160 protein-coding genes, 1 other RNA gene and 2 pseudogenes are annotated in these 167,468 nt (G+C 72.1%); 77 read left to right on the forward strand and 86 right to left on the reverse strand.

All coding sequences use genetic code 11. From position 1 onward, the window contains the following. Positions 1-158: 158 nt before the first annotated feature. Positions 159-560, reverse strand: an RNA gene (gene rnpB / locus ACFY0D_RS23950) — RNase P RNA component class A. 87 nt (positions 561-647) lie between these two features. On the opposite strand from rnpB, the gene ACFY0D_RS23955 reads away from it, so the two are divergent. After that, a complete protein-coding gene (locus tag ACFY0D_RS23955; protein WP_390800112.1) occupies positions 648-1,382 on the forward strand; it encodes a MerR family transcriptional regulator in 735 nt (244 codons plus the stop codon). Continuing rightward, entirely contained in the window at positions 1,379-2,215 is an 837-nt protein-coding gene (locus ACFY0D_RS23960) for a hypothetical protein (protein ID WP_390800113.1), read from the forward strand. The genes ACFY0D_RS23955 and ACFY0D_RS23960 overlap by 4 nt, the downstream gene beginning before the upstream one ends. Here ACFY0D_RS23960 and ACFY0D_RS23965 read toward each other — a convergent pair. Next, on the reverse strand, positions 2,212-3,654 hold the full coding sequence (locus ACFY0D_RS23965; protein WP_390800114.1) for an RNB domain-containing ribonuclease: 1,443 nt from the start codon (positions 3,652-3,654) through the stop codon (positions 2,212-2,214). The two genes, ACFY0D_RS23960 and ACFY0D_RS23965, sit on opposite strands and share 4 nt — an antisense overlap. A 279-nt stretch (positions 3,655-3,933) precedes the next feature. Between ACFY0D_RS23965 and yaaA the strand changes: the two genes are divergently transcribed. Continuing rightward, entirely contained in the window at positions 3,934-4,737 is an 804-nt protein-coding gene (yaaA, locus tag ACFY0D_RS23970) for a peroxide stress protein YaaA (protein WP_390800115.1), read from the forward strand. Positions 4,738-4,956: 219 nt separating this feature from the next. Here the strand turns inward: yaaA and ACFY0D_RS23975 are convergent, their stop codons facing one another. Continuing rightward, entirely contained in the window at positions 4,957-5,706 is a 750-nt protein-coding gene (locus ACFY0D_RS23975) for a bifunctional DNA primase/polymerase (protein WP_390800116.1), read from the reverse strand. A 170-nt stretch (positions 5,707-5,876) separates the two neighbouring features. Next, positions 5,877-6,488, reverse strand: a complete 612-nt coding sequence (locus ACFY0D_RS23980; protein WP_390800117.1) for a TetR/AcrR family transcriptional regulator — start codon at positions 6,486-6,488, stop codon at positions 5,877-5,879. A gap of 81 nt (positions 6,489-6,569) precedes the next feature. Between ACFY0D_RS23980 and ddaH the strand changes: the two genes are divergently transcribed. Beyond that, complete coding sequence (gene ddaH, locus ACFY0D_RS23985; protein WP_390800118.1) at positions 6,570-7,442, forward strand: dimethylargininase; 873 nt, start codon at positions 6,570-6,572, stop codon at positions 7,440-7,442. A gap of 12 nt (positions 7,443-7,454) precedes the next feature. Here ddaH and ACFY0D_RS23990 read toward each other — a convergent pair whose 3' ends face one another. Both ACFY0D_RS23990 and ACFY0D_RS23995 read right to left on the reverse strand, forming a co-directional pair. Continuing rightward, positions 7,455-8,453, reverse strand: a complete 999-nt coding sequence (locus ACFY0D_RS23990; RefSeq protein WP_390800119.1) for a small ribosomal subunit Rsm22 family protein — start codon at positions 8,451-8,453, stop codon at positions 7,455-7,457. Positions 8,454-8,589: 136 nt separating this feature from the next. Next, positions 8,590-9,903 (reverse strand): Bcr/CflA family multidrug efflux MFS transporter, encoded by a 1,314-nt coding sequence (locus ACFY0D_RS23995; RefSeq protein WP_390800120.1) that lies wholly within the window; start codon positions 9,901-9,903, stop codon positions 8,590-8,592. Positions 9,904-10,011: 108 nt separating this feature from the next. On the opposite strand from ACFY0D_RS23995, the gene ACFY0D_RS24000 reads away from it, so the two are divergent. From ACFY0D_RS24000 to ACFY0D_RS24010, 3 genes are all read left to right on the forward strand, one after another. Continuing rightward, positions 10,012-10,773 carry an SDR family oxidoreductase gene (locus tag ACFY0D_RS24000; RefSeq protein ID WP_390800121.1) on the forward strand — a complete coding sequence of 254 codons (762 nt, stop codon included), beginning with the start codon at positions 10,012-10,014 and terminating at the stop codon, positions 10,771-10,773. A gap of 64 nt (positions 10,774-10,837) precedes the next feature. Then, positions 10,838-11,701, forward strand: coding sequence for a PhzF family phenazine biosynthesis protein (locus tag ACFY0D_RS24005; protein ID WP_390800122.1), 864 nt, complete (start codon positions 10,838-10,840; stop codon positions 11,699-11,701). A gap of 73 nt (positions 11,702-11,774) precedes the next feature. Next, positions 11,775-12,338 carry a GNAT family N-acetyltransferase gene (locus ACFY0D_RS24010; protein ID WP_390800123.1) on the forward strand — a complete coding sequence of 188 codons (564 nt, stop codon included), beginning with the start codon at positions 11,775-11,777 and terminating at the stop codon, positions 12,336-12,338. 57 nt (positions 12,339-12,395) lie between these two features. Here the strand turns inward: ACFY0D_RS24010 and efeU are convergent, their stop codons facing one another. The 6 genes from efeU to ACFY0D_RS24040 form a co-directional block, all read right to left on the reverse strand. Next, the gene (efeU, locus tag ACFY0D_RS24015) at positions 12,396-13,253 is read right to left on the reverse strand and encodes an iron uptake transporter permease EfeU (protein ID WP_390800124.1); all 858 of its coding nucleotides are present in this window, start codon (positions 13,251-13,253) and stop codon (positions 12,396-12,398) included. Positions 13,254-13,278: 25 nt separating this feature from the next. Continuing rightward, the gene (gene efeB / locus ACFY0D_RS24020) at positions 13,279-14,589 is read right to left on the reverse strand and encodes an iron uptake transporter deferrochelatase/peroxidase subunit (protein ID WP_390800125.1); all 1,311 of its coding nucleotides are present in this window, start codon (positions 14,587-14,589) and stop codon (positions 13,279-13,281) included. A gap of 32 nt (positions 14,590-14,621) precedes the next feature. Next, positions 14,622-15,776, reverse strand: a complete 1,155-nt coding sequence (efeO, locus tag ACFY0D_RS24025; protein WP_390800126.1) for an iron uptake system protein EfeO — start codon at positions 15,774-15,776, stop codon at positions 14,622-14,624. 189 nt (positions 15,777-15,965) lie between these two features. Next, positions 15,966-16,838, reverse strand: coding sequence for a heme ABC transporter ATP-binding protein (locus ACFY0D_RS24030; protein WP_390800254.1), 873 nt, complete (start codon positions 16,836-16,838; stop codon positions 15,966-15,968). A 47-nt stretch (positions 16,839-16,885) separates the two neighbouring features. Beyond that, positions 16,886-18,106: a FecCD family ABC transporter permease gene (locus ACFY0D_RS24035; protein ID WP_390800127.1), complete on the reverse strand. Its 1,221-nt coding sequence runs from the start codon at positions 18,104-18,106 to the stop codon at positions 16,886-16,888. 92 nt (positions 18,107-18,198) lie between these two features. After that, complete coding sequence (locus ACFY0D_RS24040) at positions 18,199-19,266, reverse strand: hemin ABC transporter substrate-binding protein (protein ID WP_390800128.1); 1,068 nt, start codon at positions 19,264-19,266, stop codon at positions 18,199-18,201. A 61-nt stretch (positions 19,267-19,327) separates the two neighbouring features. Between ACFY0D_RS24040 and ACFY0D_RS24045 the strand changes: the two genes are divergently transcribed. From ACFY0D_RS24045 to ACFY0D_RS24065, 5 genes are all read left to right on the forward strand, one after another. Next, positions 19,328-20,740, forward strand: a complete 1,413-nt coding sequence (locus tag ACFY0D_RS24045) for an HtaA domain-containing protein (protein WP_390800129.1) — start codon at positions 19,328-19,330, stop codon at positions 20,738-20,740. A 49-nt stretch (positions 20,741-20,789) separates the two neighbouring features. After that, the gene (locus tag ACFY0D_RS24050) at positions 20,790-22,241 is read left to right on the forward strand and encodes an HtaA domain-containing protein (protein WP_390800130.1); all 1,452 of its coding nucleotides are present in this window, start codon (positions 20,790-20,792) and stop codon (positions 22,239-22,241) included. A 19-nt stretch (positions 22,242-22,260) separates the two neighbouring features. Beyond that, on the forward strand, positions 22,261-22,926 hold the full coding sequence (locus tag ACFY0D_RS24055) for a PhzF family phenazine biosynthesis protein (protein ID WP_390800131.1): 666 nt from the start codon (positions 22,261-22,263) through the stop codon (positions 22,924-22,926). Between the two features lie 86 nt (positions 22,927-23,012). Then, on the forward strand, positions 23,013-23,330 hold the full coding sequence (locus ACFY0D_RS24060; RefSeq protein WP_390800132.1) for a hypothetical protein: 318 nt from the start codon (positions 23,013-23,015) through the stop codon (positions 23,328-23,330). Between the two features lie 128 nt (positions 23,331-23,458). Next, entirely contained in the window at positions 23,459-24,106 is a 648-nt protein-coding gene (locus tag ACFY0D_RS24065; RefSeq protein ID WP_314251161.1) for a biliverdin-producing heme oxygenase, read from the forward strand. An 88-nt stretch (positions 24,107-24,194) separates the two neighbouring features. Here the strand turns inward: ACFY0D_RS24065 and map are convergent, their stop codons facing one another. Continuing rightward, on the reverse strand, positions 24,195-25,052 hold the full coding sequence (gene map / locus ACFY0D_RS24070; RefSeq protein ID WP_382536247.1) for a type I methionyl aminopeptidase: 858 nt from the start codon (positions 25,050-25,052) through the stop codon (positions 24,195-24,197). Between the two features lie 71 nt (positions 25,053-25,123). On the opposite strand from map, the gene ACFY0D_RS24075 reads away from it, so the two are divergent. Next, complete coding sequence (locus ACFY0D_RS24075) at positions 25,124-25,372, forward strand: hypothetical protein (protein ID WP_390800133.1); 249 nt, start codon at positions 25,124-25,126, stop codon at positions 25,370-25,372. 3 nt (positions 25,373-25,375) lie between these two features. On the opposite strand, the gene ACFY0D_RS24080 is transcribed toward ACFY0D_RS24075, so the two are convergent. Next, on the reverse strand, positions 25,376-25,987 hold the full coding sequence (locus tag ACFY0D_RS24080; RefSeq protein WP_390800134.1) for a hypothetical protein: 612 nt from the start codon (positions 25,985-25,987) through the stop codon (positions 25,376-25,378). A gap of 94 nt (positions 25,988-26,081) precedes the next feature. Between ACFY0D_RS24080 and npdG the strand changes: the two genes are divergently transcribed. Next, on the forward strand, positions 26,082-26,786 hold the full coding sequence (gene npdG / locus ACFY0D_RS24085) for an NADPH-dependent F420 reductase (RefSeq protein ID WP_390800135.1): 705 nt from the start codon (positions 26,082-26,084) through the stop codon (positions 26,784-26,786). Between the two features lie 63 nt (positions 26,787-26,849). Here the strand turns inward: npdG and ACFY0D_RS24090 are convergent, their stop codons facing one another. Next, positions 26,850-28,913 carry a TerD family protein gene (locus ACFY0D_RS24090; protein WP_390800136.1) on the reverse strand — a complete coding sequence of 688 codons (2,064 nt, stop codon included), beginning with the start codon at positions 28,911-28,913 and terminating at the stop codon, positions 26,850-26,852. 239 nt (positions 28,914-29,152) lie between these two features. Here ACFY0D_RS24090 and ACFY0D_RS24095 point away from each other — a divergent pair, with 239 nt between their 5' ends. Then, positions 29,153-29,344 carry a hypothetical protein gene (locus tag ACFY0D_RS24095; protein WP_351155840.1) on the forward strand — a complete coding sequence of 64 codons (192 nt, stop codon included), beginning with the start codon at positions 29,153-29,155 and terminating at the stop codon, positions 29,342-29,344. Positions 29,345-29,653: 309 nt separating this feature from the next. On the opposite strand, the gene ACFY0D_RS24100 is transcribed toward ACFY0D_RS24095, so the two are convergent. Further along, entirely contained in the window at positions 29,654-30,454 is an 801-nt protein-coding gene (locus ACFY0D_RS24100) for a site-2 protease family protein (protein WP_390800137.1), read from the reverse strand. Between the two features lie 73 nt (positions 30,455-30,527). Here ACFY0D_RS24100 and ACFY0D_RS24105 point away from each other — a divergent pair, with 73 nt between their 5' ends. Further along, complete coding sequence (locus ACFY0D_RS24105) at positions 30,528-33,890, forward strand: BTAD domain-containing putative transcriptional regulator (RefSeq protein ID WP_390800138.1); 3,363 nt, start codon at positions 30,528-30,530, stop codon at positions 33,888-33,890. Between the two features lie 56 nt (positions 33,891-33,946). Here the strand turns inward: ACFY0D_RS24105 and ACFY0D_RS24110 are convergent, their stop codons facing one another. The 3 genes from ACFY0D_RS24110 to panB all read right to left on the reverse strand — a co-directional run bounded on the left by ACFY0D_RS24110 (position 33,947) and on the right by panB (position 36,795). Beyond that, on the reverse strand, positions 33,947-34,798 hold the full coding sequence (locus ACFY0D_RS24110) for an ABC transporter permease (RefSeq protein WP_390800139.1): 852 nt from the start codon (positions 34,796-34,798) through the stop codon (positions 33,947-33,949). Next, positions 34,795-35,808, reverse strand: coding sequence for an ATP-binding cassette domain-containing protein (locus tag ACFY0D_RS24115; protein WP_390800140.1), 1,014 nt, complete (start codon positions 35,806-35,808; stop codon positions 34,795-34,797). The genes ACFY0D_RS24110 and ACFY0D_RS24115 overlap by 4 nt, the downstream gene beginning before the upstream one ends. A 108-nt stretch (positions 35,809-35,916) precedes the next feature. Further along, on the reverse strand, positions 35,917-36,795 hold the full coding sequence (gene panB, locus ACFY0D_RS24120; protein ID WP_390800141.1) for a 3-methyl-2-oxobutanoate hydroxymethyltransferase: 879 nt from the start codon (positions 36,793-36,795) through the stop codon (positions 35,917-35,919). A 288-nt stretch (positions 36,796-37,083) separates the two neighbouring features. On the opposite strand from panB, the gene ACFY0D_RS24125 reads away from it, so the two are divergent. Continuing rightward, positions 37,084-38,112 carry an endonuclease/exonuclease/phosphatase family protein gene (locus ACFY0D_RS24125; RefSeq protein ID WP_390800142.1) on the forward strand — a complete coding sequence of 343 codons (1,029 nt, stop codon included), beginning with the start codon at positions 37,084-37,086 and terminating at the stop codon, positions 38,110-38,112. A gap of 71 nt (positions 38,113-38,183) precedes the next feature. Here ACFY0D_RS24125 and ACFY0D_RS24130 read toward each other — a convergent pair whose 3' ends face one another. From ACFY0D_RS24130 to ACFY0D_RS24145, 4 genes are all read right to left on the reverse strand, one after another. Beyond that, positions 38,184-39,938 (reverse strand): NAD+ synthase, encoded by a 1,755-nt coding sequence (locus ACFY0D_RS24130; RefSeq protein WP_390800143.1) that lies wholly within the window; start codon positions 39,936-39,938, stop codon positions 38,184-38,186. A gap of 70 nt (positions 39,939-40,008) precedes the next feature. Then, a complete protein-coding gene (locus tag ACFY0D_RS24135) occupies positions 40,009-41,241 on the reverse strand; it encodes a hypothetical protein (protein WP_390800144.1) in 1,233 nt (410 codons plus the stop codon). Between the two features lie 118 nt (positions 41,242-41,359). Then, entirely contained in the window at positions 41,360-43,042 is a 1,683-nt protein-coding gene (locus ACFY0D_RS24140) for a multicopper oxidase family protein (RefSeq protein ID WP_390800145.1), read from the reverse strand. 93 nt (positions 43,043-43,135) lie between these two features. Next, entirely contained in the window at positions 43,136-43,591 is a 456-nt protein-coding gene (locus ACFY0D_RS24145) for a hypothetical protein (RefSeq protein WP_390800146.1), read from the reverse strand. 72 nt (positions 43,592-43,663) lie between these two features. On the opposite strand from ACFY0D_RS24145, the gene ACFY0D_RS24150 reads away from it, so the two are divergent. Both ACFY0D_RS24150 and ACFY0D_RS24155 read left to right on the forward strand, forming a co-directional pair. Then, positions 43,664-44,365: a DUF998 domain-containing protein gene (locus ACFY0D_RS24150; protein WP_390800147.1), complete on the forward strand. Its 702-nt coding sequence runs from the start codon at positions 43,664-43,666 to the stop codon at positions 44,363-44,365. Continuing rightward, positions 44,362-45,252, forward strand: coding sequence for an alpha/beta fold hydrolase (locus tag ACFY0D_RS24155; protein ID WP_390800148.1), 891 nt, complete (start codon positions 44,362-44,364; stop codon positions 45,250-45,252). The genes ACFY0D_RS24150 and ACFY0D_RS24155 overlap by 4 nt, the downstream gene beginning before the upstream one ends. Here ACFY0D_RS24155 and ACFY0D_RS24160 read toward each other — a convergent pair. The 4 genes from ACFY0D_RS24160 to ACFY0D_RS24175 form a co-directional block, all read right to left on the reverse strand. Continuing rightward, positions 45,237-45,656, reverse strand: coding sequence for a CBS domain-containing protein (locus ACFY0D_RS24160; RefSeq protein WP_301371551.1), 420 nt, complete (start codon positions 45,654-45,656; stop codon positions 45,237-45,239). The two genes, ACFY0D_RS24155 and ACFY0D_RS24160, sit on opposite strands and share 16 nt — an antisense overlap. 147 nt (positions 45,657-45,803) lie before the next feature. Further along, positions 45,804-46,451, reverse strand: coding sequence for a DUF305 domain-containing protein (locus ACFY0D_RS24165; RefSeq protein WP_390800255.1), 648 nt, complete (start codon positions 46,449-46,451; stop codon positions 45,804-45,806). Positions 46,452-46,540: 89 nt separating this feature from the next. Continuing rightward, positions 46,541-47,242, reverse strand: coding sequence for a DUF3105 domain-containing protein (locus ACFY0D_RS24170; protein ID WP_390800149.1), 702 nt, complete (start codon positions 47,240-47,242; stop codon positions 46,541-46,543). Positions 47,243-47,300: 58 nt separating this feature from the next. Beyond that, complete coding sequence (locus tag ACFY0D_RS24175) at positions 47,301-47,684, reverse strand: hypothetical protein (protein ID WP_390800150.1); 384 nt, start codon at positions 47,682-47,684, stop codon at positions 47,301-47,303. Positions 47,685-47,856: 172 nt separating this feature from the next. Here ACFY0D_RS24175 and ACFY0D_RS24180 point away from each other — a divergent pair, with 172 nt between their 5' ends. Beyond that, on the forward strand, positions 47,857-49,218 hold the full coding sequence (locus ACFY0D_RS24180) for a glutamine synthetase family protein (protein ID WP_189963779.1): 1,362 nt from the start codon (positions 47,857-47,859) through the stop codon (positions 49,216-49,218). 243 nt (positions 49,219-49,461) lie between these two features. Here the strand turns inward: ACFY0D_RS24180 and ACFY0D_RS24185 are convergent, their stop codons facing one another. Beyond that, entirely contained in the window at positions 49,462-50,220 is a 759-nt protein-coding gene (locus ACFY0D_RS24185) for a DUF6928 family protein (protein WP_390800151.1), read from the reverse strand. An 80-nt stretch (positions 50,221-50,300) separates the two neighbouring features. Here ACFY0D_RS24185 and ACFY0D_RS24190 point away from each other — a divergent pair, with 80 nt between their 5' ends. Together ACFY0D_RS24190 and ACFY0D_RS24195 are read left to right on the forward strand one after the other, a co-directional pair. After that, positions 50,301-50,447: a hypothetical protein gene (locus tag ACFY0D_RS24190; protein ID WP_390800152.1), complete on the forward strand. Its 147-nt coding sequence runs from the start codon at positions 50,301-50,303 to the stop codon at positions 50,445-50,447. 80 nt (positions 50,448-50,527) lie between these two features. Continuing rightward, positions 50,528-51,031 carry a hypothetical protein gene (locus tag ACFY0D_RS24195; RefSeq protein ID WP_390800153.1) on the forward strand — a complete coding sequence of 168 codons (504 nt, stop codon included), beginning with the start codon at positions 50,528-50,530 and terminating at the stop codon, positions 51,029-51,031. Positions 51,032-51,044: 13 nt separating this feature from the next. Here ACFY0D_RS24195 and ACFY0D_RS24200 read toward each other — a convergent pair whose 3' ends face one another. Together ACFY0D_RS24200 and ACFY0D_RS24205 are read right to left on the reverse strand one after the other, a co-directional pair. After that, positions 51,045-53,111 carry a PIG-L family deacetylase gene (locus ACFY0D_RS24200; RefSeq protein ID WP_390800154.1) on the reverse strand — a complete coding sequence of 689 codons (2,067 nt, stop codon included), beginning with the start codon at positions 53,109-53,111 and terminating at the stop codon, positions 51,045-51,047. A 138-nt stretch (positions 53,112-53,249) separates the two neighbouring features. Then, complete coding sequence (locus ACFY0D_RS24205) at positions 53,250-55,859, reverse strand: PIG-L family deacetylase (RefSeq protein ID WP_390800155.1); 2,610 nt, start codon at positions 55,857-55,859, stop codon at positions 53,250-53,252. A gap of 235 nt (positions 55,860-56,094) precedes the next feature. On the opposite strand from ACFY0D_RS24205, the gene ACFY0D_RS24210 reads away from it, so the two are divergent. The 5 genes from ACFY0D_RS24210 to ACFY0D_RS24230 all read left to right on the forward strand — a co-directional run bounded on the left by ACFY0D_RS24210 (position 56,095) and on the right by ACFY0D_RS24230 (position 62,030). Continuing rightward, positions 56,095-59,082, forward strand: coding sequence for a bifunctional [glutamine synthetase] adenylyltransferase/[glutamine synthetase]-adenylyl-L-tyrosine phosphorylase (locus ACFY0D_RS24210; RefSeq protein ID WP_390800156.1), 2,988 nt, complete (start codon positions 56,095-56,097; stop codon positions 59,080-59,082). Positions 59,083-59,182: 100 nt separating this feature from the next. Beyond that, positions 59,183-59,701, forward strand: a complete 519-nt coding sequence (locus tag ACFY0D_RS24215; protein ID WP_390800157.1) for a hypothetical protein — start codon at positions 59,183-59,185, stop codon at positions 59,699-59,701. A gap of 30 nt (positions 59,702-59,731) precedes the next feature. Next, positions 59,732-61,039: a hypothetical protein gene (locus ACFY0D_RS24220; protein ID WP_390800158.1), complete on the forward strand. Its 1,308-nt coding sequence runs from the start codon at positions 59,732-59,734 to the stop codon at positions 61,037-61,039. A gap of 29 nt (positions 61,040-61,068) precedes the next feature. Then, positions 61,069-61,563, forward strand: a complete 495-nt coding sequence (locus tag ACFY0D_RS24225) for a hypothetical protein (protein ID WP_390800159.1) — start codon at positions 61,069-61,071, stop codon at positions 61,561-61,563. A 2-nt stretch (positions 61,564-61,565) separates the two neighbouring features. Then, positions 61,566-62,030 (forward strand): hypothetical protein, encoded by a 465-nt coding sequence (locus tag ACFY0D_RS24230; RefSeq protein ID WP_390800160.1) that lies wholly within the window; start codon positions 61,566-61,568, stop codon positions 62,028-62,030. A gap of 69 nt (positions 62,031-62,099) precedes the next feature. Here ACFY0D_RS24230 and ACFY0D_RS24235 read toward each other — a convergent pair whose 3' ends face one another. From ACFY0D_RS24235 to ACFY0D_RS24260, 6 genes are all read right to left on the reverse strand, one after another. After that, the gene (locus ACFY0D_RS24235) at positions 62,100-62,882 is read right to left on the reverse strand and encodes a CAP domain-containing protein (protein WP_390800161.1); all 783 of its coding nucleotides are present in this window, start codon (positions 62,880-62,882) and stop codon (positions 62,100-62,102) included. Between the two features lie 516 nt (positions 62,883-63,398). After that, positions 63,399-63,674, reverse strand: a complete 276-nt coding sequence (locus ACFY0D_RS24240) for a hypothetical protein (RefSeq protein ID WP_390800162.1) — start codon at positions 63,672-63,674, stop codon at positions 63,399-63,401. Between the two features lie 46 nt (positions 63,675-63,720). Continuing rightward, positions 63,721-63,993: a hypothetical protein gene (locus ACFY0D_RS24245; RefSeq protein ID WP_390800163.1), complete on the reverse strand. Its 273-nt coding sequence runs from the start codon at positions 63,991-63,993 to the stop codon at positions 63,721-63,723. Positions 63,994-64,100: 107 nt separating this feature from the next. After that, positions 64,101-64,628, reverse strand: a complete 528-nt coding sequence (locus ACFY0D_RS24250) for a CAP domain-containing protein (RefSeq protein WP_390800164.1) — start codon at positions 64,626-64,628, stop codon at positions 64,101-64,103. A 357-nt stretch (positions 64,629-64,985) separates the two neighbouring features. Beyond that, on the reverse strand, positions 64,986-65,873 hold the full coding sequence (locus tag ACFY0D_RS24255) for a helix-turn-helix domain-containing protein (protein WP_390800165.1): 888 nt from the start codon (positions 65,871-65,873) through the stop codon (positions 64,986-64,988). Between the two features lie 204 nt (positions 65,874-66,077). Next, a complete protein-coding gene (locus ACFY0D_RS24260) occupies positions 66,078-66,536 on the reverse strand; it encodes an ATP-binding protein (RefSeq protein ID WP_390800166.1) in 459 nt (152 codons plus the stop codon). Between the two features lie 109 nt (positions 66,537-66,645). On the opposite strand from ACFY0D_RS24260, the gene ACFY0D_RS24265 reads away from it, so the two are divergent. The 6 genes from ACFY0D_RS24265 to ACFY0D_RS24290 all read left to right on the forward strand — a co-directional run bounded on the left by ACFY0D_RS24265 (position 66,646) and on the right by ACFY0D_RS24290 (position 72,210). Further along, complete coding sequence (locus ACFY0D_RS24265) at positions 66,646-67,494, forward strand: helix-turn-helix domain-containing protein (RefSeq protein ID WP_390800167.1); 849 nt, start codon at positions 66,646-66,648, stop codon at positions 67,492-67,494. Continuing rightward, a complete protein-coding gene (locus tag ACFY0D_RS24270; RefSeq protein WP_390800168.1) occupies positions 67,491-67,697 on the forward strand; it encodes a DUF397 domain-containing protein in 207 nt (68 codons plus the stop codon). Before ACFY0D_RS24265 ends, ACFY0D_RS24270 begins: the two co-directional genes overlap by 4 nt. Further along, a complete protein-coding gene (locus ACFY0D_RS24275; protein WP_390800169.1) occupies positions 67,694-68,875 on the forward strand; it encodes a hypothetical protein in 1,182 nt (393 codons plus the stop codon). The genes ACFY0D_RS24270 and ACFY0D_RS24275 overlap by 4 nt, the downstream gene beginning before the upstream one ends. Before the next feature lie 43 nt (positions 68,876-68,918). Beyond that, positions 68,919-69,416: a GNAT family N-acetyltransferase gene (locus ACFY0D_RS24280; protein WP_390800170.1), complete on the forward strand. Its 498-nt coding sequence runs from the start codon at positions 68,919-68,921 to the stop codon at positions 69,414-69,416. Between the two features lie 181 nt (positions 69,417-69,597). Then, the gene (locus ACFY0D_RS24285) at positions 69,598-71,667 is read left to right on the forward strand and encodes a phosphocholine-specific phospholipase C (RefSeq protein WP_390800171.1); all 2,070 of its coding nucleotides are present in this window, start codon (positions 69,598-69,600) and stop codon (positions 71,665-71,667) included. A gap of 111 nt (positions 71,668-71,778) precedes the next feature. Further along, positions 71,779-72,210, forward strand: a complete 432-nt coding sequence (locus tag ACFY0D_RS24290) for a GNAT family N-acetyltransferase (RefSeq protein ID WP_373038898.1) — start codon at positions 71,779-71,781, stop codon at positions 72,208-72,210. 11 nt (positions 72,211-72,221) lie between these two features. On the opposite strand, the gene ACFY0D_RS24295 is transcribed toward ACFY0D_RS24290, so the two are convergent. The 4 genes from ACFY0D_RS24295 to ACFY0D_RS24310 all read right to left on the reverse strand — a co-directional run bounded on the left by ACFY0D_RS24295 (position 72,222) and on the right by ACFY0D_RS24310 (position 77,372). Further along, positions 72,222-73,118: a phosphatase PAP2 family protein gene (locus ACFY0D_RS24295; protein WP_390800172.1), complete on the reverse strand. Its 897-nt coding sequence runs from the start codon at positions 73,116-73,118 to the stop codon at positions 72,222-72,224. A 92-nt stretch (positions 73,119-73,210) separates the two neighbouring features. Next, positions 73,211-74,221, reverse strand: a complete 1,011-nt coding sequence (locus ACFY0D_RS24300) for a DUF389 domain-containing protein (protein WP_390800173.1) — start codon at positions 74,219-74,221, stop codon at positions 73,211-73,213. Between the two features lie 263 nt (positions 74,222-74,484). Next, entirely contained in the window at positions 74,485-75,516 is a 1,032-nt protein-coding gene (locus tag ACFY0D_RS24305; RefSeq protein ID WP_314251245.1) for a LacI family DNA-binding transcriptional regulator, read from the reverse strand. Between the two features lie 26 nt (positions 75,517-75,542). Then, a complete protein-coding gene (locus ACFY0D_RS24310; protein ID WP_390800174.1) occupies positions 75,543-77,372 on the reverse strand; it encodes a glycoside hydrolase family 13 protein in 1,830 nt (609 codons plus the stop codon). 222 nt (positions 77,373-77,594) lie between these two features. On the opposite strand from ACFY0D_RS24310, the gene ACFY0D_RS24315 reads away from it, so the two are divergent. The 7 genes from ACFY0D_RS24315 (at position 77,595) to ACFY0D_RS24345 (ending at position 86,086) form a co-directional block, all read left to right on the forward strand. Beyond that, positions 77,595-78,869, forward strand: coding sequence for an extracellular solute-binding protein (locus tag ACFY0D_RS24315; protein WP_390800175.1), 1,275 nt, complete (start codon positions 77,595-77,597; stop codon positions 78,867-78,869). Between the two features lie 7 nt (positions 78,870-78,876). Beyond that, positions 78,877-79,938 carry a carbohydrate ABC transporter permease gene (locus tag ACFY0D_RS24320; RefSeq protein WP_390800176.1) on the forward strand — a complete coding sequence of 354 codons (1,062 nt, stop codon included), beginning with the start codon at positions 78,877-78,879 and terminating at the stop codon, positions 79,936-79,938. Positions 79,939-79,940: 2 nt separating this feature from the next. Beyond that, a complete protein-coding gene (locus ACFY0D_RS24325) occupies positions 79,941-80,852 on the forward strand; it encodes a sugar ABC transporter permease (protein WP_390800177.1) in 912 nt (303 codons plus the stop codon). A gap of 51 nt (positions 80,853-80,903) precedes the next feature. Next, positions 80,904-82,511, forward strand: coding sequence for a glycoside hydrolase family 13 protein (locus tag ACFY0D_RS24330; protein WP_390800178.1), 1,608 nt, complete (start codon positions 80,904-80,906; stop codon positions 82,509-82,511). After that, complete coding sequence (locus ACFY0D_RS24335; protein ID WP_351155735.1) at positions 82,499-83,509, forward strand: LacI family DNA-binding transcriptional regulator; 1,011 nt, start codon at positions 82,499-82,501, stop codon at positions 83,507-83,509. The genes ACFY0D_RS24330 and ACFY0D_RS24335 overlap by 13 nt, the downstream gene beginning before the upstream one ends. Before the next feature lie 612 nt (positions 83,510-84,121). Continuing rightward, positions 84,122-84,601, forward strand: a complete 480-nt coding sequence (locus ACFY0D_RS24340; RefSeq protein WP_390800179.1) for a hypothetical protein — start codon at positions 84,122-84,124, stop codon at positions 84,599-84,601. 1,278 nt (positions 84,602-85,879) lie between these two features. Continuing rightward, the gene (locus ACFY0D_RS24345; RefSeq protein WP_390800180.1) at positions 85,880-86,086 is read left to right on the forward strand and encodes a DUF4287 domain-containing protein; all 207 of its coding nucleotides are present in this window, start codon (positions 85,880-85,882) and stop codon (positions 86,084-86,086) included. Positions 86,087-86,113: 27 nt separating this feature from the next. On the opposite strand, the gene ACFY0D_RS24350 is transcribed toward ACFY0D_RS24345, so the two are convergent. Then, positions 86,114-87,319, reverse strand: a complete 1,206-nt coding sequence (locus tag ACFY0D_RS24350; RefSeq protein WP_390800181.1) for an acetyl-CoA acetyltransferase — start codon at positions 87,317-87,319, stop codon at positions 86,114-86,116. A gap of 157 nt (positions 87,320-87,476) precedes the next feature. On the opposite strand from ACFY0D_RS24350, the gene ACFY0D_RS24355 reads away from it, so the two are divergent. Next, the gene (locus tag ACFY0D_RS24355) at positions 87,477-88,796 is read left to right on the forward strand and encodes an acyl-CoA dehydrogenase family protein (RefSeq protein ID WP_390800182.1); all 1,320 of its coding nucleotides are present in this window, start codon (positions 87,477-87,479) and stop codon (positions 88,794-88,796) included. Then, positions 88,796-89,269: a nitroreductase family deazaflavin-dependent oxidoreductase gene (locus tag ACFY0D_RS24360; RefSeq protein ID WP_301370158.1), complete on the forward strand. Its 474-nt coding sequence runs from the start codon at positions 88,796-88,798 to the stop codon at positions 89,267-89,269. The genes ACFY0D_RS24355 and ACFY0D_RS24360 overlap by 1 nt, the downstream gene beginning before the upstream one ends. 59 nt (positions 89,270-89,328) lie before the next feature. On the opposite strand, the gene ACFY0D_RS24365 is transcribed toward ACFY0D_RS24360, so the two are convergent. Further along, positions 89,329-89,976, reverse strand: coding sequence for a TetR family transcriptional regulator (locus ACFY0D_RS24365; RefSeq protein ID WP_030013555.1), 648 nt, complete (start codon positions 89,974-89,976; stop codon positions 89,329-89,331). A 341-nt stretch (positions 89,977-90,317) separates the two neighbouring features. On the opposite strand from ACFY0D_RS24365, the gene ACFY0D_RS24370 reads away from it, so the two are divergent. From ACFY0D_RS24370 to ACFY0D_RS24380, 3 genes are all read left to right on the forward strand, one after another. Next, on the forward strand, positions 90,318-91,112 hold the full coding sequence (locus ACFY0D_RS24370) for a VOC family protein (protein ID WP_390800183.1): 795 nt from the start codon (positions 90,318-90,320) through the stop codon (positions 91,110-91,112). Positions 91,113-91,350: 238 nt separating this feature from the next. Next, positions 91,351-93,753: a serine/threonine-protein kinase gene (locus tag ACFY0D_RS24375; RefSeq protein WP_390800184.1), complete on the forward strand. Its 2,403-nt coding sequence runs from the start codon at positions 91,351-91,353 to the stop codon at positions 93,751-93,753. 68 nt (positions 93,754-93,821) lie between these two features. After that, positions 93,822-94,319 (forward strand): peptidylprolyl isomerase, encoded by a 498-nt coding sequence (locus tag ACFY0D_RS24380; RefSeq protein ID WP_328789993.1) that lies wholly within the window; start codon positions 93,822-93,824, stop codon positions 94,317-94,319. 70 nt (positions 94,320-94,389) lie between these two features. Here the strand turns inward: ACFY0D_RS24380 and ACFY0D_RS24385 are convergent, their stop codons facing one another. Beyond that, positions 94,390-94,857, reverse strand: a complete 468-nt coding sequence (locus ACFY0D_RS24385; protein ID WP_390800185.1) for a hypothetical protein — start codon at positions 94,855-94,857, stop codon at positions 94,390-94,392. Positions 94,858-95,021: 164 nt separating this feature from the next. Between ACFY0D_RS24385 and ACFY0D_RS24390 the strand changes: the two genes are divergently transcribed. Next, positions 95,022-95,630, forward strand: a complete 609-nt coding sequence (locus tag ACFY0D_RS24390) for a hypothetical protein (RefSeq protein WP_390800186.1) — start codon at positions 95,022-95,024, stop codon at positions 95,628-95,630. A 9-nt stretch (positions 95,631-95,639) separates the two neighbouring features. On the opposite strand, the gene ACFY0D_RS24395 is transcribed toward ACFY0D_RS24390, so the two are convergent. From ACFY0D_RS24395 to ACFY0D_RS24405, 3 genes are read right to left on the reverse strand one after another with little or no spacing between them, the layout of a single operon-like run. After that, a complete protein-coding gene (locus ACFY0D_RS24395) occupies positions 95,640-96,416 on the reverse strand; it encodes an enoyl-CoA hydratase/isomerase family protein (RefSeq protein WP_390800187.1) in 777 nt (258 codons plus the stop codon). Then, positions 96,413-96,886 (reverse strand): Zn-ribbon domain-containing OB-fold protein, encoded by a 474-nt coding sequence (locus ACFY0D_RS24400; protein WP_390800188.1) that lies wholly within the window; start codon positions 96,884-96,886, stop codon positions 96,413-96,415. The genes ACFY0D_RS24395 and ACFY0D_RS24400 overlap by 4 nt, the downstream gene beginning before the upstream one ends. A 4-nt stretch (positions 96,887-96,890) precedes the next feature. Further along, complete coding sequence (locus ACFY0D_RS24405) at positions 96,891-98,042, reverse strand: lipid-transfer protein (RefSeq protein ID WP_351149932.1); 1,152 nt, start codon at positions 98,040-98,042, stop codon at positions 96,891-96,893. 94 nt (positions 98,043-98,136) lie between these two features. Between ACFY0D_RS24405 and ACFY0D_RS24410 the strand changes: the two genes are divergently transcribed. After that, positions 98,137-99,771: a FadD3 family acyl-CoA ligase gene (locus ACFY0D_RS24410; RefSeq protein WP_390800189.1), complete on the forward strand. Its 1,635-nt coding sequence runs from the start codon at positions 98,137-98,139 to the stop codon at positions 99,769-99,771. Positions 99,772-99,777: 6 nt separating this feature from the next. On the opposite strand, the gene ACFY0D_RS24415 is transcribed toward ACFY0D_RS24410, so the two are convergent. Next, positions 99,778-100,350 carry a Uma2 family endonuclease gene (locus ACFY0D_RS24415; RefSeq protein ID WP_390800190.1) on the reverse strand — a complete coding sequence of 191 codons (573 nt, stop codon included), beginning with the start codon at positions 100,348-100,350 and terminating at the stop codon, positions 99,778-99,780. Here ACFY0D_RS24415 and ACFY0D_RS24420 point away from each other — a divergent pair. Continuing rightward, on the forward strand, positions 100,349-100,738 hold the full coding sequence (locus ACFY0D_RS24420; RefSeq protein WP_390800191.1) for a hypothetical protein: 390 nt from the start codon (positions 100,349-100,351) through the stop codon (positions 100,736-100,738). The two genes, ACFY0D_RS24415 and ACFY0D_RS24420, sit on opposite strands and share 2 nt — an antisense overlap. 7 nt (positions 100,739-100,745) lie before the next feature. On the opposite strand, the gene ACFY0D_RS24425 is transcribed toward ACFY0D_RS24420, so the two are convergent. Both ACFY0D_RS24425 and ACFY0D_RS24430 read right to left on the reverse strand, forming a co-directional pair. Further along, positions 100,746-101,621: a transcriptional regulator gene (locus ACFY0D_RS24425; RefSeq protein ID WP_390800192.1), complete on the reverse strand. Its 876-nt coding sequence runs from the start codon at positions 101,619-101,621 to the stop codon at positions 100,746-100,748. A gap of 51 nt (positions 101,622-101,672) precedes the next feature. Beyond that, positions 101,673-102,113, reverse strand: a complete 441-nt coding sequence (locus tag ACFY0D_RS24430; RefSeq protein ID WP_390800193.1) for a multiprotein-bridging factor 1 family protein — start codon at positions 102,111-102,113, stop codon at positions 101,673-101,675. 144 nt (positions 102,114-102,257) lie between these two features. On the opposite strand from ACFY0D_RS24430, the gene ACFY0D_RS24435 reads away from it, so the two are divergent. After that, the gene (locus ACFY0D_RS24435; protein WP_390800194.1) at positions 102,258-102,410 is read left to right on the forward strand and encodes a hypothetical protein; all 153 of its coding nucleotides are present in this window, start codon (positions 102,258-102,260) and stop codon (positions 102,408-102,410) included. 6 nt (positions 102,411-102,416) lie between these two features. Then, entirely contained in the window at positions 102,417-103,532 is a 1,116-nt protein-coding gene (locus ACFY0D_RS24440) for a methyltransferase domain-containing protein (protein WP_390800195.1), read from the forward strand. Between the two features lie 76 nt (positions 103,533-103,608). On the opposite strand, the gene ACFY0D_RS24445 is transcribed toward ACFY0D_RS24440, so the two are convergent. Together ACFY0D_RS24445 and ACFY0D_RS24450 are read right to left on the reverse strand one after the other, a co-directional pair. Then, positions 103,609-103,821 (reverse strand): DUF397 domain-containing protein, encoded by a 213-nt coding sequence (locus ACFY0D_RS24445; RefSeq protein WP_390800196.1) that lies wholly within the window; start codon positions 103,819-103,821, stop codon positions 103,609-103,611. Further along, positions 103,818-104,696, reverse strand: coding sequence for a helix-turn-helix domain-containing protein (locus ACFY0D_RS24450; protein WP_390800197.1), 879 nt, complete (start codon positions 104,694-104,696; stop codon positions 103,818-103,820). Before ACFY0D_RS24450 ends, ACFY0D_RS24445 begins: the two co-directional genes overlap by 4 nt. Here ACFY0D_RS24450 and ACFY0D_RS24455 point away from each other — a divergent pair. The 3 genes from ACFY0D_RS24455 to ACFY0D_RS24465 all read left to right on the forward strand — a co-directional run bounded on the left by ACFY0D_RS24455 (position 104,695) and on the right by ACFY0D_RS24465 (position 107,520). Continuing rightward, positions 104,695-105,345, forward strand: coding sequence for a hypothetical protein (locus ACFY0D_RS24455; protein WP_390800198.1), 651 nt, complete (start codon positions 104,695-104,697; stop codon positions 105,343-105,345). The two genes, ACFY0D_RS24450 and ACFY0D_RS24455, sit on opposite strands and share 2 nt — an antisense overlap. Positions 105,346-105,432: 87 nt before the next feature. Next, positions 105,433-106,752 (forward strand): UDP-glucose dehydrogenase family protein, encoded by a 1,320-nt coding sequence (locus ACFY0D_RS24460; RefSeq protein ID WP_390800199.1) that lies wholly within the window; start codon positions 105,433-105,435, stop codon positions 106,750-106,752. A 54-nt stretch (positions 106,753-106,806) separates the two neighbouring features. Beyond that, entirely contained in the window at positions 106,807-107,520 is a 714-nt protein-coding gene (locus ACFY0D_RS24465) for a hypothetical protein (RefSeq protein ID WP_390800200.1), read from the forward strand. Between the two features lie 346 nt (positions 107,521-107,866). Here the strand turns inward: ACFY0D_RS24465 and ACFY0D_RS24470 are convergent, their stop codons facing one another. From ACFY0D_RS24470 to ACFY0D_RS24485, 4 genes are all read right to left on the reverse strand, one after another. Then, entirely contained in the window at positions 107,867-108,178 is a 312-nt protein-coding gene (locus tag ACFY0D_RS24470) for a hypothetical protein (RefSeq protein ID WP_390800201.1), read from the reverse strand. A 23-nt stretch (positions 108,179-108,201) separates the two neighbouring features. After that, on the reverse strand, positions 108,202-108,930 hold the full coding sequence (locus tag ACFY0D_RS24475; protein WP_390800202.1) for a class I SAM-dependent methyltransferase: 729 nt from the start codon (positions 108,928-108,930) through the stop codon (positions 108,202-108,204). Positions 108,931-109,064: 134 nt separating this feature from the next. Beyond that, complete coding sequence (locus ACFY0D_RS24480; RefSeq protein WP_390800203.1) at positions 109,065-109,283, reverse strand: hypothetical protein; 219 nt, start codon at positions 109,281-109,283, stop codon at positions 109,065-109,067. 179 nt (positions 109,284-109,462) lie between these two features. Beyond that, entirely contained in the window at positions 109,463-112,762 is a 3,300-nt protein-coding gene (locus tag ACFY0D_RS24485; RefSeq protein ID WP_390800204.1) for a BTAD domain-containing putative transcriptional regulator, read from the reverse strand. Between the two features lie 131 nt (positions 112,763-112,893). Here ACFY0D_RS24485 and ACFY0D_RS24490 point away from each other — a divergent pair, with 131 nt between their 5' ends. Continuing rightward, on the forward strand, positions 112,894-114,120 hold the full coding sequence (locus ACFY0D_RS24490; protein ID WP_390800205.1) for an amidohydrolase family protein: 1,227 nt from the start codon (positions 112,894-112,896) through the stop codon (positions 114,118-114,120). A 50-nt stretch (positions 114,121-114,170) separates the two neighbouring features. On the opposite strand, the gene ACFY0D_RS24495 is transcribed toward ACFY0D_RS24490, so the two are convergent. Next, positions 114,171-115,400 (reverse strand): MFS transporter, encoded by a 1,230-nt coding sequence (locus tag ACFY0D_RS24495; protein ID WP_390800256.1) that lies wholly within the window; start codon positions 115,398-115,400, stop codon positions 114,171-114,173. A gap of 214 nt (positions 115,401-115,614) precedes the next feature. Between ACFY0D_RS24495 and ACFY0D_RS24500 the strand changes: the two genes are divergently transcribed. Both ACFY0D_RS24500 and ACFY0D_RS24505 read left to right on the forward strand, forming a co-directional pair. Next, positions 115,615-116,109 carry a GNAT family N-acetyltransferase gene (locus ACFY0D_RS24500; RefSeq protein WP_390800206.1) on the forward strand — a complete coding sequence of 165 codons (495 nt, stop codon included), beginning with the start codon at positions 115,615-115,617 and terminating at the stop codon, positions 116,107-116,109. A gap of 84 nt (positions 116,110-116,193) precedes the next feature. After that, the gene (locus tag ACFY0D_RS24505; RefSeq protein ID WP_390800207.1) at positions 116,194-117,048 is read left to right on the forward strand and encodes a trypsin-like serine protease; all 855 of its coding nucleotides are present in this window, start codon (positions 116,194-116,196) and stop codon (positions 117,046-117,048) included. Here the strand turns inward: ACFY0D_RS24505 and ACFY0D_RS24510 are convergent. The 5 genes from ACFY0D_RS24510 to ACFY0D_RS24530 form a co-directional block, all read right to left on the reverse strand. Then, entirely contained in the window at positions 117,045-117,488 is a 444-nt protein-coding gene (locus ACFY0D_RS24510) for an NUDIX hydrolase (protein WP_390800208.1), read from the reverse strand. The two genes, ACFY0D_RS24505 and ACFY0D_RS24510, sit on opposite strands and share 4 nt — an antisense overlap. 109 nt (positions 117,489-117,597) lie before the next feature. Further along, positions 117,598-118,824, reverse strand: coding sequence for an ABC transporter permease (locus ACFY0D_RS24515; protein WP_301370191.1), 1,227 nt, complete (start codon positions 118,822-118,824; stop codon positions 117,598-117,600). Further along, a complete protein-coding gene (locus ACFY0D_RS24520) occupies positions 118,821-119,504 on the reverse strand; it encodes an ABC transporter ATP-binding protein (protein ID WP_390800257.1) in 684 nt (227 codons plus the stop codon). The genes ACFY0D_RS24515 and ACFY0D_RS24520 overlap by 4 nt, the downstream gene beginning before the upstream one ends. Before the next feature lie 26 nt (positions 119,505-119,530). Continuing rightward, positions 119,531-120,709, reverse strand: coding sequence for a peptidoglycan-binding protein (locus ACFY0D_RS24525; RefSeq protein WP_390800209.1), 1,179 nt, complete (start codon positions 120,707-120,709; stop codon positions 119,531-119,533). Between the two features lie 5 nt (positions 120,710-120,714). Beyond that, a complete protein-coding gene (locus ACFY0D_RS24530) occupies positions 120,715-121,206 on the reverse strand; it encodes a hypothetical protein (RefSeq protein WP_390800210.1) in 492 nt (163 codons plus the stop codon). A gap of 90 nt (positions 121,207-121,296) precedes the next feature. Here ACFY0D_RS24530 and ACFY0D_RS24535 point away from each other — a divergent pair, with 90 nt between their 5' ends. The 3 genes from ACFY0D_RS24535 to ACFY0D_RS24545 are packed head-to-tail and all read left to right on the forward strand — an operon-like array spanning position 121,297 to position 124,111. After that, positions 121,297-121,959 carry a response regulator transcription factor gene (locus ACFY0D_RS24535; RefSeq protein ID WP_327740150.1) on the forward strand — a complete coding sequence of 221 codons (663 nt, stop codon included), beginning with the start codon at positions 121,297-121,299 and terminating at the stop codon, positions 121,957-121,959. Next, complete coding sequence (locus tag ACFY0D_RS24540; protein WP_390800211.1) at positions 121,956-123,203, forward strand: ATP-binding protein; 1,248 nt, start codon at positions 121,956-121,958, stop codon at positions 123,201-123,203. The genes ACFY0D_RS24535 and ACFY0D_RS24540 overlap by 4 nt, the downstream gene beginning before the upstream one ends. Positions 123,204-123,244: 41 nt before the next feature. Next, the gene (locus ACFY0D_RS24545) at positions 123,245-124,111 is read left to right on the forward strand and encodes a hypothetical protein (RefSeq protein WP_390800212.1); all 867 of its coding nucleotides are present in this window, start codon (positions 123,245-123,247) and stop codon (positions 124,109-124,111) included. Here ACFY0D_RS24545 and ACFY0D_RS24550 read toward each other — a convergent pair. Next, positions 124,083-124,721, reverse strand: a complete 639-nt coding sequence (locus tag ACFY0D_RS24550) for a hypothetical protein (protein ID WP_390800213.1) — start codon at positions 124,719-124,721, stop codon at positions 124,083-124,085. The two genes, ACFY0D_RS24545 and ACFY0D_RS24550, sit on opposite strands and share 29 nt — an antisense overlap. A gap of 149 nt (positions 124,722-124,870) precedes the next feature. Here ACFY0D_RS24550 and ACFY0D_RS24555 point away from each other — a divergent pair, with 149 nt between their 5' ends. The 5 genes from ACFY0D_RS24555 (at position 124,871) to ACFY0D_RS24575 (ending at position 131,314) form a co-directional block, all read left to right on the forward strand. Next, on the forward strand, positions 124,871-125,818 hold the full coding sequence (locus ACFY0D_RS24555; protein WP_390800214.1) for an LLM class F420-dependent oxidoreductase: 948 nt from the start codon (positions 124,871-124,873) through the stop codon (positions 125,816-125,818). A gap of 13 nt (positions 125,819-125,831) precedes the next feature. Next, complete coding sequence (locus ACFY0D_RS24560; RefSeq protein WP_390800215.1) at positions 125,832-126,617, forward strand: SDR family NAD(P)-dependent oxidoreductase; 786 nt, start codon at positions 125,832-125,834, stop codon at positions 126,615-126,617. Between the two features lie 95 nt (positions 126,618-126,712). Beyond that, a complete protein-coding gene (locus ACFY0D_RS24565; RefSeq protein ID WP_052872699.1) occupies positions 126,713-127,834 on the forward strand; it encodes an LLM class flavin-dependent oxidoreductase in 1,122 nt (373 codons plus the stop codon). Between the two features lie 280 nt (positions 127,835-128,114). Next, entirely contained in the window at positions 128,115-129,854 is a 1,740-nt protein-coding gene (locus tag ACFY0D_RS24570) for an amidohydrolase family protein (RefSeq protein ID WP_390800216.1), read from the forward strand. Beyond that, positions 129,851-131,314: an aldehyde dehydrogenase family protein gene (locus tag ACFY0D_RS24575; RefSeq protein ID WP_390800217.1), complete on the forward strand. Its 1,464-nt coding sequence runs from the start codon at positions 129,851-129,853 to the stop codon at positions 131,312-131,314. The genes ACFY0D_RS24570 and ACFY0D_RS24575 overlap by 4 nt, the downstream gene beginning before the upstream one ends. Before the next feature lie 77 nt (positions 131,315-131,391). Here the strand turns inward: ACFY0D_RS24575 and ACFY0D_RS24580 are convergent, their stop codons facing one another. From ACFY0D_RS24580 to ACFY0D_RS24590, 3 genes are all read right to left on the reverse strand, one after another. Then, positions 131,392-133,239 carry a hypothetical protein gene (locus tag ACFY0D_RS24580; RefSeq protein WP_390800218.1) on the reverse strand — a complete coding sequence of 616 codons (1,848 nt, stop codon included), beginning with the start codon at positions 133,237-133,239 and terminating at the stop codon, positions 131,392-131,394. Between the two features lie 54 nt (positions 133,240-133,293). Next, on the reverse strand, positions 133,294-134,382 hold the full coding sequence (locus ACFY0D_RS24585) for a DNA alkylation repair protein (protein ID WP_390800219.1): 1,089 nt from the start codon (positions 134,380-134,382) through the stop codon (positions 133,294-133,296). A 75-nt stretch (positions 134,383-134,457) separates the two neighbouring features. Further along, on the reverse strand, positions 134,458-135,147 hold the full coding sequence (locus ACFY0D_RS24590) for a hypothetical protein (protein WP_390800220.1): 690 nt from the start codon (positions 135,145-135,147) through the stop codon (positions 134,458-134,460). A 335-nt stretch (positions 135,148-135,482) separates the two neighbouring features. On the opposite strand from ACFY0D_RS24590, the gene ACFY0D_RS24595 reads away from it, so the two are divergent. From ACFY0D_RS24595 to ACFY0D_RS24610, 4 genes are all read left to right on the forward strand, one after another. Continuing rightward, on the forward strand, positions 135,483-137,048 hold the full coding sequence (locus ACFY0D_RS24595) for an APC family permease (RefSeq protein WP_390800221.1): 1,566 nt from the start codon (positions 135,483-135,485) through the stop codon (positions 137,046-137,048). A gap of 184 nt (positions 137,049-137,232) precedes the next feature. Then, positions 137,233-137,520 carry a hypothetical protein gene (locus tag ACFY0D_RS24600; RefSeq protein WP_390800222.1) on the forward strand — a complete coding sequence of 96 codons (288 nt, stop codon included), beginning with the start codon at positions 137,233-137,235 and terminating at the stop codon, positions 137,518-137,520. 90 nt (positions 137,521-137,610) lie between these two features. Further along, the gene (locus ACFY0D_RS24605; protein WP_390800223.1) at positions 137,611-138,405 is read left to right on the forward strand and encodes a DUF4239 domain-containing protein; all 795 of its coding nucleotides are present in this window, start codon (positions 137,611-137,613) and stop codon (positions 138,403-138,405) included. 122 nt (positions 138,406-138,527) lie between these two features. Beyond that, a complete protein-coding gene (locus ACFY0D_RS24610) occupies positions 138,528-138,971 on the forward strand; it encodes a hypothetical protein (RefSeq protein WP_390800224.1) in 444 nt (147 codons plus the stop codon). On the opposite strand, the gene ACFY0D_RS24615 is transcribed toward ACFY0D_RS24610, so the two are convergent. From ACFY0D_RS24615 to ACFY0D_RS24625, 3 genes are read right to left on the reverse strand one after another with little or no spacing between them, the layout of a single operon-like run. Beyond that, complete coding sequence (locus tag ACFY0D_RS24615) at positions 138,929-139,720, reverse strand: ABC transporter permease (RefSeq protein WP_382548564.1); 792 nt, start codon at positions 139,718-139,720, stop codon at positions 138,929-138,931. The two genes, ACFY0D_RS24610 and ACFY0D_RS24615, sit on opposite strands and share 43 nt — an antisense overlap. Beyond that, the gene (locus ACFY0D_RS24620; RefSeq protein WP_390800225.1) at positions 139,717-140,679 is read right to left on the reverse strand and encodes an ATP-binding cassette domain-containing protein; all 963 of its coding nucleotides are present in this window, start codon (positions 140,677-140,679) and stop codon (positions 139,717-139,719) included. The genes ACFY0D_RS24615 and ACFY0D_RS24620 overlap by 4 nt, the downstream gene beginning before the upstream one ends. A gap of 33 nt (positions 140,680-140,712) precedes the next feature. Next, positions 140,713-141,384: a DUF4097 family beta strand repeat-containing protein gene (locus ACFY0D_RS24625; protein ID WP_390800226.1), complete on the reverse strand. Its 672-nt coding sequence runs from the start codon at positions 141,382-141,384 to the stop codon at positions 140,713-140,715. 245 nt (positions 141,385-141,629) lie between these two features. Here ACFY0D_RS24625 and ACFY0D_RS24630 point away from each other — a divergent pair, with 245 nt between their 5' ends. Continuing rightward, positions 141,630-142,376, forward strand: coding sequence for a helix-turn-helix domain-containing protein (locus ACFY0D_RS24630; protein ID WP_390800227.1), 747 nt, complete (start codon positions 141,630-141,632; stop codon positions 142,374-142,376). A gap of 15 nt (positions 142,377-142,391) precedes the next feature. Here the strand turns inward: ACFY0D_RS24630 and ACFY0D_RS24635 are convergent, their stop codons facing one another. Then, on the reverse strand, positions 142,392-142,553 hold the full coding sequence (locus tag ACFY0D_RS24635) for a hypothetical protein (protein WP_390800228.1): 162 nt from the start codon (positions 142,551-142,553) through the stop codon (positions 142,392-142,394). A 46-nt stretch (positions 142,554-142,599) separates the two neighbouring features. On the opposite strand from ACFY0D_RS24635, the pseudogene ACFY0D_RS24640 reads away from it, so the two are divergent. After that, a pseudogene (locus tag ACFY0D_RS24640) lies at positions 142,600-142,764 on the forward strand (alkene reductase); the annotation flags it as partial. A 6-nt stretch (positions 142,765-142,770) separates the two neighbouring features. Here ACFY0D_RS24640 and ACFY0D_RS24645 read toward each other — a convergent pair. The 3 genes from ACFY0D_RS24645 to ACFY0D_RS24655 all read right to left on the reverse strand — a co-directional run bounded on the left by ACFY0D_RS24645 (position 142,771) and on the right by ACFY0D_RS24655 (position 144,128). Continuing rightward, positions 142,771-143,319 carry an SMI1/KNR4 family protein gene (locus ACFY0D_RS24645; RefSeq protein ID WP_390800229.1) on the reverse strand — a complete coding sequence of 183 codons (549 nt, stop codon included), beginning with the start codon at positions 143,317-143,319 and terminating at the stop codon, positions 142,771-142,773. Between the two features lie 35 nt (positions 143,320-143,354). Further along, positions 143,355-143,771 carry a VOC family protein gene (locus ACFY0D_RS24650; protein ID WP_390800230.1) on the reverse strand — a complete coding sequence of 139 codons (417 nt, stop codon included), beginning with the start codon at positions 143,769-143,771 and terminating at the stop codon, positions 143,355-143,357. Between the two features lie 114 nt (positions 143,772-143,885). Beyond that, entirely contained in the window at positions 143,886-144,128 is a 243-nt protein-coding gene (locus ACFY0D_RS24655) for a hypothetical protein (protein ID WP_351150019.1), read from the reverse strand. Between the two features lie 236 nt (positions 144,129-144,364). On the opposite strand from ACFY0D_RS24655, the gene ACFY0D_RS24660 reads away from it, so the two are divergent. Continuing rightward, positions 144,365-144,700, forward strand: a complete 336-nt coding sequence (locus ACFY0D_RS24660) for a DUF4241 domain-containing protein (RefSeq protein ID WP_390800231.1) — start codon at positions 144,365-144,367, stop codon at positions 144,698-144,700. 16 nt (positions 144,701-144,716) lie between these two features. On the opposite strand, the gene ACFY0D_RS24665 is transcribed toward ACFY0D_RS24660, so the two are convergent. The 3 genes from ACFY0D_RS24665 to ACFY0D_RS24675 all read right to left on the reverse strand — a co-directional run bounded on the left by ACFY0D_RS24665 (position 144,717) and on the right by ACFY0D_RS24675 (position 147,457). Then, complete coding sequence (locus ACFY0D_RS24665) at positions 144,717-145,310, reverse strand: hypothetical protein (protein ID WP_390800232.1); 594 nt, start codon at positions 145,308-145,310, stop codon at positions 144,717-144,719. Between the two features lie 75 nt (positions 145,311-145,385). Then, a complete protein-coding gene (locus tag ACFY0D_RS24670) occupies positions 145,386-146,246 on the reverse strand; it encodes a TIGR03619 family F420-dependent LLM class oxidoreductase (RefSeq protein WP_390800233.1) in 861 nt (286 codons plus the stop codon). Between the two features lie 89 nt (positions 146,247-146,335). Continuing rightward, entirely contained in the window at positions 146,336-147,457 is a 1,122-nt protein-coding gene (locus tag ACFY0D_RS24675; protein WP_390800258.1) for an ADP-ribosylglycohydrolase family protein, read from the reverse strand. 543 nt (positions 147,458-148,000) lie between these two features. On the opposite strand from ACFY0D_RS24675, the gene ACFY0D_RS24680 reads away from it, so the two are divergent. Beyond that, complete coding sequence (locus ACFY0D_RS24680) at positions 148,001-149,065, forward strand: tyrosine-protein phosphatase (protein WP_390800234.1); 1,065 nt, start codon at positions 148,001-148,003, stop codon at positions 149,063-149,065. Between the two features lie 86 nt (positions 149,066-149,151). On the opposite strand, the gene ACFY0D_RS24685 is transcribed toward ACFY0D_RS24680, so the two are convergent. The 7 genes from ACFY0D_RS24685 to ACFY0D_RS24715 form a co-directional block, all read right to left on the reverse strand. Next, entirely contained in the window at positions 149,152-151,728 is a 2,577-nt protein-coding gene (locus ACFY0D_RS24685; protein WP_390800235.1) for a bifunctional FO biosynthesis protein CofGH, read from the reverse strand. Positions 151,729-151,768: 40 nt separating this feature from the next. After that, the gene (locus ACFY0D_RS24690; RefSeq protein WP_390800236.1) at positions 151,769-152,551 is read right to left on the reverse strand and encodes an SDR family oxidoreductase; all 783 of its coding nucleotides are present in this window, start codon (positions 152,549-152,551) and stop codon (positions 151,769-151,771) included. Between the two features lie 82 nt (positions 152,552-152,633). Then, positions 152,634-152,795 (reverse strand): hypothetical protein, encoded by a 162-nt coding sequence (locus ACFY0D_RS24695; protein WP_390800237.1) that lies wholly within the window; start codon positions 152,793-152,795, stop codon positions 152,634-152,636. Between the two features lie 34 nt (positions 152,796-152,829). Continuing rightward, on the reverse strand, positions 152,830-153,270 hold the full coding sequence (locus tag ACFY0D_RS24700) for a hypothetical protein (RefSeq protein WP_390800238.1): 441 nt from the start codon (positions 153,268-153,270) through the stop codon (positions 152,830-152,832). Further along, positions 153,267-157,787 (reverse strand): putative T7SS-secreted protein, encoded by a 4,521-nt coding sequence (locus tag ACFY0D_RS24705; RefSeq protein ID WP_390800239.1) that lies wholly within the window; start codon positions 157,785-157,787, stop codon positions 153,267-153,269. The genes ACFY0D_RS24700 and ACFY0D_RS24705 overlap by 4 nt, the downstream gene beginning before the upstream one ends. Continuing rightward, entirely contained in the window at positions 157,787-158,419 is a 633-nt protein-coding gene (locus ACFY0D_RS24710; RefSeq protein WP_390800240.1) for a hypothetical protein, read from the reverse strand. Before ACFY0D_RS24710 ends, ACFY0D_RS24705 begins: the two co-directional genes overlap by 1 nt. Then, the gene (locus ACFY0D_RS24715) at positions 158,416-158,853 is read right to left on the reverse strand and encodes an SseB family protein (protein ID WP_390800241.1); all 438 of its coding nucleotides are present in this window, start codon (positions 158,851-158,853) and stop codon (positions 158,416-158,418) included. The genes ACFY0D_RS24710 and ACFY0D_RS24715 overlap by 4 nt, the downstream gene beginning before the upstream one ends. Positions 158,854-159,113: 260 nt before the next feature. Here ACFY0D_RS24715 and ACFY0D_RS24720 point away from each other — a divergent pair, with 260 nt between their 5' ends. The 3 genes from ACFY0D_RS24720 (at position 159,114) to ACFY0D_RS24730 (ending at position 161,296) form a co-directional block, all read left to right on the forward strand. After that, the gene (locus tag ACFY0D_RS24720) at positions 159,114-160,448 is read left to right on the forward strand and encodes a diacylglycerol/lipid kinase family protein (protein WP_390800242.1); all 1,335 of its coding nucleotides are present in this window, start codon (positions 159,114-159,116) and stop codon (positions 160,446-160,448) included. 84 nt (positions 160,449-160,532) lie between these two features. Further along, complete coding sequence (locus ACFY0D_RS24725) at positions 160,533-160,775, forward strand: amphi-Trp domain-containing protein (protein WP_390800243.1); 243 nt, start codon at positions 160,533-160,535, stop codon at positions 160,773-160,775. Beyond that, entirely contained in the window at positions 160,772-161,296 is a 525-nt protein-coding gene (locus tag ACFY0D_RS24730; RefSeq protein WP_390800259.1) for a hypothetical protein, read from the forward strand. The genes ACFY0D_RS24725 and ACFY0D_RS24730 overlap by 4 nt, the downstream gene beginning before the upstream one ends. A gap of 54 nt (positions 161,297-161,350) precedes the next feature. Here ACFY0D_RS24730 and ACFY0D_RS24735 read toward each other — a convergent pair whose 3' ends face one another. Then, complete coding sequence (locus tag ACFY0D_RS24735; RefSeq protein WP_390800244.1) at positions 161,351-162,607, reverse strand: PLP-dependent aminotransferase family protein; 1,257 nt, start codon at positions 162,605-162,607, stop codon at positions 161,351-161,353. A 147-nt stretch (positions 162,608-162,754) separates the two neighbouring features. Here ACFY0D_RS24735 and ACFY0D_RS24740 point away from each other — a divergent pair, with 147 nt between their 5' ends. Continuing rightward, on the forward strand, positions 162,755-163,612 hold the full coding sequence (locus ACFY0D_RS24740; protein WP_301370250.1) for a hypothetical protein: 858 nt from the start codon (positions 162,755-162,757) through the stop codon (positions 163,610-163,612). 283 nt (positions 163,613-163,895) lie between these two features. On the opposite strand, the gene ACFY0D_RS24745 is transcribed toward ACFY0D_RS24740, so the two are convergent. The 3 genes from ACFY0D_RS24745 to ACFY0D_RS24755 form a co-directional block, all read right to left on the reverse strand. Next, the gene (locus ACFY0D_RS24745; RefSeq protein ID WP_301370251.1) at positions 163,896-164,105 is read right to left on the reverse strand and encodes a DUF397 domain-containing protein; all 210 of its coding nucleotides are present in this window, start codon (positions 164,103-164,105) and stop codon (positions 163,896-163,898) included. 220 nt (positions 164,106-164,325) lie between these two features. Further along, positions 164,326-165,210 (reverse strand): helix-turn-helix transcriptional regulator, encoded by an 885-nt coding sequence (locus ACFY0D_RS24750; protein ID WP_301370253.1) that lies wholly within the window; start codon positions 165,208-165,210, stop codon positions 164,326-164,328. 284 nt (positions 165,211-165,494) lie between these two features. Further along, positions 165,495-166,229, reverse strand: coding sequence for a GPP34 family phosphoprotein (locus ACFY0D_RS24755; RefSeq protein WP_389119868.1), 735 nt, complete (start codon positions 166,227-166,229; stop codon positions 165,495-165,497). Positions 166,230-166,415: 186 nt separating this feature from the next. On the opposite strand from ACFY0D_RS24755, the pseudogene ACFY0D_RS24760 reads away from it, so the two are divergent. Next, positions 166,416-167,468, forward strand: a pseudogene (locus ACFY0D_RS24760) (hypothetical protein); the annotation flags it as partial.

The raw sequence follows: 167,468 nt of genomic DNA on the forward strand, positions 1-167,468 counted from the left end.
GCACCACCGAGTACAGCCGCGACATGCCGTACCGCGCGAGCCGAGGAGACACTCCGGCGGGGCACCGCCCCACACCGCCCCACCGTCCTGCGGTCGGTAGCGGCCACCCCGGCGGGAGCCAAGAGAACCGCTTGGCCCCCGAACGGGAGTGGAAGCGGCAGACGAGCCGGCCTGTACGCCGGGTTCTGTCGCCCGGTGACCTCGCGGTCGCCGGGGAGACGGCCATCCATCTAGGACCGGTGTTGCCACCGGCCTCGTGCGGTCTACCCGCGAACTCGGGCGGGCAGCCCTCAAGCGTTCGCGCAGACCCGTCCGGGGACGGATCCTCTTGACCTTGCTCCGGGTGGGGTTTACCTAGCCGCCTGAGTCACCTCAGGCGCTGGTGGTCTCTTACACCACCGTTTCACCCTTACCGAGGGCCGAAGCCCCTGGCGGTCTGTTTTCTGTGGCACTGTCCCGCGGGTCACCCCGGGTGGGCGTTACCCACCACCCTGCCCTGTGGAGCCCGGACGTTCCTCGGCGGGATCCGAGGATCCCGACGCGGCCGCCCGGCCGACTCGTCTGCCGTGGCGACCATGTTACCCGGGGCGACGGCCCCGCCCGACCTCGCTTGACCTTGACGCAGCGGCAGGGTTTCTACTGGGGGCATGCGGATCGGAGAGATCGCCGCGGTCGTCGGGCTCACCACCCGGGCGATCCGGCACTACCACCATGTCGGGCTGCTCCCGGAACCGGAGCGGCGCCCCAACGGCTACCGGGCCTACAGCCTCCGCGACGCCGTCCTGCTGGCCCGCGTACGCCGGCTCACCGAGCTCGGACTCAGCCTCGACGAGGTGCGGGACGTCCTCGCGGACGATGCCGGGCGCGAACTCGCCGACGTCCTCACGGAACTCGACGCCGACCTCGCCCGCCAGGAGGCCGAGATCCAGGAGCGGCGGCGCCGGCTCGCCGTGCTGCTCGCCGCCGGGCCGGGGGAGGCCGAGCCGCTCTCGCCCGGGCTCGCCGCGCTGCTGGCGAAAGCGCCGCCGACCGACTCGAAGGCCGCCGCCAAGGACCGCGAACACCTGACCCTCCTCGACGCCACGGGCGCGGGCGGCCAGGAGATCTACGCCGCGCTCGGCCCGCTGGCCGCCGATCCCGCCGTGCTCGCGCTGTACGTGCGCCTCGACGAGCTCGCCGACGCGCCCGTGGACGACCCGCGGATCCCGCCCCTGGCGGCGGAGCTGGTGGCGGCCGTCCCCGACGAGGTGTTCGCCGCGATCCCCACCGACGGGGTGGTCGTGACCGGGTTCAAGGAGGCGCTGCTCGCCGAGTACGCGCCCGCGCAGGCCGAAGTCGTCCGCCTCGTCATGGAGGCGTTCATCGAGAGGGGGCGGGGATGACCCGCATACGGGCGGCGCGGATCGCCGTCACCGCCGTCGTCCCGGCGGAGCTGGCACTCGTGGTGTGTCTGGCGGCCGGGGTGCGCCCGCCCGGGTGGGTGCTCGCCGCCACCGAGGCGCTCCTCGTCGGCGTGCTGCTGCTGGAGGCCTGGGTGCTGCACGGCCTCTACGCCGCCGAGCGCGCCTGCGGCGCCGACCGGCGGGCCGCCGGCCGGGCGGCGGTCCGGGCCGTGGTCCCCGTGCAGGTGCGGCGGCTCGTGCTGCACGAGCTTCGCGCCATCGCCTCCCTCGGCCGGTGGGCGGTGCGCGGGAAGCACGGGGTGCGCCCCGGGGACCTCGCCGCCGCCTACACCGGACCGCAGACGGCCATGATGTACGGGATGCTCTTCGTGTCGGTGATCGAGACCGTCGGCCTGGCCCTGCTCATCCCCTGGCCGGCGGTGCACCGGGTGATGCTGGTGCTGGACGTGTACGGAATCCTGCTCGTCCTCGCCCTGCACGCCGCGTGCGTCACCCGGCCGCACGTGGTCCGCCCCGACGGGTCCCTGCGGATCCGCTACGGGGCCCTGTTCGACCTGGCCATACCGGCGGACGCGGTGGCCTCGGTACGCGTGGACCGGCGCTATCCCGAGGGCCGGCTGGTCACGCTGTCCGAGGACGGGGTGCTCGACCTCGTCGTCGGCAGCCAGACCACCGTCACCCTGGAACTGAACCGGCCGCTCCCCTTCACCCGGCCGCTCGGCGCCACAGGCGAGGCCCGGACCGTCCGCTTCCACGCCGACGACCCCCGCGCCCTGGTCACCGCCCTGCGCCGACAGCCCGCCGCCTCCTAGACGGGCGCGAAGAGGATCTTCGACGTGCCCGGGTCGGCCTCCGCCAGCCGGACCCGGATCCGTTCGCCCAGGGGCAGGTCGAGCGTGGTGGAGCGGACGCGGCCGACCACTGCCGGGTCCTCCAGGTGGACCGTGCCCACCAGCGGCTCCCGGTCCTTGACGTCGATGACCGTGGCCTCGAAGGTCTCCCCGACCCGGTCCTTCAGCACCGCGGCCTCGACCAGGTCCACGGACTCCCGCTCCACCGTGTTCGCCAGCCGGCCGCCCTCCGCCATCTCGTCCGGGAGCGCGGGGAGGGCCGCCACCACCCACGGCGGCGGTTCGGTCCCGGCCACGGCCGCCACGCACAGCTCGCCGGAGTACCGGTCGACGAGGCGGCGCAGCGGCGCGGTGCAGTGCGTGTACGGAGCCGCCACCGCGGAGTGGATCGCCGGGTCGGGGCTCTCGCCGCCGGTGAAGACCGTGTAGCCCGCGCCGCGCAGCAGGGCCGTGCACTCCTGGAGGAAGGCGGCGTGGGCGGGCCGGTGCGGGTCGAGGGAGCGCACGAGTTCGGCGTACGGCACGTGGTGCGGCCAGTCGATCCGCAGGGCCTTCGCCGTCCGCCGGAGCCTGCCGACCGCGCCGTCGGGGGCGCTGGGCAGCGTGCGCAGGATGCCCGTGCCGGTGGCCAGCATCAGATCGGCCGCGGCCATGCCGGTCATCAGGGAGATCTGCGCGTTCCAGCCGTCGGCGGGCAGCGGGGCCCGGTAGGCCAGGGAGTACGTGCCGTCGCGCTCGACGACCTCCTGCTCGGGCACGTTGAGGGAGATGCCGCCGCGCGCCTGTTCCAGGGCCTCGCGGAGCCGGCCGATGTCCTTCAGGAGGGCGAGCGGCTCCTCCGCCGTTCCGGTGTCGATGGCCTTCTGGACCCCGTCGTAGTCGAGTCGGGCGCGGCTGCGGATCAGCGCGCGGCGGACGTCGACGGTCTCGACCCGGCCGTCGGGGTCGAGGTCGAAGCGCCACACCAGGGCCGGGCGGATCTGGTCGGGCAGCAGGCTGGCCGCGCCCTCCGAGAGGACGGCCGGGTGCAGCGGGACCTTTCCGTCGGGGAAGTAGAGGGTGGTCACGCGGCGGTGGGCCTCGGCGTCGAGCGCGCCGCCGGGGGTGACGAAGGCGGCGACGTCGGCGATGGCGTAGTGGACCCGGTAGCCGCCGCCGGAGCGCTTCGCCAGGTGCATGGCCTGGTCGAGGTCGACGGAGGCCGGCGGGTCGATCGTGAAGAAGGGGATGTCCGTACTGTCCAGGTCCGGGAGGCGGGGGTGCGCCGCCGCCTGCTCGGCCTCGGCGAGGACCGCCGCCGGGAAGGCCTCGGGCACCTCCAGCTTCGTCCGCAGTTCACGCAGCGCGGCCCGCAGAGCAGCCCCGTCTGCGCCGGTCATGTGCATCTGACGGCGTGGCATGCGTCGAGCCTAGGGGCGCCCGGCCCGGACGGCGCGGCGAGCGGCGTGGCCGACAGCGCGCGGGGGGTCGCGTCGCCGTCCTCTCCGATGAAGCAGACCCCGATGTGGGTGGTGTTGCGTCCGCTCGCGTGGGCGCATCTCATCTCTCGCCCCAAACTGACGTGATCATGCCGGGTGCCGGGCCTGCGGCCCGCGTGCGAGCGGTGGGGTGGGTGCCGGGCCGTCTACCCTGGCTCGGGGGCCGCACCCCCTGCGACGTCGTACCGAAGGAGAACCACCGTGCTCGTGCTGCTGCCGCCGTCCGAAGGAAAGGCCGCCGGCGGCTCCGGCGCACCCCTGAAGCCGGAGGCGCTGTCGCTGCCCGCTCTGGCCCCGGCCCGTGCGGTGGTGCTGGAGGAGCTGGTCGAGCTGTGCGCGGCGGACGAGCTGAAGGCGCGCGAGGTGCTGGGCCTGAGCGAGGGCCTGCGCGGCGAGGTCGCCAAGAACGCGGAGCTGCGTACGGCGGGGGCCCGTCCGGCGGGCGAGATCTACACGGGCGTGCTCTACGACGCGCTGGGCCTGGCCGGCCTGCCCGCGGCGGCGCGGGCGTCGGCCGAGGACGCGCTGCTCGTCTTCTCGGGGCTGTGGGGTGCGGTGCGGGTCACCGACGCGATCCCCTCGTACCGCTGCTCGATGGGGGTGAAGCTGCCCGGGCTGGGCGCGCTCGGCGCGTACTGGCGGGGGCCGATGGCGGAGGTCATGCCGGAGGCGGCCGGGGACGGGCTGGTGCTGGACCTGCGGTCGGCGGCGTACGGGGCCGCATGGAAGCCGAAGGGCGAGGTGGCGGGTCGGACCGCGACCGTCCGGGTGCTGCACTCGCAGACGGTGGACGGGGTCGAGAAGCGGTCGGTGGTGAGCCACTTCAACAAGGCGACGAAGGGGCGGCTGGTCCGGGACCTGCTGCTGGCCGGGGCCGCTCCGGCTTCACCCGCCGAGCTGGTCACGGCCCTGCGGGACCTGGGGTACGTGGTCGAGGCCGGGGCCCCCGCGAAGGCGGGCAAGGCCTGGTCCCTCGACGTGGTCGTGACGCAGATCCACCACTGACGCGCCGCCGCCGGTTCGCTGCCCGAGCACACCGCTACCGCGGCAGCCGGGGCTCAGCCCCGGACCCCGAGCCTCAAACGCCGACGAGGCTGGATTTTGGCTGAGCCGCGCTCCCCTGCGTGGCTGGCGGGCTGGAGTGCGCGGAGCGCAATTTCAGCCCCGCCGGCGTTTGGGGCGCGGGGTTTGGGGCGGAGCCCCAAGGCCGGGCGGAGCCCGGGGCTAGTGGCCCAGGGGCCAGGCGACCACGGCCGGGGTCAGGTTCGCGGTACCCGCGTAAGTGGCACAGGCGTCCGTCAGGGTTTCGAGGAGGGTGAGCGGGTCCGGGAGGGGGTGCTCCATGCCGCGGATCCAGGTCACCGCCTGGTCACCGGGCAGGGCCGCCGGCGGCACCAGGACGTAGCTGCCGCGGCAGTGCCAGCGCAGGCCCGGGTGTTCGTCCATGGTCTCGGGGTGGCAGTCCAGTGCGCAGGGCCACCACTCGTCCTCGTCCTCGGGGGTGCCGCGGGTGGCGGTGAAGAAGAGCATCCGGGCCTGGTCACCGGTGCCGCCCGACTCGGCGACGGGGCCCACCTTGATGCCGGCGAGCAGGAGCCGGTCGAGGGCGTCGGTGCCGGCTTCCAGCGGGACGTCGAGCACGTCGTGGACCATGCCGGTCGCGGTGATGAAGTTGGCCTGGGGCTGGTTGCGCGCCCAGCGTTCGACCTGTGCGCGGTCGGTGGTCGACTGGGTCTGCCAGGCGAAGGAGATCGGATGTCGGGCCGGTGTCGGACAGCCGATCCGGTCGCACGAACATCGGTAACCGGCGGGATGGGCGGCGGGGGCGAGCGGCAGGCCCGCAGCGGCGACGGCCAGGAGGAGCGCCTCGCGCTCCGCTCCGGGGTCCTCGGCGATGGGTTTCTGCCGCCGGCGCAGCCACTGGGAAATCCTGCTCTGCTCGCCGCGTTTGACGCGGCCGGACTCAGACCCCATCTATCCCCTCACCTCACCGTATCCCCGGCGGACCAACCCATGGTCCCACCATCCTGAGCCCCGGGTGACCGCTCTTGACGACCGGGGGGTTGGAGATGCGCGACCGGAAACCCCCACATAACCATAAAATCAGGCCAAATGTTCTCGGCCGGTCTTCGATTCCCTGCCCGCTAGCGGGCGGTGACGTTGGCCACCCCGCCCAGTACCCGGTCCACGAGCGCGTCGGTGTAGGCGTGCGTCAGGGGCGCGGTGCGCAGCAGCCAGCGGTAGGTCAGCGGTCCCACCAGCATCTCCACGGTCAGCCGCAGGTCCGTGTCCGGCGCGAGCTGGCCGGCCTCCCGGGCCGTGTGCAGCCGGGCCTCGTACAGGGCGAGCTGGGGCTCCAGCAGCTTCTCGGTGAAGCGGGCGCCGAGCTCGGGGTCGGTGGCCCCGGCCGCCGTCAGGGCGCGCGCGGGAGCCTCGTACTTCTCGTCGTTGAACTCGTCGACCGTCGCCCGCAGTACGTGCTTCAGGTCGGCCGCGAGATCCCCGGTGTCGGGGAAGCCGGTCCACTCGGCCTCCGTCTCCGCGTCCCCGGCGAGGGCCAGGGAGGCGTCGAGGAGGACGGCGGCCTTCGACGGCCACCAGCGGTAGATGGTCTGCTTGCCGACGCCCGCGCGGGCGGCGATGGCCTCGATGGTCAGCTTGTTGTAGCCGACCTCCCCGACGAGGGCGAGCGCGGCGTCGAGGATGGCGCGCCGGGAGCGGTCGCTGCGGCGGGTGGCGTCAGGGATCTTGGGCATGGCCCGAAACTATCAAAGCGAGACGTTTCGTCTTTCCACAGGTTTGCGTAAACCACCCAATCAGTTCACTGTGCTGTCCAGGTGGAGGAGAGACGATTCTCTCCAGCACTCGTCCCGAGTCGTGTAAGTCGTGAGGAGCCTTCTTTGCGCAGAGACGCCACACCCCGGCGCTACCTGATGTGCCCACCCGCACACTTCAAGGTCACGTACTCCATCAATCCGTGGATGGATCCCACGAAACCGGTGGACCTGCCCCTCGCACTGGCCCAGTGGGAAGACCTGAGGGACCGCTACCGTTCCCTCGGGCACATCGTCGAGACCCTCGAACCCGACCCCGCGCTGCCCGACATGGTCTTCGCGGCGAACGGGGCCCTCGTCGTCGACGGCCGGGTCCTCGGGGCCCGGTTCGCCTACCCGGAACGGGCCGCCGAGGCCGAGATCCACCTCGACTGGTTCCGTACCCACGGCTACCCGGACATCCACGAGCCGTCCCACGTCAACGAGGGCGAGGGGGACTTCGCGGTCACCGCGAACTACATCCTGGCCGGCCGGGGCTTCCGCTCCAGTCCGCTCTCGCACGACGAGGCCCAGGAGTTCTTCGGCCGCCCGGTCATCGGCCTGGACCTGGTGGACCCGCGCTACTACCACCTGGACACGGCGCTCAGCGTCCTCGACGGCGACGAGATCATGTACTACCCGGACGCCTTCTCGCCCGGCAGCCAGGCCGTGCTCAGGCGGCTCTTCCCGGACGCCCTGATCGCCGACGGCCGGGACGCGGCCGCCCTCGGCCTGAACGCGGTCTCCGACGGCCTGCACGTCCTGCTCCCGCAGGCGGCGACCGGACTGCTGGAGCCGCTGCGGGACCGGGGGTTCGAGCCGGTCCCGATGGACCTGGGCGAGCTGCTCAAGGGCGGCGGCAGCGTGAAGTGCTGCACCCAGGAACTGCGGCCTTAGACCCGGGGCCCGTTACGGGGCCGGGGGCCAGGCCTGGCCCCAGTCGGCGTCCCGGGCGGCCTTGTAGAGGTCGCCGTGGCGCTTGGTCACATTGACCCGGGTCAGGCCGGCTCCCTCGGGGCCGCACAGCTCCAGCAGGACGAGCCCCTTCCGGATCTGCGGCTTCCGCGTGATCCGGGAGGCGGCCGGCTCCGTCGGGAAGCGGGTCGCGGCGACGTAGCTGAACTTCTCGTCCTCGTACGGAAGTGAGCCGCCCTTGACCTGCCGGTGCAGGGAGGACCGGCTGACCCGCGCCGAGAAGTGGCACCAGTCCTTGCCGACCTCGATCGGGCAGGTCCCGTCGTGCGGGCACGGGGCGGCGATCCGCAGCCCGGCCTCGATCAGCTGGTCACGGGCCTCGCGGATACGCAGGTACCCCTCCGGCGTGCCCGGCTCGATCAGCACCACGGCCTGGCCGGCCCGCGCCGCCTCGGCGACGACGGCCCTGCGCGCCGGCACGGTCAGTTCGCCCAGTACGTAGGAGACCGTCACGAGGTCCGCCTCGGGGAGGCTCAGCCCCGAACCGATGACGGCCCGCCGCCACGCGGCCCCGCGCAGCACGTCGGAGGTCGAGGCGGCCGCCAGTTCCCGGCCGAGGGCCAGGGCCGGCTCCGCCCAGTCCAGCACCGTGGTCTCCCGCGGGCCGTCCCAGGTGGCGTCCACCGCCCAGGTCGCGGCGCCCGTGCCGCCGCCCACGTCCACGTGCGAGCCCGGGGCCCAGTCGGGCGCGGCCTCGGCCAGCCCGTCGAGGGCGCCCCGGACGGCCTCGAAGGTGGCGGGCATCCGGTACGCCGCGTACGCCGCCACGTCGGAGCGGTCACGCAGTACGGGCGCGTCGGTCGGGGTCTGCCCCCGGTAGCTGGCGATGAGCCGCTCGACGGCGGCCGTGGCCTGCTTCGGCGGGAGCCCGTCGAGCAGCCCGCCGAGCGTGCGGCGGAGGGTGTCGGCGGAGGTGGGGGTGGAGGCGTTCACCTGCGAAGTTTATGCCGCCGGTCCGGGGCGGGGCCGCCGGTCTGGGGCCGCCGGTCCCGGGCGGGGCCGGCTGGTCGGGTGCGGCCGCCGGTCCGGTGCGGCTCAAGGATCGGGGCTCCGCCCCGGACCCCGCGCCTCAAGCGTCGGCGGGGCTGGATTCGGCGGATCGGCTCTGCCACGGGCGGCACAGGCCGAGGAAGGTGCTCACGGCGAGGAGGGCGCACACCAGCTGGACCAGCGCCATCGGTACCGCCGTGTCCTCGCCCGCGATCCCCACCAGCGGCGAGGCGATCGCGCCGATCAGGAACGAGGAGGTGCCGAGGAGCGCGGAGGCCGATCCGGCCGCGTGCGGGGTCCGCATCAGGGCCTGCGCGTTGGTGTTCGGCAGCACCACGCCCATCGCCGACATCAGGACGAACAGGGCGGCGGCGATCGGGGTCAGCCCGACCTCCCCGAACACCCCGGTCGACATCAGCAGCAGGGCCACCGCGGCGGCCAGGACGACCGCGAGCCCGACGGCCAGCACCTTGTCCAGGCGGACCCGGCCCACCAGCAGCTTGCCGTTGACCTGGCCGACGAGGATCAGGCCGACGGAGTTGAGCCCGAACAGCAGGGAGAAGGCCTGGGGCGAGGCCCCGTAGATCTCCTGGATCACGAAGGGCGAGGCGGATATGTAGGAGAAGAGCACGGCGAAGGAGAAGCCGCCGGTCAGGGTGTAGCCGGCGAAGACGCGGTCGCCGAGCAGCCCCCGCATGGTCCGCAGGGCGGAGCCGACACCGCCGGTGTGCCGCCGCTCGGGCGGCAGGGTCTCGCCGAGGCCGCGCCAGACCATCAGGGTGAGCACCGTGCCGACGACGGTCAGGACGAGGAAGACCCCGCGCCAGTCGGCGAAGCGCAGCACCTGGCCGCCGATGAGCGGGGCGATGATCGGGGCGGCCCCGGATATGAGCATCAGGGTGGAGAAGAAGCGCGCCATCTCGACCCCGTCGTACAGGTCGCGTACGACGGCCCGGGCGATGACGATCGCGGCGGCGCCGGCCAGGCCCTGGAGCAGCCGGAAGGAGATCAGCAGCTCGGTGGTCGGGGCGAGCGCGCAGATCGCGGTGGCCAGGACGTAGACGACCATGCCGATGAGCAGGGGCCGGCGGCGGCCCCACTTGTCGCTCATCGGGCCGATGACGAGCTGGCCCAGGGCCATGCCGGCGAGGCAGGCCGTGAGGGTGAGCTGGACGGTCGCGGCAGGGCTGTTCAGGGCCTCGGTGACCTGCGGCAGGGCCGGCAGGTACATGTCCATGGACAGCGGGGGGAGGGCGGTGAGCCCGCCGAGTACGAAGGTGACCAGAAGGCCCGTGCGGCGTGCGGCCGTCAGGGGCACCGTGGCGGTGGGGGCGGAGGGCGATTCGGGCGACGAGTCGTGCGAGGCGGCCGTCGCGGGGCCTCTCTCCGACATGCAGAACTCCAGTCTTCTCATCTGATCTACGCACCCCTGACCGACCCATGCTCTCAGCAATCGGAACGTCCGGGGAACGGGGCGCCGTGTGACGTACCCTGCGGCCCCATGGACGAAAGTACGAAGAAGATCGCCCTGGTGACCGGCGCCGGCTCCGGGATCGGCCGCTCCGTGGCGCTGACCCTGGCCGCCGCGGGCTGGGCCGTGGCCGTGGCCGGCCGCCGCACCGAACCGCTGGAGGAGACCGCCCAGGCCGCCGGGGAGGACGGCGACGTGCTGTGCGTACGGGCGGACGTGAGCGACCCGGACGACGTGGCTGCTCTGTTCGAGTCGGTCCGCGCCCGCTACGGGCGCCTCGACCTGCTCTTCAACAACGCGGGCACCTTCGGACCGGGCGGGGTCCCGCTGGAGGACCTCACCTACGAGGCCTGGCGCTCGGTCGTCGACGTCAACCTCACCGGCTCCTTCCTGTGCGCGCAGGCCGCCTTCCGGCAGATGAAGCGGCAGGACCCGCAGGGCGGCCGCATCATCAACAACGGCTCCATCTCGGCCCACGTGCCCCGCCCGAACTCCGTCGCCTACACCGCGACCAAGCACGCGATGACCGGCCTGACCAAGTCCCTGTCGCTGGACGGGCGGCCGTACCGGATCGCCTGCGGCCAGATCGACATCGGCAACGCGGCGACCGAGATGACCGAGCGGATGCAGACCGGCATCCTCCAGGCCAACGGGCAGCTGGCCGTCGAGCCCGTGATGGACGCCGCCGACGTGGCCCGTACGGTCCTGCACATGGCGGAGCTCCCGCTGGAGGCGAACGTGCAGTTCGCGACGGTGATGGCGACCTCGATGCCGTACATCGGCCGCGGCTGAGCCACGCCGGATCCACCGCCGAAACGCATTGCCAGGCCGCCGGGACGCGGACGATCATGGCCGCATGACCGACACCGAGGTGCTGCGCTACACCGCCTTCTCCCACGATCCGGACGGCGGCAACCCCGCCGGGGTCGTGCTCGACGCCGCGGGGCTGGACGAGCGCGCCATGCTGGAGATCGCCGCCGGGCTGGGCTACAGCGAGACGGCCTTCCTGACGGCCCCGCCCGAGGGGTTCGGCGGTGAGGAGGGCCGGTCCTTCACCGTGCGCTACTTCAGCCCCAAGGCGGAGGTCCCCTTCTGCGGGCACGCGACCGTGGCCACGGCCGTCGCGCTGGGGGAGCGGATCGGGCCGGGCGAGCTCCTCCTCGCCACCCGGGCGGGGACCGTACCGGTGTCCGTCACCTCGGAGGGCGGGCAACTGCGGGCCACGCTCACCAGCGTCGAGCCGCACACCGAGGAGATCGGCGCGGCGGACCTCGCCGAGGCACTGGCCGCGCTGGACTGGCCCGAGGCCGACCTGGACCCGGCGTTCCCGCCCGCGATCGCCTACGCCGGGGCCCGGCACCTGGTGCTCGGCGCCCGCACCCGGGCCCGGCTCGCGCACCTGGACTACGACTTCGCCCGGCTGGAGGCCCTGATGCGGCGCCTGGACCTCACCACGGTCCAGCTGGTGCACCGGGCCGGACCGGCCGAGTTCCACGTACGCGACCCCTTCCCGGTGGGCGGTGTGGTCGAGGACCCCGCCACGGGAGCCGCCGCGGCCGCCTTCGGCGCGTACGCCCGCGAGCGCGGCCTGGTCCCGGCGGACGCCGTGCTCACCCTGCACCAGGGAACGGACATGGGCCGCCCCGGGGTGCTCACGGTGGAACTGCGCGCCGGTGACCCCCGGGTCAGGGTGGGCGGCGAGGGCGTCCGCATCCCGTGAGCGAATCCATCGGCCCGGATTCCCGGGGCTCGGCCCCGGACCCCGCTCCTCAAACGCCGGAGGGGCTGGATTCGTGAGGGTGACCGGATGCGCCGAGGCGGACCTGCCCGCAGGGCTGGCGCGGCAGGTCGCGGAGCTGGAGGACGCGGCCTGGCCGGGGTCCGAGCCCGGGCACGACCCGGCCCTGGCCCCGCGGGCCCTGCTCCTGCTGGCCGCGGACGGCACCGTGGCCGCCTCGCTGGCACTGCTGTTCAAGGAGATCCGGCTCGCGGGGCGGACCTACCGGGCGGCCGGGCTGAGCGCGGTCGTGACCCGGCCCACGCTGCGTGGCCGGGGATGCGGGGCGCGGCTCGTGGCCGCGGCCCGCGCCGAGCTGGCGGCGGACCCGGCCGTGGACCTGGCGCTGTTCAGCTGCGACCGGCCCCTGGCGGCCTTCTACGAGGCGGCCGGCTTCGCAGTGCTGCCCGGCACGGTCCTGGTGGGCGGGACCCCCGAGGATCCCCTGGCCACCGACGGCCCCGGCTTCGACAAGGTGGTGCTCGCGGCCTTCTTCACGGACGACCCGGGCCGGGACCGCGCCGCCTTCACGGGCGTCCGCGTCCCGCTCCACCCCGGAAACACCGACAGGCTGTGGTGACGGGCCCGAAGGCCCCTCACCACAGCCTGCCGGCGGCGGCCGCTCGGCCGGACGCCCTCAGTTGGCGGGCGTGGAGTCCGAGTCCGCGGGCCGCACCTTCGGCGCGGCCGCCGGGCGGCCGCGGTCCACGAGGAACAGCGTCAGCACGGGGACCAGGTACAGCAGCCAGACCGTGAGCTGGAGGACGGTCGGGTCGGGCTGGAAGTTGAAGACGCCCTTGAGCAGCGTCCCGTACCAGCTGTCCGGCGGGATCGTCTCGCTGATGTCGAAGGCCTTGTCGCCCAGGCCGCCCAGGAAGCGCGCCTCCTGGAGGTCGTGCACCCCGTACGCGAGCACGCCCGCGGCGACGACCACCAGCATGGCGCCGGTCCACCGGAAGAACTTCGCCAGATTGATCTTCAGCGTGCCCCGGTAGAAGAGGTACCCCAGCAGGATCGCCGTGGCGATGCCCAGCAGCACACCGATCAGCGGGGCCGAGGAGCCCTCGCCGCTGGCCCGTACCGACGCCCACACGAACAGGGCCGTCTCCAGGCCCTCCCGGCCGACGGCCAGGAAGGCGGTGGCGACCAGTGCCCCGGTGCCCATGGCCAGCGCCGTGTCGAGCTTGCCGTGCAGATCGGCCTTCAGATGCCGCGCGGTGCGCTTCATCCAGAAGACCATCCACGTCACCAGGCCCACGGAGATGATCGACAGGGTGCCGCCGAGCAGCTCCTGAGCCTCGAAGGTCAGCTCCTGGGTGCCGAATTCGAGCATCGCGCCGAAGGCGAGGGAGAGCGCGCAGGCGATCGCGATGCCCAGCCACACGGGACGCAGCGCGTCCCGGCGCCCGGTCTTCACCAGGTAAGCGACGAGGATGCAGACGACCAGGCTGGCCTCCAGCCCCTCGCGCAGGCCGATCAGATAGTTGCCGAACACGGCGGTGGTTCCTCTCCGGCGGGGACTACGCGAACAGCGTCCGGCCCCACCAGTCGTCCTTGTCGCGGACGCCCGGCGGGACGGCGAAGACGGCCGAACCCACGTGCTGGATGTATTCGTTGAGGACGTCGGACCGGGCCAGATTGCGCTGGATCGGGATGAAGCCCTTGCGTATGTCGCGCTGGTAGGCGAGGAAGAACAGGCCCGCGTCCAGACGGCCCAGTCCGTCCGTGCCGTCGGTGAAGGAGTAGCCGCGGCGCAGGATCGTCGCACCGTTGTTGGTGTCCGGGTGGGCGAGGCGCACGTGCGCCTCCGGCTTCATCGCCTTCAGGAACGGCTCGTCGCGCTCCTTGGACTTGCCGACCGGGGCGCCCTCGCCCTTGTCACGGCCGAAGATGTCCTCCTGCTCCTGGAGCGGGGTGCGGTCCCAGGTCTCGATGTTCATCCGGATCCGGCGCGCCACCAGGTACGAGCCACCGGTCAGCCAGTCGCCGCCGTCGCCCGCGCCGACCCACACGTGCTTGTCCAGGGCGGCCTTGTCGGTGCCGGAGATGTTCCGGGTGCCGTCCTTGAAGCCCATCATGTTGCGCGGGGTCTGCTCGTCGGGGGTGGTCGACGAGGTCTTGCCGAAGCCGAGCTGCGACCAGCGCATGGCGGTGCGGCCGAAGCCGATGCGGGCCAGCTGGCGGATCGCGTGCACGGCGACCTGCGGGTCGTCGGCGCAGGCCTGGACGCAGAGGTCGCCGCCGGAGCGGGCCGGGTCCAGGTTGTCGCCGGGGAACAGCTCCAGGTCCACCAGTGCCTCGGGGCGCTTGCCCTCCAGCCCGAACCGGTCCTTGGCGAACAGGCCCGGACCGAAGCCGATGGTCAGGGTGAGGCGGGAGGCCTTCAGGCCCAGTGCCTCGCCCGTGTCGTCCGGCGGGGCCTCCGGGAGGCCGCCGAAGCCGCCCTCACCGACCGGCAGGCCGGCCGTCATCAGCCGGGCCGCCACCGTCCACTCCTTGAGGAGCTTGATCAGTTCCTCGCGGTCCTTCGTCTTCACGTCGAAGGCCGCGAAGTGCAGGCGGTCCTGCACGGCGCTCGCGATACCGGCCTGGTGCTCGCCGTGGAACGGCACGGCGCCCCCGGTCGCGGCGGCCGAGACCATGTCCGAGCCGCCGCCGAAGGCCGTCACCGCACCGCCGGCCGCGGCGGCGCCGAGCGCGAACCCGGCTCCGCCCCAGCCCAGCACCGCACGTCGTGAGGGCGCGGCGGCGGAGGCCGGCACCGAGCCGTCGCCGTGCTGCTGAGACTGCTGCTGCTGCGGCTGCTGCGCAGCCGAGTCCGACTCGGTCATCGTCCTCTCCCGTCTGCTTCCGTCTCCGCCGGTTACTTGGTGACCGCGGCAGCGAGCTTGGAGAGCGGCTCGGCGAGCGCGTTCACGCCGTCCGAGAGCTCCTTGCGCTCCGGCTCGCCGACCTTGTCGTACGAGGTGAACTCGTAGGTGGTCTGGTCGGCGCGGTACTTGTCGAGAAGGGTGTTCAGGGCCGCGAACTGGGTGTCGAGCTGCTTGACCAGCTCCGGGTCGTTCTTCGCAGCGATCGGCTTGAGCAGCTCGTACGCCTTCTGCGCACCCTCGACGTTGGCCTTGAAGTCGACCAGGTCGGTGCGCGAGTAGCGCTCCTCCTCGCCGGTGACCTTGCCGGTGGCGACCTCGTCCAGGAGCTCCTTGGCGCCGTTGGCGATCGAGGTCGGGGTGATCTCCGCCTGGCCGACCTTCTTCTGCCAGTCGGTGAGGTCCGTCATCAGGGTGTCGGCGAGCTGCTTCTCGCGGTCGCCGATCTTGTTGTCGGCCCACAGGGCCTTCTCCAGGCGGTGCCAGCCGGTCCAGTCCTTCTCCAGGTCCTGGCCGGCCTCCAGGCCGTCCTCGCGGACGTCGACCTTCGGGTCGATGTCGCCGAAGGACTCGGCGACCGGCTCGGTGCGCTCCCAGCCGATGCGCGAGCCGGCGTAGAGCTTCTTCGCGCCCTCGATGTCACCGGCCTTCACCGCGTCCGCGAAGGCCTGCGCCTTGGGGAGGGTCTCCTCGGCCTGCTGGACCACGTAGGCGCGGTACGCGGCGACGGCGGCGTCCGCCTCGGGGCTGCGCTTCTCCTCGGCGCCGCCCTTGCCGGTGGCCTTGACCTTCTTGGAGATGCCGTCGCCCTTCATGCCGGGCTTGCAGACGATCTCGTAGTCGCCCGCCTTGATCTCGGCGGTGATGGAGGCCTTGGTGCCGGGGCCGATGTTCTCGCGCTCGGTCACGATGCGGGCGTCCGGGAAGAGGACGTAGACCTCGGTGACCTTGGAGCCCTTGTTCTCGACGTCGATCTGCACCTTGCCGGCCGGGAACTCCGTCTTCGACACGTCGCAGGCGCTGTCGGACGCCGCCACCTTGATCGCGTCGCTGCCGCCCGCGTCGCTCTTCTGGGAGCAGCCGGTGACGGCGGTCAGTGCGGCCGCCACGGAGGCCGCGGCGATGACAGTGAGGCGAGCGGGGCGCATATGGGGGCTCCTGGCGTCGGACGAGGGGGCCGTCCCGAGGAGGGAAAGGCCGATGAGGCGGACCTAACTTAACCGAGGCTTACCTCACCCATACCCCCGCGTACCGTGATTCAGCTCATACGTTTGGGTCCTGGACACGGCCCTGTCACGGGGCCTCCACGGCAGCCCCATGGCACGGTCAAGCGGAGGTCAAGCCCGTACGGGAACCACCAGCGGGGCCCCGGTGCGCGGGTGCGGGAGCACCTCCACCGGCTGCCGGTAGACCCGGCTCAGCAGCTCGCCCTCGAACACCTCGGCGGGCGGGCCGTCCGCGGCGATCCGCCCGTCGTGCAGGACGGCGGCCCGGTCCGCGTAGGCGGCGGCCAGCCCCAGGTCGTGCAGGACGACGACGACCGCGTCCCCGGCCGCGGCCCGCTCCCGGCAGATGCGCAGCACGAGTTCCTGGTGGCGCAGGTCGAGGGCGGCGGTCGGTTCGTCGAGCAGCAGCAGCGGGGCCCGCTGGGCCAGTACGCGGGCCAGCGCGACCCGGGCCCGCTCACCGCCGGAGAGGGCGGAGAAGGGGCGGGCGGCGAAGTCCGTGACCTCGGTGGCGGCCATGGCGACGGCCACCGCCTCCTCGTCGGCCTCGGCGAAGGGCGTGCCGGCCCAGGGCGCACGGCCCATCCGTACGACGTCCTCCACCGGGAAGGGGAAGGAGAGCGCGGCCGACTGGGGAAGTACGGAGCGGCGCAGGGCGAGATCCGGGGCGCTCCAGTCGCCCACCGGGCGGCCGTCGATCCGGACCACGCCGGAGGCGGCGGGCAGGTCGGCGGCGAGCGCGCCCAGCAGTGTGGACTTGCCGGCGCCGTTCGGGCCGACGAGCGCGAGCACCTCGCCGGCCCGGGCGGTCAGGTCGATCCCGGCGAGGACCTCGCGCTGCCCGAGCCGCAGGTGCAGGTCCACGGCTTCGGCGACCGCGTCGCCCCGGGCGGGGCGGGCGGGGACGGTCCTGCGCGAGCGGGTGAGCAGCCGGGTCAGCCTGTTGGCCGGCGGCCCGGTCGGCTTGTCGGTCGGCTTGCTCATCGGCTGGTCCGTCGGCTGGTTCGTCGGCTTGCCGTTCGGTCTGTCGGTCACGCCCAGCCTCCTTGCTTGCGGCGGGTGCGGCGCAGCAGCCAGAAGAAGAACGGGCTGCCGATCAGGGCGGTCAGTACACCGAGCGGCAGCTCGGCGGGCTGGGCGAGGGTACGGGCGGCCAGGTCGCCCGCGACGAGGACGACGGCGCCGGCGAGGGCGCTACCGGGGACCAGGAAGCGGTGGCCGGGCCCGTTGGCCATGCGCAGCAGGTGCGGGACGAGCAGGCCGATGAAGGTGATGACGCCGGCCACGGCGACGGCGGCGGCGGTGAGCAGCGCGACGACCAGGATGAGCGAGAGACGCAGCCGTTCGACGTCGATGCCGAGGTGGCGGGCCGGACGTTCGCCGAGGGCGAGGAGGTCGAGGCGGCGGGAGTAGAAGGGGGCGATCAGCAGGCCGGCGACGGCGCAGGGCAGGACGGCGAGGACCTTGGGCCAGGTGGCCTGGGCGAGGGAGCCGAGCTGCCAGAAGGTGATCTGGTTGACCTGACCGCTGTCCGCGAAGAAGACGAACAGGCCGATGAGGGCGCCGGCGAAGGAGTTGACGGCGATGCCGGTGAGGATGAGGGTGACGACCTCCGTCTTCCCGCCGTTGCGGGAGAGGAGGTAGACCGAGCTGACGGTGATCAGGCCGGCGATGAACGCGCAGACGGTGATGGTCCAGTTGCCGAAGAAGCTGAGGCCGAGGCCGATGGCGGCGACCGCGCCGACGGCGGCGCCGGCCGAGATGCCGATGACGCCGGGCTCGGCGAGGGGGTTGCCGAAGACGCCCTGCATGAGCGCGCCCGCGCAGCCGAGGCTGGCGCCGACGAGCAGGGCGAGTACGACACGGGGGAGACGGACGTTCCACAGCACGCTCTCGCCGACCCGGTCGAGGGGGGCTCCGCCGAGGCCGAGGTGGTGCCGGACGGAGGCGAGGACGTCCGCGAGGGGGATGTCGTAGGCGCCGACTCCTGCGGAGAGCAGGGCGAGGAGGGCGAGGGTGGTGACGAGGGCGAGGGTGAGGAGTGCGGGTCGGCGGGTGCGGTTGCCGCTGGCGCTGGCGCTCGCGTTGCGGTTGCGGGGCTTTGCGGGGGTGGTGGTGGCGGGGTCGGCGGGGGTGGCGGTTCCGCCGGAGCCGGGCGTGCGCCGGGGCGTCTCCTCGGGCGCCGAACGTGACGAGGGGTCGGAAGGCGCGGCGGCAGTGCGTTCGGTGCCCTGCGGGGATCGCCCCGGCACACACCTGTCCCCTTCGGAACCGTGCGGCGCCGCCGCGGTTGTCGGCTTGCTGGAGTCCTCGGGAGCGGTCCGTGCTTCGGGGTCGTAGCGGGTCACCGCAGGCGGCCGTAGAGCTGGGTGACCAGGGAGGAGAGGACCTGGTCGGTGCGGGGGCCGTAGTTGAGGAGGACGCCGTCGTCGACCGTGACCACCCGGCGGTCCATGCCGGCCGGGGTCTGGGCGACGCCCGGGATCTTCACCAGGCCGTCGATGCCGCCGACCGATTCGAGGCCCTTGGCCATGACGAGGATCGCGTCGGGCGCGGCGGCCGCCAGGGCCTCGCTGGTGATCGGGGTGAAGTCCTTGCCGAGTCCGGAGTCCTTGCCGGTGTCGACCGCGCCGGCCGCTTCCAGCAGGGAGGCCGCGCCGGAGTCCGAACCGCCCAGCAGGTAGACGGAGGCGGTGCCGCGCAGGTAGAGGAAGGCCACCCGGGGCTTCTTGCCGGAGGCGGCCGGGATGTCCTTGCGGACGGTGGCGATCCGGTCGGCGGTGCGCTGGTTCAGCTGCGTACCGGCTTCCTTGACGCCGAGCGCGGCGGCCACGGCGTCGATGCGCTTCGGTACGTCGTCCAGGCCCTTGGCGGGGGCGATGACGAGGACCGGGACGCCGGCGTCGCGGATCTGCTGAATCGCTTCTCCGGGGCCGCTGGTGGTCTCCGCGATGACGAGGGTCGGGCGCAAGGACAGGACGCTCTCCGCGGAGACGTCGTGTCCACGTGTCACCACCGGCAGCAGGGCGGCCTGTTCGAAGGTGGCCGTGATGTCCCGGGCGACGACCTGCTTGCCGAGGCCCAGGGTGTGGACGATCTCGTTGAGGCTGCCGCTCAGGGGGACGACCCGGTCCGTGGACGTGACCGTGACCTGGGCGCCGTCGACCGAGGGCACGGTGACCGGCAGGGCGGGCTGGGGCGCCGGGAGCGGTTCCAGCCGGTCCGGGACCGCGGCTGCGGTGGGGGCGGATGAGCCCGGGGTGGTGGCCGTACCTCCGCAGGCCGTCAGTGCGAGTGCCAGTGCTGCCACGGCAACTGCGAGACGGGGGAAGCGGTGTGACGCGGCGGGCGTAGGCACGAAGGCACCGTCCTGATCGTCCGACTGAGGTTCTGGAGACCGGGGGGTGTTCATCCGGCCGTGGTTAGCTTAGGTTAGCCTAACCTTGCCCGCTAGACCTTAGGAGGGGGCATTCATGCCCACAAGACCCGTCCGTGCGTTCGCCGTCGCCCTGTTGGCGGCCCTGCTGGGCGCTCTGCTCCCGGCGACCGCCGCCCAGGCGGGCACCGTACAGGGGGGTCGACTCGACTGGGGCATCAAATCGTCTTTCCAGAGTTATGTCACGGGTCCGGTCGCAAAAGGCGGTTTCAAGCTGAAGAGTGGCGCGGCCACCATCGGCGGCAGCCTCTTCCGCTTCCACTCCGCCGCCGGCTCCTACGACCCCGACTCCGGCACCTTCGAGGCCTCCTACTCGGGTGGGGTGACCTTCCAGGGCCACCAGAAGCCCGACGGCGTCTACGAGCTGGACATGACCATCAGCCGCCCGACCGTCAAGATCTCCGGCGGCAAGGGCACCCTGTACGTGGACGTCTCCAGCAAGGCCAAGGACAGCGGCGCGGTCACCAGCCAGTCGCAGGTCGCCTTCGCCTCGCTCGGCGTCGGCGGCATCAACATGAAGGGCGGCGCCAGCCCGCTGTCCCTCACGAACATCCCGGCCACCCTCACCGGGGAAGGCGCCAAGGCCTTCGCCGGCTACTACGGCGCCGGCACCCAGCTCGACCCCGTCTCGCTCTCCGCCGACGTCAAGAGCGCCCCGGCCGCCGAGCCCGTGCCGTCGGCGACGACCGCGCAGCCGAGCGCCACCGCGGAGACCCCGCAGGCGCCGGGCGCCTTCGCCGACGCCGCCGTCGACTGGGGGGTGCGCCGCACCTTCCGCGAGTACGTCACCGGCTCGGTCGGCCAGGGCAAGTGGACCCTCGCCGAGGGCGCCCAGGACGGCGGCGCGCTGTTCCGCTTCCCGCAGGGCAAGGGCTCGTTCGACGGCGCGAAGGGCACTCTTGACGCGGCCTTCGCCGGTACGGTCCAGTTCACCGGCGCCCACCTGGACCTCACGCTCGGCAAGATGAGCGTGAAGGTGGAGAACGGCAAGGGCGTCCTGTCCGCGGACGTCACCGCCGGCGGCGCGACGAAGAACGCCGTCCCGCTCGTGGAGTTCGACGCCAAGGGTCTGAAGACCGAGGGCAAGCTGGCCACCCTGACCGAAGCCCCGGCCACCCTCACCGAGGGCGGCTCCCAGGCCTTCAACTCCATGTACAAGGCCGGCACCGAGATGGACCCCGTCTCGCTCGCCGTCGCCCTGGACTCCACCGCCCAGCTGCCCGCCCTGCCCGACCTGGGCTCGACGGCCTCGCCCGCCCCCGCCCCCGCGTCCGCGTCGCCGTCCGCCGAGCCCGCCCCCGCCGCGAAGGCCGCCGAGTCCTCGGACGCCGGGCTCTTCGTCGCCCTCGCCGTGGCCGTCCTCGTCCTGGCCGGCGGCGGCACCTTCCTGGTCGTGCGCAAGCGCCGTACGGCAGCCGCCTCGGCCGCCCCGACCGACGCACCCCAGTAGGCGCCCCCTCCTCTCCCCCTTCCCCCGGTTCCTTCAGGAGTACCCAGCCATGTCGTCCATCCGACGCCCGATCTCCCTCGCGGCCGCGGTCCTGACCGCCGCGGCGCTCGGCGCCACCGCCTTCGCCCTGCCCGCCACCGCCGCGGGCGGCCCGCCTACCGACCCGATGAAGATCACCGGTGGCACCCTCGACTGGGGCGTGCTCGCGAGCTACCGCGCCTACGTGACCGGCATGGCCAAGGGCACCATCACCGTCGCGGACGGGGCCAAGCAGAACGAGGACGGCACGCTGCGCTTCGTCGAGCCGACCGGCGCGTACGAGCCGGCCAACGGGCACGTGGTGAAGGCGGCCTTCAAGGGCAGCGTCACCTTCTCCTCGCCCGCCCCGCCGGCCGGACACGGCTTCGAGGTCAAGCTCTCGGACATCCGGATCGACACCGGTACCAAGAAGCTCACCGCGGACGTCACCAAGGGCGGCGCCACCACCCAGGACGTGCCGATGGCCACCGTGGCCTTCACCGGTCAGGCGATGAACGGCCTGGCGACCACGCTCACCCAGGAGGCCGCGGACGTGCTCGGTTCGCCGGGCTACAAGGACAAGCCGGGCGACCCGCTCACCGCGAAGCTGGAGTTCGAGAAGAAGCCCGACCCCGAGCCCATCCCGGAGAACACCACCAAGAACCCGACCCCTCCGGCCGACGACACGCAGAAGGTACTCAGCGGCAAGCTGACGTGGGGCGTTAAGGAGTCCTTCCGCAAGTACGTGCTGAGCGCTGGCTCGATCACCCCGGCCGGCGGCGCCGCCAAGAACGGCGACACCTTCGACTTCGCCTTCGGCAAGGGCGACCTCGACGTCAAGAAGCAGAAGCTGAACGCCTCCTTCGAGGGCAACCTCCGCTTCCAGTACGCGGCCCACGGCATCGACATGACCTTCGGCAGCCCCCGCGTCGAGGCCACCGGCAAGACCGGCACCCTCTACGTGGACGTCAAGAACGGCTCCGGCACCAAGACGGGCCTTCGCTTCGCCACGCTCGACCTGTCGAAGACCGACTACAAGACCAAGAACGGCGTCCTGGCGCTGAACGCCGTCCCGGCGGTCTTCACCGCCGAGGGTGCGGCCGCCTTCGCCAACGACACCACCGGCTCCATGTACAAGGCGGGCGACGCGATCGACCCGCTCACCTTCGCCGTGGCGGTGGACAAGGACGCCACCCTGCCGAGCACCGGTGGGACGACCGGCGGCGCGACGGGCGGCTCGAACGGCGGCACCACCGGCGGAACCGGCACCACCACGGGTGGCACCACGGGCGGTACGACCGGCGGCACCACCGGCGGTACGGGCGGCACCGTCGGCGGCGGCTCCTCCTCCGTCGGCGGCAACCTCGCCAACACCGGCGCCGAGATCCCGGCCGGGGCCCTGCTCACCACCTCCGGCGTGGTGATCGCGGCCGGCGCGGGCGCGGTGTACCTCGCGCGCAGGCGCCGTACGGCCCAGGTCTGAGCCGTGCTTCAATTCCCGCGTGAACGATCTCGACGTGTTGAAGGTCTTCTGCGCGGGTGACGGCCGCTTCGGCAACCTGCTCGGTGTCGTACGCGACGGCCGGACCTGCCCCGACGACGCGTCGCGGCAGGCCCTGGCCGCCGAACTCGGCTACAGCGAGACGGTGTTCGTCGACGACCCCGAGCGCGGGGTCGTCGACATCCGCACCCCCGGCACGCGCATGTCCTTCGCGGGACACCCGCTGGTCGGGGCCGCGTGGTTGCTGGACATAGAGGAGCTCCAGCCGCCCGCCGGATCCGTATGGGCCCGCGACGACGGGGAGTTCACCTGGATCACGGCCCGCCCCGAGTGGGTCGAGGGCAAGCGCACCGAGCAGTACGGATCCGTCGCCGAGGTCGAGGCGCTGCCCGCCCCGCCGCCCGGCGAGGGCTGGTTGTACGCCTGGGCCTGGGAGGACGAGGCCGCGGGTCGCGTGCGGGCCCGGGGCTTCCCGCGCCGCCCCGACGGGATCATCGCCGAGGACGAGGCCACCGGATCGGCGGCGATCCTGCTGACGGCCCAGCTGAACCGAGCCCTGAACATCACCCAGGGCGCCGGATCCCAGATCCTCACCGCCCCCGGCCCGGACGGCACCGTGGAGATCGGCGGCCGCGTCCGGTTCGCCCCGCCCCCGGACCGGATCTGACACACGCCCTCCTGAGTATCCCGTACGGGAGGAAGTGAGTACGCGGGCGCTGACGCGGCCGGCGGGCGCCGCGGTGCAATGGCGTCATGACGAAGACTTCGGTGACCGGCCGCCCCGACGAGCGGCAGCGGTGGCTGCCGGTGGCGGTGCTCTTCACCGTACTGGCCCCGGTGGCCGTGTGGTGCGGCCGGGCGAGCTCGTACCTGCCCGGCTTCCCGCCCGGGTTCGTCCTTTTCTACGCCCTGCCGCTGGCGATGGTGGCCTTCACCTGGATCCCGCCCCGGACGGACGCGCAGCGCAGGCGGCGCCTCGCGCTGGGGAGCACCGGCTGCCTCCTGGCCTTCCTCTATCCCCACCTGGTCCTCATCGGGTGGCTCGCGCTCTGGGCGCTCTCGGGCAGCTGACGTCGGCGCGGGGCCGGATTTTTTACCGACAAGGCGTCGGGAACTCATTGACTTAGGCAAGCCTAAGTAGGAGGATCGGGCGTGACGGTGATGCCGTCACGCCTGATTCCTCTTCCTGGAGGTCCGCCTTGGACGCCTTCTCTACGGTCATCCGCGTCGCCTCGCACGAGCAGCACACCGAGGCCGAGACGTCGACCTTCATGAGCGATCTGCTGGGTGGACGGCTCGGCGTGGACGCGTACACGCGCTACACCGAGCAACTGTGGTTCGTGTACCGGGCCCTGGAGGACGCGGCCGAATCCCTGAAGGACGACCCGGTGGCAGGCCCGTTCATCCAGCCCGAGCTCATGCGCGTCGCCGAGATCGAGCGCGACCTCGCCCACCTGGTGGGCCCGGACTGGCGTGAGAGCGTGGTGGCCCTGCCCGCGACGCGTGCGTACGCCGACCGGGTGGCCGAGTGCGCGGCGCAGTGGCCGGGCGGGTACGTCGCCCACCACTACACCCGCTACCTGGGCGACCTCTCCGGCGGCCAGATCATCCGGGACAAGGCCGAGCGCACCTGGGGCTTCGAGCGCAAGGGCGACGGCGTCCGGTTCTACGTCTTCGCGGACATCTCCAACCCGGCGGCCTTCAAGCGGACCTACCGCGAGCTGCTGGACGCCATAGCGGCGGACGACCTGGAGAAGCAGCGCATCATCGACGAGTGCAAGCGCGCCTTCGACTTCAACGGCGCGGTCTTCCGGGAGCTGGGCGAGCAGTTCCCGCTCAGCGCGTAGCCCGCGGGGAGTCCGCCGGGAGTCCGCGTGGAGTCCGCGGGAACAGGGCCGGGCCCGGTGCACAGATGCACCGGGCCCGGTCACAGCACTAGGGGAGGGTCAGGATCTCCGCGCCGGAGTCCGTGACCACCAGCGTGTGTTCGAACTGCGCGGTCCGCTTGCGGTCCTTCGTGACGACCGTCCAGCCGTCCTCCCACATGTCGTACTCGTGGGTGCCCAGCGTCAGCATCGGCTCGATGGTGAAGGTCATGCCGGGCTCGATGACGGTGGTGGCGTGCGGGCTGTCGTAGTGCGGGACGATCAGGCCCGAATGGAAGGACGAGTTGATGCCGTGGCCGGTGAAGTCCCGGACCACGCCGTAGCCGAAGCGCTTCGCGTACGACTCGATGACCCGGCCGATGATGTTGATCTGGCGGCCCGGCTTGACGGCCTTGACGGCCCGGTTCAGCGCCTCCCGGGTGCGCTCCACCAGCAGCCGCGACTCCTCGTCCACCTCCCCGCACAGGTAGGTCGCGTTGTTGTCGCCGTGCACGCCGCCGATGTACGCGGTCACGTCGAGGTTCACGATGTCGCCGTCGCGCAGGACGGTGGAATCGGGGATGCCGTGGCAGATGACCTCGTTCACGGAGGAACACAGCGACTTCGGGAAGCCCCGGTAACCGAGCGTCGAGGGGTAGGCCCCGTGGTCGCACATGTACGCGTGGGCGACCCGGTCGAGCTCGTCGGTGGTCACCCCCGGCGCGATCAGCTTGGCGGCCTCCTCCATCGCCTGGGCGGCGATCCGGCCGGCGATGCGCATGGCCTCGATGGTCTCGGCCGATTGCACCTCCGGTCCGGTGTACGGAGTGGGTGCGGGCTTGCCCACGTACTCGGGCCGGCGGATGTTTCCGGGAACGGAACGGACGGGAGAGAGCTCGCCTGGTACGAGCAGCGACTGGCCAGACATGCGAGCGAGTGTATCCAGCGGGGATGGGGCAGCATGGCGGGATAGAGCGGTATGAGAGGAGCCCGACGACGATGGCCCTGTTCAAGAAGCGTCAGGTGGGCAAACCCGGCGAGTGGTACTACTGCCTGGTCCACAAGAAGGTCGAGGAAGGCCCCGACTGCCCGGCCAAGGACCGGTTCGGGCCCTACAGCACCCCGGAGGAGGCGACCCACGCCATGGAGACGGCGCAGGAACGCAACCTCGAATGGCAGAACGACCCCAAGTGGAACGACAAGACCCGCGAGGACGAAGAGGGCACCACCGGCACGGGCGGGGCGTAGCCCCTACCAGCGGCTGGGCGGCGGCGCGGTCAGGTGGTCGGCCAGCCGCGCCAGCCGGTCCCTGAACCGGCGCGGCCCGCGCCGCACCGGGACGGTGTTCTCCCCGGCCGCCGCGCTGACCAGGTGCTGCACGGTGTCCAGATCCATCTCGTCCTCCGGCACCGGTGCCGGTACCGACAGCGCGTCGTGGGCGAGCGCCCCCAGATCCGGGTCCCCGCCGTCCAGGGACAGTACGGTCGCCCCCGCGCGCCGCGCGTCGTGGACCCGCTCCAGCAGCCCTTCACCCGGTGCCCCGGGTGCCACCACCAGCAGCGTGTGCCCGCGCCGGACCGCCGCCAGCCGGCCCAGCCCCACCGACAGGTGCGCCGGCTCCCCTGGCCGCACGTGGTGGCGTACGAGGGTGGGCGCCAGCTCCGGCAGACCCGACCAGGCGGCCTCGTCCACCAGGTGCGCCGCCAGATGCCAGGGCTCGTAGCCCTCGGTCCCCACCAGCAGCAGGTGACCGCCGCCCGGTACGACGGACCGGCGCAGCGATCCTGCGAAGCGGCGCGCGGCGCCCGGCCACTGCGTACCGGCGAGCACCTCGCGCAGCAGCGCGACCCTCACGGCGTCCATATCGGCATCCTGCACCATGCGGGCGACACGGGGAGCGGTTCCTTCCCCTTCGCCACCCTTCGACTGTGGGCTACCCGGCAGTACCCTCGCCCCCATGACTTCCTCAGACAACACGCAGAAGCCGCCGGTCAAGGACCCGTGGGAGCTGCCGGACGTGTCCGGCCTCGTGGTCGGCGTCCTCGGCGGCACCGGTGACCAGGGCCGGGGCCTGGCCTACCGGCTCGCCAGGGCCGGCCAGAAGGTGATCATCGGCTCGCGCGCCGCCGACCGCGCGCAGACCGCGGCCGACGAACTGGGCCTCGGCGTGGAGGGCGCGGACAACGCCGAGTGCGCGCGCCGCAGCGACATCGTCATCATCGCGGTGCCGTGGGAGGGCCACGCCAAGACCCTCGTAGCGCTGCGCGAGGACCTCGCGGGCAAGCTCGTGGTGGACTGCGTCAACCCGCTCGGCTTCGACAAGCAGGGCGCCTACGCCCTCCAGGTCGAAGAGGGCAGCGCCGCCCAGCAGGCCGCCGCCCTGCTCCCGGACTCCCGGGTCACCGCCGCCTTCCACCACCTCTCGGCCGTCCTGCTCCAGGACGAGTCGATCGACGAGATCGACACCGACGTGATGGTCCTCGGCGAGGTCCGTGCCGACACGGACATCGTCCAGGCCCTGGCCGCCCGCATCCCGGGCATGCGCGGCGTCTTCGCCGGCCGCCTGCGCAACGCCCACCAGGTCGAGTCCCTCGTGGCCAACCTGATCTCCACCAACCGCCGTTACAAGGCCCACGCGGGCCTGCGCGTCACGGACCTCTGACCCGGTCCCCGACACCACCCCCGGCGGCCCGGGCCCGCAGGGACCGGACCGCCGGGAACGGGATCAACCGCGGCGGCCGCCGCGCGCCTCGACGGCGCCCAGGTGGGCCACCACCCCGTGGTAGAAGCGGTCGACCGCGGCGTCGACGCCGCGGATGAAACCGGACTCCGTGTTGCCCCGGGTGTTGCCCATCCCCTTGATCAGTGACAGCCGGAACCCGGTCGGCGCGGCCCCGTCCTTGGGCAGCAGATCGCCGGGCTCGGGGCGCAGCCGCTCCAGGGTGCCGCGCGGCCCGTTCTCGCCCTCCACCAGGCTCTGGACGTGCAGGTCCGCCGGCGCTTCGGCCAGCGCCCGCAGCAGCCGCTTCGTCGTGGCCAGCGGGTACGAGCCCTCCGGGGCCGGGATGTCCACGGAGGTGCGGACCTTGCCGGTCCGCAGATCGGCGGTGACGGCCATGACGGAACTCGTTCCGTCGATGCGCAGCTCGGCGGAGAGCTTCCCGTCGGCGCACAGCGCCGCGGCCGCCAGGGCCCGGCGGGTCCGCGGATCGCTGTCGCGCCGGGTGCGCTGCACGGGCAGGGCCTTCTGTCCCAGCTCGCCGCCGAGGCGCAGGCAGACCTGGCGGATCAGCCGCTCCCAGCTCTCGACGACATCGACGGCGCGCTCGTCGTCGGGGCTGATGGTCTCGTCCTCGATGCCCTTGCGCACGGGCACCCAGGCGGGGCCCATGTTCTGGAATCCGTGGCAGCCCGAGTTCTCGTGCTGGAGGTACTCCAGGAGCTCCTGGAGGAGCCAGGCGTGGGCGGCGTTGCCGACGCCCTCGTGGCGGATCAGCATCTGGGCCTGGTGGGCCACCTCCGCCCATGACAGGTGCCAGAGGCTGACCTTGTGCTTGCGCCGCCCGTCGATCTTGACGTCGACCACGGGTGAGCCGTCCAGTGCCACGTCGTTGGAGAGCGTGATCACCGCCTCGTAGCCGCGGCGCGCGGCGATGTCCATGTACTGCTGGACCTGCTCGTCCTTGAGCGGATTGCCGTGCGTCTTCGTCTCCACGAGGGCCGTCCACAGCTTGCCCGCGCGTTCCACCCGGATCACCCCGTCCGGCCGCTTCGGGGTGTCGCCGTGGGGGAGGGGGACCTCGGTGAAGGTCTGCATGCGGCCGGCGGGTGCTCCGAACCCGGCGGTGAGGCGGCGGCCCAGCTCGGGCACCTGCGCCATGACGGAGAGCAGGACGGAGGTCGCCCGGACCTCGCGCTCCTTGTCGCTCTTGAGGGACGGCACGGGGAAGAGCCGCGCGGTGCGCCAGGACTCGTTCTCGGCGAGCGACTTCTTGGCCACCTTGGGGAGGGTGACCTTCTTCCTCGTCGTGCGGGGTGCGCGGCCGCGGGTCTGGGCGGGCACGGTGGCGCTCGCCGCAGCCGCCTCCGACGCAGCCGCCTCCGCCGCCGGGGCCTCGGGCGCCGTCGCGGTCGCCTCGGCCGGGACGGCGGTCGCCTCGCCCTCCTCCGGCGGCGCGGGCACGGCGGCGGTCTCGGCGGTGCTCTCGGCGGTGCTCTCGGCCGTCGCCGCCGCCGGCTCGGTGTCCTCCAGTACCTCGATGCCGAAATCCGTGGCCAGCCCGGTGAGGCCGGTCTCGTACCCCTGTCCCACGGCGCGGAACTTCCACTCCTCGCCGCGCCGGTACAGCTCACCGAAGATGAAGGCCGTCTCCACGCCAGCGTCCTCGATGGAGTACCCGACGAGCGGCTCCCCCGTCCGGTCCGAGACCGTCATCCGCAGATCGTCGAGATCTCCGAAGCGTGCGCCGCCGTACTGGCTGGCCGCCACCACGATCCGCGCCACGTCCTCGGGAACGGCGGTGAGGTCCACACTGATGCGGTCCTCGTCGCCGTTCGAGGTCGGCGTCTTGCCGAGGAGCTGGACGCTCCCGTCCGCGGCGGCGGGGTGGTTGTAGAAGTAGAAGTCGTTCTCGCTGCGGATCTTGCCGTTCTCGTCCAGGAGCAGCACGGAGACATCGGCATCGCCGGCTCCGGTGGCGCTGGTCCAGCCCAGGCTCACGACGACCGCCCCGGCGTCCTCGCTGAGGGCGGTCAGGCTGACGTTCGCGCCCTTGGAGATCTCCTGCATACGTGCTCCCCCCACACGCCCGGCGTCGTCCGTCGCGGGCCGAGCAGGCCGGGCTGTTCGTTCTGTCACGCCCGGATCCGGCGCGTACCCGCCGAACCTAGCGCCACGGGGTGCAGGAGATCAGGTGAAGCCGGAAACGAACCGGACGTGATCGGCGGGCGCCCTTACGGCAGCACTGCGGGGCATGGGGGACACTGGAGGAGCTCGGCCCCGTTCAGTGTTTTCGAGGAGCTCTTCCCATGCCCCGCCTTGCCGTCTTCGCCATTGTCGTCTGCGCCTGTGCGGTGGCCGCGGCCGTCGTCGCCTTCGTCGAGGGCAGCTTCCTCGGGATCGTCTGGGTGCTGCTGGCCGGCCTCACGTCCAACATGGCCTGGTACTACCTGCGCAAGGCGAAGGCCGAGAAGGCCTCAGCCGCGCGCAACGCCGTCTAGGAACTGCCCTGGCTGGTCAGACGGCCGGGCCGAATCCGCCCACGGGGTCGGCGACGCCATGAGGAAGTCCGTACCCTGCGCCCGGCCCGGGGCGAGCAGGTCGTAGTCGGCCCAGGAGGCCGTCGACCGCGCGTCGTTGTCGAACCGGTGGATGTTCCCCCGCCGGGGGCATGGGCCACCGGGTCGTCGACCGCCCGCCGTCGGCCGGGGCGGCCAGGTGGGGGGCGTTCGCGGGGTCCAGCGGGTTCGCACCCCGCTTGCGGAGGTTGCCCGCCGGGGCCGCCGCGGTCTTCGCCCGGCGCCGGGCCGTCAGTCCTGCGGGACGGCGCAGAAGCCGTCGGTGTCCCGCCAGAAGCTGTAGAGGTCACGGCCGCAGTACGTTTCCAGGTCCGAGACGCCGAGCGCCGACATCAGGCCGTCCACCGCGCCGAAGAAGAACGCGTTGACCCCCGGGATCCACAGCAGCGCGAACACGGCCAGCAGGCCGAACTGCGCCAGCGGCTCCATCTCGCGGCGCACCCGGTACGACAGCCAGGGCTCGATGACCCCGTAGCCGTCCAGGCCCGGTACCGGCAGGAAGTTCAAGATCGCCGCCGAGACCTGCAGCATGGCGAGGAAGGCGAGCGCGTAGCGGAACGCCAGGGGCACCCCGTCGAGGGCGTCCAGCCAGAACGGGGCCGTGCACACCACGGCGAAGGCCACGTTGGTCAGCGGGCCCGCCGCCGAGATGAGGCTGTGCTTCCAGCGGCCCTGGATCCGGTTGCGCTCGATGAACACCGCGCCGCCGGGCAGGCCGATGCCGCCCAGGATCACGAAGATCACCGGCAGCACGATGCTGAGCAGCGCGTGCGTGTACTTGAGCGGATTCAGCGTCAGGTAGCCCTTGGCGCCCACCGTGAGGTCACCGCCGTGCAGGGCGGTGCGGGCATGCGCGTACTCGTGCAGGCACAGGGAGACGATCCACGCCGACGTCACGAAGAGGAAAACGGCGAGTCCGGGGCTCGCCGCGTACCCCGTCCACACCGCCCAGCCCGTGACAGCCATGATCGCGAAGATGCCGAGGAATACCGAACTGATGCGCCGCTCGCCGCGGCTGCCCTGATGACCCATGCCGGGAAACCTATCCCGCAGGCCGGACGGAAAAGGGTGCGGGTCCGGTGCCGGGTGCGGGGACAATGGGCCGGTGCGTTACGCGATCCTCGGAACCGCCCAGGCCCACCACGACGACGGGACCCCCGTGGCCGTCGGCGGAGCGCGCCTTCGGGCGCTCCTGACAGCGCTCGCGCTGCGGCCGGGGCGGGTGGTGCCCGCCCGGCTGCTCGTCGCCGAGGTGTGGGACGGCGATCCGCCGGCCGATGCGATGGCGGCCCTGCAGGCGCTGGTCGCCCGGCTGCGGCGGGCGCTCGGGCACCCGGCCGTGCGCTCCGCGGAGGGCGGCTACCAGCTGGCCGCCGAGCGCGAGGACATCGACCTGTACCGCTTCGAGCGGCTGGCCGGGGCCGCAGGCCGGGCGCCGGACCCGGCCGAGGCGGCGGCCCTGTACGAGGAGGCCCTCGCCCTGTGGCGCGGGCCGGCCCTCGCCGACCTGCCGGACCCGGCCGCGGAGGCCGCGCGCTGGGAGGCCGTACGGATGGACGCGCGCCGGGGGCGGATCGCGGCGGCCCTGGCCATGGGCGAGGCGGAGCGGTGCCTGCCGGAGCTGACCGCGCTGTGCGCGCAGCAGCCGCTGGACGAGCCGTTGCACACCCTGCGCATCCGGGCCCTGCGCGACGCGGGCCGCCCGGCGGAGGCACTGGCCGAGTACGACAGCCTCCGCCGGGAGCTGTCCGACCGGTTGGGCACGGACCCGGGCCCGGAACTGCGGGCCCTGCACGCCGAACTGCTGACCTCGGACACGCACCCGCCGACCGCTCCTGCCGCTGCCGCTGCCGCTGCCGCCGCTCCTGCCGCCGCCGCTGTCGTGCCCGCCACCGCCGTGCCCGCCGCCGCCGTGCCCCAGGCGGCCCCCGCGTCCGCGGGAAATCTGCGGGCGCGCCTGACCACCTTCGTCGGCCGTGAGGACGACATCCGCGTCATCGGGGACGACCTCGCGCGGGCCCGCCTCGTCACGCTCCTCGGGCCCGGCGGCGCCGGCAAGACGCGGCTGTCCCAGGAGGCCGCCGAGGCCCAGGACGAGAGCGCCTGGCCCGACGGGGTCTGGCTCGTGGAACTCGCTCCCGTCGACGACCCGGAGGATGTCGCCGAAGCCACCCTCGCCGCGCTCGGGGCCCGGGAGACCAAGCTGCGCGGCGCCGCCGCCGAGGAACTGCGCGCCTTCACCGAACGCGCCGGGGACGACCCCCTCGACCGGCTCGCCGAGCACTGCGCACGGCGCCGGCTCCTGCTGCTGCTCGACAACTGCGAGCACGTCATCGGCGCGGCCGCCGCCCTCGCGGAACGCCTCCTCACGCACTGCCCCGACGTCCGGATCCTGGCCACCAGCCGCGAACCCCTCGGCGTCCCGGGGGAGTCCCTGCGCCCGGTGGAACCGCTGCCCGACCCGATCGCGCTGCGGCTGCTCGGCGACCGCGGGGCCGCCGCCCGCGCCGGGTTCACCATCGAGGAGGACCCGGCCGCGGCCGCCGAGATCTGCCGCCGCCTCGACGGTCTGCCGCTCGCCATCGAGCTGGCCGCCGCCCGGCTGCGGCTGCTCACCCCGCGCCAGATCGCCGACCGCCTCGACGACCGCTTCCGGCTCCTGACCAGCGGCGCCCGTACCGTCCTGCCCCGCCAGCAGACCCTGCGCGCGGTCGTCGACTGGTCCTGGGACCTGCTCGACGAGGCCGAACGGACCGTCCTGCGCCGGCTGTCCGTCTTCGCCGGCGGCTGCGACCTCGCCGCCGCCGAGGCCGTCTGCGCCGACCCCTCGGACGTGGCCCCGTACGACCCCGCCGACGTCCTCGGCTCCCTCGTCGACAAGTCCCTCGTCGTGGCCGCCCCCGGACCCGACGGCCTCGGCATGCGCTACCGCCTGCTGGAGACGGTCGGCGAGTACGCCGCCGAACGCCTCGCCGAGACCGCCGGCGACCGCGAGGCCACCGAGCACCGCCACCTCGTCCACTACCGCGAGCTCGCCCGCACCACCGAGCCGCTGCTGCGCGGCCACGGCCAGCGGGCGGCCGCCGACCGGCTCGCCACCGAGTACGAGAACCTGCGTACCGCCCTGCGCCGGGCCGTCGCCGTACGCGACGCCGACGAAGCCCTGTGCCTGGTCCACTCGCTCGGCTGGTACTGGCACATGCACGACCTGCGCTCCGAATCCCGGCACTGGTCCGAGGCCACCGCCGCCCTCGGCCCCAACCCCTTCGAGCCGCCCTTCGTCGCTGCCGAGCCCGTCTACGAACGGCTCGTCGACACGCCGCCGCCCTACTCCGGCGAAACGCGCACCGAGGGCTGGCGCGCCCTCAACCTCGTCCTGCTGGCCTCACGCGACCAGACCAACGAGACCTGGAACACCCCCTCGGTCCGCGCCCTGATCGACGGGGTCCTCGCCACCTACCGCCCCGGACTGCCGCAGACCTGCCGGACCCCCGCCTCCCTGTGGATCTACGCCGTCATGATCGCCGGGGACCCCGGACTGCTCCAGCGGGTCGTCGACGCGACCGTCGAGACCGCCCGCGAGCTCGGCTACCGCTGGGAGCTGGCCTCCGGACTCCAGCTGCGCGCCAACATCCTCGCGAACCGGGCCGACTGGGCCGGGGACGCCTCGCGCGACGCCGACGAGAGCCTGGCCCTGTTCCGCGAACTCGGCGACGCCTGGGGCTGCGCCGAGGCGCTGTCCGCCCGCGCCGAGGCCCGGGAGAAGCGCGGCGAGTACGCACTGGCCGCCCGCGACTACCAGGAGGCGATCGCCTACGCCGAACGCCTCGGCGCCATGGCCCAGGTGACGGTGCTGCGCGTACGGATGGCCGGGACGCTGACCGAGGCCGGCCGGATCGAGGAGGCCGAGCAGATCCTCACGGAGATCACCGCGACGGTGCAGCGGTACGGCAACGAGGCCATGCCCGCCGCCCGGATGTTCCTCGCGGGCATCCTCGGCCGCACGGGCCGGATCTCCGAGGCGCGCGCCCAGCTGCAGCTCCTGCGGGACGAGTTCGCCTTCGGCGCGTTCGCCATCTTCGACGGCTTCCTGCTCGGCACGATGGCCTGGCTGGACAACCGGCAGGGGCTGTACGAGGAGGCCCTCGACCGGCTGCGCCAGGCCATGGACACCGCCCTGGACCCGATGTCGCGGATGGTGGCCCCGCAGATGCCTGCGGTCCACCTGCTGACGGCCGCCCTCTCGCTGGTCTCGCTCGGCGGCCCGCGCCGGGAGTACGACGCCGCCAGGCTGCTGGGCGCCTACCGGGCGCAGCTGCCGCCCGCGCACTTCCCGGTCACGACGGAGCGCGAGGACCACGCCCGCGCGCAGGAGCTGGCCCGGGCGGCGCTGGGCGACGCCGTCTACGAGAAGGCGTACGCCGAAGGCGGTGGCCTCTCCCTGGAGGAGGCCACCGCCCTCATCTGACCCGGCCCCCGGCCGGTGCCCGTCCGGGACGCGATCCGAACGGATCGGTCCGCGGATCAGGTCTTCTGGCGGAACTTCCGTACCGCGAGCGGCATGGTGACCGCGGTGATGGCGACCGACCAGGCCAGGGTCATCCACACCGAGTCGCCCACGGGCGTCCCGTTGATCAGGGCCCGGGCCGCGTCGGCCAGGTTGGACAGCGGGTTGTAGTCCGTGAAGGTCTGCAGCCAGCCCGGCATCGTGGACGGCATGGCGAAGATGGAGCTGCCGAACTGGAGCGGCATGAGGACCATCATGGCCATGCCCTGGACGGCCTGCGCGGAGCTCAGGGTCAGGCCCAGCAGGATGAAGATCCACATGAGCGAGGCGCCGAAGACGACCGACAGGCCGATGGACAGGAACAGGTCCACGATCGAGCCCTTGATGGACAGGCCCAGGATGAAGCCCATGCCCAGCAGGATCGTGATGGCGACGAGCATCCGGCCGATCTCGACCACGATCTTCGCGAGGAGTACGGACGACCGGGCGATCGGCATGGACCGGAACCGGTCCATCACGCCCTTCTTGAAGTCGTCGTTGACCCCGGTGCCCACCGCCATGGCGATGTTCATGCCCATCATGGCCATCAGGCCCGGGACCAGGTAGCTGACGTACTCGCTCTGGTTGCCCTTGCCGGAGACGGCGCCGCCGAAGACGAACACGAACAGCAGCGTGAAGATGATCGGCATGAACAGGACGTCGAACATCGACTCGGGGTCCTGCTTGATCTGCAGGGCGTTGCGGCGCACCAGCGCGCCGATGTGCCGCAGGTTGGCGCGCAGCCCGATCCGGCCCTCGCCGGACCGGCCGTCCACCGGAGCAGGACCGGAGGCGGTGGGAGCGGGCTTCGTCGTGGTTACGGTGCTCATGCCGCGACCTCCTCGGTCTTCTCGGTGGGAACGGAGTCCTCGGCGGAGGTGGGCTTCTGGCCGGTGATGGACAGGAACACCTCGTCGAGGCTGGGCAGGTAGGTGCCGAGGTCGGCGATCGCGTACCCGCGGGCGGCCAGCAGACCGACGACGGCCGTCAGCTGCTCGTCGCTCAGGATCGGGACCAGCAGCACGCCCTCGTCCGGTACGGCCTGGCTGCCGGCGACGCCGTCGAGTCCGGCCTCGGCCAGCGAGCGGGCCATCCCCGGCAGGTCCGAGGCGGCCACGGGGCGGATCTTCAGGGTGCGGCCGCCGACGCGCGCCTTCAGCTCGTCGACCTTGCCGTTGGCGATGACCTTGCCGCGGTCGATGACCGTCAGCTCGCTGGCGAGCTGCTCGGCCTCCTCCATGTACTGGGTGGTGAGCAGTACGGTGGCGCCCTCGGCGACCAAGCGCTGGACCTCGTCCCACACCTCGTTGCGGGTGCGGGGGTCGAGACCGGTGGTCGGCTCGTCCAGGTAGAGCACGGCCGGGTTGCCGATCAGGGAGGCGGCGAGGTCGAGCCGGCGGCGCATACCGCCGGAGTAGTTCATGGCGGCCTTCTTGGCCGCCTCGGTCAGGGAGAACCGCTCCAGCATCTCGTCCGCGCGCCGGCGGGCGTCCTTGCGGGAGAGGTCGAGCAGCCGCCCGATCATGTAGAGGTTCTCCCAGCCGGAGAGCTTCTCGTCGACCGAGGCGTACTGGCCGGTGAGGCCGATGGTGCGGCGCAGCTGCCGCGGCTGGCGGACCACGTCGAAGCCGGCGACGACCGCGGTGCCGGCGTCCGGGGTGATCAGGGTGGAGAGGCAGCGGACGAGCGTGGTCTTGCCGGCGCCGTTGGGGCCGAGGACCCCGAGGACCGTGCCCTCCCGTACGCCCAGGTCGACACCGTCGAGGGCCTTGGTCTCGCCGTAGTGCTTGACCAGCCCCCGTACCTCCACGGCGTTGGGCTTGTTGTCGTTTCGCGTCATGCCCTCATGGGACCAGCCGCCACTGACAAAGCACCGACAGCCGACCGACAAACGTACGACAGCCCGCCGACACGCGGTCGGCGGGCTGTCGGGCCGTTGCTCACCGCATCAGTGGAAGGCGTGCTCCGCCTGCGGGAACGTTCCGCCGACCACGTCCTCGGCGAACGCCCGCGCCGCGCCCGTCATGGTCTCGCGGAGCTTCGCGTACTGCTTGACGAACTTCGGCATCTTCCCGCCGGTCAGGCCCATCATGTCGGTCCACACCAGCACCTGCGCGTCGCACTCCGCGCCCGCGCCGATGCCGACCGTCGGGATGTGCAGGGACCGGGTGACCTCGGCGGCCAGCTCGGCCGGGACGAGCTCCAGCACCACCGCGAACGCGCCCGCGTCCTGCGCCGCCTTCGCGTCGCGCAGCAGCTGGTGCGCGGCCTCGTCGCCGCGGCCCTGGACCCGGTAGCCCATGGCGTTGACGGACTGCGGGGTCAGACCCAGGTGGGACATGACGGGGATGCCGGACTGCACGATCAGCTCGGTCTGGGCCAGCGAGCGCTCGCCGCCCTCCAGCTTCACCGCGCCGACCCCGGCCTCCTTGACCAGACGGGTGGCGCTGCGCAGGGCCTGCACCGCGCCTTCCTGGTACGAGCCGAACGGCATGTCGCCGATGACCAGCGCACGGCTCGTGCCGCGTACGACGGCCGCCGAGAGCATGGTCATCTGGTCCATCGTCACCGGGACGGTGGAGTCGTAGCCGAGGTGGCAGTTGCCCATGGAGTCGCCGACGAGGATGACCGGGATGCCGGCCTCGTCGAAGACGGACGCGGTCATCGCGTCGTAGGCCGTGAGCATGGGCCACTTCTCGCCGCGTTCCTTGGCGAGGGTCAGGTCGCGGACGGTGATGCGCCGGGTGCCCGTGCCTCCGTACAGGGTGGGGGAGGCCGACGGAGATGCTGCTGCGGGTTCGCGGGCAGGCGAAACGGCATGCGTCATTGCAACTGCTCCTTGTGTCATCTCGAGGCGCCCTTACGACGTCCCCGGACTCACCCCCCATGGTGGCATCCGCGCGGGCAAAGGCGGAAGTGCTCGGTGGTGCGAGCCTGGCCACGGGATCCAATGTGCGCGTTTCGTGACAAGCGGAACCCCCTGTGCACGGCCGTTCGTCCTCCCGGACGTACGACCGTGACCGGCGGTCGTGACGTACGGCACGGAAGGCTGCGGTTCATCGCCTAGGGTCAAGGGGCGGGGACGGAGCGCGAGCACGGCAGTGAGGGCAGTGGTATGGCACAGGCGTACATGACGGAGTCGGGGAACGGCGGCTCGGAGCCCGAGCCCTCCGGAACCCACCTCCGGCGCCGGCTGACCGCACTGCGCAAGGACCCCGGAATCTGGCGGCGGGGCTTGATCCTCGCCGCGATCGCCGCACTGATCTCGCTCGTCATGATCTTCCACGCGGATCTGCCCAACCAGGTGGGCAACCTCGGCAGCCTCACCGAGACCTTCCTGCCCTGGCTGGGCCTGGCCGTGCCGCTCCTGCTGGCCGGGGCCGTGTACCGCAAGTCCGCCACCGCGCTCCTCGCGATACTGCTGACGGCCGCCGTCTGGGCGAACCTCTTCGGTGGCCTGGTCAGCGACAAGTCCGGCTCCGGCGGCAACCTGGTGGTGGCCACCCACAACGTCGACGCCGACAACCCCGACCCGCGCGGCACCGCCGAGTCGGTGGCCCGGTCGGGGGCCGACGTCCTGGCCCTGACCGAGCTCAAGGGCAGCGCCGTCCCCGTCTACGAGAAGGCCCTCGCGGCCACGTACAAGCACCACTCCGTCGAGGGCACCGTCGGCCTGTGGAGCAAGTACCCGCTCAGCGCGAGCGCGCCCGTCGACATCCGGATGGGCTGGACCCGGGCCATGCGCGCCACCGTCGCCACCCCCCAGGGGGAGGTCGCCGCCTTCGTCGCCCACCTGCCCTCCGTCCGGGTCAAGCTGAACGCCGGCTTCACCGCCAACCAGCGCGACGACAGCGCCGACGCGCTGGGCGCCGCGCTCGCCTCCGAGCCGCTGAAGAAGGTCATCCTGCTCGGCGACCTCAACGGAACCATGAACGACCGCGCCCTCTCCGAGGTCACCTCGCAGATGCGCTCCACCCAGGGCGCGGCGGGCGACGGCTTCGGCTTCAGCTGGCCGGCGGAGTTCCCGATGGCCCGGATCGACCAGATCATGGTCCGCGGAATCCGGCCGGAGGCCTCCTGGACCCTGCCCCGCACCGGCAGCGACCACCTTCCCGTCGCCGCCCGGGTCACCGTGAAGCCCTGACGGACGCGGGTACGCGAAGGCCCCGGCCACTCCCCTCGGAGAGAGCGGCCGGGGCCTTCGCACGGCCGCGGCTACGCCCGCTCGCGCCAGCCGTTCGTGATGGGCAGCCGACGGTCCTTGCCGAAGCCCTTCGCGGAGATCTTCGTGCCCGGCGGGTACTGGCGGCGCTTGTACTCCGCCGTGTCCACCATCCGCAGGGTCCTGGCCACCAGCTCCGGGTCGAAGCCGGCCGCCACGATCGCGTCCATGCCCTGGTCGCGGTCCACGTACATGGCCAGGACCGCGTCGAGCACCGGGTAGTCCGGCAACGAGTCCGTGTCCACCTGGCCCGGGCGCAGCTCGGCGCTCGGCGGCTTCACGATCGAGTTCTCCGGGATCGGCGGGACCTCACCGCGCTCGGCGGCGGCCCGGTTGCGGTACTCCGCGAGCCGGAACACGTCCGACTTGTAGACGTCCTTGATCGGGCCGTACGCGCCCACCGAATCGCCGTACAGGGTGGAGTAGCCGACGGCCAGCTCCGACTTGTTGCCGGGGGCCAGCACGATGTGGCCCTCCTGGTTGGACAGCGCCATCAGCAGGGTGCCGCGCAGCCGGGACTGGAGGTTCTCCTCGGCCAGGCCGGTCAGGCCCAGCGAGGCCATGTAGGCGTCGAACATCGGCTCGATGGAGACGGTCCGGAAGTTCAGTCCGGTGCGCTCGGCCAGGTCGGCCGCGTCGTTGCGGGAGTGGTCCGAGGAGTACTTCGAGGGCATCGAGACGCCGTAGACGTTCTGCGCGCCGATCGCGTCGCAGGCGATGGCGGCGACGAGCGCGGAGTCGATGCCGCCGGAGAGCCCGATCAGGACGGAGCGGAACCCGTTCTTCTTGACGTAGGCGCGCAGTCCCACGACCAGCGCGTCGTAGACCTCCTCGTCGTCGTCGAGCCGGTCGGCGTAACCGCCGGTGACCACCGGCTCGTACGGCTCCACGGGCTCCTCGGAGAGGATCACGCGCTCGATGCGCAGTCCGTCGTCCACCACGCCCTCGGGCGCGTCGGCCCGGGCGGCCGGCAGGTCGAGGTCGACCAGGACGCAGCCCTCGGAGAACTGCGGGGCGCGGGCGATGACCTGCCCGTCGGCGTCGACGACGATCGAGTCGCCGTCGAAGACCAGCTCGTCCTGGCCGCCGATCATCGCCAGGTAGGCGAGGGTGCAGCCGGCCTCCTGGGCCCGCTTCCGGACCAGTTCGAGGCGCAGGTCGTCCTTGTTGCGCTCGTACGGGGACGCGTTCACGGAGATCAGCAGCCCTGCCCCGGCGGAGCGGGTGGCCGGGACCCGGCCGCCCTCCTGCCAGAGGTCCTCGCAGATGGCCAGGGCCACGTCGACCCCGCCCACCCGGATCACCGGCTGCGTGTCGCCCGGCACGAAGTACCGGAACTCGTCGAACACGCCGTAGTTGGGGAGGTGGTGCTTGGCGAAGCGCAGGACGACCTGTCCGCGGTGCAGCACGGCGGCCGCGTTCTCGGGGGAGCCGGCCGGGCGGCCCAGGCGGGGCGTGGCCCGCTCGGTGCGGTCGAGGTAGCCGACGACGACCGGCAGCTCGCCGAGGCCCTCGGCCGCGAGCCGCTCCGCGAGCTCGCGCAGCGCGCTACGGGAGGCCTCCACGAAGGATCCGCGCAGGGCGAGGTCCTCGACGGGGTACCCGGTCAGCATCATCTCCGGGAACGCCACCAGGTGGGCGCCCTGCTCGGCGGAGTGCCGGGTCCAGTGGACGACCGAGTCGGCGTTGGCGGCGATGTCGCCGACGTGCGAGTCGATCTGATTCAGAGCGAGTCGAAGTTGAGGCACGGGCCCAGTGTAATCGTCTTTCTGACGCGATGTCCTGGGCCCCGCCTGTTTCCTGCGTGATGACGTCCCGTCAGCCGATCGGGCCCGCGTACTTCACGTCGTCGAGTCTGGTTCCGGCGGAGATGTCCGCGGTGATGCTCTTGGTGCCCTCGGGGACCTCGAAGGCCACGATCCCGCTGGCGGTTTCGCCCGGCAGGATCGAGCCCCTGATCATCTTCGGCACGCTGCCGGAGTCGTAGACCATCTCGGCGGCCATGCCGTGGTCGTCGCGGACGTTGGGCACGGCGTAGATCACTTCGTGCGGCGCGGACGAGCCGTTGGTGATGGTGACGGTGAGCTGGACCGCGTTCTTGATCCGCTCGCGGGAGTACTTGTTCTGCGCCTCGTACTTCGTCGGAACCGACAGGCTCACCTTGACGCCGTTCGGGTAGGTGAAGGTCTCGCCGAACGGCAGCGCGCTGGTCAGGCCGGGGACCTGGGTGGGCGAAGGGGACTTGGAAGGCCAGGGCTCACTGTCGGGGTAGTGCCCGTCCGGCCCCCAGTCCTCCTCGATCTGCCGGTCGATCCGGCTGTCGGCCCGGTCGACGACCAGGACGGTGAGGAAGAAGCCGCCGACCGAGGAGAGCAGGCCGAGCACGGCGAGAACGGTGCCGACGACGGCCATCGACTTGTTCGGGGCGCCCTTGTTGGCGCGGGCGATACCGCTGATGCCGAGGCCCACGCCGACGGCGGCGACCATGGTGCCGGCCCAGAAGAGGAACGGGATGACGCCCAGGAAGATGCCGAAGCCGCCGGTGATCACGGCGGCGACCGCCAGGCCGTTGCTGGCCGGGGTGGCCTGCGGGTACGCGGGGTACTGGGCTCCGGGGAAGCCGGGGGTGGGCTCACCCCACGGGTGGCCGGGTGCGCCGGGTGCGCCGGGGCCCCCGGGTGCGCCGAAGCCTGCGGCCGCAGGGGCGGGCGCGGGCGCCGGCGGGGTCGGCGGGGTCGGCGGGGCGAAGGCCGACGGCACGGGAACCGGCTCCGGGGCGGCCGCGGCAGGCGCCGGGGCCTCGGGGGCCTCGGGGGCCTCGGGGGCCTGGACTGTCGCCGGGGCCTCGGGGGCCGTCGGAGTCTCGGGGGTCTGCGGCGCCTCGGGGGTCTGCGGCGCCTCGGGGGGCGCCGGGGCGGCCGGGGTCTTCTCCAGCGAGAGCGGCTGTGCGGACGCGGGCGCCGGTATGGAGTCCGTCTCGGGTGTCGGGGTGCCCGTCGGCTCGGTCGGCGGACCGACAGGAGTGCTGGGCGGGTTCGGCGGGGTGCTCATACCGGCGGGATCGTCCTTTTGTCGCTGCAGTCGTGATCACCGCAAGGGTGCCATGCCCGCGCCCGGGGCCCACCCGAATTCCCGCCCGGCCCCGGAGGCCGGGCGGGGAGGCCGTGACCTACAGCTGGTAGCCGAGCACCGTCATCATCCCGGACTCCGAGTGGTAGACGTTGTGGCAGTGCGTCATCCACAGCCCGGGGTTGTCCGCGTCGAAGTCCACCGTCAGCCTGCGCCCCGGCAGGAGGATCGCGGTGTCCTTGCGCGGCCCGCCCTCCTGCCCGCCCAGCGCGAAGGTGTGCCCGTGCAGGTGTACCGGGTGCCACATCGGGGTCGCGTTGCGGAACTCCAGCCGGACCCGCTCGCCCGCCTTCACCGGGTGCCGCTGGTCGGGCGTGTACGGCTTGCCGTCGAAGGCCCAGTTGTAGTTGGTCATGGAGCCGGTGAGCCGGAGCTGCACCGTACGGTCCGGGTCGCGCGGGGCCAGTGCGGCCGATTCGGCAGCCCTCAGCGCGTCCGCCATCAGCGGCGGCGCGTCCAGTTCGGCCGGCCGGGTCGAGGCCGTGGGCGCCGTCCCGGACCCGGTGCGCAGCACCGCGAGCGCCGAGCCCTCCTTGCCCTCGGCCAGTGCGGTGAGGGGGAACACCCCGTCCTTGGCGGTGACCAGGACGTCGTACCGCTCGCCCATGCCCAGCAGCAGTGACCCCGTCGTCGTCTGCTCCACCGGGTAGCCGTCGGTGTGGGTGACCGTCAGTTCGTGGTCGCCGAGGGCGATCCGGAAGGCGGTGTCCCCGCCGGCGTTGATGATGCGCAGCCGGATCCGGTCGCCGGGCTTGGCCGTGAGCACCGAAGGGTCGTCCGCCACCCGCCCGTTGATCAGGTAGTACGCGTAGACGACGTCGCCCGCGTCCCCGCCGAGGTAGTCGCTGTGGCCGCCCATGGCGACGTAGGAGCGCTTCTTGGTGCCGCCGGCGGAGGGAGAGGGGGAGGAGGAGGGGGAGTGGGAGGGGGCGGAGGAGGGGGAGGAGGAGGGGGAGGGGCTCCGGCCGTGGGCCGCGTGGGCTCCGCCGTTGCCGTTCATGCCCTTGCGGAGCTCGGCGAGGACGGCGTCAGGGGTGGCTCCGTCCACCCCGTCGATCCAGTCGTCCAGGACCACCACCCACTCCTTGTCGTAGGAGAGGGGCTCCTTGGGGTCCTCGATGACGAGCGGGCCGTACAGGCCGCGGTCCTGCTGGACCCCGGTGTGCGGGTGGAACCAGTACGTGCCCGGGTTCGGGACGGCGAACCTGTACGGGAAGGACCCGCCCGGGGCGATGTCCCGCTGGGTCAGCCCCGGGACCCCGTCCATGTCGTTGCGCAGCGCGAGGCCGTGCCAGTGCAGGGAGGTGGCCTCGGGGAGGTTGTTGGCGAGGGTGAGGGCGAGCGTGCCGCCCGCGGTGGCCCGGACCTCCTGGCCCGGCAGCTTGTCCCCGTACGCCCACGAGCGGACGGTGATGCCGGCGCCGAGGTCGAGCGGGGTGGCGGTGGCGGTCACCTTGACCTCGGTGAGCGGGCCGGTGGCCTTGCGGGCGGCCTCGGCGGCCTGCACCTCGGGCCCGGCCGGGTCCACGTACCCCTCGGGCGCATCGGCGGCGGAGCCGCCGTGGTTCATCGAGCCGTGGCCGGTGCCGGCGGACCCGGCGGACCCGGCGGACCCGGTGGATCCCGCGGAGCCGGAGGATCCGGCGCAGGAGGTGAGCAGCCCTGAGCCGAGGACGGCCGCGGATGCGCCGAGCAGGGTGCGACGGGTGGGAAGAGAGCGCATGGGAGCACCTCATGGGTGTGGTGTTACGGATGCATGGGCACGGTTCGGCGCCGCCCCGGGCATGCGCGGGCATGCGGGGGCGGCGGCGTCGGCCTACGCCCGCAGGACCGCCAGCCGGGTGAGGAGCTCGCGGGGCGAGGGCGGGTCCGGACCACCGCCGGACCGGACCGGTATGCGGGCCGCGCCCCCGAGCGGCGCGGCGCGACGGGATCCGGTCCGGCCGGTGCCGACGAGCAGGACGACGAGCCCCGCGAGCACGGCGAGGCAGACCGACGTGGGGTCCATCTCGGTCGCGGGCATCGCGTACCCCCACACGGGGACCGTGGGGGAGGGTGCGCCGGTGGCCGGGGCCGAGGTGTGGCGCGTGCCACCGTGCCCTGCCGGGGCGGGGCGTCCCGCCGAGGCAACGGAGTGGGCCGGGGACACGTCTTGCATGGCGTGGGACTCAGTCGGATGGCCCAGGGTGTGCATGGTGACGATGCCCAGCAGCAGCGCGGCGAGCAGCGGCAACCGGGACCCCGGGGCGGCTCGCCGAGCACTGCGCGTCATGGCGGGAACCCTACCGGGGGTGGGTATCCGATCGGAGGACCGACCCCGCGTCTGCTTAGGATTAGTCACACTATGTCCCCACATGGACTCTCGCCGCGGACCGCCTGGCCGGTCGCCACCCTGATCGGTCTCGCCGCGGCCGCCTACACCGCGTGGGTGCTCGAAGTGGTCCTCTCCACGGGCCTCAATCCGATCGAGACGTACGTCAGCGAACTCGCCGCCCAGGACCAGCCGCTCGGCGGCCTCTTCCGGGCCACCGACTTCACCGCCGGGCTGCTCGCCTTCTCCGGAGGGCTCCTGGCCCTCGTCCGGCTGCTGAAGTACGCCGAGTCCCGCCGGGCCTGGGCGGTCATCGGCTGGTCCGGGGTCGCCCTCTTCGGCGCGGCGACCGCCGCCGACGCCTGGCTGCCGCTGAGCTGCCGGCCCACCGTGGACCCCGAATGCGCCGCCCGGGAGACCGCCGGACTGGTCCCCGCGACCCACCAGGCCCACGCCGTCAGCAGCAGCCTCGCCATGACCGGGGCCCTCGTCGCCCTGGTGGCCCTCACGGTCGCCGCCCGCCGCTACGGCTGGTTCGCCCCGCTCGCCCGCTACGGCCCCGCCCTCGTCGCCCTCGAACTGCTCGCCACCGTCTGGACCCTCTCCGCGATCGCCCTGTTCACGGCCGGGCGCGGGACCTGGGCCCTCGGCGCCGGCCAGCGGCTCCAGGTGCTCCTCGTCGCGCTCTGGCTGGGCCTGCTCGCCTACTCCGTCCACAAGGAAGGCCGTACGTGAGCGTCACCGGCCGGTTCGTCACCGCCGCCGCTGTCGACGGGGTGCCGCTGCACGTCCTCGTCGAAGGCCGGGGCCCCGTGTGCGTCCTCAGTGCCGGGCTCGCCATGGCCTGGTTCGACTGGGACCCGGTCGTCGCACCGCTCGTCGCCGCGGGCCGCACCGTCGTCCGCTTCGACCGCCCCGGACACGGCCTCAGCGGCCCCGCCACCGATCCGCCCACCACCGCCGGGGAGGCCCACCGCATCGCCGGGCTGCTCGACGCGCTGGGGCTCGGCGCCCCGGCCGCCGGTCCCGTCACCGTCGTCGGGCACTCCATCGCCGCCTTCCACGCCGAGGCCTTCGCCCGCCTGTACCCGCAGCGCACCGCCGCGCTCGTCCTGGTCGACGGCAGCGTCGAGGAGGTCCCGCACACGACCCTGCCCGCCGCACTGCGCACCGGGGCCGCCCGTGCCCTCGGCCGGGCCGTGAGCGCCGCCGGACTGCCGGCCGCGCTGGGACCGCTGGTCCGGCGCGCCACCGTACGGGCCTCCCGCACCGGCGGCTCCGACCCGGCCGCACCGGACCTCGTACGCCGCTGTTACCGCACCGGCCGGGTCTGGCGCGGCGCCCTGCTGGAGAACTCCCGCTACCTGGACATGGCCGCCGAGCTGCAGGCCCTGCGCGGGACGCACCCGCTGGCCGCCCCCACCACCGTCCTCGCCGGCCACGACGGCTCGGCCGGGCGCCCGGCCCTGCGCTGGCTGGCCCGGCAGGCGGACCTCGCCGACCTGCTCGGCGCCCGCTTCGAGGTCGCCGAACCCTCCGGCCACCTGGTCATGCTGGACCGCCCGGGCCAGGTGGCCCGGGCGGTCCTGGCAACGGCCGGGCAGGGTCAGGCCCGCGCGTAGACCTTCTCCACGAAGGTGGCCATCTGGTCGTCGGTGAGGTGCTGGGCGAGGTCGGCCTCGCTGATCATGCCCACCAGCTTCTTGTTCCGGATCACGGGCAGCCGGCGGATCTGGTGGCTCTGCATCTCCTCCAGCACGTCGCCGACGTCCGCGCCGGCGTCGATCCAGCGCGGGGTGCCCTGGGCCATGTCACCGCAGGTGACCTTCGCCGGGTCGTGGCCCTTGGCCACACAGTTCACGACGATGTCGCGGTCGGTGATGATGCCGCACAGCCGCTCCTCGGCGTCGCTGATGGGCAGGGCACCCACATTGAGCCGGGCCATCAGCTGGGCGGCCCGGTCGAGGGTCTCGGTGGCGGGAATCCACTGGGCCCCGGGGTGCATGATGTCTGCGGCGGTGGTCATCGTCGAACCTCCTGAGCACGCCGTTCGACACCGGGCGCGGGCGCGTCCGGCGCGGCGTCCCCACCGGGCCGGTACGGGTCCTACACGGCGGAGCACACGCCCGTACGGGTGAGAGGGCGCCTCTCACCACGGTACGGGCGTGTCCCGTCACCCGCGCGGCGCGGCTCCGCGCTGCCGCAGCATGTCCGCCATCAAGGTGAGCTCCGAGCGCTGCGCGTCGACCATGCCCTGCGCCAGCGCCCGCTCGACCGGGGTCTCGCACTGCTGCGCACAGCCCTCGGCCATCGCGACGCCGCCCTTGTGGTGGTCGGTCATCAGCTGGAGGAAGAGCACCTCCGCGTCCCGCCCCGAGGCGGCGCCCAGCTGGTCCAGCTCCTCCTTGGTGGCCATGCCCGGCATCAGCGCGCCGGGCTTGGCGGCGCCCGCGTCGGCGCCGTGCCCCGCGTGCCCGCCGTGGCCGCCCGAGGACCCCATCCAGGACATCGGCGGCTCGCCGGCCACCACCTTCGGCAGCCCCCACAGGTCCAGCCAGCCGAGCAGCATGCCCCGCTGGTTGGCCTGGGTGTTGGCGATGTCGTAGGCGAGGGTGCGTACCGCTTCGTCCTGGGTGCGGTCGCGGACGACGAAGGACATCTCCACCGCCTGCTGGTGGTGCACCGCCATGTCCCGGGCGAAGCCCGCGTCCGGCGACCGGAGCCCCGGAGTGCGGGGCTCCGCCGTATGGGCCGACGGACCGGAGCCGGCGGAACCGCCGCCGTTCGCGGCGGCCACCGTGGCCGCCGCCGCGAACAGCAGGGCCAGCAGGACGGCCGTGCCGGCGACCCAGTACGTACGGGGGACGGGGCGTACGGGGCGGACCGGGCGGACGGGGCGGACCGGGCGGCTCACTTGCCGGCCAGCCCGCTCGTGCACGCCGCGCCCGGCTCCGGGGTCTGCTCGCCCTGCACGTACTTCGTGAAGAACTGCGACACCCGCGGGTCGTCCGCGCTGTCCACGGTCAGCTGCTTGCCCCACGCGCTGAGCATGATCGAGCCGGTCTGCTCCTTGATCGGGCTCATCAGCGTGTACGGGGTCTTGCCGACGGTCGCTGCCAGCTTGTCCACGTCGGCCTTGGGGGCCTTCTCGTTGTACGTCACCCAGACCGCGCCGTGCTCCAGCGAGTGCACGGCGTTCACCTCCGGCACCGGGTTCTTGTAGACGTCACCGTTGCAGTTCATCCAGCGGGGGTGGTGGTCACCACCGACCGGCGGGTTCATCTCGTACGTCACCGGGGTCTCGACGTGGTTGCGGCCCAGCTTCTTCACGTCCCAGAGCTGCTCGCCCTCGACCGGCTGCTTGCGGATCTCCTCGGCCTCCTTGCGGAGCTTCGCCGCGGCCGCCTCCTTGCGCTGCTCGGCCTGCTTCTGGTCGATCAGCACCCAGGCGCCGAAGCCGACGAGGCCGACGACGACGGCCGACGCGGCCGTGATCGCGATGGCCTTGTTGCGCCGCTCCCGGATCTGCTCGGCGCGGCGCATCTCGGCTATGCGCGCCTGACGGGAGTTCGGGTCGGTGTGCTGGTTGGTCCTGCCGGACTTGCTGGCCATGTGCCCTGGTTTCCTTCTGCTGAGGGGGGTGGATGAACACGAAACCGAACCGGACCGCTCAGGTCCGCAGCACCTGGAGGGCATACAGGTCGGGGGCGCGCGGCGGAGCCCCGTACAGCCGGATCCGCGACGCCCCGGAGGCGGTCGCGGCGGGCGCCGGCGCACCCATGGGGCCGGTCACGGCGGGCGGCGGCACGGGCAGCACACCCGGAGTGACGCGCGTGAGCGGTGAGCAGCCGGGCAGGTCGTACGGAGACACGCAGACGGCGTGCGCCGGCGCCCCCGCCCGTACCTGCACACCCGGTGACGGGACGTGCGACTCGCCCGAGCGCGCACACAGCAGCAGCGCGCCGGCCAGCACCCCGAAGACGATCAGCAGGGCGGCACGCCGAAGCCCGGGACGTCCGCGACGCCCCGGCTGCGTGTGCTGCCGGCCCCCCATGGGCGCAGATGGTAATGCTCATGACGGCTCCCAGGTCAGTGCGGGGGTGCCGCGAGCTTTCCCGGGTGCGTAATGTGGCGGAAACCACGACTGGCGATACTGGGCGCGCCCGACTGTGCCCCGACTGTCGAGGCGGTGGTGCACAGGCCGTCTGAACTGCGAGGATGAAGGCATGGACAAGCAGCAGGAATTCGTCCTCCGGACGCTTGAGGAGCGCGACATCCGCTTCGTGCGCCTGTGGTTCACCGACGTACTGGGCTTCCTGAAGTCCGTCGCGGTCGCGCCGGCGGAGCTGGAGCAGGCCTTCGACGAGGGCATCGGTTTCGACGGCTCCGCGATCGAGGGCTTCGCGCGGGTCTACGAGTCCGACATGATCGCCAAGCCGGACCCGAGCACGTTCCAGATACTGCCGTGGCGCGCGGAGGCCCCCGGGACCGCCCGGATGTTCTGCGACATCCTGATGCCGGACGGCTCGCCGTCCTTCGCGGACCCGCGCTACGTCCTCAAGCGCATCCTGGCCAAGACCTCCGACCTGGGCTTCACCTTCTACACCCACCCGGAGATCGAGTTCTTCCTGCTGAAGGACAAGCCGCTGGACGGCACCCGCCCGGTCCCGGCCGACAACTCCGGATACTTCGACCACACCCCGCAGAACGTGGGCATGGACTTCCGCCGCCAGGCGATCACCATGCTCGAATCGATGGGCATCTCGGTGGAGTTCAGCCACCACGAGGGCGCCCCCGGCCAGCAGGAGATCGACCTCCGCTACGCCGACGCGCTCTCCACGGCCGACAACATCATGACCTTCCGCCTGGTCATGAAGCAGGTGGCGCTCGAACAGGGTGTCCAGGCCACCTTCATGCCGAAGCCCTTCTCGGAGTACCCGGGCTCGGGCATGCACACCCACCTGTCCCTCTTCGAGGGCGACCGCAACGCCTTCTACGAGTCGGGCGCCGAGTACCAGCTCTCCAAGGTCGGCCGCTCCTTCATCGCGGGCCTGCTGAAGCACGCGGCGGAGACGGCCGCGGTCACCAACCAGTGGGTCAACTCCTACAAGCGCATCTGGGGCGGCTCCTCCCGCAGCGCCGGCGCGGGCGGCGAGGCCCCCTCGTACATCTGCTGGGGCCACAACAACCGCTCGGCCCTGATCCGCGTCCCGATGTACAAGCCGGGCAAGACGGGCTCCTCGCGCGTCGAGGTCCGCTCGATCGACTCGGGCGCCAACCCGTACCTCACCTACGCCGTCCTCCTCGCGGCCGGCCTCAAGGGCATCGAGGAGGGCTACGAACTCCCGGCGGGCGCCGACGACGACGTCTGGGCCCTCTCCGACGCCGAACGCCGCGCGATGGGCATCGAACCCCTCCCGCAGAACCTCGGCGAGGCCATCGCCCTGATGGAACGCAGCGAACTGGTCGCCGAGACCCTCGGCGAGCACGTCTTCGACTTCTTCCTCCGCAACAAGAAGCAGGAGTGGGAGGAGTACCGCTCGGAGGTCACGGCCTTCGAACTCCGCAAGAACCTCCCGGTGCTGTAACCCCAGTTCAGGGCCCTGCGGGCCACGAACGACACTCCGGGCCGGTGGTCACTGACCACTGGCCCGGAGTTGTCTCGGACGGTCCCGAAGATCTCGCCCTCAGGGCTACGGCCCCCGTGGCCACCACGGCTACGCCGGCTGACACCTCCAGAGCCCCGGCGTGAGTCGGGGACCGAAGGGATCAGGTGCCGCGGCGGTCAATGGCCCGCCAGCTATGGCTATGGGCCAGGAAGCCCCGCGAAGTCAGAGACTGTCGCGCTCTACCAGTGAGCAGTCAGGGCCCATCGTGTAGATCCGTGGCGTGCCCATCCTTTCCACGGCCTTCCGCAGAGCCGCCTCCTTCTCGGCGGGGTCGGGAGCATGTGGGTCCGATATGCGAAAGCCGTGCAGTTCGACCCTGTCGGCGTCCACGTCAGCGGGCTCGGGAAGGCCCTCCTGCACGAAGCCGCAGAGCGAACGTAGTGCGTCTTCTCCGAGTTCCAGGGGGTGGAAGGGCAAGGCGTACGGCACCTCTTCCTCACCAGGCCAAGGAATGATGTCCGCCGGTCGGTCCCCAGCCCAGTAAGGAAGCTCGAAGGAGAGCGGTTCCCCGATGTTCTCGATGATCCCTGCGTCCGGGGACAAGCTCAGAGAGCGGATGAGGCGTCCGTCCTCCCAGACGGCGAACGCCAGCCAGTCGACCACGCTGTGCATGGCATGCAGGACCAGTCGTCGGCCGGCACTCGCTGCCACAAGGTGCTCGGGAAGCTGCGACGGCAAATCGATCATCACGCGCTGATCACAGATGACCTCTACGCCCGGCCAGCTCGCCGCATACGTCGTTCCATCGGGGGGATAGACGCCCTCCCCCAGGACCGAACCGCGAGCTCCTTCGATCTCACAGCCCGCATACAGGCGCCGCACCATGCGGGACGTCTGCTCCAAGTCCGCCGCACCCACCCGTAGCAGCAGGGTTGGCGCATCTCCATCGGCATACACGAGCAGACCGGTTTTGGCTCCCAATGTCCCTCCCCCAGGCGCAACGCCCAATCGTGGATGCACCGTATCCCCCGGCTCTGACAGCAGCGGATCAGCGTGTGGTCGTGCCCATCCCGTACCCGAGCGGGCAGGCGGAGCGGGGAGCAGGCCGGAGGCGTGTGCTGAAGGTCACCGCCTTCGAACTCCGCAAGAACCTCCCGGTGCTGTGGCCCCAGCTCAGCGTGTACGTCACCCGGGGCGGGGCCGCCTAGCATGTGGCTGGCGCCCGGGTGGGCGGCGGGGCATACGGGTGTGGGGGAAGAGTGTGAGCGGGAGCAGGGGCGGCGTGTGGGTGGCCGTTGTGGGGGTTGCGGCGCTCGCGGGGGTGCTCGGCGTCGGTGGGGCCGTGCTGGCTTCGGCCGAGGAGGACGGCCTCGACGGCTGGGTTCGGGAGCCCGCCGGGGCGGAGGCGCCGGCCCGCACCGGGGGAGATCCGTCGCCTGGCACGGTCGCGGCGGAGCTCGCCGCCGCCGCGACGGCCGCCGGGCTCACCCCGGGCGCCGCGCACCCCGCGGAGGAGGGGGAGCTCGCCGACTGCATCGCGGACTGGACCGGCGACGGCCCCGCCGACGGCGGCCGGCTGGCGGCCCTCGAAACCGCTCTGGAGGAACGCGGCTGGCAGGTCACGGCCCGCCAGGGCGGGCCCGCTCCGGCGGTGGCCCTGAAGAGCGGCTCCTGGCGGCTGCAATTCACCAACGGCGGCCTCGTCGACACCCTCTCGCTGGTGGCCACCCGCTCCGGCCGCACCTGCGAAGAAGCGTTCCGCCGCGCCGAGGCGACCCGCGGCAGGCCCTAGGTCCCCGCCGGCCTCAGTGGACCGCGCGGTGCCAGGTGGGGCCGTTGGGAGTGGTGGGGGTCGTCGTGGTGTGGAGTTCGGCGTCCAGGCCCAGGACCGCCGTCGTGGTGGTGCCCGAGGGTTCGAGGACGGCCGACGGGGCGCCCGCGAAGAGCATGAGGGATTCGGCCCACGCCGGGGGGCCGCCGAGGCCCGTGGTGCTGATGGTGCCGCTGTCCGCGCGGCCCACCATCAGGCGGCCCGCGGCGCCGACCGCGCCGTAGCCCGCCCGGCCGCCCGCCTCCGTGACGCTGGAGACGTGAGGCCGGACCGAGGGGCCCGCCGTCACCAGGGCGGTGCGGACGACCCCCGAGTCCGGGCGGCGGAAGTAGAGGCGGACGCCCGCGCCGTCCGGGCAGGCCGACAGGGGGACCGTGGTGGCGGGCAGGCCCGTCGGTGCGGGGCCGAGCAGCGGGGTGTCCGGGGTGCGCTGGGTCCAGGCCAGGACGGACGTCGTGGTGGTCGCGTACACGTGGCGCCGCCCGGCCGCGTCGATCGCCGTCACCGGGTCGCTCTGCAGGTCCTCGCCGCCGAGCCGCTCCCACGGGGAGAAACCGCCGTCCGGCTGCTGGGTGCTCGCGCGCAGGGTGCGGCGCGCGTCGCGGAGGTAGACGGTCAGGAGGCCCCGCGCGTCCACGGACACCGCGGGTGCGCTGATCGCCGAGGTGCCCTCGTCGTCGGTGCGTTCCGGGGTGCCGAGGGACTGCCATGGGCCGAACGGGCCATCAGGCACGGGCTGGACGGCGTACACGACCTCGCGCCGGTACTCCGCCGGCGCGGAGCCGAGGGTGGTGCGGGTGGCGAGGACGGCGACGCGGCCGCCGGGGAGGCGGGCGGCGGTGGCGCCCGGGTCGATGCCCGTGCCCGGGAGGAAGACCGGGCCCGCCCAGTCGCCGCCGGGGGTGCGGGTCCAGTACGCGGTCTGGCCGTCCAGCGTGGCGAAGGCCCACAGGCGGCCGGGCGTTCCCTCCGTCAGCCAGGAGGTGTTGTCGGCGCGCGTGTAGCGCAGCGACTGGGCCCAGTTGCGCCCGGTCGGGTTGCCCGCGACCTTGCGGTCGCCGCAGCCGGACGGGCTGCCGCAGTAGTCCTGGTGGTCCTGCCAGGCGTAGGTCCTCAGGAAGCCGGTCTTGGTCTCGGCGGTCTGCGGGTCCAGCGCGTGCGGGAGGGTGCTGTTGTGGTAGCCGAGGTAGCTCTGGACCGTGAAGTGCGGGCGCCTGCTGACCTGGGCGGCGTAGGCGGCGGTGGCGGCCTGCACGAAACGGGCGCCGTACATGTGGTCCTGGTGGTCGGTGTACCGGCCTGCCCCGTCCTCGCCGTAGCGGTTCGGCGTCGGGTCCTGCATCCGTATCGTCGTCGGCCGGTAGAGGTCCAGGACCCCGGCTATCGCCTGGACGAGCTGGTCCTTCGTGTACGTGAACGGCTGCTTGACCGGGGTGCCGGAGGTGAGCTGGGCGTCCAGCGCGGCTATCCGGCCGTTCCACAGGCCGCGCAGGCTCTCGGGGGTGTCCCCGCCGGTGCTGCGGGCCTCCCGCAGCATCAGCCACACCAGGTTGACCTGCGGCTTCGCTATGAGGACGTCGAGCTCGGCGCGCCCGCCCCCGGCGGTGGGTATGACCGTACGCTTCCACGCGCTGGTGCGGTCCCCGGTGGCCATCTGCGCGTACGCGGAGCGGATGCCGTTCTGCCGGGCCTCCGCGTAGTGGGCGCGGTCGGCGGGCTGTTGGGGGTCGGTGGCGGCGCCGCCGCGGGCCTCGTTGCGGCCGTCGGACTCGCCGGAGGTGAGGTAGGCGGTGGTGACCTGGGTGCCGGACAGCAGGGATCGGCTCAGGTCCGGGTTCATGAAGAACAGGTCGTCGTCGGGGTGGGCGACGATCTGGACGACCGAACCGGCGGTGACGCTCGCGGGCCGGGCCGTGGCCGGATTCTTCTCCTGGGTGGCTTCGGCGCTGGTCTGCTGGCCGGTGGCCACGGACAGCACACCGGTGGCGCCGGCTGTCAGCACGGTGAGCAGGGCCGCGAAGCGGCGACGGGTCACGGGCATCGGGTCACGCCTCGGGTCGTGTTCTGGGCGGAGAAAGCGTCGAACAGTCAGAGAGAGGGCGAAACGGCCGACTCGGTTCACCGAATTCGCGGATGACCGGTGCTTTTCCGGAACAAAATACGGACGTTGTTCGTCCGCCTACGGCGATGCGGGCGCGTTGCGCGGGCCCACCGGCTGCCACGGCGCGAGGTGCGCGTTCGGCGCGTCGGCCGAGGAGGTCACGTACAGCCGCGCGTCGAGCCCCACCACCGCCAGGCTGACCAGGCTCTTGCCGGTCATCGTGGAGGAGGGCGCGCCGACGAACATCAGCGGGGACCGTTCCCACGGCTGCCCCGGCCCGGCTTCCGAGCCCAGTTGGCCGCCTGCCGTGCGGCCCGCCAGCACGTGCCCGCTCGCCGTCACCGAGCCGAAGCCCTGGAGGCCGCCGAGGTCGGTCATCTGGCTCACCTTCAGCCCGCCCTCACCCGTGATCAGAGCGGTACGGACATTGCCGGAGCCGGGCTTGCGGAACCACAGCCGTACCCCGCCCTCGCGGCCGTCCGCGGTCAGCGGGAGCGTGGTGTCCGGCAGCCCGGTGGCCGTGACCTGGCCCAGCGGGGCGCCCGGCTTCGGCTGCACCCAGCCCACCACCGACTTGGAGGTGGCGGAGAACACCATGCGGCGCCCGGCGCCGTCGGTCGCGGTGGCCGGGGAGCCGTGCAGATCGATGCCGCCGTACTTCTCCCAGGGCCCCCAGCTGCCGTCCGCCCGCTGCACCCGGCCGCGCAGGCTGTACGCGCCGTCGCGGACGTACGCCGCCAACTGCCCGGTGCCGTCGACCGATACGGCCGGCGCGCTGATGTCGGAGGTCCAGGTCTCGTCCGCGGTCTCGGGGGTGCCGAGCGACTGCCACTCCGTGAACTCCTCGGCCCCCGGCTGCTTCTGGACGACGTAGACGACCTCGCGCTTGTAGTCGGTGGGCTTCGCGCCGAAGGAGGTGCGGGTGCCGAAGGCGGCTATCCGGCCGTCCGCCAGGGTCACGGTGCTCACGCCCGGGTCCATGCCGGTGCCGGGGAGCAGGTCCGGGCCCTTCCAGCGGCCGACGAGACCGGGCCGGTGCCAGAGCGCCACCTGGCCGTCGAGCACCTTGAAGGCCCACAGGCCGTGCTCGGGGTCGGAGGTCAGCCAGCTGGTGCTGGTGCCGCGGGTGTAGTTGATGGAGTCCGACCACCGGTTGCCGCCCGGCTGGTCGGAGACCTTGAGGTCGCCGCAGCCGGCGGGGCTGTTGCAGTGGTTCTGCCGGTCGAGCCAGGCGTAGGTGCCCAGGATGTCCAGCTTCTCCTTGGCCTCGTCCGGGTCCAGGGTGCTGGGGAGCGAGCCGTTTATGTAGCCGGAGTAGTTCTGCACCGCGAAGTGCGGGCGGTCCGTGACGTCCTTGGCGTAGGCGGCGGTGGCCAGCTGCACGAACCGGGCGCCGTAGAAGTGGTCCTGGTGGTCGGTGTAGCGCTTGGTGTCGGGATGCCGGCCGGGGGTCGGGTCCTGGGAGCGGACGGTGGTCGGCCGGTACTGCTCCAGGATGCCCACGAGGGTCTGGACGACCTGGTCCTTGGAGTACGAGAACTTCTCCGTGACCGGGGTGCCGGACGCGAGCATGGAGTCCAGGCGGGGCACCTTGCCGTCCCACAGCCCGTGCAGGCTGTCCGGGACGTTGTCGTAGACGGAACCGGCCTCGCGGAGCTGCAGCCAGACGAGGTTGACCTGGGGCTTGGCGACGAGGACGTCGACCTCGGCGTGGCCGCCGCCCTTGGTCGGGACGACGGTGCGGGTCCAGGGGCTGCCGCGGTCGCCGGTGGCCATCTTGGCGTAGGCGGCGCGGATGCCGTTCTGGCGGGCCTCGGCATAGGCGGCCTTGTCGGGCTTGGTGGTGGCCGCCTTGGCGGCGCCGGCGTTGATGCCGTCGGCCTCGCCGGAGGTCAGGTAGACCGAGGTGACGGGGTGGCCGGCGGATATGGAGTACCGCAGGTCCGGGTTCATGAAGTACAGGTCGTCGTCAGGATGCGCGATGACCTGGAGCACCCGGCCGGGGTCGGGCGGCTCGGGGGCGGGGGTGGGGGTGCCGGCCGCCTTGTCGGGGACGGTGGGGGAGCCGAGCCGGTCGAGGAGTTCGTTGCCCCGGAACAGGAGAAGGCTCCCGGCGGCGGTGACCACGCAGAAGGCGACGACCTTGACGAGGCCGGCCCGGCGGCGGCGACGGGGGCGGGACCCGACCCGGCCACCGTCTCGGGACCCGCTCCGGGCCCCGCCCTTGCCGCGGGCGAGGCGGCGCGCCCGGCGGCGGCTGTCGGTGGCTGTGGCTTCGGGGGCGGTGGCTTCGGCCTCGGGGGCTTCGGGGGCCTCAGCCCCGGGGGCTTCGGCGAACCCGGGGGCCTCGGCCGGCGGTTCGGCCGCGTCGGCCAAGTCCGCCTGCGGCGGGGCCTGATGGATCTGCTGGACATGGCGGGGCGGGTGCGCGTACGGGTGCTGCTGCTGTTGCGGGTGCCCCTGGTACGGCTGTTGTGCCGGATACCGCTGGTGCTCCTGGTACCCCTCGTACCCCTCGTACCCCTGGTGTCCCTCGTACCCCTGGCGTCCCTCGTACTGCCGCTGTCCCTTGTACTCCTGCTGTCCCTCGTACCCCTGCTCGGACGGCCAAGCCCGCTGCCCCCGCGCGGATCCGGTCGGCGCACCCTGCGGGTCCCAGGCTCCGGGGCCCTGCCAGGAGTCGGACATGAGGCTCCTTCCGGCAGGACGGCGGGGTCTACCCCGATGACGCGATGAATAATCCGATGATCAGAGAATCCTTGGCATCGTATGCGCCTCAGGTCGAACATTTGATCCGGACACGCCCAAACCTACGCCGCGGCCCGGGCGGGACTCCGCCGACCGGTCACAGCCCTTAGGCTCAGGAGCAGGGCCCGCCAGGGCAGCGCAGGCAGTGGCAGCGACAACCGCGGGAGGCGGCGGGATGACGGTCCCGGGACGCAGGAGCAGCACCTTCATCCGGCTGCTCCGCAGCGGCTTCACCGACCCCTCCACCGCCGCCCGGCTGCTCGACGCCGACGCGCTCGCGGCCGTACGCGCCGATCCCGTGCTGCTCGACGCCCTCGGCGCGACCGCCGACCCCGACCTCGCCCTCCTCGGCCTCGTCCGGCTCGCCGAGGCCCAGCCGGACGGCGAGCTGCCCGGGCTCCTCGACACCCTCGTCAGCGCCAAGCCGCTGCGCGACCGGCTGCTCGGCGTGCTCGGCGCCTCCGAGGCCCTCGGCGACCACCTCGCCCGCCACCCCCGCGACTGGCTCGGCCTCATCACCTACGAGGCCGCCGACCTGCACCCCGGACTCCCCGAGTTCGAGCTCGGCCTCGCCGACGCGCACGACCCCGTCGGCCTGCGCGTCGCCTACCGCCGCTGCCTGCTCTCCATCGCCGCCCGCGACGTCTGCGGCACCATCGACGTCGCCCAGACCGCCGCCGAGCTCGCCGACCTCGCCACCGCCACCCTCCGCGCGGCCCTGCGGATCGCCTCCGCCGCCGCCCCTGAGGACGCCGCCCTGTGCCGCCTCGCCGTCATCGCGATGGGCAAGTGCGGCGGCAACGAGCTGAACTACGTGTCCGACGTCGACGTCATCTTCGTCGGCGACTCGGTCCCCGGCGCCGACGAGGGCAAGGCCCTCCAGGCCGCCACCCGCCTCGCCTCCCACCTCATGCGGATCTGCTCGGAGACCACCGTCGAGGGCACCATCTGGCCCGTCGACGCCAACCTCCGCCCCGAAGGCCGCAACGGCCCCCTCGTCCGCACCCTCGCCTCCCACCTGGCCTACTACCAGCGCTGGGCCAAGACCTGGGAGTTCCAGGCCCTCCTCAAGGCCCGCGCCGTCGCCGGCGACGAGGCCCTGGGCGCCGAGTACATCGCCGCCATAAGCCCGCTGGTCTGGCAGGCCGCCGAACGCGAGAACTTCGTCGCCGACGTCCAGAAGATGCGCCGCCGCGTCGTCGACAACATCCCCGCCGCCCAGGTCGACCGCGAGCTGAAACTCGGCCCCGGCGGCCTGCGCGACGTCGAGTTCGCCGTCCAGCTGCTCCAGCTCGTCCACGGCCGCAGCGACGCCACCCTGCACTCCGGCACCACCCTCGACGCCCTGCACGCCCTCGCCGCCGGCGGCTACGTCGGCCGCGCCGACGCCGCCCAACTGCACGACGCGTACCGCTTCCTGCGCGCCATGGAGCACCGCATCCAGCTCTACCGGCTGCGCCGCACCCACCTCGTCCCCGAGGACGAGAACGACCTGCGGCGCCTCGGCCGTTCCATGGGCCTGCGCACCGAACCCGTCGCCGAGCTCAACAAGGCCTGGCGCCGGCACGCCTCCGTGGTCCGCCGCCTGCACGAGAAGCTCTTCTACCGGCCGCTGCTCGACGCCGTCGCCCAGCTCACCCCCGGCGAGACCCGGCTCTCCCCGCGCGCCGCAGGCCAGCGACTCGAAGCCCTCGGCTACGCCGACCCGGCCTCGGCCCTGCGCCACCTCGAAGCCCTCGCCTCCGGCGTCACCCGCAAGGCCGCCATCCAGCGCACCCTGCTGCCGGTGATGCTCGGCTGGTTCGCCGACTCCGCCGACCCGGACGCCGGCCTGCTGAACTTCCGCAAGGTCTCCGACGCCCTCGGCAAGACCCCCTGGTACCTGCGCCTGCTGCGCGACGAGGGCGCCGCCGCCGAGAACCTCGCACGCGTCCTGTCCGCCGGACGCCTCGCCCCCGACCTGCTGTTGCGCGCCCCCGAGGCCGTGGCCCTGCTCGGCGACCCCGAAGGCCTGCAGCCCCGTACGCACGAGGCCCTGGAGCAGGAGGTGCTCGCCGCCGTCGGCCGCGCCGAGAACCCCGAGGCCGCCGTCGCCGCCGCCCGCGGCGTGCGCCGCCGCGAGCTCTTCCGCACCACCGCGGCCGACATCATCGGCTCGTACGGTACGGAGGACAACCCGGCCGAGGAGGACCACGGAGCCCTCGTCGACCGGGTCGGCGGGGCCGTCTCCGACCTCACCGCCGCCACCGTCGCCGGGGCCCTGCGCGCCGCCGTCCACAGCCACTACGGCGATACGCTGCCCACCCGCTTCGCCGTCATCGGCGTCGGCCGCTTCGGCGGACACGAACTCGGCTACGGCTCCGACGCCGACGTCCTGTTCGTCCACGAACCCCGCGAGGGCGTCGACGAACAGGAGGCCGCCAAGGCCGCCCAGACCGTCGTCGCCGAAATGCGCAGGCTGCTCCAGCTGCCCACCACCGACCCGCCGCTGCTCATCGACGCCGACCTGCGCCCCGAGGGCCGCTCCGGCCCGCTGGTGCGCACGCTGGCCTCCTACGCCGCCTACTACCGGCGCTGGTCCCTGACCTGGGAGAGCCAGGCCCTGCTGCGCGCCGAACCGGTGGCGGGCGACGCCGACATCGGCGCCCGCTTCATCGAGCTGATCGATCCGCTGCGCTACCCGATGGAGGGGCTCGGCGAGGACGCCGTACGCGAGATCCGCCGGCTCAAGGCCCGCATGGAGTCGGAGCGGCTGCCCCGCGGGGCCGATCCGACCCTGCACACCAAGCTCGGCCGCGGCGGCCTCAGCGACGTCGAGTGGACCGTCCAGCTGATCCAGATGCGGCACGCCTGGGTCGAACCGGGCCTGCGTACCACCCGTACCCGCGAGGCCCTGGCGGCCGCCCACGCGGCCGGGCTGATCCCGACCGAGGAGGCGCAGATCCTGGACGAGGCCTGGGTGCTGGCGACCCGGGTCCGCAACGCCGTGATGCTGGTGCGCGGGCGCGCCGGGGACACCTTCCCCTCCGAGGCCCGGGAACTCGCGGCCGTGGGCCGCTACCTCGGCTACGCCGAGGGCACGGTAGGGGAGCTGCTGGACGACTACCGCCGCATCACCCGCCGTGCCCGGGCGGTCGTGGACGAGCTCTTCTACGGCGCGTAACCGGGGGCCGGAGCGGGGGCTTGGCCGCCCAACTGGCCAACTCTGGCCGGTGTCTTAACGATTTGCATATGATCACCCTCAACTACGGGGAGGCGTGACCATGTCAGATGATCTCGGCCAGGTGGACATGCGGTTGAACAGCGGGCCACCGGCGGGTCCGTACGCTCCGGGGGTCACCCCGGTCACCCCGGTCGCCCCGCCGTCGCCAGGCCCGTACGCTCCGGGCGTCACCGCATCGCCGGTGGTCCCCTACGCTCCGGGGGTCACCCCGCCGTCGTCGGGGCTGTTCGCTCCGGGCGGCTCCAAGGACTTCGCCTCGACGCCCGCGGAGAAGAGGGCGGCGGCGGACGTGATCGAGAACGAGCTGGAGCACGCCACCAAGACGGCCGCGGAGCACGCGGACGACGCCACCGGCAACGCCCAGAAGGGCTTAGAGGGCTGGGAGACGGCCGCCGGCCTGAAGAAGGTGGCGGACACGTGGGACCAGCAGGTGAAGACCCTGATGGGCCGCCTCGCCGGGGAGAAGATGGCGCTGCGCGGTGCCTCGGGCTACATCGCCGGCAACGACATCAGCCTGGGCGGTCAGTTCGCGTCGCAGTCGCAACTGCACGGGATGTAGGGGGCTGCGGTGCTGACCTACTACGAAATCATGACCACGGACCTCGGCCTGTTGACGACGGCCGCCGCCAAGTGGGATGCGATGGCGGGCGAGCTGAAGAAGGTCGAGACCCGCTACGGGGACACCGTCCAGAAGATCACCATGGGGGACAACTGGGTCGGCGTCAGCGCCACAGCGGCGCGGACGAAGTTCACGGCGACCCGCTACGAGTACTCCGCCGCGCAGAACCAGGCCAAGGCGGTGGCGAGCCTGTTGCGGGGCGCCCACGAACAGCTCGTCGACCTGAAGAAGAAGCTGGAGAGCGCCCGCGACGACGCGATCTCCGCCGGCATGACCGTCTCGGAGCAGGGGCGCGTCGCCTTCGACTACTCCAAGCTGACGCCTTCCGAGCGCAGCGCCTACCACCACGACCCCGACGGCCAGGAGGCCATCCGCACCGCGGTCGGCAAGTGGCAGAAGCACATCGACGACCGGGTCAAGGCCGCCTCCGACGCCGACCAGCACGTCAAGGACGCCCTCGTGGCGGCCGTGAACGACAGCAACAGGGATGCCCTGGGTCAGGGCAACGGCCGCGACGAGACCCTCACCGGCTTCAACAACTACGCCGAGGGCGACCTGGCGAAAGCCAAGAAGCTCGACGAAACCAAGATCAGGACGAAGACCGACACCTGGGATGTCGGCTGGAGCAGCACCGGCCCGGGCCAGTACGGCAAGGAGGCCTCGGTCAAGGCCTACGCCGACCTCTTCCACGCCACCGCGAAGGGAGAGGGGAGCCTCGGGCCGATGCAGCTCTCCGGGGTCGCCGACATCTACGGCGGAGGCCGGGCCACCGCGAACTTCGGCATCAGCGACAAGGGTCTGGTCGGCAAGGCCGAGGCGTCCGCGGGAATCCGGGCACTGGCCGAGGGCCGGGCCGGAGGCGAGTACCAGAGCGTCTACGGGCGGGCCGAGGGATTCGTCGGTGGCGAGGCCGGGGTCAGCGCGAAGGCGACCAAGGAGGAAGTGACCGTAGGTGCGAAGGCGTTCGCCGGGGCGAAGGGCAGCCTCACCGGAGGCGTGGAGTCCGGCGGCATCGGCGTCGGCCTGACGGCCGAAGGATGGGCGGGTCCCGGCGCCGAGGCCTGGTGGGGATACAAGAAGGACGAGGAGACCGGGGTGTGGAAGCTCGGCGGCAAGGCCGGCGCCTCGCCCCTCCTCGGTGGCTCCATAGGCCTGGAGATCACCGTCGATCCTGAGAAGGTGGCCAAGACCGCAGGTGACGTGGCCGACGCGGTGGGCGATACGGCGCACGCGGTCGGCGACGCCGCAGGCGACTTCAAGGACTGGTTGCTCGACTGATGTCCGATTCCATGGAAGGAGGGCCCCGGATGCCCACGACACTGCCGGTGCCGATCGAGTTCCGGCTGCCGGAGGGCTGGCTCCCGGCCCGTCCGGAGGGGTTCGACCCGGGAGTGGCCTTCGCCGCGGTGCATCCGCAGCCGGACGCCGGGTTCACCGCCAACATCACCATCGACGGCGGGTTCCCGAAGGACGGGGTGACCCTGGCCGAGATCGCCGACGCGTCGGTGGAGCACCTGCGTGAGTTCGCCGAGTCGGTGGAGGTGGTCCACCGACGCGAGGTCGGTTCCGAGGACGCGCCCGCCCTGACCCAGCGGCTGAGCTTCTCGGCCGTCGCCGACGGCGCCCGCCACGAGCTCGTCCAGTCCCAGGTGTACCTGTCCCTCGTGGACACCGGCGACCCGCACAAGCGGGCGATGATCCGCCTGGCCCTGACCGCCACCAGGGCCCAGCACGACGAAGTCCTGCACCAATTCCAGGACTTCGTACGCTCGGTGCGCCCGGACAACGGGGCGGAGAGCTGACGGTGGGGGGTTTCTGGGACAAGCGCACGGGGACCAGGTATCCGGCCCGTGGGGTCACGCCGGGGGGCGCCGAGGAGCTCCGGGAGGCGCTGCTCGCGCTCGGGGGCCCGGACGGGCTGTTCGCCGTCCGTGAGGGCACCCCGCGAGAACGTGCCGACCTGGTGGTGGAGTGCCGCGTCAGCGAGATGCGCCTGACCCTCAAGACCAGCATGCGACTGGTCCCCGCGAAGCACGAGGTGCGCGTACTCGAAGAGCGGTGGGAGCCCTCGCTGGAGCACTCCGGCGAGCAGTACGGCCGGGGGCCGGGCAAGGCGGTCTACCGGCAGTGGGAGTTCCAGCGGGGCGCCGACGGCCGCCGCCGCAAGGTGGAGACGTTCCGCTTCGACACGGGGCTGGTGAAGAACCCCCTGCAGAACGCGGTCCTCAGGGCCGGCTGGACCTGGCGCGGAGTGCTGTTCAGGCTGTGACCGGAACGGGCGGAGCGGACCGCGGACCCTTCGTGGGTCCTCGGTCCGCTCCACCGGGCGGGCGCGGGGTCAGCGCGCCGTGCCGAAGTCCTGCGTCCAGTAGTAGCCGGGCTGGGCCAGGCCGATACCGATCTCCTTGAAGGAGCAGTTCAGGATGTTCTCCCGGTGGCCCTGGCTGTTCATCCAGCCCTCCATGACCTTCTCGGGAGTGCTGTAGCCATAGGCGACGTTCTCGCCGTACGTGCTCCAGGTGTACCCGGCGCGGGTGATCCGCGCGCCCGGGTCCGAGCCGTCGGAGCCGGTGTGGGACATGTTGCTGTGGGAGGCCATGTCGGCGCTGTGGTCCTGCGCGGCCTTCGTGAGCTTCGCGTTGAGGGAGACGGCCTGGCATCCGGCCGAGGCGCGCTCCTGGTTCACGAGCGCGAGGACCTGGGCGATCTCGCCGGAGGCCGGCGGGGCGGCCGGCTTCGACGGCGCGGGCGCCTGCGGCTTCTTGGTGGCGACCGGCGGCTTCGGCTTCGGCTGCTGCGCGGGCGGCGTGGTCTCCACGACGGGCGGTGCGGCGGTCTCGGTGGGGCTGCTCGGGGAGGCCTCGGCGGGGCTGCTGCTCGGCGACGTGGCCGGGAGCGGGGCGTCCACGGGCGCCAGGGTGCTCGGAGTGGCCGAGGGCGTGGGCTGCCACTGCCACGGGCGCTGCTGCTGGTGGCTCGCGGTCCGCGTCCAGCCGTTGCCGTTGCCGTTGTCCTGACCGTCGAAGCAGGCCATGGCGGCGGTGGGAACACCCACGAGGGCGAGCGCGCCGACGCCGATGACTATTTTCTTGTAGGACGACTTCTTCCGATGCTTCTGCATGCCTGACCTCATTCAGTGATCGCGAAGCTTCCGGCGCCGGAATCGCAGGGCGCCGAAGAGGCCGCCATTCTTAAAAGCCTCTGAATGGCCTGGCAAGTTTCCGCTGATCACGAGCCTGGGGCGGTCGGCACGTGGCTTGAAACGGGACCGTGATCGTGCATCATCACGATTTGGTCACTCCCGCAACCGTCTGATGAGTACTCAGAAACAGCTGTGACCTGGCCGGTCGGGGACGGGTCTACCGGTACCGCACATTCCGTTTCCGGCGGAGAGGGGAATGTCAATTCCAAAAGGGACAAATATCGAAATGTCGGCGGGTTAACGCTCCGTCAAGAAAGCCCGCCGCCGACGTGCGCGCCGTGACGCATATCACTGTTTCCCGGCCGGGTGGCCCGGCGGGGCCGAGACAGCGCGAAGCGCCCGTTCTCCGACGTACGGCGGGAAAACGGGCGCTTCGCGCAGTCTCGCGGCCCTAGGGGGTGTCTTGCCGATCAGGCCGGATCGGCAAGACACCCCCTAGCGCGGTTCCATGGCCGCCGCCCGGCAGGCGCCGTTCGCGGCGCCACCCGGGACTCCTGCCGCGCTCAGGCCGCTCACGCAGCCCTGAAGATCGCCGCTCACGCCCTGCCGGCAGGACGCCGTGACGGCGTCGGTGACCTCGGCACCCGTCTGTGCGGCCATGTTCGTGCAGGCGGGGATGTCCGCGTGGGCGGCGGGGGCGACGAGGGCCGCGCCGCCGAGGGTGAGGGTCAGGCCGGTGAGGACACCGGCGATACGGGTTGACGAGCGCATGGGGCACACACCTGCTCTCGGAAGGGGGGCACGGGCGGCGGAGTTCCTACTCGGGGGCCACCCGGCAGGCGCTCACCGAGGTTCCGTCGGTTACACCTGCAGCGGTCAGGTCGGCCACGCACTTCTCGTTGTCGCCGGTCAGGCCGACGTAGCAGGCCATGCGGACGGAGTCCGGGGCCTCGCCGCCCCGCAGCTCGCTCTCGACCTGGTTGATGCAGGCCGTGACGTCCGCGTGGGCGGCGGGGGCCGACAGGGCGGCGCCGCCGAGGGCGAGGGCCAGGCCGGTGAGGACACCGGCGATACGGGTCGACATGCGCATGAGGACGTACCTGCTCTCCGAATTCGCCGCCGCCGGGTCCGGCCCTCCCCCGTACCGGACCGCTCGGCAGGACTTCCCACTCGTTCGGTGCTGGATCAGCTGTGCGGTTACCTCGACTGGACGGCGAAGAGCTGTACGGCGTACTCGCCGCTCGTGCCGATCCCGGTCTGCTTGTACGTGCAGTTCAAAATGGCGGCCCGGTGGCCCCTGCTGCTGGCCATCCAGCCGTCGACGTGGGACTTCGAGGAGGCGTGGCCCGGTCCGGAGACGTTCTCCGAGGACGGGCCCGCGGGCGAGTAGCCGGCCTTCTCCATGCGGGACAGGGCGGTGGACCCGTCCGAGCCGTCGTGCGCGGTCAGCCCGTTCGCCGCCATGTCGTCGGCGTGGGCCTGGGCGGCCGCCGCGAGCCGCGGGTCCACCGTCAGGGGATCACAACCAGCCTTCTCCCGTTCGGTGTTGACCAGAGCGAGGATCTCGCCCGGCGAGGACTGCTGCACGCTGCGGGTGACGGAGGCCGACGCTGGTGTGGCTGTCGCCGGGACGGCGATCGCGGTGGCCGCGCCGCCCAGTACGAGCAGCGGGACGGTACAGGCGGCGGCGCACACGCGACGGATCCGGCTGTTCTTGGTACGCATCAGAGTTTTCCCCTCGTCGGGGGTCGTGGTGAGCCGCCGATGGCACCCGCCTCTCGGGGGCGGGGTGCTGCGCGGCCTGTGCGGGCACGTGCACCGCCGCAGGCTGCTGCGGGGGCGCGCGCCTCCCTCCACCGTACGACCGGTGCCACGTCCCCACGACCGGGCGCCTCGGTGTGCGGCAACGGCGGGGGTGTGCCGGGTGGCCCGAGGGAGGCCGGTCACGGGGAGTGCGGCTTGCGGCGGAAGACGGCGACGTCGTCGCGGCAGCAGAAGGCGAGGTCGCCGGTGCCGGTGAGAGCGATGGCGGACAGGATCGGCAGAGCCCCGGCACACGAATCCCCGACATCGGCACAGGCGTCAGGCAGCTGATGCTGCTGCCGCGCAGCGGGTGCATCGGCCCGGGGTGGGGGAGCGGAAGGCGCGGTCACAGTCCTCGCACGACCGGAACGGATGGACCTCGCGGTCGGGGAGTACGGGGTACGGCGCCCAGAGGTCCGGGAGCCGGGGCGGTAGCTGTTCGTGCAGGCGGTGGGCGAGCAGGGCGGCCGGGGAGTGGATCACCGTCTGCGGCAGCCCACGCGTCAGCGCGGCGGTGACGGCGCCCGGCACGAGTCCGCGCTCCAGCCAGACGGCTGCGGCCGGCGCCAGCCGCACGGTGTCGCGCTCGGACAGCACCAGCCGGGGGTCACGCAGCCGCAGCCGGGCCAGTAGCTCCCGCGCCTGGAGCTCGACCTCCGGGGCGTCTTCCTCCGGGGCCCCATCCGGGGCGGGCTCGGGCGCGGGTTCGGGCGCGGGTTCGGGCTCAGGGCGGGTCTCCGGGGCGGACTCCGCACCGAGCTCCGCACCGAGCTCCGTACCGGGTGACGGCTGCGGCTCGCGCCGCTCGCGGTGCGTCTCCGCCGACCTGGCGGGTGGGTTGTTGTACGAGACCGTGCGGGTCACGACACGCCCGGACGGGAGCCGCTCCTGGAAGCGGGCCAGGTAACCGTGCGCCTCCAGCTCGCGCAGGGCGGCGGCGATGCGGACCTCGCCCTCGGGGAAGCGTTCGGCCAGGGCCTTGATGGTCACCTTGCAGCCGCTCGGGAGGGACTGGATGTGCGTGGCCAGCCCGATCGCCGTCATGCTCAGCTTGCGGTGCTGGGCGAGATGGTTGCCGATCTTGACGTAGCCGCGACGGTGGTCGTGGTTGATGTGCCGGATGCCCGACGGGACGCGCGCAGGGGCGCTAAGCTGCTGGTCAGCCATGGGGGAAGGGCTTTCTTCCGCTGTGGTCAGGCCCTCGCTCGGGATGCCAGTCCCGTACGAGGGCCGTACGCGTTTTATGGGGTTGTCGGGAGACAGAGTGCCCGGCGAATTGTCATATGCGCCAGCCCGGTTGGGGTGATTCACCCGACTGGGTGAGAGGGGAGGGGGAGGTGTGGAGAGGTCATTTCCCCGGTTATCTAATCCTTAGGCGTCGTGCGTGACCGGTGGCCGACCCACCGGATCGTGAAAACCTCGATCCGGTGAAATCGGACTCCCCAAATCCATTTCCGCCCACACCGTTTTCACCGGCGCGGGCCCGTGATCGATCCCCCAACGTGCGGCGAACGCGGCGACCAGAACCAGCCCCCGCCCCGATTCCGCCCCTGGCGTCGCCGGTGCTGCGGGCGGTGTGAACTCCCGCCTGGTGTCGGACACTTCGATACGCAGCGTAGGCCCGGCCGTGATCCGCAACGCGAGCCGGAAGTCCCGCCCCGGTACGCGGCCGTGGGTCACGGCGTTCGCGGCGAGCTCGGCGACGACCTGTGCGGCATCCTCGAACGGAAGCCCTTGTTCCGTGAGTCGGTCGACCGTGAGGGCGCGGGCGGCGCGTGCTCCGCGCGGGGTGGACGGGAGCGTGGCGACGAGGCAGGTTTCCTGATTCACGTGACTCAGCGTGGCCATCCGTGCGTAACCTGAACAGAGTTGAGGGCGCTGTGTACGACGGCTGTCCAAGGTCGTCCCGCCGTGTCCTCCCGGTCCCGTGGAGGTGGAAGTGAGCACAGACGGCACGGACGAGTCGAGCTGGGAACTCGACCCGGAGGACGAATCCGGGGCGGTCATCGCCGCGGTGGGACGCCAGTTGAAAATGTGGCGAGAGGCCTCCGGACTCGACCGGGCGAAGTTCGGCGAACGGATGGGTTACGGCGCCAATCTGATCTACAAGATCGAGCGCGGCGCCCGCATTCCGCGTCCGGAGTTCCTGGACAAGGCGGACGAGGTCCTGGGGGCGGGTGGGAAAGTCGCCGCCATGAAGGAGGACATTCAGCGGGCGCGGTACCCGAAGAAGGTTCGGGATCTCGCCAAATTGGAATCCGAAGCCGTCGAGCTCGGCGCCTACGCCAGCATTGTTGCTCATGGGCTCCTGCAGACGGAGGAGTACGCCCGGGCCCTCTACGCGCTGCGTCGACCCGCATACCCCGAGGATGAGATCGAACGCCTGGTAGCGGCTCGGCTGGCGCGGCAGCGGATTCTCGGCCACCCCGCGGCCCCGTTGCTGACTGTCGTGCAGGAGGAGGCCGTGCTTCGACGGCCTGTCGGGGGCAAGATGGTACTGCGCCGCCAACTGGAACACTTGTTGGAGGTCGGCAGCCTGCGCCACGTCGAGATCCAGGTCATGCCTACCGCAGTCGAGGATCATGCGGGCCTCGCCGGCTCATTGCAGTTGATGCGCCTCAGGGACGGAACGACCGTGGGGCACAACGAAGGTCAGCTGGTCAGCCGGTTGATCACCGAACCCAAAGAGGTCCAGATCCTGGACATGCGCTATGGCATGATCCGGGCACAGGCTCTGACGCCTCGTGAATCGCTGAAGTTCGTCGAGAAGGTACTGGGGGAGACATGAGTATCAAGCTGTCAGCCGAGGACCTCTCCCCACTGACGTGGGTGAAAAGCAGCTACAGCACCAACGACGGGCCCGAGTGCGTCGAGGTCGCCCACACCCCCGCCACCGTCCTCGTCCGGGACTCCAAGCGGCCCGAGTACGCCCGACTTGCGGTCACCCCGGCCGCCTGGAGCGGCTTCGTCGCCCACGCCGTCACCTCGTGAGACGGGTGGATTCCGCCGTCGAGGCCGTGTACCGGTACCGGCGGCCGGATCCTGCGTGCTGGGACGTCGTGGTCGACGCGGTCTGTTCCGAAGCGTCGAGCTACGACGCCGACAGCGCGCTGGTCCAGGCGGGCCGGGCCGTCACCCGGCATGCCGACCGGATCGCCGAGGACCTCCGCCGACAGCAGGGGTTCTTCGGGACCGCCGTCGGCCACGGCGTGGAGGTGCGCGCCCTGGCCCTTGCCGGGATGGGCGACCTGCGGGCGTTGCCGGCCCTGCACAACCTCGGCGAGCACGGCGGCCTTCCCACCCAGCGACCGCAGTCCCGCATCCTGGCCGAGCTGCCCGCGGAAGGGCTGGTTCCCACGATGCGGACCGTGCTGCAGAAGGGCAGTTACCGGGCGGAAGCCACCCTCGAAGTGCTCTCGGCCTGGGGACCCGACGCCGCGCCCGCCGTGCCCGAGGTGACCGGGTTCCTGGACACCGAGTACGCCTACGACGCCCTGCGCGTCCTCGGCCGGATCGGGCCCGCCGCGGCCGGGACGGCGAACCGGCTGACCGAATTCGCCACCGGTCGTGCCCCGCGCGCCGGCCGGCACCACCCGCGCCGGGCCGCCTGGGCGCACTGGCGGGTCACCGGCGATCCGACCCTCGCCCTCGACGTGTGCGGAGCGGCGGTACGGTCCGGGACGGCCGGCCACGGCCTGCCCTTCCTCGCCGATCTCGGCCCGCTGGCCGCCGCCCACGCGGACACCGTGCGCGGCCTGATGGAGTCGCCCGGCGCGTGGACCCGGGTGGCCGCCGCGCACGCGTACTGGCGGATCACCGGGGACCCGGAGCCCGCAGTGCCGGTGCTGCTGGCGGAGGTGGATCCGGCCTGGGCGGGGAATCCGGCCATGCCGGTGCAGGAAGCCGTCCGCCGCCTCGGGGAGATCGGCGCCCCGGCCGCCACCGCGGCCTCCCTGCTGGGCTGGATCCTGGCGCAGGAGGAACGGCTCGGCCACCCCTTCACGGGCGTACGGATCCTCGCGGACGCGGCCTACGTCCGCACCCTCACCGAGGCCCTGGAACGGATCGCTCCGGGCGCGGGCGGCCCCGTACCGGCGCCCTCGAAGGAGCTCGTACCCGTACCGGCGTCCGCGCGAAGGCGGTTCCTCCGGTTCGGGCGCCGGGTCTGACATTCCCAAGTGCCCAGTAGCGCGGCGGGGTTACGGTGAGAGCATGTTCACCGTTCGTCGCGCCGGCCCGTACGACGGGGGCATCCTCGGCGAGATCCACGCCGCAGCCTGGGAGGCGGCCTACGCCCCCTTCTTCGATCCGGAGTTCGCCGCACGTGGTGTCCAGAGCAGACGAGCGCGGTGGCACGAAAGGGTCGGGCAGCCGGACACCACGATCCTGCTGGCCGAACACGACGGCCGTCCTCTGGCGCTGACCGCCTTCAGGAGCTCTTCGACCCGGCCGGGTCTGTCCGAGATCCTCTCCTTCTACAGCCACCCCGACGGCTGGGGCAGCGGCATCGCGGCCGCGCTGATGACCGGGACGCTGGACCACCTGCACGGCGACGGGTTCGCCCGGACTCACCTGTGGACCCTGCGCGACACCCCGCAGTCCCGCCGCTTCTACACCAAGTGCGGCTTCACCGAGAGCGGCGCCGCCCGACCCTTCGACTTCGGCGACGGGAACCCCCTCACCCAGGTCGAATACGAGCGCGCGTGCTGACACCCCGCGAACACCGCCGGGCTCCGCCGGGCTCCGCCGAACTCCGCCGAACTCCGGCAGAATCCGGCTGCCGTTCGCCTGACGTACCCGCTGCCGTCACACCGGGCTCCCTCTCCGGTACTCCAGGGGCGCTGTTCTAGGGAGCGCTCAACCACCCTCCACACAGCAGAGGTCTCTCGCCATGGCAGAACTCAACCGCCGCCGTTTCCTCCAGCTCACCGGCGGCGCCGCCGCCCTGAGCCTGCTCAACGAGAGCATCGCGCGCGCCGCCGCCATCCCCGCGCAGGGGACGACCGGAACCATCGCCGATGTCGAGCACATCGTGGTCCTGATGCAGGAGAACCGTTCCTTCGACCACTACTACGGCGCGCTGCGCGGTGTCCGAGGCTTCGGCGACCCGCGCCCCGTGACCCTGCCCAGCGGCAAGTCCGTCTGGCACCAGGCCGACAACGCGGGCAAGGAGACGCTGCCCTTCCGCCCGCCGTCCGACGACCTCGGCATGGAGTTCCTCCAGGGCCTCAACCACGACTGGGCGGGCGGCCAGAGCGCCTTCAACAAGGGCAAGTACGACAACTGGGTGCCCGCCAAGACGCCCGCCACCATGGCGTACCTGACGCGCGACGACATCCCGTTCCACTACGCCCTCGCCGACACGTTCACCCTCTGCGACGCCTACCACTGCTCCTTCATCGGGTCGACCGACCCCAACCGCTACTACCTCTGGTCGGGCCACACCGGCAACGACGGCACCGGCGGCGGCCCGGTCCTCAACAACGCCGAGGCCGGCTACGGCTGGACCACCTACCCCGAGCGCCTGGAGCAGGCCGGCATCTCCTGGAAGGTCTACCAGGACATCGGCAACGGCCTCGACGCCGCCGGATCCTGGGGCTGGATCGACGACGCCTACCGCGGCAACTACGGCGACAACTCACTCCTCTACTTCAACAACTACCGCAGCGCCCAGCCCGGCAGCCCCCTCTACGACAAGGCCCGCACCGGCACCGACGCCAGGACCGGCGAGGGCTACTTCGACCGGCTGCGCGCCGACGTCGCCGCCGGCACCCTGCCCCAGGTCTCCTGGATCGCCGCCCCCGAGGCCTTCAGCGAGCACTCCAACTGGCCCTCCAACTACGGCGCGTGGTACATCGCGCAGGTGCTGGACGCGCTGACCTCCAACCCCGACGTGTGGGCCCGTACCGCGCTGTTCATCACCTACGACGAGAACGACGGCTTCTTCGACCACGTCGTCCCGCCCTACGCCCCGGCCGACGCCAACCAGGGCCTGTCCACCACGCCGACCGCCCTCGACGTCTTCCCCGGCAAGGCGGGCTACGTCGCCGGACCGTACGGGCTGGGACCGCGCGTCCCGATGCTCGTCGTCTCGCCGTGGAGCACCGGCGGCTACTCCTGCTCCGAGACCTTCGACCACACCTCCGTGATCCGCTTCATGGAGAAGCGCTTCGGTGTGCACGAGCCCAACATCTCGCCCTGGCGCCGCGCCGTCTGCGGTGACCTGACCTCGGCCTTCGACTTCGCCCGCCGGGACACGGCCACGGTGTCGCTGCCCGACACCGGTTCGTGGGAGCCGCAGGACCGCGAGCGCCACCCCGACTTCCGGGCCACCCCGCCGGCCGTCGGCAGCATGCCGCGCCAGGAGAAGGGCCTGTGCCGCACCCGTCCGCTGAAGTACGCCCCGTACGTGGACGGCGCCGCGCTCACCGGCGAGGGCAAGTTCAAGCTGACCTTCAGCGGCGGCCCGGACCTGGGCGCGCAGTTCTACATCACCGCGGGCAACCGGACCGATGCCCCCTGGACGTACACCACCGAGGCCGGCAGGTCGATCTCGGACACCTGGAACACCCGCTACTCCGCCGGCGTCACCGACCTGACCGTCCACGGCCCCAACGGCTTCCTGCGCGGCTTCCGCAACCCGGGCACCACCCCCGGCCCCGAGGTCACCGCCCGCCACAACACCACCACGGGCAATCTGGACCTCACCCTCACCAACGCCGGGGCGTCGACCGCGACGCTCACCGTCACCAACGCCTACGGCGGCGGCCCCAAGCGCCTCACGGTCGCCAAGGGCGCCACCGTCACGTACAGCGTCTCCCTGAAGAACACCCGACGCTGGTACGACGTGACGGTCACCGCGTCCGAGCTCGCAAGCTTCGGCCGCCGCTTCGCCGGCAAGGTCGAGACCGGCGCGGCCGGCCTGTCGGACCCGGCGATCCTGACGAACCAGGGCTCCTGACGAACCAGTCCTCCTGACCCGATGACCCCCTGACCCCCTGACCCCCTGACCAGACGACCGCGCCCGCCCCCCGGACTTCTCCGGGGGAGCGGGCGCTGCTTGGATGTCGGGATGAGCGATGACCTTCCCGACGGATACGAGATCTCCACCGACGCCGCCCGACTGGACGTCGGACTCGTCCACCGGTGGCTGTCCGAGGACGCGTACTGGGCGCTCGGGCGCAGCCGGCAGAAGCAGGAGGACGCCATCGCGGGCTCCCTGAACTTCGGCCTCTACGACCAGGCCTCCGGGGCCCAGCTCGCGTACGCCCGCGTCGTCACCGACCGGGCCACCTTCGCCTGGCTCTGCGACGTCTACGTCGATCCGGGCGCCCGCGGCAAGGGGCTCGGCGGGGCCCTCGTCGACGCCGTGTGCGCGCACCTGGAGCCGTACGGGCTGCGCCGGGTGCTGCTCGCCACCGCCGACGCGCACGCCGTCTACGCCCGGGCCGGCTTCGAGCCCCTCACCACACCCGGGAAGTGGATGGCCCTCGGGCAGCAGTAGCCTCCGGGGCCTCAGGCGCGGGTGCGGACCCGGACCCGGTTCAGCAGTGCCGCGGCCGGGTGCGGGCCCGCGTGCACGGGGTGGCGGGGCAGGCGGTGGGCGAAGGAGCCGTACCAGGACCGCGAGACCGTGTAGCCGAAGGCCAGGCAGAGCATGCCGCCCACGGCGTCGAGCCAGAAGTGGTTGGCGGTGGCCACGATGACGACGAGGGTCGCCGTCGGGTAGAGCAGGCCCAGGATCCGGGCCCAGGGGGCCGAGGCGACCGCGAAGATCGTCAGGCCGCACCAGAGCGACCACCCTATGTGCATGGACGGCATCGCGGCGTACTGGTTCGACATCTGCTTGAGGTTGCCGGAGGCCATGGAGCCCCAGGTGTGGTGGACCAGCACGGTGTCGACGAAGTTCTGCCCGTTCATCAGCCGGGGCGGCGCGAGCGGGTAGCAGTAGTAGCCGACCAGGGCGACGCCCGTGGTGGCGAAGAGGACCAGACGCGTGGCGGCGTACCGCCCCGGATGGAAACGGTAGATCCAGACCAGCACGCCGATCGTCACGACGAAGTGGAGCGTGGCGTAGTAGTAGTTCATGCCCACGATCAGCCACGTCACGGAGTTGACCGCATGGTTGACCGACTGCTCCACGGCGATGCCGAGGGTCCGCTCGACGCTCCAGATCCAGTCGGCGTTGGCGAGGGCCGCCGCCTTCTGCTCGGGCACCGCGTTGCGGATCAGCGAGTACGTCCAGTAGCTGATCGCGATGAGCAGGACCTCGAACCAGATCCGCGGCCGGCGCGGGGCACGCAACCGGGAGAGCAGGGTGCGCTCGGACCCCGGGCGGGTCTCGGTCTCGACCACGGTGGGTGATGAGACGTCCGTCCGGGTTTCCAGTGTCTTCACGCTCGATTCACCCATGGGCAGAGTCTGCCAGATGCGTTCCCGCCTCCGATCATCCCTCGGTACGGTCTTCGGCGCAGCCGCTCAGACCTGGGTACTACGTCGCCGCGTCAGCCCCCCACCTTCCCCGCGACGATCTGCTGCCCGCGGGTGGCGTCGACCACGATCGGGACGCCGTCGGGGAGCTGCCCTTCGAGGTCGTCGAGCAGGTCGTCGATCGGCGGGAGGTCGCCGGGACTGCGCACGTGGACGTAGAAGGTCCTGGACTGGGCGTCGACTCCGGTGACCGCCGCGCCGGGGCTGGCCGAGAGCCAGCGCTCCGCGGCGGTCCAGGTCCGCGAGGTCCACGCGTTCAGCAGGACCGTGGTCACCGTGTTGGCGCCCAGGGGGAGCGCGACCGCGGCGAACAGCAGCCCCAGCATGACGTAGGCCCCGCGGGGCGCCCCGGCCCGCTCGGGGTGTCCGGCGGCCCGGGTGTACCCGAGGACGGCGAAGACCACCATGCCCGCGAAGACCATGGCGAGGAGGTTGGACACGAAGAGCACCAGCGCGCCCAGCGCGAGCCACCACGACGTCTGGCCGGCGCACACGCCCGTCACCACGAGCGGCGGCACCAGGGAGATCGCGATCGCGACCCCCGGCAGGACCGCGGCGACGTCCTTGCGGGACAGCGCCACGGCGCCGGCGAAGCCCGTGGCCAGCGCGGCGATCAGGTCCAGGAGCCCGGGGGAGGTCCGGCTGGAGATCTGACTGTCCGACAGCAGGTCGTAGGCGGGTGGCACGACCAGGGAGGCCACCGCGCCGATCAGGAGCACCAGCAGACCGCCGAGCGCCACGAAGGCGAGGGCGGTGGAGCGGCGGCGCTGCACGGCGCCGAGGGCGATCCCCATGATCGGCGTGGAGAGCGGCGCGATGATCATCGCGCCGATGACGGTGGCGGTGGAGTCCGTCAGGATGCCGCACGCGGCGATCACGGAGGACAGCGTGAGCATGGTCCAGAAGGCCGACTGCTTCGCCCGGCTGTCGCCCGACGACAGATCGAGATCCTCCTGGAGGTCCTCCAGGGAACGTCGCTTGTGGTCGGGCAGGATCCTGTCGCGAAGCCGGCCGGGCATGGGCATCTGCCCAGTATCAGGACCGGGGTGGCTGCGCCGCCGCAGGGACACGTGCCGCTGCCCCGGGCGGCCGCCGACGCCGCCGGCTGGGTACTAGGGCGTGTTCTAAAAGTAGCGCCGGGCGCCCGAAGGGCGCGGCTCGCGGCGTCTGGTGCCGTGCATCGCAAGGCGGAGGATCGCCCGCCTACTGGACGTAAGCGGGCGTTCCGACAACGCGGCGAGGCGCGGTGCCAGGCGCCGCGAGCCAGGCGGGACTTTTAAAACACGCCCTAGTCCCGGCGGCGCTGGCCCGGGCCCGAGGCCGTGGAGCCGCGCACCACCAGTTCGGGGAGGAAGACGAACTCGCTGTGCGGGGCCGGCGTGCCGCCGATCTCCTCCAGCAGGGTCCGGACCGCCGCCTGACCCATCGCCTGCACAGGCTGGCGGATGGTCGTCAGCGGCGGGTCGGTGAACGCTATGAGCGGGGAGTCGTCGAAGCCGACCACCGACACGTCCTGCGGGACCTTCAGGCCCTGCTGCCGGGCCGCCCGGATCGCGCCGAGCGCCATCATGTCGCTCGCGCACACCACCGCCGTGCAGCCGCGCGAGATCAGCGCCGCCGCGGCGGCCTGGCCGCCCTCCAGCGAGTAGAGGGAGTGCTGGATCAGCTCCTCGATCTCGGCCTCGCCGAGTCCGAGCCGCTCCTTCATCCCGAGCCGGAAGCCCTCGATCTTGCGGAGGACCGGCACGAAGCGCTTCGGTCCGACCGCGAGCCCGATGCGGGTGTGCCCGAGCGCGGCGAGGTGGGTGACGGCGAGCTGCATCGCGGCCCGGTCGTCGGGGGAGACGAAGGGAGCCTGCACCTTCTCGGAGAACCCGTTGATCAGGACGTACGGGACGCCCTGCCCGCGGAGTTGGTCGTAGCGGCCCATGTCGGCCGTGGTGTCGGCGTGCAGGCCGGAGACGAAGATGATCCCGGAGACCCCGCGGTCGACCAGCATCTCGGTCAGCTCGTCCTCGGTGGACCCGCCGGGCGTCTGCGTGGCCAGCACCGGCGTGTACCCCTGCCGGGTCAGGGCCTGGCCGATGACCTGGGCGAGCGCCGGGAAGATCGGGTTGTCCAGTTCAGGAGTTATCAGACCGACGAGCCCCGCACTGCGCTGGCGCAGCTTCACGGGCCGCTCGTAGCCGAGTACGTCGAGGGCGGCCAGTACGGATTCGCGGGTGCCTGCGGCCACACCGGGCTTGCCGTTGAGCACGCGGCTGACTGTGGCTTCGCTGACCCCCGCCTGGGCTGCGATGTCGGCTAGCCGTGCGGTCACGGGATTGGACTGTACCGGTCGGACGTTCACCATGACCACCACGTGCACGAATCCGGGGGAAGCCGGACGGTGCGGCCGTCCGTCTCCACCGGGGCGCTGGAGAGTACGGGACGCCCGGGCGCGGGAAGTTCGACCGGGCCGGGGCGGCTGTTGAGGGTGCAGGCGAAGCCGGGGCGGGTGAAGAGGAGCACGCCCTCGGGGGCGGACTGCCAGCGCATTCCGCATGCGTACGGGCCGTACGGGGCTTCGGCCGAGGCGTCGCCGCCCCCCGCGCACGCCTCCGTCCCTGCCTCCGGCGCGCCCAGCCCCGGCATCGCCCGGCGCAGCTCCAGGGCGGCACGGTAGAGCTCCAGCGTGGAGTGCGGGTCGCCGGTCTGCGCGGCGACGCTGAGGCCGCCCCAGCCGGCGGGCTGCGGGAGCCAGCTGCCGGCCGGCCCGAAGCCGTACGGGGGCTCCGTGCCGGACCAGGGGAGCGGCACCCGGCACCCGTCGCGCAGCCCGTCCTGTCCCTCCGGCTCCGCCGCGGTCGCGGAATCGGGGACAGGGGTCCCGGCCCCGCCGGCCTCCCCCTGCGACCCCTGCGACCCCTGCGATCCCTCCGACCCCTGCGATCCCTCCGACCCCGCCGGGCCGTCCGTGTCCCACAGCCGACGGCGCCCGCGGCGGAAGGCCGGGTCCTGGCGGACCCGGTCCGGGAGGTCCGCGACCTCCGGGAGGCCGAGCTCCTCGCCCTGGTAGAGGTACGCCGACCCGGGCAGGGCCAGCATCAGCAGGGCGGCGGCCCGGGCCCGGGCCAGGCCGCGGGCCCCGCCGCCGTAGCGCGTCACATGGCGTACGACGTCGTGATTGGACAGCACCCAGGTGGTCGGGGCGCCGACGGCGGTGGTGGCGGCCAGGGACTCGTCGATGACGGTGCGCATCGCGGCGGGGTCCCACGGGCAGTTCAGGAAGCGGAAGTTGAAGGCCTGGTGCAGTTCGTCGGGGCGCACGTACAGGGCGAGCCGCTCCGAGGTGGGCGCCCAGGCCTCGGCGACCCCGATGCGCCCGCCCCCGTAGCAGTCGAGGAGGCGGCGCCAGGAGCGGTGGATCTCGTGGACCCCGTCCTGGTCGAAGAAGGGGAGCGGCTCGGTGCCGATGAGTGTGGCCTGGGCGCCGCGGCCGATGTCCGGCAGACCCGGGGCCTTGACCATGCCGTGGGCGACGTCGATGCGGAAGCCGTCGATGCCGAGGTCGAGCCAGAAGCGCAGCACGGAGGCGAATTCCGCGGCGACCTCGGGGTGGTCCCAGTCGAGGTCCGGCTGCTCGGGGGCGAAGAGGTGCAGGTACCAGTCGCCGTCCGGGACCCGGGTCCAGGCCGGGCCGCCGAAGATCGACTCCCAGTCGTTCGGGGGCCTGGCACCGTCCGGCCCCCGCCCGGGGCGGAAGTGGTAGCGCTCGCGGGCCCCCGGATCCCCGGCGAGGGCGGCGCGGAACCACGGGTGCTGCTCGGAGGTGTGGTTCGGCACCACGTCCACGATGACCCGCAGCCCCAGCGCGTGCGCGGCCCGGACCAGCTCGTCGGCGTCGGAGAGGTCCCCGAAGAGGGGGTCGACGGCCCGGTAGTCGGCGACGTCGTAGCCGCCGTCCGCCTGCGGGGAGACGTAGAAGGGGGTGAGCCACACGGCGTCGACCCCGAGGCGGGCGAGGTGGGGGAGGCGGGAGCGGACCCCGCGGAGGTCGCCGATGCCGTCCCCGTCGCTGTCGGCGAAGGAGCGTACGTACACCTGATAGATGACGGCATCGCGCCACCAGCCACCGCTCGCGGTCGCGTTGCTGGAAGAGCTTGCAAGCTGGACGGCCGTCGAGTCGTGGGTCATATCGGGGTCAACGCGGGTACATGCCCCCTGGTTGCGGGCCCGAGCAGTCGAAGGTGACTCGAACTAACAGCAAGCTGCGGCAACCGTACGGACACACGGATGTAACGATCGCCTCCGCTTGCAGAAAGTTTGCGCAAGGTCTTTCGGTCCTCTTTCAGTCTTGTTACGTTCCTGGCAACTCGGGACCGCGAGGGCGCGGCCGGGATCATCGAAGGAGTTCATATGCGGCGTGGCATAGCGGCCACCGCGCTGGTCGCGACCCTGGCGCTCGCGGCAACGGCTTGCGGTGGGGACGACAAGGACGCGGCCGACGGCACCAAGGCGGGCGGCGAGCTTTCCGGCACGGTCACGTGGTGGGACACCTCGAACGACGCCGAGAAGGCCAGCTTCCAGAAGATCGCCGAGGCGTTCACGGCGAAGCACCCGAAGGTGACCGTCAAGTACGTCAACGTCCCGTACGGCGACGCGCAGAACAAGGTCAAGAACGCCTTCAGCAGCGGCTCCGACGCGCCTGACGTGATCCGCGCCGACGTCGGCTGGGTCGCGGACTTCGCCTCGCTGGGCTACCTCGACGAGGTCCCGGCCGAGACGGCGAAGAAGGTCGACGCCGAGTTCCTCCCGCAGGCCGCGGCCAGCGGCAAGTTCGAGGGCAAGACCTACGCCGTCCCGCAGGTCATCGACAGCCTCGGCCTCTTCTACAACAAGAAGATGCTCGCCGACGCCGGCGTCCAGCCCCCCAAGACGCTGGCGGAGCTGAAGACCGCCGCCGAGGCCATCAAGGCGAAGACCGGCAAGGCCGCTCTCTACCTGCGCGGCGACGACTCCTACTGGTTCCTCCCGCTGATCTACGGCGAGGGCGGCGACCTCGTCGACGCGAAGAACAAGACGGTCACCGTCGACAACGAGGCGGGCGTCAAGGCCTTCAAGACCGCCCGCGACCTGGTCAGCTCCGGCGCGGCGATCACCAACGCCACCGACGGCTACGCCAACATGCAGACGGCCTTCAAGACCGGCGAGGCCGCCATGATGATCAACGGTCCGTGGGCCGTCGCCGACACCTACGCCGGCGACCAGTTCAAGGACAAGGCCAACCTCGGCATCGCCGCCGTCCCGGCCGGCTCCGCCAAGGCCGGTGCCCCGCAGGGCGGCCACGACCTCGGCGTCTACGCCGGCTCCAAGAACACCGCCGCCGCGCACGCCTTCGTCGAGTACATGACCTCGCAGGAGGTCCAGGTGCAGTCGACCAAGGAGCTCAGCCTGCTCCCGACCCGGACCGCCGCCTACGAGCAGCCGGACGTCAAGGGCAACGAGATGGTCCAGTTCTTCAAGCCGGCCGTGGACAAGGCCGTCGAGCGCGCCTGGATCCCGGAGAACGGCTCCCTCTTCGAGCCGCTGAAGGTCGAATACACCAAGGCGATCACCGGGGCGTCGAGCCCGGAGGACGCGGCCAAGGCGGCCGGCGTCGAGTTCCGCAAGATCCTCAAGGGCTGGAAGTAACGAAACCATGGCTGCTCACACCAGCCAGTCGGTGGCGAAGGCCGCGGGCGACGACGTCGAGAACGACGTCGCCGCCCGCGGCCGGAGCCGCAGGACTGACAGCGACAGCGGTAACCGTGGCGGTGCCCACGGTGGAAAAGGCGCGTCCGGCCTCCGGCGCGCCGTCGGCACGCACTGGTACGCCTGGGCCATGGTCGCCCCGGTGGTGCTCGTCCTCGGCGTGATCATCGGCTGGCCGCTGGTCCGGGGCGTCTACCTGTCGCTGACCGACGCCACCGAGCGCAACGTCTCGCGCACCATCGGCGCCCGGCACATCGAGGCCACGTACGAGTTCGTCGGACTCGACAACTACGTGGCCGTGCTCAGCGACCCGGTGTTCCTGCAGCGGCTGGTGTGGACGGTGATGTGGACCGTCGCGTGCGTGTCCATCACCTTCACGCTCGGTCTGATCCTGGCCAACATGCTCAACCGGGACTTCCGGGGCCGCGCCGCCTACCGGATGGCGCTCATCCTGCCCTGGGCCGTCCCCGGCTTCGTCTCCGTCTTCGCCTGGCGGTTCCTCTTCAACCGCGACAACGGCATCCTCAACAAGATCCTCGACGGTGGCGGCATCGCCGCGATCCCGTGGCTCGACGACCCGACCTGGGCCAAGTTCTCGGTCGTCGCCGTCAACGTCTGGCTCGGCGTCCCCTTCATGATGGTCGCCCTGCTCGGCGGCCTGCAGTCGATCCCCGGCGAGCTCTACGAGGCAGCCGAGATGGACGGCGCCAGCGCCTGGCAGCGCTTCCGGCACATCACCCTGCCCGGACTGCGCACGGTGAGCATGACGGTGATCCTGCTCTCCACCATCTGGACCTTCAACATGTTCCCGGTGATCTTCCTCCTCACCCGGGGCGGTCCCGGCGACTCCACCGAGATCCTGGTGACCCAGGCCTTCCGCGAGGCGTTCGTGTCGAGCCCGCGCGACTTCGCCGGCTCGGCCACGTGGGGCGTCCTGATCCTCGCCCTGCTCATGATCTTCGCGCTGGTCTACCGGCGCTCGCTGCGCAAGCAGGGAGAGGTGTGGTGACCATGTCCACCGCGACCACCGCTCGTACGGCCACCACCGGCAAGACCGGCACCGGCAAGGCCACCACCGGCAAGGCGACCGTCCGTGCCCGGGGCAGCCGTTCCCCACTCGCCTCCGTCGCCCTGCACGCCACCCTCGTCGTGGCGTCCGTGATCGCCGTCTTCCCGGTGCTGTGGATCGTGCTGACCTCGCTCAAGCCGGCCAAGCACGCGGTCACCACCGACTTCGTCAAGGAACCGACCCTCGGCAACTACACGCACCTGCTGGAGGAGAGCCACTTCCTCAGCTGGTTCGCCAACTCCGTCCTGGTCGCCGGCGTCACCACCGTCCTCGGTGTCTTCATCGCCGCCACCACCGGATACGCGGTCAGCCGCTTCAAGTTCCCCGGCATGAAGCCGCTCATGTGGACCCTGCTCATCACGCAGATGTTCCCGATGGCGATCCTCATCGTCCCGCTCTACAACCTCATGGGCGACCTCGGCCTGCTCAACCAGCCGCTCGGCCTGATCATCACCTACCTCACCATCGCCGTGCCGTTCTGCGCCTGGATGATGAAGGGCTTCTTCGACACCATCCCGGTGGAGATCGACGAATCCGGCCGCGTCGACGGACTCAACCCCTTCGGCACCTTCTGGCGCCTCATCCTGCCGCTCGCCAAGCCCGGCCTCGCCGTCACCGGCTTCTACGCCTTCATCACCGCCTGGGGCGAGGTCGCGTACGCCTCCGCCTTCATGGTCGGGGAGGAGAACCTCACCCTGGCCGGCGGACTGCAGACCTTCGTCACGCAGTACACCTCCAACTGGGGAGCCATGAGCGCTGCCTCGGTCCTCATCGCCATCCCCGCGGCGATCTTCTTCGTCTTCGCCCAGCGTCACCTCGTCGCCGGGATGACGGCAGGCGCCACCAAGGGCTGACCACCCGAGCCTGCCCCCTCTCACCCCCGGCCCGATCTCTCCAAGGACACCATGACCCAGCACCTCGCCGACGCACTCCCCACCTCCACCGGCACGCAGCCCGGCTGGTGGAGAGAAGCGGTGATCTACCAGGTCTATCCGCGCAGCTTCGCCGACTCCAACGGGGACGGCATGGGGGACCTCGAAGGCATCCGCAGCCGCCTGCCCTACCTGAAGGAGCTGGGCGTCGACGCCGTCTGGCTCAGCCCCTTCTACGCCTCCCCGCAGGCCGACGCCGGCTACGACGTCGCCGACTACCGGGCCATCGACCCCATGTTCGGCACCCTGCACGACGCCGACGCCGTGATCCGCGAAGCCCACGAACTGGGCCTGCGCATCATCGTGGACCTCGTCCCGAACCACTGCTCCGACCAGCACGAATGGTTCAAGCAGGCACTGCGGGAAGGCCCCGGCACCCCGCTGCGCGAGCGCTTCCACTTCCGCCCCGGACAGGGCGCGGACGGCTCGGAGCCCCCGAACGACTGGGAGTCGATCTTCGGCGGCCCGGCCTGGACCCGGGTCGCGGACGGCGAGTGGTACCTGCACCTCTTCGCCCCCGAGCAGCCCGACTTCAACTGGGAACACCCCGCCGTACAGGACGAGTTCCGCTCCATCCTGCGCTTCTGGCTCGACCTCGGCGCCGACGGCTTCCGCATCGACGTCGCCCACGGCCTGGTCAAGGCCCCCGGCCTGCCCGACCTCGGCCGCGACGAACAGCTCAAGCTGCTCGGCAACCAGGTCCTGCCCTTCTTCGACCAGGACGGCGTCCACGAGATCTACCGCTCCTGGCGGCTGGTCCTCGACGAATACGCGGGCGACCGCATCGGCGTCGCCGAGGCCTGGACCCCCAGCGCCGACCGCACCGCCATGTACCTGCGCCCCGACGAGCTGCACCAGGCCTTCAACTTCCACTACCTGAACACCGGCTGGGACGCCGAGGCACTGCGCGCCACCATCGACGAGTCGCTCGACTCGATGCGGCCCGTCGGCGCCCCCACCACCTGGGTGCTGTCCAACCACGACGTGGTCCGCCACCGCACCCGCTTCGGCACCCTGGAGCGGGCGCGCGCCGCCGCGCTGCTGATGCTGGCCCTGCCCGGGTCGGCGTACGTCTACCAGGGCGAGGAGCTCGGCCTCCCGGAGGTGGTGGACCTCCCGGACGAAGTGCGCCAGGACCCCTCCTTCTTCAAGGCCAACGGCCAGGACGGGCTCCGCGACGGCTGCCGCGTACCGATCCCGTGGAGCGGCGACCAGGCCCCGTACGGCTTCGGGACCGGCGGCAGCTGGCTCCCGCAGCCCGCGGAATGGGCCGGGCTCAGCGTGGAGGCGCAGACCGGCGACCCGGAGTCCACGCTGGAGCTCTACCGCTCCGCGCTGCGGGTACGGCGCGCGCACCCGGCCCTGGGCGCGGGCGACGGCGTCGAGTGGCTGCCCGCACCGGCCGGCGTACTGGCCTTCCGGCGCGGCGACTTCGTCTGCACCGTGAACACCACCGACGAGCCGGTACGGCTGCCCGCGCCGGGCACGCTGCTGCTGGCGAGCGGCGACCTCGCCGACCTCGCCGACCCCGCCGACCCCGACGTCCTCCCGGCGGACTGCACGGTGTGGTGGCAGGGGTGACGTCCCCGCTGAGGCTGACGGACATCGCCGCGCAGGCCGCGGTCAGCGAGGCGACCGTCAGCCGCGTGCTCAACGGCAAACCGGGCGTGGCGGCCGGCACCCGGCACAAGGTGCTGGCCGCACTCGACCTGCTGGGCTACGAGCGTCCCGTACGGCTCAAACGGCGCAGCAACGGGCTGGTCGGGCTGCTGATCCCGGAGCTCACCAACCCGATCTTCCCGGCGTTCGCGCAGGTCATAGAGCAGGCGCTGGCCGGGCACGGATACACGCCGGTGCTGTGCACGCAGACCCCGGGCGGGGCCACCGAGGACGAACTGGTGGAACAGCTGGAGGAGCGCGGGGTCACCGGGATCGTCTTCCTGTCGGGCCTGCACGCCGACGCCCACGCCGACCCCGCGCGCTACCAGAGACTGGCGGCGCGCGGGCTGCCGTTCGTCCTGATCAACGGCTTCAACGAGCAGGTGAACGCCCCGTTCATCTCCCCGGACGACCGGGCGGCGGCGGACATGGCCGTACGGCACCTCCAGGACCTGGGGCACCGCAGGATCGGGCTCGCGATCGGGCCGACGCGCTACGTGCCGTCGGCCCGCAAGGAGCAGGGATTCCTCGCGGCGCTGCCGACGGCGGAGGCGGACGGGCTGATCCAGCGCACGCTCTTCACGGTGGAGGGCGGACACGCGGCGGGCATGGCCCTGCTGGACCGCGGCTGCACGGGCATCGTGTGCGGCAGCGACCCGATGGCGCTCGGCGTCATCAGGGCGGCGCGCGAGCGCGGGCTGCGGGTGCCGCAGGACGTGTCGGTGGTCGGCTTCGACGACTCACCGCTGATCGCGTTCACGGACCCGCCGCTGACGACGGTCCGCCAGCCGGTACGCGCGATGGCGACGGCGGCGGTCGGCGCCCTCCTGGAGGCGGTGTCGGGCACCCCGGTCCAGCGCACGGAGTACGTCTTCCAGCCGGAACTGGTGGTGCGCGGCTCGACGGCCGAGGTGCCGTAGCCCTCCGGGCGGGGGCGTGGGTGGTCGGGCGCTGCTCCGCCGGGGTCGGGGAGGCGCTGCGGGGGTGCGAGTGGTCGGGATCTGCTCGGGCGGAATCAGACGAAGAGCGGCGGGGGCTTGGGTGGGCGGGAGCTGCTGGGGCGGGGTCAGGGATGGGTATGGGGGTTTCCCGTCAGTCCCATCGTCCCTCCGTGTCGGGCCGGTCCCTCAAGGGCGCTCCTTCGTCGCGTCGCTTCGCGATGTCGCTGCGCTCCACCCTTGACCGACCGTCCCGCCCCGGAGAAACGAAAGACTGCCGGGAAGCCCCCAAAGGAACGGGCCGGGAGTTCCTTTTCAGGGACGGGGCGGCCAGAGATGTGCGAGGGGTCCGGGTGAGCACGGTCCAGAGACGGGGCCCATAAGAGCGGCCTGCCGGGAGGGGGGAAGCGCGTCCAATCGCTACGCGCTCCTCGTCTCTCAGCGTCTCCACCTCGTCCTGGGCTGGACATAGGCCGCCCACGACCCGCAGGTGCTTCTCATGGGAGGCGTCCGACGGACGTCCGGGGCTGGCCCTGCCCCTATCCCTCGTGTGGGCGATGGCGGGTCCATGACTTTCGAAGTAATTTCAAAGTCATGAGTGCCGAGAATGCTGCCGTCAACTTCTCCGAGCTGGTCAACAAGAACAAGCAGACTCTGGCCAGGCTCAAGGACTCACCACGGTTGCTGCTGCATCGTAGGGACGGTGAGGATTTGGTCCTCACCACCGCTGCCAGAGCCGAGCAGGACCAGACTGTGGTCTCGGCCGCCACGAGGATGCTGTCAGCCATGGCGAGACGAGAGCCCGGCAGCATGGAGTTGCTCCTCGACATACTGCCCGATGCGTTTCCCTGGGTCCGCTTCCTTCCTGAGCCGGACGTCCATGCCTTTGCCGTGGAACTGGTCGACACCATGCGCGCCGCCGACTCGATCGGCAACAACGCGTCCGTTGCTCAGCTGCTCATCGCCTGGCAGCACACGGCCGAGGTCCATTCCGATCCCGTTCTCCTGGCGGCGCTGACGACAGACCATGGCACGGACTACGGCTCTGTACCCGACCCCTTTGACGTCCGTTGACCACGGGACGCGGTGACCGAGCCGCACCCCCGGCGCCGGAAGGTCAATGGGATGTCCGCTTCGCCGATGCCGCATCGGCGAAGGGCTGGGAGTGTCTCGCCCAGCAAGCCCGTGAGAACACGTACCGAGCCTGGGTCATGATGCGCACGGACCCCAGGCCTGCGGTCGAGACATCTCGGCAACACCGTCTCAAGGGAACTCTGGCCCACGGAATTCACCGCGGACAGACGTGTGCGCAGTGGCAGATCGAGGTGACGGGAGGCGGTCGGATTTGGTGCCTCGTGGACACGGCTCGTGACACCTGCTGGATCGCCTTCGCTGGAACCGGGCACCCACGCGCGACGGACAGCAAGTGACTTGGGCAGTCGGTCACGGTCGTTGAGGGGCGTCCAATCGCTACGTGCTCCTGGCATCTCAGCGGCCGTCTGGGCTGGACATGCGGCCCCAGATCGCTACGCGCTTCTCCACGATCGCGGCCGCCGGAGGCGGACGGCCGGCAGCTCGGCTATCCCGTCGTAGAACCGGGTCAGCGCGAGCATCACCCCACAAGCTCACACCCAAACATGTGCAATTGGGGCAAACTGGCGACCCCTTGGACCGCCCACGTGCAGTGACCCGCATCCACGACGACATAGCCGCTGTCCCACCCCGTCTTGACCCCAGACGGTCGTCGGACGCCTCCCAGGAGAAGCACCTACGGGTCGTGGGCGGCCTATGCCCAGCCCAGGACGGTCGTCGGACGCTGAGAGGTGAGGAGCGCGTAGCGATCTGGCGCGCCTCCCCGACCCGGCAGGCCACTCCTATGGGCCCCGCCTCTTGATCATGGCTCTTCGCGCCCGACCGGGCAGCACGTCTCTGGCCGCCCCGTCCCTGTCTTGATGTCCCGGCCCGTTCCTTTGGGGGCTTCCCGGCAGTCTTTCGTTTCTCCGGGGCGGGACGGTCGGTCAAGGGTGGCCGAAGGCCATCGCGAAGCGACGCGACGACGAAGGAGGAGCGCCCTTGAGGGACCGGCCCGACACGGAGGGACGATGGGACTGACGGGAAACCCCCATACGCCTCTCTGATTCCGGTCGAGAGGATCCCGCCCACCGAAGCCCCGCCCCGCCTCCCCGACCCCGCAAGAGCCGGCTCCCGCCCCCGAAGCCCCCCGCCACCGCCGCCCGAAGAAATCTTTCGCCCCACCGATGAGTTCTCGTCCCCGACCCAGTCATACCTACGAGACCGCACCGCACACACCCGCACCCGCACACACCCGCACCCCCCGGAGGGACACACATCATGGCCGAGACAGCGAAGGGCCCCGCCAGCTACTTCCCCTCGATCGAGAAGAAGTACGGACGTCCGATCGGGGAATGGCAGGACCTCATCCGGTCCTCGCCGCTGACCAAGCACATGGAGCTCGTCTCGTGGCTCAAGACCGAGCACGGGCTGGGGCACGGTCACGCCAACGCCCTCGTGGCGCACACCCTCGCCGAGGGCGAGTAACCGTCCCCGCCCCCCGGGCGGGGCCGGTCACCCCCGTCCCAGCAGGACCGTTCCCGACGAGCAGAACCAGCCGCCCGTGCCCGAGGCCAGGGCGACCTCCGGGAGGCGGCCGCCGGGTTTGGTGACCTGCCCGGCCCCCGCCTCGCCGCGGAGTTGGCGGACGGCCTCGACCAGGAGGAACAGCCCGCGCATGCCGGGGTGGCAGGCCGAGAGGCCGCCGCCGTCGGTGTTGACCGGGAGTTCCCCGTCGCGCAGCAGGCGGCCCTTCTCCACGAAGGCCCCGCCCTCGCCCTTCGCGCAGAAGCCGAGGTCCTCCAGGGTCACCAGGGTCATGTAGGTGAAGGCGTCGTAGATCTCCGCGAGGTCCACGTCCGACGGGGTGAGGCCGGCCCGCTCGAAGGCGATGCGGCCCGATACCGCCGCCGGGGACACGGTGAAGTCCTCCCACTCCGACATGGTGGTGTGGGAGACGGACGTGCCGGCCCCCAGCACCCATACGGGGGCCTTCGCGGTGTCCGGTACGTAGTCCTCCGCCGCCAGGAGCACCGCGCAGCCGCCGTCCGAGCGGATGCAGCAGTGCAGCTTGGTGAAGGGGTCGGCGATCATGTCGCCGCCGAGTACGTCCTCGACCGTGATCGGGTCGCGGAACATGGCGTCCGGGTTGGTGGCCGCGTTCGCCCGGGCCTGTACGGCCACGGAGGCGAGCTGTTCCAGCGTCGTCCCGTACTCGTGCATGTGGCGGCGGGCGGCCATGGCGTACTTGGAGATCAGCGTGTGGCCGTACGGGACCTCGAACTGCAGCGGGCCCCGCGCGCCGAAGGAGAGGTTGGACGTGCGGCGCCGCGCCTTGATGTCCGCGCGGGCCGTGGAGCCGTAGACCAGGAGTACGGCGTTGGCGTGCCCGGCGGCGATCGCGTCCGCCGCGTGGGCGGCCATGACCTCCCAGGTCGAGCCGCCGACCGAGGTGGAGTCGACCCAGGTGGGGCGCAGGCCCAGGTACTCGGCCACCTCGACCGGTGCGAGGGTGCCGAGGCCGGCCGAGGCGAAGCCGTCGATGACGGAGCGGTTCAGGCCGGAGTCGGCCAGGGCGCGCCGGGCGGCCTGTGCGTGCAGGGCGTAGGGGGTGGGGCCGTCGACCCGGCCGCAGTCCGAGAGGGCGACGCCGACCACCGCGACCCTCCGGCGGGCGCGGGACGTGGGTCCGGATGTGAGTCCAGGTGTGGGTCCAGGCATGAGGGGACGGTATATCTGACGAAGTGTCAGACGCTAGACCCCGCCGCGCAACCCGCTCCCGCCGCCCCCTGTGCATCTGTCCCCGGCGGGCCTAATATGACGGCCCGTCAGATGCCCCCGGCCGTCGCCGGGAGGTGCCCCCGGGAGGAGCCCGACGATGGATGCCGCCTTCACCGCGGAGCAGGACGAGATACGCCGTACCCTGCGCGAGATCCTGGGCAAACGCTGTGGCCCCGACGAGGTCAAGGCTGCTGTCCGTACCGCCGCCGGACACGACCGCGAGCTCTGGCAGCAGCTGGCCCGGCAGCTCGGGCTGCCCGGCATCGCCATCGCCGAGGAGTACGGCGGTGTCGGCTGCGCCCCCGCCGACCTGGCCCTGGCCTGTGAGGAGACGGGCCGGGCGCTGCTGCCCTCGCCGCTGCTGGCCACCGCAGCGCTGTGCGTGCCCCTGATCACCGCCCTCGGCACCGAGGCCCAGCGCTCCGCGCTGCTCCCGCCGCTGGCCACGGGCGGGCTGACCGCCGCCCTCGCCGTCAGCGGCCCGGCGCTGGCCACCGCCCTCGCGCTGACCGGCGAGGACACCTCCGGGCAGTGGTCCGGCGGCGGCCGCGCGGGCGGTGTCCAGGCCCGCGCGGCCGCTGCCGGCGGTGCCGGCTCCGGGGGCGGTTGGCGGCTGTACGGGGAGGCCGTCCAGGTGCTCGACGGGCACAGCGCCGGGCTGCTGCTGGTCGCCGCGCACACCGGCGGCTTCGCGCGCAGCCGCACACTGCTGTTCCTCGTACGGGAGGACGCGCCGGGCCTCGTACGGTCCCGGCAGGCGGTCCTGGACGAGACCCGCCCGCAGGCCAGGATCGAACTGCGGAACGTGAGCGCGGAGTTGCTCGGCGACGAAGGGGCGGATGTGCTCGGCGCGCTCGCCGCCACCGGGCGTACCGCCGCGGCCGTCCTGGCCGCCGAGGCGGTCGGCGCGGCCGGTCAGGCGCTGGCCCGCACGGTGGAGTACGTACGCGGGCGCGAGCAGTTCGGCCGGGCGATCGGCTCCTTCCAGGCGGTCAAGCACCGCCTCGCCGACCTGTACGTGCAGGTGCAGGCGGCCCGCTCGGCGGCCTACTACGCCGCCTGGGACCCGGAGCAGGGCGGCCTCGCGCTCGCCCAGGCCCTGGAGGCCCTGCGGGTGACCGCGGGCGAGGCGATCCAGCTGCACGGCGGCATCGGCTTCACCTGGGAGCACGACGCGCACCTCTACTTCAAGCGGGCGGCGGCCGACGAGCTGCTGTTCGGCCCGGTCCACCGGCTGCGGGCGCACGCCGCCGACCGTGCGGGCCTGTTCGCGGACCGGGCGGACCCGGCGGACCCGGCGGACCGGGCGGACCCGGCAAACCCGGTGGCCGCTCCGGCCCCGGCTGCGCCGCAATCCTCGCCCGACCCCACGTCCCCGCCCACGTCCCCGCCCGCACCAGAGAAGGTGGCCGTCTGATGGCTCCCGGCGTCAAGCTGATGCAGAAGGTCTCCTCGACCATGCTCTTCGCCAAGATCGCACCGCACTTCATCCCCGCCATGGACAAGGCGGTGCACAAGCTGACCCGCGGCAAGGTCATCCTCAGCGCCCAGATGCTGCCGGGCGTGATCCTCACCGCCAAGGGTGCCAAGACCGGTGAGCCGCGCACGACCCCGCTCGCCTGCATGCCGGAGGACGGCGGGACGACGTGGATCCTGATCGGCTCCAACTTCGGCCGGCCCGGGCACCCGGCATGGACCGGGAACCTGCTCAAGCACCCGGACGCGGACGTGAGTTGGCAAGGCCGGGACATCCCCGTCCGGGCCCGGCTGCTGGCGGGTGAGGAACGCGCGGAGGCGTGGCAGGCGGTGCTGAGGTTCTGGCCGCCGTATGCGACGTACCAGGCGCGCATCGAGCGCGAGATCCGGTTGTTCCGCCTGGAGCGTCGCTGATCGCAGGCGATCGGGCGTGGTCGGCGGTGGGCCCCTGGAAGGCGTCCGGGGGTCCGCCGCTATTTCGTGGGCTTCTTGCCCGTGATGCCGAGGTGGACGAGCAGCGCCAGGTTCGGCTTGAGCTCGGCCTGCTTGACGCCCCAGGTCTGGAAGCCCTTCTGGTGCGAGGCGACCGCGGCCAGCATCGCGACCAGTGAACCGGCCATCGCCGCGGGGCTGATGTCCTTGTCGACCTTGCCCTTGGCCTGGAGCTCCTTCATCGATTCCGTGAGGGAGTTGGTGACCGAGTTCAGGATCTTCATGCGGATCTTGTAGAAGCGCTTGTCTCCTTCGGCCGCGCCGAGGTCGACGACCCGCAGGATCGCGTCGTTGCGGCGCCAGAACTCCAGGAAGCCCTCGACGAGTTCCTCGGCGGCGGCCCACCCTGACTTGCCGACCCAGGTCCGGCCCTCGACGAGCGACGTCAACTGCGCGCCCTCGGTGGCCATTTGTTCGGCGATCTCCAGGACGGCGCCCTCGACGTCCGGGAAGTACTGGTAGAAGGTCGCGGGGGAGGTGCCGGCCTTGCGGGCGACGTCGATCACTTTGACGTCGCGGTACGGCGAGGAGCTGAGCATCTCGCTGAGGCAGTCGAGCAGCTTCTGCCGCGTCGCCTGGCCGCGCCGGCCGGCGACACGCCCGTCGACGGTGCGTACTTGTCCTGTCATGCCGTCAGCTTACCGAGGGGTGATCGGCGCGCTATTCGGCCGCCTGCAAATGGGGTTACGGGGTCCCTGGCCTGGGCGGAAGACGGTCCCGGGCGGCAGGGCAGGCGCATTCCGGATGGAAATCGGCCCCCGTGCGCCCCCGGCCGGGCCGTGCCCCCGCGCCGGCCGCGCGCCGCCCCGGCCCCGGTCGCGGGCCGCCTCTCGGCCCGGGCGTGTCGCCCGGTTCCGCAAGGTTTCCCCCGAATAGTCTTATCAACAGGCTGTGGACAAGTTTTCGGGCGGATCATGGCTGAGAGGGTTGGGAGGGTACACACCCCCGCACAACGGAAGGAAACGGGCCCATGGCCGCATTCGCGGAAGGTGCACCCTGTTGGGTGGACGCCTCGCTTCCGGACGTCGAGGCGGGCAAGCGCTTCTACGGTGAGCTCTTCGGGTGGACCTTCGCCGAGGGTGCGGGCGCCGAGTACGGCCACTACACGCAGGCCTACAGCCGCGGCCGCAACGTCGCCGCCCTCGCCCCCAAACCCGACGGCCGCATGCCCACCGTCTGGGGGATCTACCTCTACACCACCGACGCCTACGCCTGCGCCCAGCGCATCCGCGCCGCCGGCGGCCAGATGGTGATGGACCCGATGCCGGTCGGCCCGTACGGCACCGCGGCGATGGCCGCCGACCCCGGCGGCGCCGTCTTCGGCCTGTGGCAGCCCGGCACCCACCACGGCTTCGACGCCCAGCAGGAGCCGTACACGTACTGCTGGAGCGAGGTCTACACCCGGGCCCGCGACGCCGTCGACGTCTTCTACGCCAAGGTCTTCGGCTACGTCCCGCAGGACCAGGACGACGCCGGCGTCGAGTACCGCATCTGGTCCCCGCCCGGGTCCGCGCCCGGCACGGACACCGCCGTCCTCGGCCGCAGCCTGATCACCGACGCGTTCCCCGAGGTCATGCCCGCGCACTTCCTCGCCTACTTCGCCGTACCCGACTGCGACCAGTCGGTCGCCATGGTGCAGCGGCTCGGCGGCCGGGTCACCGCCGACCCCTTCGACACCCCCTACGGGCGGATCGCGGTCGTCGCCGACAACCAGGGGGCGGTCTTCGGGCTGCTCTCGGAACCCCGCACGAAGCCGGACGCGTAGCCGGCCGGGCAACCCCGCCCACCGGGCCGCACCCCCCGTATCGCCCCCGACCCGGGAAGATCGCCGAGCAGATCACACCGCCCGGCTCGACGTGCCGGGGCCGGACCGGGTCCGGGCCTGACAGAATCGGGGTTGCTCGACCCGGGCGGCGCCCGGAGTGAGACGCTGCACGGGGCAGGGCCCCGTGCCGGTGGAAGCGGGCCCGCTGAGTGGCCCGTACGGGGAGGTGTGGAGGCGAGTGGTGGAGCAGCTGACGCAGCACGACCCGAGACGGATCGGCCCCTTCGAGGTGCTGGGACGGCTCGGCGCCGGCGGCATGGGGCTGGTCTATCTCGCGCGGTCCGCGTCCGGACGGCGGGTCGCGATCAAGACGGTGCGCACGGAGCTCGCCGAGGACCAGCTCTTCCGCGTCCGCTTCACCCGCGAGGTGGAGGCGGCCCGCGCCGTGTCCGGCTTCTACACCGCGGCCGTGGTCGACGCAGACCCGCGCGCCGCCGTGCCGTGGCTGGCGACCGCCTACGTCCCGGCGCCCTCCCTGGAGGAGATCGTCAACGAGTGCGGGCCCATGCCCGCCCAGGCCGTACGGTGGCTCGCGGCCGGTATCGCCGAGGCCCTGCAGTCCATCCACGGCGCCGGCCTGGTCCACCGCGACCTGAAGCCGTCCAACGTGCTCGTCGTCGAGGACGGCCCGCGCGTGATCGACTTCGGTATCGCGAGCGGGGTCTCGAACACCCGCCTGACCATGACGAACGTCGCCGTCGGCACCCCCGCCTACATGTCGCCCGAGCAGGCCAAGGACTCGCGCAGCGTCAAGGGTGCCAGCGACGTCTTCTCGCTCGGCTCCACCCTCGTCTTCGCCGCCACCGGGCACCCGCCGTACCACGGGGCGAACCCGGTGGAGACGGTCTTCATGCTGCTGCGCGAGGGCCCCAACCTGGAGGGGCTCCCGCCCGAGCTGCGGCCGCTGATCGACTCCTGCATGCAGATGGACGCCACGCTCCGGCCCACCCCGGCCGACCTGCAGGCGCAGCTCGCCCCGCACCTGTTCGACGGCGGCGACGACAGCGGCACCGCCTCGGCGTGGCTGCCCGCCCGGGCCGTCGCGATGATCGAGGCCCGGCGCGCGGGGCACCGTACGCCGCCCGCGCCCGTCCCCGTGGTGCCGGCGCCCGGCCCGGGCTCCGGGGGCCGCGGGCCGGCCTCCGAGGCCGTCACGCACCGCCGCCCGCGCGGGGCCGACTCCTGGGTGGACCCGCGTACGGGGCAGGCCGTCCCGCAGCGCCCGCACCACCCGCCGATGTCCCCGGTGCCCTCGGGCGAGCCGGTGCGCCTGGGCGGCTCGCCGGTGCCGATCGGGCCCGGGCCGCGCGCGAGCGCCGCCGCCCCGGCCGCGCACGCCTCCTCCTCCGCCGCGGATTCGGCGACCGGCTGGATCCGCCCGCCCGGCGGGTCGGTGGCCACCCCCTCGGCGGTGCAGCCCGTACCGAGCCCCGCTCCGGCCCCGGACAGCGGCCGCTGGCGGCCGTGGCGCTTCCGCATGTCCAACGAGGTCTGGGGCACCCCGACCGTCGCCGGGAACCTGCTCTACGTGACCTCCTTCGAGGTCCACGCGCTGGACGTGGCGAGCGGCCGCCGCCAGTTCAAGACCCGTGACGTCGCCTGGTCCATGGCGGTCGCCGACGGCCGGATCCACGCCTCCGACGGCCCCTCCCTCTACGCGCTCGACGCCGGCGACGGATCCGAGCGGTGGCGGCTGTCCACCGACGCCTGGGTGTACGCGCTGCGCGCCGAGCGCGGCACGGTCGTCACCGCCACCCGTGGCGGCGGCGTGCAGGGCCGGGAAGCCTCCAACGGCCACAAGCTGTGGGAACTGACCGGCGCGCAGAGCGACTTCGAGACCCCGGAGGCGGCCCCCGTCCTCCACGACGGCACGGTGTACGTGTGGCAGGACGCCCGGCTGCGCGCCCTGGACGCCCGTACCGGCCGCGAGTCCTGGTCCTATCCGATCGGTGACGCGGCCTCCTGCGGGAACGTGCCCGTGCGGGTCACTCCGGCCCCGGACGGCAACGTCTACGTCGCGGCCGGCACCCGGGTCATCTCGGTGGACCGGGCCTCGGGCCGGGTCCGCTGGCACTTCGAGGCCCCCGCGGTCTTCCTGGCGCCCCCGGCCTTCGCGCCGGGCGCGGCCGTCACGGGCGGCGGGGTCTACCTCGTCGACTACCTGGGCACGGTCTACGCCCTCGACGCGGCCACCGGCCAGGACCGCTGGCGGATCGCGACGGAGGGACGGCAGTCCTCGGACCCGGTGGTGGTCGCGAACGGCAACGTCCACCTGGGCGCGGGCAGCGCGCTGTACACGCTCGACGCGGTCACCGGCACCCCGAAGTGGCGGTTCGCGGCGGGCGGCGAGATCACCGGCCTGCCGGCGGTCGCGGACGGCCGGGTGCACTTCGGTTCGGCCGACCACTGCCTGTACACCCTGGACGCGGCGGGTGGCCAGCTGCGCTGGAAGCTGGCCACGGGCGGCGAGATCACGGGCGCCCCGGTGGCGGAGGCGGGCGTGGTCTACGCATGCAGCAAGGACCGCTGCGTGTACGCCCTGGACGCGGCGAAGGGGACGGGCACCCGTACGAGCGGTTGACCTGCCCGGAGGCGGGGCTGCGGCCCCGCCGGGTAGCGCACCGCACCGGGAGTGACAGGATGGACCCCATGAGCAACGTCTACTTCGACATCACCATCAACGGCGCCCCCGCCGGCCGCATCGTCTTCGCCCTCTTCGACGAGGTCGTCCCGAAGACGGCGCGCAACTTCCGTGAGCTGGCCACCGGCCAGAACGGCTACGGCTACGCCGGCTCGGGCTTCCACCGCGTCATCCCCCAGTTCATGCTGCAGGGCGGTGACTTCACCAACCACAACGGCACCGGCGGCAAGTCCATCTACGGCGAGAAGTTCGAGGACGAGAACTTCCAGCTGAAGCACGACCGCCCGTACCTGCTGTCGATGGCGAACGCCGGCCGCAACACCAACGGCTCGCAGTTCTTCATCACCACGGTCGTCACCTCGTGGCTCGACGGCAAGCACGTCGTCTTCGGCGAGGTCGTCTCGGGCCAGGAGCTCGTGGACCAGATCGAGGCCCTGGGCTCCCAGTCCGGCGCCCCCAAGGGCAAGGTCGAGATCGCGGCCTCCGGCGTCGTCGACGCCGCCTGATTCCCACCCGCCTGTCCGGCCGGTCGGCCCCGCCCCCTCCGGGGGGCCGGGGCCGCCGCCATTTCCGGGGTCAGCCCGAAACGGGCGTCGTCGGGGGGAGGGGGCGGGTGCGGGGGGTGGGGCGGCCGCGCATGACCGCTGCGCCCAGGAGGATCAGCGCACCCGCGCCGAGGGCGTTGGCGAGGCCGTCGCCGAGGCCCCGGCCGCCGTCGCCGCCCACCGAGAGGCTGCCCACGGCCTGGCCCTGGCGGACCATCCACAGGATCGTGAAGCCGAGTACGACCAGCCCCGCCAGCGCCATCAGCAGCCGCGAGCGGAGCAGCGCCGCGCACAGGGTGAGGACCGCGGCGAAGAGGTACGGGAGCAGGATCGAGGCCAGCAGGGTGGGTGTGTGGCCGGTGATCCCGGCGGAGGTGAAGAGCTCCTGGACGCCGTAGTCGCGTCCGTGACGGCCGTCGTACCAGGCACGGAAGGGGCTCCAGACGGCGGCCGCCGCTCCGATCAGACCCATCAGGGAGCCGAGTGCGTTGCGGAGCATGCCCGGCCCTCCGGGATAGGGATCTCGATCCCGACGCTACGCCCGGGCCCCGGGGCCCGCACCCCGGACGGTTCTGGCGGGGAATGGTCCTTATGTTCCTCTTACGTTGCGCGCCCCGGCTGGTAGCGTGACCCGCCGTTGTCCCAGGGGGAGGGGTTCGGGCCATGGTGGCTGGGCGTCGTATCAGGTTCACCGCGGTGCTGGTGGGGGTCGTGCTCGCGCTGACCGGTTTCTCGTCGCACGGCGGAAGCAGCAGCAGCGGGAGCAGCGGGAGCAGCGGTAAGAGCAAGAGCAGCAGCGGTGGCGGTGGCGGGTGCTCCAGCTCCAAGAGCAAGAAGAAGAGCCACGGCAGCGGCAACTACAACGGCACGGCCACCGCGTCGCCCTCCGCGAGCGCGAGCGGTGCCCCGGCCACGGCGGTCGTGGTCACCTGCGTCGGCGCCACCCCGCCGGTCACCACCGTCAGGTTCACCTCGAACGTGGACCGCAAGGCGACCTTCACGGTGCACCTGTACCGGGAGGGCACGAACGGGGCCACCGTCGAGTCGACCGAGGTCGAGGCGACCCTGGAGGCCCGTGAGACCCGTACGGTCGAGGTCGCGCTGGCGGAGCCCTCGCGTGCGGCCGAGGTCACCGCGTGCAGGCTCGGCCCGCCCCGCGAATCGTCCGGCACCGGGACGCCGGGCCCGGCCAGGACCACCTCGGGCGGCTCCAGGCCCACGCCCGGGTCCACCCCGAAGAAGTCCACCCCGAAGTCCACGCGCAAGCACTGAGGCCTGCCGTCAGCGCAGCCTGAACTCCGTACCGGGCCGCCGCGAGCCGAACAGCTCCGCCTGCCGCTCCGGCGCCAGGTTCCCCAGCGCGATCAGCGCCGGAGCCTGCGCCAGGGCCTGCTGGAGCGCGGCCTGCTTCGCCGACCACAGGGCCCGTACGGTGCCCTGCACGGCCTCCGTGGGGAAGCCGGCCAGGGTCTCCGCCGCCCGCAGGGCCGCCGGGAGCAGCCCCTCGGGCGCGGTCAGTTCCGAGACCAGTCCGATCGTGTGGGCCCGGCGCGCGGAGAGCCGCTCGGCCGTGCCCATCAGGGACATCCGGGCCGCCTCCCCGAAGGGCATCCGCTGTGCCATGTAGACGGCCTCGTAGGCGCTGACCATCCCGTAGGTGGTGTGCGGGTCGAAGAAGGTGGCGGTCTCGGAGGCGATCAGGAACTCCGCCTCGCCCAGCAGGTAGAAGGCTCCGCCGCAGGCCATGCCGTTGACGGCGGCGACGACCGGCTTCCACAGGTCGCCCGCCTTGGGGCCGATGGCGATCAGCGGGTCGTCGGCCGAGTACGGGGAGGCCGGCTGCGGTACGTCGACGCCGCGGTCGATGCCGGTGCAGAAGGCGGCCGCCCCGGCGCCCGTCAGCACCACCGCCCGTACCTCCTCGGCGAACCGGAACTCCCGCCACACCGCGCTCAGTTCGGCGGCGGTTTCCAGGTCGATGGCGTTGTGCCGGTGCTCCCGGTCCAGGGTGACGACGGCGACGCCGGTCGCCTTGTCCCGTTCCACCCGCACGGTCATGACTTCTCCAGGACCCAGCGGGGCACGGCCATGCCGCCCGTCCCGGTGAAGACCACGTGCACCCGGGCGCCGATCCGCAGCCGGGTCGGGTCCACCGAGTCGAGCGGGGCGTCGGCCGAAGTCACCAGGTTCCCGGCGAGCCGGATGTGCGGGGCGTCGGCGAGCTCCACGAGGATCACGTTGTACGGGGCCTGCGCGGCGTACGCGGGCAGCAGCGGCGGGTGCGGCCGGACGTAGGACCAGATCCGGCCGCGGCCGCTCATCCGGCGCCACTCGCTGTCGAAGGACCGGCAGTGCGGGCAGCAGGGGCGGGGCGGGAAGCGCAGCCGGCCGCAGGCGGCGCAGGCCTGGACGCGGAGCTCGCCCTGGGCGGCGTACTCCCAGAAGGGGGCGCCGTCCTCGTCGGGGACCGGCAGCAGCAGCTCGTCCGCGGCGGCGGAGGTGGTGGTCGTCGGGGTCATCGGGGTCATCGGGTCAGCTCCTCAGCAGGATCGCGGACGTCGGCACTCCCTCGCCCGCCGTCACCAGGCAGGTCGCGGCGTCGGGCACCTGCGCGGTGGAGACGCCGCGCAGCTGTTTGACGCCCTCGTTGATCAGGTTGAAGCCGTGCACGTACGCCTCGGACAGGCCGCCGCCCCCGGTGTTGATGGGGAGCCGGCCGCCCATCTCCAGGGCGCCGCCCTCGGTGAAGGCGGCGCCCTCGCCGCGGCCGCAGAAGCCGTACCCCTCCAGGGAGAGCGGGATCAGCGGGGTGAAGGCGTCGTAGATCTGGGCGACGTCCACGTCCTGGGGCCCGAAGTCGGCCTGCTTCCACAGGTGGCGGGCGGCGGTCCAGGCGGGGCCGGACAGGGGGTCGTCGTTCCAGTAGTTGACCATGCCGTGGTGCTGGGCGGGCAGGCCCTGGGCGACGGAGTGCACGTAGACGGGCTTCTGGCGGCAGTCGCGGGCGCGCTCGGCGGAGACGATCACGCAGGCCAGCGCGCCGTCGGTCTCCAGGCAGTTGTCGAAGAGGCAGAGCGGATCGCTGATCATGCGGGAGGTCATGTACATCTCGCGGGTCAGCGGGCGTTCGTACATCATCGCGGCCGGGTTGGCGTTGGCCCGGTTGCGGCAGGCCATGGCGACGTTGAAGAGGTGGTCGCGGGTGGCGCCGTACTCGTGCATGTAGCGGCGGGCGAGCATGCCGATCTCGTCGGCGGGGCGCAGCAGGCCGAAGGGTCTGGTCCATTGGCCGGGGGTGGGCAGCTGGACGGCGGTGTTCTTCCAGGGGCGGGGGCCCGAGCCGCGTTTGCGGGAGCGCCAGGCGACGCCGACGGTGGCCTGGCCGGTGGCGACGGCGGAGGCGAGGTGGCCGACGGTGGCGCAGGAACCGCCGCCGCCGTAGCCGATCTTGGAGAAGAAGGTGACGTCGCCGGCGCCGATGGCCTTGGCGACCTCGACCTCGTCGGTCTCCTCCATGGTGTAGGAGGCGAAGGCGTCGACCTCGGACGGTTCGATGCCGGCGTCGGCGAGGGCCGCGAGAATGGCCCGGCAGGCCAGTTCCTTCTCGGACTGCGGCAGTTGTCTGGCAAAGGCGGTCTGTCCGATGCCGACTATCGCCGTCGCGTCCTTGAGCGTTGCCGCCATCGCCACCTCCGGGGTGCGCCAGTACTGACAGCCGCGAAGGCTACAGCTAATCTGACGGATAGTCAGCTACTGGGTCTGCGGGAAGGTGGCACGCATGGGCGACGACGGGCGCGAGGACGTACGCGAGAACGTACGCGGGGATCTGCGCTGGGGCAGCATCGCGCAGCTCGTCCGGGCGGCAGCGGCACAGTACGCCGACCGCGAGGCCGTCGTCGACGGGCGCACCCGGATCGGTTACGCGCAGCTCGGCGAGCGCGTCGAGCGCGCCGCCGCCTCCTGCATCGCCGCCGGGATCGAGCCCGGCGACCGGGTGGCCGTCTGGGCCCCCAACACCCTGGAGTGGATCGTCTCCGCCCTTGGCGCCGTCTCGGCCGGCGCGGTGCTCGTCCCCCTCAACACCCGTTTCAAGGGCGCGGAGGCCGCGTACGTCCTGGAGCGCAGCCGGGCCCGGCTGCTCTTCGTCACCGGCACCTTCCTCGGCACCTCCTACGTCGCCTCCCTGCGCCGCGCCGCGGCCGAGGGCCCCGGCACCGGGCCGCTGCCGGGACTGCCGCACCTGGAACAGGTCGTCGTCCTCGCCGACGACGCCCCCGACTCCTTCCGCACCTGGAAGGACTTCCTGGCGGGCGGGGACGGCGTACCGGCCGCCGCGGTCCGCGAGCGCGCCGAGGCCATCCGCCCCGAGTCCCCCTCCGACATCATCTTCACCTCCGGCACCACCGGCAGCCCCAAGGGCGCGGTCATCACCCACGCCCAGTCCCTGCGCTGCTACGACGTGTGGAGCGAGCTCGCCGGACTGCGCGAGGGCGACCGCTATCTGATCGTGAACCCCTTCTTCCACACCTTCGGCTACAAGGCCGGGATCATCGCCTGCCTGATGCGCGGGGCCACGATGGTCCCGCAGTCCGTGTTCAACGTGGACATCGTCCTCGCGAACGTCGCCGCCGAGCGGATCTCCGTACTCCCCGGGCCGCCCACCCTCCACCAGTCCCTCCTCGACCACCCCCAGCGCGACCACCACGACCTCTCCGCCCTGCGCCTGGTCGTCACCGGCGCGGCCGTGGTCCCGCTGCGGCTCGTCGAACGGCTGCGCGGCGAACTGCGCATCGCCACCGTCCTCACCGCGTACGGGCTCTCCGAGGCCAGCGGCATCGTCACCATGTGCCGCCGCGGCGACCCCGCGGAGACCGTATCCGCCACCTCAGGGCGGGCCATACCGGACACGGAGGTGGTGATCCTCGACGCGGACGGGCGGCCGCGGCCGACCGGGCACGTGGGCGAGATCGCGGTCCGCGGCTACCACGTCATGCAGGGCTACTTCGAGGACCCGGAGGAGACCGCCCGGACCATCACCCCCGAGGGCTGGCTGCACACCGGCGACGTGGGGTACGTGGACGAGGACGGCAACCTGCGCATCACCGACCGGATCAAGGACATGTTCATCGTCGGCGGGTTCAACGCCTACCCCGCCGAGATCGAGCAACTCCTCGGCCTCCACCCGGACATCGCGGACGTCGCGGTGATCGGCATCCCGGACCCGCGCCTGGGCGAGGTCGGCAAGGCCTACGCGGTCCGCCGACCCGGCTCCACCCTCACCGCGGACGACCTGATCGCCTGGTCCCGCCGCGAGATGGCCAACTACAAGGTCCCGCGCGCGGTGGAGTTCGTGACGGAACTCCCGCGCAACGCGAGCGGCAAGATCCTCAAACGCGCCCTCCGCACCCCCTGAGGCGGATCAGGGGACGAGGCTGCCCAGATCGATGGTCGCGGCGAACGGAACCGCCACCTTGAGCCACTCCCGGTGGATTCCCGTCGCGACGTACGACCGGGTGACGGTGTCCAGCTCGTAGACGTGGACGGCGGGCCCCGTCGTCTCGTCCTCGACACGCCAGAAGTGGGGGATTCCCGCTTGGGCGTATGTGAAGGGCTTGATGGAGCGATCGCGGTCCACCGACTCCTCGGACACCACTTCGATCACCAGAACCACCTCGTCAGGGAGGTAGCGGGTACGGTCCGGGTCGTAGGGGACGGCCGCAGCCAGGATGTCCGGTTCCGGGCGGCTCTTCCGGTCGAGCCGGATGGTCATCTCCCGGGAGACCTCGATGTCGTCAGGTGCCGCCTGCCGCAGGGCGAAGGTCAGGTTCTCCACGAGCCGGGCGTGCCAGTTCCGCTGCGGGGAGACCCTGAAGACCAGCGCTCCCTCGATGAGCTCGGTGTGCCGGGGAGCCTGGGGCAGGTGATCGAGGTCGTCCGCTTCCCAGCCGCTCGGGCGGGGCGGGAGCATCCATTCGGGGAGCTCGGCGGCCATGGTGTCCTCCACACTGCTCAACGGCCGCATCCGGATCCACGGCACCGGCCTGTACGTCGTTTCCGCCACGTCGAAGACCGACCAGGCCGGTAGAGGCGCCGGCAACTGGATCGAGGATCGGGAAGACCTCCAGCTCGTGCGCCGGGTCCGTGCGTGGTTCGCCGTCCTGCGCGAGCTCGGCGCCAACACGGACATGATCGTCGCAGGGGTCCCGCTCGCCGAGCGGAACATCGCTGGCCGGTGGGCGCCCGGGTTCCACACCGCGGACACCGTGTACGACCGCCATCACGGGCCGGTGTCCGCGACCCGCTCGCCAAGGTGCAGCTGTACGGCGGGCCTGCACACGCCGCGGTGGCGCAGGCACGCCGGTGACGAGCGCGTTGGGTAGGTCAGGGCTATGCGGCGGTCACCGCGACGAGCTCGCGAACGCCACTGACGTGGGGGTGCTTGGCGTAGAGGTCATCAACGATCTGCCGAATTGCGGGCCGGTCGCGGACCTCTCCGGGGGCGAGTCGGGCTGCGGCGAGTAGTTCGCCGACTGTCTGATCCGGCTTGGCTCGTTGCCACCAGGCGCGTGCGAGGTCGGTGTGCATACGGCCCTTGCGCTCGATGGTGGGGAACTGGTCGGCGTGCAGGTTCCGGCCAGCTTCAAGAGCGGTGCCGGCGTCGCCGAGTGCCCAATGGACGCCGACCGCGTAGAGATCGACGGCCGCCGGGGTGATCGGGAAGAGACGTCCGGCCGGAGCGGCGTCGGGAAGGTCGCGTGCCGCGCGGGCGGCTTCGCGGATCACGGCGAGCGCCTGGTCGCGGTCCCCGGCGATGGCGGCTGTGTAGGCGGTGCTGCACAGCATCTGTGCGAAGGCGGCGGCTTGTGCCTCCGTGGCGAGGCCGGTGGTCTCCACGCGGGCGACAGCGGCTTCGATGTGGGCCTGGGCCGCGGCTTCCTGGCCCTGATGGCATAGTACGGCGGCGAGTTCGCGGGTGGCGGCGGCCGCGGCGAGCGGGGAGCCGGACACGTCGGCGTACAGGGTGGCCCGGTCTGCGGTCAGCCGTGATTGCTTGTACTGGCCGAGCTTGTTCAGGAGCTGGGAGGCGATGGTGTACGCCGAGGAGAGGCGTGCGTAGTCGAGGTCTCGGCGCGTCTCGGAGGCTCCCTGGTGGGCGTCTGCGAGCAGGCTCGGCAGGGAGCGCAGGAGCCCGGCATGGGCGGGCGGCATCGAATTGCCCTCGTGCGGCCGCCAGGCGGGCGTCGAGGGTCCGGGCTGGGGCACCGCTGGGCTCAGGTGTCGAGGCGAGCGCGGATTCCAGCCGCGTCATCAGGCTCAGGGGGCGAACGCCGCTGCGGTGATGAGGGGGCGGCGGCGCATGGGATCCTCCTCGGCCGGGGTCCTGTCAACGACAACTGTAGGTGCTGGTGAGGAAGTTAGGCCTAAGGACGCGTTGAGGAGCGGGAGGGGAACGCCGACCAAGTCCGCAGCCTGCCTGAGTAGGGGCAGATCGAGGGACCGGCCCTGCTCCAGGCGCGAGACGGTGGACTGCGAGCAGGCCAGGCGCACTCCGAGGTCGCTCTGACGCCACCCGCGGGCTTCGCGGCCGACGCGGATGAGTGAACCTGCGTGCCGGCGCTCGGCGAACTCCATCACGTGGTGGGAGTTCCAGAGTGGGTCCGTACTCACGGGCGCCCTCCGTCGATAGGCGCTGGGCCTGCCGCCCCCCCTAGAGCCTGTAACCGGGTGGGCGCAGCGCGTATTCAAGATCTGCATACGCCATGCAGGGTGCGGGCAGCGTGGACCGCGGGGCCTGCCGTTGTGATGTTGTGGTCACCGGCACCACAACGCGGACCGCCTCCTGGGCGACCGCCTGGTACCGAGTTCAGCACCATCACTCGAATGTGAGGGGAGCGCATCATGCCGAAGGACAAAGGCTCGAACAGTGGCAGCGGCGGTGGGGGGAACCACGCCAAGCCGGACCCGCCGCTGAGCGGTGGCACGCCACCGCCGGGAAACAGCGACGGCCAGGTCTCCACCCCGGGGTCCGGCTCGGGCAAGCGTAAGAAGTAGCGCGACATGTACCTCGACGACCGTCGGCGTCAGCTGGGGGAGGCCATGGAAACCCAGGGCCTGTGGCCGGCGGACTCCCCGTGGGTCCGCCGTGCCATCCTGGACACCGTCCCCCGCCACCAGTTCGCCCCCGACCACCTGTGGATGTGGAACGGGCACGACGCGTACGTGCCCGTCGATCGCAACCGCGACCAGGACGCCTGGACCGACCTCGTGTACGCGGGCCCCGAGGCCTCGGCCATCATCCAGATCCTCGACGGACTGCCCAGCTCAAGCCTGTCCTGCGTCGCCGTCGTCGCGGACATGCTCGACTCCCTCATCCTGGAGCCCGGACAGCGGATCCTGGAAGTCGGCACCGGCGCCGGCTGGAACGCCGGACTCCTCGCCTCCCGCGCGGGCGCCGGACTGGTCACCAGTGTCGAGGTCGACGCCGACCTCGCGGCGGCCGCCGGCCGACGCCTGGCCACGGCCGGGCTGGACGTCGCCGTGCACGCCGGAGACGGCAATGCCGGCTGGCCCGCAGGCGCCCCGTACGACGGGGCGATCGCCACCTACGCCGTTGACGAGATCCCATGGGCCTGGATCGAGCAGACCAGACCCGGCGGCCGCATCGTCTTCCCCTGGGGCCGTCTCGGGCATGTTGCGCTCACCGTCGCCGACGACGGTAAATCGGCAACGGGCTGGGTGCAGGGGCTCGGGATGTTCATGCCGAGCCGCGGAATCGACCAGGGCCGCGAGCATCACGTCATCCGTGGCGACGGCCCGCCCGACCGCGCAGTCCACGTCGAACGCGGCCTGCGCGCGCTCGACGACGTGCACCTGGTCTTCGCGCTCAGGGTGTCCCACCCGGACATCCGGATCGCCACCGAGGACACGAAGGAAGGCCTCACCGTCCGGCTGCACGACGGCGTCAGCTCCTGGGCCACCGCCGTCATCGACCAGGCCGGTACCACGGCGGCGTACGAAGGCGGCCCCCGCCAGCTCCTGGCAGAGGTCGACGCCGGTCGGCGGCACTGGCAGGAGCGCGGCTCTCCGGAGCTGTGGGACTTCGGAATGACCGTCACACCCGAACGGCAGTGTGTTTGGTCCGGCGCCGCTGATGTCGGACCGTACGTGCCCTGACGATTGTCGGTGCTCTACGGCAAGCTGGCCCGTGGGGTGCCCTCCTCGACGCGAGCGAGGAGGACACCCGAAGGACCTAGCTGCGGCCGCTGACCTGGCCGGCGAACGCAGCCCAGGCCGCGCCCGAGAAGCTGAGGACAGGCGCCTGGGGGTCATCGCGGCGCTTGGAGTCCCGTACGTGAACGGCGCCCGGCTGCGGGCACGTCTCCAGGCAGTTACCGCTGGCGTCGCCGCTGTAGGAGGACTTGAACCACTGTCCGTACGGACGGTTGGTGTCGATGCTGGTCATGCTGCTGTTACCTCTCGTTCTAGTCGTTCCAGGAAGGCGGGGGTCTCGTGGGCGGGTAGAGCGCCCTGGGCGAGGATGTCGAACCGACGTACGAACTGCTTGACAGGCCGTAGCTTCGACAGACACTTCATGCCCTGGTCCACCGTGCTGCTCGTGACGACGACCGGGTCGGGGAGTTCCTTCCGGTCGAAGTCGAGGACGTGGAACTCTCCGAAGACCCGGTAGGTGGGTGCGGAGAACGGGATGATCCTCACGGTGACGTTGGGCAGTGAGGCGAGCCGCCGGATTTCCTCGTACTGCTCCAGCATGATCTCCGGGCCGCCGACCATGTTCCGCAGTGCGGATTCGTCCATGATGCAGACGAGTTCCATGCCCTCTTCGGTGATCCGCTTCTTTCGGGTCATCCGGACCTCAACCGCGTTCTCCACGAACTCGCTCGTGCGATCATCCGCGATCCGTGCGGACTCGTGGAGCGCGCGGGCGTAGGTCTCGGCCTGCAGGAGGCCGTTCACCACCTGCGTAGTGACCACCTTGGTGATCTTGGCCCCGGACTCGAATGCGAGGAAGAGGTTCATGCCGGAAGGCATCGTGGCGGACTTGGGGCTCCACCAGTCTCCGCCCTTGGCGTTGCGGTACCAGTCGGCGAGCATCTCCTGGCCCTCGAACGGCACCTTGTACTCATCGAGGAGCTTCATGAACTGGTCTATGCGCTCGAACCCGCTGTGCCCGGACTCAACCTTGCTGATCATCGAGGCTGACCTGAGCCCGATCGCCTTCGCTGCCTGATCGCCCGTCAACCCGGCTTGGTCACGTAGTCGGGTGAGTTCCGCTCCGAGCATGATCCGTAGGAACGTCGGCCCTACGTGTGCCGCCATGGTGATCCTCCCTCCGTTCCAGGTCGAGGTCGGCTGCGGCGTCTCCTACGAGGCAGGGATCCCCCCGCTGCACCGCCTCCACGAGATCTACCGCGTCAACGAGATCGAGGACGAGTCGCTCGGCAAGGGCACCACCTTCATCCTCGCCCCCGGCCGGGACTCGTTCCTCCAGGAGCTGCTCCTCAACACGGAGGACAAGGTGCTGGAGCTGGCGGAGATGTACCAGTCCTGCTTCAACGCCGAGGTCACCCCGGCCCTGCACGCCCTCAAGCGCCTGGAGACGGCGGGCCACATGGTCGGCCCGTTCATCACGAACAACTTCGACGCCCTGGGGGCCCGAGTGGGCTTCCGCGAGGAGTTCATGCGGCGCTACGACCAGCGCATTCCGCCGGTCACCCTCCACCCCGAGGCGAAGGCCCTGGTCGTGATCGGGCTGCACGCCGACCGGCGGCAGGTCGCCAGGCGAGCCCGCGAGGCCGGGCTCCGGGTGTTCATCGTCGACCCCGAGGGCTTCCCCCGGCCGGACGGCACTTGGTTCGAGTACCCGCTGGAGGGGCCGCAGGACGGTGACGTCGTCGTCCGCAAGACGGCCGCCACCGCCATCGGCGAACTGGAGCGTCTGCTGGAGCCCGGCACCGACAGCGAGTGAACGGCGGGGCCGGAGAACGGCAGTAGCCTCTGGCCTTGTTCTCCGGCCCCCCACGGCGGGCCTCCTTCCAGAACGAAAGTCAGGCGTATGCGCATCTCAGTGATCGGCTGCGGGCACCTCGGTATCCCGCACGCCGCGGCGATGGCCGAGCTCGGGCACGAAGTGATCGGTGTCGACACCGACGCCGACAAGATCGCCCGGCTGAACCGCGGCGAATGCCCCATCTACGAGACGGGCCTGCCCGAGCTGCTGGCCCGGCACACGGCAACGGGCCGGCTGCGGTTCACCACCGACATCGCGGAGGCCGCCGAGTTCGCCGAGCTGCACTTCCTGGGAGTGGGAACGCCCATCGACTCCGACGGCCGCAGCTACGACACAGGGCAGGTCTTCGGGGCGGTGCGCCAGCTCGCCCCGCACCTGAAGCAGCCGTGCACCATCGTCGGGAAGTCCACCGTCACGGTAGGCACCACCCGACAGCTGACCGCGCTCGTCCACCGCCTGGCACCCGCCGGCGAAAAGGCCGACGTGGTGTGGAACCCGGAGTTCCTGAGGGAGGGCCACGCCGTCGAGGACAGCCTGCGCCCCGACCGGATCGTCGCCGGCCTGACCACCGCCGAGGCGGAGAAGGCCATCCGTACGGTGTTCGCACCGATCCTCGAAACCGGCGTGCCGCTGTTCATCACCACCCCGGAGACCGCCGAGCTCGCGAAGGGCGCGGCGAACAGCTTCCTCGGCGTCAAGATCAGCTTCATGAACGCCGTGTCGAACATGTGCGACGCCGCGGGCGGCGACGTGTCGCAGATCGTCGACATCCTCGGCGTCGACGTACGCATCGGCAAGGGCAGCATGTCGCCGGGCCTCGGCTACGGCGGCGGCTGCCTGCCCAAGGACATCCGGGCCTTCACCGCCTCCGCGCAGAAGCTCGGCGCGGCCGACGCCGCCACCTTCCTGCGGGCAGCGGAGGAGATCAACGAACACCGCACCGAGGTGGGTCTGGGCCTGGTGGTGAAGGCTCTCGGCCGCCCGCTGGCCGGGGCCCGCATCACCGTGTGGGGGGCCGCGTTCAAGCCCGGCACCAACGACGTGCGGGAATCCCCCGCCCTGTCACTGGCACAAGCCCTCCAGACGGCCGGGGCAGTCGTCACCGTGCACGACCCGCAGGCCGTATCCACGGCGATGCACCGCAACCCGGAACTGGAGTACACCGACGACCTGACGGCATCCGTGGACGGCGCCGACGCGGTGGTGCTGGGCACGGAGTGGCCGGAGTACCGGCAGGCCGACCCCGGCCCGCTCGCCGGCCGAACCGCCACACCGCTGATGGTCGACTGCCGCACCACCCTGGACGCCGCCCGCTGGCGGACCGCGGGCTGGACCCTCCACCAGATCGGAAGGCCCGCCCACTAGACCTCCGGGCCACGCACCGCGCGCAGCCCGGCACATCGATCGAAGGAGACCGACGTGGAAAACCTGCTTACGACCGGCCGGATGTTCCCCATCGTGGACGCCCTCGCCGGGGTCTGCTCCTCGGCGAACATGAAACTGCCGCGCGAGGAACTGCTGGCCTTGCAGATCGCCAAGCCGGCGGAGGAGGCCGGAGAGGCATGGCACGCCCTGCAAGGGCTGCTCGGGCTGATGCCGAGCTGCGCGGATGACTGCGCGACGCGCGACGAGCACTCGTGGAACGGCGTCAGCAACGACCTCGTCGGTGCCTCCTTCGCATCGCTGATCGCGCTCAACTACATCGACGCCGAGGGCTGGCAGGCGGCCGTCATCGACGGGTTCCGCCAGCGGCTCGCGGAGATCGGCAGCCCTCTCGCGGAAGACTTCGAAGGGCAGAACCGGATCCTGGACGCCGTCGAGGAGCTGGGCAAGCACTACGCGGCCGCCGCCGACGGACCGGGCTACGTGACCCCGATCCTGGCCCTGGGCAACCTCACCCGGGAGGCCGGCGAGGCCATTCACTCGCTGCACGGCATCAAGGGCCTCCTCACCTGTGACGAGGAGTGCGGACAACGCATCCACTCGTGGGAGGGCGTCAAAGACCGGCTTGTCGGCTCCTTCGTGACATCGCTGGTCGGCCTGTACTGCGTAGACCCGGCCGGGTGGCGGAGCACCTTCGAGACGATCGCGTTCCGGCGGAGTCGGCGCGGCCGGGAGCTGCTGGGCGCATAGCTGAGCTGGTGGCCTGGCCAGACCTCTGCAACGTGGTGCGGGAGGCCACATCAGTTCCAAGGCGGGGCAGCTCCGGCAGCCCCGCCTTGGCCCCTGGAAGCTGCGCTGGAACTGACAACGAGACGTTGATGCCAGGCGGGGTGTAACGCCTGACGCTCCCACTCCGTCCATAGGGGCGACCAGGCGTTGACGCTCGGTCAAGCGCTGTTGTACCGCCGCCGGGAGGATTCATCACGTGCCGACCTCTGTTGTCAGCGACCAGCTTTCCTTCGATGCCTTCGCCGACCTCTTCGCCGAACCTCTGGACACCACCCCGCCCCCACGGTCGAACAAGAAGGCGCAGGAGTCACACAACAGGTTCATGGCCAGTCTGATCGACGAGCTCGACAAGCCGCAGCTCTCCCGCAACGGGCACTTCGTCGTTGGCCACATGACCATCAACAGCGACGGCCGGGAAGTCCGCGGCTGGCGTGTCATGCACATCGACACCGGTTTGCGCCTCACCATGACCGGACGCAAGGTAGAAGCCGTTGACTTCGCCAACCGGATGGAGGGCGCCCAGCTCGACGGCAAGTCGCTCGATTGGAACGATTCCGAGTCCTTCGGGCTCCTGGAGGGGGTGCGCCGGTTCAGCCTGCTCGGCGGCGGCCTCGCACACCGGGATTCGGCGGCGCGGGCACGTTACCGGCGGCGGGCCAGGACCAGGCGCCAGTGGGGGGTGCCGTCCGGGCGGTGGCCGAAGTGGTCGAGGGGGACCGTTTCCACTGTGAAGCCGGCCGCCCGGAGGTCCTCGCGGACCGGGCCCAGGGGGAAGGTGCGGTAGTACATGACGAAGGGGGGACGCCACACCGCGTTGCGCACCCGCATCGCCGCGTCGAAGCCCGTCGTCGCCCACCACACCCGGGATCCGGGCGGCAGCGGGGCGCCGATCGGGAAGGCGAAGACGCCGCCCTCGCGCAGCGCCGCGTGGATCCCGGAGAAGAGCGCGGGCCGCTCCCCCGGGAGGAAGTGGCCGAAGGCGCCGAAGCTGACCGCCAGGTCGTACGTGTGCGCGAGGGCGGGCGGCAGGGCCCGCGCGTCGGCCCGTACGAAGTCCACGCGGTCATCGTCCGCGTACGCGCGCCCGGCCTCCGCGAGCATGCCCGCGCTGAGGTCCACCCCGGTGATCCGGTCGCGGCACAGCCGGCGCAGCATGTCGATCCCGGCGCCCGTGCCGCAGCACACGTCCAGGCCGGCTCCGAAGCCGCCCTCCACCTGGGCGAGGGTCTCCTCGACGGCGTCGAGCATCCGGTCCGGGGTGCGGAAGGGGGTGTGGTCGAACTTCGGCGCGAGGAGGTCGTAGCCCCGCTCCACCGAGGAGAGGCCCTGCACTGCCAGTTCGCGGACGCTCGGCCCGTGGGAGGAGAACACACCCCCAGCCTATGCCGCCGCCGGGCTCCGGCCCGGGCGCACGTGTACGGCGGTCGCGATGGCTCCCCCTCCGGGCCACCACGACCGCCGTTCCCCCGATTCCCCCGTGGAATCCCCCGTACGTCTTGTGCGTGCTACGGGCGCGGACCCGACGCGTGGTTGTCCAGCGTCTGGATCTCCTCGCCCGCGGCGGTGGCCGCGGCGGCGGCCGCAGCGGCAGCGGCAGCGGCGACGTCCGTCTCGGTCTGCTCCAGCGGCTTGATCTCGATGCCCGAGGCGTGGTTGTCCAGGGTCTCGATCTCGACGCCCGAGGCGTGGTTGTCGAGCGGCTTGAGGTTCTCGTTCGTCGTCATCGATTCTCCTGATGGATGGGTAGGGCTGGGCCCGTTCGGCGATTCCCCCGATGACCGCCGAACGGGTAGTCCACCAACCGGCCCGGATGCTCCCCCCGAGGCGCCGGGTCGATGCACCTATCATGTCGGGCAGCGATAAACGAACGATGAACGCCGCGTTCAGCCGGCGTCTCCGCAGCTCAGGCGGCGATCTCCGAGGCCAACAGGGCCTGCACCTCGCCCAGTTCGGCCGACCTCAGCTGCGTGAACACGGCCTCGGCGTCCCGCCAGCAGGCCCGCGCCCGGTCCCGCTGCCCCAGCCGCCGCAGCGCCTTGCCGAGCACCGTCAGGACCGTCGCCCGGCGCCACTCCCCGCCGATCCCGCGCAGCGCGATGGCCTGCTCGGCGTGCGAGGCGGCCAGCGTGGGCCGGCGCGCCGCCAGGTGGGCCTCGGCGAGCCGGAAGTGGGTCACGCCCTCCCACAGCGGCTGGCGGTTCTCGTGGAACAGCGACAGCGCCTCGGCGAGCTGCGCCAGGGCCTCGCCGAGCCGCCCCGCCTGGGTGAGGGCGATGCCCAGCGCGTAGCGGCCGTTGGCCAGGCGCAGGCTCAGGCCCATCCGGTCGTAGATGGCGATGCCCTGCTGGGCCAGGTCTATGGCGCTGGGCAGGCGGCCCAGCTCCACGTGGATGCGGGAGAGGTTGCACAGGGCGCTGGCCTCGCCGACGTTGTTGCCGTCGGCGCGGAAGCACTCGATGGCCTGCAGCAGGTAGCGCTCGCCGTCCGCGTGCCGGCCCTCGTAGAGGGCGATGATCCCGCGGTCGTTGGGGGCCCAGCACATGGGCAGCGGGTCGCCGGCCTCGCGCGCGAGCACGGTGGCCCGGGCGGCCTCGTCGTCGGCCTCGGCGAAGCGGCCCGCGACCAGGTGGACGTTGGTGAGGGTGGTGCGGGCGCGGCCCTCGGCGTACGGGTCCTTCGCGGCCTGGCCGGCGTCGCGCAGGGCCGCGGCGGCCGACTCGTACTGCCGGGAGTTGGCCCCGGACTCGGCGAGGTCCTTCGCCGCCCACAGCAGGTCCACGGCCCGGCGCAGGACCAGCGACTCGCCACCCCGTACGGAGGCCTGCCGTACGCACGCCAGCAGCGGGTCGGCCTCGGCGTACAGCCAGTCCAGGGCGGCGCGCGGTTCGGCGAAGACCAGCCCGGGGTAATGGGTGTCGGACAGGTGCGCGGGCAGCCGGTCGCCGGGGCGTTCCAGGGCGTAGACCCCGGAGGCGGTGGCCAGGTAGAAGTCCAGCAGCCGGTCCAGGGCCGCCTCGCGCCCGCTCGGCGGCTGCTCGTCGCGCTCGGCGCAGGCGCGCGCGTAGAGGCGTACGAGGTCGTGGAAGCGGTAGCGGCCGGGGGCGGCGGATTCGAGGAGGGAGCAGTCGACTAAAGCCTCCAGGAGGTCCTCGGTGTCGTACTCGGGCCGGTCGAGCACGGCGGCCGCCGCGGAGAGGGAGATGTCGGGGCCGTCGGCGAGGCCGAGGAGGCGGAAGGCGCGCTGCTGGGCGGGCTCCAGCTGGCCGTAGCCGAGCTCGAAGGTGGCCTTGACGGCGAGGTCGCCGGTCTGGAGCTCGTCGAGGCGGCGGCGCTCGTCGGCGAGCTTGGCGGCCAGGACGGAGACGGTCCAGGTGCGGCGGGCGGCGAGCCGGGAGGCGGCGATGCGGATGGCGAGCGGCAGGAAGCCGCAGGCGCCGACGACGTCGAGGGCGGCCTGGCGTTCGGCGCGTACGCGCTCCTCGCCGACGATGCGGGTGAAGAGCTGGAGGGCCTCCTCGGGGCTCATCACGTCGAGGTCGACGAGATGGGCCCCGGCGAGGCCCGCCATGCGGACCCGGCTGGTGACGAGGGCGGCGCAGCCGGCGGTGCCCGGCAGCAGCGGGCGGACCTGGGCGGCGTCGCGGGCGTTGTCGAGGAGGACCAGCACGCGGCGGCCGTCGAGGATGGAGCGGTAGAGCGCGGCCCGCTCGGCGGGGGAGTCGGGGATGGCCGTGTCGGGGGTGCCGAGGGCGCGCAGGAAGGAACCGAGGACGGCCTCCGGTTCGGCGGGGCGGGCCTCGGTGCCCTGGAGGTCGACGTAGAGCTGGCCGTCGGGGAAGTGCGGGCGGGCGGCATGGGCGACGTGGACGGCGAGGGTGGTCTTGCCGACGCCGCCGATGCCGGCGAGCGCGGAGACGGCCATGACCTGGTCCTGGGCGCCGCCGGACAGGATGGTGCCGAGCTCGGCGACGAAGCTGGAGCGGCCGGTGAAGTCGGGGACGGTCGCAGGCAATTGGGCGGGCCTCACGTGAACGGTCGCGGCGGCCGGGGCCGGGTCCTCCGCGCGGGCGAGATCGGCGTCGGCGTTGAGGATGCGCTGCTGGAGCGCGGCCAGTTCGGGACGGGGGTCGACGCCGAGCTCGTCGGCGAGGAGCCGGCGGGTGTCCGCGTAGACGGCGAGGGCCTCGGCCTGCCGGCCGCTGCGGTAGAGGGCGAGCATCAGCAGCTCGCGCAGGCGTTCGCGCAGCGGGTGGGCGGCGGTGAGGGCGGTGAGCTCGGAGACGGCCTCGGCGTGGTGGCCGACCTCCAGGTCGAGGTCGAGGCGGGTCTCCAGCAGCTGGAGGCGCCATTCGGCGAGCCGGATGCGCTCGGTCTCGGCGTGCGGGCCGGGGACCCCGGCGAGGGGCTCGCCCTCCCAGAGGTCGAGGGCGCGGGCCAGGAGCGTACGGGCGAGGGCGCGGTCACCGGCGGCCCGCGCGGCCTCGGCGTCGGCGGCGAGGCTGCGGGCGACGCCGAGGTCGAGGGTGGCGGTGGAGCGCAGCCGGACGGCGTAGCCGCCGGACTCGGTGACGAGGAGGCCGGGGGCGACGACCTTGCGCAGGCGGGAGGCGTACGTACGGATGGTGGCGAGGGCCTGCTGCGGCGGGTCCTCGCCCCAGATGGCGTCGATGAGTTCGGGCGCGGTGGCGGTGCGGCCGTCGCGCAGCAGGAGCACCGCGAGCAGGGCGCGCTGCTGGGGGGTGCCGGAGGGCAGGATCTCGGCGCCGCGCCAGGCGCGGACGGGGCCGAGGACGGCGAAGCGGGACTCGCCCGGACCTGTGGTGCCGGCGGTGTCGCCTGTGGCGGGCTCGGCGGACCCGGACCGTTCCGGACGCGTTCGGGTGGCGGTGGCGGTGGCGGTGGCGGTGGCGGTGGCGCGGGCGGTGGCGGTGGCGCGGGCGGTGGCGCGGGCCGGAACCGGGGCCGGGGAGGCCGCGCCCGCCGGGCCCTTGGCGGAATCGGCCCGTGCGGTGGGTTCGGCGGCAGGATCCGCCGTGGATCCGGACCGTGCCGGGTGGGTGGGGGCCGGGGCCGCCGTGGACTCGGCCGCGGGTGCGGAGGTCGCGCGTGCGGGGGGCGCCCCCGGACCGGCTTCGGGTACGACGGCAGCCGTACGGGCCTCGGGATGTTTCCGCGGGCTCGGGATGGCCGGTACGCCGTCCATCTGTCGTCCCCCTGCCTTCCGTCGGTGTAAGGGTCAGTCTGCCCTGTCTCGCGCGTGGACGTCAGCCCGTGTCCGACCGATCACCGGCCAACTAGCTGACGGTTCGTCAGATCAGCGCTACCGTATGGGCCATGGAGACCTTCCCGAAGATCATCTCGGTGGACGACCACACGGTTGAGCCCCCCCACGTCTGGCGGGACCGGCTCCCGTCCAGGTACCGCGACACCGGCCCCCGCGTCGTCCGCGCCCCGTTGAAGGAAATGACCTTCCTCGGCGGCAAGTTCGCCCCCGTGATGGGGGCCAGGGGCGACGACGGCCCCATCGGCGACTGGTGGGTGTACGAGGACCTGCACCGGCCGCTCACCCGCCTCGACACGGCTGTCGGGTACGACCGCGACGAGATCAAACTGGAAGTCATCACCTACGAGCAGATGCGCCCCGGGTCCTTCTCGGTTCCCGACCGGCTCGCCGACATGGACGTCAACCACGTCCAGTCGGCCCTCTGCTTCCCGACCTTCCCCCGCTTCTGCGGCCAGACCTTCACCGAGGCCAAGGACCGCGAGCTGGGGCTCCTCGGCGTACGGGCCTACAACGACTGGATGGTGGAGGAGTGGTGCGGCCCGGACGCCCGCGGCCGCCTGATCCCCCTCACCCTGATCCCGCTCTGGGACGCCCGCCTGGCCGCCGCCGAGGTCCGCCGCAACGCCGCGCGCGGGGTGCGTGCGGTCGCGTTCTCCGAGATACCCCCGCACCTGGGCCTCCCCTCCATCCACACGGACGAGTGGGACCCCTTCCTGGAGGCGTGCAACGAGACCGGCACGGTCATCGCCATGCACATCGGCTCCTCCTCCCGCATGCCGTCCACCTCGGCCGACGCCCCGCCCGCGGTCGGCTCCACCATCACCTTCGCCAACTGCTGCTTCTCGATGGTGGACTGGCTGATGAGCGGCAAGTTCGAGCGCTTCCCGAACCTGAGGATCATGTACGCGGAGGGCCAGATCGGCTGGATCCCGTACATCCTCGAGCGCGCGAACGTGGTCTGGGAGGAGAACCGAGGCTGGGGCGGAGTCGCGGACAAGGTGCTGCGCCCGCCGTCGGAGCTCTTCGCCGAGCACGTCTTCGGCTGCTTCTTCGACGACGCCTTCGGCCTGAAGAACCTCGACTCGATCGGCGTCGCCAACGTCCTCTACGAGACGGACTACCCCCACTCGGACTCGACCTGGCCCAAGTCCCGCGAGGTCGGCGAGTCCCAGATGGGCCACCTGGCACCGGACGTCGTGGACCGCATCGTGCGCGGCAACGCGATCGACCTGCTCGGGCTCACGGCGGACGGCCTGTGGGCGGGGCCGGGGGCCTGAGCCCGCAGCCGCAGGGCGTGGCCGGCCCCCTCCACCGGCCACGCCACCCCCTACGGCCGTGGGTGCCCTGCGGCCACTCGCGCCCGGTCCGCGCCCCGGACCGTGAGCAGCAGCGCAGTGGCCAGCCCCGCCACCGTCAGTGCCGGCAGCAGCACCCGCACGTCCACGAAGGCCACCAGGGCGGAACCCAGCGCCAGGGCCAGCGCGTTCGGTACGAAGATCAGGGTGTTGGCCGTGGCCGCGGCGCGGCCCAGCGCGGCGTTCGGGACCTCGCGCTGCACCGCGGTCAGCGCGGCGATCAGCACGCACGGCAGCCCGGCGCCGATGGCCGCGCTGCCCGCCAGGGCCGCCGCGTCGTACGGCAGCGCCCGGACCCCGGCGCCGAGGGCGAACAGGGCCGTTCCGGCGGCCGTGAACAGCGTCTCCGGCATCCGCCGCAGCAGCGGGCCCGCCACGAGCCCGCTCAGCACCGAACCCGCGCCCTGCACCGCGTACAGCACCCCCACGTAGGCGGGCGCGTGCCCCAGCACGTCCCCGGCGACCGCGTAGATCACCGCGCCGTTCAGTCCGGCCAGGAACATCACGGCGGCGCCGGCCGACACCAGCGTGCGCGCCGCAGGGACCTCCCGCAGCTGCCGCCAGCCCTCCGGCATCCGCGCGAATCCCCCCGGCCCGTCCCGGATCCGCTCCCGTTCCGGCGGCTCCCCGGGTACCCGCAGCAGGGCGAAGATCCCCGCCGCCAGCGCGAAGGTCACCGCGTCGAGCAGGGCCACCGACGCCCCGCCGAAGCGGGCGAACAGGGCCGCCCCCACCAGCGGAGCCAGCAGCTTCATGCCCTCGCCGGCGGTCAGCCGCAGCCCGTTGAAGTCCCCGAGCAGCCGGTGGCCGACGGCCTGCGGGACCAGGGCCGCCTCCGCCGCCCCGTGCACGGTGCCGCAGATCCCGTACACGAGCAGGACCGCGAACAGCAGCCACACCCGGTCCGCCGAGTCCAGCAGGGTCAGTACGGGCAGCAGCGCGGCCATCACGAGGCCGAGGGCGACCAGCAGCGGCCGCCGGGGCAGCCGGTCGGCGAGCGCCCCCAGCGCCGGTCCGGCGAGGACCGGCGCCCACAGGGTGAACACGGTCAGGGCCGCGAGCGCGTCCGACCCGGTCAGCGACTTCACCCAGACCCCGGAGACCAGCCACATGGCGGTCGTGCCGAATCCCGAGACCACCACCCCGGAGAGGTAGAGCCCCGCGTTGCGGTCCCGCAGGACCTTTCCCACTCCTCGATCCATCACCGGACCAGCCTGATTTCTAAGGCGGGGGCCGGGGATCGGGCAGACGACCTATACGCCGCACCCGGGGTTCCCCCGCGCAGGGGAGGAACGGCCGCCGCCGCGGCCCTGGAAGACGCGGGCCCGCCCCCCTCGGGCGCCCGGCCCGGCCCGGCCCGGGCCGGCGCAGCGTGAGAACCCGCCTTCGCTGCCGGACACGGCCTAGCATCGGGCCGTGCCCCGACTCCAGTTGCTGCGCTTCGACCACGCCCCGGCCCTGCTCGCGTTCGAGCGGGAGAACCGGGCCTACTTCGCCGCGTCGGTCCCGGACCGCGGCGACCGCTACTTCGCCGGCTTCGACGCGCGGCACGCGGCGCTGATGGCCGAGCAGGCCGCCGGCCTGTGCTTCTTCCACGTCCTGGTGGACGACGGCGGGGAGGTGGTGGGCCGGGTCAACCTCGTGGACGTGGCGGACGGTTCGGCCGAGCTCGGGTACCGGATCGCCGAGCGGGCCACGGGCCGGGGCCTGGCCACGGCCGCGGTCCGGGAGGCCTGCGGGCTGGCGGTCACGGAGTACGGACTGGCCGCGCTGCGGGCGGTCACGACGCTGGACAACGCCGGCTCACGCGCCGTGCTGGCCCGTACGGGATTCGTGCCCACCGGCGATGTCGACCTGGACGGCCGTCCGGGCCTGCGTTTCGTATGCGACCTGCGGGCCGAAACCGTGTGAGGCGCAGGCCGGGAGCCGTCCCCGGCCTTGCACCCGACCCTGCCGCCGGGGCATGCTTCGCCAGGGCAAAGCGGGAGGATGATCATGCCGGTGGACAAGCGGACCGTCGTGACGGCGGTGCTGTGCGCGGTGGCGGCCCTCGGGGCGTCCGCCGCGGTGGCCAAGCTCGCGCCGCCGCCGGAGGGGGTCCCCCCGGTACGGGCGAAGGCCGCGCCGAGCGCATCCGCGACGGGACCGTCGTCGCGATCGCAAGTGGCGAAGCCGCAGCTGTCCCCGCCTCCCGGTGCCACCTTGCCGCCCGCTGTCACCCCGCCTCCCGGTGGGCCCGCCGCCTTCACTGGCGCCCTGTTCACCAACGGCCTGGACAGTGATCACTTCTGCACCGCCACCGTGGTGAGCAGCCCCGGCCGGAACATGATCATCACCGCCGGGCACTGCCTGCTCGAAGGGGACCAGAGCGGCGGAAGCGCCGTCTTCGCACCCGCGTACGCCAACGGGGTCGCTCCGTACGGCACTTGGAAGATCGAGGAAGCCTTCGAGGACGACCGCTGGGCCGAGGGTACGGACGACGACTACGACCTCGCCTTCGCCCGCCTCGCCCCGGACGCCAAGGGCCGCACCATCGAGGACGTGACCGGCGCGGCCGTCCTCGACACCAGCGGCCGCGCGGGCGAGGAGGTCACCGTGACCGGTTACCCCGCCGACCGCAAGGTTCCGCGTACCTGCACGTCGGTCGCCGTCCGCATGAGCGCGACCCAACAGCGCTTCGACTGCGCCGACTTCCCGGGCGGCACCAGCGGCAGCGCGTGGATCGCCGGCGACGGGAAGATCATCGGCATCCTCACGGGCGGGGACACGGACGACGTGTCGACCAGCACGGTCCTCGGTGAGTACGCGGCCTCCCTCTACGCCAAGGCCATCGCGAAGCCCACCGCCTAGGCCAGCAGCCCCAGGTGGACCGGTTCCGCCGAGGCGTCTGCCAGGAGGTCCGGCAGGCGCGGGGGCCACAGGGGTTCGCCCAGGGTGGCCAGGCGCCGCGGGGTCAGCCACTGCCAGTGGATGTCCGGGGCCTCCAGGACCGGCTCGCGGTGCGGGCCCGTGGTGACGAAGATGTGCTCGTGCTGGCGGACCGGGATGCCCTGGTGCGTGAAGTCGTGCTCCCAGGTGCAGAGCAGCCGTTCGGGTTCCAGGTCGGTCCAGCCGGTCTCCTCGCGCAGCTCGCGCCGCACGCAGTCCTCGGGGCTCTCGCCGGGATCGATGCCGCCGCCGGGCGGCAGCCAGTGGATGCCCACCTCCACGTTGTCCTCCCGGAAGAGGAACACGGATCCGGTGGGGGACAGGATGACAACGCGCGCTGCGTGACGTGGAGTTCGCATCATCGATTCAATGTACGCCGGTGATCGGTTCCGGGGGATGGGCTTGCACCTGGCCTTTTACCGCCTTTTGCGCGCCCGTCCCCGGGAACCGACCCCGCCCCGGCCCGATCCGCTACGCCGCCGCCAGTGCGAGCGTCGGCGACAGCCGGGCCGCGCGCACCGCCGGGTAGAGCCCGGCCAGGGTGCCGATCACCAAGGTGGCGGCGAAGCCGCCGGTCACCGCCCACAGCGGGACCACCCAGGGCAGGTCGCCGGCGCGGGCGTAGACCGCCGTGGCCGCGCCGCCCAGGGCGATGCCCGCCAGGCCGCCGAGCCCGGACAGCAGCAGGGACTCCGTCACGAACTGGATCCGGATCTGGCCCTTCGTGCCGCCCAGGGACCGCCGCAGGCCGATCTCGTGCCGCCGCTCCAGCACCGAGATGATCATCGTGTTGGCGACGCCGACCCCGCCCACCAGCAGCGCGATCCCGCCCAGCCCCAGCAACAGCGTGCTGAACGCGCCCTCCGTGGCCGCCTTCGCCTGGAGCGCCGCCGAGGGGTCGGAGACCTGCACCGCGCTCGGGGTCTGCGGGTTGGCCGTGCGCGGGATGAGCGCGCGGACCGCCGCCACCCGGTCGTCCGCCGAGCGCTCGTACACCGCCGTCGGGTGACCGCCGAAGCCCAGCAGCTGCTCGGCCGCGTCCCACCCGATCAGCGCGGAGCGCTCGATCTCCGGGGCCAGCGGGACGGGCTCCAGGATGCCGGTCACCGTGAAGTACCGGCCGCCGATGAAGACCTGCTGACCCGGTCCGGTGATGCCGAGCCGGCGCGCGGAGACGTCCCCGAGGACCACCGCGGGGTAGCGGCCGGTGGCCGCGTTGAGCCAGGTGCCGCTCGCCATCCGCGCGCGCAGCGTGCCCAGCAGGTCGTCCTTGGCCGCCTTGAGCACGATCCCGCCCGTCTCCCCCTTCGGGATGTTCTCCGAGCGGCGTACGGACTCGGGCACGTCACCGGTGGTCCCGACCGATTCGACCCCCGCGATCCGGGAGATCATGCCGGGGGCGTCCTTGGGCAGCTTGGTGTCCTGCCCGGTGAACATCCCCTCGCCCGGCTTCGCGACCAGCATGTTGGTGCCGAGCTTGTCGAGCTCCCGCAGCAGCTTCGCCTGGCTGGAGGAGGAGATCCCGACCACCGCGATCATCGTCGCGATGCCGATGGCGATGCCGAGCGCGGACAGGAACACCCGCATCGGGCGGGCGCGCAGGCCCGCCGACCCGACGTGCAGCACGTCCCGCGGGGACAGCCGCGGCGGCTTCAACCGCCGGGCGCGCGTCCCCGTACGAGGCCTCGCGCGGCTCATGACGGCGCCCCCGCCCGGTTCCATACGTCCGCGACGATCTCCCCGTCGCGGATCCGCACCTGCCGCGGCAGGCTCGCCGCGATTTCCTGGTCGTGGGTGATCACGGCGATGGTGGCCCCGTCCCGGTTCAGCTCGCGCAGCAGCTCCATCACCGACTCCCCGGACGCCGTGTCCAGCGCGCCCGTCGGCTCGTCGGCCAGCAGCAGGTCCGGCGCGCCCGCCACCGCCCGGGCGATCGCCACCCGCTGCTTCTGCCCGCCGGACAGCTCGTGCGGCCGGTGGTCCATCCGGTCGCCGAGGCCCACCCGGTCCAGGGCCTGCGCCGCCCGGCGCAGCCGTTCGGCCCGCGCGAGGCCGCTGTAGAGCAGCCCTTCGGCGACGTTCGCCCGGGCGCTGATGCCCGGCACGAGATGGAAGGACTGGAAGACGAAGCCGACGTGCCGGGAGCGCAGGGCCGACAGCGAACGGTCCGGGAGGGCCGCGATGTCGTACCCGGCGATCCGTACGCCGCCCGCGGTCGGGCGGTCCAGGGTGCCGACGATGTGCAGCAGGGTGGACTTGCCGGAACCCGACGGGCCGACGATGGCGAGGAGTTCGCCCGCGGCGACGCTCAGGTCGACCCCGCGCAGGGCCGCGACCCCGCCCGGGTACTCCTTGGTGACCCCGGTCAGTTCCACCACCGGGCCCGGATGCGCCGTCGTGGCCGTCACAGTTTCGGGATCCCCACCTGCATGCCCTCCTTGAGGGCGCCGCCGGTCACCTCGACCCGGCCGTTGCCGAACATGCCCAGCTCGACCGGGACCTCGCGGGCCCGGCCGTCCTCCACGACCTGGACGCCGAAGCCGCCGCCCGCGAGCGCGAGCAGCGCGTTGACCGGTACGGAGAGCACGCCCTTGCGGGTCTCACCGGTCAGGCCGACGCTCACCGGGGACTGGTCCGGGGCGCCCACCTCGGCGGGCTTGTCGAAGGTGACGACCACCTCGACCTGCGCCTTCTTGTCGCCGCCGCCGCCGCCGCCACCGCCGCCGCCGCCGCCGCCGCCGCCACCGCCGCCGCCGCCACCACCGCCACCGTCGCCGCCGCCCGGGCCTCCCGCCCCGCCGCCGTTCTTGTCGTCGGGCCGGTCGGCCCCGCCCACCGAGTCGATCTTCCCGGTGGCGCTGCCGCCTCCCGGCAGCCGTACGGTCACCGGGTCGCCGGCCTTCGCCGCGCCCGCCTTCGCCGCGTCCAGCCGGAAGCGGACGATCCGCTCGGTGCCCGTCACCGTCAGCACCGGCTTGCCCGGCGCCAGCTCGTCACCGACCGCCGCGTCGCCCGCGCGCACCCGCTGCGGCCCCGAGGCGAAGGCGATGTCCTCCTTGCCGACCTCGCCCGTCTCCGCCGCCTTGTGCGCCTTCTGCCACCGCTTGACCGCCGTGGCCGTACCCGCCGTGAAGGTGCCGTCCTCCGGGTCGAGCCCGGTCCCGTACCCGAGGGCCTGCAGATTGCGCTTGAGCTGCTTGACGTCCTCGCCCTTGTCGCCGGCCTTCAGCGGCCGGTACATCGGCGTGGCCCCGTACATGAGCCGCACCACCCGGCCGTTGACCTCGTACAGCTTCCCGTCCCGCTCGACCGCCGCGCCCTCGCCCGCGATCCACGTCAGCACGCCGGGCCCGCCCGCGTTGAGCTTGCGCTCCCCCGCATGGCCGAGGGTGCCCTCCACCTGGAGGCCCGAGCCGAGGTCGCCGCGCTTGACCGGTGCCGTGGCCGGCGGCAGTCCGCCGGCCGCGCGCCGCTCCTGCTCACCCGCGTCGCGCTGCGGCTGCGCCAGGACGGCCCAGCCGCCGCCCGAGACGGTCAGTACGGCGGCCAGCGAGCCCAGCAGCCATGTGGCCCGCTTCCTCATCGGCATCATCGGCCGGTGTCGCACTTCTTCTGGGCCTCCTCGAAGGCCTTCTCCTGCCCCTTGGGGATCTCGGTGGCGCTCTTCATGCCGCCCTCGTGGTACTCAGGGTCCTTCAGCGCGACCCCGTTCTCGCGCATGCACCGGATCCACTCCAGCTCCTTGTCCTTCTCCTCCTGCGTGGGCTCCTTGCCGGCCCCGGAGCCGGTGCTCATCCCGCAGGCCTTCATGGCCTCCTGCATCTTCTGCGGATCGGCGTCCCCGCCCAGCGTCATCCCGCGCGGGTCCTGGCCGGGCTCGGGGTCGGGCACGTCTATGCCGTGCTCGCGCAGGCACTGGCGCATCTTCACCGCGTTGTCGGCCACCGTGCCGGCGCCGCCCCCGCCGGCGCCCCCGGAGGAGTCCTTCTTCCCCGCCGACGCGTCGTTCGCGCAGGCGGTGGCGAACAGGGTCAGTCCGGTGACGACCGCGGCCGTGGTCATGATCAGGGATCGCTTCATGAGCCCGAGCCTGCGGTGAAAGGGCCTTTCGCTTCCCTCTCGCACCCTGCTTACAACGGCGAAATACCGATCTCCGGTAAAGAGGACGCCATGCGCGTACTGGTGGTGGAGGACGAGGAATTCCTCCGGGAGATGATCGCCGAGGGGCTGCGCCGCGACGCGCTGGCCGTCGACGAGGCGAGCGACGGCCTGGAGGCCCTGCGGCGCCTGCGCCTCGGCGAGTACGACGTCCTCGTCCTGGACCGCGACCTGCCCGGCCTGCACGGCGACGAGGTCTGCCGGCAGGTCGTGCGCGAGCGGCTGCTGACCCGCGTCCTGATGCTGACCGCGTCAGGGACCGTACGGGACCGGGTCGAGGGCCTCGGTCTCGGCGCCGACGACTACCTCACCAAGCCCTTCGCCTACGACGAGCTCCTCGCCCGCGTCCTGGCCCTGGGCCGGCGGGCCCGCCCCGCGCTGCCGCCCGTACTGGAACGCGCCGGGGTCGCCGTCGACACCGCCCGGCGCAGCGCCACCCGGGACGGGCACCGGCTGGCGCTGTCCCGCAAGGAGTTCGCGGTGCTGGAGGCGCTGCTGCGCGCCGAGGGCGCCGTCGTCGGCAACGACGACCTGATCGAGCAGGTGTGGGAGCAGGACACCAGCTACTCCACCAACGCCGTCCGCGTCACCCTCAGCAAGCTCCGCGCCAAGCTGGGCGAGCCGCCGCTGATCGAGACCGTGCCGGGCGCGGGCTACCGGATCGCGGCCCGGTGAGCGGGCGCCCGTCGACGCGGCTGCTGCGCACCGAGCGCGGCCGCCTCACCGCCCTGTACGGCTCCCTGCTGCTCCTGGCGGGCGGCGGCCTGGTGGCGCTGGTCTACGTCCTCGTCGGCCAGGGCCTGTACGCGAGCGTCAGCGGGGCCGTCCGTACCGTCTCGCCGGCCTACGTCCTCCAGTCGCCGGGGCCGCCCGTCCCCGGCCGGACCTTCGCCCCCGGCTGCCCCTGCCAGCCGGCGCAGAAGCTGCCCCCGGGCCAGACCCCCACCCCCGAGCAGCTCAAGGGCTACGCCTACACCCAGAACCTCTCCGACGCCGTCACCGACGCCACCCGGCACCGGCTGCTCATGTACTCGCTCCTCGCGCTGGCCGTCTTCGCCGTGCTGTCGATCTGGCTCGCCTGGTGGATGGCCGGCCGGGTGCTGCGCCCCCTGGGCGTGATCACCGAGACCGCGCGCCGCCTGTCCGGGGAGAACCTGGACGAGCGGATCTCCCTCGACGCGCCGCCCGGCGAGCTCAAGCAGCTGGCCGACACCTTCGACGCGATGCTGGGGCGGATGGAGCAGCTGGTCTCCGCGCAACGGCGGTTCGCGGCGAACGCGGCGCACGAACTGCGCACCCCGCTGGCCGTGCAGCGGGCGGCGGCCGAGATCGGCCTGGCGGGGGACCCGTCGCCGCAGAAGGTGGCCCGGATCCGCGCCAAGCTGATCGGTGTCGCCGACTCCAGCGAGCACCTCATCGAGTCCCTGCTGCTGCTCGCCGTCTCGGAACAGGGGCTGGAGTCCACCGGTCCGGTGGACCTGGCGGCACTCGCGGCGGCCGAACTGGCGGCCTGTCCGCAGCAGGGGCTGACCGTCGTACGGACGCTCGCGCCGCTGACCGTGCAGGGCGACCGGACCCTGCTGGGGCACCTGCTGCGGAACCTGCTGACCAATGCGGTACGCCACAACCACGCGGACGGCCGGATCAGCGTGTCCACCTCCGCCGAGGGGGAACTGACGGTGTCGAACACCGGCCCGGTGATCGATCCGGCGGACGTGCCGGGGCTGCTGGAGCCCTTCCGCAGGCGCGCCGAACGGCTGCACACCGCGGGCGAGGGCGCCGGGTTGGGGCTGTCGATCGTGGCCTCGATCGCGCGGGCGCACGGGGCGGAGCTGATGGCGGAGGCCAATCCGGCCCCGGAGGGAGGCCTCACGGTCCGCGTCCGCTTCCCGCTGACCCGCGAGGCGCGCACGTCGTAGCCACCCGGGCTCCGGGGGCCTGCTGATGTACGGTCGGAGGAATGAGCCAGCACGACCGCGCCCGCTCCCGTCCGCCCCGCAAGCCCCGCAAGCCCCGTGCGATCCGCAGGACCCGCCGGGTGGCCCTTGCCGCCGTGCTCGGCCTGGCGACCTTCACGGCCGGCTGGGTGTACGTGGCCCAGGACCCGGACAAGGCCGCGGACCCCCGGCCGCAGGCCCGCGCGGACGCCCGCCCGCAGGCGGAGGACCGCGCCGCGCGTGATGCGCGGCGGGCCGCCGCCCAGCAGGCTGCCCGGCGGGCCGCCCAGCAGGCCGCCGCCCCGCAGGGCCTGACCGGCGTCAGCGAGCAGACCCGGGCCCGGATCCCGGCCGAGTCCCGTCAGCTCATCCTGGTCACCGGCAAGGCGCCGGACTCCTCGGAGTCCACCGCCGCCTTCTACACGCGCCCCGCGGCGGGCGCCGACTGGGTCCGGACCGAGAGCTGGCCGGCCCGCAACGGGGCCAAGGGCTGGTCCACCGAACGCGAGTACGGAGATCTGACCTCGCCGATGGGTGTCTTCGCACTCACCGACGCGGGCGGCCTGCTGCCGAAGCCGCCCGGGACCCGGCTCCCGTACGACGAGAGCAGCGGCTTCGTCCCTTCGGGCCTCGGGGTGAACGGGGAGTCCCTGGCGGGCTCCTTCGACTATGTCGTCGCCATCGACTTCAACCGCAGGCCGGGCCGGTCCCCGCTGGACCCGGTCATGCCGGACGGCGAGGACAAGGGCGGCAACATCTGGCTGCACGTGGACCACGACGGGCCCTCGCAGGGCTGCGTGGGCATCCCGAAGGCGGCCATGCAGAAGGTCCTGGAGACCCTCGACCCGGCGGCGAAGCCGGTCATCGTGATGGGGCCGGAAGGCTTCTGAGCCGGGCGAGGCGGGGCCGCAGCAGCAGTCCGATGTAGGCGAGGTCGAAGACGCTGCACAGGATCCCGAGACCGAGGATGAACGGCGCGTCCTCCAGCACCCCGAACAGCAGGGTCGGGGCGAGCGTCCCCAGCCATTTGGCGACGGCGATGGTCAGGGACTGACCGAGCGGCCCCTGCCGGGAGGCGTACAGGGCGATGAACAGGCCGGACATCAGCAGGTTCTGCAGGAACGCCGAGTACCGGCTCGCGTCGTGCGCCCCGAAGTGCGCCAGGAACATCCCCTGCACGGCGAATCCCGTCCCGAACACCAGGACCGACCAGGCGGCGAAGAGCGGCCGGGTCACGAACTCCGGCAGCTCGGCCCGCCCGAAGCGCAGGTACGTGTAGACGATCACCAGGTCGGCCACCGCCCACACCACGTTGACCACGCCCTGCGCGGAGACTCCGACCGTGACGTCGCGGGTCGCGTAGATGATTTCCCAGGCGAAGTTGAGCGCGAGCGCGGCGACGGGCATCGCGTACGTCCGGTCCCGCAGTCCGACGCGGATCGCCTCCACGTACACGACCGTCCAGGCGATACCGCTGACCAGCGTGAGTATCAGATCCACCCGCGCACCCTAGCGAGGGGAGCGGCGCAGGGGAACGCCCCCTGTTCGGCCCGGCGTGTGTCACACCCCTTGTCTGACGGTCCGTCAGCTACGACGATGGCCCCGCACCGATATGACGAATCGGCAGACGAAGGCGAGGCGGGCCCGCCATGGCGCGCGTATTTCCGCAAGGTCGGCTGGTCTACGGGATGCAGCTCCCGGTCCAGTCGCAGAGCACCATCTACGCCGAGCCCTGGGAGGCGTCGGCCACCGCCGCCGATCTCGCCGGGATCGCGCGGGCCGCCGACCGGGCCGGCTTCGGGTACCTGGCCACCTGCGACCACGTGGCCATCCCGCGGCGGCTGGCCGGCCCCATGAGCACCGTCTGGTACGACCCGGTGGCGACCCTGTCCTTCCTGGCCGGCATCACCGAGCGCGTGCGGCTGCTGAGCCACGTCGCGATCCTGGGCCTGCGCCACCCGCTGATCAGCGCCAAGCAGTACGCCACCCTCGACCACCTCTCCGGCGGCCGGCTGATCCTCGGAGTGGGCGCCGGACACGTGCAGGAGGAGTTCGAGATCCTCGGCGTGGACTTCGCGCGCCGCGGCGCCGTCCTCGACGAGACCCTGGACGCGCTGCGGGCGGCGCTGGGGCCCGAGGAGTACCCGGAGTTCGAGGGCGAGCTGTTCTCCTTCAAGGGCCTCGGCCAGCTGCCCCGGCCCGCGCAGGAGCGGATCCCCGTCTGGGTCGGCGGCTCCTCGCCCGCCGCCGTCCGCCGCGCCGCCGTACGCGGGGACGGCTGGCTCCCGCAGGGCGACCCGCGCGACAAGCTCCCGGCGCAGATCGCCCGGATCGGGGAGCTGCGCGAGGCGGCCGGGGCGAGCGGCCCCTTCGAGTTCGGCGCGATCACCGAGGCGCTGTACGTCGGCGAGCCCGGCTGGGACACCGGCCGCCGCACCCTCACCGGCAAGGGTGAGGTGCTCGCCGAGTCCCTGCGGGAGTACAAGGCGCTCGGCGTGGACCAGATCCAGGTGCGCTTCCGCAGCCGCGACCGCGCCGAACTCGTCGACCAGATCACCGCTTTCGGGGCCGAGGTGGCCCCCCTCCTCAACGACTAGGGGCTGACGGACCATGGGCAAGCTGGACGGGCGCGTCGTCATCATCACCGGCGCGGCACGCGGGCAGGGCGAGCAGGAGGCCCGGCTCTTCGCCGCCGAGGGGGCGCGGGTGCTCCTCGGCGACGTGCTGGACGAGCAGGGCGCGGCGGTGGCCAAGGACATCGGCGAGGACCGGGCCCGGTACGTACGGATGGACGTGAGCCGCGAGGAGGACTGGGCGGCTGCGATCGCCGCTGCGAAGGAGACCTTCGGCCCGATCGACGGCCTGGTCAACAACGCGGGCATCCTGCGCTTCAACGAGCTGACCGCGACCCCGCTGGAGGAGTTCCAGCAGGTGATCCAGGTCAACCAGGTGGGCGCCTTCCTCGGCATCAAGACGGTGGCTCCCGAGATCGAGGCGGCCGGCGGCGGCACCATCGTCAACACCTCCTCGTACACGGGCCTGACGGGCATGGCGTACGTCGGCACGTACGCCGCCACCAAGGCGGCGATCCTCGGCCTCACCCGGGTGGCCGCGCTGGAACTGGCGGGCAAGGGCATCCGGGTCAACGCGATGTGCCCGGGCGCCGTGGACACCCCGATGGCCAACCCGGGCCTGCTGGACCCGGCGAACATGACCGACGAGGCCAGGGACGCGATGGCCGAGCTCTACAAGCGGGTGGTCCCGCTGGGGCGGGTGGGGCAGCCGGAGGAGATCGCGAAGCTGGCGCTCTTCCTGACGGGCGAGGACTCCTCGTACATCACCGGCCAGCCGTTCGTGATCGACGGCGGCTGGCTGGCGGGCGTCAGCATTCTCTGATGGAGCGTCAGGTATTGACGCTCACACCCTGGCAGTGGAACAGTCGAGACATCAAATCTGACGGAACGTCAGAAACCAAAGGACGGTGAACCCCCTTGGAATTCGGGCTCTTTGTGCAGGGATACGTGCCTGAGGCGCGGTCCAAGGTCGACCCCGAGGCAGAGCACAAGGCGCTGATCGAGGAGACCGAGTACGTCATACAGGCGGACAAGTCCGGCTTCAAGTACGCCTGGGCCTCCGAGCACCACTTCCTGGAGGAGTACTCGCACCTGTCGGCGAACGAGGTGTTCCTCGGGTACCTCGCCCACGCCACCGAGCGCATCCACCTCGGCTCCGGCATCTTCAACCCGCTCGCCCCGGTGAACCACCCGGTCAAGGTGGCCGAGAAGGTCGCCATGCTCGACCACCTCTCCAAGGGCCGCTTCGAGTTCGGCACCGGCCGCGGCGCGGGCAGCCACGAGATCCTCGGCTTCCTGCCGGGCATCGAGGACATGAACGGCACCAAGGAGATCTGGGAGGAGACCATCGCGGAATTCCCCAAGATGTTCCTCCAGGAGGAGTACGAGGGGTTCCAGGGCAAGCACTGGTCGCTCCCGCCGCGGAAGATCTTCCCCAAGCCGTACGGCAAGGCCCACCCGGCCATGTGGTACGCCGCCGGCTCCCCGTCCTCGTACGCGATGGCGGCGAAGAAGGGCCTCGGCGTGCTGGGCTTCAGCGTGCAGAAGGTCTCCGACATGGAGTGGGTCCTCGACCAGTACAAGACGGCCATCCGGGAGGCGAAGGCCATCGGCGCCTTCGTCAACGACAACGTCATGGTCACCTCGACCGCGATCTGCGCCGAGACGCACGACAAGGCCGTCGAGATCGCCGTCAACGCCAACATGAACCGCTTCCAGTCGCTGGTCTTCCGCTACCACGACACCTTCCCGCGGCCCGAGGCGATCCCGCAGTGGCCCGAGACCCTGCCGGAGTACAACGCGGAGATCATCGAGCTGCTGATCGCGGAAGAACTGCTGATCTGCGGCGACCCGTCGGAGGTCCGGGCCCAGTGCAAGCGCTGGGAGCAGGCCGGCGCCGACCAGCTGTCCTTCGGCCTGCCGACCGGTGTCTCGCCCGAGGACACGATGACGACGATCAAGCTGATCGGCGAACACGTGATCCCCCACATCGACACGGACCCGGTCCACCGCACGACCCGCTTCCGCCAGGCCGTCTGATTTTCAGCCCCGCCGGCGTTTGAGGCGCGGGGTGTGGGGCGGAGCCCCACGTGCCCCGGCCGGCCGGCGCGTGTACGGGGACGGCGTCTTCCCGGACCGCCGTCCCGCACGGCCCCGGCCGGGCGGCCACCGGCCGGGGCCACATCCAGCCTCGTCGGCCACCTTCAGCCTCGCCGGCGTGTGAGCCGGGGGCACCTCCCGGCGGAGCCGGGTTTCCCGGGGCTCCGCCCCAGACCCCGCGCCTCAAACGCCGGCGAGGCTCCAAGCGTGAAGGGACGTCATGCTCGACCACCTGATCAAGGGCGCGACCGTCGTGGACGGCACCGGCGCCCCCGCCCGCGTCGCAGACGTGGGGATACGCGACGGCCGGATCGCGGCGATAGCCGCACCCGGCACCGTCACCGAAGCGGCCCGCACCACCGAGGACGCCACCGGCCTCGTCCTCACCCCCGGCTTCGTCGACCCGCACACGCACTACGACGCCCAGCTCTTCTGGGACCCGTACGCCACGCCCTCCATGAACCACGGCGTCACCACCGTCGCCGGCGGCAACTGCGGCTTCACCCTGGCCCCGCTCAACCCCGCCCGCCCCGAGGACGCCGACTACACCCGCCGCATGATGAGCAAGGTCGAGGGCATGGCCCTCAAGGCCCTGGAGGAGGGCGTCGACTGGACCTGGTCCACCTTCGGCGAGTACCTCGACGCCCTGGAGGGCCGGATCGCCGTCAACGCCGGGTTCATGGTCGGCCACTGCGCCCTGCGCCGCCACGTGATGGGTGAGGACGCCGTCGGCGGCCAGCCCACCCCCGAGCAGATGCAGCAGATGCTCGACCTCTTCCACGACGCCATGAACGCCGGCGCCTGGGGCCTGTCCACCACCCAGTCCTCCACCCACTCCGACGGGTCCGGCGCCCCCGTGGCCTCCCGCCACGCCCGGCCCGCCGAGCTGCTCGCGCTGTCGAAGGCGGTCGCCGAACACGAGGGCACCCAGCTGGAGGCGATCGTCGCCGGCTGCCTCGACCAGTTCTCGGACGACGAGATCGACCTGTTCGTGGAGATGAGCGCCGCCGCCGGCCGGCCCCTGAACTGGAACGTCCTCACCATCGACGCCTCCGTCCCCGAGCGGGTCCCGCGCCAGCTGATCCCCAGCGAGCGCGCCCGCAAGGCCGGCGGCCGGATCGTCGCGCTGACGATGCCCATCCTCACCCCCATGAACATGTCGCTGGGGACCTTCTGCGCGCTCAACCTCATCCCCGGCTGGGGCGAGATCCTCGGCCTGCCCGTCCCCGAGCGGATCGCCAAGCTCCGCGACGCCGGCGTACGCGCCGAGATGCTGCGCCGCGCCGACAGCAAGGAGGCCGGAGTCTTCCGGCGCCTCGCCCACTTCGGGCGGTACGTCATAGGGGACACGTACAGCAAGGAGAACGAGGGCCTCTCCGGCCGGGTCGTGAACGACATCGCCGCCGAACGCGGCCAGGACCCCTTCCAGTGCCTGGTGGAGATCTGCGCCAACGACGACCTGCGCACGGTGCTCTGGCCGATGCCCACCGACAACGATCCGGCGAGCTGGGCCCTGCGCCAGGAGACCTGGCAGCACGAGGACGTCATGCTCGGCGGCTCCGACGCCGGCGCGCACCTGGACCGGATGTGCGGGGCCCCGTACACGACCCGTTTCCTCGGCGACTGTCTGCGCGGCCGCAAGCTGGTGCCGCTGGAGCAGGCGGTACGGATGCTCACCGACGACCCGGCCCGGCTGTTCGGGCTGCGCGAACGCGGCCGCCTCGCCGAGGGCTTCCACGCGGACCTGGTCCTCTTCGACCCCGAGCGGATCGAGGCCGGTCCCGCGACCCTGGTCCACGACCTGCCCGGGGACAGCCCGCGGCTGGACGCGCGGGCCATCGGCATCGTCTCGGTACGGGTCAACGGCGTGGAGACCATCCGCGACGACGAGGTGACGGGGGCGATCCCCGGGATCGTGCTCCGGTCGGGCCGGGACACGAGGACGGTGAGCACCCGTTGACCGCACAGAAGCTCTACATCGGCGGCGAGTGGGTGGAGCCCGCGGGCGGCCACTACGAGGTGGTCAACCCGGCGGACGAGTCGGTGGTCGGGCTCGCGCCCGAGGCCTCGCGCCAACAGGTCGAGGAGGCGGCGCGCGCCGCGGCCGAGGCCTTCGGGAGCTGGTCCCGTACGACGCCCGAGGCGCGCGCGGCGATCCTGGACCGGGCCGCGGACATCATGCAGCGGGAGTACGAACCGTGGGCGGTGCTGGCCCGGCAGGAGACGGGCGCACCGACCGGCATCGCGCGCGGCATGCAGGTCGGGGTGGGCGTCACCCGCTTCCGGCGGTACGCGAAGGGGGCCCTCGAACCGGTCGAGCGGGGCCTGCCCCCGCAGGTCACCGAGGCCGGCCCGATGGGGCGGGCGAGCATCCTGGGCGCGCTGGAGGTGCGCCAGCCGGTCGGGGTGGTCACCTGCATCACCTCCTACAACAACCCGTGGGCGAACCCGGCGGGCAAGGTGGCCCCGGCCCTGGCCATGGGCAACACGGTGGTGGTCAAGCCGGCGCCGCAGGACCCGCTGTCGGTGTTCAGGATGGCGGACGCCCTGCACGAGGCCGGGGTGCCGGCGGGCGTGGTGAACGTCGTGGGCGGCCAGGCGGTGGAGGTCGGCGAGGCCGCCGTGGACGCGCCGGACGTGGACATGGTCTCCTTCACCGGTTCCACGGCCGTCGGGCAGCGCATCGCGGAGGTCTGCGGCCGGTCCATGAAGCGGCAGCTGATGGAGCTCGGCGGCAAGGGCGCGGCGATCGTCTTCGAGGACGCGGACCTGGACGCGGCGGTGATGGGCATCGGGACGACCTTCTCCTTCTACTCGGGGCAGATCTGCACGGCCCCGACCCGGGTGATCGCGTACCGGTCCGTCTACGACCGGCTGATCGAGAAGCTGACCGGCTACCTGGCCTTCATGAAGGTCGGCGATCCGGCGGCGGCGGGCACGGTGGTCGGCCCGGTGATCTCGGCGGTGCACCGCGACCGCGTGGAGTCGTACATCGAGCTGGGGAAGAAGGAGGGGGCCCGGATCGCGTACGGCGGCGAGCGCCCGGTGGTGGGGGACGGCCGCGGCTTCTACGTGGCTCCGACCCTGCTGGTCGACTGCACGAACGACATGCGGGTGGTCCGTGAGGAGATCTTCGGCCCGGTGGTCGTGGTGGTCCCCTTCGACGGCGACGAGGAAGAGGCGATCCGGCTCGCCAACGACAGCGACTTCGGGCTGCTGAGTTACGTGTGGTCGGGGGATTCGGCGCGCGCGTTCCGCGTGGCACGGCGGCTGCGCTCGGGCGGCGTCGGGGTCAACACCATCGGCCGCAACATGGAGGCGCCGTTCGGCGGCTTCAAGCGCAGCGGGGTGGGCCGGGACGTGGGCTCGTACGCCCTGCACGCCTACAGCGAGATCCAGTCGATCGTCTGGACGGCGTAGGGGTGTCTTGCCGATCAGGCCGGGCTCGCGGGGCCCGCACGCCGGGGCCCCGCAGCGGGGCCCCGGCGCCAGGTCCGCTACGGGCCCCCGGGCGGCCAGTCGTGGCCGAGGGCCTCGGCGTACTCCTTGCTGCCCCCGCACAGCCGTGCCCAGGTGCGCGGGTTCTGTGCCGCGAGCCGTTCGAGGGCGGCCCGGGCCTGTGATTCCGGCGGTGTGCCGTCGTCCGGGATCCGCCACGCGAACTGCAGCCACGGGTCCCCCTTGGCCGGTACGCCGGGTTCGGCGGCGGGCGCGTAGGTGAAGCAGAGCTCGACGGTCTGCGGATCGTCCCATGCGGTGAAGGTCCAGCCCGCGCGGCAGTCCCACGCGGTGAGCAGTTCGGGGCGTTCCCGAAGCCCGTCGGCGAGGAGCCGGGCGGTGTCGCGGGCGGGCCAGGACCAGCTCCGGTCGTTCTCGGCCCGTTCGACCTCCGCGTCGTACGCGGCGGCGTCGCACCGGTACGGGGGCGGCTGCCGCTTTCCTTCGACGCCCCGCCAGCCGTCCCACACCACTGTGTCGCCGTCCCGGCGGATCGTCACGTAGAGGGCCCCGCAGCAGCCTTCGGTGCAGTAGGCCTCGGCGAGCTGGACCTCCCGGGGTTCGGGACCGGCGCGCAGCCGCCCGGCGTCGAGCAGGTACTCGGGGGAGTTGGAGCCGCCCGAGGCGAACAGGTCGGGAACCAACGGCCTGCCGCCGAGCACGATCCGGGTCTCCACCACGTTGCGCACGGCCGGATCGGAGACGACGACCTCGATCTCGAACGTGCCCGGTGCGGCGGGCGGGATGAACGGCCGGCGTCCGGCGCGGAGCATCCAGCCGGCCCGGTGGCCGCTCGGGTCCTTGCCGGGGCCGATGCCCGCGGCGGCCGCTGCCTCGTCGGGGACGGCCGCCCAGAGCGGTTCGGCCAGCAGCCGGCCCAGGGTGTCGATCAGACCGGCCCGCCGGCCCGGCGGCCACTGCAGAACGGCCCCGGCCCCGCTGCGCAGGTCCTGGGCGAGTGAGAGCAGCAGGGCGTACGAGTCCGTTGACGGGCTGAGCCGGTGGGCGCGGGCGACCACGGCCTCGTACACGGGATGCGCCTGCGCGTAGTCGAGGACCTCCGGCCGGTACTGGTTCGTGTGGGCCATGGCGAGCAGCAGCCGGCACGCCGCCACGGTCAGGGCTGGGTCCTGCGGGTACTCGTCGAGCAATTGGTCCAGCCGGGCCGCTTCGGCGATCCGGCGGGGCCGGCCGGTGGGAGTGGGGCCGCCGGTCAGGACGGCGCGGACCGCCTCGCGGTCCCCGGCCGTCACGGCGTCGCAGAAGGCGTCGGGCCCGGGTGCCTCGGCGGTGACGCGGAGTTCCAGCTCGGCCGCCGCCCGTCGGTCGATCCGGTCGAGGACGGCCACCGCCTCGGAGGAGAACTCCCGCAGCATGCCGAGGGTCCTGACGGTGGGCGTGTCTGCGGAGTTGCCCAGGTTGCACAGCAGGGCCAGTCCGGCGTGGACCGCCGACGGGTGCGTTCCGTTGCGGGTCAGCAGGCGGGCCAGGCGCAGGGGCAGGCGGCGGGCCCGCGCGGTGTACTGGCCCTCGGGGACGATTCCGAGGACGATCCTGTGGATGTGCTTCGGCAGGACGGGGAGTGCGGCCAGACGTGTCTGGGCGGCTTCGGCGGCGTGGACGCTGATCGGGTCGGCCAGGAGCGGGACGATGGCCGCGGTGACCGCGGCCTCGGCGGCGGGCGGGTCGAGCCGGTCGCGCCGGCTCACGGCAGGGAATCCGCCGGGCAGCGGGTATCCCCCGGCCGGGATCCGGCCGTCGGGCTCGATGCCGTGCCGGAAGAGGGCGTAGTCGTACAGGGACGTCGTCCGGGGGGCGAGCGGCTCGCGCTCGTCGCGGACGCTCATCGGGCGGGGTGGGGCTCGATTCCGTAGGTCATGCCGAGAGGGTGCCAGGCGGGGTCAGGACGCGTCCAGCGAAAAAGGGGCCTCGCCGCGGACCCGGCCGTTGATCTGGAGCTGCACCAGGTGTTCGCCGGAGTGGTAGCGGCGGGTGGTGATGGGCTTGAAGGAGTGGCGCTTGGTGCCGCCGAGGGTTTCGCCGGGGGCCAGGGCGCGGGTGACGAGTTTGAACACCTTCGGGGTGCGGGTGCCGTTGGCCTTCGCGTGGTGCACGACGTAGTCGATGACCAACTGGGCCGGGAGCGGGCCGGTGTTGGTGACCGTCCAGTCGAAGACGAGGTACTCGCCGACGGCGATCCGCGGGTCGGCGACGACCGGGCCGCTCACGGTGACGGGCACGTCGGGGGAGTGGCCGAGCAGGGTCAGCGCCTCGGGCCGCCCGGCCTTGACCAGGGTGCGCAGTCCGTGGCGTACGACGCGGTCGGTCGTGGCCTCGGGCTCGGCCAGCCAGCGGCCCGCGGTCTCGACCGCGAGGGCGGGGTGGTCGCGGCTGATGTCGTTGAGGTGGTTGGAGACGGAGCGGCGGACGTATTCGGACCCGTCGCGGTAGAGGGCGTCCAGCACCGGCAGGGCCGGCCGCGGGTCGGCGACGAAGGCGGGCAGCTGCGGGGCCCACGGCAGCCGGGGCCGGGTGCCCTCGCTGGCGAGGCGGCGTACGTGCGGGTCCGGGTCGGCCGTCCACTTCCGTACGACGGCCAGGGCGCGGTCCGGGTCGGCGCGCAGGAAGGGCCGGACGGCGGACTCGGCGGTGAGCCGGGAGGTGAGGTCGTGCAGCAGGTCCAGCCCGGGCTCGAACGCCTCCAGCCCGCGGACGGCGACGGCCTCGTTGACGGGGAAGGTCATCCAGCCCTCGAAGCCGGGCCCGGCGAGGGCGGTGCGTACGACGGCCTCGAAGGCGGGCCATGTGTCGGGGAGGTCGTCGAGCACGGCGTCGCGGACGGCGGCGACGCGGCCGCTGAAGGTCAGCCCGTCGAGTGCGCCGGCGCGGGCGCGCAGGGCCGGCGAGGACCGGCGGCCGCCCGCGCGGGCGAGCAGTCGGGCGAGGGTGGTGACGGTGTCCGCGCTGAGGAGCTCATCGGCCGTGGGCATGGGGCAAGTCTCGCCGATGACGCCCCGGTCCGGGGCCCGGTCCCGGGACGTCGTCGCCGGCGGGCGCCTCGGCTCCTACTCGTCCTTGTAGTAGTCGGTCAGGACGCAGCCCTTCACCAGGGCCGGCTCCTTGCGGTAGCCGCTCGGCGCCTTGAAGCCGGGGTGGCAGTTGAGCATGAGCAGCCCGGCCTGCGGCTGCAGCAGGGCACTCATGGCGTCCGAGCTTTCGGAGCCCATGGCGAAGTCCTGGCCGACGACGATGCCCTGGTTGGGGTTGCCGCCGCCCTTCTGCGCGTCGGTCTCGGCCTTGAAGGCCGTCTGGAAGGCCTTGGGGTCCTTGATCAGGACGATGGTGGTGATGCCCCGCCGGCCGCAGTAGCCGGTCTCGGTGACGGAGAAGGCCGGGCCGAACTCGGCGTCGGGGCCCTCGCTCGGTTTGCCGTCGGCGGGGGTGAGGCTGACCGGGTTGCACGGGGTGTAGCCGTTGATGAAGCGGGCGGCGGCGGCCATGGTGCCCGCCTTGGGCAGCTTCTGGAACGCGGTCCCGTCCTTGGGGGCGTTCCCGTTGACCCCGCCGTTCTTGGTGGGGTTCTCCAGGGTGCCCTCGTGGGGGCCGCCGTCGGTGTCGGCGCCCGTGCCGCCGTCCGCGCCGGAGCCGACCCCGATGACCGGTGCCGCGCCGCTCTCGCCCCCGCCGCAGGCGGTGAGGGTGAGCAGGGCGGCGACGGCCGCGGCCGATGCCATGAGTGATGTGCCGGTGCGCATGAGTGGTTCGTCCCCCGTGTAAATGACCTTGAACGGCGGCGACTCTAGGCCGGTGATCACGGCCACGGCAAACCCGCCCGGATCCCCTGTTACCACTGGTCACCGCAAAGTCACGACGGAAACTTTGAAAATACACAAAACGGACATGGCTGCGGTTTCCGCATGCCGAAAGAGTCTCGGTCGAGCCTGCCGAAGCACGGGCGCACGTCAAAGTGAACCTTGTATTAAGTGCTCGTTAACGGTCCCGGTCTCAGGATTCGAAGGCGTTCGGGGGTGTTGAGTTCCGGACTTCGATCGTCCAGATGTGGAAAACGCACCATCTAACGTCCTGACTCATGACTCAGCTGGACGTTCGGCCTCAGGCCGGAGACACGGTAAGCGGCGTCGCCGAGGGCGACGTTCGCGGCAAGGGCCTCGGCAAGGGGTCCGTCGGACTGGTCGGAAGCGCCGTCATCGGCATCTCGACCGTCGCCCCGGTCTACTGCCTGACCTCGACCCTCGGCTCCACCGCCGGTGAGGTCGGCATGCAGATGCCCGCGATCTTCCTCGCCGGCTTCCTCCCGATGCTCCTGGTCGCCTTCGCCTACCGCGAGCTCAACAAGGCCATGCCGGACTGCGGCACCTCCTTCACCTGGACCGTCAAGGCCTTCGGCCCGCGGATCGGCTGGATGTGCGGCTGGGGCCTGGTGATCGCCACGATCATCGTGCTCTCCAACCTCGCGGGCGTCGCCACCTCGTACTTCTGGCTGCTGGCCGGCGAGATCACGAACAATCCGTCGATCGCCGCCCTGGACGACAACAAGCTCGTCCACATCGTCACCTGCCTCACGCTGATCGCCGTCGCGACCGCCATCAGCTACCGCGGCATGACCGCCACCAAGGGCGTCCAGTACGCCCTGGTCGGCCTCCAGCTCGTCGTGCTCGCCATCTTCGTCGCCATGGCCTTCCAGAAGGCCTCCGCCGGCACCTTCGACACCGGCCTGGACTTCTCCTGGTCCTGGATGAACCCCTTCGCGGTCGAGTCCATGGCGGCCTTCACCGCCGGACTCTCGCTCTCGATCTTCATGTACTGGGGCTGGGACGCCTGCCTGGCCACCAACGAGGAGACCACCGGCTCCACGAAGACCCCGGGCCGCGCCTCGCTGATCGCGATGATCGTCCTGGTCGGCTCCTACCTGGCCACCGGCGTCGCCGCCCAGATGGCCGTCGGCTCCGGCGGCGAGGGCCTCGGCCTCGCCAACGAGGAGACCTCGGGCAACGTCTTCGCCGCCCTCGCCGGCCCCGTCATGGGCCCCGCCCTCGGCATCCTGCTCTTCGTGGCCGTCCTGGCCTCCGCCGCGGCCTCCCTGCAGACCACCTTCATCCCGGTGGCCCGCACGGTCCTCGCCATGTCGACGTACGAGGCCCTGCCGCCCTCCTACGCCAAGGTCCACCCGCGCTTCAAGACCCCGGGCCGCGCCACCGTCATGGCGGGCGTCGCGACCGGCGTCTTCTACACGGTCATGACCCTGGTCAGCGAGAACGTCCTCACCGACACGATCTTCGCGCTCGGCCTGATGATCTGCTTCTACTACTCGCTGACGGCCTTCGCCTGCGTCTGGTACTTCCGCGGCGAGCTGCGCCGCTCCTCCCGCGACCTGTTCTTCAAGGGCGTCTTCCCGATCCTGGGCGGCCTCCTGCTGGCCGCGGTCTTCTTCAAGACCCTCTACGACGCCTGGGACCCGTCCTACGGCTCCGGCTCCACGCTCCCCGGCCTCGACGTCGGCAACGTCTTCGTCATCGGCGTCGGCCTGCTGGCCCTCGGCCTGGTGATCATGTTCGTCACCGAGCGCCGCAGCCCTGCCTTCTTCCGCGGCGAGGTCCTGACGAAGTCCACCCCGGCCCTGGTGGTCGAGGACTGACCGTCCCAGCGCCCCAGCGCCCCACCCGCCGAGTCATGCCCCACGGCCCCGGATCGATTCCCCCGATCCGGGGCCGCGGGCGTTCGCGGGCGTCGGCGGGTATCCGTGGACATCCGCGGACATCCGCGGGCGCCGATCGGCCCGGCAGGGTGACCCGGGGTGCGGCGGGGTCGTTGGACGGGGCATGAACGCCTTGAAGCGCACCCTTGCCGTCCTGGCCGTCTCCGGCGGGGCCCTCGCCCTCGGCTCCGTCGCCGCGCACGCCGACGAGCCCGCCGTCCAGGGGCCCCCGATCGCCCAGCGCGTCGGCGACATCGTCGACCACCCCGGGCACGCCGTGCAGGACACCAAGACCGCGGTGGGCGTGACCGCCCAGGCGGCCGGATCCGCCACGCAGGCCACGGACTCCTCCCTCAAGGGAGCCGGCGCGGCCCTGACCGCCGGCCTCCCCGACACCCCGAAGGTCAAGTGACCTCAGCCCCCTGGACCCGGGAGCACGGGGCCGGGCCCATCGGCGCCCAGGAGGCCGGGCTCCCGGGCGGCGGCGCTCGTTGAGCAGGGCATGATCCTCTGGCTGCTCAACCACCTCAGCACCTTCGTCATCGCCGTCCTCCTGGTCGGCGGCCTCACCGGCCTCGCCGTGGCCGGGAGCGTGGCCGCCCGCCGCCGCTTCCCGCACCTGGCCCGGGGCGAACACAACGAGATGGTCGGGGTCGCGCTCGGCATGTTCGGCGCGATCTACGGCATCATCCTCGCCTTCGTCGTCGTCACCCTGTGGACCCAGCTGGAGAACACCCAGAACATCGTCGCCAGCGAAGCCACCGACCTGGCCCTCGTCGTCCGCAGCGCCGACGCCTTCCCGCCGGCCGACCGCGACCGGGTGCACCGGGCCGTCGGCGCGTACACGCGCGCCGTCGTCGAGGTGCAGTGGCCGCTGATGCGCGACGGGCGGCCGAGCTACGAGGCGACCGGCGCGCAGACGCACGCCCTCTACGAGGCGCTCCTGGCCTACGAGCCGCAGGGCACCCGCGCCGAGACGTTCTACGCCGAAGCGGTCACCCGCCTCAACGACGTCGCGGCCCAGCGCCGGGCCCGCATCACGATGGCCGAGACCTCGCTGCCGGTCCTGCTCCAGGTGCTGGTGTACGGGGGTGCGTTCGTGATCGTCCCGCTCACCTTCCTGTTCGGGCTGCGCAGCCTGAAGATGCAGCTGCTCTTCGTATCGGCCGTGGCCGGGCTGATCGGCTTCAGCCTGCTCCTGGTGGTGGCACTGGACCGTCCCTTCGCGGGGGACCTGAGCGTGACCCCGGAGCCCTACAAGGAGGCGGCTCTGGCCCGGTTCTGGGCCGCCGGCTGAGCGGTCCGCGGACTGTCAAGTCCCGAACTCCAGCGACATGACGCGATCCGCACCCTCGGGCTGACTGGAAGCACGGGCTCACCACCGCGCCCCGCACGCCCCGCCTCCCGAGGAGCATTCCCATGGCCGGCATCCCCACCCGCACCCGGACCCGCATCCGGCGTCTCGTCCAGCCCGTGGTCGTGGCCCTCCTGGCCGCGGCCGCCCTCGCAGCTTTGATCACCGCCCTGGTCCACATGGCCCACGACGCCCCCGCGGCGCCGCGTACCCCGCACTCCACCACCGCCCCGGCGTCCCACGACGACGGCGGCTCCGGTCGCCGCCTGTGGTCGGTGTTCAAGCACCTGTGGACGAGCGTCGGCATGGCCAAGGACTCCCCGCACGTGGGCCACGCGGACCCGCCACCGGACGCCCGAGCGGCGGCCCGGAACGCCGACGGGCGGCGTACGCCGACCGTCGTGTCGGTGTACGCCGCCCAGGGGCGGGACGATGCTGCGGGAGGAGGCCCGCGGGCTCATACCGGTTACTTCGGGTCGCGGTTGAAGGAGGCCGCCGACCAGCGGTAGCCGAGCACCGCCAGGCCGAGGGACCAGGCGACCGCGAGCCAGCCGTTGTAGCCGATCTCGGTGCCGAGGAGCAGGCCGCGCAGGGTCTCGATGGCCGGCGTGAACGGCTGGTACTGGGCGATCGGCTGGAACCAGCCCGGCATCGCCTCGACCGGGGTGAACGCGCTGGAGATGAGCGGCAGCAGGATCAGCGGCATCGCGCTGTTGCTGGCGGCCTCGGCGTTCGGGCTGGCCATGCCCATCCCGACGGCGATCCAGGTGAGCGCCAGGGCGAAGAGCGCGATCAGCCCGAAGGCGGCCAGCCACTCCAGGGCCGTGGCATCGGTGGACCGGAAGCCGATGGCGACGGCGACGGCGCCGACGAGGACCACGCTGGCGAGTGACTGCAGGACGCTGCCGACGACGTGCCCGACGAGCACGGAGCCGCGGTGGATCGCCATGGTGCGGAAGCGGGCGATGATGCCCTCGGACATGTCGGTGGAGACGGACACCGCGGCCCCGATGACGGTGCTGCCGATGGTCATCAGCAGGATGCCGGGGACGACGTACGCGATGTAGTCGGAGCGGTCGGCGCCGCCGCCGCCCATGCCGGCGCTCATCACGTCGCCGAAGATGTAGACGAAGAGCAGCAGCAGCATCACCGGGGTGAGCAGCAGGTTCAGCGTCAGCGACGGGTAGCGCCGGGCGTGCAGGAGGTTGCGGCGCAGCATGGTGGAGCAGTCGCGCACGGCGAGGGAGAGGGAGCTCATCGGACGTTCTCCTTGGACTGGTTGGGGATGGCGGCCGGGCCGGTGAGGGCGAAGAACACGTCGTCGAGGTCGGGGGTGTGCACGGTCAGTTCGTCCGCCTCGATGCCGGCGGCCTCCAGCCGGTCGAGGACCGAGCGCAGGTCGCGCTGGCTGCCGTCGCTGGGGATCTGCAGCGCCAGCGCCTCGTCGTCCCGGGTGACCTCGTGCAGGGCGAGGGCCGCGGACCGGTAGGCGGCCGGGTCGGTGAAGCGGAGGCGGACGTGCCCGCCGGGGATCAGCCGCTTCAGCTCGTCGGCGGTGCCTTCGGCGGCGATCCTGCCGTCGTTGAGGACGGCGATGCGGTCGGCGAGCTGGTCGGCCTCCTCCAGGTACTGGGTGGTGAGGAAGACGGTGACGCCGCCCGTGACGAGTTCGCGGATGATCTGCCACATGTTGTGGCGGCTGCGCGGGTCGAGGCCGGTGGTGGGTTCGTCGAGGAAGATGATCCGCGGGTCGCCGACCAGCGTCATCGCGATGTCGAGACGGCGCTTCATCCCGCCGGAGTAGCTGGCGGCGGGCTTCCTGGCGGCCTCGACCAGGTCGAAGCGCTCCAGCAGTTCGCCGGCCACCCGCCGTCCCTCGCTGCGGGAGAGGTGGTGCAGGTCCGCCATGAGGAGCATGTTCTCCTCGCCGGTGATCAGGCCGTCGACGGCGGAGAACTGGCCGGTGACACCGATCGAGGCGCGCACGGCCTGCGGGTCGGCGGCCAGGTCGTGGCCGTTGATGTGGATGGCTCCGGTGCCCGGGTCCGCGCCGAGGAGGGTGGAGAGGATCTTGACGGCGGTGGTCTTGCCGGCGCCGTTCGGGCCGAGCAGGGAGAAGACCGTGCCGGCGGGGACCGCCAGGTCGATCCCGTCGAGAACGACCTTGTCGCCGTAGGACTTGCGCAGCCCGTTCGCCGCGATGGCCAGGTTGGTCATGAGGAGTGCTCCTTCGGATGCGGTGACTGCGGGTCAGATGCTGCGGGCGGTGATGTCGCCGTAGGAGGTGGTCGCGCGGATGGTGAGGCCGGCGGCGGCGCCGTCGGTGTTGGTGAGGGCGTTGCTGATCCGGCCGTAGGCGGTGCCGGCGTCGAGGGTGGCGGAGATCCCGCGGGCGGCGCCGACGGTGATGTCGCCTGCCTGGGTGGACAGTTCGACGGTGCCGTGCTGGGCCTCGGCGATCTGCAGGTCGCCCTTCTGGGTGGTGATCTGCGCGGGGCCGCCGAGGCGCCCGATGGCGACGTCGCCGGCCATCAGGGTGAGGTGGGCGCTCGCGGTCTCGTCGAGCTTGACCGTGCCCTGGGCGGCCTCGAAGGTGACGTCGCCGAGGCGGCCGACGCCGCGGAACTCGGCGGCCGCGGTCTTCGCCTCGACGCGGGAGCCGGCCGGCAGCTGGACGGTGATCTCGACGGATCCGGGGTGGCCGAGGATCCGGTTCTTCGCCGGTGCGGCGGTGATCCGCAGGACGCCGTCCTTGTACTCGGCGGTGGTCTGCCCGGCGGCCTTCACGTCGCGGCCCTTGGAGGCGTCGGCGGGGAGGATCTCGACGGTGGTGTCGGCCCGGTCGGCGGCGATGAACCGGATGAGCGCGGCGGGGACGTCCAGGACGGCGGCGATCGGGGCGGCGGTGGCGAACTTCTGCATCGTGCTTCTCCTTCGTCAGCGGCTGCGCTCCGTGCGCCCCGCGGTTTCTGATGAACGAAAAGCTACGTTGCGTTCGATGATCTGGCAACAGACTCGTTGCGCTGAAAATACATCTATGCAGGTCAGAGTTGAGATTTCATTGCAATGGTTTCGCGCTTAACGCAACACGCTGCATCGGTCTCGTTGCAATGAAATGGAAGTGAACGCTATAGTGGGGGACACCACGGACCACGAAGGAGACCGCGATGCCGGGAGGCAGGCTCAATCAGCAGGAACGCCAGCAGATCGCGCTGGGGCTGGCCGACGACCTCGCCTACGCGGAGATCGCCAGGCGCCTCGACCGCCCGACCTCGACGATCTCGCGCGAGGTGATGCGCAACGGCGGCCCCAACGCCTACCGGGCCGACCTGGCCCACCGCGCCACCGAACGCCGCGCCCACCGGCGCAGCCAGGCCGCACCCCGGGGACCGGAGGCGATCCCGCAGGCCCACGGACGCGATCCCGAGGCGGTGCGCGAGTTCGAGGACGTGTTCACCGACGTCCTCATCCAGGCGGGCACGCCCAAGATGATGGCCCGGGTGATGTCCTGCCTCTACATCACGGACACGGGCAGCCTCACCGCGTCCGAACTCGTCCAGCGCCTCCAGGTCAGCCCGGCGTCCATCTCCAAGGCGATCACGTTCCTGGAGGGCCAGGGCCTCGTCCGCAGGGAACGCGACGAACGCCGCCGCGAGCGCTACTTCGTCGACGACGACGTCTGGTACCAGGCGACGATCGCCAGCGCCCGCGCCAACGCCCAGATCATAGAAACCGCACGCCAGGGCGTCAGCATCCTCGGCCCCGACACCCCGGCCGCCAACCGCCTGGAGAACATCGCCCGCTTCATGGACTTCGTCTCCGAAGGCATCACCCGCGCCGCGGAACAGGCGCGCGAGGTCCTCCACACGAAGCCGGGCACGCCCGCGGCAACGCCCCCGGGAGACACCCCTTAGGGCCTGTCCTGCCGATCAGGCCGTGCGGCCCGCCGCCGCCTCGATCACCTCGTCCAGCACCTCGCGGGAGCGGAGCAGATCGCCGGTCATCCGGTCGATCCGCTCCCGCTCCGTGGCCGGTTCGGCCACCAGCGCCGGGGTGGCGCGCACCGGCGGGCCGCCGTCCTCGTCCCGCATGCAGGGGCAGGATCTGCGCGATCTTCGCGCTGTGCGGGCCGGCCGGGTGTCCGAGGGCGCCGATCTCGTGGCACTGGGCCGGGGCTTCCTCGCCAACCCCGACTTCGTCGAGCGGCTGCGCACGGGCGCGCCGCTCAACGAGATCCGCCCGGAATTCCCGATGCACGTACAGGGCGCGGAGGGCTACACCGACGACCCGGTCCTCGGCTGAAACGACCTATCGGTTGCGCCAGTTGACGAAGGTCGCCTCGCCCGTCAGCAGGATGCTGATCTTGTCCTGACGAAACGTCGCGTCCGACACCAGCCCCTTCAGGAACGCCGCCATGCCGAGGGGGTGCAACTGCATCTCGGGGTTGGTGTGCCGTCCGCAGACCAGCACCGGCCATCGGTCCGGGTCGGCGTCCGTGGTCACCCAGCAGTAGATGTCCGCCCCCGAGGTCACGGCCCAGGCCACGATGGACTCGGGGTCCACGTCGAAGTCGGCGTCGTCGCGGCACATCTCCCAGGTCTCGCGGGCGCACTCCGTCTCGTCCCGCAAGCCCGGACCGTCCCGGTACGGCCACCCCTCGGCCCGCAGCGCAGGCAGCAGGACGCTGATCCCGTCGCTGATCACCCCCGACCCGTACACCTCCATGAAGCGCACGTAGTCCGAGGGGAACCGGGTCCCCCAGGCCGCCTCGACCTCTGCCCAGTCGATCCGCTCGTCCACCCCATGAGCCACCGGTATCAGCTCGGCAAGTGCCGCCACCGAGTCCAGCCCGTGCATGCGTCCCCCTTCGTCAGGCGTATCCGCAGGTCAGCCTACGAGGGCGAGACGGCCTGCCCCCAGGTGCGGGAGCAGAGCACCAGCCGGTAGCCGTCGGGGTCGGCGACGGTCACTCCCCACTCGTCCCAGTACGGGTTGTGGGCGGCGACTCGGGTCCCGCCGTGCTCGACCAGGCGCTGGACGAGGGCCTCGTCGGGGGCCTCGCCGAGATAGACCACGAACAGGTCGTCGACGGTGGGCGCGGGCAGGATCGGGTTCGAGGCGTCACGGGTGAGCTCGAAGTGCCAGCCGCCCCCGGCCGGTCCGACCATCAGCAGGTCGTGTTCCCCGGCCACGCTCTCGGCGCTCCGCCACTGCACTTGCAGCCCGAGCCCGTCGACGTAGAACCGCTCGGCGGCCGCCAGGTCGAGGGAGGGCCGGGCGACGCGGACATGGGCATGTGAATTGATCATGCCCGTCAGCGTACGAAACCCCGCCGGGGCAAGGGTGGTTCGGCCGCCTGCCGCACGGCCGACCCGTCGGCCGAGGGCCCCGTGTGGCGGGCCCCGGCCGACGTGTGCCGGGCGTCAGGCGCCCAGGTGGTGAGCCTTGGCCCACTCCTTCTCGCCCTCGGCCTCGCAGTTGGCGGCGTACAGGGGGCCGATCTTCGCCGGGATGCCCGCGAAGGAGGAGCAGTTGGACGCGAAGGCCTTGTGGCCGGCGGAGAAGTAATCGATGTCGACACCGTCGTTGGCCAGGGCCGCGCCGGCGCCGCCCAGCAGGATGCCGGCAGCCAGGACAGACGCCGTCAGGGCAGAGCGAATACGCATGACACTCTCCTAAGAAGTTCGGTCGACGCGCCGGACAGACGGCACGCGACCGGCTCAACATCACGGAGAGTTCACGGGAAACGGTGTTTCACCCCAATGGCGGTCACCCTCTGTCATTCGGGCGTGCCGCGTCAGGAGCCCGCCGTGACCCCGGCCAGGAAGCCCCCCAACTCGCGGCCGCGACGGCCGGCTCGGGGCCGGCCGTCACCTTGGAGTCCCGGACGTGGACGACACGCGTGCTCATCGGTTTCCAGGAGTTGGAAGGCGATGGGCCGCACTTCGCCCTCGCCGTCCCGCCCGGGGAGCACCCGCTCGACGAGGCGCGGGCCGAGATGGCGCGAGGTACGGAGACCACGGCGGTCCGGGTGCGCCTTGGCGAGGCCCCCGCCGTGTCCTGGGAGATGGCCCTCAGGCCGGGCGACGACACCCGGCTGCTGCGCGCGGGCGAGGCGTACGGCTTCGCGCTGGGCTCGGACGGAGGTCATCCCGTCTGGGTGGGCGGGTCCGCCGACGGGGACGTGGTCGCCGTCGTGGTGCTGGTGGACGGGATGCCCGCACTCGCGGCGCCCTGAGCCGCCGGGCCGCCGTTCAGGGGCGCCAGCGCGGCGCCTCGTCGTCCGGGGTGCCGGGGCTGGCGAAGTGGAACGGCACGCCGAGGTGGTCGGCCAGGGCGGTGCCCGCGCGGGTGGCGGCCGCCGCCGAGGGGTGGAGGCCGCCGGTGTCGGCGCCGTCCAGGGCGCGTTCCGCCGCGCCCCAGTAGATCGTGGCGAGGCACTTCTGCGCGCTCTGCCCGCGCTGCCCGTTGTGCCCGGCCGGTTCGTCCAGGATGGCCAGCAGGTTCACGAACCAGTCGTGGACGGTGTCCCCGTCCCAGATCGCCTCGATCGCCACCACCCGGCCCGGGATGCCGTGGGCGAGGGTGGCGAGCGAGTCCAGGTCGATCGGATCGTCGGGGGTGCGGGCCACCCGGTCGCCGAAGTGCACGTAGCGCAGGTGGACGATCTCCTGGGCCTCCCGCAGGCCGATGCCCTGGACGCGGCCGGCCTCCCACACCAGCTTGACCGCCTGCATGAGGCCGTCCTGGAGGACGTATCCGTCGACCTGGGTGCGGATGCCCGCCGGGAGAGCCGTCCAATGGTTCTCGATGTCCCGGTCCACGCCGTCCGCCCCTCGGTTCGTCATGGCGTCATGATCGGCAGGGCGGCGGCGCGCCGTCGAGGGGTTTTCGGGACCGGCCGGCCCCGGCCCCCGGCCCCGTCAGAGGTACTGGGCGAACTCGTCCAGGGTGCGCAGGACTTCCGGCTTCGCGGCCGAGGGGAGCTGCAGGACGACCTCCTCGATGCCGAGGTCGGCGTAGTGGCTCAGCTTGCCGGGGGTGGGCCGGACGGCGTACGGGACCACGCGCAGGGCCTTCGGGTCGCGCCCGGCCGTCTCCCAGATCTGGCGCAGCACCGGGAGGGATTCGCCGAGGCCGCCGCCGCCGATGGGGAGCCAGCCGTCGGCGTGGTCGGCGATGGCGGCGAAGAGCTTGGGGCCGGCCGCGCCGCCGATCAGGGTGCGCGGGCCGTACAGGGGCACGCCGGGGCCGAGTTCACGCGGGGCCTGCACGGGCTTCGGGTAGGCGGTGCTGGCCTGGACGGAGCAGTACTGGCCGACGTACGCGGTGGGCTCGGGGGACCACAGGGCGCGCATCAGCGCCATCCGGTCGCGGACCAGGTCGCGGCGGGTGCGCCACTCGACGCCGTGGTCGGCGGCCTCCTCGGCGTTCCAGCCGTAGCCGATGCCGAGGGTGAAACGGCCGTGGGAGAGGTGGTCCAGGGTGGCGACCTGCTTGGCGAGGTCGATCGGATCGTGCTGGGCGACCAGGGTGATGCCGGTGCCGAGGTGGAGCCGTTCGGTGACGGCGGCGGCCTGGCCGAGGGCGACGAAGGGGTCGAGGGTGCGCCCGTACATCTCGGGGAGTTCGCCGCCCATGGGGGCTGCGGTCTCGCGGCTGACCGGGATGTGGGTGTGCTCCGGGAGGTAGAGGCCGGAGAAGCCGCGCTCTTCGAGGCTGTGGGCCAGCCGGACGGGGGAGATGGTGCGGTCGGTGAGGAAGATGGTCGTGGCGATCCGCATGTGTTCTGGCACCTCCGAGACGTGGGACCCGCCACGGTACGGGCTGGGCCCGCGAATGTTGAGGGGGCGTCAGGTTCCGGGGGTGCGGTTCAGCCGCGCGGGTAGCGGGCCAGCCAGCCCGGGGCGGAGGCGGTGGGGCTGTGCAGGCTCGGGCCCTGGGTCATCTCCAGGGCGAAGTCGTCGGCGAGTTCCAGCAGCGCGGCGCGGCCTTCGAGCTCGGCGAGCCAGGCGGCCGGGAGGGCCGTCTCGCCGTGCAGGGCGCCGAGCAGGGCCCCGCACAGGGCGCCGGCGGCGATGGAGTCGCCCCCGTGGTTGACGGCGAGGCGCAGGCCCTGCGCGACGTCCTCGGCGACCAGGGCGCAGTAGACGGCGGCGGCGAGGGCGTCGGTGGCGTCGGTCCCGTCTCCCGCCTCGTCGGGGGCGAGGGCCGCGACGGCCTCGGGGCCGGGCGAGCCCTGGGTGACGGCGGCCAGGGCGCGCTGGAGGGCGTCCGTGACGGGCTGGTGCCCGGGGCGGGCGCCGAGGAGGCCGAGGGCGCGCTGGACGGCGGAGTCGAGGGAGTCGCCGCGGATCAGGCCGTGGACGATGACGGCCACGGCTCCGGCGGAGAGGGTGGCGGTGGGGTGGCCGTGGCTCTGCGCGGCGCATTCGACGGACAGCTGGAGGACGAGGGCGGGCTCCCAGCCGACCAGCAGCCCGAAGGGCGCCGAGCGGCAGGCGGCGGCCGCGTCACGGGCGGCCGGGTTCTTCGGCTGGTCGAGGGTGCCGAGGGCGTCGTCGGCGAAGCCGCTCAGGCAGGCGCGGTGCGGGGCGCGGCGGGCGTAGAGCCATTCCTCCTGCGCGAGCCAGCCGTTGTCCTTGCGGCGCTCGTCGGGGCCCCAGTCGTGCTGGGTGGCGGCCCAGCGCAGGTACGCGCGGTGGAGGTCGGTGGGCGGGTGCCAGGCGCCGGTGTCGCGGCGTACGTGGGCCCGGATCAGCCCGTCCACGGTGAAGAGGGTGAGCTGGGTGGCGGCGGTGACCCGGCCGCGGCGCCCGAGGGCGGGGGCCGGACCGGTCAGGCCGTCCGGGCCGTGGGCCTCGCGGAGGGCGGCGAGGGAGAGGCCGGCGGCGGGTGCGCCGAGGGCGTCGCCGAGGGCGGAGCCGAGGAGGGTGCCGCGGACGCGGCTGCGGAAGTCCTGCTGCTCGACGCGGCCCCAGAGGCCGGTGGAGATGCCGCGGCCGAGCGTACGGTTCGCCCCGGCGGGGGCCGGTCCCGCGCCGCCGCGGACGGGGCCGGGGGCGGACGCGGCCGGGGCGGTGGGGGCGGGGGCGTGCAGGGAGATGGCAGGGGTGCCGGCGGCCGGGTTCTCGCCCGGGCCGGGGACGGCTGTCGCACCGATGCCGGCGGTGGTGGTGGTGGCGGCGGGGCCGTGGCCGCCCGGGACCCGGCCGGGATCCGTCGCGGAGCCCGTGTCGTTCGTAGCGTTCACTGCGTCCATCCCCGGCACCGCGCCCCCCGCTGACCAGTCCACTCGATGCCCGGCACCCCTGCCCGTACCCGCCGCGCACGCGAACCCGCACTGTAGTGGACAGGACCGATCGAATCCGGAAGCGGTCGGCCGCTAGGCGCGTAAGTGAGCGTAGATCGGCCAGAATCCGAACACTTCCGGCCGCGACCCGGCAGGTGGCACGTTTTGCCAGTTGCCTTCGAGCCGGTCGTTTTCGGTCACGCCTCGTTCATCGGACGTTCTCCGCGGCCGCCCAGCCTCGGAGCCATGAAGAAGGCTCTCCTCGCCGCGACCGCCGTCGCCTCCGCAGTCGCCGCCTCCCTGGTCGCGGCCCCGCTCGCCTCCGCCACCGGCTGGGACCGGCACGACCGGTCCGCCGTCCCGTTCACCGAAGCCACCGTCACCGCCGGAGCCGACGGCTCCTTCACCCTCCAGTGGAAGGCCCGCGGCACCGACCGGGTCGAGATCAAGGCGAACGGCAAGGTCGTCGCGAAGGGCGGGTCCCAGGGCCGCGCCGTGGTCACGGGCCTGCCCGCCGCCGACCGCCAGTGGTTCGACTTCAAGCCCGGCCGCGGCCAGGGCCTGCGCCTCGCCGACCGCCTGATCAAGCTGGACGGCACCGCCAACTTCCGCGACGCCGGCGGCTACCGCACCAGCACCGGCCAGTGGGTCAAGATGGGCGAGGTCTACCGCTCCGACGCCCTCAACAAGCTGACCGGGAACGACCTGGCCAAGCTCCAGCGCCTGCGCGTCAGGACGGTCTTCGACCTCCGCATGGAGGACGAGCGCACCAAGGACGCCGACAAGGTGCCCACGGGCGCCACCTACGTCGTCGCCGACGTCTTCGCGGGCTCCGGCTCCTTCCAGACGATGCCCCGCACCCCCGACGAGGCTGTCAAGGCCATGGTCGACGCGGAGCGGGCCATGGTCTCCGGCGCCGGCGGCAAGAAGGCGTACACCCAGGTCTTCGAAGGCATCGAGCGCGACCGCAGCCGCTCCGTCCTCTTCCACTGCACGGCCGGCAAGGACCGCACCGGCTGGGCGGGCGCCGCCCTGCTGACCGCCCTCGGCGTGCCCCGCGAGACCGTCGAGGCCGACTACCTGGCCAGCAACGACTACCGCAAGGCCGCCAACGACGCGATCCTCTCCCACCTGCCCGCCCAGCAGGCCGCCGTCTACAAGCCGCTGCTCGACGTGCGCCCCGAGTACCTGAACGCGGGCTACGACGAGGTCAAGGTGAAGTACGGCTCCTTCGACCGCTACCTCAAGGACGGGCTCGGCATCGACGCCCGCGAGCTGAAGGAGCTGAAGAAGGACCTCCTGGTCGGCTGATCCGGTACTGCCGGCGAGGGAAGGGGATCACCGGCCGGGTGGCCGGGATCCCCTTCCCCGGTGAGTCCGTGGTGCTTGCGTGGCACTCAGTCCAGTACGGGCAGCAGCTCGGGCAGGTGCCCGTCCGAGGCGCGGGCCGCCTCCTGCCGCTCCTGCGGAACCTCCCCGTACAGCGTCGTACGGGCCTTCGCGGGCCGTCCGGCCGCCTCGGCCACGGCGATCAGGTCCTGCACCGACTTGTACGAGCCGTAACTCGACCCGGCCATGCGCGAGATGGTCTCCTCCATCAGCGTCCCGCCCAGGTCGTTCGCCCCGGACCGGAGCATCTCGGCCGCGCCGTCCGCCCCCAGCTTCACCCAACTCGTCTGGATGTTGGGGATGTGCGGGTGCAGCAGGATCCGGGCCATCGCCGTCACCGCGCGGTTGTCGCGGACCGTCGGACCCGGCCGCGCGATGCCCGCCAGGTACACCGGCGCGTTGGTGTGGATGAAGGGGAGCGTGACGAACTCCGTGAAACCACCGGTCTGCTGTTGGATGCGCGACAGCGTGCGGAAGTGGCCGAGCCAGTGCCGCGGCTGGTCCACGTGCCCGTACATCATCGTGGACGAGGAGCGGATCCCGAGCTCGTGCGCGGTGGTGATGACGTCGATCCAGTCCGCCGTCGGCAGCTTGCCCTTGGTCAGCACCCAGCGGACCTCGTCGTCCAGGATCTCCGCCGCCGTACCCGGGATCGAGTCCAGGCCCGCCTCCTTGGCCGCCGTCAGCCAGTCCCGTACGGACATCCCCGTGCGGGTCGCCCCGTTGACCACCTCCATCGGCGAGAAGGCGTGCACGTGCATGCCGGGGACCCGCTGCTTCACCGCGCGCGCGATGTCGAAGTAGGCCGTCCCGGGCAGGTCCGGGTGGATGCCGCCCTGCATGCACACCTCGACCGCGCCCACGTCCCAGGCCTGGGCGGCCCGGTCGGCGACCTGGTCGAGGGAGAGGGTGTAGGCGTCGGCGTCCGTGCGGCGCTGGGCGAAGGCGCAGAAGCGGCAGCCGGTGTAGCAGACGTTGGTGAAGTTGATGTTCCGCGTGACGATGTAGGTGACCTCGTCGCCCACGACCGACCTGCGCAGGTCGTCGGCGATGCGGCACAGCGCGTCCAGGGCCGGGCCGTCCGCGTGCAGCAGCGCCAGCGCCTGCGCGTCCGTCAGCTTCGTCGGATCGTCGGCGGCCTGCGCGAGCGCGCCCCGTACGTCGGTGTCGATGCGCTCGGCCACCATCCCGGGCGCGGCCGCCTCCCGCAGCGCCTCCCAGTCCCCGTACACGTCGTCGAAGTCGTCGCGCCGGTCGCCGGTGCGGCCCTCGGTGTCGATGGTGGCGTGCAGGTCCGTGCGCCCGTACGCGGTGAAGCCCTCGTCCGGCTCCTGCCACGGCCGGCCCTCGACGGGCGCGCCCTCGTCGGCCAGCCCGGTCTGCGGATCGGCCAGCGCCCGTACGTGCGGCAGCAGCCGGGGGTCCAGCCAGGGCTCGCCGCGCTGCAGGAACTCCGGATAGATGGTGAGGCGTTCGCGCAGCTCGAAGCCGGCGGCGGCGGTCCGCCCGGCCAGCTCCTCGATGTGCGGCCAGGGACGCTCGGGGTTGACGTGGTCGGGGGTCAGCGGCGAGACCCCGCCCCAGTCGTCGATGCCCGCGCCGATGAGCAGCGCGTACTCGGCGTCCACCAGGTTCGGCGGGGCCTGGATGCGTGCGCTCGGGCCCAGGATGTGCCGGGCGACGGCGATGGCGGCGGCCAGCTCCTCCAGCTCCGCGTCCGGCATGCCGCGCATGGCGGTGTCCGGCTTGGCACGGAAGTTCTGGACGATGACCTCCTGGATGCCGTGGTAGCTGCGCTGGATCCGCCGGAGCTCGAAGAAGGCGTCCGCCCGCTCCTCGTAGGACTCGCCGATGCCGATGAGCACACCGGTGGTGAAGGGGACGTTGGAGCGGCCCGCGTCCTCCAGCACCCGCAGCCGTACGGCCGGGTCCTTGTCGGGGGAGCCGTGGTGGGGGCCGCCCGGCTCGGACCACAGGCGGGTGGCGGTGGTCTCCAGCATCATGCCCATGCTGGGCGCGACCGGCTTGAGCCGCTGGAGGTCGGACCAGGACAGGACGCCGGGGTTGAGGTGCGGCAGCAGGCCGGTCTCCTCCAGGACCCGGATCGCCATGGCGCGTACATAGGCGAGGGTGTCGTCGTAGCCGTGCGCGTCGAGCCACTCGCGGGCCTCGGGCCAGCGGTCTTCGGGGCGGTCGCCGAGGGTGAAGAGCGCTTCCTTGCAGCCCATCGCCGCGCCCTGGCGGGCGATGTCGAGGACCTCGTCGGGCGAGAGGTACATCCCGTGGCCGCTCTTGCGCAGCTTTCCGGGGACGGTGACGAAGGTGCAGTAGTGGCACCTGTCGCGGCAGAGGCGGGTGAGGGGGATGAAGACCTTGCGGGAGTAGGTGATGACACCGGGGCGCCCGGCGGCGGCGAGCCCGGCGTCCCTCACCCGTGCGGCGGAGGCGGCGAGGTCCCTCAGGTCCTCGCCGCGCGCCTGGAGGAGTACGGCCGCCTCGGTCGCGTCGAGCGCGACGCCGTCGCGGGCCCGCCGGAGCGCGCGGCGCATCGCGTTTTCGGTCGGAGCGTCACTCGGAGTGGTCATGGGCCGAGCATACGATCCGGTGATCCGGGGGTGGAGGGGGTCACCGCATCAGCTCACCGGCGTTGACCAGCAGAGACTGGCCGGTTACCGCCCGGGCCCGGTCGGAGGCGAGGAAGGCGACGGAATCGGCGACGTCCCCGTCGGTGGCCAGATCGGGCAGCGCCATCCGCTGGGTGAGGCGGGCGTGCACCTCGGCCTCGGGGACGCCCTCGGTGTGGGCGGTGAAGGTGACGAAGGCCTGCACGGGCGGCCCCCACATCCAGCCGGGCAGCACGGTGTTGACGCGGATCCGGTGCGGGCCGAGCTCGCGGGCCATGGAGTACATGGCGGAGGTCAGGGCCCCCTTGGAGGCGGCGTAGGCGGCCTGCTGCACCTCGTTGGGCGCGGCGACCGCGGACTGCGTCCCGATGATCACCACGGAGCCGCCGCGCTCCTTGAGCGCGGGCACACAGGCCCGGGTCATCTTCAGCGTCCCCAGCAGGTTGACGTCGACGATCTGCTGCCAGGTGCCGAAGTCGGCGTCCTGGAGGCCCCCGAAGTACGAGTCCCAGGCGGCGACGTGCACGACGGCGTCGATCCGGCCGAAGCGCGTGAGCGCGAGCTCGGCGAGGGCCGCGCACTGGGCCTCGTCGGTGATGTCGGTGGCCCGGTAGGCGGTGTGCGCACCGTCGGGGTCGATCTCGGCGGCGGATTTGGCGAGATTCGCCTCGGTCCGCGCCCCGAGCACGGCGTTCCCACCGTCGCGCACGACGGTGGCGGCCACCTGATGCCCGAGCCCGGCCCCGACCCCGGAGACGATGACGGTCTTCCCTTGCAGCAGCATGACGGACCTCCGGGCGCGGCGAATCTGACGGGGCGTCAGGCTAAGGCCCGGGCGCGGCGGTGTGAAGGGGTGCGGAGTCGAATCAAGCGCTCGGTGAGGTGCTCCCCGACGCGCTCAGGGCGACGAGCCCGGGCACGCGCTCCCGATGCTCGGCGTGGTCGTAGCCGCCGTGGACGACGTCATCGACTTCGCCGGTCGGCTGCCCCGCGAAGTCGATCCCGAGCAATTCCTCGAACCGCGTCACACCCCGTGCCTCCCTGTTGGCGCCCTGGGCCCGCTCAGAGCGAGCGCGCCACGCTGCGGAATTGGTTCAGGGCGGCGGTGTAGTCGTCTCGGGCTCCATCGTGCGCAGGCAGTGCTTCCAGCGTGCTATCGGCTAGTTCCTCTGCGGCGCGGAGCACGGTGGCTGCCAGTGCAGCGCGGCTGACCACTGCCAACTTTCCTGATTTGGATGTCACGCTGATTCCCGCCTTCGTTGCCTTGAAGGTCAACGCGAAGGAACTGTCCACACCGACGAAGTGCGTGATGGCGGTGCTTCCCTGCAGTAGGTTGCGCAGGACGTCGAGGAGCTGAGCAACCGAAAGGAAGATCATCATCCCTTGGTTGGGATTCTGGCCGATAGAGCTCGCTTCGCCGAGCTCTCCCCGCCAGACCATGTCCCCGAGGTCGAACCCACTGGGCTCGCCTTGGTCTGGGCGTACTGCAAATTCAATGATCACGGGACGTATGACTTTCCTACTGGGAAGAATGTGATGATTCGGTTGCCGTCATGCGAGTCGACCACCAGTCGATAGCGTGCATTCATTCCGTTTACGGACATTCGCTTCTCGAAAGTCTGAATTCGGCGATCGGGATCAGATACTCGGTTTCCCTTCTCGACCATTCTCTCTGCCGCTGCTTCAACCTGGGCTCTTGTGGTAGACGGAGGCATGAGGTCTCCGTGACCGCCGGAGTGGTTTCCGGATATGTGGCGCTCGTCAATGTGTTGCCACCCCTCCTTCGGTGTCCCATCTTCAAGCCTCGGCTTCGCGCGGCAAAGCGCCAGACCGAACGGATCGATCCATTCGGACGGGTTGGGGCCGTACCAATACGGATTTGAGCTGCCGGCCAGGCCCAGGGGGTCCGGGGTGAGGTAGCGGGCCGTTTCGGGGTCGTACGTGCGGAAGTAGTTGTGGTGGAGGCCCGACTCGGGGTCGAAGTACTGGCCCGGGAAGCGGAGTGGTGTGTAGGCCACGGCGTCGCGGGTCCAGGTGGTCGAGCCCCAGAGGGTGGAGCGTGCGCGCCACGCGATGTCGCCCGACTCGTCGATCAGTTCGCGCGGGGTTCCGATGAGGTCCGTGACGATGGCGAAGAAGCGGTCGTCCGTGGTGCCGAGGACGCTCTCCGCCTGGGTGAGCGGGTGCAGGCCGTGGTGGGTCCAGGTGAGGGTGACCGGGCCTTCCGTCTGCTCGCAGAGGGTGGTGCCGTCCCACGTGAAGAGGACCTCTTCCGCCACCTCGCCGCTGGGCGCGAGGCGCTGCTTGGCCGTGCGGCGGGAGAGGGCGTCGTAGCGGTAGCGCCAGCGAGTGCCGTCGGGGGTGGTGACCCCGCACAGACGGTCCTCCGCGTCCCACTCGTAGTGCCAGGTGTCCGGTTTGCGCGAGAGGCGGGTCTTCTGGCGGAGGGTGACCCGGCCGAGGGCGTCGTGTTCGTAGCGGATCGAGCCGGCGCGGGTGATGCGGGTGCCGGTGTACGCGCGGTCGCCCTGGGCCTCCGCGCCCGGGTGGCGGGACGGCCAGGAGGCGCTGGTCTGGTTGCCGGCGTCGTCGTAGGCGTAGCGCTCGGTCCAGTTGGACGCGTCGACCGCCGTGACGCGGGCCGCCGGGTCCAGGGTGAAGGTGCGGGGACCGGCGAGCGCGTCGTCGATCGCCGTGAGGGCGCCGTCCGCGCGGTAGCTGTAGCCGCGACGCTGGAGGGTGCGGCCGTCCTGGCCGACGAGGTGCTGGTCGGTGAGACGTCCGACCGCGTCGTAGGTGTGCGCCAGGGCCAGGTCCGGGCCGATGGTACGGGTCAGCTCCCGGCCTGCGGCGTCCCGCTCGAACGTCAGCGTGCGGCCCGATGCGCTGAGGGCGCTGCGTCGGCCTGCCGCGTCGTACGTCCACTCGGAGAAGGCCCCGCCGGGTGTGGTGCGGCCGGCCCGGCGGCCCGCGACGTCGTAGGTGCGGGTGAGGGTGCGTCCGTCGACCGTCTCCGAGACGACGCGGCCGTACAGGTCCCGCTGCAGGGTCAGCGTGGTGCCGTCCGGTGAGACCGCCCGGGCGAGCTCGTCGTAGTCGTCGTACTCGTACGACGTGATGCCGTCCGCCGTCTCCTTGTGCAGGAGCTGGGAGAGGGCGCCGTGCGCGTACGTGGTCGTGGCGCCGAGCGCGTTCGTACGGGAGACCAGGCGACCCGCGGCATCGTAACCGTAGGTCAGGGTGCGGTCGTCGAAGTCCGTCTCGCAGGCCAGTCGACCGGCTCGATCGTAGGCGTAGGTCCAGGTCAGGCCCTGGGGGTTGGTGACCGAGGTGAGGCGCAGCTCGGTGTCGTGGGTGAAGGAGTGGCGGACGCCGTCCGGGCCCGTGCGGGCCGTGAGGAGGTCGAAGTCCCCGTACTCGGAGAGCGTCAGCCCGCCCACCGGGTCGGTGTGGGAGGTGCAGTTGCCCTCGCCGTCGTAGGTCCAGGACTCCGTGCTGCCGTCGGCGGACTCCCGGCCGAGCAGGCGGCCCTCCACGCTCCACGTGAGGCGGGTGGTGTGGCCGAGGGGGTCGGTGACGGCGACCGGGCGGCCGAAGGGGTCGCGCGTGTACGTGGTCGTCGCGCCCAGCGGGTCGGTGATCTCCAGGGGCAGGCCGGCCGGGTCGCAGCGGACCGTCGTGACCGCGCCCAGGACGTCCGTCACCGAGGCCAGGTGGCCGCGGGCGTCGTACGTGAAGCGGCTCGTGGCCCCGTGCGGTGCGGTGGCGGAGGTGCGGTTTCCGCGCTCGTCGTACGTCGACCGCGTGACCCGGCCGTCGGGCTGGATCACCGTGACCGGCAGGCCCAGAGCGTCGTACTCGGCCCGTACCTCGCGGCCGTCGGGGCGGACCACCGTGGTGAGCCGGCCCTGCTCGTCGTAGGCGTAGCGGGTCGTGTGGCCGAGCGGGTCGGTGCGGGTCACGAGGCGGTTGTACGCGTCGTGCGTGAACCGGGTGGTCGCGCCCGTCGGATCGATCTCGGCCGTGATCCGGGCGCGGTCGTCGACCAGGTACCGGGTCTCGTGACCGTGGGAGTCGGTGTAGGTGGTGGAGCCGTCCTCGTAGGTGAAGCGGACGTCGAGGTGGCCGTTGGTGCCGGACTGGGCGGTGCAGCGGTGCCGTTCGTCGTAGACGTAGTCGAAGTGGCGGTCGTTGGTGTCGGTCCAGGAGGTGATCCGGCCGAGCTCGTCGTAGCCGAACCGGAGCGGGCGGCCCGAGGAGTTGGTGACGTGGGTGAGATTGCCGTCCGTGTACCTGTAGCGGAGCACTTCGGTGCCGTCGGCGAGGGCGAGGCCGGTTATTCGGCCTTCCGACGAGCTGAGGCGCAGCTCGTAGCCGCCACTGTGGGACAGGGCGGACGGAGCGCCCGTCTCGTCGTACTCGAAGGTGATCCAGGCGCCGCCCCGGTCGTCGAGCTGGCTGAGGAGTCCCTCGTCCGTGAAGTGGCGGACGTGTCCGGACTCGGGGTCGGTGACGGTGTAGCCGCCGTCCGCATCGAGGACGAGCGGCCAGCGCTGACCGTGGCCGGGGAGTACGGGGACTCCGGGCTCGGGATGCGGGTAGGCGAGCAGGCTGCCGTCCTCGCGGACGAGGATCATGCCTTCCTCGTCGATCTCCAGACGCTGGTCGACCGTGGACGCCCAGCTCGGGCCGAACCAGCGGCCCGCGCGGTACGAGGACTCGAAGGTGCGGGTGAAGACGAGCGGCAGCGCGCCCGGGAGGACCAGGTCGGTCTGGGGCAGGACCATCCGGCCCGTCGCCACGTCGACCGGGTCGCCCTTGCACTTCAGCTCCGCCTTGCGGCGGGCGGCGGCCTCGGCTTCGGCCTTCGCGGCCGTCCGCGCCGCTTCCTTGCTCGCCGTCTTCTCGGCGAAGCGCATTCCGGTCCGGAGGGTGGGCAAGCCCTTCGTGCCGATGAGGTCGGGGAGGAGGCGGCCCTTGAATTCGTCGGGGTCGGCCATGTAGCTGTCGATCATCGGGCCGGGGATGCGCTCGGGGTGGGACGCGGTGGAGACGAGACCGGCCAGCGTCATGCTGAGGTTCTGCTGGAAATCGGCCGGGTGCGTCAGGTTGTACACGTCGAAGGGGTTCAGGCCGCGGGCGAAGTTCAGCGTTCCCGCCGTGCCCTTGGCCACGCCACCCACGACGTGGGTGAGCTCGAACGCCTCCGAGCCCGCGTAGTCGACGATGTCGGCCAGGAGCCGGTCCGTCGCCGGGGGCTCGGCCGGGGCGTGCTCCATGGCCGCTTTGAGGGCGCGTTCGGCCGTCATGGCCGCCTCGTCGCGCTGCTTGCGCGCTTCGTCCAGGATCTCCTTGGCCCGCTTGCGGGCCGCGTCTCCCGGGTCGGCGCCCTCGACGGGGACCGGGCCCGGATCACGGCCGGCCTTCGCGGCGGCCTCGTAGGCGTCCTTGTTCTTCAGGTGGGCGTCGTGGGCGTCCTTCGACGCCTTCATCGCCGCCTTGTGCAGCTCGATGGCCTCCTGGGCCTGCTTCTGAGCCCACTCCACCGTTTCCGCGTACCGGCTGAGCGCACCGCTCGCCGACTCGCACGCGTCGGAGGCGCGCAGCCAGTCGGTGGGATGCATCGCGAACTTCGCTCGGAACGCATCGGCCGCCTGCCCCTTCCACCGGTCCGAGTCGAGGGCCTTCATGCCTTGGCCGACCCGGTCGAAGGCCGCCTGGAAGTCCGTGAAGTGATTGGCCGACTCCCGGAGCGTCGACGACCGGCCGTGGATCAACTCGTTGGCCTGCTCGCTTTCGCCGAGCTGCTGCTCCCGTACGGTGGCCCCCAGACGGGACGCGGCGTTGTCACCGAAGTCCTCGACCTTGTCCGCCCAGCCGTGCGCGCCGGCACGGTCGAGGACGCCACCGATCTCGTCGGTGGCCCGGTCCACGCCGTGACCGATGACCTTCTTGGCCGAGTCGACCTTCTCGTCGATCGTGTCGAGACCCTTGTCGACCAGCTTGCCCCAGTCCGTCATCAGCCCTCACCACCCGGCTGTACCTGGGGTGCCGGGCCGACCGTGGCATCAACCACCGCGTCCATCTCGTCCCGCAGTCCGACCGCATCGGCGAGCTGGTTGGACAGCAGGATGTCGGAACTGTTCAGGTCCCGGACAGCGCTCTTCCAAGACTCGTTGCCGTTCTCCGTGGCTCGGGCGAAGGACTCGCGGCTGTAGTCGGCGTCCCGGATCTGTGTGATCGGGTTGTCGGAGAAGACCTCGCCCCAGTCCTTGGCGATGATGTCCTTCTCCTCGGCATACGGGTTGCCCAGTGCCGCGTTCGCCACGACCTTGAAGCTCCCCTGGATGTACTGGTCCTGTTCGTACATCGCGCCCGCCGAGAGCCCCACCTTCATGGCGAAGGCGTTCCCTTGCTGCACCAGCGAGCGGACGCCCCAACCCCAGCGTTCGCAGAACGTGCCCAGCGTGGACGCCAGGCTCTCGTGCCCGGTCTCCATCCCCGAGAGAGCCAGGGCGGTGAAGCCGCCGCCCGTGCTCGCCGAGCCCACCGAACCGACTTCCTTCAACTCCGCCAAGCTGTCCGTGATCCCCTTGGCGATCTGAGCCAGTGCCGGCTTCGACACATCGAGATCCGCCCCGTCCCCGCTCACGCTGCCGCCTCCCCGTCAAGCGCTGCCGCATCCGGCACGATCCCGCGGATCGGCGGGAACACCACTCCGTCCGGCCCTGCCGCGTTCCATGCGACACCGCAGGGAAAATCGAGCGCCGGCACCAGCTCGTCGAGCAGCCGCGCACCGATCACCCGCCGGTACGTCCATTCCTGCGCGGCCTCGTCCCGCGCTTCGGCGAAACGGCCCAGCGCCTCCTCGTCGGAGAACACGCAGATCCAGTCCAGGCCGCCGAGCGCGGTCGTCCACAGGCCGCCCTGGGCGTCGAGCGGCACCAGGACCGTCCGGCTACGGAAGTTCGCCAGCCGCTCCAGTGCCGCTTCACGCGCCTGTACCACCGGATCCATGGCCGGCGATCGGCCGCCGGCATCCACGGCAGCAGCCCGGAGCCGCCCCCACTCCTCGTCGAACCCCACCTGGAATCCCCCACCGCTGCTCTTTGCTCCTGATCGAACGTACTTTTGCATGGCGGGATGGGCGGGCAAAATTTGCCGTTTAGTGGGACACATATCCCGCCAGGTGTGTCGAGTTGAACCTGAGCTCTTCGACCCATCGGTCGTTGCAGGAGCGATGGACGGTGCCGCGTCCCGGGCGGGTCGGCGTTCGCGTCGACGGCCGATGCGCTTCGGGAGATGATCGGAGATGACCCCGCGGCACGAGGCGAGGACGTGAGGGCATGGCACTCCCGCATTCTTCCGGCGCGCCCCGGCGGGCCCGGCTGTGGGCCCTGCTGGCGTTGGTCTGTGCGGTGCTCGCGGCGGTGACGCTGGTGGCCGAGGGCATCGTCGGCGGGCTGGTCGTCCTCGTCGTCGGGATGGCCGGGGCGGCTCTCACGGCCATGGGGACCTGGTGGGTGGTGTCCCACCGCGGAGCCGTCCGGCTGGTCGGCACCCTGCTGGTGGTGGGCGCGCCCGTGGCCATCCTGCTCATCTACTCCCGGGCGGACCTGTGGCCCACGGCGCTGCTCGCCATCGTGCTGTGGGCGGCCGCCGTGGCCTGTGCGCGGACCGCGCTGCGCGCCGCGCGCCGGCCCGACGGCATGCGGGCCGTCGCGCGGGCCGCCCCCCGCAACCCGGTGCTGATCATGAACCCGAAGTCCGGCGGCGGGAAGGTCGGCCGCTTCGGCCTGGTCGAGAAGGGGGAGGCGCTCGGCGCCCGGGTGGTGCTGCTGGACCCGGCGGTCGTGACGGACGTCGCCGCACTCGCCCGGCAGGCGGTGGCCGACGGAGCGGACCTGCTCGGGGTGGCGGGCGGCGACGGCACCCAGGCCCGGGTGGCCGAGGTGGCGGCCGAGCACGACCTGCCGTTCCTCGTCATCTCCGCGGGCACCCGGAACCACTTCGCCATGGACCTCGGGCTGGACCGCGAGGACCCGGCCCGGTGCCTGGACGCGCTGGCCGACGGGGAGGAGCTCAGGGTCGACCTGGGGGTCGTGGGCGGCCAGGCCTTCGTCAACACGGCCTCCTTCGGCGTCTACGCGGAGATCGTGCAGCGCCCGGAGTACCGGGACGCCAAGGCGGACTCGGCACTGGCCGCACTGCCCGACCTCCTCCTCGGATACGCCGGCACCACCCTCGACGCGGTGACCGACGGGAAACGGCTGGAGGCCCAGCAGGCGCTGCTGGTCAGCAACAACCCCTACACGTCCTCCGAACCGATGGGCGCCCGCAGGTCCCGCCTCGACCGCGGGGAGCTGGGTGTCCTCGGCATCCGGGTGAACAACGCGGCCCAGGCGGCCGACGTAGCGCTGCGCGGGGCGAAGGCGGCGGGCCTCCACGTACTCACCTCCCGCCAGGTCGTGATCGGATCGGCCGCGGAACGCATCGCCGTCGCCCTGGACGGCGAGGCACTGACCATGCCCACACCCGTGACCTGCTCCATCCGCCCCGGCGCACTGCGCGTCCTGGTGCCCAGGCTCCGCCCGGGGGCCCCGGTGACCGCCCCGCCCATGCAGTGGAGCGAGGTCCTCGCCCTGGCCTTCAGCCGGCCGGGGGCGGGCCCGGCCGGCTGAGGCCCGGGATGCCCGGGATGCCCGACCTCCTGTGCGGCGTCACAATGAGCCGTACCCGGTGTTCGCAGCGGATTGGAGACGTCCGTGAAGGACCTCAAGTTTGAGCAGAAGAAGTCCCTTTCCCGCCTTGAGGTCGCCGATCAGCTCTCCGCGCTCGCGGAGGCGCTGCGCCACGGCGGCAATGCCGAACTGGAACTCGGCCCCGGGAAGATGAGCCTGCGCGTCCCCGATGAGCTCCGCACCGAGATCGAGGTCGAGATCGGCGACGGGGAGATCGAGATGGAGATCGAACTCAAGTGGCCCACGGCGCAGGCCGGGGCCGCGTGACGGCGCCCCCGGAAGGCGGCGGACCGGAGGCCGCTCCGGAGCCGGAGCGGGAGGCGGGCCGCGAGGACTACAGCGGCGCCGTCTACGGTTCCCTGCTCGCCGCCTCCGTGGTGGTCGGAGCCGGGACGCTCGGCAAGTTCCCACGGCTGGAACTCGTCGCCCTGCTCCTCGGTACCGGGGTGGTGTTCTGGGCCGCGCACGTCTTCTCCCGCCTCTTCGGGGCCCGCATGGTGCGCCGGCTGAGCTGGGACGTGGTCCGCAGTACGTCCAGGGAGGAGCGCCCGATCATCAAGGCGGCCGTCCCTCCGGCCGTCGCCGCGGGCATCGCCCCGCTGATCGGGCTGGGACCCCAGGGCATCGCATGGCTGGCGCTGGCCGTCGCCCTGATCGGACAGGTCGGCTGGGCCACCCTCGCCGCCAGCCGCGCCGGCGCCTCACGCCGGCTGATGTTCCTGGCCGGCGCGATCAACCTCTTCCTCGGGCTGCTCATCGTGCTGCTCAAGGTCGCCCTCCAGCACTGAAGCCGCACTGAAGCCGCACTGAAGACGCGCTGAAGCCGCACTGAAGCCCCCCGGCTACTTCCCGCCGTACTCCGCCAGCGCCGCGGCCAGCCGGGCGACGCCCTCGGTGATCTCGGACGGCGTGTGCGTCGTGAAGTTCAGGCGCAGGGTGCGGGGATCCGGGGCGGTGGCGTAGAAGGGGGCGCCCGGGACGAAGGCGACGCCGTGGGTGACTGCTGTTGCGAGGAGGTCCGTCGCGTCGTGGTCCTCCGGCAGGCGGGCCCAGAGGAACATGCCGCCCGCGGGCAGGTTCCACGCGCAGTCGGCCGGCAGGGTCCGGCTCAGGGCGCTCTGCAACGCGTCGCGGCGCTCGCGGTAGGCCCTCCGGACCGTGGCTATGTGCGCGTCGAGGTCCACCGCCGCGAGGTAGTGCGCCGCGGCCAGCTGGTCGACCGTGGAGGTGTGGAGGTCCGCCGCCTGCTTCGCGACCACCGCGGCCCGCCGCAGCGCGGCCGGGGCCCGGAGCCAGCCCAGCCGCAGCCCGGGAGCCATGACCTTCGAGAAGCTGCCGAGCAGGGCCGTACGGTCCTCGGCCCCCGGGTGCGCGGCCAGCCACGGGACGTCGGAGCCCTCGTAGCGGAGTTCCCCGTACGGGTCGTCCTCCACCAGCCACAGCCCGAGCCGGGCGGCGGTCCGCGCGACCGCCGCCCGGCGGGCGGCCGGGAGGGTGCGTCCCGTCGGGTTCTGGAAGGTGGGGACGGTGTACAGCAGCTTCGGCCGCTCGCGCGCCACGACGTCCGCCAGCGCGTCCGGGAGGATGCCCTCCGCGTCGCAGGGCACGGCCACGACCCGCGCCCCCGCCAGCCGGAAGCACTGGAGGGCCGCGAGGTAGGTGGGGTTCTCGACCAGCACCACGTCGCCGGGTTCGACCAGAGTGGCGGTGATGAGGGTGAGGGCCTGCTGGGAGCCCGAGGTGATGAGTACGTCGTCCGGACCGGTCGGCAGCCCGCGCGCGGTCGCCCGGGCGGCGACGGCCTCGCGGAGTTCCGGGGCGCCCTCGGTGGTGGAGTACTGGAGCGCGCGCCGCGCGGACACCGCGAAGGCGGAGTCGTACGCGGTCCGCAGGCCCTCGGCGTCGAAGAGTTCGGGCGCGGGGAGGCCGCCGGCGAGGGAGATGACCCCGGGGCGTTCGGTGAGCGCGAGGATCTCGCGTACGGGGGACCCCTCCACGGAGGCGGCGCGGGCGGCGAACGCGGGCGGCGGCGCGGTGGTGGTGGCGGTGGCGGCGGCCGACTCGGTGGCAGGCGTGGCAGCGGACACGGTGGCAGGCACGGGCAGCTCCTTCAGGAGGCGGGTGCGCGCATCGTAGCGAGGGAAAGTTGTAGACGGCACGTATGTATCAGGGGGCGGACCGGCCGCCGGAGACCCCGGGCCGCCCGACCCCTCCCCATCTGACGCCACATCAGCTAGACCGGTCCCATGACGACAGGAGAGCAGGAACCGCAGCAGGACACCCGCGTCGAGGACTACGCCGAGCTCGCGGCCGTCGGCCCCTACGGCGTGCGCCCCGGCCATGCGCTGATCACCATGGTGGAACCGCACCCGGGCCACGAGTACGCGTACAACCGCTGGTACGAGGACGACCACTACTACGCCGGCGCCATGGCCATGCCCTGGATGTACGCGGGCCGCCGCTGGGTGGCCACCCGCGAGCTGCAGGAGCTGCGCTACCCCGAGAAGTCGGCCGTCGCCCAGCCCGTCACCGCGGGCTGCTACATATCGACGTACTGGGTCACCCAGGGCCGCTACGACGAGCACATGAAGTGGACCGTCGGCATCAACAAGCGCCTCAACCGCGACGGCCGGGTCTACCAGGACCGCACCCACGTCTTCACGTCCTTCCAGGACCACGCGGCCACCGTCTACCGCGACGGCGCCGCCGGTCCGCGGGACTTCCACGCCCTGGACCACCCGTACGAGGGCCTCGTCGTCCAGGTCGTCGACGCCGACGGGCCCGAGCAGCGGGCCGAGTTGCTGGAGTGGCTGCGCTCGCGCGCCCTGCCGAAGCGGCTGCACGGCGGTCCGGCGGCGATGGTGACGGTCTTCCGTCCGACCCCGCTGCCGGGTGACCGGATGACGTACGTCAAGCAGGTGGAGGGGGTCGACACCCGCCTCACGCTGCTGTGGTTCCTTCAGGAGGACCCCCGGACCTGCTGGGACCGCTTCCAGGGGCTGGACGCGGAGGTCGCGGAGGCGGGGCTGGGGCGGGTGGAGCTGGTGGCGCCGTTCATCCCGACGGTGCCGGGGACCGACCGCTACGTCGATCAGCTGCGCTGAGCGGCGAGCCGTCCGCCCACCGGGCATGGCCGAGCCCCCTCGGCCAAGACGGCGGGTCGGTCGAGAGGGCTCCAGTCAGTGACGCAAGTGGTGCAAGTGGTGCAGGTAGTGCAGGTAGTGCAGGTAGTGCAGGTAGTGCAGGTAGTGCAGGTAGTGCAGGTGGTGCACATGGTGCCGGTGATGCGGGTGGTGCAGAAGCCGGGCCCGCCGGTGCCGGTGCCGGTGCTCGACACGGGGACCGAACAGTAGGGGCGGCGAAGGCGGTTGGGGCGCGCCGTGATGTTCAGGCGAGGCGTCCCAGCCGGCCCTCGGTGACGTCGGCGACGAACGAGGTCCAGGAGTCGGGGGCGAAGGTGAGGGACGGTCCGTCCTGCACCTTCGAGTCGCGGACGGCGATGGCCTCCGTGACGGGGGACTTGACCTCGACGCAGGCGCCGTTGGCGGAGTAGGAGGACTTGATCCAGTTGGCCGTGGCGCCCTGGCGAATAGCCATGTTTCTCTCCGGTGAGCGAGTAGTTCCGGTGGTTCCGATGTCCTGTCGGCCAATTTTCCGGCTGACCTGATCGACGCTACCGGCAGCTCCTGACGGGTGAAGGGATCATTCACCCGACCGGGTGGCATATTCGATTCAAGCCTTCTGTGGCTGGGGAGTGACGGTGTACCGTACCGACCCGCTTGCCACACGCACGGTGGATATCGGTCGTATCCGTCCCCTATGCGCTCTTGTCCGCGTATTGATCGATGATCTGCGAGATGAACTCGCGGGTCTGGTCGACATTGAGCGCCTGCGCACGCAGGTGTTCGTACATCACGCTGTACTTCTGGACGTCGTTGGCCTTCTCCAGGTACAGGTCGCTCGTCACGCCCTCGATGTAGACGACGGTCGAGTCGGACGCGTCCGGGAACTCCAGGATCGCGTACTGGCCGTTGACGCCGGGGTGCGCCCCCAGCTCGAAGGGCATCACCTGCACCGTGACGTGCGGCTGCTCCGACTGCTCTATCAAGTATTCGAGCTGCCGGATCATCAACTGGGCGTCGCCCACGCGCCGGCGCAGCGCCGCCTCGTCGATCACCGCCCACAGGCGCAGCGGACCGAGGTCCGGGTTGTTGTTCTCGGTCTCGGAGAGCCGCTTCTGGCGGTGCATCCGGACCTGGACGCGCTTGTCGACGTCGGCCGGGGCGGTCTCCGGCCATGCGCCGCGGACGAGGGACTGGGCGTACTCCGTCGTCTGGAGCAGCCCCGGGATCACCAGGGGCTCGTACGTGCGCAGACTGGCGGCGTCCGTCTCCAGGCCGATGTAGACGCTGTACGGAATGTCGCCGAAGGCGTGCCACCAGCCCTGCTGGCGGGAATCCTTGGCCATCTGCATGAGCGAGTCGATGAGGCGGCGGTCCTCGACCTCGTAGACGTCGCACAGGTCGCGGACATCGCGCTGGCTGATGGAGCGGCGGCCGTTCTCCAGTCGGCTGATCTTCGACTGGGAGACGAGGAGGCGCTCGGCGACCTGTTCGGCCGTCATGCCCTTGTCCTCGCGGAGCTTGCGCAACTCCATGCCCAGTCGGCGGCGTCGGACGGTGGGATTGACATTGGACGCCACGTGAACGGCACCTCCGCCTTCTTCTGTCGTTGCAGCTGTCTCTCTGCGTGTCTGGTGTTGAGCAGACTGCCACCGAAGCGGGCGGCGCCGCTGGGGAACGGCCCGGAAACACAGACGCGCGGGGTGGCGGGGTCGGCGAACCGGCCCCGCCACCCCGCGCGCTGGCGGCTCCCGAACCGACCGGGTCCTCGCGGACGTCGGTCGGGGCGGTGGCGTTGCGATGGTGGTGCGATCGAGCGGGTGGAACGGGTGATCAGGTGGAACGGGGGTGGAACGGGGGTGGATCAGTGCGCGGCCGCGCGGGCCATCGCGCCCGTCCGGCGCGGCTGCAGCGGAACGCTGCTCGCCGTGGCCCGGACCGGCGGTGCGGGTGCGCGGTCACGGCGTGGCTGTGCGGCCACACCGTTCTGGACGTCCATCACGGCATGCGCCACGAGTCCGCCCATCGGGTCGTGCCGGATCAGGTCCCGCAGCCGGGACCTGGACGACCGCCCCTCGTTGCCGGGGTACAGGTGCTTGCCGAGTCCGACCGCGTGGGCCAGTGCGGCGAGCGCCGCGGTCCGCGGGTCCGGCGGTACGCCGGTGCGGATCGCACTGTCGAGCCGGGCTCGGATCTCCCGGCTGATCTCCGTGTCCGTCGCCTGGTAGCGAGTCGTCGGAAGCACTCCGCACATCTGTCCCGCGACGGCGTGCACCATGCCGCAGCGCTCCAGATGAGCGAGGTAAATCTGACGGAGCCCCAGTCGGGGTCCGCCGATCCAGTGGACGGCCCGTACCGGGCTGCCGCGCCTGCGCAGCAGTTCCAGTGCGGAGTCCAGAGTCGGATCTCCTGTCGGCCGTGGCATCACCACGGCGATACGATCCCCATCAGGGGCTATCCGTCCTGCCAGAGCCAGCTCCACTAGCTGTGCCCCGGCCAGGCCGAGGTCGAGCGACTGCGGCTGCGCCGTGGTACCCGTGGCCGGGTCCAAGGCGAGCAGCAGAAGCTCCTCCGGAATTGTTCTGCGGCTCCTGCCCATCCATGCCTCCCCGCGTGGATGAGTGACAGGGTGACGCCTCTCACATTCATCTGTCGAGAGCGCGTGGCCGCTTTGTGGGGGAACCCGCAGCTATGTCGTTCTCGTCTAGCACGGGGGCGATGCTCCCGAGACGGGACACTGTTAGACATTCGGACAGCCGGACGTGGCGGCGATGGAGGAGGAACGGTGGCGGGCGAGTCCCCCGACAAGTCGGTAGATGAAGGAGCGCCGGGGGCGGCGGAGTCGTCCGCGGAACGTGATCCGAGGCTGTCGGTGTTCCGGCCGCGGGATCCCGAGAGCGGCGGGGCCGCCGCTGCCGGTGCCGGTGCCGGTGCCGACGTTCAGGTCGATGCCGATGCCGATGCTGAGTCCGAAGCCGAAGCCGAAGCCGAAGCCGAAGCCGAAGCCGAAGCCGAAGCCGAAGCCGAAGCCGGCTCCGGAGCCGAGCCCGAGGCCGGATCCGGCGCGCGGGACCCGCTGCGGGATGCGGTGGCGGCATGGGTCGCCTCCGCCGACGACGCCTCCGCCGATGGCGCCGACGGCGAGGCCGCTGCGGGCGAAGCCGAAGATTCCGCTTCGGTGGACGACGAGGCGAGCGCGGACGAGCCCGACGCCGCCGGGGCCGGCACGCCGGATGCCCGTACCGAGGCGCAGGGCCCCGATTCCGGCTCCACCTCGGATTCCGTTTCCGATGACTCGGCTGCCCCCGCTCCGGTCGCCGAGGCGAAGCCCGCTGCCGAGAAGCCGAAGGCGGAGGAGCCCGCGGACAGCGAGCGCACCGCAGTCTTCCAGGCCTTCAAGCGCGCCGAGGCGAAGCCCGCTGCGGAAAAGCCGAAGGTCGAAGAGCCTGCGGACAGCGAGCGCACCGCCGTGTTCCGGGCCTTCAAGACTGATTCCGCTTCGGCTCCCGCCGGGGAGCGGCCGAAGCCCGTGGCCGAGAAGCCGAAGGCCGAAGAGCCCGCGGACAGTGAGCGCACCGCGGTGTTCCGCGCCGTGAAGCCCGCTTCCGCTTCGGCTCCCGCCGGGGAGCAGTCGAAGCCCGTGGCCGAGAAGCCGAAGGCCGAAGAGCCCGCGGACAGTGAGCGCACTGCGGTGTTCCGCGCCGTGAAGCCCGCTTCCGCTTTGGCTCCCGCCGGGGAGCAGTCGAAGCCCGTGGCCGAGAAGCCGAAGGCCGAAGAGCCCGCGGACAGTGAGCGCACCGCGGTGTTCCGCGCCGTGAAGCCCGCTTCCGCTTCGGCT

The organism is Streptomyces sp. NPDC001502 (genome assembly GCF_042894785.1).
Taxonomy (GTDB): domain Bacteria; phylum Actinomycetota; class Actinomycetes; order Streptomycetales; family Streptomycetaceae; genus Streptomyces; species Streptomyces kutzneri.

Bases quoted from the DNA above. Each gene is read 5' to 3' on its own strand.
- ACFY0D_RS24360 (WP_301370158.1), top strand. From the start codon at position 88,796: ATGGCTCCCGGCGTCAAGCTGATGCAGAAGGTCTCCTCGACCATGCTC.
- ACFY0D_RS24430 (WP_390800193.1), bottom strand. From the start codon at position 102,113: ATGCAGATCTTGAATACGCGCTGCGCCCACCCGGTTACAGGCTCTAGG.
- ACFY0D_RS24410 (WP_390800189.1), top strand. From the start codon at position 98,137: ATGGGCGACGACGGGCGCGAGGACGTACGCGAGAACGTACGCGGGGAT.
- ACFY0D_RS24380 (WP_328789993.1), top strand. From the start codon at position 93,822: ATGAGCAACGTCTACTTCGACATCACCATCAACGGCGCCCCCGCCGGC.
- ACFY0D_RS24665 (WP_390800232.1), bottom strand. From the start codon at position 145,310: ATGACGAACCGAGGGGCGGACGGCGTGGACCGGGACATCGAGAACCAT.
- ACFY0D_RS24080 (WP_390800134.1), bottom strand. From the start codon at position 25,987: ATGGACGCCGTGAGGGTCGCGCTGCTGCGCGAGGTGCTCGCCGGTACG.
- efeB (WP_390800125.1), bottom strand. From the start codon at position 14,589: ATGACCGAGTCGGACTCGGCTGCGCAGCAGCCGCAGCAGCAGCAGTCT.
- ACFY0D_RS24170 (WP_390800149.1), bottom strand. From the start codon at position 47,242: ATGGCCAGCAAGTCCGGCAGGACCAACCAGCACACCGACCCGAACTCC.
- ACFY0D_RS24635 (WP_390800228.1), bottom strand. From the start codon at position 142,553: ATGCGGGACGAGGACGGCGGCCCGCCGGTGCGCGCCACCCCGGCGCTG.
- ACFY0D_RS24255 (WP_390800165.1), bottom strand. From the start codon at position 65,873: ATGGCTGACCAGCAGCTTAGCGCCCCTGCGCGCGTCCCGTCGGGCATC.
- ACFY0D_RS24505 (WP_390800207.1), top strand. From the start codon at position 116,194: ATGCCGGTGGACAAGCGGACCGTCGTGACGGCGGTGCTGTGCGCGGTG.
- ACFY0D_RS24320 (WP_390800176.1), top strand. From the start codon at position 78,877: ATGGCTGCTCACACCAGCCAGTCGGTGGCGAAGGCCGCGGGCGACGAC.
- ACFY0D_RS24395 (WP_390800187.1), bottom strand. From the start codon at position 96,416: ATGACCGTGCGGGTGGAACGGGACAAGGCGACCGGCGTCGCCGTCGTC.
- ACFY0D_RS24485 (WP_390800204.1), bottom strand. From the start codon at position 112,762: ATGGACGGCGTACCGGCCATCCCGAGCCCGCGGAAACATCCCGAGGCC.
- ACFY0D_RS24060 (WP_390800132.1), top strand. From the start codon at position 23,013: ATGACGAAGACTTCGGTGACCGGCCGCCCCGACGAGCGGCAGCGGTGG.
- ACFY0D_RS24090 (WP_390800136.1), bottom strand. From the start codon at position 28,913: ATGCAGGAGATCTCCAAGGGCGCGAACGTCAGCCTGACCGCCCTCAGC.
- ACFY0D_RS24570 (WP_390800216.1), top strand. From the start codon at position 128,115: ATGCTCGACCACCTGATCAAGGGCGCGACCGTCGTGGACGGCACCGGC.
- ACFY0D_RS24295 (WP_390800172.1), bottom strand. From the start codon at position 73,118: ATGGGTGAATCGAGCGTGAAGACACTGGAAACCCGGACGGACGTCTCA.
- ACFY0D_RS24460 (WP_390800199.1), top strand. From the start codon at position 105,433: ATGCGCATCTCAGTGATCGGCTGCGGGCACCTCGGTATCCCGCACGCC.
- ACFY0D_RS24095 (WP_351155840.1), top strand. From the start codon at position 29,153: ATGCCCCGCCTTGCCGTCTTCGCCATTGTCGTCTGCGCCTGTGCGGTG.
- ACFY0D_RS24175 (WP_390800150.1), bottom strand. From the start codon at position 47,684: ATGGGGGGCCGGCAGCACACGCAGCCGGGGCGTCGCGGACGTCCCGGG.
- ACFY0D_RS24455 (WP_390800198.1), top strand. From the start codon at position 104,695: ATGGTGATCCTCCCTCCGTTCCAGGTCGAGGTCGGCTGCGGCGTCTCC.
- ACFY0D_RS24745 (WP_301370251.1), bottom strand. From the start codon at position 164,105: ATGGCTATTCGCCAGGGCGCCACGGCCAACTGGATCAAGTCCTCCTAC.
- ACFY0D_RS24365 (WP_030013555.1), bottom strand. From the start codon at position 89,976: ATGACAGGACAAGTACGCACCGTCGACGGGCGTGTCGCCGGCCGGCGC.
- ACFY0D_RS24075 (WP_390800133.1), top strand. From the start codon at position 25,124: ATGGCCCTGTTCAAGAAGCGTCAGGTGGGCAAACCCGGCGAGTGGTAC.
- ACFY0D_RS24620 (WP_390800225.1), bottom strand. From the start codon at position 140,679: ATGACCAACCTGGCCATCGCGGCGAACGGGCTGCGCAAGTCCTACGGC.
- ACFY0D_RS24040 (WP_390800128.1), bottom strand. From the start codon at position 19,266: ATGAACACCCCCCGGTCTCCAGAACCTCAGTCGGACGATCAGGACGGT.
- ACFY0D_RS24490 (WP_390800205.1), top strand. From the start codon at position 112,894: ATGGAGACCTTCCCGAAGATCATCTCGGTGGACGACCACACGGTTGAG.
- ACFY0D_RS24450 (WP_390800197.1), bottom strand. From the start codon at position 104,696: ATGGCGGCACACGTAGGGCCGACGTTCCTACGGATCATGCTCGGAGCG.
- ACFY0D_RS24140 (WP_390800145.1), bottom strand. From the start codon at position 43,042: ATGCGCTCTCTTCCCACCCGTCGCACCCTGCTCGGCGCATCCGCGGCC.
- ACFY0D_RS24755 (WP_389119868.1), bottom strand. From the start codon at position 166,229: ATGGGCAGGAGCCGCAGAACAATTCCGGAGGAGCTTCTGCTGCTCGCC.
- ACFY0D_RS24385 (WP_390800185.1), bottom strand. From the start codon at position 94,857: ATGCTCCGCAACGCACTCGGCTCCCTGATGGGTCTGATCGGAGCGGCG.
- ACFY0D_RS24560 (WP_390800215.1), top strand. From the start codon at position 125,832: ATGGGCAAGCTGGACGGGCGCGTCGTCATCATCACCGGCGCGGCACGC.
- ACFY0D_RS24135 (WP_390800144.1), bottom strand. From the start codon at position 41,241: ATGAGCACCCCGCCGAACCCGCCCAGCACTCCTGTCGGTCCGCCGACC.
- ACFY0D_RS24310 (WP_390800174.1), bottom strand. From the start codon at position 77,372: ATGACCCACGACTCGACGGCCGTCCAGCTTGCAAGCTCTTCCAGCAAC.
- ACFY0D_RS24525 (WP_390800209.1), bottom strand. From the start codon at position 120,709: ATGAGGAAGCGGGCCACATGGCTGCTGGGCTCGCTGGCCGCCGTACTG.
- ACFY0D_RS24000 (WP_390800121.1), top strand. From the start codon at position 10,012: ATGGACGAAAGTACGAAGAAGATCGCCCTGGTGACCGGCGCCGGCTCC.
- ACFY0D_RS24225 (WP_390800159.1), top strand. From the start codon at position 61,069: ATGCCCACGACACTGCCGGTGCCGATCGAGTTCCGGCTGCCGGAGGGC.
- ACFY0D_RS24655 (WP_351150019.1), bottom strand. From the start codon at position 144,128: ATGCGTATTCGCTCTGCCCTGACGGCGTCTGTCCTGGCTGCCGGCATC.
- ACFY0D_RS24005 (WP_390800122.1), top strand. From the start codon at position 10,838: ATGACCGACACCGAGGTGCTGCGCTACACCGCCTTCTCCCACGATCCG.
- ACFY0D_RS24270 (WP_390800168.1), top strand. From the start codon at position 67,491: ATGAGTATCAAGCTGTCAGCCGAGGACCTCTCCCCACTGACGTGGGTG.
- ACFY0D_RS24645 (WP_390800229.1), bottom strand. From the start codon at position 143,319: ATGCACGGGCTGGACTCGGTGGCGGCACTTGCCGAGCTGATACCGGTG.
- ACFY0D_RS24415 (WP_390800190.1), bottom strand. From the start codon at position 100,350: ATGGCCGCCGAGCTCCCCGAATGGATGCTCCCGCCCCGCCCGAGCGGC.
- ACFY0D_RS24680 (WP_390800234.1), top strand. From the start codon at position 148,001: ATGAAGAAGGCTCTCCTCGCCGCGACCGCCGTCGCCTCCGCAGTCGCC.
- ACFY0D_RS24215 (WP_390800157.1), top strand. From the start codon at position 59,183: ATGTCAGATGATCTCGGCCAGGTGGACATGCGGTTGAACAGCGGGCCA.
- ACFY0D_RS24615 (WP_382548564.1), bottom strand. From the start codon at position 139,720: ATGAGCTCCCTCTCCCTCGCCGTGCGCGACTGCTCCACCATGCTGCGC.
- ACFY0D_RS24530 (WP_390800210.1), bottom strand. From the start codon at position 121,206: ATGAAGCGATCCCTGATCATGACCACGGCCGCGGTCGTCACCGGACTG.
- ACFY0D_RS23980 (WP_390800117.1), bottom strand. From the start codon at position 6,488: ATGCCCAAGATCCCTGACGCCACCCGCCGCAGCGACCGCTCCCGGCGC.
- ACFY0D_RS24240 (WP_390800162.1), bottom strand. From the start codon at position 63,674: ATGCGCTCGTCAACCCGTATCGCCGGTGTCCTCACCGGCCTGACCCTC.
- ACFY0D_RS24315 (WP_390800175.1), top strand. From the start codon at position 77,595: ATGCGGCGTGGCATAGCGGCCACCGCGCTGGTCGCGACCCTGGCGCTC.
- ACFY0D_RS24125 (WP_390800142.1), top strand. From the start codon at position 37,084: ATGGCACAGGCGTACATGACGGAGTCGGGGAACGGCGGCTCGGAGCCC.
- map (WP_382536247.1), bottom strand. From the start codon at position 25,052: ATGTCTGGCCAGTCGCTGCTCGTACCAGGCGAGCTCTCTCCCGTCCGT.
- ACFY0D_RS23995 (WP_390800120.1), bottom strand. From the start codon at position 9,903: ATGTCGGAGAGAGGCCCCGCGACGGCCGCCTCGCACGACTCGTCGCCC.
- ACFY0D_RS24280 (WP_390800170.1), top strand. From the start codon at position 68,919: ATGTTCACCGTTCGTCGCGCCGGCCCGTACGACGGGGGCATCCTCGGC.
- ACFY0D_RS24445 (WP_390800196.1), bottom strand. From the start codon at position 103,821: ATGACCAGCATCGACACCAACCGTCCGTACGGACAGTGGTTCAAGTCC.
- ACFY0D_RS24590 (WP_390800220.1), bottom strand. From the start codon at position 135,147: ATGCGCACCGGCACATCACTCATGGCATCGGCCGCGGCCGTCGCCGCC.
- ACFY0D_RS23960 (WP_390800113.1), top strand. From the start codon at position 1,379: ATGACCCGCATACGGGCGGCGCGGATCGCCGTCACCGCCGTCGTCCCG.
- ACFY0D_RS24720 (WP_390800242.1), top strand. From the start codon at position 159,114: ATGGCACTCCCGCATTCTTCCGGCGCGCCCCGGCGGGCCCGGCTGTGG.
- ACFY0D_RS24400 (WP_390800188.1), bottom strand. From the start codon at position 96,886: ATGACCCCGATGACCCCGACGACCACCACCTCCGCCGCCGCGGACGAG.
- ACFY0D_RS24050 (WP_390800130.1), top strand. From the start codon at position 20,790: ATGTCGTCCATCCGACGCCCGATCTCCCTCGCGGCCGCGGTCCTGACC.
- ACFY0D_RS24325 (WP_390800177.1), top strand. From the start codon at position 79,941: ATGTCCACCGCGACCACCGCTCGTACGGCCACCACCGGCAAGACCGGC.
- ACFY0D_RS24595 (WP_390800221.1), top strand. From the start codon at position 135,483: ATGACTCAGCTGGACGTTCGGCCTCAGGCCGGAGACACGGTAAGCGGC.
- ACFY0D_RS24235 (WP_390800161.1), bottom strand. From the start codon at position 62,882: ATGCAGAAGCATCGGAAGAAGTCGTCCTACAAGAAAATAGTCATCGGC.
- ACFY0D_RS24555 (WP_390800214.1), top strand. From the start codon at position 124,871: ATGGCGCGCGTATTTCCGCAAGGTCGGCTGGTCTACGGGATGCAGCTC.
- ACFY0D_RS24510 (WP_390800208.1), bottom strand. From the start codon at position 117,488: ATGATGCGAACTCCACGTCACGCAGCGCGCGTTGTCATCCTGTCCCCC.
- ACFY0D_RS24705 (WP_390800239.1), bottom strand. From the start codon at position 157,787: ATGACGGACTGGGGCAAGCTGGTCGACAAGGGTCTCGACACGATCGAC.
- ACFY0D_RS24610 (WP_390800224.1), top strand. From the start codon at position 138,528: ATGGCCGGCATCCCCACCCGCACCCGGACCCGCATCCGGCGTCTCGTC.
- ACFY0D_RS24355 (WP_390800182.1), top strand. From the start codon at position 87,477: ATGGATGCCGCCTTCACCGCGGAGCAGGACGAGATACGCCGTACCCTG.
- panB (WP_390800141.1), bottom strand. From the start codon at position 36,795: ATGACGCATGCCGTTTCGCCTGCCCGCGAACCCGCAGCAGCATCTCCG.
- ACFY0D_RS24115 (WP_390800140.1), bottom strand. From the start codon at position 35,808: ATGACGCGAAACGACAACAAGCCCAACGCCGTGGAGGTACGGGGGCTG.
- ACFY0D_RS24045 (WP_390800129.1), top strand. From the start codon at position 19,328: ATGCCCACAAGACCCGTCCGTGCGTTCGCCGTCGCCCTGTTGGCGGCC.
- ACFY0D_RS24030 (WP_390800254.1), bottom strand. From the start codon at position 16,838: ATGAGCAAGCCGACCGACAAGCCGACCGGGCCGCCGGCCAACAGGCTG.
- ACFY0D_RS24605 (WP_390800223.1), top strand. From the start codon at position 137,611: ATGATCCTCTGGCTGCTCAACCACCTCAGCACCTTCGTCATCGCCGTC.
- efeO (WP_390800126.1), bottom strand. From the start codon at position 15,776: ATGCGCCCCGCTCGCCTCACTGTCATCGCCGCGGCCTCCGTGGCGGCC.
- ACFY0D_RS24160 (WP_301371551.1), bottom strand. From the start codon at position 45,656: ATGACCACCGCCGCAGACATCATGCACCCCGGGGCCCAGTGGATTCCC.
- ACFY0D_RS24330 (WP_390800178.1), top strand. From the start codon at position 80,904: ATGACCCAGCACCTCGCCGACGCACTCCCCACCTCCACCGGCACGCAG.
- ACFY0D_RS24440 (WP_390800195.1), top strand. From the start codon at position 102,417: ATGTACCTCGACGACCGTCGGCGTCAGCTGGGGGAGGCCATGGAAACC.
- ACFY0D_RS24245 (WP_390800163.1), bottom strand. From the start codon at position 63,993: ATGCGCATGTCGACCCGTATCGCCGGTGTCCTCACCGGCCTGGCCCTC.
- ACFY0D_RS24370 (WP_390800183.1), top strand. From the start codon at position 90,318: ATGGCCGCATTCGCGGAAGGTGCACCCTGTTGGGTGGACGCCTCGCTT.
- ACFY0D_RS24100 (WP_390800137.1), bottom strand. From the start codon at position 30,454: ATGGGTCATCAGGGCAGCCGCGGCGAGCGGCGCATCAGTTCGGTATTC.
- ACFY0D_RS24405 (WP_351149932.1), bottom strand. From the start codon at position 98,042: ATGGCGGCAACGCTCAAGGACGCGACGGCGATAGTCGGCATCGGACAG.
- ACFY0D_RS24150 (WP_390800147.1), top strand. From the start codon at position 43,664: ATGTCCCCACATGGACTCTCGCCGCGGACCGCCTGGCCGGTCGCCACC.
- ACFY0D_RS24435 (WP_390800194.1), top strand. From the start codon at position 102,258: ATGCCGAAGGACAAAGGCTCGAACAGTGGCAGCGGCGGTGGGGGGAAC.
- ACFY0D_RS24345 (WP_390800180.1), top strand. From the start codon at position 85,880: ATGGCCGAGACAGCGAAGGGCCCCGCCAGCTACTTCCCCTCGATCGAG.
- ACFY0D_RS24495 (WP_390800256.1), bottom strand. From the start codon at position 115,400: ATGGATCGAGGAGTGGGAAAGGTCCTGCGGGACCGCAACGCGGGGCTC.
- ACFY0D_RS24250 (WP_390800164.1), bottom strand. From the start codon at position 64,628: ATGCGTACCAAGAACAGCCGGATCCGTCGCGTGTGCGCCGCCGCCTGT.
- ACFY0D_RS23975 (WP_390800116.1), bottom strand. From the start codon at position 5,706: ATGGGGTCTGAGTCCGGCCGCGTCAAACGCGGCGAGCAGAGCAGGATT.
- ACFY0D_RS24650 (WP_390800230.1), bottom strand. From the start codon at position 143,771: ATGATCAATTCACATGCCCATGTCCGCGTCGCCCGGCCCTCCCTCGAC.
- ACFY0D_RS24200 (WP_390800154.1), bottom strand. From the start codon at position 53,111: ATGCCCGTGACCCGTCGCCGCTTCGCGGCCCTGCTCACCGTGCTGACA.
- ACFY0D_RS24625 (WP_390800226.1), bottom strand. From the start codon at position 141,384: ATGCAGAAGTTCGCCACCGCCGCCCCGATCGCCGCCGTCCTGGACGTC.
- ACFY0D_RS24670 (WP_390800233.1), bottom strand. From the start codon at position 146,246: ATGCGGATCGCCACGACCATCTTCCTCACCGACCGCACCATCTCCCCC.
- ACFY0D_RS24740 (WP_301370250.1), top strand. From the start codon at position 162,755: ATGACGACAGGAGAGCAGGAACCGCAGCAGGACACCCGCGTCGAGGAC.
- ACFY0D_RS24690 (WP_390800236.1), bottom strand. From the start codon at position 152,551: ATGCTGCTGCAAGGGAAGACCGTCATCGTCTCCGGGGTCGGGGCCGGG.
- ACFY0D_RS23965 (WP_390800114.1), bottom strand. From the start codon at position 3,654: ATGCCACGCCGTCAGATGCACATGACCGGCGCAGACGGGGCTGCTCTG.
- ACFY0D_RS23955 (WP_390800112.1), top strand. From the start codon at position 648: ATGCGGATCGGAGAGATCGCCGCGGTCGTCGGGCTCACCACCCGGGCG.
- ACFY0D_RS24300 (WP_390800173.1), bottom strand. From the start codon at position 74,221: ATGCCCATGCCCGGCCGGCTTCGCGACAGGATCCTGCCCGACCACAAG.
- ACFY0D_RS24630 (WP_390800227.1), top strand. From the start codon at position 141,630: ATGCCGGGAGGCAGGCTCAATCAGCAGGAACGCCAGCAGATCGCGCTG.
- npdG (WP_390800135.1), top strand. From the start codon at position 26,082: ATGACTTCCTCAGACAACACGCAGAAGCCGCCGGTCAAGGACCCGTGG.
- ACFY0D_RS24110 (WP_390800139.1), bottom strand. From the start codon at position 34,798: ATGAGCACCGTAACCACGACGAAGCCCGCTCCCACCGCCTCCGGTCCT.
- ACFY0D_RS24545 (WP_390800212.1), top strand. From the start codon at position 123,245: ATGAGCCAGCACGACCGCGCCCGCTCCCGTCCGCCCCGCAAGCCCCGC.
- ACFY0D_RS24585 (WP_390800219.1), bottom strand. From the start codon at position 134,382: ATGCCCACGGCCGATGAGCTCCTCAGCGCGGACACCGTCACCACCCTC.
- ACFY0D_RS24390 (WP_390800186.1), top strand. From the start codon at position 95,022: ATGGTGGCTGGGCGTCGTATCAGGTTCACCGCGGTGCTGGTGGGGGTC.
- ACFY0D_RS24285 (WP_390800171.1), top strand. From the start codon at position 69,598: ATGGCAGAACTCAACCGCCGCCGTTTCCTCCAGCTCACCGGCGGCGCC.
- ACFY0D_RS24480 (WP_390800203.1), bottom strand. From the start codon at position 109,283: ATGACGACGAACGAGAACCTCAAGCCGCTCGACAACCACGCCTCGGGC.
- ACFY0D_RS24180 (WP_189963779.1), top strand. From the start codon at position 47,857: ATGGACAAGCAGCAGGAATTCGTCCTCCGGACGCTTGAGGAGCGCGAC.
- ACFY0D_RS24350 (WP_390800181.1), bottom strand. From the start codon at position 87,319: ATGCCTGGACCCACACCTGGACTCACATCCGGACCCACGTCCCGCGCC.
- ACFY0D_RS24290 (WP_373038898.1), top strand. From the start codon at position 71,779: ATGAGCGATGACCTTCCCGACGGATACGAGATCTCCACCGACGCCGCC.
- ACFY0D_RS24210 (WP_390800156.1), top strand. From the start codon at position 56,095: ATGACGGTCCCGGGACGCAGGAGCAGCACCTTCATCCGGCTGCTCCGC.
- ACFY0D_RS24340 (WP_390800179.1), top strand. From the start codon at position 84,122: ATGAGTGCCGAGAATGCTGCCGTCAACTTCTCCGAGCTGGTCAACAAG.
- ACFY0D_RS24515 (WP_301370191.1), bottom strand. From the start codon at position 118,824: ATGAGCCGCGCGAGGCCTCGTACGGGGACGCGCGCCCGGCGGTTGAAG.
- ACFY0D_RS24220 (WP_390800158.1), top strand. From the start codon at position 59,732: ATGACCACGGACCTCGGCCTGTTGACGACGGCCGCCGCCAAGTGGGAT.
- ACFY0D_RS24420 (WP_390800191.1), top strand. From the start codon at position 100,349: ATGGTGTCCTCCACACTGCTCAACGGCCGCATCCGGATCCACGGCACC.
- ACFY0D_RS24145 (WP_390800146.1), bottom strand. From the start codon at position 43,591: ATGACGCGCAGTGCTCGGCGAGCCGCCCCGGGGTCCCGGTTGCCGCTG.
- ACFY0D_RS24535 (WP_327740150.1), top strand. From the start codon at position 121,297: ATGCGCGTACTGGTGGTGGAGGACGAGGAATTCCTCCGGGAGATGATC.
- ACFY0D_RS24580 (WP_390800218.1), bottom strand. From the start codon at position 133,239: ATGAGCGTCCGCGACGAGCGCGAGCCGCTCGCCCCCCGGACGACGTCC.
- ACFY0D_RS24600 (WP_390800222.1), top strand. From the start codon at position 137,233: ATGAACGCCTTGAAGCGCACCCTTGCCGTCCTGGCCGTCTCCGGCGGG.
- ACFY0D_RS24205 (WP_390800155.1), bottom strand. From the start codon at position 55,859: ATGTCCGACTCCTGGCAGGGCCCCGGAGCCTGGGACCCGCAGGGTGCG.
- ACFY0D_RS24685 (WP_390800235.1), bottom strand. From the start codon at position 151,728: ATGACCACTCCGAGTGACGCTCCGACCGAAAACGCGATGCGCCGCGCG.